We start from the raw sequence: 227568 nt of genomic DNA on the forward strand, positions 1-227568 counted from the left end.
CGGACGCCCGGCGGTCGCCCGCCGGCCCGACTACGGTCGGCGGATGGGGTACGACGCGACATGGACGACGGCCGGGAGACGCGGGCATGGCTGAACACGTGATGGTCTTCGCGCCGACACCGCGGCTCACGGTGACGATCGACCAGCCCAGCGACGCGCCGGAACTGCACCTGCATCCGGGCGGGCAGGGTGTCTGGCAGGCCCGCATGATCATGTCGCTCGGGGTCGACGTGGTGCTCTGCACGGCACTGGGTGGCGAGGTCGGCCAGGTGCTGGAGCCGCTGCTGGTCAGCGAGGGCGTCGACCTCAAGGTGGTGGTCCGGGACTCCGGTGGCAGCGGAGGGTACGTGCACGACCGGCGCGCGGGCGCCCGCCGGGAGGTCGTGGACGTGCCCGGCCATCCGCTCGGCCGGCACGAGCTGGACGAGCTGTACAACCTGGCGCTCGGCGAGGGACTGCGCGCTCCGGTCAGCGTGCTCAGCGGGCCGAACGAGCCGTCCCTGGTCCCGGCGGAGCTGTACCGGCGCTTCGCCGCCGACCTCGGCGCCAACGGCGCCCGGGTGGTGGTCGACCTGGCCGGCGAACACCTGGCCGCCGTACTCGACAGCGGTGTCTTCTTCCTCAAGGTCAGCCACGAGGAGCTGATCGCCGACGGGCGGGCCGCCGGCGACGACGAGGACCAGCTCGCCCGCGCGATGTACGACCTGCACGCCGGCGGGGCGGAGAACGTGGTGGTGAGCCGCGCCGACAAGCCGGCCCTCGCGCTCGTCGACGGCGAGGTGTTCGAGGTCGAGATGCCCCGCCTCCAGGCCGCTGATCCGCGCGGGGCGGGCGACTCGATGACCGCCGGGGTGGCCGCCGTGGTGGCCCGGGGCGGGGACATCCGGACGGCCGTCCGCACCGGAGCCGCGGCCGGAGCGCTGAACGTGACCCGGCACGGGCTGGGCACCGGCCGGCTCGACTCGATCACCGGCCTGGTCGACCGGGTACGCCTGGTCCCGGCCGGCAGCCGGCCGCAGGAACGCACCACCCCGGACGAACTGGCGGGCCGGGCGGCCGAGCGATGACGCTGCGCGTACTGATCACCAACGACGACGGGATCGCCGCGCCGGGCATCGCGGCGCTGGCCCGGGTGGCGGTCGACCTGGGCCTGGACGTCGTCGTCGCCGCGCCGCTGGAGGAGGCCAGCGGCACGAGCGCGGCCATGACCGCGGTGGAGCGGGAGGGGCACGTCGTGGTGCGGGATCACCCGCTGCCCGGGCTGGACGGCGTGCCCGCGTTCGGGGTGGGCGGCTCCCCCGGCTTCATCGCGCTGATCGCGGTGCACGGCGCCTTCGGCCCCCCACCGTCGGTCCTGCTGTCCGGCATCAACCGCGGCGCGAACGCCGGACGCGCCGTCCTGCACTCCGGCACCGTGGGCGCCGCCTTCACCGCGGCCTCGAACGGCTGCCGCGCGCTGGCGGTGTCCCTGGACGTGCTCTCGGCCGGGGAGGCGACCGCGGTCAGCGGCGGCGCCGCGGTGGCCACCGCCGCCCGGGTCCGGGACGCCGAACGCCACTGGGCCACCGCCGCCCAGGTGGCGATGGACCTGCTGCCGCGGCTCACCGCCGGGCCGGTGGGGAGCGTGCTCAACGTCAACGCCCCGGACGTGCCGCTCACCCGCCTGCGCGGCGTGCGCCGGGGCCGGCTCGCCAGCTTCGGTCAGGTGCAGATGACCGTTGCCGAGTCCGGGCACGGTTTCGTGCGGACGGCACTGGAGGAACCGGGCGAGGCCGCGCAGGCGGGCACCGACGTGGCGCTGCTCGCTGAGGGGTATGCCTCGGTGACGGCGGTCCGGGCGGTCACCGAGGCGACCGACATCGACCTGAGCGGACTCGACGGGGAGTGATCGTCCGGGCGGGGCAGGCTGAACGGGATGGGTCAGGCGCCCGGGAGGACCTCCGGGGCCGCGGCACCCGCGTAGTAGGGCTCGGGAGCCCCGAAGAGACCGAGCAGGCCGGTCACCCAGAGCTGCCGGTGCACGAACCGGCTCGGCTCGGTGACCACGAGCTTGACGCCGCTCACCTCGGCGGTCTGGAAGCCGGCCACCATGGCGCTGATGCCGACGGAGTCGATGAAGGTCACCAGCCGCATGTTGAGTTCGATGCGGGTCGGACGGCCCTTCGCCAGGACTTCGGCGATCGCCTCGCGCACCTCGTACGCGGTGTCGACATCGATCTCGCCGCGCGGCGCGATCTCGACGACACCTCCGGGCAGGACCGACTTCACGATCGACAGGCTCACGCGAGCACCTCCACTCGCCCATCCGACGGGCGCCTCATCAGTACGCGGGCCGCGACCGAGAGTATTCCTCTTACGCCCTCGGTCGCCACCCCTCGGGATGAGCAATTCTTGTGGTCCGGGGCCTCAAGTCCCCTATATCCGGACATTTCGCATTCTACTTACCCAACGATCAGCGACCGGCATCGGCCGCCGCCCCAGGGTAGCCGCCCCCGGCGACAGCCGCCGAGAACGCGACTCCCCGGCGCGCCCGCTCGCGCGGTCGCCCCGCCGGGAGTGCGGGTGTCGAGCGCGGGCAGGCGGGCCCGTCGGCACGGTCCGGGGCACCGGCGGGCGCGTACGCCGGGCGCGGCTTGTCCGGCGCGCCTAGCATCGGCGGGCAGGACGGTACCGCGACGGAGAGGACGATCGATGATCCGGAGACTTGCCGCGCTGGCCGGCGTCAGTGCGCTGCTCGCCCTCGTGCTGGCCTGCGGTTTCGGCGGGGGTGGCGACGACGACGATGACGATGACGACTTGGCGCGTGCTGGCGTGACGATGGTCGTCCTCCGCTGAGCCGGGTTTGCCACGCCGCGCCCCGGGGCAATGCCCGACCAGGGCGTACCGCGACACGCCGGAGTTACGCCGTCCGAAGTGGCCGCCGGCTTCGGCACCCGAGGAGGTAGACGATGATCGGATCCAACCTGCTGGACCGCCGCGGCAGGGCCGAGCGGATCGCGGACCAGGCGTGGCAGCACCTGGTCGCGAGCATCAGCTCCGCCGGGGAGACCGTCCGGGACACGGCCCGTTCCGCCCGCCGCGGCGGCACCGGCTTCGCCGACGACGCCGGTGAGCTGGTCGGTTCGGCTGCCGAGGAGGCCCGGCGCCGGGCCACCCTGGCGTTCGACGCCCTCGCCGGCCGGCGGCCGGCGCTGCCGTGGACCCTGCTGATCGGCGCCGCGCTGGCCGGTGCGGCGATCGGCTGGGCGGCCGGCACCGCTGCCCGCGCCGTCGGCAGCCGCGCCGACCGGTCGGTCGACGACATCGAGTTCGTCGACGTCGACCGCCCCAGTTCCCCCGCCAACCCCACACCCTGACCCGACCCACCGAGGGCCCCGGACGACCCGTCGCCCGGGGCCCTCGGCGCTCCCTGCCCCGCGATCCTGCGGCGCTTACCTGAACCGGCCACGAGCATCCATGGAACCGCTCCCGTGCTGCTCACCCGATCCACGCGAGGTCGCCTCACCCGCCCCCGGCGCAGGATCGTTCCCGGACGGGCGCGCGCCTGCCATCGACGAAGGGAGTCCAGCGATGACCGTCGCGACTGTCAGCCGCACCGACCAGGACATCCAGGCCGCCGTGCTCGACGAGCTGACCTTCGAGCCACGGGTCCGGCCGCACGAGATCGGGGTGACCGTCGCCGAGGGCGTCGTGACGCTGACCGGCCGGGTGGACAGCTACGCCCGCAAGTGGGCCGCCGAGCGCGCCGCGCACCGGGTCCCCCGGGTCCGGGCCGTCGCCAACGACCTCACCGTGCAGGTCGGCAACGGCGCCGAGCGACCGGACCGGGATCTCGCCGCCGCCGTCGAACACGCCCTCGAGTGGGACGCGTTCGTCCCGGTGGAGCGGATCGACGTGGCCGTCTCGAACGGCTGGGTCACCCTGCACGGCGAGGTGGAGTGGGAGTACCAGCGCCGGGCCGCGGAGCACGCGGTCGCCCGGCTGACCGGGGTCCGCGGGGTGAGCAACGGCCTGTCCGTCCGCCCGGCCGTCCGGGCCGACGGGCACCGGCTCGCCGAACGCATCATCGACGCGCTCGCCCGCAACCACGCCACCGAGGCCGAGCGGATCACCGTACGCGTGCACGGGGACACCGTGGTGCTCAGCGGGCTGGTCCACTCGATGCCGGAACGGGCCGAGGTCGAACGGGCCGCCTGGTCCGCCCCGGGCGTACGGGAGGTGCAGAACCACGTCGCCGTCGCCCCCGTGCTGCGGTGACCCGCCGAACCACCCCGGCGGGGTGACCCGCCCTCACCCCGGCGGCTGGGAACGTGGGAGTCATGACTGATCCGGACCGGCCGGCCCCGCCGGCACGCCGCCGCACCCGGGCGGTGCCGCGATGACCACACCGCTGCAGGTCACCGCCCGCCTGCGGACCCCGGTCAGCGGCAGCGACCACGTCCGGGGGCCGGCGGACGCGCCGGTGACGATCGTCGAGTACGGGGACTTCCAGTGCCGGTTCTGCGGGGCCGCGCACACGAACATCGCCGAGCTGCTCCGCCAGCGGGCCGACACGGTCCGGCTGGTCTACCGGCACTTTCCGATCGCCAACGTGCACCCGTACGCGGAGAGCGCCGCCGAGGCGACCGAGGCGGCCGCCCTGCGGGGACGCTTCTGGGACCTGCACGACTGGCTCTACGAGCACCAGGACCAGCTCGACCCGGTGCACCTGTCGCTCGGTGTCGAGCAGCTCGGGCTGCCGGCCGACGAGATCGGCGCCGAGGTCGGCCGCCACGCCCACGGCGACCGGGTGCGGCGCGACTTCGTCGGGGGCATCCGCAGCGGCGTGGCCGCCACGCCGACCCTGTTCGTCAACGACGTCCGCCACGACGGCGGGTACGACCTCGCCGACCTCCTCGCGGCGGTCGACGCGGCCGCGCCCCCCTGACCGGGCGGTCCGTTCAGATCAGCCGCAGTTCCCGGGCCCGGCGGACCGCCTCGCGCCGCCGGGTGGCGTCGAGCTTGCGGTAGATGTTGCGCACGTGGGTCTTCACCGTGTTGACCGACAGCGACAGCTCGGCCGCGATCTCCACGTTGGACAGGATGCTCTGCAGGTAGCGCAGGATGGTCAGCTCGCGCTCGGTGAGCGGCTCGTCCAGCACGACCGGGACCGGCTCCCCGGCCGCCCGCTCCACCGGCTCGTCGGCCCCGCGCACCAGGTCGCTCACCGTCGGCCAGTGCGCCGTGCCGGTGTCCAGGTGCGCCGCCAGCAGGTCCCGCACCCCGGGCTCGGCCCGGGTGAACGGCCGCCGGAAACCCTCCGGACCGGCCAGGTCCAGGGCCAGCTCCAGCGTCCGCCGGGCGCGCCGCTCGTCCCCCGCCCGACCGGCCAGCACCGCGTCCAGCACGGCGGCCTCCAGGCGTACGGGCAGCGGCCAGGTCTCCGCCTCCGGCGTCTGCCAGTCCGGCAGGGCAGCCTCGGCGGCACGCCCGTCACCGGCCCGCAGCGCGACCCGGGCGAGACCGACCGCGAGCTCGGGTCCGTCGCCAGCGAGCAGATCCCGGGCGGTGTCCAGGTCGCCCCGGGCACCGCGCAGGTCCGCCTCGGCGGCCCGCAGCCACCGGTCCAGCTCCCCCGGCCGGCCGCCCAGCCGCTCCCGGGCGACGGTCAGCAGCCGGTGCCCGCCCGCCAGGTCACCGGCGTCCCGCAGCAGGTACGCCCGGCACAGCGCGGCGACCGCCGCGGCGTCGGGTGCTCCGGTGGCCGGTTCCGCCAGGGCCAGGTTCGCCTCGGCCTCCTCGGGCTGGTCCCGGTGCAGCGCCACCACGCCCAGCGCCAGGTACGCGTACCCGCAGTCGGTCCGGCACGACCACCCCTGGCAGAGCGGCAGGGCCAGCGCCGCCCGGGCCAGCGCCTCGCCCTCGCGCAACTCGCCCCGCACGGCGTGCAGCAGCGCCAGCCGGCTGGCGCCGGCCAGCTCGGTCCGCGGCCGCCCGGCCGCGCGCGCCGCCGCCACCGCCGTACCCAGGTGCCGTTCCGCGGCCGCCAGGTCACCGGCGGCGAGGTCGGCCAGGCCGAGCGCGCTGCCCGCGACCGCCCGCACGTCGGCGTCCTCGGCCGCCCCGCCGCGCGGCTCGGCGGCGAGGGCCGGCACGGCGAGCAGCCCGTCGACCGGTCCGGCGGCCGGCTCCGGCCCCCCGGCCGGGTCATGGTCCGCCGGGCGGGTGGCGAGCAGCCGGGCGGCCGCGTCGCGTACCGCCGGGGTGTCGCCGGACCGGCGAGCCACCGCCAGCTCGACCGCGGTGACCAGCCGGGCGAAGCGCGCCCGGCGCGGCGCCGGCAGCGACCGGGCCGCCTCGGCGGCGGATCGCAGGTACCCGAGGGCGGCCGGCACGTCCCCGGCGTGCGCGCGCTCGGCGGCGCACGCCAGCGCCAGCTCGGGATCCCGCGCCACGGCCTCGGCGGGTGGCGGTGCGGGCGCCGGCGCCGCCTCGGGCGGCCGGTCGTACGGGGCCAGCTCGGGCCAGGCCGCCAGGAACAGCTCCGCCGCCCGGACCCAGTCGGCGCCGGCGAGCGCGTGCCGGAGCGCGTCGGCGGGCCGCCCGTTGTCGGCGTACCAGCCGGCGGCCCGCAGGTGCAGGTCCCGCACGTCCTCGACGGGCAGGCGGTTCACCTCGGCCCGCAGCAGCTCGGCGAGCAGCGGATGGCAGCGGTACCAGGGCGGCCGCCCGTCGTCGCGGCGCAGCAGCCCGCCGTCGCCGGACAGGTTGGCGAGCGCCGTCTCCGCGTCGGACCGGCCGGTCAGCGCGTCGGCGAGACCGGCGCAGACCGCGTCCGCCACCGCCGTGCGGCGCAGCACCTCCCGGTCGTCCGGGTCCAGCCCGGCGAGGACCTCCTCGCGCAGGTAGCCGGCGACGTCCGGCTGCTCGCCACCGAACTGTTCGACCCAGCGGGCCGGGTCGGGCTGCGCCCGCATCGCCAGCGCGGCGAAGCGGAGCGCCGCCGGCCAGCCGCCGGTGCGTTCCCGCAGCCGGCGGACCGCCTCGACCGGCAGGGCCACCGAGTGCGCGGTGAGCAGGTCGGCGATCTCGTCGCCGGTGAACGCCAGGTCGTCCGGGCCGATCTCGGTCAGGTCGCCGGCCAGCCGCCACCGGTGCACGGCCAGCGGCACCCCGGCCCGGGCACCGGCCACCAGGCGCAGCCGCCGCTCGGCGTGCCGGAGCAGGAACTCCAGGCCGGCGACCGCCGCCGGGTCGGTGACCCGGTGCAGGTCGTCGACGACCAGCAGCACCGCCCGCTCCCGCGCGGCGAGCGCCGCGGCCAGCAGCTCCAGCTGGTCGGGACGGGGTGCCCGCTCGGGCACCCGCAGCGGGTCGGCGCCGGACTCGCCGACGGCGGCCCGCAGCGCCGCCGCCAGGTACGCCCACAGGCGCTCGCCGTCGTCGCCGGCCTCCACCGACAGCCAGCCCAGGTCCGGCCGCTCCCCCGACCCGGGCCCGGCCGCGCCGAAATCCCCCGGCGGGGCGGTCGTCGGCGGCGCGTTCCGGCCCCCGTCGGCGGCGCCGGTCACCGGGCCGCCCCGCATTGGGGCGCCGCCGGCCGTCCCGGCCGCCCGGCACCAGGACGTGAGCAGGGTCGTCTTGCCCCAGCCGGCCGGCGCGGCGACGAGCGTCACCGGCGCCGCGGTCCCCTCGTCCAGCGCGCGCAGCAGCCGGGGCCGGAGCACCACCGGTTCGGGCAGTGTTCCCGGGCTCAGCCGGGACGCCAGCAGGGGCGTACCCGGTCCCGTGGCCACCACGGTCCCCCGTCGGTCCTCCGGCACCCGGCCCCACCCCCATCGGACGCGTCCTCCCCCAGTCCCTGCGGCCCGGCGGTTACCCGGCCGGCGGCGGTTCACCCCTTCCGGGGGAGCCAGCTTCACCCCGGCCCGGCCGACCCTTGGGCTACGCGGGTGCGCGGCGGGCGCCGCGCGTACCGGACGGGGAGGCACGGGTGGGACGGAGCGCGACCCTCGCCGCGACGGCCGCCGGCACGCTGGCCGGGCTGGTCGGGGTCCGGATGCTGCGCGGCGCGCGGCGGCAGCGGGCGGCCGGCGACCGGCGACCGGGCGGTTGGCAGGTGGTGACGGTCGACCGGCCGCCGGGCGAGGTGCTGCCCGGCGGGCGCTGGCCGGAGCCGTTGCGCCGCCTCGGCGCCGCGATCCAGGTGGAGGGGTGGCCGGCGCCCGGCTGCCGGGGCACCGAGTTGGCCGCGCGCGCCCGCCCGGGCGTGCCGCTGCCGGGGCTCACGGCGCACGTGGTCGGCGACGACCCGGCCCGGGCCGTGCGGACCGCCCTGCGGCAGGCCAAGCAGCTCGCCGAGACCGGCGAGGTGCTGCGTGCCGACCGGACGCCGATGGACCGGGGGCCGGCGGGATGAGGGCGCTGTGCTGGACGGGCACCGACCGGGTGGCGGTACGGCGGGTGCCGGACCCGGAGCTGCGCAACGGCCACGACGCGATCGTCCGGGTACGGCAGAGCGCCACCTGCGGGGGCGACCTCCCGATGCTCGCTGGCCGGACGCCGGACGTGTCGGTGGGCGACGTGCTGGGGCACGAGTTCCTCGGCGAGGTGGTCGAGGTGGGCCCCGAGGTCCGCCGGCACCGGGTCGGCGACCGGGTGGTGGTGAGCGGCACGGTGGCCTGCGGCGCCTGCTGGCACTGCCGCGCCGGGTCGCCGTCGTGCTGCGACAACGGCAATCCGGCCCCGAAGGCCGGCGAGGAGGCGTACGGGCAGCCCGTGCCCGGTGCGTTCGGCCGGCCGCGGGCGACCGGTGGCGTCCCCGGTGGGCACGCCGAGTACGTGCGCGTCCCGTACGCCGACGTCGGCGCCTTCGCCGTGCCCGACGGCGTCAGCGACGACCGGGCCCTCTTCGCCTCCGACGCCGCGCCCGCCGGCTGGCTGGCCGCGGACCTGGGCGGGGTACGCCCCGGAGACGTGGTGGCGGTCTGGGGAGCGGGCGCGGTCGGCCAGCTCACCGCCCGGGCCGCCGGGCTGCTCGGCGCGGACCGGGTCATCGTCGTCGACCCGCACGACGACCGGCGGCGGATGGTGGAGCGGCACGCGGGCGCGGAGACCGTCGACCCGGGGCGCGCCGACGTCCCCGCCGAGCTGCGCGAGCGGACCGGCGGGCGGGGCCCGGACGTGTGCGTGGAGGCGGTCGGTCCGGCCTGGGTGGGGCGGGTCCGCTCCCTCGCTGAGCGGTTCACCGGCGCGGCCGAGCGACCGCCGGCGGTCCGCGAGGCGGTGCACGCCTGCCGCAAGGGCGGCACCGTGGTCGTGCTCGGCGAGTTCAGCGGGCAGGTGGACGCCTTCCCGTTGGGCTCGGTGACCGCCAAGGGGCTGAGCGTGCGGGGCGCGCGGCAGCACGGGGCGCGCTACGTGCCGATGCTGCTGGAGCGGATGGCCCGCGACGAGCTGCGCACCGAGCACCTGGCCACCCACCGGCTGCCGCTGGAGCAGGGCGCACTCGGGTACGGGCTGTTCCGGGACCGGCGCGACGGCTGTGTGCGGGCCGTGTTCAGCCCCGACCCGCCCCCTGCCCGGTGAGCGGCCCGGGTGGCAGACTCGGCGGATGCGTGAGGAGCGGACGTACGACCTCGTCCTGTTCGGAGCCACCGGTTTCACCGGCGGCCTGACCGCCGAGTACCTGGCCCGGCACGCGCCGGCCGGGCTACGGTGGGCCCTGGCCGGGCGCAACCCCAGCAAGCTCGCCGCCGTGCGGGACCGGCTCGCCGCGATCGACCCGCGGCACGCGGAGCTGCCCCTGCTCAGCGCCGACGTCACCGATCCCGCGTCGCTGCGGGCGGTGGCCGGAAGCGCCCGGGTGGTCGCCACCACCGTCGGCCCGTACGTCCACCACGGCGAGCCGCTCGTGGCGGCGTGCGCCGCGGCGGGCACCGACTACCTGGACATCACCGGCGAACCCGAGTTCGTCGACCTGATGTACGTGCGGCACCACGCCGAGGCGGTGCGCACCGGGGCCCGGATGGTGCACACCTGCGGGTTCGACTCGATCCCGTACGACCTGGGCGTCTGGTTCACCCTCAAGCACCTGCCGGCGGACGTGCCGATCACCGTCGACGGTTTCGTCCGGGCGGGCGGGCGGTTCTCCGCCGGCACGTACCACTCGGCGCTGACCGCGTTCTCCCGCAGCGGCGAGATGAGTCGGGCCGCGAAGGCCCGCCGCGCGGTGGAGCCGCGGCCGGAGGGCCGGCGGGTACGCGCGGTACCCGGACGGGTCGCCCGCTCGCCCGAGCTGGGCATGTGGACCGTGCCGCTGCCGACCATCGACCCGCAGGTGGTGCGCCGCTCGGCCGTCGCCCGCCCGGAGTACGGGCCGGACTTCCGCTACCGCCACTTCGCGGCCGTGCGGCGCCTGCCGACCGTGCTGCTCGGCGCGGTCGGGCTGGGCGCGGTGGTCGGCCTGGTGAAGCTGCCGCCGACACGGCGCTGGCTGCTCGGGCGGCTCGCCTCCGGGCAGGGGCCGAGCCCCGAGCAGCGGGCCCGGTCCTGGTTCCGGGTGCGGTTCCTCGCCGAGGGCGGCGGACGGCGGGTACGCACCGAGGTGGCCGGCGGCGACCCCGGCTACGACGAGACGGCGAAGATGCTCGCCGAGTCGGCGCTCTGCCTCGCCCTGGACGACCTGCCGCCGACATCCGGCCAGGTCACCCCGGTGACCGCCATGGGTGACGCGCTGCTCGACCGTCTCCAGAAGGCCGGCCTCACCTTCCGCCTGCTGTGAACGGAACGGCCCTGGTCAACACCTGCGTAGCGGAAGGGCCTCTGCTACACCTTGACCCTCGACCTGCTTGAGGAGACAGGATCGACCGCCGTGGAGAGCGACCTGCACAGCATCGGCGCGCTGGCCCGGGCCAGCGGCCTGACCGTCAGCGCCCTGCGGTTCTATGACTCGGCCGGGGTGCTGGTCCCGGCCCGCGTCGACCCGGTGACCGGCTACCGCTGGTACACCGACGACCAGGTACGTCCGGCCCGCCTGGTCGCCGGGCTGCGCCGGGTCGGCATGCCGGTGGCCGAGATCGCCGCCGCGCTGCGGTCCGAGCCGGCGGACGTGCACCGACTGCTCGACGCGCACCTGCGCCGGCTGGAGGACGGTCTCGCGGACGCGCGTCGCGAGCTCTCCCGGATCCGTACCCTCGTCGATCTTGAGGAGCACCCGTTGGCCACCCGTCTCACCCTCCCCCGCGCCGAGCTGGCCGCCGCCGTGGACGCGGTCCGCTTCGCCGTGGGCACCGACCCCGACCTGCCGGCGCTGACCGGCGTACTCCTGGACGTGGCGGCCTCCGGCGTCACGCTGGTCGCCACCGACCGGCACCGGCTCGCGGTGGCCCGGGTCGGCGCGGACGTCGACGGTCCGGCCGTCCGGGCGGTCGTCCCGGCGGACCTCGTCGACCGGGCCCGCGCGCTGCTCGACGGTTCCGGCGCGGTGGCGCTGACCGTCGGCGACGGCGCCGTCGTGGTCTCGGTCGGCGGGCGTACGGTCGAGGGCGCCACCCTGCCGTACGACTTCCCTGACCACCGGCGGCTGCTGCACGCCGGCCCGGACCGCCCTGCGCACCGGGCGACGGTCGACGTGGCCGCCCTGCGCGCGGCGCTGACCAGCCCGGACGCCCCCGTCGTCCACCGCGAGCACGCCGGCTCTGCGCTGCCGGTCAGTGTGCTGGGCCCGGACGGCCGGGGCGGCGTGCGACTGTACGGGGAGGACGAGCTGACCGGGGACACCTTCCGGGTCGGCGTCAACGCCGACTACCTGCTCCAGGCCCTCGACGCGGGTGGGCGGGGCCAGCTCGTCCTGGAGCTGGACGGGCCGATCACGCCGCTGGCCGTCCGCCGCCCGGACGACGCGGACGCCTTCTCGGTGCTGATGCCGATCCGGCTCTGACCGCCGGCCGCTCGACGCGCGGCGGGGCCGTCCACGCGCGGCCGGGCCGTCCAGTCGCGGCCGACCTGCGCGCCAGAGGGCTGCATGATCACGCTCGATCGCACAAGTAGTGGCCTCGACCGCACGGCGGGGCCACTACTTCGCCCATTCAGCGCGATCTTGCGGCAGGACGCCGAGCCGTGGCGCGGACGCCGAGCCGCGGCGCGGGCCCCGGGGCAGGCGCGGGGCACCTGTGGCGGGCGCGGGCCGTGGCCGGCGGGTGGCCGCCGGTGACACCGGGCCGGGGGCGGGCGGGCCGCGACGGTAGCATCTGGAGGTCCACCTGACGTCCGGACGGAGGCGTACGGAGCAGCATGCTCGACATGGAGTTGATCCGGAAGGATCGCGACGCGGTGGCGTCCGCGCTGGCCAAGCGACTGGACCCGGCGGAGGTGACCCGCGCGCTGGACGAGATCCAGCAGCTCGACCAGCAGCGGCGCAGCCTGATCACGGCGATCGACGGCGAGCGCCAGCGCCGCAAGGCCGAGGCTCGGGCGTACGCGGAGGCCAAGCGGGCCGGCCGCGAGCCGGAGGTCGCCGCCCCGGAGGCCGGCCGCAAGCAGCTCTCCGAGCTGGAGGCCGAGCTGGACGAGGTGCAGGTCCGGCTGCGGGACCGGATGAGCGAGCTGCCCAACCTGCCCGCCGACGACGTGGTGGCCGGCGGCAAGGAGGCCAACCGGGTCGTCAAGACCTTCGGCGAGCCACCGGCGATCGAGAAGGTCCGGGACCACATCGAGCTGAGCCGGATGCTGGGCCTGGTCGACCACGAGCGGGGGGTGAAGCTCGGCGGCTCCGGCTTCTGGATGTACACCGGCGTGGGCGCCCGCCTGGAGTGGGCGTTGCTGAACTTCTTCATCGAGGAGAACATCCGGGCCGGCTACGAGTTCCTGCTGCCGCCGCACCTGCTGCTGGAGAGCGCCGGCTTCGCGGCCGGCCAGTTCCCGAAGTTCGCCGAGGACGTCTACCACCTGGACCGGGCGTCCGCGCCACGCGGGCAGTTCCTGCTGCCCACCGCCGAGACGGCGATCCTCGGCGCCTTCCAGGACGAGATCATGGACCCGGCGAAGCTGCCGCTGAAGGCCTTCGCGTACACGCCCTGCTACCGCCGGGAGGCGGGTGGATCGCACTCGGACGAGCGCGGCACGGTGCGCGGCCACCAGTTCAACAAGGTGGAGATCTTCCAGTTCACGCTGCCCGAGCAGGCCGAGGCGGCGCACGAGGAGATGGTCAGCCACGCGGAGAGCCTGGTCGAGAAGCTGGGGCTGCACTACCAACGCAGCCTGCTGTCGGCCGGCGACGCCAGCGCGGCGATGAAGAAGACCCTCGACATCGAGGTGTGGATGCCGAGCACCGGCCGGTACAAGGAGGTGTCGTCGGTCTCCTGGGCCGGCGACTACCAGGCCCGGCGGGCGGCGATCCGCTACCGGGTGCCGGGCGGCAAGCAGACCCGGTTCGTGCACACGCTCAACGGCTCGGCGCTGGCCACCAGCCGCCTCTTCCCGGCGATCCTGGAGCAGTTCCAGCAGCCCGACGGCAGCGTCCTGATCCCCGAGGTCCTGCAGCCGGGCCTGGGCACCGACCGCCTCACCCCACGCTGAAACCGCCGCCCGTCGGCGGGCCCGGAGGGCTCCGGGTCCCGCCGACGCGCGGGCGTGGGCGGGGCCAGGTGTTGAGTAAAGCCCCTTTCCTACACCTCGGCCAGGGTGGCCAGGCGGGCGGTCAGCGACTCGCCGTCGAGGAAGCCCCGGTGGATCACCTTTCCGGTGCGGTCGAGGATGACGAAGGTGCTCTGCTCGACGACCTCGAAGCGGCGCCACACCGCGCCCGCCCGGTCGTCGAGCTGCGGCACCGCGGCCAGCTCGAATTCGGTGACGAAGTCCTTCATGGCCTGCTGCTGGCCCAGGCCGGCGACGCCGATCACCGGCACCCGGTCCCGGTAGGCCGGCGCCACCTCGGCGACCGTCCACGCCTGGCTCGCGCAGGTGGCGCACCACGGTGCCCAGAACCAGAGCACCACCGGCTTCCCGGCCAGTGCCGCGGTGTCGAAGGCCGCGCCGTCGAGCGTCTTCGCGGCGAACTTCAGGGTCTCCGGCACGGTGGCGGGCGGCCCGGCCGGGCTCGGTGCGGCCGTCGGCGAGCCGGCCACCGGGGCGCCCGCGGCGGGTGGCGACACCCGGTCGGCTGACGTCGCGGCCGGTGGGGAGGCCTCGCCGGCCCCGCAGGCGGCGGTGGCGAGCAGGGTCGCCGCGGTCACGGCCGCCAGGACGGTCCGCCGCACCGGCGTCCCCCGCCGGTACGCGGTCACGACTCGACCTTGGTCAGCCGCAGCGCCAGCTCCGGGCAGACCTTGACCGCCTTGAGCGCCCCCTCGCGCAGCCAGCTGGGCACGGGCGTGGTGGGGAAGGCCGGGTACCCGTTTGCGTCCAGGCGGATGAAGTCCGGCACCACGTGCGCGCACAGTCCGTGCCCGTCGCAGCGGGACCAGTCGAGCATCAGCTTCTGCGGGTTCGGGTCCGGTGCGCCGGGCAGCCCCATCAGGCCCTTGACCCGGCGGCCGCACCCTTCCCCGGTGCTGTGCGCCCGCAGGTCCTCGGCGAACACCTCCATCGCGGAGAGCGCGAAGCGCGCCGTACCGTCCGGGTGGCTGCACGCGCCGCGGCCCTTGACGTCGCCGGCGGCGGCCCGGACGACCTCCACCGGCGCGCTGCCCGACACCGCGAGGTCGACCGAGCGGGCGAGGTCCGGCAGGCCCCTCTTGCAGGGCCCGCACTGGCCGGCGGACTCGCCGGCCAGGTAGCGGACGACCTGGGCCGCCTCGCCGAGCGGGCAGGTGTCCGGGCCGAGCGGCACGATGATGCCGGCACCGAGCGTGCCGCCGACCGCGGCCAGCCCCTTCCGGGAGACCTCGGCCCGGTCCGCCGCCTCCTGCGTGATCCACTTGCCGTGGTACCCGCCCATCAGGATGCCCGGCCCGTCCGGCACCTCGCACAGGTCGAGGATCTCGCGCAGCGGGGTGCCGGCGGCGCACTCCACCACGGCCGGCCGCTTCGCCGCGCCGGTGACGGTGAGCAGCACCGTCCCGGGTTCGTCGTCGGTGCCGAGCGCCGCGTACTCGTACGGCCCGAGCCGGGCGGCGATCGCGACCTGGGAGTACGTCTCGGCGTTGGAGAGCAGGGTGGGCAACCCGCCGACACCCGAGTCGCTGGAGCGCTTCTTCGTGCCGGGCGGGATGTGCGGCAGGCCGTTGATCCCGTTGACGAGCGCGCCGCCCTCACCGCTGATGAACCGGTGCGGGACGGTGACGACGCTGGTCGGCACCGGCATCCGGCGCTCCCCCAGCGCCTCCATCAGGGACTCCTGGCCCACGCCGTCGTCGGCCACGCCGATCACGATCTCGTCGGCGTCCAGCGCGTACGCGGCCAGCGCCGCCCCGTCGAGGATGAGGTGCGGGGCGCGGGTGAGCAGCACCTTGTCCTTCCAACTGGCCGGCTCGCCCTCGGTCGCGTTCACCACGACGACCGCCGAGGCGTCCTGCCGCTCGCAGGACTCCAGCACGGCCCGCAGCTTCTTGGCGAACGGGAAGCCCGCGCCGCCCTTGCCCTTGAGCTGGATGCCCTCGACCAGGCGCAGCAGGTTGGCCGGTTCCATCGGCCCGATGGGGCCGTGCACCTCCTCGTGGGCCATCAGGTCGAGCCGGCCGAACTCGGCGAAGCCGGCGGTCAGCCGGGGCTCGCCCACGCACGCCACCGGCGGCACGGTCGCCCGCTTCACTTCGCCTCACCCCGCAGCTCGCTGAGGTAGGCGATGTCGACGACGTCCGCCTCGGCCCGGCGGCGACGCCGGCTCTTGCTCTCGGCCTTGCGGGCCCGGCGGGAGGCGAGGTCCACCAGGGTCGGCGTGTCGTCGGGCGGCAGCGTCGGCTCCGCGGGGGCGTACCGGGCCGGGGGCCGCCAGTAGTCCGGCTCCTCCGGCACGTCGTCCTCGGCGCTGTGCCGGCCACCGGAGGAGACCGGCGTGCCGGAGATCGGCCCCGCCGAGATCGGGCCGGCGGAGATCGGCTCGCTCTCCCAGCGGCGCGGGCTGGTCCACGGCTCCTCCGGCTCTTCGCGCCGCTGCGGCGGCACCGGGTACCGGGTGCCGGCGTCCATCTCGGCGCGGGAGCGGCGGGAGGTGTAGGAGTCCTCGTCGTCCCGGTACCGCCGCCCGGCCGGGGCCACGTCCTCGTCGCGCCGCCGCGAGGGCCGCTCCCGGCGGACCACCTCGGCCTCGTACTCCTCCGTGCGCCGCCACGACGGCCGCTCCCGGCGCACCACCTCGGCCTCGTACTCGTCCGCACGCCGCCGCGACGGCCGCTCGGCGCGGCGGTCCGCGACGGTCTCGTACTCCTGCGTGTCACGCCGCGACCGGGTGGGGACGGGTTCCTCGGTGCGGCGCCGGGAGGGCCGCTCCCGCCGGGCCGGCTCCACCTCGGGCTCGTCGCGGCGGCGTCGGCTGGGCGCCGGCTCGCGCAGGGAGCCCGGCTCCGGCACCACCGGGACGGTGAACCGCTCGGGGTCGCGACGGCGGCTGCCGGGGGCGCTCCACGTGCCGGCGAGGGTGGTCTCCGACCACGTCGACGCCCGCCGGCTCTCGCCCTCGCCGCGCTTGCGGGCGCTGCCGCCGAGCAGCGCGCGGCCCTTGCCGTCGTCGGTGATCCGCGCGGTCATCGCCTTGTTCATCGCGGCCGCCTGGTGCTGCTCCCGGGTGCGCCGCTGCAGCGTCACCGAGAGCCGGACCAGCAGCGCCAGGACGACCAGCAGCACGCAGGCCAGGTAGCTGAGGGTCACCCAGGCCGCCGCGGGGCGGCCGGCGTTGAGGCCGTGCATGATGGCGAACGGCCAGGAGACGTACGCGGCTGAGTGCAGCGTGCGCCACAGCCACTTCGGACCGACGCCGGCGAAGCGGGCGCGGATGATGCCGGTCCAGAGCACGCTCGCCATCAGCAGCCCGGCCACCGTGCCGAGGCCGACGTACAGGCCGCGGCCGCTGACGAAGGGGATGACCGCGTCGGTGCTCCCGGCCCGCCCGGTGGCGACCTTGGTGATCACGTGGAAGACGAGCCCGGCGACGCCGAGGATGCCGGTCGCGCGGTGCGCGGACTGCAGCAGCACGCGGTGGCGGATCATCAGCACGAGGCGGTCGGTGGCGAGCAGTCCCAGCATCACGGTGAGGCTGAGCGACACCAGGGCGATCACCCCGGCGAAGAACTCGGTGAAGAAGAAGCCGTAGGCGTACACGGACGAGCCGACGCCGGTCAGCATGGTGGCGGCCCAGAGCGCGGCCAGCGTGGAGATGGTCAACAGGACGAACGCGGACCTCGACGGGGCGCGGACCCCCCGGCTGCTGGTGCTGGTCCGGACGGACGTCGCCTTCGGTTTCTGCTGTGCCCGGGCCATCTGCTCCTCGATCGTCTCGCGGTGGCGCGCCACCGGCCGACCCTGCTCCCTCCTCCAGTACGGACCGACCGCGCCGGCGGATCACCGGTCGGCCAAAAATTTCCCCGCCGTCCGTCGAACCGGGTCGCCGCCCGGCGCGTGTAGACGGGTTTCGCGCAGATAGCAGTGACGGACATCCATGCATTGACAGCTCTTGCAACAATCTCGTAAAGTTTCGGAAACTTTCAGCCCCGGGTGCAAGATCCCGGCAGTTGAGGGTCCCTCCCGCGGCTCCACCACCACCCCTTCCCCCAACCCCCGTAGGGAGATTCCGATGCATCGACGTCGATCAATGTCGGCGACCGTCGCCCTTGGCGTGATCGCGAGCCTCCTCGTCCCGACCGCCGTGGCGGCACCCCCGGCCGCCGCGGCCCCCACCGGGTCCAAGAAGGTGATCGCCAACCTCTTCGAGTGGAACTGGAACTCCGTGGCCAACGAGTGCCGCACCACGCTCGGCCCGAAGGGGTACGGCTGGGTCCAGGTCTCGCCGCCCCAGGAACACGTCCGCGGCTCCCAGTGGTGGGTCGCGTACCAGCCGGTCAGCTACCGGATCGAGTCCCGCAAGGGCACCCGCGCCCAGTTCAAGTCGATGGTGGACGCCTGCCACGCGGCCGGCGTCAAGGTGATCGTCGACGCCGTCGTCAACCACATGTCCGGCCAGGACAACCCCGGCACCGGCTGGGCCGGCTCGTCGTACAGCCACTACGACTACCCGGGGATCTACCAGTCCCAGGACTTCCACTACTGCGGACGCAACAGCGGGCACGAGATCACCAACTACAACGACCGGTGGGAGGTGCAGAACTGCGAGCTGGTCAACCTGGCCGACCTGAAGACCGAGTCGGAGTACGTCCGGTCACGGCTCGCGGCGTACCTCAACGACCTGCTCGCGCTCGGCGTCGACGGGTTCCGGATGGACGCCAGCAAGCACATGCCGGCGGCCGACATCGCGGCGATCAAGGGCAAGCTGTCCCGCTCGGCGTACCTCGTGCAGGAGGTCATCCACGGCGCCGGCGAGCCGATCCAGCCGGGCGAGTACACCGGCAACGGGGACGTGCACGAGTTCCGCTACGGCAAGGACCTCGCCCGGGTCTTCCGGTCCGAGCGGCTCGCGTACCTGCGGAACTTCGGCGAGGGCTGGGGGCACCTGCCCAGCTCCGTCTCGGCGGTCTTCGTGGACAACCACGACACCCAGCGCGACTCCGGCGGGGTGCTGACCTACCGCGACCGCGGCATCTACGCTCTCGCGAACGCGTTCATGCTGGCCTGGCCGTACGGCTCACCGACGGTCATGTCCAGCTACACGTTCAGCCAGCGCGACCAGGGCCCGCCCTCGGACGCCAGCGGCCGCAACCGCGACGTCACCTGCTACTCCGGGTGGGAGTGCGAGCACCGGTGGCCGGTCATCGCGAACATGGTCGGCTTCCGCAACGCCACCGAGGGCGCCGGGGTCGCCAACTGGTACGACAACGGTTGGCAGCACATCGCCTTCAGCCGCGCCGGCAAGGGGTACCTCACGATCAACGACGAGGACTACGCGGTCACCGGCCGGTCCTACTACACCGGCCTGCCCGCCGGCCGGTACTGCGACGTCATCCACGGCACCTTCTCGGGCGGCACCTGCAGCGGTCCGGTGATCACCGTGGACGGCAACGGCTGGTTCGCCGCGAACGTCCCCGCCCACGACGCGATCGCCATCCACGTCGGCGCCCGCCTGAGCTGAGCGGAGAGGAAGGGCCCCTTGTCATCGCGTTTTGCAGAGCAAGGGGCCCTTCTTCACGCCTTCGCCCGTTAGAGTGCTTTGGTGCTGTTTGACCGGATCAACCCGCGCCTGCGCTGGGCGTCCCTCGCGGTGGGCGTACCCCTGCTGCTGGTCGCCGCCGGAACCACCGGCTGGGCCCTGACCCCCCGGTCCGCCCCCGAGCCCGCACCGGTCGCCGCCCCGACGGTCGTGGCGCAGCCGGTGCCGCACAGCGAGCCGCCCCCGCCGGAGGAACCGGCGGAGACCGTGCCGGCCGCGGCGCCCGCGCCGGACGACCTGCCGGTGGTCGACTACGACCCGGCGCCCGCCGGCTTCCCGGCCGACCCCGACCCGCTGGACACCACGCCGCTCACCGAGGGCCTGCACCCGACCCGCCGGCTCGCCGCCTACACCGCCCCCGGCGGGAAGCCGGTCGCGTTCCTCGCGCCGACCATCAACGGCGTCGAGGTGACCATGCCGGTCGTCGAGCGGCGCAGCGGCTGGACGGCCGTCCTGCTCCCCTCGGCCAACCGCACCCTGGCCTGGCTCCCGCCGGGCGGCTTCGACACGGTGCCGCTGCGCGACCAGATCGTGATCGAGCGCCGGCACCACCGGCTGACCTGGTACCGCGGCGGACGGGCCGTCCGGTCCTGGCAGGTCAGCCTCGGGCAGGACGGCCAGGAGACGCCGCTCGGCCGCACCTTCGTCCTCGGCCGCACCGCACCTCCCACCTCCGTCTACGGCGGCGTGGACATCTTCGCGCTCGGCTCGGTGCCCGACGACCCGGACTCGGTGCCGGCCGGGCTGCGCGGCGCCCACATCGGGATCCACAGCTGGTACCACGACGGCGAGCTGGGCCGGAACACCACCAACGGGTGCATCCGCCTGACGAAGAGCGGGCAGCGCGAGCTGCTGACCGAGGTACGCCCCGGCAGCGAGGTCGTCGTCGTCGACGAACTGCCGGAACCGCCGCCGACGGCCTGAGCGGCAGCGCGCCGGCGAACCGTTCGGCCTGGGTCGAAATGATTGCCGGCTCCCGGCCCGGCGGGACAGGGTGACGCCCGGCAACCGGCCCGACCGCGGGCCGGCGATCGGGAACCCCTGGAGGTTGATCGTGCGTCCTGCCCGAGGCGGGCCCCGGCCCTCGCCAGGGAGCGCGATCCGGTGACCTTCGCCCCTGGCATGAGGGCCACCGCTGCGGGTATGACGGGAACATGAGGGCGAGTTTCCGGCTTGGCCGGATCGCGGGCGTACCGGTCGGGGTCAACTGGAGTGTCCTTGTCATCTTCCTGCTCATCGCCTGGGGGCTGTCGGTCAACCAGTTCCCCCGCGCGTACCCGGACCGACCGTGGATCGGGTACGCGCTGGCCGGCCTCGCGGCGGCGGTGGTCTTCTTCCTCGGCCTGCTCGCGCACGAGGTCTCCCACGCGGTGGTCGCCAAGCGCAACGGGATCGAGGTCCGGGGCATCACGCTGTGGCTCTTCGGCGGCGTCGCGGAGCTGAAGGGCGAGGCGCCGAACCCGGGCGCCGAGCTGCGCATCTCCGGGGTCGGTCCGCTGGTGAGCCTGCTGATCGGGCTGTTCTTCGGTGCCATCGCGGTGGCGGTCGCGATGACCGGGTACGAGGGGCTGTGGCTCGGGGCGCTGGCCTGGCTGGCCGGCATCAACGTGCTGCTGGCGATCTTCAACGTGCTGCCCGCCGCCCCGCTGGACGGCGGGCGGCTGCTGCGCGCGGCCGTGTGGAAGGCCACCGGTGACCGCACCAAGGCGTCGGTGGTGGCCGCCCGGTCCGGGTGGGTGCTCGGCGCGCTGCTGATCGGCCTGGGCTTCTGGCAGTTCTTCGCCGGCGCCGGGTTCGGCGGGCTGTGGTTGATCCTGATCGGCTGGTTCCTCATCGGCGCCGCCGGGATGGAGGAGCGGCAGGCGCGGATGGGCAGCGCGCTGCGTGGCATCCGGGTCGCCGACGTGATGACGCCGCAGCCGCAGACCGCCTCCGGCGACCTGACGGTCGCCGACTTCGTGGACAACTACCTCTTCGCGTACCGGCACTCCGCGCTGCCCCTGACGGAGGAGGGGCGACCGGTCGGGCTGGTCACCCTCGACCGGGTCCGGGACGTCGCGGTCGACCGCCGGTCGGCCACCACCCTCGCCGAGGTCTCCTGCCGCGCCGACGAGCTGGTGCTCGCCTCCCCCGACGAGTCGCTGAACGACCTCCTGCCCCGGCTCAGCGAGTGCGCCGACGGCCGGGCGCTGGTGGTGGTCGACGACCGGCTGGTCGGGATCATCTCCCCCAGCGACATCAGCCGGGCGGTGCAGCGCGGCAGCATGCGCGACCAGATGACCGGCCGTCCTGGTCGGCTGACCGGCTACCGGGCCGGAAAGTAGCGGTCGAACAGCTCGGTGCGGAACTTCCCGGCCGGGTCGAGCCGGGCCGCCAGCGCGGCGAAGTCCGCATGGCGGGGCCAGGCAGCGGTGACCGCCACCGGGGCGGTCCCGAAGACCTTGCCCCAGTGCGGGCGCGGCGCGAACGGGGCCAGCCGCTCCTCCACCGCCGCCACCACCGGCGCCACCGCCTCGGCGTCGGCGATCCAGGTGAAGTGGATCGCGAAGCTGTCCCGCCCGTGGTTGGGGCTGAGCCAGAGGCGGTCCGCGGCGACCGTACGCAGCTCGCAGACCTGGAGCACCGGGGCGATCCGGTGGGCCACCCCGTCCAGCGCGGCCAGCGCCGCTACGGCCGCCGCCCGGGGCACGTGGTACTCCGACTGGAGCTCCTCGCCGCTGCTCGGCGTGAAACCGAGCCGGAAGTGCGGCAGCCGCTCGTGCCACGGACCGGGCACGCCGAGCTGCGGCGTGCAGTGCTCGGCGGGCATCCCGGCCACCGGGTGCCGCGGCCGGTCGGCCGCCGTCGTGCCGAGCCAGTCGGCCGGTGGTGGGGGCAACTCGGCCCGCTGCTTGATCCACACCTCGCGCAGGAGCGTGGACCGCCAGTCGGTGAAGACACTCACGCTGTACGCCGCGCCGAGCGCCTCCTCCAGCGCCTCCCGGGGCAGGCCGAGGCGGACCTCCTGGCGCAACGTGAACGCCGGCACGACGTCGAGGGTGACGCGGGTGACCACGCCGAGCGCGCCGAGCGACACCACCGTCCCGTCGAACGTGTCGCCGTCCGCGGCCCGGTCGACGCTGACCACGTCGCCGTCGGCGGTGACCAGGTCCAGCGCGGCGACGGCCGTGGCCAGGTTGCCGTTTCGCTCGCCCGAGCCGTGGGTGCCGGTGGCGACCGCCCCCGCGATCGAGATGTGCGGCAGGGAGGCGAGGTTCGCCAGGGCGTAGCCCTCGGCGTGCAGGTGGGTGGCGAGGTCGCCGTACCGCATGGCGGCCGGCACGGTCACCGTCGACCGGTCCCGGTCCAGCGTCACGTGCTGTGGCAGCCCGGCCAGCGACACCAGATCCCCGGTGGTGTCCCCGAGCCGGTTGAAGGAGTGGCCGCTGCCCACGGCGCGGACCCGGTCGCTGCCCGCCACCAGCCGGCGCAGCTCGTCCAGGGATTCGGGGCGATGGCGACGGCGGGCCGAGTAGGTGACGTTGCCCGCCCAGTTGCGCCGCACCACGATCGCCTCCCCAGCCGACCCACCACCGCCCCCAGACGCTACCCCCACCCCCCGCCCCACCCGCCCCACGGGCCCGACCCGCCCCACCCGCCACCCGCCGTCCGCCACCCGCCGTCCGCCGATCATGGAGTTGTGGTGGCTGCGGATGCGGGTGAAACGGGGCAGGTCTGGCACCACAACTCCGTGATCGACCGGGTGTTGCGGCGGGCGGGCGGTTTCCTGGTTTGTCGGCGGGGAATCCTGTCCGGATGAGCAGCTACCGCGATCCGACGCCTCGGGGGGACGTCTTCCCGTCCGAGGAGGAGCTGGACCCGACCGGTGTCGGCGTGCTGCCGGCGAGCGCGCCGCCGGACACCACACCGGGACCGCAGCCCACCCCGGCGCCGCCACCCGCGCCCACGCCGGTGCCGCATCCCGGGCCGGCTCCCCGGGGCGCCGGCCGGTCGATCGTCACCCACCACCTCGACGGCTCGGTGCAGGTGGTCACCGATCTGGACGGTGACGGTGTCGCCGACGTGGTGCAGGTCGACCTGGACGGCGACGGGGTCCCGGACCTCACGTACGTCGACCGCGACCGCGACGGCCGCCTCGACACCGTGCTCCGCGACCCCGCCGCAACCGGACGTTGAGCCGGGACGCCACGTCGAGCACGGGCGTGCCGCCGAGCGCGCGGCGCGGCGTCAAGCGCGCGGACGCGGGTTAGGCGCGCCGGCGCGGGTCTAGGCGCGGGGCGTGGGTCTAGGCGCGGGGGCTCGGGTTAGGCGCGCGGCGCGGTGCTAACCGGGGCCCTTCCGCAACCGCAGGCGTCAACAAGGGGCCCTCCCCTAGACCTGGGGCAGCACCTCGGTGGCGACCAGGTCCAGGTGGTCGAGGTCGGCGAGGTCGAGCACCTGGAGGTAGATCCGCTGGCTGCCGGTCTCGGCGTACCGCCCGATCTTGTCGACGACCTCGGCCGGGGTGCCGGCGAGGCCGTTGGTCCGCAGTTCGTCGGGCTCCCGGCCGATCGCCGCCGCCCGTCGCGCCACCTCGGCGTCGTCCCGCCCGCAGCACAGCACGAGGGCATTGGACCAGGTCATCGTGGCCGGATCCCGCCCGATGCCGGCGCAGGCGGCGCGGACCCGCTCGAACTGGGCGACGGTGTCCTCGATCGAGGCGAACGGCAGGTTGAACTCGTCCGCGTACCGGGCGGCGAGGCCGGGGGTGCGCTTCGGGCCCATGCCGCCGAGCAGGATCGGCGGGCGCGGGGACTGCACGGGCTTCGGGAGCGCCGGCGAGTCGCTGACCGGGTAGTACCGGCCGGCGAAGTCGAACGTCTTGCCCGGCGGGGTCTCCCACAGGCCGGTGATGACCGTGAGCTGTTCCTCCAGCCGGTCGAACCGCTCGGCCAGCGACGGGAACGGGATCCCGTACGCGGTGTGCTCGTCGCCGTACCAGCCGGTGCCGAGGCCCAGCTCAACCCGGCCACCGCTCATCTGGTCGACCTGGGCGACGGTGATCGCGAGCGGCCCGGGCAGCCGGAAGGTGGCGGCGGTCATCAGCGTGCCGAGCCGGATCGACCGGGTGTCCCGGGCCAGCCCGGCCAGGGTGGTCCAGGCGTCGGTGGGCCCCGGCTCGCCGCTCACCCCGCCCATCTTCAGGTAGTGGTCGGAGCGGAAGAAGGCGCCGAAGCCCGTCTCCTCCGCCCGCCGGGCCACGGCGAGCAGGTCGTCGTAGGTGGCGCCCTGCTGGGGTTCAGTGAAGATCCGCAGTTCCATTCTCCCGAGCATACGAAGGCCGCCCGCCGGTCGCCCGGAGACCTGGTATGCCTGGACCGGCCCCGTTCCTCGCCGACCGCGGCCTGGGCGCACCCGGCGACGCAGGCGGGCTGCTCGACGGGACCCGGTCGGCCCGATCCGGGGGTGGCGAGGCGAAGGACTTCGGCTGGCCGGAGCTGCGCGACACGTACGCCCGGCGGCTGGCCGGAGAGTGACCAGCCGCGCGGGCGTCGCGGGTGTTGACCAGGGTCCCTTCCGCTACCGGGGGCGTTGAAAGGGGGCCCTTCCTTAGACGTAGGGCCGGGTGGCGTACGCGGCCCTCAGCGCGGCCAGGCCGGTGGCCTTCGGCGAGAGCGTGCCCCAACCGGAGTTGAAGTAGTTCGTCCGGACGATCCGGGGGCCGCGTTCGGCGTTCAGCGCGGCGATGGCCGCCGGGACGGTGCGGATCCAGCCGGCCTGGTCGGGGATCTCCGCCGACCGCACCCCCCACTCGGCGATCAGCACCGGGCGGGAGAGCGCGACCGGGCCGAGGTCGGCGACCGCCCAGTCCTTGGTGCGGCGGAACCGGGCCAGCGCGGTGTCGGTCGGGTTGGTGGCGTAGACGTTCCACTGGAGGAAGTCGAGCCGGGACATCAGCGTCTCCGGGTGCGTGCGCTTGTAGCAGGCCCGGTCGAAACCGCCCAGCCCCACCGAGAAGGTGGTGCCGGCGGGCAGGCCGCGGGCCTTGAACCAGTTGACGATGTACGTCACGGCCTGCACGGCGCGAGCGTCGGACTCCGCCCAGGTGTAGGCCTTACCGGCCTCGGTGGTGCCGAACTCGTGGTCGGTGTCCAGTTCGGAGGCGACCTGGATGTTCACCCCGAAGCCCATCGTCCGGTACTGCGACAGCGCCCGCGCGAACAGCCCGTCGCACTGCCCGGCGAGCACCTGGCCGTAGCCGTACGCCTTCGGCCAGGTCGTTCCCGGCCGCTGCTGGATCGTCATGGCGGGCGCCGGGACGGTGTACCTGGTGCCGTCGACGGTGAACGTCTGCGCCCCGTCGGGGGCGCCGTAGTGCTTCAGCTCCAGCACCATGTTGATTTTGAAGCCGGCCTTGCCCAGGTCGACCAGCCACGGCTTGTTGTAGCCGGGGAAGGTGTAGCCATCGGCGAAGCTGCGGTACTGGGTGAGCGAGCGGAAGTTCCCGCCCACCATGTCGGCCGTCGGGTCGGCTCCCCCGGCGAGGTAGTAGCCGCCCAGCACCGGCGGGGCGATCGTGTAGTCGGCGGCGGCGGTGACACTGCGCCCGCCCGAGTCGCGCACCGTCACCGTGACCCGGGGCATCACGCCACCGCCCGGTAGACGGCCACCGCGCCGTTGTCCGACAGCTTGGTCCAGGTGCGGCCGGAGTCGTCGGTCACGGCGAGGGTGAGCGGGTCGATGACGGCGGTGACCCGCGCCGGGGCGCTGCTGTTGCCCTGCGCGTCGGTGACCACGATCGTGACGGTCACCGGCCGGGTGTCGGCGTCGCCGTACGTCACGGTCAGTGTCATGGGATCCCCGGGTGAGTAGACCGCCGCGTTCAGGGAGGCGGTCGCGGTGGGAGCGGCCATGGCCCTCTCCTCTCGTGCTCGCTGGGCCGCCCGGCGGGCGTCCGCGCCCGGCCGGTCCGGCCGTGGTCGGTTCCCCCGGCGACCGCCCGCGCCGGCTCCGGGCCGGGCGGCGGACGATCCGGGGGTACGCCGGACCGCCCGGCCGCCGGGCACGGCGGGAACGCGCGCGGGGGCGTGCCGGTGGGGTCTGGAGCTGCCCGCGCCGCGAACGGCGGCGGTTCACCCGGCGGCGCCGGCGCGGCCGGGTCGGGCGGGTCGAAGGTGGTGACGTCGGTGTCCGGAGGCGGCACCGGGCCGGTGGCCGGACCGGTGCCGGTCGGAGCACGGCTCGCGGACGAGGGTCGGCGGTGCGCTCGCCGGGTTCGTGGAGCCGGGCTCGGTGGCGGCGGTGTCGGCGGGGACGCTGCTGTCCCCGCCGGGCCCGAGGATCGGGATGTGGCCCGCCATCCTTACGCCTCTCACCTGCTACAACAGTGCTTCAGCGGGGTGCCTGACGTCCTGTCCGTTAGCCGACGGCCGGCCTGTCGCTCACCCGGTTGCGGCATGCTGCCTGATGTGCCCGGAAGGAGACCCTGGTGAAGTACCTGATGCTGATCTACGGCAACGAGGAGATCTGGAACAGCCTGCCGGCCGGCGACCTGAGCACGCTGATCGGCGAGGTCGACGCGTTCAACGAGTCGCTGCGGGCGTCCGGCGAGCTGGTGGAGAGCCAGGGGCTTGTCCCCCGGCCCCGGTCGGTCCGCATGGTGGGCGACGCGCCGGTGGTCACCGACGGCCCGTACCTGGAGGCGAAGGAGTACGTCGGCTCGTACTTCGTGGTGGACGTCGACAGCGAGCAGCGGGCGCTGGAGATCGCCCGGTCCTACCCGGCCCTGCGCTTCGGCAGCGGCCGCAGCGGGGGCGGCCTGGAGGTGTGGCCGCTGATGACCGGCACCGGCGGTGATCTCTGAGTCGCGACGACCGCGTCGGTGACCTGCTGCGCCACCTCGCACCGCAGGTCACCGGCGCCCTCGTGCGCCGGTACGGCGACTTCACCCGGGCTGAGGACGCGGTGCAGGAGGCCCTGCTCGCCGCGGTCGAGGCGTGGCGCGCCGACGGCGTACCGGAGCATCCGGCCGGCTGGCTGCGGACGGTGGCCGCCCGCCGCTACGTCGACCAGGTCCGCGCCGACGCGGCCCGGCAGCGCCGGGAACACGCCGTGCTGGACGCGACGCCGCGCGACGCGCTGGTGGCGCCGCCGCCGGACGCCGAGCCGCCCCGGGACGACCTGCTGGAGCTCCTGTTCCTCTGCTGCCACCCGGCGCTCGGCCCGGCCGCGCAGGTGGCGCTCACCCTGCGGGCGGTCGGCGGGCTCACCACGCCGGAGGTCGCCGCCGCCTTCCTGCTGCCGGAGAAGACGATGGGCCAGCGCATCGTTCGGGCCAAGCAGCGGCTGCGGGAGGCGGGTGCCCGGTTCGACCTGCCGCCGGAGCCGGAGCGCGGGCCGCGGCTCGCCGTCGTCCTGCACGTGCTCTACCTGATCTTCAACGAGGGGTACGCGGCCAGCAGCGGCCGCACACTGCGCCGGGCCGAGCTGACCGGGCAGGCGGTCCGCCTGACCCGGCGCCTGCACCGCCGGCTGCCCGACGACGGCGAGGTGGCCGGGCTGCTCGCGTTGATGCTGCTCACCGAGGCGCGCGGTCCGGCGCGTACCGGCCCGGAGGGTGACCTCGTCCCGCTGGCCGAGCAGGACCGGACCCGCTGGGACCGGACGGCCATCGCCGAGGGCACCGCGCTGATCACCCACGCGCTGTCCACCGCGCCGGTCGGCCCGTACCAGGTGCAGGCCGCGATCGCCGCCGTACACGCCGAGGCGCCGTCCACCGAGGACACCGACTGGCCGCAGATCCTGGCGCTGTACGAGCTGCTGGAGCGGCTGTCCCCCGGGCCGGCGGTCACCCTCAACCGCGCGGTCGCGCTGGGGATGGTGCGCGGGCCCCGGGCCGGCCTGGACCTGCTCGGGGAGCTGGCGGACGGCCCGCTCGCCGGGCACCACCGGCTGCTGGCGGTACGGGCCCACCTGCTCGAGCGGGCGGGCGAGCCGGCGGCCGCGGCGCGCGCGTGGCGGGAGGCGGCCCGCCTCGCCGGCAGCCTGCCCGAGCGGCGCTTCCTCGTCCGGCAGGCCGCCCGACTCACGTGACCCAGGTCACATGGCGGTGCTGTCGAACGGGCCTGCCCGGCTCCGATCCCTCGGTGAACGGGCACCGGACAGGTGCCCCGCACCCGAAGGTGGGAACCACGATGACCAAGGTGACCGCACAGCTGTCCGTCTCGCTGGACGGGTTCTACGCCGGCCCGCGCCACACCGGCGGCGGCGACTGGCTGGAGTCGGCGGAGGCGGCCGGCTTCTTCCGGGTCACCCGGTGGGCGACCGACGCGATGGCGTGGCGCGAGCGGCAGGGCTTCAGCGGCGGCACGCACGACACCAACTCGGAGATCATGGCCGAGACCTTCGAGGCGGCCGGCGCGTACGTCATGGGGCGGCGGATGGCCGACGGCGGCGAGGTGCCGTGGGGCGACGAGCCGCCGTTCCGGGCGCCGGTCTTCGTCGTCACCCACCGGCCGCGGGAGACCCTGGTCCGGGGCGGCGGCACCAGCTTCACCTACGTCACCGACGGGGTCGCCGGCGCCGTCGAGCGGGCCCGTGCCGCCGCCGGGGGCAAGAACGTGGCCGTCGCCGGCGGGGGCAGCCTCGTCCGGCAGGTCCTCGCCGCCGGCCTCCTCGACGAGTTGGAGCTGCACATCGCGCCGGTGGTGCTGGGCACCGGTCTGCGGCTACTCGACGCCGACCTCGGCCTGGCGGAGAAGGAGGGACTCGAACTGACCCCGACCCGGGTGATCCACGACCCGGCCGTCACCCACATCCGCTACACGGTCACCGGCCGCGCCCCACTGCTCCTCGACGACCGAGGCCGCTCCGGCACCCCCACCCAAACCCTGCACCCATAGCCCCGCCCACCCATCGCCTCTCGTCGATCTTGCATTTTCGGCCCTCGATATGCCCGTCTTCTTCGGGTTTGTCAGGGCAGAAAGTGCAAGATCGCGAGGGGTTGTTCGTGCCATGAGTCATCCGGTAGCGATCACCAGTAGGCACTGCTGGTAGCTGCCGGGGTTGCGCTGCCCGGCTCAGGGTCCCGCGGAAGGTGGGGAGGGCTCAGTCGGCAAGTGGACGGTGACCGGCTCCGGTCAGGGCATGCGGGCAGGCCGGGCCACACCAGGGGGCAGCGGTCAGGTCGGTCGGGTCGTACAGTGTGCCCACCATTGATCAAGGAGTGTGCCGTGACCCAGCCCCCACCGGCGCCCCGACCCCCCGCCGACGACGCCGGCGACGGAGCCCCGCCGTACCTGCTCGCCATGCCGGCCGGTGACGGCGCGCCCGGCGCGATCCCGTGGCCGGAGGGCCAGCCCGCCTGGGCGATCCCGGTCAGCCTCCCGCCCGGCACCCGCGGGTACGCGGTCTTCATCCCCCTGGTCCCGGCCGCCGAGGCAGGTGCGGCGACCACGCCGGCCGCTGGGACGGCCACGGCGACCCCGGTGTCGACCGGTGCGGCGGCCACGGCTGGCGGCCGACCCGCCCGGGTGACCGACAGCGCGCTGGTCACCGGCACCGACCGGCTCGGGCCGCAGCCGGCGGCGTCGGGCACCGCCGAGAAACAGTCGTCGTCCGCGGACGCCGCTCGTGCCGTCGACTCGTCGGCGTCGCAGGCCACCCCGCCGGCACCGGCAACGCCCAGCGGCGACGCCGCCCCGGCCGCCGCAACCTCGACCGCAGTCGCACCGGTCACCGGCGCTCAGGCCACCGGCGCTCAGGCCGGCGAGACACCACCGGCTGACGGCGCGCTCACCGCCGGCCACACCACAACCGACACTCCCCCGACGACCGGCGCACCCGCGGCCGGCACGTCCCCGGCGCGCACGTCCCCGGCCGGCGGCACCGGCCCGGCGGTCACCGCCACCCCGCACGCAGCTGCCCGATCCGGGCCGGCCACCGCACCGCCACCCGGCATGCCCGGGCGACCGGGCTACCCGCCGTACCCCGGTGGGTTCTACCGGCCGGCGCCACCCGGTCCGTCCTTCTTCCAGCGGCACTGGCCCGGTCCGAAGCCGGCGCGGGGGCGGGCCGTGCCCGTCGCGGTCCTGGCCGGCGCTCTCGGGCTGGCCTTCTTCGTGCCGCTCGGCCGGACCGGCATCGGGTGGTTCCTCGGCTGGCTCACCCTGACGGCCGGTGTGGTGTTCGCGGTCCGCCGGTCGGTCGCGAAGCTGCCGCGCACCGAGCGGTGGGTACGTGTCGGTTGGGCGGCGGCGGCACTCGCGCTGCTGTCCGTGCTGACGTTCCGCAACGCGTGGTGGCTGGTGACGTTCTGCGTCCTCGGCGCGCTCGGCTGCGCCACCCTCGCGGTGATCGGTGGCCGGCGCATCCGGTCCATCCTGTTCAGCGTGGTGGCGGGACCGATCGCGGCGTTCCGCGGCCTGCCCTGGGTACGCGCCCAATTCCGGTCCGACGCCGACCCGGGCCTGATCCGTCGGGTGGTCGGCTCGGTCGCGGCCACCGTCGCCGCGCTGGTGGTCTTCGGCAGCCTGCTCGCCTCCGCCGACGGCGCCTTCAACGTGGTGCTCGGCACGATCGTGCCCGAGGTGCACGCCGGCGCGGTGTTCCGCTGGATCTTCCTCGCCGCGGTCGGCGCGCTCTGCGTGGTGGCCGCCGTCTGGACGCTGGCCGCCCCGCCGGATCTGTCCGCCGTGGACAAGCCCGCCGGCCGCAGCCTCGGCATGGTGGAGTGGGCGCCGGCCATCGGCGCGCTCACGTTGCTGTTCGGTGGTTTCGTGGCGGTGCAGTTCACCGTGCTGTTCGGCGGCCAGCGGCACGTGCTGCGCACGGCGGGGCTCAACTACGCGGAGTACGCCCGCAGCGGTTTCTGGCAGCTCGCCGCCGTCACCGTGCTGACGCTGGCGGTGCTGGCCGGCGTGGGTCGCTGGGCGCGCCGGGAGAGCCGCGCCGAGCGGCTCGTGCTCCGCCTGCTGCTCGGCGCGCTGAGCGCGCTCAGTGTCGTCATCGTGATCTCGGCGCTCTCCCGCATGTACACGTACCAGGAGGTCTACAGCTTCACCGGAGAGCGCATCTTCGTGATGGCGTTCGAGCTGCTGCTCGGCACCGTCTTCCTGATGGTCCTCGTCGCCGGGCTGCGCCTGAGGGGCGGCTGGATCCCGGGCGGGACGGTGGCGCTCACCGTGGTGATGCTGCTCGGCCTGGCCATCCTCAACCCCGAGGGTTACGCCGCCGGCCGCAACATCGACCGGTACGAGCAGACCGGCAAGATCGATGCGTGGTACCTGCGGGCACTGTCGGCCGACGCGACGCCGGCCCTGACCGCCCTGCCCGACCCGGCCCGGCGCTGCACGCTGAGCTGGATCGCCGAGGATCTCCGGGAGCCGGATCCCTGGTACGCCTGGAACCTCGGCCGGGTCCGCGCCCGGCAGGCGCTGGAGCGGGTCGGCCCGGACGCCGTCGGCGGGCCGAAGGACTGCCGGGCCGCCGACAAGCTGGACCTGCCCAAGACCCGCCAACCCCGCTGACGCTGCCGGCTACCGGGGGCGACGACCGCGGCCGCTGAGGTCCAGCAGCCGCCGCACCTGGTACGACAGCACCCGTCCCTGCCTCAGCGACAGCGTCAGGTCGGGGCCGTCGGGGCCGACGACGGCCAGGGTGAGCACCGGTTCCAGCCCGGCCGTGAGCCCCTGCGACAACGCGACCTCGGCAATGACGGCCTCCGGCTGCCCGGCGCTCACGGGCAGCCGGAGGGACCGGTGCCGGCGGCGGTCGAGGCAGTCGCGCCGGTCGCACCAGTGCGGATGCGCGAGGTCCGCGAGACTCCCGGTCGGATAGCGGTACGCGTACCCGCACGGCCGGGGCGCGAGCGGGCCGACCGCGGCCGGTTCCGCCCGCCAGCCGTACGCGTGCAGGGCCGCGACACCCGCGGTCACGTGCCGCCGGCACACGTAGACGGACGCGTCGAGGCTGTCGGCCCCGTACACCTCGATCCGCACCTCGGCGGCCCGACCGCAGCTCGGCAGCGTGGGTATTTGCTCCGGTAGTACCGTCATCGCTCCCCCTCACCTTGCCGTCCCACCCGTAGCCTTACCCATGAGGCCAAGTTGCGCAAGCCTTGTTTGGCCTAATTGACTCCATATCAATTTGGCCAAGATCCAACATGGGACGATGGCCCCGTGGCGGACGACCTGGCAGCTGCGGTTCGGGCCTACGAAGAGGCACGGGCGGCCGTAGAGGGCGCCCAGGCCGAGGCGGACCGGCTCGTGTCCGAAGCGAGGGGTCATGTGGTCGAGGCACGTTCGCGTCTCGCCGACGCGATCGTCCAGGCCGCACGCGACGGCATGCGGCAGGTGGACATCGTCCGGGTCACCGGCTACACACGCGAGCGCGTCCGGCAGATCCTCCGCGCCGGTGGCATCGAGGCCGAGTAATTCGGGCGGTGGTCAGGGGGCGGTTCCGCGTACCGCCCAGGCGCGTGCGGTGAGGCGGACCGAGCCGTCCGGCCCGACCGGCAGGCGGTCGCGCAGCAGGTCCCGCAGCGCCTCGCGGTGTTCGCCGGTCAGGGTCGCGACGTACGTGGGCGCGGCCCCCTGCCCACCGAGGAACGGCCGCCAGTAGTCGTCGAAGTCGGCGAACACCGTGGGCACCTCGATGCCCCGCACGGACACGTCCCCGAATCCGGCCTCCGTCCACACCGCACCCAGCCGCTCCCGGCGGCACACCGGGAAGCGCGGTCCCTCGTCCCGTTCGGCCGCGGCCGGATCGATCGCGGCGGCGGCGTCCCAGAAGTGCCGCATCATCGCCATCCCGTCCGCGTAGTCCCAGACGTACGCGGCGGCGACACCACCCGGCCGGAGCACGCGGGCGAACTCGGCGACCGCGCGCTCCGGCTCGGGCACGAAGTTGAGGGCCAGCCCGCTGACCACGACGTCCGCGTCACCGTCGGGGACGGGCAGCGACCGGGCGTCCCCCACCTGGAAGGCGGCCCGCCCGTCGGCGACGGTCGCCCGGGCGTGTGACACGAAGCCCTCGGACCGGTCGACCCCGGTGACCTGCGCGGGATCCGCCACGGCCAGCACGGTCGAGGTCAGCGCACCGGTGCCGCAGCCCACGTCCAGCCACCGCCGACCGGGCGGCGCGTCCAGCCAGCGCAGGAACTCCTCGGCGACACGCCGGCTCCACCGGCCCACGTACGCCTCGTACGCCGCACCGTCCGCCCAGTTCGGCCCCGCCATCGCGTGGACGATACGCCGGCCGACGTCAGCCCGGGCTCCCCCGCACCGTCAGTCCAGGTGCTCGGCCGGGTCCGTCTGGAGCAACCAGGACAGCGGCATCCTGGCCTGCTCCTCGTAGTCACCGTCGTCCGACCGCCGGTACAGGGTGACGGTCTGCCCGCTGTCCCGGTTCACCACCCAGTAGCGGGGAATCCCGGCAGCGGCGTACTCCCGCACCTTGGTGACCGAGTCGATGGCCTCGGAGCCCGGCGACACGATCTCGACCACCAGCGCGACATCCGCCGCCACGGACCAGACGCTCCTGGGCGGCGGCTTACGCCAGACGGTGAGGTCAGGGATGCGCCCGCCGTCGCCCGCGGGACCCGGAACCCGGACGCCGGCGGCCTGCAGGACCTGGTCGGCGGGCCACCCCGCGATGATGAGCCAGGCCATCAGGCGGCTGGCGATCGTCGCGTGCTCCGAGTCCGGCGGCGGCATGACCGACAGCACCCCCTCGGGGCTCGTTTCGTACCGGTGACCGTTGGGATCTGCGCCGTTCATCGCGGCCAGATCCTCGAGCGTCACCACAGCGGGCATGTGCCTGCCGACGGCCTCTGCGCTCATGAGCTCATCCTAGGTCCGCCGCCCCTCACCTCGGTTGCTCAGCCACGCCGGCTCGGCGCGGGCGTCGGCGGGCGCGGAGCACGGTGTCGCGCAGCGTCAGCTCGCGCCCGTGGTGGCTGGTCGTCCGCGTGCGGGCCTCGGCGACCACGATCTCCCACCGGTCCGGGTCGAGGCACGCCGCGGCCCGCTCGGCGGTGACGCCGGCCTCCGCGGGGGCGTGCGCGGCGGAGTGGGCGTCGGCCGGGTCGTGGTTGGCCAGGAGCAGGGTGCCGCCCGGCGCGACCGCCGCCGCGAGCCGCCGGACCAGCGCCTCCGGCGAGCCCGCCGGGTGCACGTACTGCGCCGTCACCAGGTCGTACCGCTCCGGCGGCGGCGTCCAGTCGGTCAGGTCGGCGGCGATCCACTCGATCCGGTCGGCGACGCCGGTGGCCTCCGCGCGCTCCCGGCCGCGCTCCAGCGCGGTGGGCGCGATGTCCACCGCCGTGACCCGCCAGCCGCGCCCGGCGAGCCAGACCGCGTCGGCGCCCTCGCCGCAGCCGGCGTCCAGCGCCGCACCGGGCGCGAGATCCGCGACCTCCGCGACCAGCTGCGGGCTCGGCGGGCGGGTGCCGGCCGGGCCGTGGGCGCGGTAGCGCTGCTCCCAGTACGCCGCGTCGAACGCCGCCGGCACCGCTCCCCCGCTCACAGTCCGTGGCGGCGGTCGCCCGCCACCAGCTCGGCGACCCGGGCCTCCGCCGCGGCCGAGAACGAGCTCCGTCCGGCGGCGACCGCCTGCCGGGTCTCCTCGGCGATCAGGTCCGCGTTGATCATGGCGCCGGCGACCGCCCCGCCCGCCGCGGCGGCACCCACCTGGGCCGCCAGGTCGGTGACGTTGCCGGCCACCCACACGCCGGCCACGTCGGTACGCCCGCTCGGGTCGACGGTCGGGAGGTGCTCGCCCATCCCGCTCGGGTGCTCGACCGGCTTCAGCCCGAGCCCGGCCAGGAACTCGGCGCGCGCCACCATCCGCGACCCGACCGCCAGCGCGTCCCGCTCGATCACCGTGCCGTCGGCGAGCCGTACCCCGACCAGCCGGTCGTCGGCGACGTCCAGCGCCCCCACCGTGCCGGTGACCACCCGTACGCCGCGGGCCGCGAGCTGCTCCGCCTGCTCCTCGTCCGGACCGGCGGTGAGGTGCGTGAAGTACGTGACGTCCGCGCTCAACTGGCGGAACAGCAACGCCTGGTGCACTGACATCGGGCCGGTGGCGAGCACGCCGATGGCCCGGTCGCGGACCTCCCACCCGTGGCAGTACGGGCAGTGGAGGACGTCCCGACCCCAGCGTTCCCGGAGCCCCGGGATGGCCGGCAGGACGTCGACCAGCCCGGTGGTCACCAGCAGCCGGCGGGCCCGGACCGAGCGGCCGTCGGTCAGTGTCACGGCGAACCCGTCGCCGTCCCGGGCGGCGGTGGCGACCTCCGCGGTCACCACCTGGCCGCCGTAGCCGCGTACCTCGGCCCGGCCGCGTTCCAGCAGCTCGGCCGGCGGCATGCCCTCCCGGCCCAGCAGCCCGTGCACCCCCTCGGCCGGGGCGTTGCGCGGCGCGCCCGCGTCGATCACCACCACGGACCGGAGCGCCCGGGCGAGCATGAGCGCGCCGTTCAGGCCGGCGGCGCCGCCACCGACCACCACCACGTCGTAGGAGCCTCTCAGTTGATCGGTCACTCTGACCACCTCCCGCGACAACGGTGCGCGGCCGCCAGCCTACTGGCAAACTTTGTTGCTGTTCTGGCAAACTGACGGCGTGGACGGCGATCTGGACCAGGCCCTCGACGCGGTCGGCCCCCGGCTGCGCGCGCTACGCCGGCAGCGCGAGACGACCCTCACCGACCTGGCGGCGGAGACCGGCATCTCGGTGAGCACCCTCTCCCGGCTGGAGTCCGGCGCCCGCCGGCCGACGCTGGAGCTGCTGCTCCCCCTGGCCCGCGCCTACGGCGTCACGCTCGACGAGCTGGTCGGGGCGCCGCCCACCGGCGATCCGCGCGTCCACCTGCGGCCGGTCACCCGGCACGGCATGACCATGCTGCCGCTGTCCCGTCGAGCGGGCGGCATCCAGGCGTACAAGCTGGTCATCCCGGTCAGCAAGCGGGAGCCCACCCCGCAGACCCACGAGGGGTACGAGTGGCTCTACGTGCTGAACGGGCGGCTACGGCTCGTGCTCGGTGAGCACGACCTGGAGCTGACGCCGGGCGAGGCGGCGGAGTTCGACACGCGGGTGCCGCACTGGTTCGGCGCCGCCGGGGACGAGCCGGTCGAGATCCTCAGCCTCTTCGGCCGCCAGGGCGAACGGGCCCACCTGCGCGCCCGCCCGCGGGGGCAGCCGTCGGGATAGCGGACGCTCAGGTCGCCCGCAGGTCCCGGAGGTCGCGGGCCGTGGCCTCGTCGGCGGGGTAGCACGACTCGATCGACAGTTCGGAAATGGGCGTCCGGGCCGGCCCGTCGCGGGCCGGCCCGGCGCGCTCGATCAGGCGAGGTCGAACCGGTCCAGGTTCATCACCTTGACCCACGCCGCGACGAAGTCCCGCACGAACTTCTCCCGCGCGTCGTCGCTGGCGTAGACCTCCGCGACGGCACGCAGCTCCGAGTTCGAGCCGAAGACCAGGTCGACCCGGCTGCCGGTCCACTTGACCTCGCCGGTGGCGAGGTCGCGGCCCTCGAAGGTGTTCGCGTCCTCGGAGGTCGGCTTCCACGTCGTACCCATGTCAAGGAGGTTGACGAAGAAGTCGTTGGTCAGCGCCCCCGGGGTCGCGGTGAGGACGCCCAGCGGCGACTGCCGGTGGTTGGCGCCCAGCACGCGGAGACCGCCGACGAGGACCGTCATCTCCGGCGCGCTCAGGGTGAGCAGGTTCGCCTTGTCGAGCAGGAGGAACTCCGCCGGGAGGCGGTTGCCCTTGCCGAGGTAGTTGCGGAACCCGTCCGCGGTCGGCTCCATCGCGGCGAAGGACTCGACGTCGGTCTGCTCCTGCGTCGCGTCGGTACGCCCCGGCGTGAACGGGACCTCGACCTCGACGCCGGCGTTCCGCGCGGCCTGCTCGACGCCGGCGTTGCCGGCGAGCACGATCAGGTCGGCGAGCGAAATCTTCTTCCCACCGGTCTGGGACGCGTTGAACGCCTCCTGGATGCCCTCCAGCGTGTGCAGCACCCGCGCCAGCTCGTCCGGGTCGTTGATCTCCCAGGCGTTCTGCGGCTCGAGGCGGATCCGCGCACCGTTGGCGCCACCCCGCTTGTCGCTGCCCCGGAACGTCGACGCCGACGCCCACGCGGTGGAGACCAGCTGGGCCACCGACAGCCCGGAGGCGAGGACCTGGGCCTTGAGCGCGGCGACGTCGGCGGCGTCGACCAGCTCGTGGTCCACCGGCGGCAGCGGGTCCTGCCAGACCAGCGTCTCGGCCGGAACCTCCGGGCCGAGGTAGCGGGCCTTCGGGCCCATGTCGCGGTGGGTCAGCTTGAACCACGCCCGGGCGAACGCGTCCGCGAACTCCTCCGGGCGCTCGTGGAAGCGCCGCGAGATCTGCTCGTAGATCGGGTCGAACCGGAGCGCGAGGTCGCTGGTCAGCATCCGCGGCTCACGACGCTTCGTCGGGTCGTGCGCCTCCGGCACCATGTCGCTGCCCGCGCCGTTCTTGGGACGCCACTGGTGCGCGCCGGCCGGGGACTTCATCAGCTCCCAGTCGTACGCGAACAGGATGTGGAAGAACTCGTTGTCCCACCGGGTCGGGTGGTAGGTCCAGGTCACCTCGAGACCACTGGTGATCGTGTCCCCGCCCTTGCCCGTACCGAAGCTGCTCTTCCAGCCCAGCCCCTGCTCCTCGATCGGGGCGGCCTCGGGCTCCGGGCCGACGTGGTCGGCCGGACCGGCGCCGTGGGTCTTGCCGAAGGTGTGGCCGCCGGCGATCAGCGCGACGGTCTCCTCGTCGTTCATCCCCATCCGGCGGAACGTCTCGCGGATGTCCCGCGCTGAGGCGATCGGGTCCGGGTTGCCGTTCGGGCCCTCCGGGTTGACGTAGATGAGACCCATCTGGACCGCGGCGAGCGGGTTCTCCAGCTCCCGGTCGCCGCTGTAGCGGGCCTCGCCCAGCCACTCGGTCTCCGGGCCCCAGTAGACGTCCTCGTCGGGCTCCCACACGTCGGCGCGGCCACCGGCGAAGCCGAAGGTCTTGAAGCCCATCGACTCCAGCGCGACGTTGCCGGCCAGGATCATGAGGTCGGCCCAGGAGAGGCTGCGGCCGTACTTCTTCTTGACCGGCCACAGCAGGCGGCGGGCCTTGTCCAGGTTCCCGTTGTCCGGCCAGCTGTTCAGCGGCGCGAAGCGCTGCTGACCGGCGCCGGCGCCACCGCGGCCGTCGCTGATGCGGTAGGTGCCCGCGCTGTGCCAGGCCATCCGGATCATGAACGGCCCGTAGTGGCCGAAGTCGGCCGGCCACCACTCCTGCGAGGTGGTCAGCAGCTCGGCGATGTCCTGCTTCACGGCCGCGAGGTCGAGGTTCTTGAACGCCTCGGCGTAGTCGAACTCCGCGCCGTACGGGTCCTTCGCGGGCGCGTTCTTGGCCAGGATGTTGAGGTTGAGCTGGTTCGGCCACCAGCCACGATTACCGCCGCCCTGGGTGGGGTGGGGAGCGCGGCCGTGCGCGACCGGGCAGCGGGACTCGCTCCCCGCCTCGGCGTCGTGGACGATCGCGTCGTGGTTCTCGGGCATTTGTTTCCTTCCGTGACTTGGCGGATCGGGGATCAGGAACTGCCGGCGGCAGAGCAGTCGGGGCACCGGCCCCAGTAGGTGACCTCGGCCTCGTCCACCGAGAAGCCGTTGTGGTCGGAGGGGGTGAGGCAGGGCGACTCGCCGACGGCGCAGTCGACGTCGGCGATCCGACCGCAGGACCGGCAGACCACGTGGTGGTGGTTGTCGCCGACCCGCGCCTCGTACCGGGCCACGGAGCCGGACGGCTCGATGCGCCGCACCAGACCGGCGGCCGTCAGCGCCCGCAGCACGTCGTAGACGGCCTGGTGGGACACCTCGGGCAGGGCCCGGCGCACGGCGCGGATGATCGAATCCGTGTCGGCGTGCGGGTGCGCGTGCACCGCGTCCAGCACGGCCACCCGGGGCCGCGTCACACGCAACGCGGCCCCGCGCAGCAGCTGCTGGTAGTCCGGGATGCTGGCCACGCCGTAGAGTCTGGCGCGTTTTTTGGAATCAGTCAAGATTATGGGTCGGGCGTCACCGATCTCCCTTGCTCGCGGCGGTCCCGGTACCGCACACTCCCCCGGTGGAGCTGAAGCGGGACGAACTGCCGCACGAACGGGCGTTGCGGCACGTCGCAGCACTGTCCTCGGGCGCGCCGGTCGATCCGAGCCTGCGGGTGACATTGAACTTCCACCCGGACCGCTGGGCCGGCACCCAACTCGTCCTTGAGGCGCTGGCCGACGACGGCGTCTACCTGTCGCAGTTCATCACCGGCACCAGCAACGGCGGTCTGACCGCGTACCCGGGCGGTGACCGGTGGCGCTGGGAGAGCCGGATCTTCGGCGGCGCCTACGACGGTGTCGACCAGATCCACCGGCCCGTCTACGGCGCGCTGAACTTCCGCCGGAAGCCGGTCGGTGCGGCGGCACGGTTCGGCTCGGCGCACTTCCGCCTGAGCGCCGCCACGCTCGCCCGCACCACCTTCTGCTACCCCGACAGCCACCTGGAGCCGGCGCACTTCGCGGTGGCCGACCGGATGGCGCTGATCGAGCTGGCCCTGGCCGACCGCCAGGACGACCTGGACGACTACGTCGAGGCCCACGTCCACGGCACGGTACGCCTCGACCGCGACGTCGAGGCGCTGGTCCTCGACCCCTGCTACCGGGACACCGCCGTCGAGGAGGCCGCCGCCGCCCTGCCGTGCCCGGTCGAGTGGCACCCCGGGTTCCGGCTCCCCGTCACCGAGCTGCGGCGCCACCCCGACTACCGGGGGCAGGAGTACGTCGAACTCGGGGCCCGGCTGGCGGTCGACGGCCACCTGACGCCGCGGATCATCGGCGACGCCGCTCGGACCGGCCGGCACGACCCGCAGGACCTCAAGCGGGTCTGGCACTACCTGGCCCGCTTCGGCGCACCGGCCGGGACGACGACCTCCGCGCCGACACCCGCCACGGCGTCCTGACCCACGCCGCCGCTGCCGCGGGCATGGTCGCTGACCCTGGTTGTCCGAATGGCTGTGGCGATGCTGGCAGCTGGGCTCTATGGTTCACGATCGTGGATGCCTCACTCCTCACCGTCCTCTTTCCCGTGCTGAGCCTGGTGGTCTTCTACTGGGTGATCCGGCTGGCGGTCCGGCACGCCATTCAGGACGCCGACAAGCGCCGACGGGGCGGGACCTGACGGCGTCCCCGCGCCAAGGTCACGCTGGACGTGCGAGGTAGTGGCGTCGCGGGAGTTGGAGGCCACTACTTCGCACATCCAGCGCGATCTGTCCGGTGTCTGGAGCAGCTCCTCGACCGAGCGGCGGCGCGTACGGTTGCGGACTCGGTGCGGACCGGCGGGGGTCGGGATCCTGACGCGGTTCGTCCGGTTCGTCCGGGGTCAACCTGCCTGAGCTGGGCGTTTTTGCGGTGGGGCGGGCGGGACTCGAACCCGCGACCGAGGGATTATGAGTCCCCTGCTCTAACCGGCTGAGCTACCGCCCCAGCACCGCGCCGGATCGTAACCCGCCTGGTTTGTCAGCGGAAAGCACGAACCGGCTCCCCTCGGTACGTGCGTCATGGGGGCGCAGCAGCACGACGGGCTACGCGAGAATAACAGCGCGCAGCCGGTCCGCCCCGACGAGGAGTCCGTCAGGTCGGTGGGCGCAGGTACGCCAGGACGGCACCGGCCGTACGCCAGCCGCTCGCCAGCGCCCCCTGGATCGACGGGCTGTCCCGGTGGTCGCCGGCGACGAAGAGCCCGTCGCCGAGCGCAACCGGTTTCCGCAGCCGCCGCTGCGGCGGCGCGGCCGCGGGCAGCGCGGCCGGGTGCGAACTCGGCATCTCAGGGGCACACAGTGCAAGATCGAGGGGTGGGGACAGCGAAACGCCCGTCGGGGTGATCGACGGGCGTTGGGTGTGAGGAGGAGCTCCCCCGTTTGGACTCGAACCAAAAACCTGCCGGTTAACAGCCGGCTGCTCTGCCAATTGAGCTACGGGGGACCGTGCTGTCACGCGGCGTCCGGATCTCCGGCGCCGTGCGACGGGACAAGAGTACAGGACTGCCGGGGGTGTTGGTCCAGGGGGTTACCTGTGCCCCGGCTCGCTCGATAGCCAGGATGTTCCGGACAAATCGTCATCGGGGCACAAGGAGGCATGAGCGGAGAGCAGGATGGGTAGTTAGCTGCCGACGACAGGACGCAGGCGCGAATCGGTCTGTCCCGACGGGGTATGCCACGGGACGACGGCGCGTCAGGTACGGAAGGAGCCGCCATGCGCGGAAAGATCATGTTTCTTGGCGGGCTGGCTGCGGGATTCGTCCTGGGCGCCCGTGCCGGCCGGGAGAAGTACGAGGAGCTGGTGATTCGGGGTCGCAAGGTCCTGGACCACCCGACCGTCCAGGAGGCGGCGGGCGTCGCGCAGGCACAGGCGACCCGGCTCTACAGCGAGGGCAAGGACAAGCTCGGCCAGTCGAAGCTGGGCGAGAAGCTGGGCGGCAACGGCCACAAGCAGGAGTTGACCGCCGCCGACGACGCGTTCGCCGGCACGCCGGCCACCGTGGGCGCCAAGTCCGGCTCGCCGGGCTCGACCTCCACGGCGACGGGCTCGACCTCCGGGTCCACGTCAGCCAGCGGCACGTCCCGCTCCAAGCCGTCCGGCTCGGGCAGCAGCGGCAGCATGTAACGCCGTAGGACTTGACGGGCCGGTCGTCTTCGGACGACCGGCCCGCTGGCGTATGCGCCGGGCCGGGTCAGTCCTTGCTGGCGAAGGCGGCGTCGAACGCGGCCGCTGGGGCGTCGAACGCGAGGCGGCGGACGAACTGCAGCGCCTCCGGAGCCCCGACGAGGCGGTCCATGCCGGCGTCCTCCCACTCGATGGAGATCGGGCCGTCGTAGCCGATCGCGTTCAACGCGCGGAAGCAGTCCTCCCACGGCACGTCACCGTGCCCGGTGGAGACGAAGTCCCAGCCGCGACGCAGGTCCGCCCAGGGCAGGTGCGAGGCGAGCCGGCCACGGCGGCCGTCACCGGTACGCACCTTCGCGTCCTTGCAGTCGACGTGGTAGATCCGGTCGGCGAAGTCGAAGATGAAGTTCACCGGGTCCAGCTCCTGCCACACGAAGTGCGACGGGTCCCAGTTCAGCCCGAAGGCCGGCCGGTGGCCGATCGCCTCCAGGGTCCGCTTCGTCGTCCAGTAGTCGTACGCGATCTCGCTCGGGTGCACCTCGTGGGCGAAGCGCACCCCCACCTCGTCGAAGACGTCGAGGATCGGGTTCCACCGGTCGGCGAAGTCCTGGTAGCCGCGCTCGATCATCGCCGGCGGCACCGGCGGGAACATGGCGAGGGTGTGCCAGATCGACGAGCCGGTGAAGCCGACGACGGTCTTCACGCCCAGCTTCGCCGCCGCGCGGGCAGTGTCCTTGATCTCCTGGGCGGCCCGCTGGCGTACGCCCTCGGGCTCGCCGTCGCCCCAGATCCGGGCCGGCAGGATGCCCTGGTGCCGCTCGTCGATGGGGTGGTCGCAGACCGCCTGGCCGACGAGGTGGTTGGAGATCGCGAAGACCTGGAGGTTGTGCTTGGCGAGGGTTTCCCGCTTGCGGTCGACGTACGAATCGTCGGCGAGCGCCTTGTCGACCTCGAAGTGGTCACCCCAGCAGGCGATCTCCAGGCCGTCGTAGCCCCACTCGGAGGCGAGCCGGCAGACCTCGTCGAACGGCAGATCGGCCCACTGGCCGGTGAAGAGCGTGATGGGTCGCGCCATGGTCCTTCTCCCCTGTCGTGTGGGGGATTCCGTGCGTGCGTGACCGGGGCGAGGGATGACCGGGTGCGGACGGCCCCCGAGAGTACGCCGGTGGGCGCCTGTCGCGCCTGGGACCGACGGGGTTGCGCCTCCCGTCGGCTCACCGGCCACCTCGCGGTCGCCGCCCTCACTCTAGGCCGGATGCGCGCCGATCAAAAGGGCACGTCCCGCGCTACCCGCTTCCCGGCGGCGTGTCGCGCCGGCGGGGTCATGGCGCCCGCGAGCGATATGACTGACCGGCATCTTTATGCCCCACAGGAATATCGATCGGGTGCGACATGTGTTCCGCGACGCGACACGCCCGGGCCGCGAACGGGCGGGTCGGGTCAGGGCAGGGTCCACTTCTGGTTGGCGCCGGTGTGGCAGGTCCACAGGTGCACCGCGGTGCCGTCGGCGGAGTTGTTGCCGGAGACGTCCAGGCACTTGCCGGACTGGGGGTTGCGCAGCGTGCCGTCGGTCTGGGCGGACCAGTTCTGCGCACCGGTTCCGTTGCAGGTCCACAGCTGGATCTTCGTGCCGTCGGCCGAACCGCCGCCGGAGACGTCGAGACACTTGCCCAACGCCCGGACCGTCGAGTTCGGCGTCACGGTCCAGGTCTGGGCGGCGCTGCCGTTGCAGGTCCAGATCTGGATCTGCGTGCCGTCGGCGGTGGCCGCGTTGCGCACGTCCAGGCACTTGCCGCCCAGGCCGCGGACCGGACCGGTCCCGATGCCACCACCGCCCCGCACCAGGGTGAAGTCGTCCACGTCGTAGAGCCCCGAGCCCGAACCGGTGAAGGTCAGGTAGACGGTGTGCGTACCGGACGGGACGCCGGAGAGCGCGGTGGTGACGTCGGCGAAGGTCGTCCAGCTGCCGGTGTTCGGCACCGCGACCGAGCCGAGGAGCGGCCCGGTGGTCGAGCCGGTCCGCACCTGGAGCGTGCCGCCCGGCCCGCCGGAGACCACCCGGGCGCGCAGCGAGGTGACCCCGGTCAGGTCGACCCCCTGGTACGCGGCCCAGTCGCCCGGGTCGATGTAGCCCAGGGTCTGGCCGCCGTTCGCGCCGGCCTTGGTGAACGGCGTGACCCCGCCGGCGGAGCTGTACGCCTCGGCCTGGATCGTGGTGTTGCCGGCGGGCGGCGGGGTGGAGCCCAGTTCCTTGATCCGCACGTTGCGGAACGAGGCGTCGTCGCCCGTGCCGTGGTTCTGCAGCCCGATGTGCCCGGCGAGCGACCGGGCCGGGTCGGTGTTGGTGAAGTCGTTGATCTTCACGCCGTTCAGGAAGACCTGGAGGCGCTCCCCCTCCACCAGCAGCTCGTACGTGTTCCACTCCCCCGGCGGGTTGAGCGCCGCGTCCCGGGCGGCGATGTCGGCGGACTTGAATGTGTAGACCGCGCCGGTGGTGCGGTCGGCCGCGTCGGTCGCGTCGATCTGGATCTCGTAGCCGTTGTTCACCGCCGACCACGGGTCGCTCGACGGCGGGAAGCCGATGAAGACGCCCGAGTTGTCGTCCCCGGCGAGCCGCCAGTCCAGCTTCAGCGAGTAGTTGGTGAACTGCTTCGCGCTGTACCAGTACAGGCCCATCCCGCCGACCGAGGTGAGGGTGGCGTCGGCGTTGCTGAAGCTGCCCGGGCCGGCCTGGGACCAGCCGGCCGTCGAGCCGTTGTAGAGGGTGGTGTAGCCGGTCTCGGGGCGGCAGTCCGCCCTGGTGCGGCCGGCCGCGTACCGGATGCCCCCGAGCAGGTGGGCACGGAAGCCCGGCTCGGCGTACGACGACTGGGTGTGCCCGCCGCCGGTGTAGAAGGCCCGGCCGCCGCTGTGCGTCTTGCACCAGGAGTGCGGGTGGTCGCCGCCCATCGAGCCGCCCGAGTACGACGACTCGTCGAGGGTGGCCAGCACGCGCGCCGTGGAGCGGGCGTTGGTCTGGTAGTTGTACCACTCGTCGGTGCGGGTCCAGGTCTGCGGCAGGTGGGCCGTCGCCGCGTGGGCCCGGTTCTCCACCTTGACGTTGGCCTGCTGGATCGCCGGGTGCGAGGCGAAGTACGCCCCGACCAGGTCGCCGTAGAACGACCAGCCGTACTCGGTGTCGGCCGCCGCGTGGACGCCGACGAAGCCGCCGCCGGAGCCGATGTACGACTCGAACGCGCTCTGCTGGCCGGCGTTGAGCACGTCGCCCGTGGTGTTCAGGAAGACCACCGCCTCGTACTGGGCGAGGTTGCCGGTGGTGAAGGCGGCGGCGTCCTCGGTGGCGGTGACGGTGAAGTTGTTCGCCGTGCCCAGCTCGCGGATGGCCTGGGTGCCGGCGGCGATGGAGTCGTGCCGGAAGCCGGCCGTCCTGGAGAAGACCAGCACGTCGTACGCGGCGTCGGCGGCGCTCACCGGCGCGGCCGGCGTGGTGCAGGCGAGGACGGCGAGGACGGCGGTGGTCACGCCGAGGAAGGGTCGGAGGATTCTCATGGCAGCGTCCACTTCTGGTTGGCGCCGGTGTGGCAGGTCCACAGGTGCACCGCCGTGCCGTCGGCGGAGCTGTTGCCCGAGGCGTCCAGGCACTTACCCGACTGCGGATTACGCAACGTCCCGTCGGCCTGCGCCGACCAGTTCTGCGCACCCGTGCCGTTGCACGTCCACAACTGGATCTTCGTACCGTCCGCCGAGCCACCACCGGACACGTCCAGACACTTGCCCAACGCCCGCACGGTCGAGTTCGGCGTCACCGACCACGTCTGCGCGCCCGTGCCGTTGCAGGTGTAGATCTGGATCTGCGTACCGTCGGCGGTGGCCGCGTTGCGCACGTCCAGGCACTTGCCGCCCAGCCCGGTGATCGGCCCGGTGCCGCCGCTGCCGCCGCCGGTGGTGAAGGCGAACGAGTCGACGTCGTAGAGCGCGCCCGTGCCGGCGCCGGCGAAGGTCAGGTAGAGCGTGGTGGTGCCGGCGGGCGGGTTGCTGACGGTGCCGGTGACGGTGGTGAAGGCGTCCCAGGCGCCGGTGACCGGGACGGTGGCGGAGCCGAGCACGGTGCCGGTCGCCGAGCCGGCGCGGACCTGGAGGGTGCCGCCGGAGCCGGCCGAGGAGACCCGGGCGCTGAACGAGGTCACGTTGCCGATCCGGTACGGCTCGAACGCGATCCAGTCGCCGTTGTTGATGTTGCCGACGGTCCTGCCGCCCTCGGCGGTGGCCTTGTCGAAGGTGGCGACCCCGGCGGAGGTCCTGAAGTGCTCGGCCTGCCGCTTACGCGGCTGGAGGGTGTGCTGCGTGTGCGTGGTCAGGCCACCGGCGTCGGTGTACTCGGCGTCGAAGATCGCGAAGATGTTCGCCGCGTCGTCGTGTTCACCGTCGACCGGGATGGTGATCGAGCCGGAGCACCCGGTCTTCGAGGTGATCTGGTGGCCGTGGTTGTCGTGGCCCAGGACGTACGTCATCTTGACCCGGGCGCAGTCGACCGTGCCGTCCTCCGGGTCGCTCACCGTGATGCTGAACGGCACGGTGTCGCCGTAGCTGAACAACTGCCCGTTGCCGGGGCTGGTGATGGTCACGGCCGGCGCGGTGTTGCCGACGCGGATCTGCACGCTCGCCGTGCCGGTCGCGCCCTGCGGGTCGCGGACGGTCAGCGTGGCGGTGTAGGTGCCGTTGGCGGTGTACGTCCGGGTCGGGTTGGCCGCCGTCGAGGTGCCGCCGTCGCCGAACGCCCAGGAGTAGGTGAGCGCCCCGCCCTCCGGGTCCGCCGACCCGGCCGAGGAGAAGTTCACGGTCAACGGGGCGACTCCGGACGTCCTGTCGGCCGCCGCCACCGCCGTCGGCGCCCGGTTGCCGCCGGCGATGTAGTCGTACCGGTAGAGGGCCGAGTTGGCGTCACCGTTGAAGTAGCCGGTGCCGTAGTCCAGGACGTACAGCGCGCCGTCGGGCCCGAACGCCATGTCCATGACCTGCTTGCCGTTCCACGGGAACGTGTCGATGGCGCCGACCGAGCCGTCCCCGTTCACGTGGACCGGCTTGATCCAGCCCCGGCCGAACTCGCCGGCGAAGAACTGCCCGTCGAAGCTCTGCGGCCACTTCGTGGCGGAGGTCGAGGCGGCGTCGTACCGGTAGACCGGGCCACCCATCGGCGATTCGGAGCCGCCGCCGAACTCGGGTGGGCTGCCGGCGTCGCCCGCGTACCGGATCCAGGCCGGTTTGGCGCCCGGGAGGGTGGGGAGGCCGGTGTTGCGGAACGAGTTGTTGGTCGGGCCGCCGGTGCAGTTGTACTTGGCTCCGGCGGTGCCGGCCGCGAAGTCCCATTCGGCGTACGTCTCGGCGGCGGTGTTGGTGCCGGTGCAGTACGGCCAGCCGTAGAAGCCGGGGCCGGTGACCCGGTTGAACTCGACCTGTCCGCTCGGGCCGCGGGCGGTGGTGGTGCCGGCGTCCGGCCCGTAGTCGCCGACGTGGACGACGCCGGTGGCCTTGTCGACGCTCATCCGGAACGGGTTGCGGAAGCCCATCGCGTAGATCTCGGGCCGGGTGCGGGGGTCGGAGTCGACGAACATGTTGCCGGCCGGGATCGAGTACGTGCCGTCCGCGTTGACCTTGATCCGCAGGATCTTGCCGCGCAGGTCGTTGGTGTTGGCCGCGCTGCGTTGCGCGTCGTAGGCGGGGTTGCGGTTGGTGCGCTCGTCGATCGGGGCGTACCCGCCGGAGTCGAACGGGTTGGTGTCGTCCCCGGTCGACAGGTACAGGTTGCCCGCGGCGTCGAAGTCGATGTCGCCGCCGACGTGGCAGCACATGCCCCGGTCGGCGGGTACGTCGAGGACGTCCACCCGGCTGGCCTGGTTGATGGTGAAGTCGGCGTTCAGGGTGAACCGGGAGAGCCGGTTGACGCCCTGCCAGGCGGCGAAGTCGGAGCCGGTGGCCGGCGCGTCGCCGCCGGGCGTGGCCAGCGGCGGCGCGTAGTACAGGTAGATGTGCCGGTTGCCGGCGAAGTTCGGATCGGCCCCGACGCCCTGCAACCCCTCCTCGTCGTGGGTGTAGACGGCGATGGTGCCGATCACCGCCGTGTTGCCCGCCGCGTCGGTGCGGCGGACGGTGCCGTTGCGGGCGGTGTGCAGGACCGAGCGGTCCGGCAGCACCGCGATGGACATCGGCTCGCCGACCTCGGCGACCCCCTTGGCGAGGGTGACCTGTTGGAAGTCGGTGCCGACGATGGGGTGGGCCCGGGCCGGGGTGGGGCCGCCGAGCGCGGCCGGGCCGGCGCCGAGGGCGACGGTGCCGGCGGCGGCGACCAGGAGCAGTGCCGCGCCGGCGGCGGACCAGGAGCGTTCGGGGCTGTCCTTCTTGGACATCGCTGTGCTGTCCCTTCCTGACGAGTGACTGCCAGGGCGGGGCGCGCGCCGTCGCGCCGGATGCCGTAGCGGGGGATCGTTCAGTCGATGGTTCCCGCGCCGCCGGTGCACCTCGACGAAACAAACGGATACTGGCCCCGACATTAAACGGTGAACTTCGATGTGTCCATACCTTCTGACGATTCGGCATGGACTTTCGTCGATTCAATCGAAAGTCGTCCGGTCCGGAGCGGTCAGTGGTGGCGGTCGATCGCCTGGGCGGCCAGGGCGGCCAGCGCCGAGCGGCTCTCCGGGATCACCGGAGCCTCGGCGAGGGCGGCCAGCGCCGCGTCGGCGCGAACCCGGATCATCTGCTCGATCTTCTCCCGCGCGCCGGTGCTCTCGATGATCCTCCGCAGCTCGGCGGCGCCGTCCGCGTCCAGCTCCGGGTTGCCGAACAGCTCCCGCAACCGGGCGGTCTGCGCCCGGTCGGCGGCCTGCCGGGCCAGCGCCATCATCACCGTGGGCTTGCCCTCCCGCAGGTCGTCCAGGACGGACTTGCCGGTGACCGCCGGGTCCCCGAAGACGCCGAGCACATCGTCCCGGAGCTGGAACGCGTCGCCGAGCGGATCGCCGAACTCGGCCAGCGCGGCGATCAACTCCGGCGGCGCCCCGGCCAGCGTGGCACCGATCTGCAACGGCCGGGTGACCGTGTAGCGGGCGGCCTTCATCCGGATCACGGTGAGCGCGCTGGCGACCGAGCCGTCGCCCACCCCGGAGACCAGGTCCAGGTACTCCCCCGCGATCACCTCGGTGCGCATCAGCGCGAAGACGGCGTACCCCCGGTGCACGACATCGGCGCCCAGCCCGCACTCGTGGAACATCTGGTCGGACCAGGCGGCGCAGAGGTCGCCGCAGAGCAGGGCCGTGTTGCGCCCGTACGCCTCGGGGTCGCCCCGCCAGGACGATCGGGCGTGCAGGTCGGCGAAGACGCGGTGCAGCGACGGCTCACCCCGGCGGCGGTCGCTGCCGTCCAGGATGTCGTCGTGGATCAGCGCGAACGCGTGGAACAGCTCCAGCGCGGCGGCGGCGACCACGATCGGGGTCCCGTCCGGCGCACCCGCGCTCCGCCACCCCCAGTAGCAGAAGAGCGGGCGGAGCCGCTTGCCCCCGGCCAGGACGAAGCGGTGCAGCGCCGTGAAGACACCGCGCGGTGCCCCGTCCGGCCATTCCGGGTACCGCCGGTCGAGGAACGCGGCCAGCTCGGCGTCGAACCGGGCGCGCAGCGCGGCGGCATCGTTCGGCGTCACCGTGACGGTCACCCCGGGGTCCATACCGGACGGTACCCCAACCGGGGTGGCCGGTCCGCTCCACCGGGCAGCCGGACCGGGTCCGCCCCCATCACCCGGACACCCGTACCCATGGCGCTCCTTCCCGGACGGGCCCCGTCCGCCGCCCCGCTCCGGGGGCTCGCCGGCCGGTGCCGAAGTCGGCGGCGACGACACCGGACCGGCACCCGGCGCGGATGCGGACGGACGGGGCTGGCAGGCAGGGCCGGTCGGCGTCTCGTCCCTGCCTCCCCCGCATCCGCCCGGTCGGGGTGGGGCGTGGTGGGAACCGCCCGGCCGGAAGCCGGGTCGGGTGGCGGTCCGGACGGGCCGCCGGAGCGGCGGTCCTCCGGTGCGACCGGGGAATCCCGGTCCGGCCGCACCGGACGACCGCGTTGCTCGCACCCGCCGGCCGGGTGGCCCGCGGGCGCGCCCTCCGGTCCCGACCCGTTCCCGGCCGCGGGGCGCAACCGCGGCCGGCCCTCGCCGGTCGGTCCCGGAGGTGACTCAGGCGGCGACCGTCGCCAGCGCCGGCTCCACCGCGGTCCACGAGGACCCCAGCTCGGCCGACCGGCCCACCGCGTCCAGCACCAGTTGGACCTGCAACGCGTCGGCGAACGAGGGCGCCGGGTCGACGCCGGTGGCCACCGCCTCGATGAAGTCGCGCATCTGGTGGGTGAAGGAGTGCTCGTACCCGATGATGTGGCCGGGCGGCCACCAGGCCGACATGTACGGGTGCTCGCCCTCGGTCACCAGGATCCGGCTGAAGCCCTGCTCGGCGGCGGGTCGCGTCGCGTCGTAGAACTCCAGCTCGTTCAGGCGTTCCAGGTCGAAGACCACCGAGCCGAGCGACCCGTTGATCTCCACCCGGAGGGCGTTCTTGCGGCCGGTGGCGAACCGGCTCGCCTCGTACGTCGCCAGCGCGCCGCCGTCCAGGCGGGCGACGAACACCGCGGCGTCGTCGACGGTCACCGGACCGGTGGCCGGGCCGTCACCGTCCACCGTGGCCGCCAGGCCGCTGGAGTCGGCCGGCAGCGGCCGCTCCTTGACGAACGTCTCGGTGACCGCACTGACACCGGTGATGAGCTGGCCCGTGACGTACTGGGTCAGGTCGATGATGTGCGCGCCGATGTCGCCCAGCGCGCCGGAGCCCGCCCTGTCCTTCTGGAGGCGCCAGACCAGCGGGAACTGCGGATCCACGATCCAGTCCTGCAGGTAGGTCGCCCGGACGTGCCGGACCACCCCGAGCCGCCCCTCGGCGACCAGCTGCCGCATCATCGTCACCGCGGGCACCCGGCGGTAGTTGAACCCGCACATCGACCGCACCCCGGCGGCCTGTGCGGTGGCCGCCGCGGCGGCCATCGCACGAGCCTCGGACACCGTGTTGGCCAGCGGCTTCTCGCACAGCACGTGCTTGCCGGCGGCCAGTGCGGCGAGCGCGATCTCGGCGTGGCTGTCCCCCGGCGTGCAGACGTCGACCACGTCGATGTCGTCCCGGGCGACCAGCTCACGCCAGTCGGTGGTGTACGCGTCCCAGCCGAGCCGGTCCGCGGCCTCGGACACCTTCCCGGCGTCCCGACCGCAGATCAGCGCCATCCGGGCGCGCGCGGGCAGGTCGTACACGCGGTTCACGGTGCGCCACGCCTGCGAGTGCGCGGCGCCCATGAACGCGTAGCCGACCATGCCGACCCGCAGTTGCGTTTCTTTCGTGGACAAGGTGGGTCTCCCCCCGTGTGTCAGAACCCGAGCTTGACGTAGTCGCCCGCGTTCTCCTTGGTGATCGTCTCGGAGGCGAGGATGATCTCCTTGGGCACCTGGAGCTCGACCAGGTCGGACATACCCCGGCCCTGGGCGATCAGGCGGGCCAGCGAGATGGCCGAGGAGGCCATCGACGGGCTGTAGGTGACCGTCGCCTTCAGCACGGTGCTGTCGGCCCGGATGTCCTCGATGGCCTTCTTCGACCCGGCGCCGCCGACCATGAAGAACTCGCTCCGGTTGGCCTGCTGGATCGCGGCGAGCACACCGATGCCCTGGTCGTCGTCGTGGTTCCACAGGGCGTCGATCTTCGGGAGCGCCTGGAGCAGCTGCGCCGCCTCCCGCTGCCCGGTGTCGGCGGTGAACTCCGCCGCCCGGCGGTTGGTGACCTTGAGCCCGTTCTGGGCCAGCGTGTCGGCGAAGCCTTTGGAACGCTCCTGGGTCAGCTCCAGCGAGTCGATCCCGGCGATCTCGGCGATCACCGGGTTGCTGGCGCCCTTCGCCTTGAGCTGCTCGACGATGTACGTGGCGGCGGCGACGCCCATGCCGTAGTTGTCACCCTTGATCTGCAGCCGGTAGGCCTTCGCGTCCGGGAAGGCCCGGTCCAGGTTGACCACCGGGATGCCGGCCTTCATCGCCTCCAGCCCGAACGCGTTGAGCTCCTTGCCGTCGTGCGGCAGCAGCACGATCACGTCGGGTCGCTGCGAGATCAGGGTGGACAGCGCCGCCCGCTGGGCCGCCGCGTCCGCGCCGGCCTCGACCGTCTTGAACTCCACGTCGGAGTACGTCCCGGCCTGCGCCTTGGCGTTGTTGGTGATGGCGGCGATCCAGCCGTGGTCGGCGGCCGGCGCGGAGAAACCGATCGTCACCCGCTTACCGGGCTCGGCGTTACCGCCGGGCGCGGCGGCCTTGGTCTGCGCCTCGGTGGGCTGCTGCTCGTTGCTGGTGCAGCCGGCGAGCAGGACGCCGGCGCCGACTGCGGCCCCGCCGAAGAGCAGCCGGCGGCGCGACAGGTCGCGGCTGTGCTGGGTCATGACGACCTCCTGGTTTTCACGGTGTGGGGGATGTGCGGGTGTGCGAGGTCCGGCCACCGTCGACTGCTCGGGCGGCCCGGGTGCTTCCGGATCGGGTCAGGTGGTGGTGGGCCGGTTTCGACCGAGGAACTGGGTGAGGCTGCGGAACTGGACCTGCTGGACCAGGACGGCGGCGACGATGATGCCGCCCTTGACCATGTTCTGGGCCTCGGTGGAGAGGCCGTTGATCGCGAAGAGATTGGTGATCGTCGCGAAGATGATCACCCCGAGCAGGGAGCCGATGATGGTTCCCCGCCCGCCGCTGAGCAGCGTGCCGCCGATGATCGCGGCGGCGATCGCGTCCAGCTCGTACAGGTTGGCCATGGCCGCCTGGGCCGAGTTCGCCTGGGCGGTCAGCATGATCGCCGCGATGCCGCAGCACAGGCCGGAGAGCGCGTAGAGCAGCAGCGTGTGCCGCTTGACGTCGATGCCGGCGAGCCGGGCGGCCTCCGGGTTTCCGCCGACGGCGACCGTACGCCGGCCGAAGGTGGTGCGGTTGAGCAGCACCCAGCCGGCCGCGACGACGGCGGCGAGGATGTAGACCAGCAGCGGGATGCCGAGCAGGTTCGTGCTGGCGATGCCGTTGATGAAGTTGTTGTCCGAGACCTGGGTCTGCTTGTCGGAGATCTCGGCGGCGAGCCCCCGCGCCGCCACCAGCATCGCCAGCGTCGCGATGAACGGCACCAGCCGCCCGTACGAGATGAGCAGGCCGTTCACCAGGCCGACGCCCAGGCCGACGGCGAGCGCGCAGAAGATCATGCCGCCGGCCCCGTAGCTCTGCGTCGCGAGGGTGGTGCACCAGACCCCGGCCAGGGCGACGATCGCCCCGACCGACAGGTCGATGCCGCCGCCGATGATCACGAACGTCATGCCGACCGTGACCACGCCGACCACCGAGGCGAGCTTGAGGATGCTGAGCACGTTGTCCCAGACCCAGTCCGGATTGGAGTAGAGGTCGGAACGCGTGACCGCACCGATGATGATCAGCACGATCAGCACCCCGACCAGGGCGAGGTTGCGGCGGGCGCCCTCGCCGCCGTCGCCGTGCCACCAGGACAGCCGGCCGCCCGCCGCGGCCTGCTCGCCGGCCGGGGCGGTCTCCGCCGGGTCCACCGGCGGCGACTGCGCCGGCAGCTGCGCCCCGCGCTCCGGCGCGGCGGTGGAGGTGGGCGGGCTTTCGCTCATGCCGGTGCGCCTTCCATCAGGGACCCCGCCATGACGAGGTCGAGCACGATGTTCTCGTCGAGTTCGGCGGCCGCTGCCTCGCGGACGACCCGGCCCTCCCGCATGACCAGCACGCGGTCGGCCAGGCCGAGCACCTCCGGCACCTCGCTGGAGACCAGCAGCACCCCGACACCACGGGCGGCGAGGGCGCGGACCACCTGGTACAGCTCGGCCCGGGCGCCGACGTCCACGCCCCGGGTCGGCTCGTCCAACAGCAGCAGCTTCGTGTCACCGAGCAGCCACCGCCCGACCACGACCTTCTGCTGGTTGCCGCCGGAGAGCGTGCGCACCGGCCGGCGTACGTCCCGGGGGCGCAGGTCCAGGCTCGCCGCGATGCGGTCCGCCTCGGCCCGCTCCTTCCCGGTGTCGGTGAAGCCCGCCCGCGCGTACCGGCCGAAGGTGGCCAGCGTGACGTTGCGGTAGATCGGCTCGCCGAGCAGCAGCGCCTGGCTCTTGCGCTCCTCCGGGGCCATGCCCAGGCCGGCCCGGACGGCGGCGCCGACGCTGCCCGCACGCAGTCTCCGCCCCGCCACGGTGACCGTGCCGGCCTCGGCGCGGCGGGCGCCGTAGATCGTCTCCAGCAGCTCCGAGCGGCCGGAACCGACCAGACCGGCGATGCCGACGATCTCGCCGGCCCGCACCGACAGCGACACGTCGGCGAACTCGCCGGCCCGGGTCAGCCCGTCGACGCGGAGCAGCTCCGCGCCGGACGGCGCTTCGGCGGGCCGGTCCGGGAAGACGTACTCGATGGTGCGCCCGGTCATCCGGGAGACCAGGTCACGGGTCGGGGTGTCCCGCGCGGACAGGTTCGCCGCGGTGGTCCGGCCGTCCTTGAGTACGGTGACCCGGTCGCCGATCTCGCGGATCTCCTCCAGCCGGTGCGAGATGTAGATGACCGCGATGCCCTGGGCGGTCAGCTCCCGGACGATCCGGAACAGGTTGTCGACCTCGTCGTGCGCGAGCACCGCGCTCGGCTCGTCCATGATGATCAGCCGGGCCTCGTGCGACAGCGCGCGGGCCATGCTGACCACCTGTTTCGCGGCGGCCGGCAGCGACCGCACCAGCCGGTTCGGCGGGATCTCGGCGTGCCCGAGCCGGCCGAGGATCTGCCGGGTCCGGCGGGCCATGTGACCCCGCCGGACGAAGCCGAAGCGGCGTGGCTCGTGGCCGAGGAAGGCGTTCTCCGCCACCGACAGGTCCTCGACCAGGTCCAGTTCCTGGTAGATGGTGGCGATGCCGGCGCGCATGGCCGCCTGCGGGTTGGCGAAGGTCACCGACTCGCCACGCCACTCGACGGTCCCCGAGTCCGGGCGGTGCACCCCGGCCAGGACCTTGATCAGGGTGGACTTGCCGGCGCCGTTCTGCCCGAGCAGGCAGTGCACCTCGCCGGCGCGTACCTCCAGTTGCACGCCGTCGAGGGCGCGTACGCCCGGGAAGGTCTTCACCACGTCGGTGAGGCGCAGGACCACCTCGCCCGCGACGGTGTCCGCGGGGGCCTCGACCAGCGGAGCTTCGGTCACGGCGACCTCCTCGGGCTGCTGCTCGCTCATCCGCGGCCCTCCGCTTCGCTCGCTCATGCCGCCTCCGCGAAGGCCAGGTCGCTGGCGAGGACGGCGGCGCCGGCGACGCCGGCCCGCGATCCCAGCTCGGACAGGACGACCGGGAGGTTGCCGGTGGCCAGGGGCAGCGACCGGCGGTAGACCACGCTGCGGATCTCGGCGAGCAGGATGTGGCCGAGCTGGGCGAGCCCGCCGCCGATCACGATCATTGACGGGTTGGTGAAGCTGACCAGCGCGGCCAGGACGCCGCCGACGCGCCGGCCGCCCTCCCGGATCAGCTGGATGCAGGTGACGTCCCCTTCGACCGCGCCCTCGGCGACGTCCAGGGCGGTCACCTGTCCCCGCGCGGCGAGCCGCTCGGCCAGTGCCGGCGACGTGCCGTTGCGGGCGGCCACCGTCGCGTCCTTGGCCAGGGCGGCGCCGCTGAACAGCGCCTCCAGGCAGCCGACGTTCCCGCAGGAGCACATCGGACCGTGTGCGTCGACCTGGATGTGGCCGATGTCGCCGGCGCAGCCGTCGGTGCCCCGGTAGACCTCACCGTTGAGGTAGATGCCGCACCCGATCCCGGTGCCGATCTTGACGAAGAGGAAGTCGTCGACCGAGTGCGCGACCCCGCCGTGGCGCTCGCCGATCGCCATGATGTTGACGTCGTTGTCGACCACCGCCGGGCAGCCGTGCTCGCGGGTGAGCAGCTCGCGGACGGGGAACCGGTCCCAGCCCGGCATGATCGGCGGGGAGACCGGGACGCCGTCGCGGAAACTGACCGGGCCCGGCACGCCGATGCCCACCGCGTCGAGCCGCTCGTACGCGCCGTCCACCCGGGCCTTGTGCAGCAGTTCGTTCACCCGCTGGAGGGTCACCTTCGGACCGGTGCGGATGTCGGCCGGCTCGGCGTACGCCGCCACCGGCTCCAGCCGGCCGTTCACCACCTCGACGTCGATCGAGCTGGCGCCCAGGTCGACGGCGGCGAAACGGAGCTTCGGGCTCAGCTCGACCAGAGTGGAGCGACGCCCGCCCCGGGAGGCCGCGAGCCCCGCCTCGGCGACGTATCCCAACCCGACCAGACGCTGCAGCTCGGCCAGCAGCCGCGGGCGGGGCATCTGGAGACGGTCGGCCAGCTCGGCCCGGGAGACGGCGCCCTCGTCGCGGAGCAGCCGCAGGAGGCGTACGTGCAGGGGGTCGATGGTCCGCACCCGGACTCACCTCTTCGTCGGGTCGTCCACATCGACGCGACGCCGATGTGCGTGCCGACACAGTAGGAGCCTTCCGCGCCGCCTGTCCAGACCTTCAACCAATCCGCCGCCAACTTTTGTCCATCCGAACAAAAGCAATCGAGTGGATCAAGAAAACCCGGAGCCCCGCCCCCGCGATCTTGCACTTTGTGCCCCGACAAAGCGGACTTATAGGGCACTACGAGGGCCAAAAGTGCAAGATCGCGAGGGAAAAGGGGGGTGCGGGTCAGGGGCGGGTGTTGCGGTGCTTGCGGAGTTTGCGGTCGTCGCGCAGTTCGACGTACGGCTCCTTGTCGCGAGGGCTCAGGCCCGCCTCGATGGCGCGGCTGCGCTCCAGCTCGGCGTCGAACTCGGCGCCCAGCAGGATGGCGATGTTGCTCAGCCAGAGCCACACCAGGAAGATGATCACCCCGGCGAGGGCGCCGTACGTCTTGTTGTACGAGGCGAAGTTGCTGACGTACAGCGCGAACAGACCGGAGATCACCAGCCAGATCACGACGGCGAGCACGCCGCCGGGGCTGACCCAGCGGAAGCCGCCGTGCCGGGCGTTCGGCGAGGCCCAGTAGAGGATCGCGAACATCAGGCTGACCAGGACCAGCAGCACCGGCCACTTGGCGATGTTCCACACCGTCACGGCGGTCGACCCGAGCCCGACGGCGTCCCCCACCGCCTCGGCGAGCCCGCCGGTGAAGACGACGATCACGGCGCTGGCCAGCAGCAGCACGCCGATCACCGCGGTCACGCCGACGCGGATCGGCAGTGTCTTCCAGATCGGCCGGCCCTCCGGCACGTCGTAGATGGTGTTCGAGGCGCGCATGAAGGCGGCGATGTAACCGGAGGCGGACCAGAAGGCGGCCAGCAGACCGACGATCGCGGCGATGCTCGCCAGCCCGCCGTTCGCCTGCGCCTGGCCGATGGCCGTGTCGATGATCTGCCGGATGTTCTCCTGCGGCACCGCCTGGTTGACTGTGTCCCGGACACCCTCGGTCGCCCGGTCCCCCAGCAGGCCGAGCAGGGAGACCAGCACCAGCAGCCCGGGGAAGATCGAGAGCACCCCGTAGTAGGTCAACGCGGCGGCCCAGTCGGTGAGGCTGTCGTCGGAGAACTCGCGGACGGTGCGCTTCAGCGCCGCCCACCAGCCGGTGCCGGGCAGGTCGGTCGGGCCGTCCGGCCCGTCGTCCGGGCCGACCGGTTCGTCCCGGAAGGCACGCCCGTCGCGGGCGTTCTCGTCGGCGGCCATCGCCCCTCCCTCAGGTCGGCTGCGTGCCCTTCGACATGCCCCGACCGCGCCGCCGGTTAACCACCTACTTGTAGAGCAACCGGCCCATCCGGCGGGACGCGACCAGCAGACCGAGCGCCAGCGCCGCCACCAGGTAGAGGACGTCGAGCAGCCAGCCCCAGCCCCCGGTGCCGGCCGTGATCCCACGGACCAGGTGCACCGCCCGGTAGAGCGGGGTCACCTCGACCAGCCAGCGCAGCAGCGTCGGGTACGCCTGCGCGGGGACGAACGTGCCGGAGAACAGGAAGAGCACGAACTGGGCCGACCCCATCAGGTCGAAATCCTGCCAGCTGCGCATGAACGTGGAGATCGCCATGCCGAGCGCCCCGAAGGCGAAGCCGACCAGCACCGCCGCCGGGAAGGCGGCCAGCGCGCGGGCGGGGGTGGTCAGGTCCATCACGGCCATCACCACCAGGAACGCGGCCGAGTACGCGCTGCCCCGCAGCATCGCCCAGGCCAGCTCACCGAGGGCGATCTCGAACGGCTGCACCGGGGTGGCGATCACCCCGTCGTACAGCTTCATGTACTTCATCTTCCCGAAGAAGTTGAAGGTGGTCTCCGCGAGCGCGCCGGTCATCGCCGACGAGGCGAGCATCGCCGGCGCGACGAAGGCCGCGTACGTGACGACCGTGCCGCCGGGCAGCGTGACGTCGCCGACCAGCGCGCCCACGCCGACGCCGATCGAGAGCAGGTAGAGCAGCGGCTCGACGAACCCGGAGACGAGCAGCAGCCAGTAGACCGACTTCAGGGCCGCGACGTTGCGCTCGGTCACCGAGGCCGACCGCCGCGACGCGGCGGAGACGTCGACCAGCCGGGGCAGGACCAGACTGACCATCACTTGCCTCCCTAGACGACGAGCTTGCGGCCGAAGGCGCGGCGGGCCAGCAACCAGCCGCCGACGACCCAGGCGGCGAGGTAGAGCAGGTGGCCGGAGACGGACCACTGCGGAGCGACGCCGAGCGTCGCCGCCCGGCTCAGGTCGACCGCGTGCCAGAGGGGGGTGGCGTACGCGAGCCAGCGCAGCCCCACCGGCAGCGACTCGACCGGGAAGAACACCCCGGCGAAGAGCGTCATCGGGATCACCGCGAACCGGAACAGCATCGCGAGCCAACTGTCCGTGTCGACCGCCGCGGCGTACGCGAACGTGGGCGTGGCGACGGCCAGGCCGAGCAGCGCCGCGACCGGCAGCGCCAACACCGCCGACGGCGACCGCAACGCCCCCAGCAGGCCGGTCACCAGGATGAACCCCGTGATCGAGGTGAGCACCCGGAACAGGACGAAGGTCAGGTGGCCACCGAGGATGTCGCCCACCCGCAGCGGCGCGGCGCCCTGCGCGAAGTAGACCTTGATCCATTGCAGGTTGCCGTACACCGGCCAGGTGGACTCGGCGATCGCCACCTGCAGGGCCGTCGAGGCGACCAGCCCCCCGACGATCCACTCCAGGTAGGACACGCCGCCGACGCCCTGGTCGATGTACGCCCCGACGCCCACGCCGAACCCGAGCACGGTCAGCGCCGGCAGCAGGAACGACGAGAAGACCCCGGCCCGCCAGGTGCGCCGGTAACCCACCAGGTAGTACTCGAACACCGCCAGCGCCGGCACCCGCGGCAGGCTGGGCGCGGCCCGCTCCCCCGCAAGCTGTGTCATGCCACTCCGCTCCCCGTTCACCCGGCCTTCCTACCGGACCGGTACGACAGACCTCGGCCACCCTACGGCCGGCGGGTACGGAAGGGCCTCCGATTAACGCCTCCGGTAGCGGACGGGGCCCCGGCTCAACGCGGCGCCCGGAGCAGCGCCGTCAACGCGTACCCGAGCAGCAGCAGCCCCGCGTGCTCCCCGTGGTCCCGGCCGGCGGACGCGGTCCGACCCGCTCGGCGGGGGCCGATCCTACGGGCGAGGCCGTGACGGCGGCGACGGGAAGCCTGGACAGCCTTAATCTACATAGGTAGAGTAGCGGCATGGAGCCGCTCGAACGGATCGGCAGGACAACCGTCGACGTGCTGCGGGTGCTGCTCGACGGCACGCAGCCGCGCTGGGGCCTGGAGATCATCAAACTGACCGGCCGGCCGTCCGGAAGCGTCTATCCCCTGCTGGAACGCCTCGAACGCCATGGCTGGGTCACGTCCTCCTGGGAGGAGGAGACCGGGCGGCGCGGGCCGCGGCGGCGGATGTACCAGCTCACCGCAGACGGGGCCCGGGAGGCCCAGCGGGTGTGCGCCCGGGCGGCCGCACGCGCGACCCCGGTCCGGACCACCCGGCCACGGGAAGCCTGATGCGACAGCTCACCGCCGCCCTCGCCCTGGTCCGCTGCGCCGCCGCGCTGCTGCCCGCCGCCCACCGCGCCCGCTACCTCGAGCAGTGGCGGGCCGACGTGCACGGCGCCGCCGAACTCGGCCTGTCGCCCCTGCGCCTGGCGGCGGGGACCGCCGTCGCCGCCGCCCACCTCACCGTCGTCACCCGGAAGGACACCCACGCCATGCAACCCATCGGCCCGCTCGCCCTCGCCCTACGCCTCGTCGGCGACGCCGGCGCCCGCCGCCGCGCCACGACCCTGGCCGCGCTGCTCGGGGCCGCCCTGCTGGCCGGCGTCGGGCTGCTCCTCGCCGGCTGACGCGCTCACCCGGCTCGCGCCCGGTGACGTCCGGTCGCCGGTCCGGTCAGTCCACCAGGGTGCGCCCGGTGAGGTGCAGGAAGACGTCCTCCAGGCTGCTGCGGCGGACCAGCACGTTGACCGGGTGCAGGCCCAGCGCGGCGACCTCGGCCACGGCCGAGTCCCCGTCCGGAACGTAGAGCAGGATGCGGTCGGGCAGCACCTCGACCCGCTCGCCCAGCCCGTCGAGCTTGCCGGCGAACGTCTCCTGGGACTCGGTCGCGAAGCGCAGCTCGACCACCTCACGGGTGGAGTGCTGCTCGATGAGCGCCCGCGGCGACCCTTCGGCGACGATCCGCCCGCCGTCCATCACCACCAGGCGGTCGCAGAGCTGCTCGGCCTCGTCCATGTAGTGCGTGGTGAGCACCAGCGTGACGCCCTGCTGCTTGAGCCGGAACAGCCGCTCCCACACCAGGTGCCGGGCCTGCGGGTCGAGCCCGGTGGTCGGCTCGTCGAGCAGGACGATGTCCGGCTCGTTGACCAGCGCGCGGGCGATGGTCAGCCGGCGCTTCATGCCGCCGGAGAGCGGCTCGACCTTGCTGTCGGCCCGCTCCGCGAGCTGCACGAAGTCGAGCAGCTCGGCGGCGCGGGCCCGGGCCACCCGGCGGGGGATGCCGAAGTAGCGCGCGTACGTCGTCAGGTTTTCCCGGACGGTCAGCTCCGGGTCGAGGTTGTCGAGCTGGGGGCAGACACCCAGGCGGGCCCGGATGGCAGGCCCGTCGCGGACCGGATCCATGCCGAGAATGCGCAGCTCCCCGCCGCTTGGCGGCGAGATGCAGCCCACCATGCGCATGGTGGACGACTTGCCGGCGCCGTTGGGCCCGAGGAAGCCGAACGCCTCACCGGCGCGGACCTCCACGTCGATGCCGTCGACGGCGGTGAAGTCGCCGAACCGCTTCACCAGCCCCCGTGCCTGGATGAGTGGTTGAGCCGTGGTCACGGGCCGACCCTACCGGCGGCCTCCGACACTCCCCACCGAGTTACGCCGGCCGCCGTACCCCTGTCCGCGCCGGCCGACGCGGTCACCGCCGCGCCACCGACCCCCGCTCGCGTCACCGCCGCGACCGCGCCGGTGGCGAGTGGAACACCATGGTCGTCTCCGGCCCTCGGTGGCACCCATGGTGTTCCACCCGTCGCGTCGACCAGCGGCGGGAGCGCACGGTGCCGGCGGCTTGGCGGCGTCCGACGGGCAGGGACCGCGGGCCGCCGGCGAACGCGGTCGCCGCCGGCAGCGCGCGCCGCTGGACGATCGGCGGGAACGGTCAGAGGGTCGCGTCGGGGGCGGTCGCCGCGCGGGCCGCCGCGACCAGGCGGTCGGCCTCGGCCAGCACCGCCGGGTCGTCGGCCGGGGTCCCCGGCTCGAACCGGACCGTCCAGGTCAGGCCGTCGACCCCGGGCTCGCGCCGGGCGACCACCCGGCCCGCGCCGCCGGGCACCGGGTGGACCTGGGTGTACGCCACCGAGCGGGTGACCCGCGCCCGGACCTGGTGCGGCAGGTCCCCCGGATCGAGCAGCAGGTACGTCTCCGCCGGCGCGTCGGCGACCACCAGGTAGCCGTCGCGCTCGGCGACCTGCTCGGCGGGGGTGACGGTCAGCTCCCGGCCGGACCAGACCGCCTTGAGGATGTCGTGCCACCCGATCCGGTGCCCCCGGCCCGGCAGCCAGAGGCCGAGGTTGGTGGCGACCAGCACCCCGTCACCCTCGCCGTTGCCGGCGGCGGCCCAGCCGAGCACCCGCTCCTCGGCGGCGAGCGGCGGGCGGTCGGCGGGCGGCAGCTTCGGCCGGCGACGGAACAGTGCCATGTGCTACAGCCCTCCCGCGGCCTGCTCGCGCAACGCCCGGGCGTGCTGCTCCAGCGACAGCAGCTCGCCGAAGGCGGCGAAATAATCGTCCTTGTTGCTGACCGGGTTGATCCGCTGGATCTTCGACTTCAGATCCCGGATGCGGCCGGTCACCGACCCCCACTGCAACCGGGCCATCGTCACCGAGACGTAGCGGGGATCCGGCTCGCCGTCGATGCGCAGCGGCTCGACCGCCAACTCGCCGACGAGCGCCTTGGCCGCCAGGTCGTCGCAGGCGTCCCGGACCGACTCGATCCAGACCGCGCCCCCGGTGGCCGCCGCCGCGCCGCCGGCCGCCGCCACCGCCGCCCGGACCGCCACGTGCACGGGGTGCCGGTACTCCGACGCCTCGACCGCGTCGAACATCGGCCCGGCGAGCACCGGAACCTGCAGGGCCAGCTTCAACGCCTCCCGCTCGACCATCGACTGCGGGCTGTCCACCGGTGGCTCCGCGGGGACGGGACGCGGCGGGGCACCACCCGCCCGGCCGGACGCCGGGGCGTTGGCGGCCGCCAGCACGGCCCGCTGCACCGGCTCGATCTCCATGCCGAGGTCACCGGCGAGCTTGCGGACGTACTCCGGGCGCTTGTCCCGATCCTTGAGCTTGGCGACCAGCGGCGCCGCCCGGCGCATCGCCTCCACCCGGCCGTCGACGGTGTCCAGGTCGTACCGGCTGATCACGTGCCGCAGCGCGAAGTCGACCAGCGGCTCGCGGCGGGCGACCAGATCGCGTACGGCCAGGTCGCCCTTGGCCAGCCGCAGCTCGCACGGATCCATGTTGTCCGGGCTGACCGCGATGAACGTACGCCCCACGAAGCGCTGGTCGTCGTCGAAGGCGCGCAGCGCCGCCTTCTGCCCGGCCGCGTCCCCGTCGAAGGTGAAGATGATCTCCCCGGCGACCGCGTCGGTGTCGAGCAGCAGCCGCCGCAGCACCCCGATGTGGTCGGCGCCGAACGCGGTGCCGCAGGTCGCCACGGCGGTCGGCACCCCGGCCAGGTGGCAGGCCATCACGTCGGTGTAGCCCTCGACCACGACCACCTTGCCCTGCTTGGCGATCTCCCGCTTGGCCTGGTCGATGCCGTAGAGGACGTGCGACTTCTTGTAGATCGGTGTCTCGGGGGTGTTCAGGTACTTCGGGCCGTCGTCGTCGTCGAAGAGCTTGCGGGCGCCGAATCCGATGACGTCGCCGGTCAGGTCCCGGATGGGCCACAGCAGCCGGCGGCGGAACCGGTCGATGAGGCTGCCCGAACGGGCCGGCCGGGACAGCCCGGCGGTGACCAGCTCGTCGTGGCTGAAGCCCTGCTGGCGCAGGTGCTTCGTGAGCAGGTCCCACCCGTCGGGGCCGAAGCCGCAGCCGTACCGCTCGGCGGCGGCCCGGTCGAAGCCGCGCCGGGCCAGGAACTCGCGGGCCGGCCGGGCCCCGGGCGTGGTGAGCTGCGCCCGGTAGAACTCGACGGCGGCCGCGTGCGCGGCGACCAGGCGCTGCTTCTGGCCCTGCTGGGGACGGGCGCGCGGCGCGGAGTGGTCGCTCTCCACGTACCGCAGCTGGAGGCCGGCGCGGCCGGCCAGCCGCTCGACGGCCTCCACGAAGCTGAGGTGCTCGGCGTCCATCAGGAACTTGATCGCGTCGCCGCCCGCGCCGCAGCCGAAGCAGTACCAGACGTTGCGGGCCGGCGAGACGTTGAACGACGGGCTCTTCTCGTCGTGGAACGGGCAGAGGCCCTTCAGGTTGCCGCCGCCGGCGGACCGCAGGGTGACCGTCTCGGAGATGACGTCCGCGATGGAGGTGCGCTCGCGGACCAGCGCGATGTCCTCGTCCCGGATCCGCCCAGCCATGGCCGCCACCTCCTCGGCCTACATCCTGCCCTGCCCGACCGACGTTCCGGCGGCGGGGGGACGTGCTGTGGCGTGGACCGGCGGCCGTCCCCCCGCCGGCCCACGTGCAGCCCGGCCGTCGCCCGCCGGCCCGCGTGCGGCGCGGCTGTCGCGCCGCTGGTGGATCAGAGGACGCAGCTGCCGTTGTCCGGGTTGACGCACTTGGCGCGGCTCCACAGCGTGGCGAAGTTCGTCCGGAAGTCGGCCGACACGGTCGGGTGCTCGATCTTGACGAAGGTCTCGTCGTGGTCGGTCAGCGACGGCCCGGTCAGGTTGTGCGAGCCGGTGAAGACGATCGTCCGCCCGGCCGTGCCGTTGTAGTTGCCCTTGACCACCAGGTACTTCGAGTGCACGCCGACCACCCGGCCGTCGTGGTTGCCGCTCTCGCCGTCGTGGTACTTCTTCAGCGCCACGTTCGCGGAGCGGGTCAGGATCGCCCGGACGTCGTCGCCCATCGACCCGTAGACGATCCGCACCTGGCAGCCCAGCCGGGCGATCCGCAACAGCTCGTCGGCGACCGCCGTCCGCGGGTTGGTGAACATCGCCTGGGCCACCTCCACCGAGCAGCCGCTCTCGTACCTGGTGACGTAGCTGAGGACGTTGCGGACCGTGTCGCCGCTGGCGCGCGGTGAGTGGTAGACGGTGACCGCGGTGCCGGGCGACTTGTAGTAGCCGTCCGGCGCCGAGTAGAAGTCGTTGTTCTTCCGCTCCGCCCGCAGCTGGTTGAAGTACCGGGTGAAGTGGTCGTACAGGTCGTAGTCCTCGTGCACCACCACGGCGTTGTTGAACAGGTTGTTCTGCGAGAACGTGAGGTTCTGCGAGGTGATCAGGACGACCCGCTTGCGGGTACCCGACGTGGAGAACGTGAAGAACTTGTTGTGGTTGATCGAGGTCGACCGCCGGTTGGCCACGCAGGCGCTCGACCCGGCCACGGACGCCGCGGAGCTGCCGCAGAACACCAGGTCGTCGAGGCCGGCGGAGCGCAGGGTGGCGATCGCGGCGTTACCCGGGTCGAGGTTGACGTTGTCGGCGCCCTCCCGGTCGACCACCACCCGCACGACCACGCCGCGGGCCGCCGCCCGGGCGAGCGCCTCGGCGACCACCGGCGAGGTCCAGCTGAACATCGCGCCCCGGATGTAGGACCCGGCCGGGGTGGCGTCGGCCAGCGCGGCGATCTCGTTCTCGATGGTCCGGTCCCGGGTGGCGTCCTCGCTCGGGACGTTGAACCGGGTGTAGGCCGGGAAGCTCGCCAGGGCCACGGTGTCGTCGGCCAGCTCGGGCGCGTAGCCGCCCGGTTGGGGCGCGGGACCGGCCGGTGCGGCCGCGGCGCCGGGTCCGCCGGCGAGCAGGGCGAGAACGAGGGCGGCGGCCACCACGCCGGTCCGGCGCGTTCGCAAAGTCATGCACTGATGTCTATGTCAACTCTTGCCACTCTTCAATACCTGTGCGGCGAAAATCTGCAACCGGAGGCGTTCAGCGGGGCCGGCGACGCAGGTAGCGGGTGACCGGCGGCGGGTCCTCCTCCTCGTAGGAGCGGGCCGCGCGGACCGCGGCGGCCAGGCCGTACCGTTTGCTGGGCGGCGCCGGGCGGACCGCCGGATCCTGCGACATCTCCTTGACCAGCGCGGCGGCCAGGGCGAGCATCACCACCACGAACGGCAGCGCGACCATGATCGTCGCCTGCTGGAGCGCGTCCAGGCCGCCGGCGAGCAGCAGTGCCGCCGCGGTCGCGCCGATCAGCACGCCCCAGCTGACCACGAGCACCCGGTGCGGGCGCAGCGCACCCCGGGAGGTGAGCGACCCCAGCACCAGCGAGGCGGAGTCCGCGCTGGTGACGAAGTAGAGCGCCACCAGCACCATGGCCAGCCAGCTGGTCAGGACGGCCAGCGGCAGCGCGTCGAGCAGCCCGAACAGCGCCTGCTCGGTGCCGGCCGCCGTGTCGGCCACCAGGTCGCGGGTGCCGGTGGCCTGGGTACGCAGCGCGCTGCCGCCCAGCACCGCGAACCAGATCGCGCTGGCCCCGCTGGGCACCAGCAGCACGCCGACCAGGAACTGCCGCACCGTGCGCCCACGGGAGATGCGGGCGATGAAGGTGCCGACGAACGGCGCCCAGGAGATCCACCACGCCCAGTAGAAGATCGTCCACGAACCCAGCCAGGACGGGTCGGAGAACGCCCCGGTACGGGTCGACATGAAGATCAGGTTGCTGAGGTAGTCGCCGACCGAGGCGGGCAGCACCTCCAGCGTGTAGACCGTCGGCCCGACCACGAAGACGAACAGCATCAGCAGGACCGCCAGCACGACGTTGGTGGTGGACAGCCACTTGATGCCCCGGTGCAGCCCGGAGAAGGCCGAGACGACGAAGGCCAGGGTCAGCGCGCCGATCACCACCAGTTCCACCGCCCTGCTGTCCGGCACCCCGGCGACCAGGTCCAGGCCGGCGGCGACCTGGAGCGCGCCCAGACCGAGGCTGGTCGCGGTGCCGAAGACCGTGGCGAAGACCGCCAACAGGTCGATCACCCGGCCGGCCGCGCCGTCCGCGTGCGCGCCGAGCAACGGCCGGAACACGGCCGAGATCCGGTTCTCCCGCCCCTTGCGGAACGTCGAGTACGCGAGCGCGAGCGCGACGACCGCGTAGATCGCCCACGGGTGCAGCGTCCAGTGGAACAGGGTGAACTGCATGGCGGCCGAGGCGGCCGCGCCGGTCTGCGGCTGCACGCCGGTGGCCGGTGGCGGCGTGGCGTAGTGCTGGATCGGCTCGGCGACGGCGAAGAACACCAGACCGATGCCCATGCCGGCGCTGAACATCATGGCGATCCAGGCCAGCGTGCTGAACTCGGGCTGGTCGGAGTCGGCACCCAGCCGGATCGCGCCGAACCGGGACAGCGCCAGCACCACGGCGAGCACCAGGAAGGCGTCGGCGGCGACGACGAAGAACCAGCCGAACGTGTCGATGGCCCAGCTCAGCCCGGACTCACCGAACGCGGCCAGCGACTCCCGGGCGAGGATCCCCCAGGCCACGACGGCCAGGACGCCCGCCACCGCGAGCGCCAGCACGACCCGGTCCACGCCCTCGGCGGCGGGCCGCCGCTCCACCTGCTCGCCCATGACCACCCCCAGCCCATCCTGCTGGTCGGGCCGCCCCGGCAGGGTCGAAATCGACGGACGGGCCGCGGGAGTCCCCGGTGCCGGCTGCGGCAGCGGGCGGGTGGGCGCGGGCTCAGGCGACGTACGCGGTGGCCTCCTCGGCCTCGACCTGACGGTTCCAGTCCGGCTTGCTGGCCCGCCAGCCCTCGTCGTCCATGCCGCGCCGCCAGTAGCCGGAGATGGAGAGCCGTTCGCGCGGGATGCCCCGCTCGACGCGCAGCAGCCGGCGCAACTGCTTGACGAAGGACGCCTCGCCGTGGACGAAGGCGTGCACGTCCCCGGGCGGGAAGTCGAGGGCCCGGACCGCCGTGACGAGCGCCTCCCCGACCGGCCGGTCACCGCGGTGCAGCCAGGTCAGCCGCACGTCGCCGGGACTGGGCAGGGGCTGCTCCTCGGCCGGGCCGCTGGTCTCGACGACGACGGTGGCCGGCGCCCCGGCCGGCAGCCGTTCGAGCGCGGCGGCGATCGCCGGCAGCGCGCTCTCGTCGCCGACCAGCAGGTGCCAGTCCGCGTCCGGGCTCGGGGCGTACCCGCCGCCGGGGCCGACGAAGCGCACCGGGTCGCCGGGGCGCAGCGCGGCCGCCCACGGCCCGGCCAGGCCCTCCTCGCCGTGGTGCACCACGTCCACGGTCAGCTCGCCGGTGCGGGGATCGAAGGCCCGCACGGTGTACGCGCGCAGCCGCGGCCAGTACGCGGGCGGCAGGTCACGACGGATCGCCGCCAGGTCCATCGGCTCGGGGTAGACCACGCCCGGCACCGGGAAGAGGATCTTGATGTAGTGGTCGGTGAACTCGCCCACCGGCAGGCCGGCCAGCTCGTCGCCGCCGAGCACCAGCCGGACGACGTGCGGGGTGGGCCGCCCGGTCCGGACGACCCGCGCGGACGTTACCTTCTTCGGGCGCTCCGTCATGCGACTTAGGCTAGCCTAAGTTGCTGACTCCGCCCACCGGCGGGGTGCCGCCGACCAGGCGGGCGTGCCAGTCCACCGCCCCCGGGTCGGTCAGCGACGCGACCTGGTCGACAACCACCCGCAGCCGGGCCGCGTCGTCCGCCGCGGCCCGCCACAGCGGGGCGAACACCGCGTCCAGCGCGTCGGGCGCCCGGTCGGACAGCGCGCCGACCAGGTCGGCGAGGATCCGGCGCTGGCGCTCGTAGCGCTCGGCGGAGCCGGGTCGGCGCATCACGTACCGCAGGGCGATGCCCTTGAGCAGTGCGCACCGGGCGCGGACCTCGCGCGGCACGATCAGGTCGGCGGCGTACCGGCGGTGCGGGCCCGGGCCGAATCCGGCCTGGGTGGCGGCCACGGCCGCCGAGACGAAACGCCCGGTCAGCACACTGGTCGTCGCCTTCAGGGCGGCCTGCGCCCGGTGGCTGCCGTCGTACCCGGCAAGGGGCGCGAGCACCGGGTCGGCGAGCAGGTCGACGAGCACCTCCGCGAGGTCCGCCGGAGACTCGCCCGAGTACGTCGTGGCCACGTCGGCGCAGAGCGCCGCCCGCTCGTCCGCGTCCAGCAGCAGCGGGCGCAGGGTCAGGTAACCGCCGTGGATGCCGTCCTCGACGTCGTGCACCGAGTACGCGACGTCGTCGGCCCAGTCCATCACCTGCGCCTCCAGGCAGCGCCGCTGGTCCGGGGCGCCGGCGCGCAGCCAGTCGAAGACCGGGCGGTCGTCGGCGTACACGCCGAACTTCCGGTCACCCGGCCGGCGGGGCCACGGGTACTTGCTGACCGCGTCCAGCCCGGCCCGGGTCAGGTTCAGCCCGGCGGAGGCGCCGTCCGGTCCGATGACCTTCGCCTCGAGGCGGGTGAGGACGCGCAGCGTCTGGGCGTTGCCCTCGAAGCCGCCGCACGGCGCGGCGAGGACGTCCAGCGCGTCCTCGCCGTTGTGCCCGAACGGCGGGTGCCCCAGGTCGTGGGCGAGCCCGGCGGTGTCGACCAGGTCCGGGTCGCAGCCGAGCCGCGCGCCCATCTCCCGGGCGATCTGGGCGACCTCGAGCGAGTGCGTCAACCGGGTGCGCAGGAAGTCGTCGGTCCCGGCCGTGTGCACCTGGGTCTTGGCGGCCAGCCGCCGGAACGCCGCCGAGTGCAGCACCCGGGCCCGGTCCCGCTCGTACGCCGACCGGCCGTACCCGGTGTCCTTCGGGGGCTCGTCCACCCACCGCCGCTCGTCCGGGTCGGGTCGGGTCACCCGGAACGCTGCCGCAGGACGCAGAACTCGTTGCCCTCCGGATCCGCGAGCACCGTCCACCCCACGTCGCCCTGGCCGACGTCCACGTGCCGGGCGCCCATGTCCACCAGCCGCTCGACCTCCGCCTCCTGGTCCTCCGGACGCAGGTCGATGTGCAGCCGGTTCTTGCCCTCCTTGCCGCCCGTCACCGGCACGAAGACGATGCCGGGCAATCGGTCGGGCGCCTGCCGGATCGCCACCTCGCCCGGCTTCTCCGTCACGACCTGGTAACCCAGCGCCTCGGCCCACCAGCGGGCCAGCCGCGCGGGGTCACGGGCATCGACGATCAGGCTCTCCCAGGCGCTGCTCATCCCGACAGGTTACGCCCGAACGCTCTCGGCGGCGCGCCCACGACAGCCGGCGGAACCGGCCGCAACCCCCGTTCAGACAGGAGTTGCCGGCCGATCGCAGACGGTCACCGGGGTCGCGGCCGGAGGTGGGCCGGCGGTAACGTTCCCGACGCGCACGGTCACCGTACGGAGAGGACAGACGTGGACGTCGACACGATGGTGGAGTCGGAGTTGCTACGCCTGCGACGGCGCCGTCCGGAGGTGGCCGGCGCGGTGCTGTCCGGCACCGACGGCATGGTCATCGGCAGCGACCTGCCGGGCACGGACGCCGTCCACCTGGCGGCGCTCGCCGCGGCCGGCTACGGTGTGGCCGGCCGGGTGGCGGCCACGGCGCGCCGGGGTGAGTTCCGGGAGGCGATGGTCCGCACCACGGCCGGCGCGGTCGTCACCTACCGGGCCGGCCGGGACGCCCTGCTCACGCTGGTCGCCGACAGCACGGACGACCTGGAAGGGCTGCACGCCGAGGCGCGCGCGGTGGCCGATCGGGCCGGCTCCGCACTGGACGCCCGGCCCCGCGTCCCGGCGCCCGCCACGGCCGCGCCGCCGGCCTACCACACCCCGACGACGACGCTGCCCCGCCGGAGCGCCCACCGCACCGCCTGGCGCCGCCCGCCGATCCGCTGACCGGCAGCGGCGGCGGGCCGTGCGGTAACGGGCCGGGGGAACCCGGGGTGGGTTCCCCGACGGCCGGGCCACGCCCGCCGTCGCCCGCCGGACGTTCGTCAGCGGCTGTCGGACCCGGTGGTCTCCACGGCGGCGCGGCCCGCCTCGAGTCGGGCGACCGGCACCCGGAACGGTGAGCAGGAGACGTAGTCCAGCCCCACCTCGTGGAAGAAGTGCACGGACTCGGGGTCACCGCCGTGCTCACCGCAGACACCGAGCTTCAGCTCCGGCCGCGCCGCGCGGCCCTCCTCGGCGGCGATGCGCACCAGCCGGCCCACGCCGTCGCGGTCGATCGACTCGAACGGCGAGATGCCGAAGATGCCCAGCTCCAGGTAGCGCCAGAAGAAGGCGCCCTCCACGTCGTCCCGGGAGAAGCCCCAGCCCATCTGGGTCAGGTCGTTGGTGCCGAAGGAGAAGAACTGGGCCGCCTCGGCGATCTGGCCGGCGGTCAGCGCCGCGCGGGGCACCTCGATCATCGTGCCGATCAGCACCTCGACCCCGCTGTCCCCGACCACCTCGGCGATGATCTTCTCGGCCTCGGCTCGTACCGTCTCCAGCTCCTGCACCGCACCGACCAGCGGGACCATGATCTCCGGGCAGGCCGACCCGCCGGCCCGGGTGACCTCGACGGCGGCCTCGGTGATCGCGCGTACCTGCATGGCGAACAGCCCGGGAATGACCAGGCCGAGCCGGACGCCGCGCAGGCCGAGCATCGGGTTCTCCTCGTGCATCCGCCGGACGGCGGCGAGCAGCGCCTCCTCCTTGGCCACGTCCTCGCCCCGCTCCTGCGCGACCGCGACGTTGACGGCGAGCTGTTCCAGCGGAGGGAGGAACTCGTGCAGCGGCGGGTCGATCAGCCGCACGGTGACCGGCAGGCCGTCCATCTCCCGGAAGATCTCGATGAAGTCCTCCCGCTGCAGCGGCAGCAGCGCGGCGAGGGCGTCCTGCCGCTCGGCGTCGGTGGCCGCGAGGATCAGCCGCTCGACCAGCTCACGGCGGTCGCCGAGGAACATGTGCTCGGTGCGGCACAGGCCGATGCCCTGGGCGCCGAAGCGCCGGGCGCGCGCCGCGTCCGGACCGGTGTCGGCGTTCGTCCGGACCGCCAGCCGCCGTCGCGCGTCGGCGTGGGTCATGATCCGGTGTACGGCCTTCATTAGCGGGTCGTCGGTCTGCTCCGGGTCCAGCTCGCCCTCGAAGTACTGCACCACCTCGGAGGGCATGACCGGCACCTCGCCGAGGTAGACGCTGCCGGTGGTGCCGTCGATGGAGATGACGTCGCCCTCGTTGACGGTCTGCCCGGCCACGGTGAACTGCTTCGCCGGAATGTTGACGTCGAGCTCGTCGGCGCCGGAGACACAGGTCTTGCCCATGCCGCGGGCGACCACGGCGGCGTGGCTGGTCTTGCCGCCGCGCGAGGTGAGGATGCCCTGCGCGGCGATCATGCCGTTCAGGTCGTCGGGGTTGGTTTCCCGGCGGACCAGGATCACCGCCTCGCCCTCGCCGGCCAGTTCCACCGCCCGGGCGGAGGTGAAGACGACCTTGCCGACCGCCGCGCCCGGTGACGCGCCGATGCCCTTGGCGACCGGCTTGAACTCGTGGTCCAGCTTGAAACGCGGGAACATCAGCTGGGCGAGCTGGGCGCCGTTGACCCGGTGCAGCGCCTCGTCCACGTCGATCAGGCCCTCGTCGACGAGCTGCCCGGCGATGACGAACGCCGCCGCGGCGGTGCGCTTGCCGACCCGGGTCTGGAGCATCCAGAGCTTGCCGCGCTCGATGGTGAACTCGATGTCGCAGAGGTCCTTGTAGTGCCCTTCGAGGCGGGCCATGTAGTCGAGCAGCTCGTCGTAGGACTTCTTGTCGATCCGCTCCAGCTCCTGCAGCGGGACGGTGTTGCGGATGCCGGCGACCACGTCCTCGCCCTGCGCGTTGGCCAGGTAGTCGCCGTAGATGCCCTGGGCGCCGCTGGCCGGGTCGCGGGTGAAGGCGACGCCGGTGCCGGAGTCCGGCCCGAGGTTGCCGAAGACCATGGCGACCACGTTGACCGCGGTGCCCAGGTCGGCGGGGATCCGCTCCTGCCGGCGGTAGATGATCGCACGCTCGGCGTTCCACGACTCGAAGACCGCCCGGATGGCGAGGTCGAGCTGCTCACGGGGGTCCTGGGGGAACTCCCGGCCGGTGTGCGTGCTGAAGATCTTCTTGTACGCGTCCACCAGGGCGCGCAGGTCGTCCGCGTCCAGGTCGAGGTCGTCGGTCGTGCCCTTGGCGCGTTTGGCGTCGTCCAGGGCGTGCTCGAACTCGTCGCCCGGCACGTCGCAGACGGTCTTGCCGAACATCTGGATCAGCCGGCGGTAGGAGTCCCAGGCGAAGCGGTCGTTGCCGCCGGCCTGCGCGCTGAGGCCCACCACGCTGTCGTCGTTGAGGCCGACGTTGAGGACGGTCTCCATCATGCCGGGCATCGAGAACTTGGCGCCGGAGCGTACCGAGACCAGCAGCGGGTCGCGCGGGTCGCCGAGCTTGCGGCCCATCGCCCGCTCCAGCCCGCCGAGATGGGCGCTGATCTGGCCGGCCAACCCGGCCGGCTCGGCGCCGGTGGCGAGGTACGCCTTGCACGCCTCCGTGGTGATCGTGAAGCCGGGCGGCACCGGCAGGCCGAGGTTGGTCATCTCGGCAAGGTTGGCGCCCTTGCCGCCGAGCAGGTCCTTCTGCTCCTTGTTGCCCTCGGCGAAGTCGTAGACGTACTTGTGATCGACCGTCTCTTGCGCTGCCACCAGAGCCTCCCACGCGCGCCGGAATTGACACTTAACGAAGGTTCAGCTGCCACATACCCCGGGGCCGGTCACCGGTAATCCCGGGGCACATGCCGATCGGTGGGCGAAGGTTAAGCGAACATCGAGTGGCCTGGGACCGTTCGGTGACAATCGGCACAGCTATCACGACTATCCGCGTTCGCGCGGGTTGTTGGGAACGCTTCCATGCGCACGAACACGCAATTGCCGCCTCCCTCGTACTCTTGACGCACCGCAATCCCTGAACCTGCCTTTGCCATAACCGCCGCGAATACACCCCTCGGAGCCGTACCCGTGCCCCCCACCGCCGCCACGCCCCAGCAGCCGCCGGAGCCCCGACCCGGCACCTCGCCGGCGCCCGCGCCCGAGCCGGTCGCGCCCGTCGCGGAGCCCGCTGGCCTCCCGACCGACGAGCCCGCCCCGGCTGACGAACGCGTGGCGGCGGGCCAGGCCGTCCCGGCCGCGGTGGCGGCGGCCGGCGAGCTGGCCCGGCTGGCCGCCCGTGCGGCCGGCGCCCGGCTGGCGTCGGCGCCGGTCCGGCTGAACGCCGTGGTGCCCGCCCCCGAGCAGGTCCACCCGGCGCCCGGCGACGACTTCACGCTGCCCGCCGACGCGGCGATCCGGGTCAGCGCCGTTCCCGCCGCGCGGGCCGTCGCCGAACGGCTCGCCGGCCTGCTCCGGCCGGCCACCGGGTACCCGCTGCCGGTCGTCGACGCGGCCCGTCCCGAACCGGCCGAGAACATCGCGCTCGTGCTCGACGACGACCCGGGGCTGGGCCCCGAGGGCTACCGGCTCGACATCACGCCCGCCGGGGTCCGGATCGGCGCCGCCACCCCGGCCGGGCTGCACCACGGCACGCAGACGCTGCGACAGCTCCTCCCGGCCGCGATCGAGCGGACCGGACCGGTCGCCGCCGCCTGGACGCTGCCGGGCGGGTCGATCACCGACCGTCCCCGCTTCGCGTACCGGGGCGCGATGCTCGACGTGGCACGCCACTTCTTCGGGGTCGACGACGTGCTGCGGGTCATCGACCACCTCGCCCGGTACAAGCTCAACCACCTGCACCTGCACCTCACCGACGACCAGGGCTGGCGGATCGCGGTGGACGCCTGGCCCCGGCTGGCCACGGTCGGCGGGGCGACGGCGGTCGGCGGGAACCGCGGCGGCTGGTACACGCAGGACGACTACCGGCGGATCGTCGCGTACGCCGCCGACCGGCACATCACCGTCGTACCGGAGATCGACCTGCCCGGGCACACCAACGCCGCGCTCACGGCATACCCGGAGCTGGCGCCGGACGGCGTCGCGCCGCCGCCGTACACCGGCACCGAGGTCGGCTTCAGCTACGTCGACCCGGCCAACGAGCGGACGTACGACTTCGTCGCCGACGTGCTCCGCGAGGTGGCCGCCCTCACCCCCGGCCGGTGGCTGCACGTGGGCGGCGACGAGGCGTTCAAGGTGAAGGGGACGGCGTACACCGGGTTCGTCGAGCGGGTGCAGCAGATCGTCGCCGGGCTCGGGAAGCGCGTGCTGGGCTGGCACCAGCTCGCGCCGGCCGCCCACGTCGAGGGGCGGGTGCTGCAGTGGTGGGGCACCGATCGCGCGGATCCCGCCACCGCCGACGCGGTCCGCCGGGGCGCGCGGCTGATCCTCTCCCCCGCGAACCACGCGTACGTGGACATGAAGTACGCCCCGGACACCCCGATCGGGCACGACTGGGCCGGCCTGATCGACGTGCGGCGAGCGTACGACTGGGATCCGGCGACGCATGTGGCGGACGTGCCGGCGGAGGCGGTGCTGGGCGTGGAGGCCCCGCTCTGGACCGAATCGGTCACCTCGCTCGCGGAGATCGAGTTCATGCTCCTGCCCCGGCTGCCCGCGATCGCCGAGCTGGGCTGGTCGTCGCCGGCCACGCACGACTGGGCGGCGTTCCGCGAGCGCCTCGCCGGGCACGGGCCCCGCTGGGCGGCGGCCGGCATCCGGTTCCACCGCTCCCCGGAGATCCCCTGGCCGGCGTCGCCGGGCGCGGTTCCCGCCCCGCGTACGGAGGCCGATACCGCCGGGAGCACGACCGCGTCCGGCTGACCCCGGACATGGCCGCGGACGCGGCGGTCACTGGTGCGTGACCGGGTCCGGTTCCTGCGTTTCGGGGGTGGCCGGGTGCCGGAGACCCCGATGTCGTGGATGTCGAGCCCGGGTCCGGCCCGGGCCGGTGCGCGGTTTCCGCCGGGTATCCCGGGCGCGGTTGTCCGGTTTGGGGTGCGGTGTCGGGTGGTGGGGGTCACCCGGGTCGTGGAATGGGTGGGTGGGCCGGGTCGTTGTACATGGTCGTGACCGCGGGACCCTGGCCCCGCCCCCGTCTCGGGGTGGCCGGCCGCCGGGAATGACCCGGGACCCCCGACGGTTACATCTCCCCGGACCCCCGGAGCACCCCGGCCGGGCTGGTCCCTTCTTGATCCACCTTTCCTGACCGCGCCGCACGGCATCCCCCTCGCCGGTGGCGTGTACCCCCGAGTGAAAGGGCTTCGATCATGCGTACCGATCTGCTGCGTAAGACCGTGCTGACCACCGCTGGTGTCCTCGTCACCGGCGGCGCGGTGGCCGCCCCCGCGACCGCCGTGTTCGCCGCCCCCACCACCGACAAGCCGGCGGCCGTGCAGGCCGACCGCAAGGGCGAGCGGGAACTGCGGGTGGACTACCAGGCACAGCCGAACTTCTACTACTGCGGCCCGGCCGCGGCCCGTAACGCCCTGTCCGTGCAGGGCAAGGACATCGACGTCGACTCGATGGCCGAGCGGATGGGCACCACCGAGGCCGGCACCAACTCGATCAACGACATCACCCCGGTACTGAACAAGGAGACCGGTAAGGACGTCTACCGCAGCGTCGAGATCAGCTCGCCGCGCGCCGACGACAAGCAGACCGACAAGCTGCGCGCCGACATCGTGCGCACCATCGACGACGGCCGGGCCGTGGTGGCCAACATCGCCGGCACCGCCACCGACGTCGACGGCGGCCTGCACTCCTTCGAGGGCGGACACTACATCTCCGTGACCGGCTACCGCGACAGCGGCCACGAGGTCAAGATCACCGACTCGGCGAACCCGAACACCGCCGAGTACTGGATCACCACCGACGCCCTCGCCGACTGGATCGCCACCCGCGGCTACTCCACCAACTGACACCCGCACCACCCACCAACGGGCCGGCCCCCACCAGGGGCCGGCCCGTTCGCCATCCCCACCCCCGCCTCCCCCGAGGAAACGACAACATCAGCGAAGACATCCCCCCAACACCGACCGAGACAGCACCTTCCCCGAACCTGCCGCACCTCGGGAGCGCGGAGGGGACGCGCGGGGGCAGGGTCAGCCGCCGGAGGCGTCCAGCTCGGCGCCCTCGGGGACGGTGTCGTCGTCGCGGCTGGCCAGCCAACCGTCGGGCAGGAAGACCTTGCCCGGCGAGTTGGTCCGGCCGCGCGGCTGGCCCAGGGTCTCCACCGGGAACGGCGCCGCCGGGTCGAGCTTGCCGAGCAGGTCGTCGAGCTGGGCCAGGCTGTCGATCATGGCGAGCGACCGGCGCAGCTCGCTGCCGACCGGGAAGCCCTTCAGGTACCAGGCGACGTGCTTGCGGAAGTCGGTGCAGCCGTCCCGCTCGCCCCGCGTCGCGCTGCTGGCGCCGGCCGTGAACTGCTCGACCAGCAGTTCCGCGTGCCGGCGCATCGTCGTCGCCACCTCGCCCAGCGTCGGCAGCCGCCGCCGCGGAGACCCGTTGAACGCGGCCTCCAGGTCGGCGAAGAGCCACGGGCGGCCGAGGCAGCCACGCCCCACCACGACCCCGTCGACGCCGGTGTGCGCCACCATCCGCAGCGCGTCGTCGGCCTCCCAGATGTCGCCGTTGCCGAGGACCGGCACGTCGAGCGCCGCCTTCAAGGTGGCGATCGCGTCCCAGTCCGCGGTGCCGGAGTAGCGCTGCGCCGCCGTACGCCCGTGCAGGGCCACCGCCGCGACGCCCGCGTCCTGTGCGGCGAGGCCGGCCTCGACGTACGTCAGGTGGTCGTCGTCGATGCCCTTGCGCATCTTGACGGTGACCGGCACCCCGGCGGGCGACGCGGCGTCCACCGCGGCCCTGACCAGGCGCGCGAAGAGCCGACGCCGCCACGGCAGGGCGGAGCCGCCGCCCTTGCGGGTGACCTTGGGGACCGGGCAGCCGAAGTTCAGGTCGATGTGGTCGGCGAGGTCCTTCTCGACGACGATCCGCACGGCGGCCGCCGTGATCTCCGGGTCGGTGCCGTAGAGCTGGAGGCTGCGCGGGCGTTCCTCCGGACCGAAGGCGATCATGCGCAGGGTCTTCGGGTTCCGCTCGACCAGCGCGACCGTCGTGATCATCTCGCAGACGTAGATGCCGCCACCCTGCTCCCGGCAGAGCTGGCGGAACCCCACGTTGGTGATGCCCGCCATCGGCGCCAGCACCACCGGCGGCCACACCTGGTGCCGCCCGATCGTCAACGGGCGCAGCGCAGGAACGGTCGTCGCGGTCACCGGACAAGTGTACGGGCCCCGACCGGTGCCGGTCGGGGCTCGTACTCGCAGCTCAGCAGCCGGGGAGGCGCTCCATGAGGTAGCGCTCGACCTGGTCCAGCGCGATCCGCTCCTGGGCCATGGTGTCCCGGTTCCGCACGGTCACGGCGTTGTCGTCGAGCGTGTCGAAGTCCACCGTCACGCAGAACGGGGTGCCGATCTCGTCCTGCCGGCGGTAGCGGCGGCCGATCGCCTGCGAGTCGTCGAACTCCACGATCCAACGCTTGCGCAGGTCGGCGGCGAGCTGCCGGGCCTTGGGCGAGAGCGCCTCGTTGCGGGACAGCGGCAGCACCGCCACCTTCACCGGGGCGAGCCGCGGGTCGAAACGCATCACGGTGCGCTTGTCGACGCCGCCCTTGGTGTTCGGCGCCTCGTCCTCGTCGTACGCCTCCAGCAGGAACGCCAGCACCGCGCGGGTGAGGCCGGCGGCCGGCTCGATGACGTACGGGACCCAGCGCTCCTGCTTGCTCTGGTCGAAGTACGACAGGTCGACGCCGGAGTGCTTGCTGTGCGTGGACAGGTCGAAGTCGGTGCGGTTGGCGACACCCTCCAGCTCGGCGAACTCGGTGCCGCCGAACTGGAACCGGTACTCGATGTCGACCGTGCGCTTCGAGTAGTGGGAGAGCTTCTCCTTCGGGTGCTCGTACAGGCGCAGGTTGGACTCGGTGAGGCCGAGGTCGACATACCAGTTCCAGCGCTCCTGGAGCCAGTACTCGTGCCACTCCTCGTCGGTGCCCGGCTCGACGAAGAACTCCATCTCCATCTGCTCGAACTCCCGGGTGCGGAAGATGAAGTTGCCCGGGGTGATCTCGTTGCGGAACGACTTGCCGGTCTGCGCGATGCCGAACGGCGGCTTCTTGCGGGCCACCGTCTCGACGTTCTTGTAGTTGACGAAGATGCCCTGCGCGGTCTCCGGCCGCAGGTAGTGCAGGCCCTCGTCGCTCTCCACCGGGCCGAGGAAGGTCTTCATCAGGCCGTTGAACATCTTCGGCTCGGTGAAGGTGCCCTTGTTGCCGCAGTTCGGGCAGTTCAGCTCGGTCAGCGAGGCCGGCGGGCGGCCGTGCTTGGCCTCGTACGCCTCCTCGAGGTGGTCGGCCCGGAACCGCTTGTGGCAGGACTGGCACTCGGTCAGCGGGTCGACGAAGGCGTCCAGGTGGCCGGACGCGGCCCAGACGTCCCGGGCCAGGATGACAGCGGAGTCGAGGCCCACCACGTCGTCACGCTGCTGGACCATCGTCCGCCACCACTGCCGGCGGACGTTCTCCTTCAGCTCCACGCCGAGCGGACCGTAGTCCCACGCCGAGCGGGTGCCCCCGTAGATCTCACTGGAGGGGAAGACGAAGCCCCGGCGCTTGGCGAGGCTGACAACGGCGTCGATACGGTCGGCTGGCATGTTTCCTCCTACGCCGGCTGGCGGCCGGCGGGGACCGGGGATGGATCAATCAGTTCGGGACAACGGTACGGCCGGCGGCCTCCCGAGCCCAGCAGAATACCGGTGGCGGGTCAGTTGACCCCGCACACCTCCAGTTCGCCGGTCTGCCGGTCCTGTTCGAGGTTGACCTGCTGGCGTTCGCGGTCGCCGCCGGTGAACGTGACGTCGACCGGCACGGTCAGCGTGTTCGGGTCGACGTCGCCGACCCGGAACGACGCGATCCGCGGCTCGTCGGCGACGCGCCGCTCGAACTCCCGCCGCGACTCGCGCCGCTGCGCCGAGTCGCAGAGCTGGTCGTAGGCCGCGCCGTACCGGCGTTCCACCAGGGCGCGGTAGTAGTCGGTGGAGACGGCCCGGCCCTGCTCCTCGATCGCCTGCACACCGGTCACCGCGAGCCCGATCACCGCCGCCCCGCCGCCACCGCAGCAGAGCAGCAGGGCGAGCGCGCCGGCGCCGAGGCCCAGCCAGAGCCGGGTGTTGCGGCCCTCGGTCGGGGGCGCCGCGAAGGGCGGCGCCACTCCCGGGCCGGCCGGCGGGGCGGGGACGCCCGGCTCCGGGGGCTGGCCGGGCACGGCGGGCGGTGGCGCGCCGCCGGCCTGGCCGGGCACCGGGGGGTACGGCGAGGAGGCGGCCGGTCCGGGAGCGGTCATGAGATCAATGTAGTGCGTACCGGCTCAGCGGTAAGGACCGGCGGCCCGATCGCTCGCGGCCACGACCACCTCACCGCCGGGCGCGGCGGTGGCGAGCGCCTCGTACGCGGACGGCTCGTCGAGCGACTCGGCGAGCAACGGGATCGCGGTGACCTTGACGTCGAAGTCGCCGAGCGCCCGCCGGTAGGTGCCGACCGACTCCCACTCGGTGAGCAGGCACCAGTGCCGCGGGTCGTCCAGCGACCGCGCGAGTTGCCCGCGCAGATACCCGGGGCGGGCGGCGAGCGCGGCGAGCGCGGCGTGCGCCCGCGCGGTGAAGTCGTCGGCGACATCGACCTCGACCACGAACCGGTTGGTCACCAGCACGGGGTTCCTCCTCGTAGAGTCTGTGGGATGCAGCGTACGCAGAGCCCGATGGCGACCCGGCTGGCCCGGGCGAACCCGACGACGGTCTTCCTGGTCACCCTGGTGCTGGTGCTGGTCGCCTTCTTCACCCCGGGCGTGCTCGGCGGGCTGCTCACGCTGGCCCTGGCGGCGGGCGTGGCCGCGCTCCTGGTCACCACGTGGGCGGTCCAGGCGCCGCAGACCCGGGTGATCCGGCTGCTGATGCTGACGCTGCTGGTCACGGCCGGTCTGGTCAAGCTGCTCTGACATGCACTTATGCGTTTTTGACAATCATTATCGTTGGCGCGGACAGTTGACTTCATGAACAACCGCTCCGTCGCGCGTACCGTGGCCGCCGCCACCACCGCCCTGCTCGCGCTGGGCGGCGCCACCGCCTGTTCCGGCGGTCAGACCGGTGCGGACCCGCAGCGCGTCGACGTCGTCGCCGCGTTCTACCCGCTCCAGTTCCTCGCCGAGCGGGTCGGCGGTGCCGCGGTGACGGTCAGCAACCTGGTCAAGCCCGGCGCCGAGCCGCACGACGTCGAGCTCAACCCGAGCCAGGTCGGCGAGGTGGCGCAGGCGGAGCTGGTCGTCTACCTGAAGGGCTTCCAGCCGCAGGTCGACGAGGCGGTGGAGCAGAACGCCGCCGACCGGGCCTTCGACGTGACCACCGTCGCGCCGCTGCTGGACGCCTCCGCCGGCGGGCACGAGCACGAGGGCGAGGGCGGGCAGCAGGCGGCGGGGACCGGCGGCAGGGACCCGCACCTGTGGCTGGACCCAACCCGGCTCGCGGCGGTCGGCGACCGGCTCGCCGAGCGGCTCGGGGAGGCCGACCCGGACCGCGCCGCCGACTACACCGCCCGCGCGACGGCCCTCCGCGGCGAACTGGAGAAGCTCGACGCCGAGTTCGCCGCCGGCCTCGAGAACTGCCAGCGGCGGGAGATCGTGGTCAGCCACACCGCGTTCGGCTACCTGGCCGAGCGCTACCGGCTGGAGCAGGTCGGCATGACCGGCCTGAGCCCGGAGACCGAACCGTCACCGCGACGGCTGGCCGAGGTCGCCCAGGAAGCCCGCGAGCACCAGGCCACGACGATCTTCTTCGAGACGCTGGTCAGCCCGAAGGTCGCCGAGACCATCGCCGGCGAGGTCGGCGCGAAGACCGCCGTGCTGGACCCGCTGGAGGGCCTGCCCGGCGACACCGGCGGGGACTACTTTTCGGTCATGCGCACCAACCTGACGACCCTGCGCACGGCCCTGGGCTGCTCGTGACCGCACCGGTCATCGCCATCACGCATGCGGCGGTCGGCTACGAAGGCCGCGCCGTGCTGCGCGACGTCTCCCTGACCGTGTCCGCCGGCGAGGTGGTCGCCGTGCTCGGCGCCAACGGCTCCGGCAAGTCCACGCTGATCCGCGCCGCGCTCGGGCTGGTCCCGCTCGGCGCCGGGTCGGTCACCCTCTTCGGCCAGCCGCTGCGCCGGTTCCGGCAGTGGCACCGCATCGGGTACGTCCCGCAGCGCCTCGGCGCCGGCGGCGGCGTACCGGCCACCGTCCGCGAGGTGGTGGCCTCCGGCCGGCTGGCCCGCCGCGGGGTGCTGCGCCCGCCCGGCCGCGCCGACCGGGCAGCGGTGGCGGCCGCGCTGGCCTCGGTCGGCCTCGCCGACCGGGCCGGTGACCCGGTCGCCACCCTCTCCGGCGGGCAGCAGCAGCGGACGCTGATCGCCCGGGCGCTGGCCGGCGAACCGGAGCTGCTCGTCCTCGACGAGCCGACCGCCGGGGTCGACGCCACCAGCCAGGAGGCGTTCGCCGGGGCGCTGACCGACTTCGTCGCCGGCGGCGGCACGGTACTGCTGGTCGCGCACGAGCTGGGGCCGCTACGCCCGCTGATCTCCCGGGCCGTCGTCGTGCACGCCGGCGGGATCGCCCACGACGGGCCGGTGCCCGAGCCCGCCGGCCACCACGCCGACCCCGACCACGACCACGTGCACCCGCACGGTCCCGACGAGCCCGCCGGGCTCTGGAGCAGCTGAGCATGGAACTCTTCCAGTACCCGTACATGCAGCGGGCCCTGATCGGTGCGCTGGTCATCGGCCTGGCCGCTCCGGCGCTCGGCATCTACCTCGTGCAGCGGCGGCTGGCGCTGATCGGCGACGGGGTCGGGCACGTGGCACTGACCGGCGTCGGCGCGGGCCTGCTGCTCAACCGCTCGCCGGTACTGGTGGCGGTGATCGTGGCGAGCCTCGGCGCGATCACCATCGAGCTGGTCCGGGCCCGGGGCCGCACCTCCGGCGACCTGGCCCTGGCCCTGCTCTTCTACGGCGGCATCGCCGGCGGCGTGATGCTCGTCGGGCTCTCCGACAGCACCAGCGCGAGCCTCAACGCGTACCTCTTCGGCTCGCTGTCCACCATCAAGCCCGCGGACCTGGTGACCATCGCCGTGCTCGGCGCGGCGATCCTGGTGACCATGCTGGCGCTGCGCCCGGCGCTGTTCGCGATCTGCCACGACGAGGAGTACGCCCGGGTCTCCGGACTGCCCGTCCGTACGCTCAACCTGCTTCTCGCGGTCGCCACCGCGGTCACCGTGACGATCGCGATGCGCGCCGTCGGCGTCCTGCTGATCAGCGCGCTGATGGTGGTGCCGGTCGCCGCCGCGCAGCAGGTGACCCGCGGCTTCCGCAGCACGATGACGGCGGCCATGGCGCTCGGCCTCTTCGCCGCCGGTGCCGGCGTCTACGTGGCCGCCAACGCCGACACCGCCCCCGGCGCGTCGGTGGTGCTGATGGCGATCGCCTCGTTCGCCCTGGTGGCGCTCGGCGGCGCCGGCTGGCGTACGCTGCGCCGACGCCGGGTCACCCCGCCCGCCGCACCGGCCGCCGAGCCGCACGAGGTCGTCCTGGACCGGTCCTGAGCAGCGGCCCGCGCGTGACATTGGTTACCGTTACCCGGTGAGCAGCGGGTCCGGCTACGACGCCTTCGAGGGGGCGAGCGAGCTGTTGCGCGCCCTGTCCGCGCCGATCCGGCTGGCCATCGTCAGCGAGCTCGCCGCGGGCGAGCGGTGCGTGCACGAGTTGGTCGACAAGCTCGGCGCACCGCAGCCGCTGGTCTCCCAGCACCTGCGGGTGTTGCGCGGGGCCGGCGTGGTCCGGGGTTCCCGGCGCGGGCGCGAGATCGCGTACGCGCTGGTGGACGAGCACGTCGCGCACATCGTGGCCGACGCGGTGAGCCACGCCGGCGAGAGCGTGTAAGGGTCCCCGGTTCACCGCCGGGCGTTGTCCACGGGCCCCGTCCTGACACCTGTCCGCACGGGGTGCCCCGGCCGCGCCGGCGTGCGACGCTGTCCGGCGTGAAGATCTACGCCGATCGCTTTGTGACCGCCGCCCGCCAGTTCCTCACCGACCTGCTCGTCGTCGCCTGGGTGTACGCGTCGGTGCGCGGCGCGCTGTGGCTGCACGACCTGGTGCAGAAGCTCGCCGTACCCGGGCAGAAGCTGGAGGGGGCCGGTGGCGGCCTGGCCGACAACCTGGCCGAGGCCGGCGGCAAGGTCGGCCGGGTCCCGCTGGTCGGGGACGAGCTCACCGCGCCGTTCGAGCGGGCCGCCGGGGCGGCGCGGTCCCTCGCCGAGGCCGGCCGCGACCAGCAGGAACTGGTCGACCAGCTGGCCCTGGCCCTCACCGTCGCCGTGCTGGTGTTCCCGCTCGGCGTGGTGCTGCTGGGCTGGCTTCCGCTGCGGGTGCGGTGGATGCGCCGTGCCGGCGCCGCTGCCCGGCTGGCCGCCGCGCCCGCCGGCCGCGACCTGCTCGCCCTGCGGGCGCTGGCCACCCAGCCGCTCGGCCGGTTGACCCGGATCGCGCCCGACGTGGCGGAGGCGTGGCGGCGCGGCGACGACGACACCGTCGAGGCGCTGGCGGCGCTCGAGCTGCGCCAGCTCGGCGTACGGGCCAGCCGCTGACGCGGTACCCCGGCCGGCGGACGGCCGGGGTGCCGGCCACGGCACCGGGACAGCCTGCCCGACCGGTCGGGTGCGGCCGTTAAGGTCGTCGGGTGTTCTACTTCCTGGTCGTGATCGCCGTGCTGCTGCTCGGCTACGCCGCGGTCCTGCTCCGCTTCGTCCGGCAGGGGCGGCGGATCCCGCCGGCGGCGTACCTCGGACTGGCCGTGCTGAACGGCCTGATCCTGGCGGCGGTGCTGGCCTGGGCCGTCGCCCGCTGACCGATCCGGCGCCCCGCCCCGGCCAGATCCGGCCCGCCCCGGCCCGGCCGGCCAGGTCGTGATCGAGAACGAGAGGCCACAGGTCGCGGTGTCGGACCGCCTGGCACACCGCGACCTGCGGGATCCCGCGTCGATCAAGCCGGTCGGTCCGGGCGCGGGATCCGGCGACGGGCGTCGGTGGCGGTGGACGGGCCGGGTGACCATCGGGCGACCCAGGGCAGGTCGGCCGGCGGCGTCAGCACGCCCTCCTCCAGGCTGGCGTAGCGGCCGGCGAGGATCCGCTTGGCCGCCGCCGTGTCGACCGAGTCCGTGTTGTCCCACAGCGCGGTGAAGAGCGCGTCCACCCGGACCCGGGCCTGCCGGCAGAAGAGGTCGGCCAGCTCGACGTTCTCCGGGTGCGTGTCCCGCTCGGCCGCCGCCCGGACACAGACGGCCGCCATCGCGAACAGCTCCGCGCCGATGTCCACCACCCGGCCGAGGAACGCCTGCTTGCGCTCCATCTTCCCCTGCCACCGGGACATGGCGTAGAACGTCGACCGGGCCAGCTTGCGCGAGAAGCGTTCCACCTGGCGGAGGTGACCGGCGAGCGGGCCGAACTCGGCGTACCCCCGGGGCGCCTGCCCCCGACCCACCGCGAGGGTCGGCAGCCACTTCGCGTAGAAGACCCCGGCCCGCGCGCCGGCGCGGGCCTTGCGGCCGAGCCCGGCGTCCGGGTCGATGATGTCGCCGGCCACCGACAGGTGCGCGTCGACCGCCTCCCGGGCGATCAGCAGGTGCATGATCTCGGTCGAGCCCTCGAAGATGCGGTTGATCCGCAGGTCCCGCAGGATCTGCTCGACGGCGGCCGGGCGCTCGCCCCGGGCCGCGAGGGACTCGGCCGTCTCGTAGCCGCGCCCGCCGCGGATCTGGATCAGCTCGTCGGCGACCCGCCAGGCCATCTCGCTCGCGTAGAGCTTGACCAACGCGGCCTCGATGCGGATGTCGTTGCGGTCGTCGTCGGCCAGCAGGCAGCACAGGTCGAGCATGGTCTCCATGCCGTACGTGGTCGCGGCGATGAAGGCCAGCTTCTGCGCCACCGCCTCGTGCTCGCCGACCGGTCGGCCCCACTGGACCCGCTCGGCCGCCCACTCCCGGGCGACGTTCAACGCCCACTTGCCCGCGCCGACACACATCGCGGGCAGCGAGAGCCGGCCGGTGTTCAGCGTGGTCAGCGCGATCTTCAGGCCCTTGCCCTCACCGCCGATCACGTTCTCCTTCGGCACGAAGACGTCGTGGAAGCGGGTGAGGCTGTTCTCCAGGCCGCGCAGGCCGAGGAAGGCGTTGCGCCGTTCCACGGTGATCCCCTCGGAGTCGCTCTCGACGACGAACGCGGTGATTCCGCCGCGCCGGCCCTCGCCGGCCGGTACGCGGGCCATCACCACCAGCAGGGTGGCGACGGTGCCGTTGGTGGCCCAGAGCTTGACGCCGTTGAGCCGGTAGCCGGTGCCGTCCGGGGTCGGCTCGGCGGTGGTGGCCAGCCGGGCCGGGTCGCTGCCGACGTCCGGCTCGGTGAGCAGGAACGCGGACACCTCGCCGGCGGCGAGCCGGGGCAGGAAGCGCTGTTTCTGCTCGGCGGTGCCGAACATCTTCAACGGCTGCGGCACGCCGATCGACTGGTGCGCGGAGAGCAGCGCGCCGATCGCCGGGTTGATCGAGCCGGCCAGCATCAGCGCGCGGCAGTAGTGCAGGTTGCTCAGGCCCAGCCCGCCGTACGACGGGTCGATCTTCATGCCGAACGCGCCGAGCCGGGCCAGCCCCTGGAACACCTCGTCGGGGATGGCCGCGTCCCGCTCGATGGCCGCACCGTCCACCTCGGACGCGAGGTAGTCGCGGAACCGGCCGAGGAACTCGTCGGCCCGGGCGACGTCCTCCGGCGCCGGGCGGGGCCACGGGTTGATCAGGTCGAGGCGGAACCGGCCGAGGAAGAGCTCCTTGCCGAAGCTCGGACGGTCCCAGGAGGACTCGCGGGCGGCCTCGGCGACCTGGCGCGCCTCCTTCTCGGAGACCTGACCGGCCTCGGTGGGCAGCGGGCCGGCGGTGCCGGGGGTGGTGGCCGGATCGGGCTCGGCACCGTCGGGTGCGGACCGGCTGTCCTGCGTCGTGGTCACGGCTGCCTCCTCGAACCTCGGTCCGGATGCGTCGACGTGCTCGACACCTGCCACGCTACCCCCGGGTGTTACCCAGTGGTAGCTCTCGATGAAGATCGACTGACCGGTTCCGCCGGAGCCGAGCTCTCGTACGGCGCGGGGGTGTCGTCATCGTCGTCCAGATCGTCCTCGCCCCAGTTGCGGCGGGCGAACGGCAGGCCGGCCCAGAAGCCCAGGAACCAGAGGCCGGTGACCGCACTGAGCACGAAGGCGATCGGCCGGTCGAGAACGAAGTCGGTGATCAGCAGCACCGCGGAGACCATCGAGACCAGCATGAACGCCAGCCCACCCGTGGCCATCCGGTGCGCGAAGCGGACCAGTTCCGGCTTCCGTCCCTGCCGGAACAGGGCCCGGTGGAAGGCGACCGGCGAAATGATCATCGCGGTGGCGCCGGCCGCGGCCAGCAGCGCGACGATGTAGACGTCCTTCTGGAAGGGCGTCGTCCGGCTGAACCCGGCGCTGAACGGCAGGGTGAGCAGGAAGGCGAAGAGGATCTGCACACCCGTCTGTGCGACCCGCAGTTCCTGGAGCAGGTCGGCGAAGTTGCGCTGCCAGCGCTGCTTCTCGGTCTCCTTGGACACGCGCCCTACCTCCGGTCGAGTACGCCCGACGGAGCCCACCCCGTCAGCAGGAACGCAGATGCCCCGCCGCGCGGGCCGCGAAACCGGCTCACGGCAAGCGGCGGGCACGCCGGCCGACCGCCGCCGCCGTGTCAACAAGGCCCCTCCGCTACCGGAGGCGTCGAGAAGGGCCCCTTCCTGACAGCTCAGGCGCCGCGGCGGATGCGGCCGGCGTACCGGGCCTCGAACTCGTCGTTGTGCGCGTCGCCGCCGGCGATGTTCGCCGACAGGTAGACCGGTGGCCGCTCCCCGGCGGCGAGCAGCCGGGCCACCACCTCGACCGTGATCTGCTGGGCCAGCAGGGCCGCGGTGATCGACGACACCGCCCCCACGGCGCCGCCGCCGGGCAGCGGCAGGGTCGCGTCACCGTACGGGGCGCCGTTGTCGAGCACCACGTCGGCGAAGTCGGCGAGCTTGCGCCCCGACGGGTGGCGCGAGGCCATCCGTCCCGAGTGGTCGGCCGAGGTGATGGCGATCAGCCGGTGCCCCCTGTCCCGGACCAGCGAGGCGAACTCGACCATCGCCCCGTTGACGCCGGAGTTGGAGGCCAGCACGAAGATGTCCGCCGGGCGGACCGGCGCCAGGTCGTACAGCCGGTGCGCGACCGACGGGTCCCGCTCCAGGCGGGGACCGAGCAGGTCCGGCGACTCACCGCCGACGAGGACGAGATCTCGCAGCGCGATCCGGTTCGTCGGCACCAGACCGCCGGCCCGGCCGGCGATCTCCATCGCCAGCGCCTCCGAGTGACCCGTGCCGAACGCGTGCACCACCCCGTCGGCGCGCAGCGCGTCGGCGATCAGGTCGGCGGCCCGGCCCACCGCCTCCCGCTGGCTCGCCGCGACACGCTGCATGGTCGCGGTCACCACCGCCAGGAAGTCCTCGGCGCTAGGGGTCACGTCTCCGCCGTCCATCTCCGTCTCCCTCACCTCGGCCGCCGGCGCGGCGACATCCTCCAACCGCCGGCGCGGCGACATCCTCCAACCGCCGGCGCGGCCGGCACCCCTCAGCCGGCGCGGGCCAGGATCGCCTCGACCAGCGGCGCGGGCGCCGCGTCGGGAATCCAGTGGCTCACGCCGGTCAACTCGACGAACCGGTAATCGCCGGTCACGTGCGCCGCGCAGGCCGCGGCGGCGGTGCGGCCGATCGCGACGTCCCGGTCGCTCCAGACGTACGTCGTCGGCACCGGCACCGGCCCGACGGCCGCCAGGTCACCGCGGGACATCGCCCGGTACCAGTTCAAGGCCGCGGTGAGCGCGCCGGGGGCACGCATCGGCTCGGCGTACGCGGCCACCCGGTCGGCGTCGCCGACCCCGGAGAGCATCCGGCGCAGCCCGGCCGCCTTCAGCGCCAGCAGCGCCGTCTCCGCCTTGCCGGTCTGCCGGAACAGCAGCATGTACGCCGAGCGCGCCTTCTGCTGCGGGTCGTTCGCGAGGGCGTGCGCCATGGCGGCGGGGTGCGGCACGGAGACCGCGGTCAGCGTGCGTACCCGATCGGGGTGCGCCGCCGCGAGGGCCCAGCCGACGACCGCTCCCCAGTCGTGCCCGACCACGTGTGCCGCGTCGACGCCGAGGGCGTCCAGCACCGCCACCGCGTCGGCGACCAGCTCTCCCAGCCGGTACGCCTCGACCGCCGCCGGGCGGGCGCCGGGCGAGTAGCCGCGCTGGTCGAGCGCGTAGGTGCGCAGGCCGGCGGCGTGCAGGGCCGGCAGCACGTCGGCCCACTCCCCGCTGTGCTGCGGGAACCCGTGCAGCAGGAGCACGGGCGGACCGCCCTCCGGCCCACCGGCGCGTACGTCGAACGTGAGGCCCCGGGCGTCGATCCGCATGATCGGCAGCCTACCCAGCCCGGGCGGACGCCACCGGTCCCCGGTCCACCGGCCGGGACGCCCGCGCTGACCTGCGCGTAGATCACTTTGCCTGGTGATCTTCAAAGGTGTTAGCGTCATGGGACAACTTCACATCCGACAGGGGAGCGCACAGCGCTGAGAGTGCGGGCACCGCCCGCAGACCCTCGAACCTGATCTGGGTAATGCCAGCGCAGGGAGTTCGGTCGACCTCACAGCCGCGCCGCCGTCCGGGCACACCGGGCGCGGCGTGCGTCTTCTCCTGGTTCGGCGACCCGCGGCAACCGCCGCGGCACAGCACAAGGACTGGGAGGATTCGATGACCCAACCCACCACCACCCGATGGCGCACGGTCGACGTGATCGTGGCCGCCGTCATCGCCGTCGCCTTCGGCGTCATCTTCTGGGCCTGGGGCCTGCTCTGGCGGGCCGTCGACCCGGCGTTCGCCTTCTTCCCGGCGGGCCAGGCGATCATGTACGGCGTCTGGCTGATCCCGGCGGTCCTCGGCGGCCTGGTGATCCGCAAGCCCGGCGCGGCGCTGTTCTGCGAGGCGGTGGCCGCGACCGTCTCCGCGCTGCTGGGCTCCGAATGGGGCGGCGTCACCATCGTCCAGGGCCTGCTCCAGGGGCTCGGAGCGGAGTTGGCCTTCGCCGCGTTCCGCTACCGCTCCTTCCGGCTGCCCACGGCGGTGCTGGCGGGCGCGCTGACCGGCCTCGGCGCGGCGCTGTTCGACTTCTTCGTCTGGAACCACGAGTACGCGCTGGCCAGCTACCGCATCCCGTACGCGCTGCTCACGGTGGTCAGCGCCACGGTGGTCGCCGGTGCCGGGGCCTGGTACCTGACCCGCGCCCTGGCCGACACGGGCGTCCTGGACCGCTTCCCCGCCGGCCGCGAACGCGCGACGGTCTGACCCCCGCACCCGTGTTGATCATGAAGTTGTCGCCCCGTGGCACGGCGTGTCACGGGGACAATTTCATGATCAACGGGGTGGGGTGGGGCGGGGGGCCGGCGCGGTGAGCGAGGTCAGGCTGCGGGGGTTCGGGTGGCGGCACGCCGGCCGGAAACGGTGGGCGCTGCGCGACCTCGACCTGCGTATCGGGCACGGGGAACGGGTGCTGCTGCTCGGGCCGTCCGGTGCCGGCAAGAGCACGCTGCTCGCGGCGCTGGCCGGGCTGCTGCCCGACGACTCCGGTGAGCAGGAGGGCACCGTCGAGATCGACGGCCTCGACCCGCGCAAGGCCCGGGAGCGGGTCGGGCTGGTCTTCCAGGACCCGGAGACCCAACTGGTGATGGCCCGCTCCGGCGACGACGTCGCCTTCGGGCTGGAGAACCGCGGGGTGCCCGCCGAGGACATCTGGCCCCGGGTGGACGAGGCCCTGGGCCGGGTCGGCTTCCCGTACCACCGGGACCGCCCCACCGCCGCCCTCTCCGGCGGCGAGCAGCAGCGCCTCGCCCTCGCCGGGGTGCTCGCCCTGTGGCCGGGCCTGCTGCTGCTCGACGAGCCCACCGCGAACCTCGACCCGGCCGGGGCGACGCTGGTCCGGGACGCGATCGCCCGGGCGCTGGACGCCGACACCACCCTGATCCTCGTCGAGCACCGGGTGACCGAGGCGCTGCCCCTGGTCGACCGGGTGGTCGTGCTGGCGCCCGGCGGCGGCGTCCGGGCCGACGGCACGCCGGAGGCGGTCTTCGCCGCCCAGGGCGAGGCGCTCGCCGCCGACGGGGTCTGGGTGCCCGGGCGTCCGGTGCCGCCCCGGCGGGCCACCGCCCCGGCCGGCGACGCGCTGCTCAGCGCCGAAGGGCTCGGCCTGCCGCCCCGGCTGGGCGCGGTCGACCTGACGGTACGCGCCGGCGAGGCGCTCGCCGTCCTCGGACCCAACGGCGCCGGCAAGTCCACCCTGGCCCTGCTGCTGGGCGGGCTGCTCACCCCCGGAACGGGCCGGGTGGCCGCGACCGCCGAGCTGGCCGGTGGCGACACCCGCACTCCCCCGCACCGCTGGCGCGCCCCGGCGCTGGCCGGCAGGATCGGCTCGGTCTTCCAGGACCCCGAGCACCAGTTCCTCACGAACACGGTCTTCGACGAGCTGGCGCTGGGCCCACGCCGCGTCGGTCGGCCCGAGCCCGAGGTCCGCGGCACGGTCGACGCACTGCTGGACCGGCTACGGCTGGCGGCGCTCGCCGGCGCCAACCCGTACACCCTGTCCGGTGGCGAGGCGCGGCGGCTGAGCGTCGCGACCGCCCTGGCCACCGCGCCCCGCCTGCTCGTCTGCGACGAGCCCACGTTCGGCCAGGACCGGCGGACCTGGCTGGAGCTGGTGGACCTGTTCGCCGAGCTGCGTGACGCGGGGCACGGGCTGGTGACGGTGACCCACGACGCGGAGTTCGTCGCCGCGCTCGCCGACCGGCGGGTACGGCTGGAGCGCGCGCCGTGATCGGTCTCGAACCCGTCGCCCGGCCGGACGCCCCGCTCGCCCGGCGCAACCCGGTGGCGAAGCTCGCGGCGGCGCTGGTCTTCTCGATCGTCCTGATCGCGACCCTCGACCCGGTGGCGCCGGCCATCGCCATCGCCGTAGAGCTGGCCGTGCTGCCGCTGTTCGGGGTACGTCTGGGCGTGCTCGCCCGGCGGGCGTGGCCGCTGCTGCTGGGTGCGGTCGGCATCCTCGCCACGCTGGTGCTCTTCGCCGCGGACCGCTCCGGCCGGGTGCTCGCGGACGCGGGGCCGGTCGTGGTGACGACCGGTGTCCTGCTCACCGCGCTCGGGCTGGTGCTGCGCATGTTCGCGGTGGCGCTGCCCGGGGTGATCGTCTTCGCGACCACGGACCCCACCGACCTGGCCGACGCGCTGGTGCAGAACGCGAAGGCGCCGGCCCGGTTCGCGTACGGCGCACTGGCCGCGTTCCGGCTGGTGCCGCTGCTCGGCCAGGAGTGGCAGATGATCAGCATGGCCCGGCGGGCCCGCGGCGTCGACGCCGGCCGGCATCCGGTGGCCCGGCTGCGGCTGTTCGTCTCGACCGCCTTCACGCTGCTGGTAGGTGCGATCCGCCGGGGCACCCGGCTGGCGGTGGCGATGGACGCCCGGGGCTTCGACGCCGCCACGCCGCGGACGGTGGCCCGCCGTCAGCACTTCGGCGCCGCCGACACGCTCCTGATCGCCGGCGCCGCGGCGCTGGCCGGCGCCGCCCTCACGGCCAGCGTCCTCCTCGGGACCTTCCGCCCCCTGATCGGCTGACCGCGCCGGGCGGTGGCGGTCGCCACCGCCCGGCGCGGAGCTGGTTCAGCGGAAGCCGGAGTCGCTGGCCGGCGCGGCGGAGCGGGTGCTGCCCGCGGCCGCGTCAGCTGCGCCGGAACGCGTACCGGCGGGGCTGGGCAGACCGCTGGTCGCCTCGCCCGGCCGCCGACCGTCCTCGGGTGACCGGCGCGGCGGCCGGCCTGTCCGGCCGGGGCGGCGAAACGGCGGTGCCCGGCAGCGGTGGGACGACCGGCGCGACCGCCAGCCGGTCGAGATCGGCCGGCGTCAGGTCCGCGACGGTCGGCGCGGGCTGGGACGTACGGGACTTCTTCGGGTTGCGCCTGGCGGGCATCCGGACCTCCTCGTTCTGCCGACCGGCCGACTCGGCCGGCGACCGGATCGATCGCGGCGTCGGTGCGGGGACGGTCGGCGGGGTGCTGGGGACCGCGCTGCTGAGACAACCGCGGTCGGAGTGGACGGAACCTGAGCCCGGACGGCCGGAGGGCACCGCCGGGACACGGCGGGCCGGATGCGGGACGCCCGGGAGCACACGGACCCGCGCCGGCAGGGCGGCGGGATCGGCTCGGAGACAGGGCATCAGTACCGCATGCCCACACGCTAACCGGCGGTCGGCACCAGGTGCACCCGAATATCGGCCGCACCTCCCGGACGGGCCGCGTGCACCCGGCGCGACGCCACGGTGACCGACCGTCCGTCCCGGCGCCCGCTCGGTGGTGACCCGCGATACGGTCGCAGGCAGGCTGTCGACGCGGAAGGTGGACGGATGAGCGGACAGGCACAGATCGGCGTGACCGGGCTGGCGGTGATGGGCCGGAACCTGGCCCGGAACCTGGCCCGCAACGGTTTCCCGGTGGCGGTGCACAACCGCTCGCCGGAGCGGACCCGCAGCCTGGTCGCCGAGCACCGCGACGAGGGGCGGTTCGTGCCCGCCGAGTCGATGGCCGACTTCGTCGCCGCGCTGGAGCGGCCCCGGGCGGTCATCGTGATGGTCAAGGCGGGCGGGCCGACCGACGCCGTCATCGACGAGCTGGTGCCGCTGCTCGACGCCGGCGACATCATCGTGGACTGCGGCAACGCCCACTTCGCCGACACCCGGCGACGGGAGGAGGCGCTGCGGAAGCAGGGCCTGCACTTCGTCGGCACCGGCGTCTCCGGGGGCGAGGAGGGCGCGCTGCGGGGTCCGAGCATCATGCCGGGCGGGTCCGCGGAGTCGTACCGGAAGCTCGGCCCGATCTTCGAGCGGATCGCGGCGCAGGTCGACGGTGTGCCCTGTTGCCGGCACATCGGTCCGGACGGCGCCGGGCATTTCGTGAAGATGGTCCACAACGGCATCGAGTACGCCGACATGCAGCTCATCGCCGAGGCGTACGACCTGCTGCGGGCCGGACTGGGCGCGGAGCCGGCGGAGCTCGCGGAGATCTTCCGGGAGTGGAACTCCGGCGAGCTGGAATCGTTCCTCATCGAGATCACCGCCGACGTGCTCGGGCACACCGACGCCGCCACCGGCAGCGCGTTCGTGGACGTCGTGCTCGACCAGGCGGAGCAGAAGGGCACCGGCCGCTGGACCGTGCAGAGCGCGCTCGACCTGGGCATCCCGATCACCGGCATCGCCGAGGCGACGTTCGCCCGGTCGCTGTCCGGGCACGCCGACCAGCGGGAGGCCGCCCGGCGGGCCTTCGCGGAGGCCGGATCGACGTGGCGGGTCGACGACCGGGAGACCTTCGTCGAGGACGTGCGGCGCGCGCTGCTGGCCAGCAAGATCGTCGCGTACGCGCAGGGCTTCGACCAGATCCGGGCCGGCAGCCGGGAGTACGACTGGGACATCGACCTGGGCGGTACCGCCACGATCTGGCGGGGCGGTTGCATCATCCGGGCGCGCTTCCTCGACCGGATCCGGCAGGCGTACGACGACCAGCCGGACCTGCCCACCCTGCTGGTGGCACCGTGGTTCGCCGACACCGTGCGGGACGGGGTCCCGAGCTGGCGGCGGGTGGTCGCCGAGGCGGCCCGGGCCGGCGTGCCCGTCCCCGCGTTCGCGTCCTCGCTGTCCTACTTCGACGCCCTGCGCGCGGACCGCCTGCCGGCCGCCCTGATCCAGGGCCTCCGCGACAACTTCGGCGCCCACACCTACCGCCGCACGGACCGGGCCGGCTCGTACCACACCCTCTGGGCCACCCCGGACCGCACCGAAGTCGAACCCTGACCCACCTCCCCCGCGATCTTGCACTTTCCGCCCCGACAAACAGCTCAAAAGGGCTCAATTCGAGGGCCAGAACTGCAAGATCGCGGGAAGGGGTGGGGGTCAGGACAGGGTTGCGTGCATTTCCCAGACCAGGATCTCGGCGGGGGCCGTCGCCGTCACCCGGCGGGCGCCGGCACCCGTCAGGCGGGCGGCGTCACCCGTGCCGAGCACGCCGCCGCCCTCCAGCGTGACCGCGCCGTCGGGGACGTAGAGGTGGACGAAGGGGGCGTCCGGCAGGGTCACCTCGTCACCCGGACGCAGGCGGGCGGCGTGCAGGGTGGCGTACCGGTTGCGGATCCGGATCGCCGACTCGTCCGCGTACCGGTCCATGCCGGACGCCACCGGCACCAGGCCGCCGCGCAGCAGCTGGTCGTCGATCTCGAGCTGCTCGTAGCCCGGGTCGACGCCCGCCTCGTCCGGCACCACCCACATCTGGACGAAGTGGACGGGGTCGGTGTGCGGGTCACGCCCGTCGAGGCGCCACGAGTCGTTCTTCTCCGAGTGCAGGATGCCGGTGCCGGCACTCATCCGCTGCGCGAGGCCGGGATAGATGACGCCGGAGTGGCCGGTGGAGTCCTGGTGCACCAGGGAGCCGCGGAGCACCCAGGTCACGATCTCCATGTCCTCATGGGGATGGGTTTCGAAGCCGGCGCCGGGACGCACCACGTCGTCGTTGTTGACCAGCAGCAGTCCGTGGTGCGTGTTGGCCGGGTCGTAGTGCCGCGAGAACGAGAACGAGTGGCGCGAATCGAGCCAGGAGATCCGGGTGTGGAACCGGTCGTCGGCGCGCCGTACGTCGACGGCGGGCCCGGTCACCACGCCCGCTGCCCGGTCTCGGTGGGCGCCCAGGTCAGGGCGGGCTCCCCGGTGGCCAGCTCGCCGATCTCGCCGGAGCGGACCTGTGGGGCGTGACCCGCTTCCCGGCAGTGCTGCTCGGCGATCTCGGCGCAGATCTCGGCCACCTGGCTGCACATCGGCTCACCGATGTCCGCGGCGTTCAACGCCATGAGCATCCGGTACCGCAACTCACGCATGCCCCACCCCCATACCCCTGCCCCCCGATGCTAGGCCGCCGAAGCCCCCCACACGCCCAAACCGCTCCCCCTCCGGCGATCATGGAGTCGTGGTGGGCGGAGAGTGACGGAAGGCGGCTTTCGTACGGCACCACAACTCCATGATCGACCGACGGCGCGCCGCCGCCCGCCCGCCCGTGCAGCGGGCGGGCGGGGGGCGGCGGGGGCGGGGTCAGAAGAAGCGGCGGCGCTTGGTCTTCTGCGGGCGGATCAGGTCGGCGCCCTTGGTGAGCAGGCGGGAAACGCCGGACGGGCCCCGCCGGGCCTCGATGGTGTGGCTGAGCTTGCGCGCGCCCGCGGCCGCCACCGGTACGGCGAGGGCCATGAACGCCCACTGGGCGATACGCTTCTGGATCATCGGGTTCACCTCCGTCAGTGACTGCTGACGGAAGAGGTACCCCGCGCGAGCACCCGGTAAGCGTCAGGTGGTGGGTGCCACCGGGTTGGGCAGCGCACCGCCGAACCGCCGGTCCCGCTGCGCGTACAGCTCGCAGGCGTACCACAGGTGCCGGCGGTCGAAGTCCGGCCAGAGCGTGTCCAGGAAGACCAGCTCGGCGTACGCGCTCTGCCAGAGCAGGAAGTTCGACGTGCGCTGCTCGCCGGAGGGACGCAGGAAGAGGTCCACGTCCGGGACCTCCGGGTGGTAGAGGTACTTGCCGATGGTCTTCTCGGTGACCTTGGCCGGGTTCAGCCGGCCGGCGGCCGCGTCCCGCGCGATCGCGGCGGCGGCGTCGGCGATCTCGGCCTGCCCGCCGTAGTTGACGCAGAACTGGAGGGTCAGCGTCGAGTTGCCCCGGGACATCTCCTCGGCGGTCTGCAGCTCGGCGATGACGCTCTTCCACAGCCGCCCGGCCCGCCCCGACCAGACGACCCGGACGCCCAGGTCGACGAGCTGGTCCCGGCGCCGGCGGATGACGTCCCGGTTGAAGCCCATCAGGAAACGCACCTCGTCCGGCGAGCGCCGCCAGTTCTCCGTCGAGAACGCGTACGCCGACAGGTAGGGGATGCCCAGCTCGATCGCGCCCTCGATGGTGTCGAAGAGCGAGTACTCCCCCGCCTCGTGCCCCTTCGTCCGGGGCAGGCCACGCTCCTTGGCCCACCGGCCGTTGCCGTCCATCACGACCGCGACGTGCCGCGGCAGCGCCTCGGGCGGCAGCGCCGGCGGGCGGGCGCCCGACGGGTGCGGGGTCGGCGGCACCGGCTCCCGCCGGGCACCCCTGGTCGATCGGATCACTCGGTCTTCTCCCTGTCCACGCCGTCCGCGGCCGGCCCGCCGCCAGCCGGCGACGGGACCGCGCCGGCCGCCGGGGCACCCCGGTCGACCAGCGGCAGCGAGCGTAGCGCGCGTTCCAGGTGCCACTGCAGGTGCGCCGCGACCAGACCGCTGCACTCCCGGCGTACCCCGGTCTCGGTGGCGTCCGCGACCCGCCAGTCGCCGCTGGTGAGCGCCGACATCAGCGCGATGGTGGCCGGGGCGGGGTGGGCCGCGCCGGGCGGCCGGCAGTCGGGGCAGACGGCGCCCCCGGCCGGTACGGAGAAGGCCCGGTGCCGCCCCGGCGTGCCGCAGACGGCGCACGCGGCCAGCGCCGGCGCCCAGCCGGCGAGGGCCATGCCGCGCAGCAGGTACGCGTCCAGGACCAGGGTGGTGGCGTGCTCCCCGCCGGCCAGCGCGCGCAGCGCGCCCAGGGTGAGCTGGAACAGCCGCAGCGACGGCTCCCGCTCCACCGGGGTGAGCCGCTCGGCGGTCTCGCAGATCGCGCTGGCCGCCGTGTAGCGGGGGTAGTCGCCGAGGAACCGTTTGCCGTACAGGTCGATGCCCTCGACCTGGCTCACCGTGTGCAGCGAGCTGCCGTGGTTGCCCTTCGGGTCGCCGGCGAGCTGGAGGTCGACGTGGCCGAACGGCTCCAGCCGGGCCCCGAACTTGCTGGTGGTGCGGCGCACCCCACGGGCCACCGCGCGCAGCCGCCCGTGCCGGCGGGTGAGCAGGGTGATGATCCGGTCGGACTCGCCGAGCTTCTGCACACGCAGCACCACCGCGTCGTCGCGGTAGAGCTGTCGGCGGTACCCGGCCATCGGGCCATTCTCCCTCGGGGTGGGAAATCAGGGTCGGTTCGGGGTGGACGGGTGGACCGCCCCCGATGCGGGGTGGGGGCGGCCCGCCGTAGCGTGCTCACCATGGCACTGCACCGGAGCACCGCCGCGCTCGCGGCCGCCGCGCTGATCGTCGTCGCCGGGTGTGACAACCTGTCGTTCCGCCGGCTCGACTTCGACAACACCGAGGCGGCGAAGATCAGCACCGTACGGGTGCTGTCCGGTGCCGGCGACGTGATCGTGCGGGCCACCGGCGCCCCGGGTTCGGTGCGGATCAAGCGGGTGGTGCGCTACCAGGGCGGCCAGCCGGCGTCGGCGCACCGGATCGAGGGCGAGGAGCTGGTGCTGGACACCAACTGCGGCCCCCGGTGCAGCGTCTCCTACGAGGTCACCGCGCCGGCCGGGGTGACCGTACGGGGCGAGACCGGCTCCGGGGACGTCGACCTGAGCCGGACCGGCGCCGTCGACCTCGAGGTGGGCTCCGGTGACGTCCGGGTGGCCGGCGCCACCGGCGAGGTACGCGTCAAGACCGGCTCCGGCGACATCGAGGTGGTCGACGTCGCCACGCCGGTGCGGCTGCGGGCGTCCTCCGGTGACATCACGGCCCGTGGCCTGGGCGGCGGTGTGGACGCCGAGGCCAGCTCCGGGCGGGTGACGGTCGAGCTGGTCAAGCCCGCCTCGGCGCGGGCGCACGCCTCCAGCGGGGACGTCGAGCTGGTCGTCCCGGCGGGCAGCTACCAGGTGCGCTCCGACGTCGGCTCGGGCAACGCCGACCTGGGTGTGCCGAACACGCCGGGCGCGGCGCTGGTGCTGGACGTGTCCACCGGCAGCGGTGACCTGCGGGTCACCTCGCGCTGACCTCCACCGACTCGGACTCCGGCGTCCGCTGCCCGGGCACGACCGCCCCGCCCTCGTGCGGCACGGGCTCCGCGGGAGGCCGGCCGCCGGGAACCAGCTCCGGACGGCGCCGGGCCGCCACGTCCTCCACCCACCCGACGAGCAGCGTGACCACGCCGACCAGGGCGAAGACGAGCAGGACGCGGATGGCCAGACCGAGCGGGTTCTGGTGCGACCAGCCGACCACGTCCACCAGCGGGGTGAGCGCGACGACGAACGCCATGTGCCAGAGGTAGACGGTCAGCGCACGCCGGTTGAGCACGGTGACCGCCCGGCCGAAAACGGCGTTGCGGTCGACCCAGGCCGCGCCGGCCGGCCCCCGGCCGAGCAGGACCAGGATGAATCCGGCCGACCAGAGGGCGTTGCCGAGCGGGATGTCGTTGAGGTCGAAGCCGCGCGGCCCGGGATGGGTGACGATCCAGGCGCCGCCGGCCGCGACCAGGACGGCCGCGGCGGGCCACAGGACGCGGTTCGCGAGCCGGCCCAGCGTCCCGTCCTGGTGGGCGAAGCCGAGCAGCCAGGCCCCGAAGTACAGGCCGAACTCCCGGAGCGCCGCCGGCGGGTTCTGGTACACCCCCGACTCGATCGCGACGAGCAGCGCGTACGGGGCGAGGAGGGTGGGCAGCGGGGCGCGGCGGAACAGCCACAGCGCCACCGGCGACGCGAACACGAACCAGAGGTAGTCGCGCAGATACCAGATGGGGCTGAGGGCCAGGGCGCCCCAGTAGTTGGCCGGCGGGTCGGCCACCGGGAAGAGCCAGAGCAGGATCTTCGGGGTGAACGGCAGCCCGGTCAGCAGCATGGCGGGCACGAAGACCGCGGCGAGCACCCACAGCGACGGCAGCAGCCGCCGGAGCCGCCGGCCGACCGCCGGCACCCCGGACCGCCGCAGGGACGCCGCCATCAGCGAACCGGCCAGCGCGAACATCACCGACATCGCGGGAAAGACCAGCGTCAGCGTCGCCCAACCGGTGACGTGGTAGACGACGACCCGCACGATCGCGAGGAAGCGCAGCAGGTCCAGGTATCGGTTTCGCATCAGCCTGCATCTGTGTCCGGGGGCAAGACGGGCATACCGTTCCCTACCCTGCGCCAGGCGAACACGAAACCGCGAGGAAGGCGGGGCGATAGTGGCAAAGCCCATCGACCTGGCCGAAGACGATCAGGGACGCGGCGCCGGCCGGGGCGCGGGACAGCGGGCCCGGCCGGCTCGCGGCGGGCTCAGAAACCGAGCCTGCGGAGCTGCTTCGGGTCGCGCTGCCAGTCCTTCGCCACCCGGACGTGCAGGTCGAGGTAGACCCGGGTGCCCAACAGCTCCTCGATCTGCCGCCGGGCCCGGGTGCCGACGTCCTTGAGGCGGCTGGCCCGGTGCCCGATCACGATCGCCTTCTGGCTCGGCCGCTCGACGTACACGTCGGCGTAGATCTTCGTGAGCTGACCTTCCGGGATCATCTCCTCCACCACCACGGCGATGGAGTGGGGCAGCTCGTCGCGTACGCCCTCCAGCGCCGCCTCCCGGATCAGCTCCGCCACCAGCACCTGCTCCGGGTCGTCGGTGAGCATGTCGTCCGGGTAGAGCTGGGGCGACTCCGGCAGGTAGCGGGTCATCACGTCGACCAGCGTGTCCACCTGGTGCCCGGAGACCGCGCTGACCGGTACGACGTCGGCGAAGTCGGCCAGCTCGCTCACCGCGAGCAGTTGCTCGGCCAGCCGCTTCCGGTCCACCAGGTCGGTCTTGGTGACCACGGCGAGGACGGTCGCCTTCAGCTCGGCCAGCTCCCCGGAGATGAACCGGTCACCCCGGCCGATCGGCTCGTCCGCCGGGACGCAGAGGCCGATCACGTCGACCTCGCTCCACGTCTGCCGCACCAGGTCGTTGAGGCGCTCGCCGAGCAGCGTACGCGGACGGTGCAGGCCGGGAGTGTCGACGAGGACGAGCTGCGAGTCGGGCCGGTGCAGCACCGCCCGGATGACGTGCCGGGTGGTCTGCGGCTTGCTGGACGTGATGGCGATCTTCTGCCCGACGATCGCGTTGGTCAGCGTCGACTTGCCGGCGTTCGGCCGCCCCACGAAGCAGGCGAAGCCCGCCCGGTACGGCCGCCGCTCCAGCTCCTCCGGCGTCACTCGACCACCGTGCCGAGGACCGCGCCGTCCGGGGCCGCCACGTGGATCGGTGCCTCCGCGCCGAGGTCGCGTACCGCGGCGTGCCCGGCGCCGTCCAGCGTCGAGGCCTCGGTCACCACGGCGGCGGCCTCCAGCCGGGTCGCGCCGGCGGCGGCCGCCGACGCCACGGCGAGCTGCAGCGCGGTGAGCGCCAGCGAGGGCAGCGAGACGCTGGCCGCGGCGTACGTCCGGCCGTCCTGGTCGCGGACGGCGGCGCCCTCGACCGCGCCGACGCGGCCCCGTGCGCCCCGCGCCAGCACGACCAGCTTGGTGTCCTCGGCGCTCAGCTCCACCGGGGTGGACGGTGCGGTCGGCGTGGCGGGTGACTCAGGCATCGGCGGGTTGCCTCTCCTCGGCTCGATCGGTGCTGCCCCGGGTCTCGGTCGGCTCACCGCGACCCGGGGTCTCCTGCTTGTCGGACGGCTCCACGCGGCGCACCAGCACCGTGTCGATCCGGTTGCGCCGGCCGGTGGTGCCCTCGGCGACCAGCCGGAGGCCGGCCACCTCGACCTGCGCGCCGGGGATCGGGACCCGGCCGAGGGACTGGGCGAGCAGGCCGCCCACGGTCTCCACCTCGTCGGTGGGCAGCTCCGTGTCGAACAGCTCGCCGAGATCCTCCACCGGGAGCCGCGCGGTGACCCGTACCGCGCCGCCGTCGAGCTGCTCGACCGGCGGGCGCTCGACATCGTACTCGTCGGTGATCTCGCCGACGATCTCCTCCAGGATGTCCTCGATGGTGACCAGGCCGCCGGTGCCGCCGTACTCGTCGACGACGATGACCATGTGGTTGCGGGCGGCCTGCATCTCGGAGAGCAGGTCGTCGACGGGCTTGGACTCCGGCACGAAGGTGGCCGGGCGCATCAGCTCGGCGACCGGAAGCTGCCGGTCCTCCGCGGCGCCGCCCTGCGTACGCCGGATCAGGTCCTTCAGGTAGAGCACGCCGAGCACGTCGTCGACGCTCTCACCGATCACCGGGATGCGGGAGAAGCCGGAGCGCAGGAAGAGCGCCAGCGCCTGGGAGAGCGTCTTGTGCCGCTCGATCCACACCATCTCGGTGCGCGGCACCATCACCTCGCGGGCGATCGTGTCGCCCAGCGCGAAGACCGAGTGGATCATCTGCCGCTCGCCGTGCTCCACGACGCCGCGCTGCTCGGCCAGGTCCACCAGCTCGCGCAGCTCCACCTGGGTGGCGAACGGGCCCTCGCGGAAGCCACGGCCCGGGGTGACCGCGTTGCCGATCAGGATCAGCAGCGAGGCCAGCGGGTTGAGCGCCCGCCCCAGCCAGCGCACCAGCGGCGCGACCACGCGGCCCACCGCGTACGCGTGCTGCCGGCCGAGGGTACGCGGCCCCACGCCGACCACCACGAAGCTGACCACGGTCATCGCCCCCGCCGTGACCAGCGCGGCGCGCCAGCCGGCGCCGAAGGTGTCCACCGCGACGAGCGCCACCAGAGTGGTGGCGGTCAACTCGGCGAGCAGGCGCAGCAGCAGGAGCAGGTTGAGGTGACGGACCACGTCACCGGCGAGGGCCTGCAGGGCGCGCGCGCCCCGGGCCCCGTCCCGGGCCAGCTCGGCGGCGCGCGCCGGGGAGACGGCGGTGAGCGCCGCCTCGGTCATCGCGATCAGGCCGGCGAGCACCACCAGCCCGGCCGCGAAGAAGATCAGTTGCAGGTCGGGCAGGCCGGCCGCGCCGGCCGCCACTGTCGCGGAGGCGGACATCACCGGGACCGGGTCGACCGCCAGCTGGCCAGCAGCCGGGCCTGGAGCGCGAACATCTCCCGCTCCTCCTCCGGCTCGGCGTGGTCGTAGCCGAGCAGGTGCAGCACGCCGTGCACGGTGAGCAGGTGCAGCTCGTCGGCGGCGGAGTGGCCGGCGGCGGCCGCCTGCTTGGCCGCCACCTCGGGGCAGAGCACGATGTCGCCGAGCAGTGCCGGCTCGGCACCGGAGGCGGCGTTCTCGCCCGGCCCGTGGTCGACGCTGCCCTCGTCCATGGGGAAGGCGAGCACGTCCGTCGGCCCGTCCCCGCCCATCCAGCGGTGGTTCAGCTCGGACATGTAGTCGATGTCGACGAGCAGCACGGACAGCTCGGCGAGCGGGTTGACCCCCATCTCGTCGAGGGCGTGCCGGGCGACGGCGAGGACCGCGTCGGTGTCGACGTCGACCCCGGACTCGTTGGCGATCTCGATGGACAACTGTCTTCCTTCGCAGTCGTTAGCGGCGCCGGCCGGCCCGGCCGCCCTGGGCGGTCCGCCCGGGCACGGCGTGCACGCTCTGCGCCTGCTGGTTCTCCCGCTCGGCGTCCCAGCGGGCGTACGCGTCGACGATCTCTCCCACCAGCCGGTGGCGCACCACGTCGGAGCTGGAGAGCTGGGCGAAGTGCACGTCCTCCACGTTGCTGAGGATCTCCCGGACGACCCGCAGGCCGCTGGTCGTCCCACCGGGCAGGTCCACCTGGGTGACGTCACCGGTGACGACGATCTTGGAACCGAAGCCGAGCCGGGTGAGGAACATCTTCATCTGCTCGGGCGTGGTGTTCTGCGCCTCGTCCAGGATGATGAACGCGTCGTTCAACGTACGGCCCCGCATGTACGCCAGCGGCGCCACCTCGATCGTGCCCGCCGCCATCAGCTTCGGGATCGAGTCCGGGTCGAGCATGTCGTGCAGCGCGTCGTACAGCGGCCGCAGGTAGGGGTCGATCTTCTCGTTCAGGGTGCCGGGCAGGAAGCCCAGCCGCTCGCCCGCCTCGACCGCCGGCCGGGTGAGGATGATCCGGTTGACCTGCTTGGCCTGCAGCGCCTGGACCGCCTTCGCCATGGCGAGGTAGGTCTTGCCGGTGCCGGCCGGGCCGATGCCGAAGACGATCGTGTGCGCGTCGATCGCGTCGACGTAGCGCTTCTGGCCGAGCGTCTTGGGACGGATGGTGCGCCCGCGCCGGGAGAGGATGTTGAGCGTCAGTACCTCGGCGGGCCGCTCGGCGCTGCCCTGCTCGAGCATGCCGACGGTACGCCGGACGGCGTCAGTGGTCAGGGTCTCGCCTTTCTCGATGAGTTCGAGCAGCTCGCCGAAGAGCCGCTCGGCGAGGGCGTTGTCCGCGGGAGCGCCGGTGATCGTGATCTCGTTGCCCCGGACGTGCACGTCGCTGTTCACCGAGCGCTCGACCAGTCGCAGGATCTCGTCACCCGCGCCGAGGAGATTGACCATGATCTTCGAATCCGGAACGGTGATCCTGGTCTGTGCCCGGAGCGGGCCGGGAGGTGGGGTGCTGGTCATAGGTCGGGCCGCGCGGCCCTGAGCCACCTGCTCTCGATCTCGGCGCCGGGCCGGGTGCCACGGCGTGCTGGCGTTGCTCCCATCGTATCGGTTCAACACCGCCGGCACCTCGCCCATTTCCCCCGATCCCACCCCCGTGATCTTGCACTTACGGCCCGCGTTACGTCCCGTTTGCGTCGTTCGCCCGGGCAGCAAGTGCAAGATCGCGGAGTGGGGCGATCGGGGTCAGGAGCCGGTGCGGAAGTCGTAGCGGTCGAAGGTCTCCTGGGTCCGGGTGAAGCGGTAGGTGGCCCAGTGCATCCGGACGACCGCTCCGGTTCCGTCCCGGGTGAGGCGCAGCAGTTCGCCGACCTCCCGGCCGGAGACCGTGCGGTAGACGTCCGGGCGGTCCGGCACCGGGGCGAAGACGGCCGGCGGCTTGCCCGGCGGGTCGTCCGCGCCACGGGCCCGCAGTGCGCCGTCGTGCCAGCTGAAGACGGACTCGAAACCCTCGCCCCACCAGCGGCCCAGCAGCCCGCGGACCGCCGGCGGAGCCGGTGGCCCGGGCCGCCAGGGCTCGACGTCGGCCGGATCGTGCTCGACCGCGGCGGCGAGCAGCCGGTGCGGCAGGTCGAACAGCTCGCCAGCCGTGCCGCTGGAGCCCAGCACCGCCGCACCCATCGCGCCGGCGGTGCCGTCACCGCCCCGGCGGCCGTAGACCGCGGCGAGGAAACCGGGCATCGCACCGTCGTGGCCGACATGCATGATCCGCTTGCCCTGCGGCACCAGGATCAACCCGAGCCCGAAGCCGCCGGTCCAGAGCGTCTCGTCGGTCACCGTCACCGGCCAGCGCATCTCCTCCAGCGTGGCGGGCGAGAGCACCCGGCCGGCCGCGTCGAGCGCCGCCGGGTCGGCCAGGAAGGCGGCCCAGCGGGCCATGTCGCTCGCCGTGCTCCACAGCTGGGCGGCCGGGCCGACCGCGCCGAAGTCGGTCGGCGGCTCCGGGCGTGCCTCGTCGGAGTACGCGTCGACCAGGAACCCGGTGGCGGCCCGCCGGCCGGGGCTCACCGTGGTGGTGGTCAGCCCCAGCGGGATCAGCACCCGCTCGGTCAGCACCTCCGCCCAGGTGCCGCCGCGCAACTGCCCGACCAGCCGGCCGAGCAGCGCCAGGCCGAGGTTGGAGTAGTGGTAGCGCCGGCCCGGCGGCAGCACCCGCTCCGCCTTCGCCAGGTCGGCCAGCAACTGGTCCGCGTCCGGGGCGCGCAGGGTGTCCCAGACGTCACCGTACGGTTCCCGCTGCAGGCCGGCGGTGTGCGACAGCAGCCGGCGTACGGTGAGGTCCCCGTGCGCCGGCAGGTCCAGGTGCCGGCTCAGCGGGTCGTCCAGGTCGAGCAGGCCGTCGTCGCGGCACTGCAGGACCAGGACGGCCGTGAAGGTCTTGGTCACCGAGCCGATCCGGAACCGGGTCTGCGGGTCCAGGGCGGTGTCGTTGCCGGTCCAACCGACCGTGGACGTCCACAGCGGCCGGTCGGCGCGGTGCAGGGCCGCCGAGATCGCCGGGATCCGCGCCTGCGCCTGGACCTGCCGGACCAGCCGGTCCAGCCGGTCACCCACCGCCGTCACGCGAGGTCCCGGGCCAGCATCGGGCCGAGCGGCGCGCCGCCGAGCAGGTGCGCGTGGACGTGGAAGACCTCCTGCCCGCCGTACGCCCCGGTGTTGAACATGAGCCGGAAGCCGTCCCCGAGCAGGCCCTCGTCCTCGGCCACGGCGGCCGCGGTGGCGAGCACCGCACCGGCGAGCCCCGGGTCGCCCTGCGCGAGGGTGGCCACGTCGGCGTAGTGCTCCTTCGGGATCACCAGCACGTGCACCGGCGCCTTCGGGTCGATGTCCCGGAAGGCGAGGGTGGTCTCGGTCTCCCGGACGACGGTGGCCGGGATCTCCCCGGCGACGATGCGGCAGAACAGGCAGTCAGGTGTGCTCACCGGGGCAGTGTAAGGAAGGGCCCTTCCGGACGCCTCCGGTAGCGGAAGGCTCCCCGGTCAACACCGCCGACGGCGCTGCGGCAGGATGGCCGGCGTGACTTCACGGGCGGTACTGGTGACGGGGGCCTCGCGGGGCATCGGGCGGGCGGTGGCGCGGATGTTCGCCGCGGGCGGCGACCTGGTGGCGATCCACCACCGGGACTCGGCCGCGGCGGCCGACCAGGTCCGCGCCGAGCTGCCCGGCGACGGCCACCTGGTGGTCCGCGCCGACCTCACCGACCCGGACGCGGTCCGCGCCATGGTGGACGAGGCCGCGACCCGCCTGGGCGGGCTGGATGTGCTGGTCAACAACGCCGGCGTGTACGGCGAGCGGGACGACCCCCACCCGGTCTTCGGCGCCTCCTACGAGGAGTGGCGGGCACGCTGGCGGCGGGTGGTGGAGACGAACCTGACCGGCGCCGCCAACGTCACCTGGTGCGCGGCGCAGCACATGCGGGAGCGGGGCGGCCGGGTCGTCAACGTCTCGTCGCGGGGCGCGTTCCGGGGCGAGCCGGAGCAGCCGGCGTACGGGGCGAGCAAGGCGGGCCTGAACGCGCTGGGCCAGTCGTTGGCGGTCGCCCTGGCGCCGTACGGCATCGCCGTCGCCACGGTGGCGCCCGGCTTCGTCGAGACCGACATGACCACCGAGCACCTGAGCGGCGAACCGGGCGCCGCGATCCGCGCCCAGTCCCCCTTCAACCGGGTGGCCCGGCCGGAGGAGATCGCCGCGGCGGTGCACTGGCTGGCGAGTCCCGCCGCGGAGTGGGCCTCCGGCACGATCGTGGACCTGAACGGCGCCAGCTACCTCCGCACCTGAGCAGGGGCAGGTCACCAGCGGGACAGGCGGGTGGAGAGGACGGACAGGGCCGCCACGCCGGCCGTCGAGGTACGCAGCACCGACGGGCCGAGGCGGACCGGGCGGGCGCCGGCCTCCCGGAACGCGTCCAGCTCGCGGTCCGCGATGCCCCCCTCCGGGCCGACCACCAGCACGATCTCACCGGTCGCCGGCAGCGCCACCGTCGCCAGCCGCTCGTCGGCCTCCTCGTGGAGGACGAACGCGGCGTCCGCCCCGGCGAGCCGGCGAACCACCCGGTTCGTCGACTCGTCCGGCGAACCGGCGATCACCGGGAGCCAGGGCCGACGGGCCTGCTTGGCCGCCTCGCGTGCGGTGACCACCCACTTCTCCCGCGCCCGTACGCCCCGGTCACCGCGCCACAGGGCGATCGACCGTTCGGCCGCCCAGGGCACGATCTCGTCCACCCCCACCTCGGTCATCGCCTGCACGGCCAGCTCGCCACGGTCCCCCTTGGCGATGCCCTGCACCACCACCAGGCGCGGGACGGGCGCGTCGACGTACCCGCGGGAGGTGATCTCGAGATCGAGGGTGGCCTTGCCGACGGCGGTGACCTCCGCGGCGGCCGTGCCGCCCCGCCCGTCGGCGAGCAGCAGTCGCTCGCCCGGCCGGAGTCGCTGCACGGTCGCGGCGTGCCGCCCCTCCGGGCCGTCGAGGGTCATCGCATCGGCGGTGGGCAGCGACTCGACGAGGAACAGCGGCGCGGACACGATCACCAGGCTATCGGCCCGGCGGTGGACCGGGGCCGTCAGCCCGAAGCCGCCCACCCGAGCCGGCGGGCCGGAGCCGCCGGCCGTCAGGCGTGGCCGTTGAAGGCGTCGCGCATCCGGGAGAAGAAGCCGCCCTGCTTGGTCAGCTCGGCGACCTCCTCGCCCCGGGTACGCGCGAACTCGCGCAGCATCTTCTCCTGCTCGGCGTCGAGCTTGGTGGGCGTACGCACGTCGAGGTGGACGTAGAGGTCGCCGCGCCCGGTGCCGCGCAGGTGCGGTACGCCGCGGGCGCGCAGCCGCAGGGTGCTGCCCGGCTGGGTGCCGGGCTTGACGTCGACCGGCTCCTCGCTGTCCAGCGTCTTGATGGTGAGGCGGGTGCCGAGCGCCGCTGCCGTCATCGGGACGGTCACCCGGCAGTGCAGGTCGTCGCCCTTGCGGGAGAAGACGTCGTGCGGCCGCTCGTGGATCTCGACGTAGAGGTCGCCGGCCGTGCCGCCACCCGGGCCGACCTCGCCCTGCTGGGCCAGCCGGATCCGCATGCCGTCCTCGACGCCCGCCGGGATCTTGACGGTCAGCGAGCGGCGGGTGCGCACCCGGCCGTCACCGGCGCAGGTCGGGCAGGGGTGCGGGATCGTCGTGCCGTAGCCCTGGCAGACGGTGCACGGCCGGGCCGACACGACCTGCCCGAGGAAGGTGCGCTGCACGGACTGGACCTCGCCGCGGCCGCCGCACGCCTCACAGGTCGCCAGGTGGGTGCCGGCCGCGGTGCCGGCGCCGGAGCAGGTGGTGCAGAGGACGGCGGTGTCGACGGTGATCGGCGCCTCGACGCCGAACGCGGTCTCGTGCAGGTCCAGCTCGAGGCGGAGGATCGCGTCGGCCCCCGGCCGGGTACGCGGGCGCGGTCCCCGGGCGCCGCCGGCGGCGCCCCCGAAGAACGCGTCCATGATGTCCTGGAAGCCGACGAACGGGCCGGCTCCGCCGGGACCCCCCGGACCGCCCGCGCCCCCACCGCCCGGCGCGAGGGGATCGCCGCCGAGGTCGACGATCTGCCGTTTCCGATCGTCGGAGAGAACCTCGTACGCGGCGTTGATGTCCTTGAACTTCTCCTGCGCCTCCGGGTCCGGATTGACGTCCGGGTGGTACTTGCGCGCGAGCTTGCGGTAGGCGCGCTTGATGTCGTCGTCGGAGGCGTCCCGGCTCACGCCGAGGATGCCGTAGTAGTCCCTGGCCACTGCGTTCCGTGTCCTCATGTTCGTCTCGCGTTGCGCCGGCCGCCGGCCCGAACCGGCCGGACGGTACTGCCTAGTTCTGGGCCAGCAGGTCGCCCACGTAGCGTGCCACGGCCCGCACCGTGGCGATGGTGCCGGGGTAGTCCATCCGGGTCGGGCCCAGCACCCCGAGACCGCCGACGATGGTGGCCCCGGGGCCGTAGCCGGTGCTCACCACCGACGCGGCCCGGAGGTTGTCGATCTCGTTCTCGTCGCCGATGCGGACCCGCATGGTGCTCGGCTCGACCTCGCCGATGAGTTTGAGGAGGACGACCTCCTCCTCGAGCGCCTCCAGGATGGGACGGAGCGACCCCTGGAAGTCGAGGAGGCCACCCCGGGCGAGGTTGGCGGTGCCGGCCAGCGCGATCCGCTCCTCGTGCCGCTCGACCAGGGTCTCCAGCAGCACCGTGGAGAGGGTGGTCATGGCGGGGCGCAGCTCGGCCGTGGCCTCGTCGACCAGCGCCTGCACCAGGGGCGGCGTCTCGGACAGCCGGGTGCCCACCAGCTTCTCGTTGACCAGCCGGCGCAGGTCGGTCACGTCGTCGGCGCGGATCGGCCCCGGCAGCTCGACGAGGCGCTGCTCGACGCGACCGGTGTCGGCGATCATGACGAGCATGAGCCGGGTGGTGGAGATGGGCACCAGTTCCAGGTGACGCACCGAGGAGCGGGCCAGCGACGGGTACTGCACGACGGCGACCTGCCGGGTCAGCTGGGCCAGCAGCCGGACGGTGCGGTGCACCACGTCGTCGAGGTCGACCGCGCCGACCAGGAAGCGCTCGATGGCCCGGCGCTCGGCCGGGCTGAGCGGCTTGACGCGGGACAGCCGGTCCACGAAGAGCCGGTAGCCCCGGTCGGTGGGGACCCGGCCGGCGCTGGTGTGCGGCTGCCGGATGAAGCCCTCCTCCTCGAGCACCGCCATGTCGTTGCGGACGGTCGCCGGGGAGACGCCGAGCTGGTGGCGCTCGACCAGGGCCTTGCTGCCGACCGGCTCCTGCGTGGCGACGTAGTCCTCGACGATCGCGCGCAGCACCGCGAGCTTGCGGTCGTCGAGACCCATCCTCCCCACCTCCTGTCGCGCGTCGGCCGCCGGCTGCCCGGGCGGAGCCTGGCACTCGACTGTAGCGAGTGCCAGTCTACGTCGGCGGGCCCGTCACCGCGATGATCAACGACGGGCGAATGGCGCGCCAGGGCACCCCGGCGTTACCGCGCCAGGGCCGATCAGCCGGAGATCCGGGTCGGTGTCGCTCTGGTGCGCGCTTGTGGGCTGCCCCTACCGTGATCCTCATGACTGAACCACCTCGCCCTCCCGGCAGCGGAGAGCCGGGCCCCCAGGGCCCCGACGACCCCACCACGCCACTGTCCGGCCAGCCCGGCAGCGGCGGCTATCCCCCGCCCGGTGGCTATCCGCCACCCACCGGTGACACTCCGCCGCCGGGTGGCTATCCCCCGCCCGGCGGCTACCCGCCCCCCGGCGCCGGCTACCCCACCGGCGGCGCGTACGGTCCGCCGGCCGGCTACGCCAACAACGAGGACAAGACCTGGGCGCTCGTCGCGCACTTCGGCGGCGCGCTCGGCGCGTTGATCAGCTTCGGCCCGCTCGGTTTCGTCGCCCCGCTGATCGCGTACCTGGCCCGCGGCAACCAGTCGCCGGCGGTCCGGGCCCACGCCCTCGCGGCGCTGAACTTCCAGATCGTCTGGTCGCTCATCGCCTTCGTGCTGCTCTTCGTGAGCTGGTGCCTGCTCTTCCTGCCCAGCGTCGCCGTCGTGGTGATCCAGATCGTGTTCGGCATCATCGCCGGCCTGCGGGCGAACGAGGGCACCCTGTACCGCTACCCGATGTCCGCGAGCTTCATCAAGTGAGCCCGACCGGCCGCTCCCCCGGCCGGTCGGCACCGCTCGCGCTCACCCCGGGCGGGTGAGCCGGGCGGGGGGGGCGGTCACGGCAGCAGGTCGCGCACCACGGCGTCGGCGAGCAGCCGGCCGCGCAGGGTCAGCACGGCGCGGCCGGCGGCGAACTCCGCCCTGTCGAGCAGGCCGGTCGCCCGCGCCCGCTCGGCGCCGGCGCGACCGGGCGGGTCGAGCACCTCCAGCGGCAGGCCGGAGGCGAGCCGCACCCGCAGCATCACGTCCTCCATGTGCGCCTCGTCGGCGGTCAGCACCTCCCGGGCCAGACCGGGGGACTCCCCGGCGGCCAGCCGCTTCGCGTACGCCGTGGGGTGCTTCACGTTCCACCAGCGCACGCCGCCGACGTGGCTGTGCGCCCCCGGGCCGAGGCCCCACCAGTCCCCGCCGGTCCAGTAGAGCAGGTTGTGGCGGCAGCGGGCGGCCGGCGTCCGCGCCCAGTTGGAGACCTCGTACCAGGAGAAGCCGGCCGCGCCGAGGGCGGCCTCCGCGGCCAGGTAGCGGTCCGCGGCGACGTCGTCGGACGGGTACGCCAGCTCGCCGCGGCGCATCCGGGCCGCGAGCCGGGTGCCCTCCTCCACGATCAGGGCGTACGCGCTGACGTGGTCCACCCCGGCGGCGACCACCTGATCGAGCGAGGCGGCGAAGTCCTCCGCGCGCTCCCCCGGCGTGCCGTAGATCAGGTCCAGGTTGACGTGCGCGAAGCCGGCGTCGCGGGCCTCCCGCGCGGCGGCGACGGCCCGGCCGGCGCTGTGCCTCCGGTCCAGGATCGCCAGCACCCCCGGCGACACGGACTGCATGCCCAGCGAGATCCGCGTGTAGCCGGCGGCCCGCAGCGCGGCGAGCGACTCCGGGGTGACCGACTCCGGGTTGGCCTCGGTGGTCACCTCGGCGTCCGGGGCCAGCCCGAACGTCCGGTCGATGCCGTCGAGGATCCGCGCCAGATCGGCGGCGGGGAGCAGGGTGGGGGTGCCGCCGCCGACGAAGACCGTGTCGACCCGGGGCGGCGGGCTGTCCCGCAGCACCCGCGCCGCGAGCGCCAGCTCGGCGAGCACGGTGTCGGCGTACTCCTCCCGGCTGGCGCCGCCGCCCAGCTCCGCTGCCGTGTACGTGTTGAAGTCGCAGTAGCCGCAGCGGCTGGCGCAGAACGGGACGTGGACGTACACGCCGAAGCCGCGCGCGCCGACCGAGGTGCGGGCGGTGGCGGGCAGCGAACCGTCGGCGGGGACGATCTCGCCTGCTGGAAGGACGCCGGGCATGGCCACTAGTGTGCCCTTCCATGACCTCTCCCGACGCGCTCGTGCGGGTCGCCACGGCCCGCGGGGTGACCACCCTCACCCTGGACAGCCCGCACAACCGCAACGCGCTCTCCACGCCGCTGATGACGCAGCTGCTCGACGGCCTCGCCACGGCGGTCGCCGACGACGCCGTACGCGTGGTCGTGCTGGACCACACCGGCCCGGTCTTCTGCTCGGGGGCCGACCTGAAGGAGACCGCCGCCGCGTACGCCAGCGGGACCGTGCCCGCCGGGATGCTCGGCGACGTGCTCGCGGCGGTCTGGGAGTGCCCGAAGCCGGTGATGGCGCGGGTGGCCGGGCCGGCCCGGGCCGGCGGGCTGGGGCTGATCGCGGCGGCCGACCTGGCGGTCTGCGCCCAGGAGGCGACGTTCGCGTTCACCGAGGTCCGGATCGGGGTGATCCCGGCCGTGATCTCGGCGACCGTGCTGCCCCGGCTGCACCCGCGCGCCGCCGCCGAGCTGTACCTCACCGGGGACACCTTCGACGGGCGGCGGGCCGCCGACATCGGCCTGGTCACGGCCGCCGTACCGGCGGCGGAGCTGGACGCCGCGGTGGCCCGGTACCGCGACTCGCTGGTCCGGGGCGCCCCGGGCGCGCTGGCCGGGACGAAGGGGCTGCTGCGCCGCCCGGCGTCGACGGACCTGCGGGCCGAGATCGCCGACCTGGCCGCTTTGTCCACCGGATACTTCCTCTCCGACGAGGGTCGGGAGGGCGTCCTGGCGTTCCGGGAGAAGCGCCCGGCGAGCTGGGTGCCGGCCGAGTAACCGGTTTCCGTCCGGACGGCGCGGGAACGTCGGAACCGCCCGGACGGTTCCGGCACGACGGCCCGGCGGACCGTCCGGAACCGGTCGGACGACCCGCGGGGCGCAACGGGGACGTACGCTTGTCGAACTGTCGAACAGGGGGTGCAGGTGCGAACTCGGGCAGTCGTGACGGGCGGCGTCGTCCTCGTTCTCGTCGCCGTGGTCGGGCTGTTCATCGTCCTCCGGCAACTCGGCGACGGGCTGCGGCTTCCGCTCGCCAGCCGGACATGCACGGTGCAGGCGGACGGCCGGGTTGCCCTGGACGCCGATCAGATGGCCAACGCGGCGACGATCGCGGCCATCGGGATCCAGCGCGGCATGCCCGAGCGGGCGGTCGTGGTGGCGCTCGCCACCGCGTACCAGGAGTCGGGGCTGCGCAACCTGGCCGGCGGCGACCGGGACTCGGTCGGCCTGTTCCAGCAGCGGCCGAGCCAGGGCTGGGGCACCCCGGCCCAGATCCGCGACCCGCGGTACGCCACGAACAAGTTCTACGCGGCCCTGAAGAAGGTGCGGGGCTGGGAGCGGATGCGGGTCACCGACGCCGCCCAGAAGGTGCAGCGCTCGGCGTTCCCGGAGGCCTACCAGAAGTGGGCCGACGAGTCGGAGGTGCTGACCCGGGCGCTGCTCGGTCACGCCACCGGGGCGGTCGCCTGCACGGTCGGCGGTGACCCGCTGCGCCGCGGCGCGGCGGCGACCGCGGCACTGACCCGGGGGCTCACCCTGGACTGGGGCCTCGCCGCCACGGCCGCCGCGACCGACCTGACCCGCCTGACGGTCACGGCCGACGACGAGCGGGGCGGCTGGCGGTACGCGCACTGGCTGGTGTCGCACGCGCAGGACAACGGCGTCCGGCTGGTCCGCTTCGGCGACCGGCAGTGGACCGCCGAGAAGGGCACCTGGGACCGGGTGAAGGCCGACCAGGCGGCCGCCCACGTGGTCGCCGAGGTGTTCGCCGCCACCTGAGCCGGCGTCGCCGGCTCAGCCGCGAGCGGCGACCCGCCGGCGGGCCTTCTCCCGGATCCGCTCCGGCAGGTCCTCGGCGTCGAGCAGCCGCGACAGCAGCTCCGGTTCGAGATTCAACGCCCGGAACACCTCGCCGATGGTGACCGTGTGCCCGGGCCGGTCGAGTACCTCGACCGGGTCGCCCGCGCCGATCTCGCCCTCGCGCAGCACCCGCAGGTAGGCCCCGGGCCGGGCCCGCACGGTGAACTGCTTGATCAGATCGGGTACGCCCCAGAAGCCGGCGAACGTCGTGCAGGGCGTACGGGGCATGCTGACCTGGAGCACCGCCGACCCGATCGCCCACCGCTCGCCGATCACCGCGCCGGTCACGTCCACCGCCCGGGTGGTCAGGTTCTCGCCGAAGGCGCCCGGGCCGATCCGCCGCCCCAACTCGGCCGCCCACCACGCGGCGTCCTCCTCGGCGTACGCGTACACCGCCTTGTCCGGTCCGCCGTGGTGGGCCCGCTCGCCGATGAAGTCGCCGGCGAGCCCCTCGCCGTGCACGTGCACCGGACCGCCGGCAGGACGTTTGTCGATCCCGCTGCGGCCACTCGCGTCGCCGGCCCACTCCGCCTCGGTCACGGTGCCGAGGTTCACCGATACCACCCTGCCCGCCATGGCGGCCACCCTAGTCGCGAGGGCAGGCCAGCCTGCCGGCGGGCAGCGCGCACCGCAGCGGCACGTTGACCGGAGGCCCATCGCAACGCCGGGCGTCGGGAACAGGCCCCTTCCTTACCCCTCAGCCCTTCACGGCGCCGGCGACCAGGCCGGAGACCATTCGGCGCTGCACCAGCAGGAAGAAGATGATCACCGGGAGGGTGAAGATCGTGGAGGCGGCCATCACCGGTCCCCACGCGGTGTCGTCCCGGCCGAAGAAGAACGTCATCGCCACCGGCAGCGTGTAGCGGTCCTGGTCGCTGATGAACGTCAGCGCGAAGATCAGCTCGTTCCACGCGGTGATGAAGGAGAAGATGCTGGTGGCCACCAGGCCCGGCATGACCAACGGGAGGAGGATCCGCCGGAAGGTCTGGGCGCGGCTGGCGCCGTCGATCGCGGCCGCCTCCTCCAGCTCCTTGGGGACCGCGGCGACGAAGCCGCGCAGCATCCAGACCGCGAACGGCAGCGAGAAGCCGAGGTACGTGAGGATGAGGCTCGGCAGCGTGTTGTAGAGCCCGAGCCGCTGGATCATCAGGAACAGCGGGATGACCAGCGCCTCCAGCGGGATCATCTGCACCACCAGCAGCATGATCAGGAAGCTGGTGCGCAGCTTGAAACGGAAGCGGGCCACCGCCGTCGCCGCCAGCAGCGCGACCAGGCCGCTCAGCAGCACGGTCGCGACGGCGACCAGGGCGCTGTTGAGGAAGAAGTCCGCGAACGTCACGCCGGGGATCAGGTTGCCGGTCAGGATCTGCCGGTAGTGCTCCAGCGTCGGCTCGGCCGGCACCGGCCGGGGCGTGCTGGAGAAGATCTCCCCACTCGGCTTCAGCGAGGTGGTGATCATCCAGTAGACCGGGAAGGCCGCGAAGAGCGCCACCAGCAGGCCCGCGCCGTTGAGGGCGAGGCGTTTCACGCGTTCTCCTCCTGCTTGAGCACCATGCGGACGTAGACCCCGGTCACCACGAGCAGGATCAGGGTCAGGATCACCGCGATCGCCGCGCCCAGCCCGTACTTGGGCGGTGGCGAGAAGGCCTCGGCGTACGAGTAGACCGAGAGCATGAAGGTCGGCCGGTCCTGGGTGCCCCCGGCGAGGACGTAGTACTGCGTGAAGACCTTGAAGTCCCAGATCGTGGAGAGCACCACCAGGATCCCGAAGACCGGCCGCAGCAGCGGGAAGGTGACCCGCCAGAACACCTTCCACGGGCCGGCCCCGTCGACCCGGGCCGCCTCGTGCAGCTCGCTGGGCACGCTCTTCAGGCCGGCCAGCACGCTGACCGCGATGAACGGGAACGAGTGCCAGACCACCACCAGGGTGAGGATCGAGAAGAACAGCAGCGGGGAGTTGAACCAGCCGTAGCCGGTCCACTCGGTACGCCCGAAGATGGCCTGCGACAGGCCGTCCGGCAGCGCGTTGAACAGCCAGGTGACCAGGCCGCTGGTGTCGTCGAAGATCCACTTCCAGACGATCGTGCCGGTCAGCGCCGGAGTGGCCCAGGCGAGCATCACGCAGCTCGCGACGAACGCGGCCATCCGCTTGCCGAGCCGGTTGAGCAGCAGGCCGACCAGGGTGCCGAGGACCATCGTCAGGGCCACATTGGCCGCGGCGAAGAGGACGGTGTTGCGCAGCACCGTCCAGAAGAACGGGTCACCCAGGATGTCGGCGTAGTTCCCCAGGCCGAGCCACGGCCACTCCCGGTCCCCCCGCAGCTGCCGCACGTTGTCGAGCTTGAAGAACGACATTGCCACGACCTGGCCGAGCGGCCAGAGCAGCAGCACCGCGATGATCGCCAGGCAGGGCAGGAGCAGCAGGTACGGGAGGCGGTCCGCGCGGCGACGCCGCCGCGCGGGGGTCTCCCGCGCGGCGGACGTCTCCGGTGCCTCGGTCAGCGTGGTCACTTGGCGTTGAGGATGCTTTCCATCTCCGCGGCCGCGTCGGCGGTGGCCTTCTCGACCGTCTTCTGACCCTTCATGACCGAGCTGTTCATCGCCTGGGTCACCGTCTTGTTGCGGCTGACCTCGACCCACTTCGGGGTGAGCGGCGTGAGCTTGGTGTTCTGCATGGCGGTGGCGAACGGCGCCATGATCTTGTCGCTGGCGTACTTGTCGCCGCCGACCAGGTCCTGGTACACGGGGAAGAAGCCCAGGCTCTCGGCGAACGCCGCGTCGTTCTTCTTGCTCAGCAGCACCGTCATGTAGTCCCAGGCCAGGTCCTTGCGCTCGCTGTCCTCCCACATGGCGATGTCGGAGCCACCGGCGAAGGCGGGCGCGGCCTGGCCGTCCGGGCCGGGGATCGGGAACGTACCCCAGACCTTCTCGATCTCCGGGTTGTCCTTCTTGATGGCGTTCTGCTGCCAGCTGCCGCCGAACGCCATGGCGGCCTTGCCGGTGGCGAACTGGGTCCGCGCGTCGATCTCGTTCCAGCCGGCGGCGGCCGGCGGTGCCACCTTGTGCACGGTCACCAGGTCCGTCCAGAACTTGACCGCCTTCTGGGCCTCCGGCGTGTTGTAGCCGGACTTCCAGTTGTCACCGTCCTTGATGGCGATCTCGGCGCCGGCGGCCCAGAGGAAGGAGTAGAACGGCAGCTCGGAGTTGCCGGGCAGGGCGATGCCGTAGGTGCCGGGCTTCTTCGCCTGCACGGCCTTGGCCACGGTGACCAAGTCGTCCCAGGTCTTCGGCGGCTGCACGCCGGCCTCGGCGAACCAGTCGGCGCGGTAGTAGATGCCGCGGACGCCGGCGTACCACGGCACGCCGTACTGCTTGCCGTCGAGCTGGGCGTTCTTGACCAGGTCGGGGAGGATGTCCTTGCCCTCGCCCCAACCGCCGAACCGGTCCGTCAGGTCGGCCAGCGCCTCCTGCGCCGCCCAGCCCTGGGTCTCGGTGTTGCCCAGCTCGGTGACGTCCGGTCCCTCACCACCGGCGAGCGCCGCCTGGAACTTCTTCGGCGCCTCCAGCCAGGGGATGTACTGGACCACCACGTCGGTTTCCGGGTGCTTCTGCTTGAACTCGGCCTCGACGTCGTCCAGGAACTTCGTCTGCGCCTCGCTGCCCTCGCCCATCATCCAGACGGTCAGCTTGCTGTTGTCAGCTGCCTTTTCGTCGTCGGAGCCACCGCAGCCGGCCAGCACCATCGCGGCCGAGGCCACGACGGCGGTGACCGGGGCCAGCCGCTTCCACCTGTTCACGCCATATCTCCCTCGCGCCTCTTGGCACTAACCTTCTGCGCCGCACCTTAGTAGGAAAAAATCCTTTACGACAGTGGGCGCCGGGGGCGAAGGTGGCGACCGTATCGCAGGCGGCCGGCGAGCGGGCCGACGGGACGGGGGCGAAACCGGTCGTATCGACAGTGAACGGGCGCCCGACCCGAAGGTCGAGCGCCCGTTGTTCCAGGCTGTGCGAGTTTTACCGGTGGCTGTTGCCGATTCACCGGTGGGTGACGCCGCGGCGTCGGCCCACGCCGGCCACCAGGGCCACCGCGATGGCGGCGAACAGGACCTGCAGCATCAGCTCGCGCCAGTCGATGCCGGCGGTCTCGGCGAAGCCGGCGGCCCGGGCGACGATGGTGCCGAGCAGCGCCGCGCCGACACCGATGAGCATGTGCAGCCAAATCGGCATGTTCTGCCGGCCCGGCACGACCAGACGGCCCAGCGCGCCGACGATCAGACCGACGATCAGCGCGGTGATGATGCCCCAGACGGTCAGCTCCACGGTCGTTCTCCTAACGGGAAGTGTGAGTCGGTGTTGAATGGGTCTTTCTGTGGTGACCCCTCAGTTCCCGACCCGCGGATTTCCCAAACCGACTTTGCGGGACAGCCGGTTCCGGGACCGCCAGACCGGGCGTCGACGCCCTACCCGCACGCGACGGGCGCCCGACCAGACTGGTCGGGCGCCCGCGCCGAGGATTCAGTTGTCGACGGTCAGTAGCGGCTGACGCTGCGGCGTCGACCCACGCCGGCCACCAGGGCCACGGCGATGGCGGCCAGCACGACCTGGACCAGCAGCTCGCCCCAGTCGATGCCGGCGGTCTCGGTGGCGATGCCCACGGCCCGCGCCAGCACGGTACCGAGCAGCGCGGCGCCGACACCGATCAGCATGTGCAGCCAGATCGGCATGTTCTGCCGGCCCGGCACGACCAGACGGCCCAGCGCGCCGACGATCAGACCGACAAAGAGCGCGGTGATGATGCCCCAAACGGTGAGCTCCACGGTCGCCCTCCTTCACGAATTCTTTCCACGGACGGGTGGTGTTCCTGACGTGCCCACCCATTGCCCGACCCGCCGGATTCCCAAACCGGTCCGGCCACCGCGGAAAGCGTCGCCCGTCGATGACGGGCGCCCCGCCGATTCGACGTACGGCATCGTCCGCGCAGCTCACGCCGGGGTGCCGGAGAAACGGCCGGCGCCGCTGCGCGGTGGCGGAAATCGCCGTCGCCGGACCTGACGACGGCGCCCCGCCCGGGCTGTCGATACCCGGACGGGGCGCCGTCGCACGTGTGGTCCGCCCCGCGGCGGCGTTCACTTCTTGCCGGGGGCCTTCCCGTCACCAGAGTCGGAGGAGAGCGCGGCGATGAAGGCCTCCTGGGGGACCTCCACCCGGCCCACCATCTTCATCCGCTTCTTGCCCTCCTTCTGCTTCTCCAGCAGCTTGCGCTTCCGGCTGATGTCACCGCCGTAGCACTTCGCCAGCACGTCCTTGCGGATCGCCCGGATCGTCTCGCGGGCGATCACCCGGCTGCCGATCGCCGCCTGGATCGGCACCTCGAACTGCTGGCGCGGGATGAGCGCGCGCAGCTTCGCGGCGATCGTGGTCCCGTAGTTGTACGCCTTGTCCTTGTGCACGATCGCGCTGAACGCGTCGACCGGCTCGCCGTGCAGGAGGATGTCGACCTTCACCAGGTCCGAGGACTGCTCGCCGGAGGGCTCGTAGTCCAGCGACGCGTACCCCTTGGTGCGGCTCTTCAACTGGTCGAAGAAGTCGAAGATGATCTCGGCGAGGGGCAGCGAGTAGCGCAGCTCCACCCGGTCGGCCGAGAGGTAGTCCATGCCGAGCAGATTGCCCCGGCGGCCCTGGCAGAGCTCCATCACCGCCCCGACGTAGTCGTTCGGGGTCAGCACGGTGGCCCGCACGGTCGGCTCGTACACCTCGGCGATCTTGCCGGTCGGGTACTCGCTCGGGTTCGTCACCACGACCTCCTCGCCGTCCTCGGTGAGGGCCCGGTAGACCACGTTCGGCGCGGTCGAGATCAGGTCGAGGTTGAACTCCCGCTCCAGCCGCTCCCGGATGATCTCCAGGTGCAGCAGGCCGAGGAAGCCGCAGCGGAAACCGAAGCCGAGCGCTCCGGAGGTCTCCGGCTCGTACGTCAGCGCCGCGTCGTTGAGCTTGAGCTTGTCCAGCGCGTCCCGCAGGTTCGGGTAGTCCGACCCGTCGATCGGGTAGAGGCCGGAGTAGACCATCGGCTTCGGGTCCTTGTACCCGCCGAGCGGCTCGCCCGCCGGACGCGCGTTGATGGTGACCGTGTCACCCACCCGCGACTGCCGGACGTCCTTCACACCGGTGATCAGGTAGCCCACCTCGCCGACGCCGAGCGCGTCGGCCTTCACCATCTCCGGCGAGATGACACCGAGCTCCAGCAGCTCGTGGACGGCGCCGGTGGACATCATCTTGATCCGGTCCCGCGCACTGATCCGCCCGTCGACCACCCGCACGTACGTGACCACACCCCGGTAGACGTCGTACACCGAGTCGAAGATCATCGCGCGGGCCAGCGACTCGGCGTCCCCGACCGGCGGCGTGAACTGCCGGACGATCTCGTCGAGCAGATGCGGCACCCCCTCGCCGGTCTTGCCGGAGACGCGGATGCAGTCCGCCGGGTCGCCGCCGATCAGGTGCGCCAGCTCCTCGGCGTACTTCTCCGGCTGCGCCGCCGGCAGGTCGATCTTGTTGAGCACCGGGATGACGTGCAGGTCGTTCTCGAGCGCCAGGTAGAGGTTGGCGAGGGTCTGCGCCTCGATGCCCTGGGCCGCGTCCACCAGCAGGATCGCGCCCTCGCACGCGGCGAGGGAGCGGGAGACCTCGTACGTGAAGTCGACGTGCCCCGGGGTGTCGATCATGTTGAGCACGGCGCTCTCGCCGGCCCGCTCGCCCTCCCGGATCGTCCACGGCATCCGGACGGCCTGGCTCTTGATGGTGATGCCGCGCTCGCGCTCGATGTCCATCCGGTCGAGGTACTGGGCGCGCATCTGCCGGGGGTCGACCACGCCGGTGAGCTGCAGCATCCGGTCGGCCAGGGTCGACTTCCCGTGGTCGATGTGGGCGATGATGCAGAAGTTCCGGATGCGCGCCGGGTCGGTGGCACCGGGAGCGTTCGCGCCGGGATCGAGCGTCGGTGGCACAGCTGTCCGTTCTGGTCGGCTGACGTTGAGCGGGCCGGCGTGACACCGGCCCCCTCCATGCTCCCACGTCGCCCGCCCGCACCCGCTGCGCGGGCGAACCCCGCTACTCTCCCGGCGGCTCGACGAACAGGGCGGCGAGCCTCGGCAGCCGTCGGCGGGCCTCGTCCTCGTCGTCGAAGTCCCAGAAGTCGTTCAGATCCGGCACCGGGACCGGATCCCGGTCGGCCGGCAGGTCGGTCGCCGTCGCCTTCCGGTACGCGTCCCACGGCACGGCCAGCATCTCCGCGCAGGCGAACTCCTCGCCGGACAGCGACGCGGCCCGCACCTGCGGCAGCTCGGCCAGCGAATCCGGCTCGGCGACCGCCCGGGCGAAGACCGCCCGGCCCTGGGTCATCAACCAACCCCGGAAATGGTGGAAGCCGTCGCCGGAGACGCCCCCGTTGATCAGGTACGCCGCGCCCCACAGGTCCACCCGGTGCGACGCGGCCAACACGCGGGCCTGATGCCGCGCATACCCGACGATCTCCTCCGGGTCCCGCAGCGCGAGCAGGGCGACCGCCCGGGCGGCGACCGCGTGCGGCTCGCCCCCACCGCCGGTGCGCGCCTGGTCGATCAGCTGCCAGAAGTCGTCGGTCCTCATGGCCTGGCAGTCTCCCAGACGCCCGCACCGCTGCCCGTGGGCGGCGCGGGAGGACACCGCCACCTCGACACGTCCCGGTTCATCCGGGCAGTTTCGCCGGCCGGTACGACACTGGTGGAGTGCCCAGCTCACCGCCGTACCCGGAGACCGCCCGCCGGCCCGGCTGGTCCGCGCTGCCGGTGGGCCTGCGGGCCGCGCTCGCCGACCGGCTCGGCGCCCCCGTGGTCGCGGCCCGCGCCGCCACCGACGGCTTCACCCGCGGCTTCGCCGGCCTGCTGACCGCCGCCGACGGCGGGCGGGTCTTCGTCAAGGCCGCGCCCGGCGACTCGCACCTGACCCACTGGTACGCCCGCGAGGCCGCGATCCTCGACCGGCTCCCCGGCGACGTACCGGCGCCCCGCCCGCGCTGGACCCTGCACGAGGCGGGTTGGTTCGCGCTCGGTCTGGACGTGGTCGACGGGCATCCGCCCCGGCGCCCCTCGGACCCGGCGGAGCTGGCCACGATCCTCGCGGCGTACGCCGACCTGGCCACCGCCCTGGCCGACCCGCCCGACGACCTCGCCGCCCTCGGCCCGCCCCACCTGGCCGACCTGGCCCGTGACGACATCCTCCGCTGGCGCGACGTGGCGGCCGGCCGGGAGACGGTCCCGGCGCTCCCCGCCGGGCTGGCGCGAAGGCTCCCCGAACTGGTCGCGCTGGAGTCCCGCCTCCCCGAGTACGCCGCCGGTGCGCCCGGCCTGATCCACGGCGACCTGCGGCCGGACAACGTCCTGCTCGACCGGGACGGGCGGGTGTGGTTCTGCGACTGGACCTGGCTCTGCCACGGCCCGGCCTGGTTCGACCTGGTCACACTGCTGCTCGGCGGGTACGAGCCGGACAACCGCGGGGAGTCGCCGGGCGCCACCGGGCGGGCCGCGGCGAGCGCGGTGGATCCTCCCGGGCCGGCGCCGGGCCTCCCCGGGCCGACCGCCCCCGCGCCCGACCTCCCCGCGCCGGCCGCCCCCGCGCCCGACCTCCCCGCGCCGGCCGCCCCCGCGCCCGACCTCCCCGGACCGGCCTCCCCTGCGCCGGACGAACTCGGCTCGGCGTCGCCGGACATGCTGGGCCCGGCGGCGCTGGACGTCCTCGGGCCGGCGGTCCCCGGGCTGGATGCGGCCTTCGCGGCGCATCCGGCCGCCGCCGACGCTCCCCCGGACGTCCTGGACGTCACGCTGGCCGCCCTGGCCGGCTACTTCCTCACCACGGCGTCGTCGGTTCCGGACACCGCGACCGAGCACCTGGCGGTGCACCAGCGCCGCAGCGGCGAGGCGGCGCTCGCCTGGCTCGCGCGCCGCCAGGGTTGGGCCTGAACTCGCCGGCCCCGCCCCCGGCCCCGACGCCGGGCGGCCCGGGCTCCGGCCGACGGGAGGCGCTTTGGCCCGGCCCGGGGCAACCTGGTAACCTGACTCTTCGCGCGGCGATGACGCATGCTCGCGGCGCAGGCAAGCAGACCAACCCGAGCTATCAAGACGAGGCTGTCGCGTGGCGAACATCAAGTCCCAGATCAAGCGCAACCGGCAGAACGAGAAGCGCCGGCTGCGCAACAAGTCGGTCAAGTCGTCGCTGAAGACCGCCATCCGGAAGTTCCACGAGGCCGCTGAGGCGGGCGATGTGGAGAAGGCGACCGTGCTCATGCGGGACGCCACCCGCAAGCTGGACAAGGCCGCCAGCAAGGGCGTGATCCACGCCAACCAGGCCGCGAACCGCAAGTCCGCCATCGCCAAGCGCGTGGCGTCGTTCTCCGCCTGAGACATCAGACCTGACGGAGCCCCGGGTGCCGGACGCCCGGGGCTTCGACCTGTCCCGGGGCGCCCACGACCACTCCTCGCCGATCTTGCGCTGTCGGCTCTCGGCGTAACGGTCTTGTGGGGCACGAACTGCACGATCGCGCGGAGTCGCGCGACCGGGGGTGCTTCAGGTGGGTTTGGTCGGGGGGATCGGCCCGCGTACGGCGGGCTGGTTTGGCCCGACGGGCGGGGGTGGCCCGGCGGGCGGGGGTGGCCCGGCGGGCGGGGGTGGCCCGGCGGGCGGGGGTGGCCCGACGGGCGGCTCGGGTGCCGGGGTGGAGGCGATGACGACGCCGGGCACGCTGTGCCGGATCCAGTCCACCCGCGCGGTGCCGACCACCGGCTCCATCTGCCGGCGGAAGCGGTCCCGCTCCTGCTCGGGCACGAGCGCCGCGGAGCGGACGACCCGCGCCGCCACCAGGTCGTTGAGCTTCACCATCACGGCGACCGTCGCCGGCAGCACCAGCACCGCCCACCAGGTGACCAGCTCGGCGAGGGCGAGCAGCGCGGCGAGCGCGATCGCGCCCTCGAAGAAGACGAAGCAGAGCACCCCACCCGGGTTGACGAACCGCAGCCCGAGCACGCGCGCGTACAGCGGCCGGTAGCGGTCCTCGTCGACCGCCACGGTGGCCCACGACCCGGCTCCGGTCACCGGGTGCCGCCCTGCCGCGCTGCCGCGACCGTGAAGACGGCCCGCTCGAGGGCGTACGCCCGGTCGTCCGATCCACCCTTCACCGCCGCGTTGCACTCGGCGGCGGCCTGCATCGCCCGGACCAGGCCCTCCGGCGTCCAACCGCGGCTCTGGCGCTGCGCCCGCTCGATCTTCCAGGCCGGCATCCCAAGGGTGCTCGCCAGCTGGTACGGGCTGCCGCGCCCGGCGGAGGCGACCCGCGCCACGGTCCGTACACCGTCGGCCAGGGCGTCCGCGATCGGCACCGGATCCACGCCGACGTGCAGCGCCCAACGTAGTGCCTCGAGCGCGGCCGGCACGTCACCCACCATGGTCGCGTCGGCGACCGTGAACCCGGTCACCTCGACCCGTCCCCGGTAGTAACGGGCCACGGTCTGCGGGCTGATCTTCCCGTCGGTGTCGGCCATCAGCTGGGAGCAGGCGGCGGCCAGCTCACGCAGGTCGGTGCCGACCGCCGCGATCAGCGCCTCGGCGGCGTCGTCGGTGCACCGCCCGCCCGTCCGCCGGATCTCGTCCCGGACGAACGCCACCCGCTCACGGTGCCCCTTCAGCTTGGCCGCCGGCACGACCGTCGCGCCGGCCGCCTTGAGCCCGTCGGCGAACGCCTTGCCCTTGGCGCCGCCGAGGTGGAGCACGACCAGCTGCACGTCGGGGTCGGGGGTCTTCGCGTACGCGAGGAGCGCGCCGGTCAGGTCCTTCCGCGCGTCCTGGCCGGAGCGGAGGACGAGCAGCCGCCGCCCGCCGAAGAGCGACGGGCTCAGCATCTCCGCGATCTCGCCGACGGTCAGCGATCCGGCCTGGTACTCGCGGACGTCCACGTCCGGGTCCACGCTCCGGGCCCGGGCGACCGCCTCCGTGACCGCGCGCGTGGCGAGCAGCTCCTCGTCGCCGAGGACTAGCACAATGGGAGGGAGGCTGGCGGCGGTCACGCCGCCCATACTCGCACGGCCGGCCGCGAGCGCCAGCCTGCTCGTCGGCACTCCGGTGGTGGGCCCCGCACTCAGCGCAAATCCCGACATTCATCTCCGTTGCTGACTAACCGTAGCAATAGTCATCGATAGGACGCCCGCTCGGCTCCGCGGGTGACGACGCCCAGGCCGGACGCCCTGACCACGGTCGCCACGTCACCGTCGACGTCGGTACGCAGGACCCGGGCCCCGCCCCGCGCGAGCCGGCCCAGCACCGACGGATCCGGATGCCCGTAGGTGTTACCCGTCCCGACCGGGACGAGGGCGACCAGCGGGCGGACCGCGTCGAGGAACGCGGGATCCTGGTACGCCGAGCCGTGGTGGGCCACCTTCAGCACGTGCGACCGGAGCCCGCCGGGCGGGGGGCGGTCGAGCAGCGCACGCTGCTCCTCGGTCTCCGCGTCGCCGGCGAGAAGGATGCGCACCCCGGCGACCGTGGCCAGCAGGACCAGTGAGTTGTTGTTCGGATCCGACCGGGTGCCCCGCAACGGGGACGGCGGCCCGATGACGGTCAGCTCGACCTGACCGGCCCGGTAGCGCCAGCCGGCCGGGGCGGACCCGAGTTCGGCTGAGCCCGTCGCCGCCGCGCCCCGGACCAGATCCCGCCCGGCCGCCGGCTCCGGCCACGGCGGAGCCAGCACGGCGGCGACCCGGCGGCCCCGGAACACCCCGGCAACGCCACCCACGTGGTCGACGTGGAAGTGGCTGATCACCAGCAGCGGCACCTCCCGTACGCCAAGCCCGCGCAGGCAGCGGTCCACCGCACCCGGTTCCGGGCCGGCGTCCACCACCACGGCCCGCCCCTGCCCGACGGGCAGCACGACCGCGTCACCCTGCCCGACCGCGCATGCGACGACGACCCAACCTCCGGGCGGCCAGCCCGACGCCACGAGCCGCACCGGCAACGCGCCGAGCACGGCCGCGACGGCGGTCACCGCCACCAGCCGGCGTACGACCCGGCGCCGCGCCGCGACCAGCAGCGCGAGGGTCAGCCCGGACAGCAGCAGCGCCCCCGCCACGCCCTCCGGCCAGGGCAGCGTCCCGGCCGGTACGCGGGCTCCGTGGTGCGCCACGGTCACCAGCCACCACGCCGGCCAGCTGGCCAACCAGGTGACGAACCCGGCCCCCGCGGGCCAGAGCGGCGAGAGCGCCGCCGCCACGACGCCGAGCACCGTGGCGGGTGCGATGGCCGGCACGACCAGCAGGTTCGCCGGGACCGCGACGAGGCTGACCGTGCCCGAGATCCCCGCCACGACCGGGGCGCAGGCGAGCTGCGCGGCGGCGGGCACCGCGAGCGCCTCGGCGACTCCCGCCGGCACCCGGCGGCGCCGCAGCGCGTCCCGCCAGCGCGGCGCGAGCAGCAACAGCCCGCCGGTGGCGAGGACGGAGAGGGCGAAGCCGGCGTCCCCGGCCAGCTCGGGGTCGACGAGCACCAGCACGGTCACCGCCGTGGCCAGCGCCGGCAGCGCCGCGCGGGGCCGGCCGGCGGCGAGCGCGGCGAGACCGACCGCGCCCATCGTGGCCGCCCGTACCACGCTCGGTGAGGGCCGGACCAGGATCACGAAGCCCACCAGCGCGACCGCGCACAGCCCGGTCGCGAGCAGGGGCCCGGCCCGGCCCCAGCGGGCGAGCAGCAGCACGGCACCCACGATGATCGCGACGTTGGACCCGGAGACGGCCGTCAGATGTGTCATGCCGGTGGCGAGGAAGTCCTCCTCCACCGTGGCCGGCAACCGGCTCGTGTCACCAACCACCAGCCCCGGCAGCAGACCACCCTGCTCGTCGGGCAGCGGTTCGCAGGCGTCCTGCAAACCGGCGCGGAGCGAGCCGGCGGCCCGCTGGGCGCCCGGTGGCGTGCCGTGGAGCACCGGCGCCCGCGTCGACCGGAGGACGGCGGCGGTCAGGTCGCCGCCGTTGGGCGCGGCGAGCCGGCCCTCGGCGGTCACCCGCTGCCCGGGCAGCAGGCCCCGCCACGCCGGGTCGGTGGCGAGGAGCAGCATCCGCACCTGCGCCTCGACCCGGCGGCCGTCGGGACCGGTGACGCGGATCGACTCCGCCCGCACCAGGAGCATGGCCGGTCGTCCGGGCACGCCGCGTACCGGCCGGGGATCGTCGCGGACGACCAGCTCGGCGGTGACGGTTGACCGCTCGTCGACGAGGGCGCGCACCGGCGCGGCGTCCCGTACGGCCACCCGGGCCGCCGTGGCGCTCGCCCCGCACACGACGCCGAGCAGCACGGCGACGGCGATCCACCCGTACCGCCGGACCGGGGCGGCCGGCCGCCCGAGGAGCCCGAGCAGGTGCAGGACGCCGGCACCGGCCACCCCGGCGGCGGCCACGGCGACCAGCAGGGTCGTGCCGGCGCTCAGGTGCAGCCCGGCGAGCGCGGTGAGCCACGCGGCGACGGCCAGGCCGGCCAGCCGCAGGTCCGGAACGTCGTGCGCGGTCGTTCCGGACACCGCGTCGCCGGGAGCACCGCCCGGCCGGACCGCTGCGCTGCCCGAGAGCGCGGCCGGCCGCCCCGCGTCGGCCACCACCGGCCCGACCGCTGCGGCGTCGGCGGGCGCGACCCGTCGTGCCTCGTCGGCTGCCACCGGCCGGACTGCCTGGTGCCGCTGGTGGCCACGGCCCGCCGGCCGGCCGCTGCGCCCACTCACACCGTCACCAGGTCCTTGAGCTGCTCATACCGCGCGTCACCGATCCCGTCGACCTGGCGCAGGTCGCCCACCGACCGGAAGCCGCCGTGCTGGTCCCGGTGGGCGAGGATGCGCTGCGCGAGCACCGGCCCGACCCCGGGCAGCGCGTCGAGCTGCGCCAGCGTGGCGGTGTTCAGGTTGACCTTGCCGCCGGCGCCGGGGTCGGCACCCGGCGCCCCACCGCCCGGGACCGCTCCGCCCGGAGCCGCGCCAGCCGGAGCCGGAACCCCGACGAGGATGAGCTCCCCGTCGGCGACCTTGCGGGCCGGATTGAGCAGCGCGACGTCCACGCCCGGCAGCGCTCCCCCGGCCGCCTGCACGGCGTCGGCGACCCGGGCGCCGGCCGGTACGCGCACCAGCCCCGGTCGACGTACCTTGCCGGCGACCGCCACCACCAGCTCGCCGCCCGGCGTCGGCGTCGCCTCGGCCGGCGCGTCCGGGGCGACCGTGGCGGCATCCGCCACCGGCGCGACGGGCTCGACCTGCGGCCGGGAGCGCCAGGCCCAGAGACCGGCGCCGAGCACCACCAACACGGCGACGACGGCCAACGCGCGGACCCCGCGCCGGCCCGGGTCGAACGCGCCCGGCCCGGGCAGCACCCGACCCGTCGGCCGACCGTCGACGCCAGCGCCGAAGCCGTCAGCCGCGGCGGCCTCCGGCGCCGCCGGACGGACCGGTCCGGAATCGTCGTGCCACCCGGCCGGCTCGGTCGACGCCGCGCCACCGGACCATGCCCGGGAGACGCCCCCGTCGGCGCCCGCAGACCACGACCGGGAGACGCCCCCATCCGCACCGGCAGACCACGACCGGGAGACGCCCCCATCCGCACCGGCAGACCACGACCGGGAGACGCCCCCGTCCGCACCGGCAGACCACGACCGGGAGGTATCCCCATCCGTGCCACCGGACCACGACCGGGAGGTGCTCGCATCGGCGTCACCGGAGCCCGGGAAAGCGGCGCCCACGCCCTCCCCGGCCGGGCCCGGCCGGCCCGCGCCGAACCCTCCGACCACCCCCGTCGGCTCGATCAGGGGGACCGGCGCACCGACCGGCACGCCGCCCACCGGCGGCGACAGCAGCCGGTGCAGGCGCTCCCGCACCGCCGTCTCCTCGTCGTACGACACGGCGCGAGGTTAGGCCGCGACAGGCGGTAGCCGTGACCCGTGCGGGCGTCGCCTGTGGACAACGTCGTCGCTGTGGACAACGCCCTGATCATGCCCGTGCTGTGCTATGGCCGGCGCACGTACGGTCAACGGGCCTCGGGGTCGAGGCCGAGGACGGACCGGCCACCGTCGACCGCCAGGGTGACCCCGTTGACGAAGCCGGCCGCCGGGGACAGCAGCCAGGCCACCGCCTCGGCGACCTCCTCGACCCGGCCGACCCGGCCGACCGGGTGCAGCCGCCGTAGCTCGGCGTCGATCCACTCCGCCTCCGCGGGTTCCCGTCCGGCCAGGAAGGCGACGTGCCGTTCGGTGGCCACCGAGCCGAGGGCGACCGCGTTGGTGCGGATTCCGCGCGCGCCGTACTCGACGGCCAGCGCCCGCGTCAGGCCCTCCACGGCGGCCTTCGCGGTGGCGTACGGCAGGCAGCCCGGCACGGGCCGGCGGGCCTGGTGCGACGAGACGTTGACGACGGCCCCGGCGCTGCCGGCGGCGAGGAAGCGGCGGACCGCCACGGTGGCCCCGACCAGCGCCGGACGAAGATTGTTCGCGATCAGCTCGAACACCTCCGCGGCGGACGCCTCGTGCACCGACGCGTCCCGGAAGACCGCCGCGTTGTTCACCCACCCGGTCAGCGGCCCGGTCCGCTCGGCGAGGCCGGCGGCGTGGGCGGCCACGTCCTCGTCCGCGGCGTCGCCGACGACCGCGGCCAGCCGGTCACCGGCCGGGTGAGGGCTCACCCAGGCGACGGCCTCCGGAGCCCGCTCCAGGACCACGACGGTCTCGCCCGCGGCCAGGAGTCGTTCCACGACGGCGCGACCGACCCCGCGCCCGCCACCGGTCACCACATACGTCATCGCGGACCTCCTCCCAGACCCAGGCTGCCGGATGATGTCGCAGACGACTCAGCTCCACAGTGCCTCATCCGGCACCTCGACCGGACGCGGACCGCCATGACGTCCGCGGTCAGCGCGACACCGCGCAGCGCCGACGGCCGGGAGGGGCACAGCGACCCGTCCCGGTCACACCGGCCCGGACCCGGTCGCCGCGTCAGTCGGTCGCCGGGCGGCGGCGCACGACCACGCACGCCAGGCCCGGCCCCGCGTGCGCGGCGACCACCGCGCCGGCCTCGGAGACGTACGTGTCGTGCAGGCGGTCGCCCAGCCGGGTGGCCAGCGCCTCCCGCAGCGCCTCGGCGCGCTCGGGTGCCGCCAGGTGGTGCAGGGCGACGTCCACCTCCGCGTCACCGGCCGCCTCGACGGCGAGGTCGACCAGGCGGGCGACACCCCGGCTGGCGGTGCGCACCTTGTCCCTGAGGACGATCGCACCGTCCGGCATGTGCATGATCGGCTTCACCGAGAGAGCGGTGCCGAGCAGCGCCGAGGCGGCGTTGATCCGGCCGCCCCGGCGGAGGAACTCCAGCGTGTCGACGTAGAAGAAGACGGCGATCCGCTCGACGTCGTCCTGCGCGGCGTCGCGTACCCCGGACCGGCCGGCACCGGCCGCGGCGGCCGTGGCGGCGGCGACCGCCGGGAAGCCGACGCCCATGCCGCAGGAGCGGCTGTCCACCACCGCCACCCGGTCGCCGAACTCGGCCGCGGCCAGGCGGGCGGCCTCGACCGTGCCGGACAGCTCCGCGGACAGGTGCACCGAGACGATCCCGTCGGCGCCGCCGTCGAGGAGCCGGCGGTACGTCTGCGCGAACTGTTCCGGAGCGGGCCGGGAGGTGCTGACCGACACCCGCCGGCCGCTGAGCGCGCGGGTGGCGTCGGCCGGGAAGATCTCCACCCCCTCCAGCCCCTCCGCGCCGTTGAGCACGACGGTCAGGGGCACCACGGTGAGTGGGTGGGCGGCCAGCAGCTCGGGGGGAAGGTAGGCGGTGGAGTCGGTGACGACCGCGACGGGCATGCCGGAACGCTAACCGATCTCGCCCGGATCGCCGAGGCCGGACCAGGCCGCGCTCAGGTCGCGTCGGCCGCCGGTGCGGAGAGCGGGCCCACGTTGTGCGCCCGCAGGTGCCAGCCGCGCGCGTCGTCGTGGCGCAACTCGGTCCAGTGGCAGTTCTGCAGGGTGCCGATCGTCCGCAGGACGCCGTGGTCCCAGCCGAGCAGCTGGCCGACGCCCTGCCGGGCGCCGCCGCCGTGCGTGGCGACCACGACGGTGCCGCCGGGTGCGGCGTCGGCGGCCTCCTGGAGTGCGGCGCACAGGCGCTTGCCGAGGTCGTCCAGGGTCTCGATGCCGGCGCCCGGGTCCGGGTCGCCGGCCCGCCAGCGCGCGAACTCGGCCGGGTGGCGTTCGGCGGCCTCGGTGAGGAGGAGCCCCTGCCAGAGCCCGAAGTACCGCTCGCGCAGCCGCGGGTCGGTGCGGACCGGCAGCCCGGTCAGGGCGGCCAGCGCGGCGGCCGTGTCGGCGGCGCGGCTCAAATCGCTGGAGACGATCGCGTCCGGACGGCGCGTGGCGAGCAGCGGTGCGGCGGCACGGGCCTGCTCGCGGCCGAGATCGTTCAGCGGAACGTCGCTCTGCCCCTGTACGCGCCCGGCGGCGTTCCAGTCGGTGTTGCCGTGCCGCCAGACGATCAGCCGGGTCATTCGGTGGCGGCGCCGGACTCGGCGGCGGCGAGGTCCCGATCGACGAACGGGATCTGCGGGCAGTCCTTCCAGAGCCGGTCCAGCGCGTAGAACTCGCGCTCCTCGGTGTGCTGGACGTGCACGACGATGTCGACGTAGTCGAGCAGGACCCAGCGACCGCCCCGCTCCCCCTCGCGGCGGACCGGCTTGGCCTTCTCGGGCAGCTGGAGCAGCCGCTCCTCGATCGCGTCGACGACGGCGAGCACCTGGCGCTCGTTGGGGGCGGCGGCGAGCAGGAACGCGTCGGTGATGGCGAGCTGGTCACCCACATCGATGATGACGATGTCCTGCGCCTTCTTGTCGGCGGCGGCCTGGGCGGCGGCGGTCGCCAGCTCGTGTGCGCGTTCGGAAACTGTCACCGTTCTCCTTCGATCATCCGTGCGACCCTGCAAGCCTCTCACACCCGGGCGCGTCACGACCGGTCAGTTAAGCCGCGTCGAGGGCACGAACCACCGCATAGCGGGACAGATCACTGCTGGTAGAGGCGCCGCTTGGCGATGTACTGCACCACACCATCGGGCACCAGGTACCACACCGGTTCGCCCCGGGCGACCCGGGCCCGACAGTCCGTGGACGAGATCGCCATCGCCGGCACCTGCACCAGGCTCACCGTATCGGCGGGCAGGTGGGCGTCGGACAGCTCGAACCCCGGCCGGGTGACCCCGACGAAGTGGGCCAGCTCGAAGATCTCGTCCAGATCCTTCCAGGACAGGATCTTCGCCAGCGCGTCCGCGCCGGTGATGAAGAAGAGCTGGACCTTCGGGCCGTACTCGGCGTGCAGGTCGCGCAGCGTGTCGACGGTGTAGGTGGGGCCGCCGCGGTCGATGTCGACCCGGCTGACCTGGAAGCGGGGGTTGGAGGCGGTGGCGATCACCGTCATCAGGTACCGGTCCTCGGCGGGACTGACCGGCTCATCCGCCTTCTGCCACGGCTGGCCGGTCGGGACGAAGATGACCTCGTCCAACCCGAACCGGTCCGCCACCTCGCTGGCCGCCACCAGGTGCCCGTGGTGGATCGGATCGAACGTGCCGCCCATGATGCCGATCCGCCGGATGTCTTCCTCCACCCCGCGATCCTAGGCCGCTGGCGTCCCCGACCGTCCCCCGCCCACCGGCCGGCGCGGAAGGCCCGCGCCGGCCGGACACCGTCAGGCCGAGGCCGCGGCGACGGCGGTGCGGGCGACCAGGGCACGACGCAGGTCGTCGTCCCGGTCGACGACCCGCCGGCGCAGGCCGGGCGTGAGGTCGTCCCGGGTGAGCAGCGCCGCGACGGCCTCCCGGGTGCTCTGCGCGACGGCGTAGCGCGGGAAGGCGAGATCCGCGACCCGGTCCGCCACCCAGGGGGTACGCAGCCGCGCGGCGCCCGGCATGTCGGCGAAGTACCGCGCCACGTACGAGGCGGTCAACTCGGCCTGCTCGGGCTGCCAGAACCCCTCCGCCGTGGCCTCGACCAGACGGTTCGACAACTCCGTGTCGGCCACGATGATCTCCCAAGCGGCCTGCTTGGCACCCGCGTCGGGCAGCGCGGCGCGACAGCGGGCGGCCCGCTCGGCGCCGGTGGCGCTCCGGTCGGCGGCCGCCTCGGCGGCGATCTCCGCCGCGCCCGCCGCACCCAGCACCACCAGCCGGCCGAGCGCCGACCAGCGCAGCTCCGCGTCGACGGCGAGCCCGGGTGGCACGTCCCGGCCGGCCAGCCAACCGGTCAGCAGGTCGGCGTCGCTGGTCGCGGCGATCCAACCCCGCGCCGCGGCGAGCTGCAGCGAGCCGCCGGGGGGCGCGGTGGCCAGCAGCCGCCGGCAGGCCTCGGCGACCCGAGCCAGGGCGGTCGCGCGGGCGAGCGGGTCGAGGTAACGGTCGATCAGCGAACGGCTGAGCGTGAGCACGTCCTCGGCGATCACCACCTCGGTCTCGGCGGGCAGCGCCGCGGCGATCAGCTCCACCAGGGCGGTGACGGGTCGTTCCCCGTCGGTCGCGGCATCCAGCGCCTCACCCCACAGCAGCGCCCGCGCGAGCGGGTCGGGCAGGCCCGGCAGGACCAGCGGCACGGCCTCGGCCGAGGCGGGGTCGAGCCGGATCTTCGCGAACGTCAGGTCGCCCGCGTTGGGCAGCAGCAGCCGGGCGGCCGGCGTACCGGCCAGGTCGGCGAGCACCGTCCGGCCCCCGTCGGCGTCGGGGTCGAGGTCCACCTCGCGGTGCTCGACGCCACCGTCGGCCGCGTACCCGGCGACGCCGATCCGGTGCGGGCGCAGCACCGGGTGTGACTCGGGAGCGGTCTGCACCACGGCCACCTCGGTGTAGCGGCCGTCCGGCCCGACCGTGACCTCGGCGCGGAGCGTGTTGACCTGGGCCGCACGCAGCCAGCGATCTGCCCACCCGGTCAGGTCGCGCCCGCTGGTGGCCGAGAGGCTCTCCAGCAGATCGGCCAGGGTGGCGTTGCCGAACCGGTGCTTCGCGAAATGCGCGTTGAGCCCGGCCAGGAAGGCGTCGTCGCCGAGCCAGGCCACGAGTTGGCGCAGCACCGCGGCGCCCTTCGCGTACGAGATGCCGTCGAAGTTGAGCAGGCCCTGGGCGGCGTCGGAGACTTCCGCCGGTGCGACCGGGTGTGTGGACGGCCGCTGGTCGGCCGCGTACCCCCAGGCCTTGCGCTTCATCGCGAACGTCGTCCAGGCGCGGTCGAAGCGGGTCGCCTCGGCGGTGACCCGGGTGCCCAGGTACTCGGCGAACGACTCGTTCAGCCACAGGTCGTCCCACCAGCGCATGGTGACCAGGTCACCGAACCACATGTGCGCCATCTCGTGGGCGATGGTGGTGGCCCGCAGCTCGCGCTCGCTGTCGGTGACCGCGGAGCGGAAGACGTAGTCGTCACGGATGGTCACCAGACCCGGGTTCTCCATGGCGCCGGCGTTGAACTCCGGGCAGAACGCCTGGTCGTACTTGCCGAACGGGTACCGCTCGCCGAAGAGCTGGTGGAAGCGGTCCAGGCACCCCTTCGTGACGGTGAAGATCTCGTCGATGTCCGCGTCCAGGTGCGCGGCGAGCGAACGACGGCAGTAGACGCCGAGCGGGATCCCGTCGTGCTCGTCCCGGCGGACGTGCCACGGCCCCGCGATCAGCGCGACGAAGTACGTGGCGAGCGGCTCGGTCGGGGCGAACTCCCACCGCCCGGGCCGCGGGTTGGCGGCCAGCCGGCCGTTGGCGGCGACCGTCCAGTGCTCGGGGGCGGTGACCGTGAGGGTGACCGGCGCCTTCAGATCGGGCTGGTCGAACGCGGCGAAGAGGCGCTGCACCTCGTCGAGGAAGGACATCGCGTAGAGGTAGGTCTCGCCGTCGGCCGGGTCGACGAAGCGGTGCATCCCCTCCCCGGTGTTCGTGTACGCCATGTCGGCCTCGACCGTCAGCGTGTTGTCGGCGGCGAGGTCGGGCAGCGCCAGCCGGTTGTCGGCCAGCGCGGCGGGGTCAAGGTCGGCACCGTTGAGGCGTGCCCCGCGCAGCTCCGCGGGTTTGCACTCGACGAACGTCGCGGCGCCGGGGGTCGCCCGGAACCGGATGGTGACGTGCGAGCGGAACCGCTCGCCGCCGCCGGTCAGGTCGAGGTCCACCTGGTAGGACTCGACGGTAATCAGCGCGGCGCGCGCGGTCGCCTCTACACGGGTCAGGCTCGGCATCCGCTTATCCTGCCCGATGGGGATCCCGAACCGCTCCCCTGACCTGCGGCACTGGAGGACTGGACCATGACGACGCACCCCAAGGGCGACTTCGACCTTTCGCGGGCCGTCTGGCAGCGGGCCGAGGATGACACCTCGGACGGCGCCGTCGAGGTGGCGTTCGTCGACGACCTGATCGGCATGCGCAACTCCGCCGACCCGGACGGGCCGGTGCTGGTGTTCACCCAGGCCGAGTGGGACGCCTTCGTCGCCGGCGCCCAGGACGGCGAGTTCGACCTGGGCTGAGCCCCGACCTCCCGGCGGCCCGGCTGTCCGGCCCAGGCCGACGCCACGACCGCAGGGAGGTCGCGTCGACCGTGCGGCGGCCGACGCGCTCCACCTGCCGGCGCGGGATTCAGGGGCTCTGACCTGGGTAGTTGCACCACGAAGAGCGCCGAGCCCGAGCGGCGCTCAGCGGCGGCCGCCCGGTGGCGGACCAGCGTCAGGAGGAGCGATGGGGACGATGCCGGTGGATCGCAGCCCGGACAGCAGCCTCGCGTTCCTGCGGTCCGGCTACCGGTTCGTCGGCGAGCGGTGCGACCGCTACGGCACCGACATCTTCGCCACCCGTCTCCTGCTGAAGCGCACGATCTGCATGCGGGGGCGGCCGGCGGCCGAGCTGTTCTACGACGACGAGCGATTCGTCCGGGCCGGGGCGATGCCGAAGCGGGTCAAGCGGACGCTGACCGGCGTCGGCGGCGTGCAGGGGCTCGACGGCGCGGAACACGCGAACCGCAAGGCCATGTTCATGTCGCTCATGACGCCGAGCGCGGTCACCCGGCTCGGTCAGCTGTTCGAGGACGAGTGGCGGGCACGGATCCCGGTCTGGGAGACGTCCGGACCGGTGGTGCTCTACCAGGAGCTGGGCCGCATCGTGACCCGGGCGGTCTGCGCCTGGGCCGGTGTGCCGCTGCCCGAGTCGCAGGTGCGGCTGCGCACCGCGGAGCTGCACGCGATGATCGGGAGCGCGGCGGCGATCGGCCCCGGGCACTGGAAGGGCATGATCGCCCGACGCCTCGGCGAACGCTGGGCCGGCGACCTCGTCGACCGGGAGCGGGTCGGCACGCTGCCCGCGCCGGAGGGCAGCGCCCTGCGGGTGATCGCGGAGCACCGGGACCCGCGGGGGCGGCTCCTCCCCCGCCGGATCGCCGCCGTGGAGCTGCTCAACGTCCTGCGCCCCACCGTCGCGGTCGACCGCTTCGTCGTCTTCGCGGCACTGGCCCTGCACGACCACCCGGGCTGGCGCGAGCGGGTCCGCGAGAGCGCGGAGGTCAATGAGGCCTTCGTGCAGGAGGTACGCCGCTACTACCCGTTCTTCCCGGTCCAGGCGGCGCGGGTGCGGCGCTCCTTCGACTGGCAGGGCCACCACTTCCCCCGGGGCCGCCGGGTACTGCTCGACCTCTACGGCACCAACCACCACCGGGCGCTCTGGCCCGCCCCGGAGGAGTTCCGGCCGGAACGCTTCGTCGGTTGGCGCGGCGACCCGTTCAGCCTCGTCCCGCAGGGTGGCGGCGAGCACCTGGGCGGGCACCGCTGCGCCGGCGAGTGGGTGACCATCGAGCTGATGAAGCGGGCGGTGACCATCCTGACCAGCGCCATGTCGTACGACGTACCCCCGCAGGACCTCGCCCTGGACCTGGGCCGGATGCCGGCGCTGCCGCCGAGCGGATTCCTCGTCACCAACGTCCGGCGCACCGCCTGACCCGGGGTTTCCCGCGACCTTGTGGCCGCGGGAAACCCCGGGTCAGGGAGCCCGGACGGCACGTGGGAAGGCCCGCGAAGGGCGAGGTCAGGGGTGCGCGTGTTGCGCGCGGTCCTTGACGTCGTCGGCGGCGGAGCGGGTGTCGTGCTGGACCGTCTGGACGGCGTCCTGGGTGGTCTGCTTCACCGACTCGGCGGCCTGCTGCGCGGGCTCGCGCAGCTCCTCCTTCACCTCCTGCGCGACCTCGGTCAGCTTCTCCTTGACCGCACCGGAGTGCTCGCCGGCCCGCTCCTTGACCTGCGTCGCGACCTGCTGCTCACGCTGGCTGGCCGGGATCAGCGACGAGACCAGCCAGCCCACCCCGAACGCGACCAGGCCGGCGGCGAGCGGGTTGCCCTCCGACTTCCGCCGGATCATGTGCGGGGCCCGCTGCGCGGCGTCACTCACCGTCGACGCGGCCGAGTGCGCCTTGTCGCCGACCGCCGAGGCGGCCGAGGACGCGTGGTCGCCGACGGCGTGGGCGCCGTGCTTCGTGCTGTGACCGAGGTCGGACGCGCTTCCCATGACCTTGTCCCTCACATTCTGCAGCGCGCCACGGACCCGCTGCTTGCGGTCGTCGACGATGCGGCCCGGGCTGACCTTGTACGCCAGCGCGTCCACATCGGAGCTCAGGTTGCTACGGGTGGCTTCGATCTCCCGGCGGATCTGCTCGGGGTCGGTGCTCATCGGGTGACCTCCTGCGGGTGGGGCTTGAGCGCGTCGGGGATCCGCTGCACGCTGTCGTTGGTCTGCTTGAGGCCGCGGATCCGCTCCGCGTTCCTCTTCGCCATGGCGTAGAGGGCGGCGGCGATCCCGGCCCAGATGACGGCCACGATCAGGGCCGCCCAGCCGGCGTCCAGCACGTTGGACAGCCCGGCCCAGAGAGCCAGCGACAGGAACAGGGCGACCATGTAGCCGCCGAACCCGGCACCGCCGAAGAACCCGGCCGCCTTGCCGGCCTTCTTCCCCTCCTCGCGGATCTCGGCCTTGGCCAGCTCCACCTCCTGCCGCAGCAGCGTGGACAGGTCGGAGGTGACCTGGCGCATCAGCTCACCGACGGAGCTGTTGCGCACCTCGTCCGCGTCGTGCGGGTGATATCCCGGCGTGGTCATGCCACCGCCTCCCTTCGGTCGTGTCGGCCGGTCACGGGCGGGTGGTCCCGCTGGACGGCACGCCGGGCAGCGGGTCGGTCTGAGTCGCCGGGGGCAGCGGCTGCCCGGCCCCGCCGGCCGGGTCGGCGTAGCTGGTCCTGGTCTGCGGGTCGACGTACGCGCCCGGGGTGGGGTCGAGGTAGCCGCCCGGCGGGATCTGGTCGGGCACCGCCCGCGACGACGGGATGACCGCCGTACGCTCCGGGTCGTAACCACCGTCGGACGTCCCGCCGCCGTCGTCGCTCGCGGCCGAGAGGCCACGGGTCATCCGGCCGGCGAGCACGCCGAGAACGGCGGCGCCGACCAGGAACGTGCCCGGGTTGCGGCGGGCGTAGTTCCGGACCTCGGCGATCAGGTCGCCGGGCTCCCGCTGCTCCAGCCAGCCGGCGACACCGTGCACACGGTCGGCGGCCTGGCGGGCGAGTTCGCTGACCGGGCCGGCCTGGCCGCCCTGCTCCGCCATCGTGCGCATCTCGTCGGCGAGCGAGCGCAGCCCACCGGCGGCACGCCGCTGCTGCTCACCGGCCTGGCCGGCGAGCTGGCTGCGGGCCTCGCCGTAGAGGCTGCGCGCCTGCCGCCGGGCCTCCCCGACGACCTCACGGCCCTGCTCCTTGGCGGTCTCGGCGACCGCGCCACCGGCCTGCTTGGCCTCCGAGCCCACCTGGCGGGCCTGCTCGCGAGCCCCGCCGCCGTTCGCGGACTCCGACGCGTACGTGGAAGTAGTGGGTGACAGATCGTAGGTCATGATGTCCCTTCCGCTCGGATGACCGTCGCGGTCTTCTTGGGGGATGGACGGCGGTCGTACCGCCGCCGGCAAATGACCTACCCTGCATTTTTCCTTCCATACCTGATCCGCCGTTTCTCTGCGGGACGGCCCGCGCGGACTTCAAAATGGAGGATCGTCGGGCCCGGGTGTCGTCGCCGTCGCGGACAGCGACGGGCGATCCGCGCGACCGGTACCGCGGGCGGGGGTCCGCGGATCCACGGAGGTGCATGGATGGCACAGAACGCACGCGGGGGATCGAGGCACGCGGTCCAGATCGCCGCCCTCGCGGCGGCCGGGGTCTTCCTCCTCATCGGGGTACTCGGGTTCATCCCCGGCATCACCACCGACTACGGCGAGCTGCGCTTCGGCGGGCACCACTCGAAGGCGAAGCTGCTCGGCCTGTTCCAGGTGTCGATTCTGCACAACGTCCTGCACCTGGGTTTCGGCCTGGTCGGCCTGGTGCTGGCCCGCCGGGTGAGCGGCGCACGGCTCTTCCTGGCCGTCGGCGGCGTCCTCTACCTCGGCCTCTGGCTGTACGGATTCGTCATCGACCAGGAGAGCCCGGTCAACCTGGTCCCGCTGAACGACGCCGACAACTGGCTGCACCTGTTCCTGGGCTTCAGCATGCTCGCCCTCGGGCTGCTGCTCTCCAACCAGGTGGGCACCGGCGGCCGGCTCGACACACCGTTCGACCGGCCCTGACCGCTAACCGGCGTCGTCCACGTCCGGCTCGCCGGGCCCGATCTCGCCGGGCCCGATCTCGTCGGCCGGCCGCTGCCGCCGGGCCTTGCGGGACGCCAGCCGCTCGGCCGCCGTGGGCCGGTTCGACTTCTCCTCCAACCGGATGTCGGCGCCCCGCACGCCGGGCACGAACTCGGCGCCCGCGTACAGGGTGGGCTGCCAGTCGAACTCGCGGTCCCCGATCCGGACCAGGTCGCCGGGCTGGGCGCCGGCCTTGCCGAGCTTCTCCTCCACGCCGAGCCGGGCCAGCCGGTCGGCCAGGTAGCCGACCGCCTCGTCGTTGTCGAAGTTGGTCTGCCGCACCCACCGCTCCGGGCGGGATCCGCGTACGACCCAGGCGCCGTCGGGCGCGGCCTCGATGGTGAAGCCCGCGTCGTCGACCGCCTGCGGCCGGATGACGATCCGGGTGGGCTCGGCCGGCGGCGCCGCGGCCCGCGCCGCGTCCACCAGCTCCGCCATCGCGTACGTCAGCTCCTTCAGCCCTTCGCGGGTGGCCGCCGACACCTCGAACACCCGGTAGCCGCGGGCCTCCAGGTCGGGGCGGACGATCTCGGCGAGGTCCCGCCCGTCCGGCACGTCGACCTTGTTGAGCGCGACCAGGCGCGGCCGGTCAGCCAGCCCCCCGTACGCGGTCAGCTCCGCCTCGATCGTGTCGATGTCGGCCACCGGGTCCCGCTCGGTCTCCAGGGTCGCCGTGTCGACGACGTGCACGAGCACCGCGCAACGCTCGATGTGCCGGAGGAACTCCAGGCCGAGCCCCTTGCCGGTGGCCGCGCCCGGGATCAGGCCGGGCACGTCCGCGACGGTGAAGGTGTGGTTGTCCACCCGGACCACGCCGAGGTTGGGCACCAGGGTGGTGAACGGGTAGTCGGCGATCTTCGGCTTGGCGGCGGAGATCACCGAGATCAGCGACGACTTGCCGGCGGACGGGTAGCCGACCAGGCCGACGTCGGCGACGCTCTTCAGCTCCAGCACCACGTCGAGCTGCTCGCCCGGCTCGCCCAGCTCGGCGAAGCCGGGCGCCTTGCGGCGGGCGTTGGCCAGCGACGCGTTGCCCCGGCCGCCGCGCCCGCCGCGGGCCGCCTCGTAGGTGGTGCCGGCACCGACCAGATCGGCGAGCACCGTGCCGTCGGCGGTCTGCACGACCGTGCCGTTGGGCACCTTGAGGACCAGGTCGGCGCCGTTCGCGCCGTCCCGGTTCGACCCGGCGCCCCCCTTGCCGTTGGGCGCCTTGACGTGCGGGCGGAAGTGGAAGTCGAGCAGCGTGTGCACCTGCGGGTCGACGACCAGCGAGACGCTGCCGCCGTGCCCGCCGTTGCCTCCGTCCGGGCCACCGAAGGGCTTGAACTTCTCCCGGTGGATCGAGACACAGCCGTGCCCGCCGTCGCCGGCCTGCAGGTGCAGGACGACCCGGTCAACGAACGTCGTCACGCTGCCAATCCTTCCAGCGGAGGCCAGCCCCGCACGAGAAAAGGCGAAGCGGGCCGGGACACCAGGTCCGCGGCCCGCTTCGCCCGAGAACTACTGCTGCGGCACGATGCTGACGGTCTTGCGACCCCGCCTGGTGCCGAACTGGACCGCACCGGCGGCCAGGGCGAAGAGCGTGTCGTCGCCGCCGCGGCCGACCAGGTCACCCGGGTGGAACTTGGTGCCGCGCTGGCGGATGATGATCTCGCCCGCGTTGACGACCTGACCACCGAAGCGCTTCACGCCGAGCCGCTGGGCCGCGGAATCCCGGCCGTTACGCGAGCTGGACGCACCCTTTTTGTGAGCCATTGGAGGACGACCTACTTCCCGCTGGAGATGCCGGTCACCTTGACCTGGGTCAGCGGCTGGCGGTGACCCTGGCGCTTGTGGTAGCCGGTCTTGTTCTTGAACTTGTGGATCCGGATCTTCGGGCCCTTGGTGTGCGCGGCGATCTCGCCGGACACCTCGACCTCGGCAAGCTTCGCCGCGTCGGTCACCAGGTCGTCACCGTCGACGAGGAGCACCGCGGCGAGCTTCACCGCGTCGCCGGGGGCACCGGCGAGCTTCTCGACCTCGATCACGTCGCCCTCGGCGACCTTGTACTGCTTGCCGCCGGTCTTGACGATCGCGTACATCGGAGGCGGACTCCCTGTCGTTGAGGCTGCTGGCGGTCGTTCCCACGGCGGCTCGCCGGGCGGCTGAGGCACGGCGGCGCGGGCACGCGGGAACTCGGCACACAAGAGTGCGCCGCAGGCAAGCGTACGCCATGCTCGGGCCGACTCCCAAACCGGGCCGGCCGGAACGCTCCCAGCCTACCCCGCGCGACGACGAGGGCCCCCGCCCGTCGGGGCGGAGGCCCTGCTGCCGTACCGGAGACCGGTCAGGGGCGGGTACGCCGCCGCGCGCTTCCCCGGCGCGAGCGCCGGCGGCCGGTGCCGCCCTCGGACTCCTCACCGTCCCCCTCGCCCAGCGCGTCCGGGTCGTCCGGCGCCGCGAGCCGCGCCGAGTCGCCGGTCTGGGCCTCCGCGATGTCCGGAGCGGCCGCCGTCTCGGTCTCGTACCGGGACAGGTCGTAGCCCATCGTGTCGTAGTACTCCGGGTCCGACCCGGTGGTGGTGGCGTCGGTGGTGGCGATGACCTCGGCCGGGCTCTCGGTCTCGGCGACCTCGACCACCGTCCGCTCGGCCGGGGCGCCCTTGCGCGCCCGGCGGCGGGAGCCGGCCTCGGCGGCCGGGGCGGCCGAGGCGACGGCCTTGACCTTCTCCCCCGCCCCGCCCGAGCGCGGCTTCTCCGGCACCGGCTCGGTGTGGATGATCAGCCCCCGGCCCTTGCAGCACTCGCAGGTCTCGCTGAACGCCTCCAGCAGGCCGGCGCCGATCCGCTTGCGGGTCATCTGCACCAGGCCGAGCGAGGTGATCTCGGTGACCTGGTGCTTGGTGCGGTCCCGGCCCAGGCACTCGGTCAACCGGCGGAGCACCAGCTCGCGGTTCGACTCCAGCACCATGTCGATGAAGTCGATCACCACGATGCCGCCGATGTCGCGCAGCCGCAGCTGGCGGACGATCTCCTCGGCGGCCTCCAGGTTGTTCCGGGTGACGGTCTCCTCCAGGTTGCCGCCGGCCCCGGTGTACTTGCCGGTGTTGACGTCCACCACGGTCATCGCCTCGGTGCGGTCGATCACCAGGTGGCCGCCGGACGGGAGGAAGACCTTCCGGTCCAGGCCCTTGAGGATCTGCTCGTCGATGCGGTACTCGGTGAACACGTCGGTGGTGCCCACGTGCCGCCGCAGGCGGGCGACCAGGTCCGGCGAGACGTGCGACAGGTATGACTCGACCAGGTCGTAGGCGCCCTCGCCCTCGATCACCAGCTCCCGGAAGTCCTCGTTGAAGAGGTCCCGGACGACGCGGATGACCAGGTCGGGCTCCTCGTAGAGCAGCACCGGCGCGCCGCCCTCGGCGGCCTTCGCCTGGATGTCCTCCCACTGCGCCTGCAGCCGCTTGACGTCACGGGCCAGTTCGTCCTCGCTGGCGCCCTCGGCGGCCGTGCGGACGATCACACCCGCGCCGTCGGGGACCAGCTTCTTCAGCGCGTCCCGCAGGCGCTTGCGCTCGTTGTCCGGCAGCTTGCGGCTGATCCCGGAGGCGTTGCCGCCGGGCACGTACACGAGGTGGCGGCCGGAGAGCGCGACGTGGCTGGTCAGCCGGGCGCCCTTGTGCCCGATCGGGTCCTTGGTGACCTGCACGAGCACCGAGTCGCCGGACTTGAGCGCCTGCTCGATCGACCGGGCCCGGCCCTCCAGGCCGGTGGTGTCCCAGTTGACCTCGCCCGCGTACAGCACAGCGTTGCGGCCCCGGCCGATGTCGACGAACGCGGCCTCCATGCTGGGCAGCACGTTCTGCACCTTGCCCAGGTAGACGTTGCCGGCCATGGTGGCGGACGAGTTGCGGGTGACGTAGTGCTCGACCAGCACGCCGTCCTCGAGGACGGCGATCTGCGTCCGGTCGCCGCGCTGCCGGACAGCCATCATCCGGTCCACCGACTCCCGCCGCGCCAGGAACTCGGCCTCGCTGAGGATCGGCGGCCGGGTACGGCGCTGCTCGCGACCGTCGCGGCGCCGCTGGCGCTTCGCCTCGAGGCGGGTCGAGCCGGAGACCCCCTGCACCTCGTCGACGGTGCGGCGCGGCTCGCGGATCTTCACGACGGTCGGCACGCCGTCCTCGGCGGTGGCCTCGACGTCGCCCGCGCCGCGGCGGCGGCGCCGCCGCCGGCGGCGGGTCAGCCCCTCGCCGTCCTCGGCCTCGGGCTCCTCGGCTTCGGCCTCCTCCGCCTCCGCCTGGACGGCGCCCTCGGCCTCCTCGTCCTCGATCTCCTCGGCGCCGCCCTTACCTCGGCCACGACCGCGGCGGCCGCGCCGCCGCCGGCGGCGACCGGCGGCCGTCTCGTCCTCGTCCTCGTCCTCCTCCTCGGCGGCCGCCACGACCTCCTCGGTCGGCTCCTCCTCGGCCTCGACGGCCGCCACGGGCTCGACCGGTTCGACGTCGCGGCGGCCCCGCCGACGCCGGCGTGCCGGCTCGGCCGGCTCCTCGGCGGCGGGCTCCTCGGCGGCCGGCGCGGGCACGATCTCCTCCGGCTGCGGGGCCATGAACAGCACGGTGGGGGCGGAGAGCACGGCGCGCCGGCGGCGCCCCGGGCGCTCCGGCTCGGCCTCCTCGGTGGCCCCGCCCACGGTCACGCCGGGCGGCACCTCGCCCGCGCCGCTCCCGGCGCCGCTGGCCGGCGGCGGCTGCGCCGCGCCGAACTCCGTGCCGGCCTCCGGCTCGACCTGCTCCGCCTCGGCCTGCTCCTCCTCGGCGACCAGGTCGGCGGCGGGCTCGGCCGCCGCCGGGGCGACCGGCTCCGAGGTCGGCTCCGCGACCGGCTCGGTCGCCTCGGGTTCGGCGGCCTCGGTCGCCGCGGCCGGCTCGGCCGCCGCGGGGGCCGCCTTCCGGCGGCGGGTACGCGTCACCTTCACCGGTGGCACGACCTCCGCCGTCGCCTCTTCCGCCCCGTCGACCGCCGGCCGCTCCTCGGCGGCCTTGGCCGTCGTGGCCTTCCTCCGGCGACGGGTCGCCTTCGCGGGGGGCTCGCCGTCACCGGCGATCGGGGCGAGCACCTCCGCCTGGGGGGCCTCGCCGCTGCCCGCCGCCGCGGCGGCGCTGCCGGCGTCGACGGGGGCGTCGGTCTGCTCCGGCCGGTTCACCGGGGTGGCCCGCTTCCGGCTGGCCCGCTTACGCGCCGGGGCCACCGGCTCGCCCAGTTCGGCGACGCCGGTGCCGGCCGTCTCACTCGGCGCCGGACCGGTCGCCTCCGCCGGGGCGACGCCCGACGGCTCGGGCGGGGTGGCGGCGGCCGGCTCGCCGGCGGCCGGGGTGCCCGCCGAGGCGGCGGGGACGCCGCGCTCGGCGGCGGGGTGCTCGGCGGTCTCGCCGGCCGGCTGGGAGCCGGTGCGTTCGCCGCCCTCGGGCTCGTTCTCGAGCATGGAGGTTCTCCAGTTCTGGCTGCCCCGGGCGCGGGTGAGCGCTGCCACGCAGGGTCGCCGCAAAAGGTGTTTCCGCCGCTCGCGCGAGCCGCGCGAGCGCCGAAGTCTGCCTAGCCGGGCACCGACCGTCGGTCAGTGCCCACCGATGGTTGCCCCGTCACGGTCCGCGTCCAACGGATCCGCGATCGCACCCTGCGCGGTCAACGTGCCCTGAGCCAGCCGGGTCACCCGAGGCGAGACCGGCGGCTCCAGGTCGGCCACCACGCGGAGGCCGGAAAGGACGTCATCGGGCCGGACGGCGGGGGTGACCTGCCGCACGACCAGTTCGAGTATCGCACACGGTACCGCCGCGACCCCGGAAGGCGTCTCCGTCGGCGCCACCACATCGACGGAGATGACCGCCGCCCGGGCGTCGAAGGTGCGTCGGCCCTGCTTGGTCATTCGCTCGACCAGCACCTCGTCCGCCGCGGTGAAGGCGGCGACCGCCTTGTGCAGCAGGGCCGACTCGACCTCGGGCAGCTCGATCCGCCAGTGTGACGCGTCGATCCGGTCGGCGAGGCTCCCGCCGGTCGCCACCACGGCGTCCAGCACGTCGAGCCCGGGCGAGAGGGCGGCGTCGAGGGCGGCGCGCAGCTCCGCCGGGTCGACCGCCTCGCGCAGCCCGATCTCCAGGTACTCGGCCTCACTCGCCACCCCCGTGGGCGCGGCGCTGGCGTAGGAGATCTTCGGATGGGGGGTGAAGCCCTGGGAGTATGCCATGGGCACGCCCGCCCGGCGCAGCGCCCGCTCGAAGGCGCGCGCGAAGTCCCGGTGCGAGGTGAACCGCAGCGGCCCCCGTTTGGCGTACCGGATGCGGATGCGCTGGACGACCGGCGCCTGCCCGCCCTCCGGCTGTGGTTTTCTGATGATCGTCGTGCTCCTCGGGTGTCGGGCCGGCGGAGGTCGCCGGCACCGGGGCTACCGCCGGGCGCCGCTGGGGGCCCGCAGCCCGTTGATCGGGGTCAGCGGGAGCAGCTTCTTCCCGGTGGGGCCGATCTGGATCTCGGTGTCCATGGACGGGCAGACGCCGCAGTCGAAGCACGGCGTCCACCGGCAGTCGTCCTGCTCGTACCCGCTCAGGGCGTCCTGCCAGTCCTGCCAGAGCCACTCCTTGTCCAGGCCCGAGTCCAGGTGGTCCCAGGGCAGGACCTCCAGCTCGTCGCGCTCCCGGGTGGTGTACCAGTCGAGGTCGACCCCGAAGGCCGGCAGCACCTCGGCGGCGGCGTCCACCCAGCGCTGGTACGAGAAGTGCTCGCTCCAGCCGTCGAACCGGCCGCCGTTCTCCCAGACCCGGCGGATGACCGCGCCGACCCGGCGGTCGCCGCGGGACAGCAGGCCCTCGATCAGCGACGGCTCCCCGTCGTGGTAGCGGAAGCCGATCGCCCGGCCCAGCGAACGGTCCGCGTTGATCGCCTGCTTGAGCAGCTTGAGCCGGCCGTCGATGACCTCCGGCCGCTCCATCGCGGCCCACTGGAACGGGGTGTGCGGCTTGGGCACGAAGCCACCGATGGAGACCGTGCAGCGGATGTCCCTGCTGCCCGTCGCCGTCCGGCCGGCCCGGATGACCTCGTGCGCCATGTCGGCGATCTCCAGGACGTCCTCGTCCGTCTCGGTGGGCAGGCCGCACATGAAGTAGAGCTTCACCTGCCGCCACCCGTTGGTGTACGCGGTGACGACGGTGCGGATCAGGTCTTCCTTGGAGACCATCTTGTTGATGACCTTGCGGATCCGTTCCGACCCGCCCTCCGGGGCGAAGGTCAGGCCGGTCCGCCGGCCGTTGCGGGACAGCTCCTGCGCCAGCTCGATGTTGAACGCGTCCACCCGGGTCGACGGCAGCGACAGGGACACGTTGGTGCCCTCGTACTGCTGGGCGAGGCCGGAGCACATGTCCCCGATCTCCGAGTGGTCGGCCGACGACAGCGACAGCAGGCCCACCTCGTGGAAGCCGGAGAACTCCAGCCCCTGCTGCACCATCTGCCCCACCGTGGTGATCGAGCGCTCCCGCACCGGACGGGTGATCATCCCCGCCTGGCAGAACCGGCAGCCCCGGGTGCACCCCCGGAAGATCTCCACCGCGTACCGCTCGTGGACCGTCTCGGCCAGCGGCACGAGGGGCTTCTTCGGGTACGGCCACGCGTCCAGGTCCATCGTCGTGCGCTTGTGCACCCGGAACGGCACGTCCGGGCGGTTCGGCACGACCCGCTGGATCCGCCCGTCGGGCAGGTAGTCCACGTCGTAGAAGCGCGGCACGTAGATGCTCTCGGTGCGGGCCAGCCGCAGCAGCAGCTCGTCGCGTCCGCCCGGACGGCCCTCGGCCTTCCACTCCCGGACGATCGCGGTGATCTCCAGGACGGCCTCCTCGCCGTCGCCGAGCACGGCGGCGTCGACGAAATCGGCGATCGGCTCCGGGTTGAACGCGGCGTGCCCACCGGCCAGCACCACCGGATCGGCCTCGGTGCGGTCCGCGGCCAGCAGCGGGATGCCGGCCAGGTCGATCGCGGTGAGCAGGTTGGTGTAGCCCAGCTCGGTGGAGAACGAGACACCGAACACGTCGAAGTCGCGTACCGGGCGGTGCGCGTCGACGGTGAACTGCGGCACCCGGTTGGCGCGCATCAGCCGCTCCAGGTCCGGCCAGACCGCGTACGTCCGCTCGGCGAGCACGTCGGGCAGCTCGTTGAGCACCTCGTACAGGATCTGCACGCCCTGGTTGGGCAGGCCGACCTCGTACGCGTCGGGGTACATCAGCGCCCAGCGCACCGCCGCCGCGTCCCAGTCCTTGACCACCGCCCCCAGCTCGCCACCGACGTACTGGATGGGCTTGGTCACCTGGGGCAGCAACGGCTCCAGCCGGGGCCACACGGAGTTGGCCACGGCCGGGCGCGGCGTGGTGGACGGAACGCTCATGATGCCCAAGGGTACGCGCCCGCCCACCGGTCGACCGCGCCGCGCCGCACCGCCACCAGGAACGGCCCCTTGTCGACGTCTCCGGTAGCGGAAGGGTCCCCGCTTGACGCGGCGGCGGTTCGTGACCGGTGGCGGCTCGGTACTAACCTCGATTCGGCGAGAGGAGGCTGCTGAGATGCCGGAGCCGCAGCCGGAAGCAGACCGGCCGGTCGACGGGACCACCCAGCACCACGCCCCGGAGCCGGCGGTCCCCCCCGCCACGCCGGGCGAGGTCCCCACCCCGCGCGTCGAGGCGTCCGGCCCCGCGGAGCCGCCCACCGCACCCGAGGCCGGCGCCCCGGACCGACCGGCGCACGACGCTCCCGGCCGGTCCGGGGCCCCGGAACCGCCGGCGGACAACCAGCCCGGCCCGGCCGGCACCCGGAAACTGCCGGCCGAGGACGCCGGCCCCTCGGGCACCCGGGTGCTGCCGGCCGGCGACGCCCCCGAGCCGTCCGCGCCCCGGTGGAGCGGTTCGGCCGCCGTGCCACCCCCGCCGCCGCACAGACGTTCCTGGGGCGAGTCGGCCGAGCCCACCCCGGTGCCACCGGGCCCCACCGAGGCCCCGGAGGACCGGACCCCGGTCGACCCGTGGGCCGGCGCCGACACCGGCGGCTGGGACCTGCACTCCGCCGAGCTGCCGGAGCTTCCGCCGCTGCCGCCGACCACGCCCCACCCGGCGCCGACCCGGCCCTACCCGGGTCCGCCCGCCGCGGCGTCGCCGCCGGCCGGACACCCCGTCTCGCCACCGGCCGCACCGGCCCCGCAGGTCTACCCGAGCTCACCGGCGGCCGCGTACCCGCCGCCGCCCGCGTACCCGGTCTCGCCGCCGCCGGTCCCGGCGCCGCCGCCCCCGCCGGCACGGCCGAAGCGCTGGTGGCGCGGCTCGCCGACGGCGGCGCGCCCGGTCGCGCCGCCGCCCGGCTGGCAGGCCCCCAAGGGGTACGTGCCGGTGCCGGTCCGCCGGCGGCGCAAGTGGCCCTGGCTGCTGCTGTTCACGCTGGCCTGCTGCTGCGGCTGCCCGGCCTACTGGGCGGCACCCATGTTCACCCAGGTCCCGGCGAGCGCCGCGCTGCCGCAGGAGGTCAAGGACCTGCGACTACGCGACGACCGGAGCAGCACGCAGGCCGCCGAGGAGCTGAAGGCGGAGGTCCGCAGCGCGCACCTGCTGGCCAGCGACACGTTCGCCGGGGTCTACACCACCCGAGCGGGCAAGCGGGTGACCGTCTTCGGCGGCACCGGCTTCTGGTTCACGCCGGAGTCCGAGGCGGACGCCGAGATGGCCCGGCTCACCGAGAAGTACGCCCTCGGCGAGCCGAAGGTGTTCGAGACCGGCGTCCGGGGACGGCACGACCGGTGCGCGGTCGGCCGGGACGGCGGCACCGACGTGGTCGTGTGCACCTCCGCCGACCACGGCAGCATCGCCACGGCCGTGTTCACCCGGCTCTCGCTGGACGACAGCGCCGCCCTGCTGGGCACCCTGCGGGAACAGATCGTCACGAAGAGCTGAGCCGGCGCCGCCGCGCCCGGCCGGAGGCGGCGCCGGAGCGGGATCAGGCCGTCCCGGGCTCGCCGGTGACCGGCGGGTGCGCGCGGGGCGGCGCGTACCGGGGGACGTACTCCTGGCCGGTCAGCTTCTGGATCTCGCTCATCACCTCGTCGGTCATCGCCCGCAGCGAGGTGCGGTCGTCGGACCGCCCGGTGAAGTCCAGCGGCTTGCCGAACCTGACGGTGATCTTGCCGCTGAAGGGGCGGGGCACCCGGGCCCCGATCGGCTGGACCTTCTCGGTGCCGATCATGCCGACCGGGATGATCGGCACACCGGCGGCCAGCGCCAGCCGGACGGCGCCGGTGCGCCCGCGGTAGAGCCGCCCGTCCGGGGACCGGGTCCCCTCCGGGTAGACCACGACCAGGTCACCGCCCTGGAGCGCGGGGATGGCGGCGTCGAACGCGGTCAGCGCCGCCCGACCCCCGGCCCGCTCGACCGGGATCGCGCCCAGACCGGTCAGCACGAACTTGGAGAACCGGCCCTTCAGGCTGGTGCCCTTGAAGTACTCCGACTTCGCCCAGAACGCCAGGTGCCGGGGGACGACCGTGCCGAGGAAGAGCTCGTCGGCGACCGAGAGGTGGTTGCCGGCGAAGATCGCTCCGCCGGTCTCCGGGACGTACTCCAGCCCCTCCACGGTCGGACGGAAGGCCAGCCGCAGCGTGGGCGCCACGGTGAGCTTGCCGATGGTGTAGAGCAGCGGCACTGGTCCTCCGGCAGGTCGAGTGCGTAAGGGGCGGTGTCACGGTAGCGGACGCCCGCCTCCCCCGACGACGGAGGTGGTCGGCCTCCCGCCGCCCGTCGCCACCGGTGGGTTGCGGCGGGGCCCTCCTCCCGCCCCAGGCGTTGACAAGGGCCCCTTCCGCACCTCATACCCGCCGGACGGTCACCGTCACCTGCTCGCCCTCGCCGACCTCGCCGGTGAAGCCGTCGAGCCCGTCGGCGAAGTCCACCGATTCGGCCAGCACCTCCCGGGCCACGAAGTCGATGTACGCGGACACCGCCGCCCGCACCTCCTCGGAGCCCGCGAGCGTGACCACGATCCGGTCGGAGATGTCCAGGTCGGCGTCGCGGCGGGCCTGCTGCACCACCCGGACGACGTCCCGGGCCAGCCCTTCGGCGGCCAGCTCCGGGGTGACCTCGGTGTCCAGGACGACCACGCCCTCGCCGCCGGGCAGCGGCGCCGAGTGCTCGGCGTCGGCGGCGACCAGGCGCAGCTCGTACTCGCCCTCGGCCAGGGTGACCCCGGCGGCGACCGGGGCGCCGTCGACCAGCTCCCACTCCCCCGCCTTGACCGCCTTGATCACCTGCTGGACGGCCTTGCCGACCCGCGGGCCGAGCACCCGGGGCACCACGGTCAGCACCTGCTGGCAGTAGTTGCCCACCTCGTCGGTGAACACCACCCGCTTGACGTTCACCTCGTCGGCGACCAGGTCGGCGAAGGGCCGCAGCGCGTCGGCCGCCGGCGCGGCTACGGTCAGCGTCGACAGCGGCAGCCGCACCCGCAGGCCCTTGGCCTTGCGCAGCGACAGCGCCGCCGAGGCGACCGCCCGCACGTTGTCCATCGCGGCGACCAGGTCGTGGTCGGCCGGGAAGTCGGCGGCGTCGGGCCAGTCGGTCAGGTGCACCGACCGCCCGCCGGTGAGGCCGCGCCAGATCTCCTCGGCGGTCAGCGGCGCCAGCGGCGCGACCACCCGGCAGAGCGTCTCCAGCACCGTCCACAGGGTGTCGAACGCGTCGACGTCGCCGGACCAGAACCGGTCCCGCGAGCGGCGCACGTACCAGTTGGTCAGCGCGTCCAGGTAGGACCGCACGGTGGCGCAGGCGCCGGAGATGTCGTACGCCTCCATCTGCGCCTGCACCGTCGACACCAGCTCGTTCGTCTTGGCCAGCACGTACCGGTCGAGCAGGTGCGTCGAGTCGGCGCGCCGCCGTGCGGTGTGCCGGTCGGCGTTGGCGTAGAGCGAGAAGAAGTACCAGACGTTCCACAGCGGCAGCAGCACCTGACGCACCGCGTCCCGGATGAGCGTCTCGGTCACCGACATGTCACCGCCGCGCAGCACCGGCGACGACATCAGCATCCAGCGCATCGCGTCCGAGCCGTACGTGTCGAAGACGTGGTACACGTCCGGGTAGTTGCGCAGGCTCTTGGACATCTTGCGACCGTCCGAGCCGAGCAGGATGCCGTGGCTCAGGCAGTTGCGGAACGCCGGCCGGTCGAACAGCGCGGTGGCCAGCACGTGCATCGTGTAGAACCAGCCGCGCGTCTGCCCGATGTACTCGACGATGAAGTCGCCGGGGTAGTGGTCCTCGAACCAGTCCGCGTTCTCGAACGGGTAGTGCACCTGGGCGAACGGCATCGACCCGGACTCGAACCAGCAGTCCAGCACCTCCGGGACGCGGCGCATCATCGAGCGCCCGGTCGGGTCGTCCGGGTTGGGCCGGACCAGCTCGTCCACCGCCGGCCGGTGCAGGTCGGTCAGGCGTACGCCGAAGTCCCGCTCGATCTCCGCGAGCGAGCCGTACACGTCCACCCGGGGGTAGGCCGGGTCGTCGGACTTCCACACCGGGATCGGCGAGCCCCAGAACCGGTTCCGGCTGATCGACCAGTCCCGGGCGTTGGCCAGCCACTTGCCGAACGAGCCGTCCTTGATATGGCCGGGCGTCCAGTTGATCTGCTGGTTCAGCTCGACCATCCGGTCCTTGAACCGCGTCACCGCGACGAACCAGGACGACACCGCCTTGTAGACCAGTGGGGTGTCGCAGCGCCAGCAGTGCGGGTACGCGTGGGTGTAGGTGTCCTGCTTGAGCACCACCCCCCGCTCCTTCAGCTCCCGGATCACCGGCTTGTTGACGTCGAAGACCTGCTCACCCTGGTACGGCGGGACGAGCGAGGTGAACCGGGTGTGGTCGTCCACCGTGACGACGGTCGGGATGCCGGCCGAGGTGCAGGCGTTCTGGTCGTCCTCACCGAACGCCGGCGCCAGGTGGACGATCCCGGTGCCGTCCTCGGTGGTGACGAAGTCCGCCCCGAGCACCTGGTACGCGTTCTCCCCCGCGTGCTCGACCAGGAAGTCGTACAGCGGGGTGTAGCGGCGCCCGACCAGGTCCCGGCCGTACACCGTGCCGACCTGCTCGTACCCCTCCAGTTCCTTGGCGTACGCGCCGAGCCGGGCCGCGCCGACGACGTACCGCTGCCCCGCGCGCTCCAGCACCGCGTACTCGATGTCCGGGCCGACGGCGAGCGCCAGGTTGGACGGCAGCGTCCACGGCGTGGTGGTCCAGACGCCCAGCCTGGCCGCACCGCGCACCGGCTCCGGGGCGCCCTCGTCCGGGGTGAGTTCGAACCACACGCTCAGCGTCGGGTCGTGCCGGTCCCGGTAGACGTCGTCCATCCGGGTCTCGGTGTTCGACAGCGGCGTCTCGCAGCGCCAGCAGTACGCGAGCACCCGGAAGCCCTCGTAGACCAGACCCTTGTCGTGCAGGGTCTTGAAGGCCCACATGACGCTCTCCATGTAGTCCAGGTCGAGCGTCTTGTAGTCGTTGGCGAAGTCCACCCAGCGGGCCTGGCGGGTGACGTACCGCTCCCAGTCCTGGGTGAACTCCAGCACCGAGGTGCGGCAGGCCTCGTTGAACCGGGCCACACCCAGGTCGAGGATCTCCGCCTTGGTGGTGATGCCGAGCTGCTTCTCGGCGACCACCTCGGCGGGCAGGCCGTGGCAGTCCCAGCCGAAACGCCGCTCCACCCGGCGGCCGCGCATGGTCTGGTAGCGCGGCACCACGTCCTTGACGTAGCCGGTGAAGAGGTGGCCGTAGTGCGGCAGGCCGTTGGCGAACGGCGGGCCGTCGTAGAAGACGTACTCGTTCTTCCCCTGGTCGCCGGCCGGCCGGGCCTCCACCGAGGCCTCGAAGGTCTTGTCGGCCGTCCAGTGCTCCAGGACCCGGCGCTCGACCTCGGGCAGGTCGGGGCTCGCGGGGACGCCGGTCGCGGCCGGGTCGTGCAACGGATAGGCCATCGGGGGTCCTTCTCCTCAGCAGCTCACTGGTCGTGTGGGTCTGCGAGGACGAGCCCTGATCCGGTACGCCGTCCGGCGTGCCCGGGGCAGGCCCGCGGTACCACCCCGCTTGGCGGCCGAAGATCGACCGCCCGCTCGTTGGCCGGCTGTGACGGGCCGGACCCGTCCGGTTCTACTGGGCCGGTCACCCGGCTGTTCTTCCGGAGGCTCACCGGTGATGGCCGGGTCGTCGCCTGTGCGCTTCAGCGTACTCGACCCGCCCGCCCGCCCGCCGCCGAGTAACCGGTCCCGCGTGCCCGTGCCGATCATGGAGTCGTGGTGCCCCACAAAAGGGACACAGCGGGCTGCATCGCCCACCACAACTCGATGATCGACCGCGGGTGGACCGGGCATGACCGGTGTCACAGTGCCCCGGCGTCACGCCGGTTGCCGTCGTCCCGTCGGGTCCGTGTCGGAGGAACCCAACGGGAGGTTGTCATGCAGAGGATCAACGCGGCCGAGGTGGCGCCGGAGGCCTACCAGGCGGTGCTGGGGCTGGAGAAGTACGTCCGGACGAACGTCGAGCACACCGTCCTGGAGTTGGTGAAGCTCCGGGCGTCGATCCTGAACGGCTGCGCGTTCTGCGTCGACATGCACAGCCGCGACGCCCTCGCCTCGGGCGAGTCGAGCCGGCGGCTGTTCGCGGTCGCCGCCTGGCGGGAGGCGCCCTTCTTCGACGAGCGGGAGCGCACCGCGCTGGCGCTCACCGACGCGGTCACCCGGCTCGGTGAGCACGGGGTGCCCGACGACGTCTGGGACGCGGCGGCGAAGGTGTGGTCCGAGAAGGAACTCGCGGACCTGGTGATGGCGATCGCGACGATCAACGTGTGGAACCGGATCGCGGTGACCACCCGGACGCAGCCGCCGGTCGAGGGGTAGCCCGCCCTCGAGCGCGCGTCCCCGGCGCCGCCGGATGTTCTACAGTGGTCCGCGATCACGCCGACGGGGGAGGACGCGTGCGATTTCCACTGTTCCCGGCCGCCATGGTGGCGGCGGCTCTGCTCGCCGGCTGCGGCGCCGAGGCGCCGGCCACCCCGGCGGCCGGGCCGCCGTCACCGACACCCACCGCGACGCCCGGGCCGGAACACGAAGGACCGGCGGTCCTCGGCGCGGTGCGCGGCGCCGCCGCCGGTCTCGGCGCCCTGCAGAGCGCCGAGGAGACCGCCCACGCGCGCGTGCAGCTCGGCCTGTGCGACATGCCGGCACCGCTGGTCGGCAACTACCGGGATCCGGTAAGCGTCAGGTCGTTCTTCACGATCCGCGCCCAGACCAAGCCCGCCGCCTACCGGGGCGGCGGGCAGCGCGGTGAGGCGATCGGCAAGGTCCGGGTCGTCGCCGTCGACCGGCCCGACGCGACCCCGCCGCCGGTGGAGCAGGCCTTCGACGCGATGCGGGGAACGACGTGCACCGGTGGCGCCACCCACCTGCTCGGCGAGCCGCACAGCGGCGTGATCGGGTACCGGGGGGCCAGCGGCACGGTGCGGGTGGCCGGCGCGACCGGGGTGCTCGCCACCGCCACCGCCGACACCGAGGACCTCGACGCGGGCGGCTACTACCCGTTGCTTGGTCACGCCCGGGTGATCGTCCGCCACGGGGGTTACCTGATCGAGACGACCGTGCTCTGCGCCCGCCCCGCCCGTCCCCGCGAGCAGCGGGCGGTCACGGCGGAGGCGCGCACCCGCGCTGTCGCCTTGGCGGAGCGGGTCGTCCGCAACCTCGACGCGCTCCCGCCCGCCCCGACGCCGGCGCCGGCCGGCTGATCCGATGCGTCCGGGGCCCGGACGCGGCTCCGCTCAGCCCAGCTCGGGGAACCAGAGCCCGATCTCGCGCTTGGCGCTGTCGACGGAGTCGGAGGCGTGCACCAGGTTCTCCCGGTTCGACAGGGACAGGTCGCCCCGGACCGTGCCGGCGGCGGCCCGGCGACCGTCGGTGGCGCCGATCATGCCGCGCACCACCTCGATGACCTGGTCGCCGGAGAGCACCAGCGCCACCAGCGGCCCGCCGGTCATGAAGGCCTTCAGCGGCGGGTAGAACGGCTTGTCGACGTGCTCGGCGTAGTGCTGGTCGGCGAAGTCGCCGTCCATCGTCCGCTGCACCATCGCCTCGATCCGCAGCCCCTTGCGCTCGAAGCGGGAGATGATCTCGCCGACCAGCCCGCGGTGAACCGCGTCGGGCTTGATCAGTACGAGCGTGCGCTCGTCCGGGCTGCTGCTGGACACGCTGTTTCCTCCTGTGCGCGGAAGGCGGTCGGGCTGGGTACCGTCAGCGTAGCGACCCGGTCCCGGCGCCGGTTCGGCGGCCGGACCCTTCCCCCGCCGGCCGACCCGGCCTAGCCTGGCCCTTATCCCCGGGAGGTCCACAGTGGCGAATGGCGGTAGCCGACCCATCGCGCCGGTCCGCAAGCTGGTCGGTGCGGTGCTGGGCACGGTGGCCACCTTCGTGATCCTGTTCGGCCTGGGAATGACCAGCTGGTCGATCGTGGCGCTCGGCGGCGCGCTGCTGATCCTGGCGATCGCGCTGGCCACCGTCCGCGCGGGCGGGCGCACCTGGGTCATCGGCGAGGGCACGGTGCACACCGTCTCCGAGCCACCCACCCAGTACGCGTTCGGCCGCTGCGAGCTGCAGCTCGTCATCGACGCGCCGGGGCTGCCGCCCAGGTCCAAGAAGATCATCGAGCCGCGGGTGCCGGTCGCCAAGTGGCCGGCGCCGGGCCAGACCCTGCCCATCCGGGTCGCGCTGGACGACCAGCGGCACGTCCGCGTCCTGTGGGACGAGGTGCCGACGCACGCCGAGACAGCGGCGGTCGTCGCGGACCTGCCCCCGGATTTCGCCGACCCGGATCCGGTGGAGGAGGTACTGATCCGGCAGGAGGCGCCGCCGTGGGCCGGCCGGGCACCGGAGGACGACTTCCGCGACCCCTACGGCGACCCGTACGGCGACCCGGTCGAGCCGCCGGTCGAGCGGGAGACGGTCGTCGTGCACCAGGTTCCCGGCGGGCCGAAGGTGCTGGACGGTGAACTGGTCGAGATACCAACCAGGAACGACCTGCCGCGCCGGGCCACCCCGAGCCCGCGCCCCCCGGCCGAGGAGCGGTTCGACCCGTCCGCCGGGGTCCCGTATTCTCCGCCGGCCGAGGCCGCCGGCGACCCGTACCCGGCCGAGGCCACCGGCGACCCGTACCCGGCCGAGGCCACCGACCCGTACCGGGCCGAGGCCGCCGGCGACCCGTACCCGGGCCGGGCGCCCGACCCGCCGCCGGCCCGCACCTTCCGCGTGCCGGCCCCGGCGGATCCGCTCGACCTGCCCCTGGACGACCCGACCCCGCCCCACGCCGCCGAGGAGGCGGCGGCCGCGGAGGACCTCGACGAGGCGATCTTCGGCGCGGCCGCCGGCGCCGACCCGCCGATCGCCGGCGTGGGGCTCACGCTGCTGGTCACCGACCTTGCGCGGTCCGTCACCTTCTACCGGGACCTCGGGTTCACCGAGGTCGACCGGGGCTCCGGCAACGCCGTGCTCGCAAGCGGGCCGACCCGGCTGGTGCTGCGCGAGGTCACCGAGGCGGCGCCGGTCCGGAGCCGGCCGGTGCACGTGAACCTGGAGGTCGACGACATCGAGGCGGCGTACGCCCGGCTGCGCGATTCCGGCGTGCGCTTCACGTACCCGCCACGGGTCGTCAACCGGGGCTTGAAGCTGGAGGTCTGGGCGGCCGCCTTCCGCGACCCGGACGGGTACGGCATCGCCCTGACCCAGTGGCGGGAACGCGCCGACGCCTGACCGGGCGGATCAGCCCAGGATCACCCGGCGCACATGCAGGGCGTACGCCCACACCAGCGCGAAGGTGACCCCGAGCGCCAGCAGCGACCAGTGCAGCAGGCCGGCGAGCATGAGCGCGCCCTGGAGCACGGTGCCGGCGTGCCACGCCCACGGGCGGCGCATCAGCCCGGCCAGCAGCACCGCCACCACCGCCAGCGCCACCACGGCGGCGACGGCGGTGCCACTCAACCCACCGCCGACCACCCGGATCGGCTGGATGGCGAGCACCAGCACGAGAGCCTCCAGGCTCAGGACCCCGGCACCGAGCCCGCGCACCGCCCGTTCCGGGTTACGCAGCCCGGACCGGCGCGGCTGCTCCGGGGTGCTCATCGCTTGAGCAGCCGGCGGGCGTCGGCCACGGTCACCACCGACCCGGTCACGAGGACACCGACACCGGCCAGTTCGCCCGGCACGTCCTCCTCGGCCAGCGCGACCGCCGCCTCGATGGCGTCGGGCATCTCCTCGGCCACCTCGACCCGGTCCGGGCCGAACACCTCCGCGGCGAGCGCCGCCAGCTCCCGGGTCGGCATCGCCCGCGGCGAACTGTTGCGGGTGACCACCACCTGGTCGACGACCGGCTCCAGCAGCTCCAACAGGCTGGCCGCGTCCTTGTCGCCGAGGACGCCGAGCACGGCGACCAGTTTGCTGAACGCGAACTCCTCCTGCAGCGCGGTGACCGTGGCGGCCATGCCCTGCGGGTTGTGCGCGCCGTCGAGCAGGATGGTCGGGGCGGTGCGGACCCGCTCCAGCCGCCCCGGCGAGCTGGCCGTGGCGAAGCCCTCCCGGACCGTCTCGACGTCCAGCTGACGCCGGGCGCCGGCGCCGAGGAACGCCTCCACGGCCGCGAGCGCCACCGCCGCGTTCTGCGCCTGGTGTGCGCCGTGCAGCGGTACGAAGACCTCCTCGTACACGCCGCCCAGCCCCTGCAGCGTGAGCACCTGCCCGCCGACGGCGACCGCCCGGCGCAGCACCCCGAACTCGGAACCCTCCCGGGCGATCGTGGCGCCGACCTCGGCGCAGCGCTCGAGGATCGGCCGGGCGGCGGCCTCCTCCTGGGCGGCGGCGATCACGGTCGCGCCCTTGTGGATGATGCCCGCCTTGTGCAGCGCGATGTCCTCGATCGTGTCGCCGAGCCACTCGGTGTGGTCGAGCCCGATCGGGGTCAGCACGGCGACGCCGGCCTGGAGCACGTTCGTCGAGTCCTCCGCGCCGCCGAGGCCCACCTCGACCACCGCGACGTCGACCGGGGCGTCGGCGAACGTCGCGAACGCCAGCGCCGTGGTCAGGTCGAAGTACGTCAGCGGCTCCGCCGACCGCTCGTCCACGAGCCGGGCCAGCGGCGCCACCTCCCGGTACGTGGCGACGAACCGATCCTCGCCGACCGGTTCCCCGTCCAGGCTGATCCGCTCCCGGACGGTCTCCAGGTGCGGGCTGGTGTACCGCCCGGTGTGCAGCCCGAACGCGCGCAGCAGCGAATCGATCATGCGGGCGGTCGAGGTCTTGCCGTTGGTGCCGGTGAGGTGGATCGACGGGTACGCCCGCTGCGGGCTGCCGAGCAGGTCCAGCAGGGACTCGATCCGGTCCAGCTCGAAGACCATGCGGGTGAACCCGCGGCCGGCGAGCTCGGCCTCGACGGCGGCGAAGTCGGTGCGGTCGGTCACGAGGGCAGCGCCTCCAGAGCGGCGTCGATCCGGGCCAGGTCGGCCTCGGCGGTGGTGAGCCGGTCGCGGATCTTCTGGACCACCGGCTCGGGGGCCTTGCCGACGAACGCCGGGTTGTCGAGCTTCGCCCGGGCCTGCGCGACCTCCTTCTCGGCGGCGGCGCGGTCCTTGGTCAGTCGCGCCCGCTCGGCGGCCACGTCGATCGAGCCGCGGGTGTCCAGGGCGACGCGCACCTCGCCGGGCAGGGTGAGGGTGGCGCTGGCCTGGAAGTCCGCGCCGGCCTCGTCGAGGCGGACCAGCGACCGGATGAGCGGCTCATGCGCGGCGACCCCGGCGCCGGCCAGCCCGTCGAGCCGGGCCACGACCCGCTGGGTCGGGCGCAGCCCCTGGTCGGAGCGGAACCGCCGGATCTCGGTGACGACCCGCTGGAGGGTGCCGACCTCCGCCTCGGCGGCGTCGTCGACCAGTGCCCGGTCCGCGGTCGGCCAGGCGGCCCTCATGACCGTCTCACCACCGGTCAACGCGATCCACAGCTCCTCGGTGACGAACGGGATCACCGGGTGCAGCAGCCGCAGCAGCTGGTCGAGCACGTGCCCGAGGACCCGCCGGGTGGCGTCGGCGGCCGGACCGCCGGCGGCCAGCACCGGCTTGGTCAGCTCCACGTACCAGTCGCAGACGTCGTCCCAGGCGAAGTGGTAGAGCAGGTCGCAGACCTTCGCGAACTCGTACGCCTCGAACTGCTCGTCCACCTCGGCGGTGACGTGCGCGAGCCGGGACAGGATCCACCGGTCGACGGTCGACAGCTCGCCCGTGGCCGGCAGCGGCCCCTCGGTGTGCGCGCCGTTCAGCAACGCGAACCGGGTGGCGTTCCACAGCTTGTTGCAGAAGTTCCGGGAGCCCTGGCACCACTCCTCGCTGACCGGCACGTCGCCGCCGGGGTTCGCGCCCCGGGCCAGGGTGAACCGGGTGGCGTCGGCGCCGAAGCGGTCGATCCAGTCCAGCGGGTCGACGACGTTGCCGAACGACTTCGACATCTTCTTGCCGTGCTCGTCGCGCACCATGCCGTGCAGCGCGACCACGTCGAAGGGCTGCCGGCCGTCCATCGCGTACAGGCCGAACATCATCATCCGGGCGACCCAGAAGAAGAGGATGTCGTAGCCGGTGACGAGGACGCTGGTCGGGTAGAACTTCGCCAGGTCCGGGGTCTGCTCGGGCCAGCCCAGGGTGGAGAACGGCCAGAGGCCGCTGGAGAACCAGGTGTCCAGGACGTCCTCGTCCTGCCGCCAGCCCTCGCCGGTCGGCGGCGCCTCGTCCGGCCCGACGCAGACGACCTCGCCGTCCGGCCCGTACCAGACCGGGATGCGGTGCCCCCACCAGAGCTGCCGGGAGATGCACCAGTCGTGCATGTTGTCGACCCAGGCGAAGTAGCGCTTGGCCAGCTCCGCCGGCTCGATCTTCACCCGCCCGTCCCGGACCGCGTCACCGGCGGCCTTCGCCAGCGGCGAGGTGTTGACGAACCACTGCAGTGACAGCCGCGGCTCCACCGTCGTACGGCAGCGCGAGCAGTGCCCGACGGCGTGCACGTACGGCCGCTTCTCCGCCACGATCCGGCCCTGCTCACGCAGCGCCGCGACGATCGCCGGGCGGGCCTCGAACCGGTCCAGGCCCTGGAACGGGCCGTGCGCGGTGATGACGCCCCGCTCGTCCATGATCGTGAGCGAGGGCAGGTTGTGCCGCTGGCCGATCTCGAAGTCGTTCGGGTCGTGCGCCGGCGTCACCTTCACCATGCCGGTGCCGAAGGCCGGGTCGACGTGCTCGTCGGCCACGATCGGGATCCGGCGGCCGGTCAGCGGCAGCTCGACCTCGGTGCCGATCAGGTGCCGGTACCGCTCGTCGTCCGGGTGCACCGCCACCGCGGTGTCGCCGAGCATCGTCTCCGCGCGGGTGGTCGCCACCACAACCTCGTCGCTGTACCGGATCGAGATGAGCTCGCCGTCGTCGTCGCTGTGCTCCACCTCGATGTCGGAGAGCGCGGTCAGGCAGCGCGGGCACCAGTTGATGATCCGCTCGGCGCGGTAGATCAGCCCGTCGTCGTACAGCTTCTTGAACATGGTCTGGACGGCTCGCGACAGACCCTCATCCATGGTGAAGCGCTCGCGGTCCCAGTCGACGGAGTCGCCGAGCCGGCGCATCTGGCCGAGGATCGCGCCACCCGACTCGGCCTTCCACCGCCAGACCCGCTCGACGAACGCCTCCCGGCCCAGGTCGTGCCGGGACAGGCCCTGCCCGGCGAGCTGCCGCTCCACGACGTTCTGGGTGGCGATGCCGGCGTGGTCCATGCCGGGCAGCCACAGGGCCTCGTAGCCCTGCATGCGCTTACGCCGGATCAGCGCGTCCTGCACGGTGTGGTCCAGGGCGTGGCCCATGTGCAGGGAGCCGGTGACGTTCGGCGGCGGGATGACGATGGTGTACGGGGGCTTGTCGCTCTCCGCCGAGGCGCGGAAGTGGCCGGCGGCTACCCACTGCTCGTACCGTCGCTGCTCTACCTCGCCGGGCTGGTACTGGCCGGCAAGGGTCGGGGCGTCGGGGCGTCGGGCATCCAGTCTCTCGGTCACCCTGAAAGTCTACGGAGAGCTTCCGCGGACCCGACGTGCGCCACCGGTGCTTCGCGTACGGTGTCGGCTATGTCCGACGCACATCTCACCGAGCGGCCCGTCGACGACGCCTCCGAACCGGTCGAACTGACCGACGAGCCGATCCGACTGGGCAACGGTGACCCCGAGGCGACCCCCGAGCGGCGGGCGGCCCGGTCCCGCCGGCGGCGGGTGGCGTGGCTGCTCGCGGCGGCCGTGGGGCTCGCCGGCGTCGGGTTCGTCGGCAGCGCCGGCTGGCGCGTCGTACAGCAGAAGGACACCGCCATCGCCACGCCGGACCGGGTCGCCGGGCTGACCCGCGACGACAGCGAGCGGGCCCGCAGCACCGCCGACTACCTGCGCAGCGGCTTCGCCGCCGACATCGAGTTGGACCGCAGCTTCGGCACCGTCTACCGCGATCCGGCGAACGAGCGTCGCTCGGTGCTCATCTTCGGCGGCACCACCCTGCTCTGGCAGCCGGAGCGTGACCTGGACACCCTGTTCGGGTTGATGGCCGACGAGACCGGTGCGGTCACCGGCCTGCGGGACCTGCCCGCCGGCCGCCTCGGCGGGGTGCTGAAGTGCGGCACTACGAGCGGCGAGGGCGGGGACTTCGCCGTCTGCGGCTGGGCGGATCACGGCAGTGTCGTCATGGCGATGTTCCCGGACCGTCCGGTCGACGAGGCGGGTCGGCTCCTCGGCGACATGCGCGAGGAGATGCAGACCCGCGACTGAGCCGCATCCGCTCCTGGTCATCCACTCGGTCTGCGGCCTGGTGGCCGGACGGAGTACGACGACAATGCGGTTTTGCCGAGAGCCGAGTCGATCGAGGCCGGGCCCGCTCGACCGGACGTTTTATGGGCGCCGGAAACGCGTTCAGGGCCACCCTGGTGGGTGGCCCTGAACGGGAAGGTTGTCCGGCGGTGTCCTACTCTCCCACACCCTCCCGGGTGCAGTACCATCGGCGCTGGAGGGCTTAGCTTCCGGGTTCGGAATGTTGCCGGGCGTTTCCCCTCCGCCATGACCGCCGTAACTCTATCGACATGTCAAACAACTCGACCACCTGCTGGGGTGGGTGTTGTTCGTTTGTCGGGAGTTGCACAGTGGACGCGTAGCAGCTTTGTGGGTCAAGTCCTCGGCCTATTAGTACCGGTCAACTGAACCCGTTACCGGGCTTACATTTCCGGCCTATCAACCCAGTCGTCTAGCTGGGGGCCTTACCCACCCGGAGGTGGTGGGATACCTCATCTTGAAGCGAGCTTCCCGCTTAGATGCTTTCAGCGGTTATCCCTTCCGAACGTAGCTAACCAGCCGTGCCCCTGGCGGGACAACTGGCACACCAGAGGTTCGTCCGTCCCGGTCCTCTCGTACTAGGGACAGCCCTTCTCAAGTATCCTACGCGCACGGCGGATAGGGACCGAACTGTCTCACGACGTTCTAAACCCAGCTCGCGTACCGCTTTAATGGGCGAACAGCCCAACCCTTGGGACCTGCTACAGCCCCAGGATGCGACGAGCCGACATCGAGGTGCCAAACCATCCCGTCGATATGGACTCTTGGGGAAGATCAGCCTGTTATCCCCGGGGTACCTTTTATCCGTTGAGCGACACCGCTTCCACATGCCAGTGCCGGATCACTAGTCCCGACTTTCGTCCCTGCTCGACCCGTCAGTCTCACAGTCAAGCTCCCTTGTGCACTTGCACTCAACACCTGATTGCCAACCAGGCTGAGGGAACCTTTGGGCGCCTCCGTTACCTTTTAGGAGGCAACCGCCCCAGTTAAACTACCCACCAGACACTGTCCCTGAACCGGATAACGGTCCGAAGTTAGATACCCGAACCAACCAGAGTGGTATTTCAAGATTGCCTCCACCCGCACTGGCGTGCGAGTTTCACCGGCTCCCACCTATCCTACACAAGCTGCCTCAGATACCAATGTCAAGCTATAGTAAAGGTCCCGGGGTCTTTCCGTCCTGCCGCGCGTAACGAGCATCTTTACTCGTAATGCAATTTCGCCGGGCCTGTGGTTGAGACAGTGGGGAAGTCGTTACGCCATTCGTGCAGGTCGGAACTTACCCGACAAGGAATTTCGCTACCTTAGGATGGTTATAGTTACCACCGCCGTTTACTGGCGCTTAAGTTCTCCGCTTCGCCCTTGCGGGCTAACAGGTCCCCTTAACGTTCCAGCACCGGGCAGGCGTCAGTCCATATACATCGAATTACTTCTTCGCATGGACCTGTGTTTTTAGTAAACAGTCGCTTCCCCCTGCTCTCTGCGGCCATACAACGCTCCACCCGCGCGGGGCTTCACGTCTCCGGCCCCCCTTCTCCCTAAGTTACGGGGGCAATTTGCCGAGTTCCTTAACCACAGTTCGCCCGATCGCCTCGGTATTCTCTACCTGACCACCTGTGTCGGTTTGGGGTACGGGCCGCTCGGAACTCGCTAGAGGCTTTTCTCGGCAGCATAGGATCACTGACTTCACCTGAATCGGCTCGGCATCACGTCTCAGCCTCATGTGCTGCGGATTTGCCTACAGCACGGCCTACACGCTTACCCCGGCACAACCACCGGCCGGGCTCAGCTACCTTCCTGCGTCACCCCATCGCTTGACTACTACCCGCCAGGTTCCCACGCTCCCCACCATCGACCCGAAGGTCTCCGGCGGTTCGGGTGGTTAGCACAGCGAGGTTCGTCAGGGTCGCTCCTTCGCGGGTACGGGAATATCAACCCGTTGTCCATCGACTACGCCTCTCGGCCTCGCCTTAGGTCCCGACTCACCCAGGGCGGATTAGCCTGGCCCTGGAACCCTTGGTCATCCGGCGGAAGGGTTTCTCACCCTTCTTTCGCTACTCATGCCTGCATTCTCACTCGTGCCGCGTCCACAACTCGATCACTCGGCTGCTTCACCCCCGGCACGACGCTCCCCTACCCACCCACACACCTGCACCGACACCACAAGGGCGCCGGCGAAGTACCTGTGTGAGTGCCACAGCTTCGGCGGTGTGCTTGAGCCCCGCTACATTGTCGGCGCGGAACCACTTGACCAGTGAGCTATTACGCACTCTTTAAAGGGTGGCTGCTTCTAAGCCAACCTCCTGGTTGTCTATGCGACCCCACATCCTTTTCCACTTAGCACACGCTTAGGGGCCTTAGCTGGTGATCTGGGCTGTTTCCCTCTCGACTACGAAGCTTATCCCCCGCAGTCTCACTGCCGCGCTCTCACTTACCGGCATTCGGAGTTTGGCTGATTTCGGTAAGCTTGTGGGCCCCCTAGACCATCCAGTGCTCTACCTCCGGCAAGAAACACGCGACGCTGCACCTAAATGCATTTCGGGGAGAACCAGCTATCACGGAGTTTGATTGGCCTTTCACCCCTAACCACAGGTCATCCCCCAACTTTTCAACGTTGGTGGGTTCGGCCCTCCACGCGGTCTTACCCGCGCTTCAGCCTGCCCATGGCTAGATCACTCCGCTTCGGGTCTAGGACACGCGACTGAACGCCCTATTCAGACTCGCTTTCGCTACGGCTCCCCCACACGGGTTAACCTCGCCACATGCCACTAACTCGCAGGCTCATTCTTCAAAAGGCACGCCGTCACCCCGAAAGGCTCCGACGGATTGTAGGCGAACGGTTTCAGGTACTATTTCACTCCCCTCCCGGGGTACTTTTCACCATTCCCTCACGGTACTCGTCCGCTATCGGTCACCAGGAAGTATTTAGGCTTACCAGGTGGTCCTGGCAGATTCACGGCAGATTTCAGGAGTCCGCCGCTACTCGGGAACACCCACAGAAGACCAGCAGCTTTCACCTACCGGACTATCACCGTCTACGGTCGGCCTTTCCAGACCATTCAGCTAACCACTGGCTTTGTAACTCCTCGAACACGTGTCAGCATGTTCAGCAGGGTCCCACAACCCCGACCACGCAACCCCTGACAGGTATCACACGCAGCCGGTTTAGCCTCCATCCGCTTTCGCTCGCCACTACTCACGGAATCACTGTTGTTTTCTCTTCCTACGGGTACTGAGATGTTTCACTTCCCCGCGTTCCCTCCACACACCCTATGAGTTCAGGTGCAGGTGACACCACATGACTGATGCCGGGTTACCCCATTCGGACACCCTGGGATCACAGCTCGGTTGACAGCTCCCCCAGGCCTATCGCGGCCTCCCACGTCCTTCATCGGCTCCTGGTGCCAAGGCATCCACCGTTCGCCCTTGACAACTTGACCACAAAGATGCTCGCGTCCACTGTGCAATTCTCAACAAACGACCAACCCACAACCCACCACCCCGCACCTACAGCTCCCACCCGGGAACCCGGTTTGCGAGGCCAGGCCATGCCTGGCAGACCAACCCCCACCCACACCCCGAACCCGGGGCACCGCAGGGATCTTCCGGTCCATCCGAAGACAACAACCACCAGGGTTGTTCCTTCAGGACCCAACAGGGTGCTCACCACCAGACGCCAGCCGCACCAACCCCGCCGTTCCTGCACCCCACACGGGGGCGTGTACTAGACGTCATGGCCGTTGCCGGCATCTGACTCGCCAGTGTCTCCGCCTATGAGCACCCCGACCCGACACTCGCGGGCCACGGGGCTCCATACCGCCTTTCGACGGATGGTGCTCCTTAGAAAGGAGGTGATCCAGCCGCACCTTCCGGTACGGCTACCTTGTTACGACTTCGTCCCAATCGCCAGCCCCACCTTCGACGGCTCCCTCCCACAAGGGGTTGGGCCACCGGCTTCGGGTGTTGCCGACTTTCGTGACGTGACGGGCGGTGTGTACAAGGCCCGGGAACGTATTCACCGCAGCGTTGCTGATCTGCGATTACTAGCGACTCCGACTTCACGGGGTCGAGTTGCAGACCCCGATCCGAACTGAGACCGGCTTTTTGGGATTCGCTCCACCTCACGGTATCGCAGCCCATTGTACCGGCCATTGTAGCATGCGTGAAGCCCTGGACATAAGGGGCATGATGACTTGACGTCATCCCCACCTTCCTCCGAGTTGACCCCGGCAGTCTTCGATGAGTCCCCGCCATAACGCGCTGGCAACATCGAACGAGGGTTGCGCTCGTTGCGGGACTTAACCCAACATCTCACGACACGAGCTGACGACAGCCATGCACCACCTGTGACCGCCCCCGAAGGACCCGACATCTCTGCCGGTTTTGCGGCCATGTCAAACCCAGGTAAGGTTCTTCGCGTTGCATCGAATTAATCCGCATGCTCCGCCGCTTGTGCGGGCCCCCGTCAATTCCTTTGAGTTTTAGCCTTGCGGCCGTACTCCCCAGGCGGGGCGCTTAATGCGTTAGCTGCGGCACAGAGAACCGGAGAGGCCCCCCACACCTAGCGCCCAACGTTTACAGCGTGGACTACCAGGGTATCTAATCCTGTTCGCTCCCCACGCTTTCGCTCCTCAGCGTCAGTTTCGGCCCAGAGACCCGCCTTCGCCACCGGTGTTCCTCCTGATATCTGCGCATTTCACCGCTACACCAGGAATTCCAGTCTCCCCTACCGAACTCTAGCCTGCCCGTATCGACTGCAAGCCCGCAGTTGAGCCGCGGGTTTTCACAGTCGACGCGACAAGCCGCCTACGAGCTCTTTACGCCCAATAAATCCGGACAACGCTCGCGCCCTACGTCTTACCGCGGCTGCTGGCACGTAGTTGGCCGGCGCTTCTTCTGCAGGTACCGTCACTCCCGCTTCGTCCCTGCTGAAAGAGGTTTACAACCCGAAGGCCGTCATCCCTCACGCGGCGTCGCTGCATCAGGCTTCCGCCCATTGTGCAATATTCCCCACTGCTGCCTCCCGTAGGAGTCTGGGCCGTGTCTCAGTCCCAGTGTGGCCGGTCGCCCTCTCAGGCCGGCTACCCGTCGTCGCCTTGGTAGGCCATCACCCCACCAACAAGCTGATAGGCCGCGAGCCCATCCCAGGCCGAAAAACTTTCCACCAAGCGCCATGCGACGCCAGGTCCTATCCGGTATTAGCCCCCGTTTCCGAGGGTTATCCCAAAGCCTAGGGCAGGTTGCTCACGTGTTACTCACCCGTTCGCCGCTCGAGTACCCCGAAGGGCCTTTCCGCTCGACTTGCATGTGTTAAGCACGCCGCCAGCGTTCGTCCTGAGCCAGGATCAAACTCTCCAACAAAAAATTGAAGAAAATCCCGACAACAACAAATGTTGCCAAAGGAATCCAAAACCAGCCAAGACCAAAAAGGCCCGACCAGTCCAGGGTATAAAACAATTGGCACTGGCTTATCAAGCACCCTGTTGAGTTCTCAAAGAACAACCACACACCGGCCGAACTCCCACATTGTGGGACCCCGCCCGGGGCAACCTCTCGAACCTATCCGGCTCGCACCTCGCCGTCAACCTGAGCCTCAGGTGATCAACTCGGAGTGATCCGGATCCACGACGACGCACGCCGTACTCCGGCGGTCGTTCCTGTCGTGGGAAGCGGCAGACCGGCCGACAATCGCTTCGCGATCATCCGCCCGGCTCCTGCCGGCTTCAGAACTCTACCCGGTCGGCTTCGCTAGCGCAACCCCTGTCTTCCGGAGTCCCTCGCACCGCCCGATGCCAGCCTCGCTCGGCGTCTCCGCCACGAGCCTGGTGCCCGTTCTCGGCCGGTTCGCCCGGCCTCCCGCGTGCAGAGAGAAAGGTACGCGGCCCGCTTCCCGAAGGCAAATCAAGATCCATCGCTTCCTGGCGTCCGCCGGGGCATCCGTGAAGCCGGGGTGCCGTCGCGGCCTTCCCGCGCGGGGCAGGCGCGGGTGCGGCGGACGCCGTTCACTCGACGGCACCCGCCACCGCCGGCCTCGCCGTGCGAGAGTGACTGACATGGCTGATCTGATGGCGGCGCCGGTCCTGGCCGCGGACGCGCTGCTCGGGCTGCTGCTGCCGTTCTGGCAGCTGGTCATCGGCGCCGTCGTGCTCGTCGTCCTGGTCCTGTCGATCGGTCGGCTGGCCCGGCGCGGACCGTCCCGGATGACCACCGCGCTCCTGGTGACGGCCGCGGCGATCGCCGGACTCGCGACCATCGGTGTACTGCTCCAGGGCTGAGTGCGGTCAGGGCTCGCGGCAGTCCCGCCGTCGCAGCGCCCGCGACCCGGCCTAGAGCCGGCGGTTGGCCAGGCTCGGAAGCTCGGCACGGATGGTACGCAGCCGGTCCAGGTCGAGATCCGCGGTGGCGACACCCGTACCGTCGGGGAGCTGCGTGAGCACCAGCCCCCAGGGATCGATAACCATGCTCCGCCCGAAGCACGTCCGCCGGGGCTCGTGGTCGCCCGTCTGCCCGGCTGCCGCCACGAAGCACTGGTTCTCGATGGCCCGCGCGCGCAGCAACACCTCCCAGTGGTCCCGCCCGGTGTGCAGCATGAAGGCCGCCGGAACGAGCAGCAGGTGCGCTCCGCCGTCCGTGGCCAGCTGGCGGTACAGCTCGGGGAAGCGCAGGTCGTAGCAGATGGACAGGCCGACCCGCACCCCCTCCACGTCGACGACGACCGGTTGGGAGCCGGCAGCGACCGTGCTGGATTCGAGGTACGAGACGCGGCCGGGGATCTCCACGTCGTACAGGTGGATCTTGCGGTAGGTGGCGGCGAGCGTGCCGGACCGGTCGAACACCAGCGAGGTGTTGTACGTGTGCTGCGGATCCGGACCGCGCTCGTGGACCGACCCGGCGACGACCCACATGCCGAGCCGCTGCGCCACGCCGGCGAAGAACTGCCCGACCTCCCCGTCGATCGCCTCGGGGGTGGGCAGCCCGGCGGCCGGGCCGAGGTAGTCGACGTACTCCGGCAGGACGGCCAGGTCGGCGCCGGCCGCGGCGGCACGCTCCAGGAGGGCCTCCGCGCCCGCGAGGTTCGCCTTGCGGTCGTCCCGGGCGTTGAGCTGGCAGACGGCGACACGCATGGTGATCAGGGTACGGGCGGAAGCGGCCCCGCGACAGCGGCCAACCTCCGTGGCGGCCGCCGGTCCGGCGGGCCCGGCGCCGACCGAGCCACCCGCAAGCGCGCTCGGCGGCGTCGGTCAGGCCGACTTCTCCTCGCGGTCCCGGCGGGCCCGCCGGCCGGTGAACTCCCGGGGAACGATCGTCGGGTTGACGTTCTCCAGGACGACCTCGCGGGTGATCAGCACGCGGGCGGCGTCGGGGTTGCTCGGCACCTCGTACATCACGGAGAGCAGGACCTCTTCCATGATCGCGCGAAGGCCGCGGGCACCGGTGCCGCGGAGCATGGCCTGGTCGGCGATCGCCTCCAGGGCCGACTCGTCGAACTCGAGCTCGACGCCGTCGAGCTCGAAGAGACGCTGGTACTGCCGGACGAGGGCGTTCCGGGGCTCGGTGAGGATCCGGACCAGGGCGGTGCGGTCGAGGCTGCGGACATTGGTGATCACCGGAAGCCGGCCGATGAACTCGGGGATCAGGCCGAACTTCAGCATGTCCTCCGGCATCACCTGGCTGAAGATGTCGTCGGTCGAGCGCTCCGAGACCGACCGCAGGCGGGCGCCGAAGCCGGTGCCGCCGTGGCCGGTGCGCGCCTCGATGATCTGATCCAGGCCGGCGAACGCGCCGCCGCAGATGAAGAGCACGTTGGTCGTGTCGATCTGGATGAACTCCTGGTGCGGGTGCTTGCGGCCGCCCTGGGGCGGCACGTTCGCGACCGTCCCCTCCAGCATCTTGAGCAGGGCCTGCTGGACACCCTCGCCGGACACGTCCCGGGTGATCGACGGATTCTCCGACTTGCGCGCGATCTTGTCGACCTCGTCGATGTAGATGATCCCGGTCTCGGCGCGCTTGATGTCGTAGTCGGCGGCCTGGATCAGCTTGAGGAGGATGTTCTCCACGTCCTCGCCGACGTAGCCGGCCTCGGTCAGCGCCGTGGCGTCCGCGATGGCGAACGGAACGTTGAGCATCCGAGCCAGGGTCTGCGCGAGGTGGGTCTTGCCGCACCCGGTCGGGCCGAGGAGCAGGATGTTGGACTTCGCCAGCTCGACGCTGTCAGTGCCGGGGGCGCCGGAGGCCTCGGCCTGGATCCGCTTGTAGTGGTTGTAGACCGCGACGGCGAGCGCCTTCTTGGCCTGGTCCTGGCCGACGACGTAGTTGTCGAGGAACTGGCAGATCTCCATCGGCTTGGGAAGCTCTTCCCACTTCACCTCGCCGGACTCGGCCAGCTCCTCCTCGATGATCTCGTTACAGAGATCGATGCACTCGTCGCAGATATAGACCCCGGGGCCCGCGATGAGCTTCTTGACCTGCTTCTGCGACTTGCCGCAGAAGGAGCACTTCAGTAGGTCGCCGCCGTCACCGATCCGTGCCACCTACGTTCTCCCTGCACTCATCGGCCGGGGACCCGGCCATGACCTGCGGACGCTGCGCGCCGCCCGTCTCTGTTACCCCGCCGGCGGAACCAGCGAAGCGGTACAGACCCGACGTTACCCGCTGGCGCCGGTTTCTCCGACCCCCAAAACGGGTGTGTCAGAGGTCGGCCAGGAGCGACGCCCGACCGACCTCCGACCCGGTGCGGCTCAGCTGGCGGCGTTGGCCGCCAGCAGACCCTTCTTACGGCTGGTGAGGATGGTGTCGACCAGCCCGTACTCGCGGGCCTCCTCAGCCGTCATGATCTTGTCACGGTCGATGTCCTTCCGGACCTTCTCGACCGGCTGGTTGCAGTGCCGGGAGAGCATCTCCTCCAGCTGCGTACGCATCCGCAGGATCTCGCGGGCCTGGATCTCGATGTCCGAGCCCTGGCCGTAGCCGCCCTCGGTGGCCGGCTGGTGGATGATTATCCGCGAGTTCGGCAGGGCCATCCGCTTGCCCGGCGTGCCCGCCGACAGCAGCACCGCCGCCGCGCTGGCCGCCTGGCCCAGGCAGACCGTCTGGATGTCCGGCCGGACGTACTGCATGGTGTCGTAGATCGCCGTCATGGCCGTGAACGACCCACCGGGCGAGTTGATGTACATGATGATGTCGCGGTCCGGATCCGTGCCCTCGAGCGTGAGCAGCTGGGCCATCACGTCGTTGGCCGACGCGTCGTCAACCTGGACCCCGAGGAAGATGATCCGGTCCTCGAAGAGCTTGTTGTACGGGTTGGACTCCTTCACCCCGTACGACGTGCGCTCGACGAACGACGGCAGGACGTAGCGGTTGTGCACGGCCGCGAACTGGGGCGGCAGGCTCAGGTCGGTCATCGTCAGCTCCTCGCTCAGCTCAGGGTCCCGGCGCCTTCCGGAACCTGGGCGGCTCCGGTGATCACCTTGTCGATGAAGCCGTAGTCCATGGCTTCCTGGGCGGTGAACCAGCGGTCCCGGTCCGAATCCGCCTCGATCTGCGCCTGGCTCTGGCCGGTGTGGAAGGCGACCCGCTCCTGGAACATCCGCTTGGTGTAGAGCATCTGCTCCGCCTGGATGGCGATGTCGGAAGCGGTGCCACCCATGCCGCCCGACGGCTGGTGCATCATGATCCGCGCGTGCGGCAGGGCGTACCGCTTGCCCTTGGTGCCCGCGCAGAGCAGCAGCTGGCCCATCGAGGCCGCCATGCCCATCGCCACGGTCGACACGTCGTTGTCGATGAACTGCATCGTGTCGTAGATCGCCATGCCGGAGTAGACGGACCCACCCGGCGAGTTGATCCAGAGGTTGATGTCGCGGTCCGGGTCCTCCGCGGCGAGCAGCAGCAGCTGCGCGCAGATGCGGTTGGCGACCTGGTCGGTCACCTCGCTGCCCAGGAAGATGATCCGCTCCTTGAGCAACCGGTTGTAGACCGAGTCGTCGAGGTTGCCAATGTTGTCGCCACCTCGGGCTTCGATCGCCCGGAGCGGCGTCGCTGGGATGTGCATGTCGGTCATGGCAGCCCTTCGCTCTCCGTACCGTCCTCCCCGACACTAACCGCTCAGCCGCACGGCAGAGTCCCGGTCGGGGCACTGTTCGCTCTCAGCGCAGCCTCCGTCGGGACGTACCCGGAAACGGGTTTCGGCCGCCGTCCGACCCGGCGGGAAGGACGGCGGCCGAACCCCGACGGTCAGTGCTCGTGGTCGTGCTCGGCCTCGCTCTCGGCGCGCAGGGCGTCGAGGTTGACCTCGTTGCCGGCGGCGTCCTTGATCGTGATGCGCTCCATGATCGAGGCCAGCGCCTTGCCCCGCCGGACGTCGCCGTAGACGGCGCCCGCCGCGCCGGAGCGGACGAGCTGGTCGTAGTACTGCTGCGGCGCCATCCCGGCGCGCTGGGCCCGGTGCACGATCTCGTGGCCGAACTCGTCGTCGGAGACCTGGGTGTCCTCGGCGTCGGCGACGGTGTCCAGCAGGAGCTGGATCTTGACCCCCTGGGTGGCGGCCTCGGTCAGCTCGGCATCGATCTGCTCCTCGGTCTTCTCCTCGGCCGCGAGGTACTCCTCCAGCGAGGCGCCGATGCGCTCGAGCTGGTCGACCATCGCCGCCTTGCGGCTCTCGACCTCCTCCTGGACGACACCCTCCGGCGCCGGCACCCCGGCGGCCTCGACGAGCTGCTCGAGGGCCTTGTCCCGGGCGGCGTAGATCTGCTCGACCCGCTTGCCCCGGGTCACCCGCTCGCGCAGGTCCTCGCGCAGCTCCGCCATGGTGTCGAACTCGCTCGCCAGCTGGGCGAACTCGTCGTCCAACTCGGGGAGCTCCTTCTCCTTGACCGTGCGGACGGTCACCGACACCTCGGCGTCCCGGCCGGCGTAGTCGCCCCCGACGAGCTGGGTGGTGAAGGTGGCGCTCTCGCCGGCGGCCAGACCGACGAGCGCCTCGTCCAGGCCCGGCAGGAGCTGCTTGCTGCCGACCTCGTGCGAGATGTTGCTCGCCGAGCCGCCCGGCACCTCCTCGCCGTCGACCGTGGCGTTCAGATCGATCTGCACGTAGTCGCCCTCGGCGGCGGCCCGCTCGACGGTCTTGAGCGTCGCGAACCGCTCGCGCAGGCTGCTCACCTGAGCGTCGATCTCGCTGTCGTCGATCTGCAGCTCGTCGACCGTCACCTCGATGGTGGCCAGGTCGGGCAGGCTGATCTCCGGACGGACGTCGACCTCGGCGGTGAAGTTCAGCGAGTCGCCGTCGGCGAACTCGGTGATCTCGACCTCGGGACGGCCCAGCGTCTTCAGGTCGTGCTCGCGGACCGCGGCCAGGATGTTCTGCGGGATGGCCTCCTGCACGGCCTCGTTGAGGACCGTGCCCCGGCCGACCCGCTGGTCGATCACGGCGGCGGGAACCTTGCCCCGGCGGAACCCGGGAACCTGGACCTGCTGGCCGATCTCCCGGTACGCCTTCTTGAGGCTCGGCTCGAGCTCGACGAACGGCACCTCGATGGCGAGCCGCACGCGCGTCGGGCTCAGAGTCTCGACGGTGCTCTTCACAGGCGTACTCCTTGACGGATCTCGGTTGGTCTGGGCGCTCTCACAGCCCATCGAGTGTAGGTGAGCCGGCACGACCGGCCGGCAGCGCCCGGTAACCGACGTTCCCGGGGCTGCCCGGCCGCGGACGACAGTCGGGGTGGCGGGATTTGAACCCACGGCCCCTCGCTCCCAAAGCGAGTGCGCTACCAAGCTGCGCCACACCCCGTGGCGGAAGCAGTCTATGCCGTCGGTGCCCACCGGGCGTCTCCCGGGGCGTCCCCGACCGCGTGTCCCCCGGCCGGGCACCGCGCCGGGCCGCGAGGCCCGCACCCTCCGGCGGCCGCCCCCGGACCGCGAGGCCGCACCCTCCGGCGGCCGCCCGGGCCGCGAGGCCGCAACTTCGGGGAAAGGGTGGTCTCGGCCGTCGGGTGCGGGGACAACTTCCCGGAAAGTATGCGGATCTTGACGCCGCGGGCGGCGCGGCGAGCGCACCTGCGCGGCCGGCGGAGGGATTAGGTACGCTGTCGGCGCGTCCCGGTCAGCCGGAGACGCGCGCGGGCGTAGCTCAATGGCAGAGCTTCAGTCTTCCAAACTGACGGTGCGGGTTCGATTCCCGTCGCCCGCTCCACGTTTGCCCTGCTCAGATACCTCTTGATCTTCACTTCCGTCCAATCAGGACGATCATTTGGTAGGGATCTTGGTAGGGACCGCCTCCGGAGTCTTCCAGCCAGACACCAACCGGGAGCAATGGAGGAGCGCAGAGATTTGACATAACCGGACAGAACAGGCGTCATGACGCCGGGAATGGACCGCCATCAGAGCGAAAAACTGACGGCCAAGCCATCACACCCGAAGGAGCCCCGGCAAGCGTCGCTCCACCGCCAGAGCGCCCGACCCGGCACAACCGCCCACAGCCGCGGCCGGTTACCAGCCCTCACTGAGGCTACCAAGACTGCGGCCGAACAAGAGTCAACCACTCCCGCAGCACGCCGCAGACGAACCACTCCACGGCCGAAGTCCCACACGGAGCATCCGCTCATGCCGATGAGCGTGCACCTCGCGTGAGTCGCCGCGTGGGGATCTATGGCTCGGGCATTTCACTGCCCGCCTGACACGGGACGAATGAAGCTGAGGAGAAGTCCGGCTGTTCGGGGAGGATCTTCGAGCATGGGTGAATGGCCGACACCGGTCACCAACTCGACTTTCGCACCTGTGATGGAGCGGTACGATGCCGCTGATGAGGATCGCCACCTCTGGTCGAGCTCGCCGAAAATGACCAGCAGTGGTTTACCGAGGCCCGTAAGCCGATCCGGAAGTGGTCGTTGGGTCAGATAGTCGTCGGACGCCTGCGATGTCGCCGTGAGCGCGTGGTAGGTCATGTTGCGCGCGTCGTCCACGAGCTGCTGCGGGACGTGGAAGCCGGGCGCGAACGCGGTGCTCAGGCCTCGGCGCAGAATCCCATCGGTCCGAAGTCGCCACAGTAGTTGTCCCAGCACAGGGGCGAAGACGAGCTTGCCCACCGGCCCGTCCGAGATGAAGGCGTCCAGGCGAGGTCCGGTGTTGATGAGCGCGAGCGCGGTCACCAGGTCGCTGCGGTGCTCAGCGAGCGCGGTGGCGACGTAGCCGCCGGTGGAGTGGCCGATCAGTATGGCGTGTTCGATGCCGAGCTGGTCCAGTGCCTGCCCGACACGGCGTCCTTGGTCTGGGATCGCATAGCCATCACCGGCCGGTTTGGCGGACTGGCCATGTCCGAGCAGGTCGATTCGGATGACACGATAGGACGTTGCCAGCGTCGGGACTACCGGACTCCACCACTCGGTCGAGGCACCGAGCCCGTGGATCAGCACGAGTGCCGGGGCGTCGCGGGGGCCGTCCTGGCTGACGTTGATGTCGCCGCCGTCGAGATGCAGGGTCGAGTTTCCGGTGGCAGGGGCAGTCTGCCAGCTCACCATTGCCGCGTTCGTCAGGAGCAATCCAACGACCGTGAGCAGGATTGTCGAGGCGATGATGCGGCGTCGCCGGCGGGCTCGACTCCCACGCGGTTCCTGGTCGGCCGAGCACGGGTCAGCCTCGTCGATCTGATTGCCGGAAGCTGGCGATGCCGTCATGAGCCCCAGTGTCGTTGCCCTGCGGAACCGCTGGCTTGAACAAATGTTCCGGTCGACCGGCCCGCGTAGCATCCGATGGATGCCTTCCACCGTTCCCGGACGTGGCGATGTGCCCCTCTGGGAGGTCACCCACGCGGCCCGGCCTAGCCGGGTGGCCGGTGTCCGCATGGCCGGATTTCGTGATCGCGGCGTGACCGCAGTCGGCCAGCGGGTGATCCCACACCCCGCGGTGACGCTGGCCCTGGAGTTCGGCTCCGGCCCGCTCATCGTGGACGATGCCGCAGGGCGGCAACAACAGGGAAGTCTCGTCGCCGGGCTCGGATTCGGATCCGACACGCTCTGGGTGCGCGGCGAGAATTTCGAGGCTGTGCAGGTACGCCTGTCCCCGACCATCGCTCGCCCCATTCTCGGCGTGTCGCCGGGCGACCTGAACGGTGCCGTAGTGACCCTGGACGACGTGTGGGGGCGGCAGGCGTCGCAGGTACGTGAGCAACTGTGCAACGCCTCGTCGTGGAAGGACCGGTTCGCGTTGGTCGACGCGTTGCTCGCCGACCAGTGGCAGGCTTGGTCGCGTACCGCACGATCACCAGTGGATCCGGAGGTGGCCTGGGCCTGGAAGCGGATCCTCGCCAGTCGTGGCCAAGCCCGGGTCGACCGGCTAGCGGCCGAGGTCGGCTGGAGTCGTAAGCGTTTGTGGTACCGGTTCCACTCGCAGATCGGCGCAGCGCCCAAACACACCGCGAAGCTGGTCCGCTTCGACCACGCCATCCACAGCCTGATCGCGGGTGAACACGCAGCCCGAGTCGCCGCCGATTGCGGCTACTCCGACCAGTCCCACCTCCATCGCGACGTCGCGGCGTTCACCGGATCGACCCCGACGGCCGCAATCGGCGAACCATGGCTGGCCGTTGACAGCATCGCCTGGCCCGATCCCAACGCGGGTCAGCGCACAGCCGCTCACACCCCCACGCAGCCACAGTAACGACCTCCCGGCATCGCCCACCCGTGACACGGAGAGAGCCGCCGCACCACCGAACACCATGGTCATGTACGCACTCATCTGGCACCGCGATCTGGTCACTACGTCGAGGTACCTGGCTCAGCGTAGTGGCTGTAGATGGTGCGGATGCCGGGGTCGGTCGTCCTTTCTATTCGCCGGTCAGCTGCACCACGTATCCGGCGAACTTGAGGTCGCCGCGGTCGGGAGTCCATCCGTCCGCGGACCGAACCGAGGTCATGACACCGGATCCGGGCACGGGGAAGAGGTGAGTGGGAGGTTTGTCAGGCAGCAGGGCATACCGACAGTGCACGGCATGGACCGAAGCAACGATCCCCACGACAAGGGCTGCATCCTCGCTCACGCCTCCGTGGTGTTCCTCGGCCTTGTCAACGCCACGGGCCAGGTCGCTCCCCAGCACGAGCCCAGGCCACTCGGGGTCCAGATCTCGTAGCCGCCAGGAGACTCGATCGCCCACCGTAAACGGCTCGCCGCAGCACTGCACCTGCCAGTCATCCACCCAGACCCTGATCTCCACAGTGCCATTTTTACTCGACCCGATCCCGTCCTCTCCTGCCGATGACAAGGCGTGGTCGCGGCTGCTACCGGGACCGGGGTAGGGCGACGGCGTGCGGTCCAGATCGTCGAGCAGCGCCTGTGGCTGGCGCCGGCACTGCAGAGTGTGAGGCTGGAGATGTTGTCGAAGGTCTCCGCGTTGACGTCACCGCTCTCAACCAGATCACGCGCACGGCCGTGCGGCACTGCATCAGGTAGTTCCCGGCACCCTCGATCAGCCCGATGAACTCGTCATGGCGGTCCAGGGGCGAGCTGAGCAATGCGTCGGGTCGACATCGCACCGGTAGGCGCAGATGCCCTCGTCGTGGGACCATCCGAAACCACCAGACATCGACCGACACTAGGTGGGACGGCGGTAGGGGTCTTGGTAGGGAACCGTCCAGGATCGCCCGACCGGCCCTGCGACGTGCCGGGACGAAGCTGAGACGAAACAGCAGGTCAACGGCATCGTGCGGGACCGGCCGGAGCCACCCGGGATGATCGACTGGTTGCTTCCAAACTGACGGTGCGGGTTCGATTCCCGTCGCCCGCTCCACCCACCAAGGCCCAGGTAAACCGCATGATCGCGGCACCTGGGCCGTTCTATCCTCTCGATGTCGACGATCAGCCCTCGGGGCTGAGCCTGCGGAGCCGGGCGTTGAGGTACCTCTGCTCAGGTCTGCTCCTGGTGAGGGCCGCCGCCCTGCGGTAGGCGTCGGCCGCCCCGGGATCCTCGGCCAGCTCCAACAGGTGGGCACGCACCGCGTGCCAGCGGTGGTGCCGCGCCATGGCCGGGTCGGAACCGAGCGGTCTGAGGAGCGCCAGGCCCTGCTCCGGCCCGTACGCCATACCGACGGCGACGGACCGGTTGAGGGTCACCATCGGGCTCGGCGCCAGGTCGTGCAGGATGGCGTAGAGCAGGCTGATCTGGATCCAGTCGGTCGCGGCGTACGACGTCGCCTCCGCGTGCACCGCGGCGATGGCGGCCTGCACCTGGTAGGGGCCGAGGTGGCCGCGGCGCAGGGTCGCCTCGACCAGTGCGGTGCCCTCCGCGACCAGGCGGGGATCCCACTGGAGGCGGTCCTGCTCCGCCAGCGGGATCAGGTCGCCGCGGGCATCGACCCGGGCCGCCGATCGGGCCCGGGTGAGCAACATCAGGGCCAGCAGCCCGGCGGCCTCGGCGTGGTCCGGGAATGCGCGCACGATGAGGCGCGTCAGCCGCATCGCCTCCCCCGACAACTCGTCGTCGAGGAGCGCGTCCCCGGACGTGCACGTGTAGCCCTCGTTGAACATCAGGTAGCAGGTGTCCAGCACCGCGGCCACCCGCTCGGGCAGCTCCTGCGCGGTGGGCGGAGAGAATCGGGCCCCGGCGTGGCGCAGGGTCACCCGGGCCCGGGTCAGCCGCTGGGTCATCGTCCGGGCGGGCACGAGGTGGGCGGCGGCGATCTGCTCCACGCTCAGTCCGGCCACCGACCGCAGGGTCAGCGCGACCTGGGACCGTCGGGTCAGGCTGGGGTGGCAGCAGAGGAAGAGCATCTGCAGGACGTCGTCGACGTCCCGGTCGTCGGTCACGTGCTCGGCGGAGCCGCCACCGATGGTCGGGTCGTAGGCCACCCGATGCTCCCGGATCGATCGCGCCGCGTCGGCGCGCATCCGGTCGACCAGGCGCCGGGACGCCACCCGGACCAGCCAGGCACGCGGGTCGTACGGCGTGCCCGTGACGGGCCACTGCACGAGCGCGGCCTCGGTGGCCTCGGCGACCGCGTCCTCGCAGACGCCGAGGTCACCGTGCCGCCGGAGGAGTGCGGCGAGCACGGCGGAGGCTTCCCGACGCCACACCTCCTCGACGGGGCTCACCGTGCTCAACCCTCCTGACCGCCCGGCCACATCACGGGGCGCAGCTCCACGGTCTCGCCCGGGCCGGAGAAGGCCGCGGCCACCTCCTCGGCGCGCTGCTGGCTCTCCACATCGATGAGGAAGAACCCGGCCAGATGTTCCTTGGCCTCCGAGTACGGGCCGTCGATCACCTGCTGCTTGCCGGCCACCCACCGGTAGAGCCGCGCGGCTGCGGCGTCGGCCAGTGCCTCGCCGCCGACCAGCTCGCCGTTCTCCTGCATGCGGGCGAGTTCCCGCTCGAACGCCTCGTCGAAGCGGGCCCGCTCTTCGGCCGGCAGCGCCTGGTACTCGGCCACGTACTCGCCAGTGGGGTGCCCCCAGGGCTGCGGGTTCGAGTGGATCAGGAGGACGTACTTCATGATTTCCTGCTTTCGCTCCGCGGCCGGGCCTCTCCCGCCGTCACCGGAACGTCGGAACAGCACACCGTGATGTCGACATCGTCGCTGGGAGAGGTGGCCCCTGGGCGGGATGTCCTGCTCCCCAGTGCGTCGAGTATCGGCCACACTGGCGCCATGGGCAGGCCGCAGACGGTTGACGAGTACCTCGCCGGCTTCGCCGGACGGGACCGGGAGATGCTCGACGAGCTACGCGCGCTGGCCGACAGCGCGGTTCCGGAGGCCACCGGGGCGATCAAGTGGGGTCATCCGGCCTGGGTGCACCCGTCCGGGACGATCCTCTTCATGATCAGCGGTCATGCCCGGCACGTGAACGTCGCGTTCACACCCAGCACCCGTGCGGCATTCGATGCGGACCTGGCCGGCTTCGCGACCGGGAAGGGGACCGTCAAGCTCCCGTACGACGAGTCTGTGCCGGTCGACCTGCTGCGCCGGATGATCGCATTTCGGATACGCGAGCACGAGGACGACGGCGTGCTGTGGATGTGAAGCCAGCGGCGCCGCGCGGCTAGGCTGCCCGCAGCCACCGCCGGAGATGGTCGATCGGCTCGCGCGGTTCGACCGGTGGAAGGGCCCGGCGCAGCTCCTCGTCGGTGGCCGGGCGGGCGTCCTGGACGGCCCGGCGCAACAGCGACCGGTCGACCCGCAGGCCACCCAGCACCCGCACGTTCACCCGGTCGCGGCGCACCACGTAGCCGTGGGCGTCCTCGGTCCGGATGTAGGTGAGGCCGTCGCCGTCCGGGACGCACTCGGCGGTACGGAAGCAGATGCTGTCGCCGTCCGCGTAGGCCACGTAGAGCGAGATGGCGACGCTCTGACTCCCGTTGCCGGTGTGGTCGGCGGGCGCGTACACCATGCCCGGTGGAATCCCGGCCGCCTGCCCGCGGTAGCCGGGAACCGTCGCCGCGTAGATCCGGTCGGCCAGCTGCTGCGTGCCGCTCAGCTCCTCGGCGGTGGCCGGGCGCAGACTCGACGCCGCGGTCCGCAGCAGGTCACGCTCGACCGCTGGGGTCCCGACGACCGTCACGTACCGGCGCCCGACCGGCACCTGGTAGCCGTGCTCGATCTCGTTGTGCCGGTAGACCAGGCCGTCCGGCTCGACGGTGCACCCGCCCCAGCGCAGACGTGACTCCTCGGCGGTCGGCTGTCCGCACATGGACTCGCTCGCACCGACGCGGTCGTGCACGGTGATGGTGACGTACCGATCGGTTGGGACGCCGTCCGGATCCGCGACGCGGAATCCTCCGCCGCCGAGCCCGTTGCCGTAGTCGAGGTTGTCGTTCGGCAGGTAGCCGGGGATCGCGACCGCGAAGGCCGTTTCCCGGCTGACCTGGTTGGCCGATAGCCGCTCCTCGAACTCGTCCGGCCACTCGTGCCGCAGTACGGCCACGCCCGCGCCGGCCAGCAGCACCGCCAGAGCGAGCGCGACGGCGTTGATCCGCGGGAGGCGCAACAGCAGCCCGGCCACCAGGGCGAAGGGGACCCCGCCGAGCAGGAACGTCAGCTGCGGGTCGCGGCTGACGCCGAGCCCGGCGACGTCGGTGACCGCCCACCCCAGCGCCCACCCGGCGGTTCCCCCGACCAGGACGAGCAGCGCCCACAGCACGCGACGCCCGCCGGTCGCGCCCAGGTGGGACACCGCGCGCGTCGCACCGATCACCACCATCAGGTACGCCAGGACGGCCGTCAGGCTGACGAGAGCGACGACGCCGAACGTGCCCGCCCCACCGAAAGCCGCGATCAGCAGGGCGCCCCGCACGGTGGGCAGCCCGACCGCGCCCAGCGACCACACGCCGCCCAGTTGAAGCGCGACCACCGTCGCGGTCGACGCCTTCAGCTCGCGCATGTCGGCGAGCGTGCCACGACGAATGACACGGGACAGCCCGCTGCGTACCCGGTCCGGGCTGGGTACGCGTACTCATCCCGCCGTGACGCGCCGGCCGGCCGGCGCGACGGTCACCGGCAGCGACCGGGTTCAGCTTCGCGGTCATCCATGCGGAGCCGGACTGACTCTTGAGCGAACGCTCAAGTACGCCTTACGCTGGGCACATGAAGGTTCGTACGCATTGGTCGGTGCCGCACCCGCCGGAGGCGTTGTGGCCCGTGCTGTGCGATTCCCGGATGGAGCTGCGTCCCCGCTGCCCGGTGTTCTGCCTGGGCGCGCCCCGGCCCACCGCCTGCCGGCTGCCGGACGGTCCGGGCGGGGTCGGTGCGCGCCGTCAGTGCGACTCCGAGCAGGGTGTGGTACGACAGCGCATCACCCGTTGGGAGCCGCCGACCGGGTTGTCGTTCCAGATGGAGTCGACCGACCTCTGCTTCCACCGCTTCGTCGACCAGCTCGGGGACGTCTTCGAGCTGGTCCCGGCGGGCTCCGGCACGCGGATCACCCGAACCACGACGGTGACGGTTCGCGGACGGTGGCACACCGCCCTGTATCCGGTGCTGTGGGTGGGGTTGAAGGCGGTGCACCGCTTCGTGTTCCGCAACTGGCAGCGGACGGCAGCACGAGCCGCCGCGGCATGACGGGTGGCCGGGCCGGGTTGGTGGAACCCGGGGTCGGTCAGCGAATGCCCGCCGCCACGGCGGGAGTCGGCCAGGCGGCGGTGACCTCCTCGGCGCAGCGGTCGCCGTACGCCCCGGCCAGCCGCTCGACGAGGTGGCCGCGGTCGAGGTGGTACTCCTGCGGGCCGACGGCCTCCACGGCGAAGGCGGCGACCGCGTTGCCGACCTGCCCGGCCCGCTCCAGCCCGAGCCCCCAGGACAGCGCGGCGAAGAAGCCGGACCGGAAGGCGTCGCCACCGCCGGTCGGGTCGGCCACCGACGCCACCGGCACGGCGGGCACCTCGACCGTGGGCGTGGTCCGGCCGGTGATGCGTACGCCCCGGGCGCCGAGCGTGGTGACCTGCACCCGGACGCGCTCCCGGACCCGGGCGGCGGTCAGGCCGGTCTTCGACTCCAGGAGATCCTTCTCGTAGGCGTTGGTGAGCAGGAAGTCCGCCCCGTCGACGAACTGCCGGATCTGTTCGCCGGAGAGCAGGGCGAGCTGCTGGGACGGGTCGGCGGCGAACGGCAGGCCCAGCTCCCGGCACCGGGCGGTGTGCCGGAGCATCGCCGCCGGGTCGTCGGCCGCGACCACGACGAGGTCGAGCCCGCCGCGCCGATCCGCCGCGGCGGCGATCTCGACGCGGTGCCCCTCGGCCATCGCCCCGGGATAGAAGGACGCGATCTGGCACTCGTCGGAGTCGGTGGTGCAGACGAACCGCGCGGTGTGCGCGTCGGCGCTGATGTGGACCGAGTCGCAGTCGACGCCGTGCCGTTCCAGCCAGGAGCGGTAGTCGGCGAAGTCGGTGCCGGCGGCGCCGAGCAGCACGGGCCGTAGGCCGAGCCGCCCGAGACCGTACGCGATGTTCGCCGCGACGCCACCGCGCCGGACGACCAGGTCGTCCACGAGGAAGGACAGCGACACCCGGTGCAGCTGGTCGGCGAGCAGTTGCTCGACGAAGCGCCCGGGGAACCGCATGAGGTGGTCGGTGGCGATGGACCCGGTGACCGCGATGGCGCCCATGGCGGCTTCTCCCGGTCAGTAGCGGTAGTGGTCGGGCTTGAAGGGGCCTTGCTGGGGCACGCCGAGGTAGGCGGCTTGTTCCTTGGTCAGGGTGGTCAGTTTCGCGCCGAGGGCGTCCAGGTGCAGCCGGGCGACCTTCTCGTCGAGGTGTTTGGGCAGCACGTACACGCCGGTGGGGTACTGGTCGGTCTTGGTGTACAACTCGATCTGCGCGATCGTCTGATTCGCAAACGAGTTGGACATCACGAAGCTGGGGTGGCCGGTGGCGTTGCCCAGGTTCAACAACCGCCCCTCGGACAACACGATCACCGCGTGCCCGTCGGCGAAACGCCACAGGTCGACCTGCGGCTTGATGTTCTCCCGGGTCACATCCGCACGCTTGGCCAGACCGGCCATGTCGATCTCGTTGTCGAAGTGCCCGATGTTACCCACGATCGCCTGGTGCTTCATCCGCGCCATGTGCTCATTGGTGATCACATTGAAACAGCCGGTCGCGGTGACGAAGATATCCGCCTGCTCCACCACGTCATCCAGGGTCGCCACCTGATAGCCGTCCATCGCCGCCTGCAACGCGCAGATCGGGTCGACCTCGGTCACCACCACCCGCGCGCCCTGCCCCCGCAACGACTCCGCGCAACCCTTACCCACATCCCCGTAACCCATCACCACCGCGAGCTTCCCACCGATCAACGTGTCGGTGGCCCGGTTGATCCCATCGATCAACGAATGCCGACAGCCGTACTTGTTGTCGAACTTGCTCTTCGTCACCGAATCGTTCACGTTGATCGCCGGGAACAACAACGTGCCCGCCCGGTGCATCTCATACAACCGGTGCACCCCGGTGGTGGTCTCCTCCGTCACACCCCGGATCCCCGCGGCGATCCGCGACCACCGCTGCCCATCGGCGGCCAGCGAGCGGTGCAGCAGGTCCAGAATGACCGCGTACTCCTCCGAGTCGGCCGACTCCACCGGCGGCACCACCCCCGCCCGCTCGAACTCCGCCCCCTTGTGCACCAACAGCGTCGCGTCCCCACCATCATCGAGGATCATGTTCGGACCCTGCCCATCCGGCCAACTGAGCACCTGCTCCGTGCACCACCAGTACTCGCCCAGCGACTCACCCTTCCACGCATACACCGGAACCCCCGCCGGAGCCTCCGGCGTGCCGGTCGGACCGACCACGACCGCCGCCGCCGCATGATCCTGGGTGGAGAAAATGTTGCACGACGCCCACCGCACCCGCGCACCCAACGCCACCAACGTCTCAATCAACACCGCGGTCTGAACCGTCATGTGCAACGAACCCGTGACCCGCGCACCCGCCAACGGCTGCGCCTCAGCAAACTCAGCACGAATCGCCATCAAACCCGGCATCTCATGCTCCGCAAGCCGGATCTCCTTACGCCCAAACTCAGCAAGCGACAGATCCGCCACCTTGAAGTCCTCGGTGGTTCGCGTCCGGGTGTCGACTCCGGGCATGGTCAGGCTCCTCACTGTCGGTCCTCAGGTTGTCGACGAGTCCGGGTCACCGCAGTTGGGACCAGAGCCGCCGCTCCTCGTCGGTGAGCGGCTGGTAGGGGACGAGCCGTTCCGGGTGGCCGGGCGGCGGTTGCTCCGCGGCGGCCGGCGGCCCGGGCGCTTCCGCGCGGGCCGGCCGTGGGGCTCCGGCACCGGGCGGAGGCGGCTCCGCCGCACCGTTCGACGGCCGCCCGGCGGTGCCCGGCCGGTCGTCGGCCGGGGCGTCCTGCGCGACCGGGTCACCCCGCCCGGCCGAGCGAAGGATCTCCCGGATGTCGATCCCGGCGAACGACGCCCCCACCAGGCTCAGTCCGAGTTCCACCTCGGACAGGACGCGCCGGAACCAGCCCATCAGCTCGCCGCGCTCTTGAGGTCGGTGGCGCGGTCGGTGCTCTCCCACGTGAAGTCCGGCAACTCCCGACCGAAGTGCCCGTACGCCGCGGTCTGCGCGTAGATCGGCCGCAACAGATGCAGATCCCGAATGATCGCCGCCGGCCGCAGATCGAACACCTCCGTGACCGCCTTCTCGATCCGCTCCACCGGCACCGTCTCCGTACCGAACGTCTCGATGAACAAACTCACCGGATGCGCCTTACCGATCGCGTACGCCACCTGCGCCTCACACCGCTCCGCAAGCCCCGCCGCCACCACAGTCTTCGCCACCCACCGCATCGCGTACGCCGCCGACCGATCCACCTTCGACGGATCCTTACCCGAAAACGCCCCACCACCATGACGCGCATACCCGCCATACGTGTCCACGATGATCTTCCGACCGGTCAGCCCCGCATCCCCCATCGGACCACCGATCTCGAACCGACCCGTCGGATTCACCAACAACCGGTACCCCCCGGTGTCCAGACCCAGACTCTCCACCTCCGGCGCGATCACATGATCACGCACGTCCGGCGTCAACAGCGACTCCAACGAGATATCCGCCGCGTGCTGCGACGACACCACCACCGTGTTCAACCGCACCGGACGCAGACCCTCATACTCGATCGTCACCTGCGTCTTACCGTCCGGCCGCAGATACGGCACCGTCCCGTCCTTACGCACCTGCGCCAACCGCCGCGACAACCGATGCGCCAACGCGATCGGCAACGGCATCAACTCCGGCGTCTCCGAACACGCAAAACCGAACATCATCCCCTGATCGCCCGCACCCTGCGCGTCCAACGCACTCTCCGACGCACCCGTACGCAACTCGAAGGCGTTGTCCACCCCCTGCGCGATGTCCGCCGACTGCGCCCCGATCGACACACTCACCCCACACGAGGCCCCATCGAAACCCTTCTTCGACGAGTCATAACCAATCCCCAAGATCGTCCGACGCACGATCGACGGGATGTCGGCGTACGCCCTCGTCGTCACCTCACCCGCAATATGCACCTGACCCGTCGTGATCAACGTCTCCACGGCCACCCGCGACCGCGGATCCTCCGCCAACAACGCATCGAGAATCCCGTCACTGATCTGATCAGCGATCTTGTCCGGGTGGCCTTCCGTGACGGACTCCGACGTGAACAGCCGGCGGCCCGCCGGGTCGGCCGGCCCGCCGGGAGCCAGCGAGAGCGATGCGTACGTCAAGGGGACTCCTCGGAGTGCGGCGATCCGGTTCCTACGCCGGCCGATTCTCGCGAGGTCCGGTCAACGCTGACTCAAGCCGCCCGTTTTGCACCGGACCGCCCCGGGTAACCCGCGTCGACATGGACACGAACACGAAGGCCCACCTGGTGGGTGGCCCCCGCGACGGCAGCACCCAGGACACGGGCGGCGACGCCCTGGTCGAGGTGGAGATCGACGGCATGATGCACCGCTACGTTCGGACCACGAAGCAGCACGGTGCGGGCGGGCCCGTCTACACCTACGACGGCATGGTCGCCCCGGACGGCGGCGAGCCCGGCGTCGAGGATCCGGCGGCCCGGGTGGCCTCGCCCCGGGCCGACGCCGAGGGGCACGGCGGCACGCACTGAGCCGGCGGCGGAAGCCCGCCCGGGACCATCCAGCGGCGGGGATGATCCGCGCCCGGCCGGGTATCTGCCCGACGACCTGGTGGCGGACGACGTGGTCGCGACCTGCCGCGACCGGACGCGACGGGTGGGCGGGGCGGTGCCCCGCCCACCCGTCAGTTGTTGGTGATCCAGTTCCAGACCGAGACGACCCACTCGGTCTGCTGGAGCCAGGCGACGCCGAGCCCGGCGAGGAAGATGGCCGTCACCAGGTGCGCGCCGCGGGCGCTGCGCCGAACCCGGCCCAGGCGCTGCTCCAGGACCACCCGGCCGAGGAGCCGCGCGAGGGCGAACAGGCCGGCCGCGACGAGCAGGCTCAGTACGAAGATCAGCAGGGGCGCGGCGAGGTTGCCGCCGCCCGAGATCGCCCAGATGCCCCAACAGACGAACGCGAAGAGCGCGCCGGCGGCGCTCCACTCCCCGCCACGGCGGAGCTGGGCGACATGCCAGCTCAGCGGGCGACGCGGGGCCGGCGATCCGGGCCAGCCCGGCCCGGTGGGTTCCTCGACCACGGGGAACGGCTCCGTTCGTTTCGTGCCGGACGACCCCACCGGGGCCACTCCCCGCCGGAAGGCGTCCCGCTGCTGCGGCACCCCGACGCCCGATTGCGGCGGCACCTCGACGGTCCGCTCCGCCCACGGCTGCGTCTGGTCGGCCATCTCGTCCCCTCCCCTGGACCGGACGGGACCAGCGGGCCCCGTCTGCCTATCGAGGGTAGCCAGCGCGCAAATCGGTCGTCCGGAACACCGGTCGTGCGCTAGACAGAGCCACATGACTGCCCCGCCGCGCTTCGACACCGCCCGTACCGAGGACCTCGACGAGTTGGGCGAGCTGCTCGGGAACCTGTTCCACGGCGGCTTCGACACCGAGTCGTGGGCGGTCGAGAAACACCTCCTGGAGCCGGAGCGCACGCTGCTGGTCCGCGACGGCAACGACCTGGTGGCGAGCGCCACCGCGTTCACCCGCGAGCTGACCGTGCCCGGGGCCCGCCTGCCCGCCGCGCACGTCAGCATGGTCGGGGTGGCGCCCACCCACCGCCGCCGCGGCCTGCTCACCGACATGATGCGGCGGCAGCTGGGCGAGGTGCGCGACGCCGGCCGGGAGCCGGTCGCGCTGCTCTGGGCCAGCGAGGGCCGGATCTACCCGCGCTTCGGCTACGGCCTGGCGAGTCAGCGGCTCGTGCTGGAGTGCGAGACGACCGAGCTGCGGGTGCCCGGCCCGACGCCCGCCGAGGGCCGGCTCCGCCTGGCCCGACCGGCGGACTGCCGGACCGAGCTGGCCCGGGTGTACGAGGGGGTGCGCCCGGACCGCCCCGGCTGGTCGAGCCGGGGCGACGTGTGGTGGGACTACGTCCTGTCCGATCCGGCCTCCCACCGGGGCGGGGCCACCGAGCGCCGGGCCGTCCTGCACGAGGGCCCCGACGGTGTCGACGGGTACGCGCTCTACCGCACCCGGGGCGAGTGGGATGCCGCCGGCCCGAAGGGCACCACGGTGGTGGACGAGGTGGTGACCGGCGAGCCCGCCGCGTACCTGGCACTGTGGCGGATGCTGCTCTCGCTCGACCTGACCCGGCGGCTCACGTTCCGCTCGGCGGCCGTGGACGAGCCGCTGCTGCGGCTGGTCAACGAACCGCGTCGGCTGGCCGCGCGGCTGAGTGACGGGCTCTGGGTGCGGGTGGTGGACGTGCCCGCCGCGCTCGCCGCCCGCCGGTACGCGACCCCGGTCGACGTGGTGCTGGAGGTCACCGACGAACTGCTGCCCGGCAACACCGGCCGGTGGCGCCTTACCGGCGGGCCGGACGGGGCCACCTGCACCGCCGGCGCGGAACCGGCCGACCTGGCGTGCGACATACGCTGCCTCGGCGAGCTGTACCTGGGCGGAGCCGGGCTCGGCGAGCTCGCCGCCGCGGGCCGGGTCCGCGAGCTGCGACCCGGTGCGCTGGCCGCCGCCGGGCCGGCCTTCGGCTGGCACCGGGCGCCCGCCGGCATGGAGGTGTTCTGACCGGTACGGTCGGCTCATGGGTGACGTGGAGCGACGCCGGCGCCGGCACCGCAACCCGCCGGACGGCGGCAGCGAGGGCCCGAGCGCCACGACGGCGGAGGTGCACGACGGCGACCCGCCGCCCCGCACCCGGCGGGGCGGCGGGGACGAGGGCGAGCGCGGGCTGCGCGGGCTGGTCGGTTCCGGCTCGTCGCAGGTGAGCGTGACCGCCGCGATGCGGGCGCGGGACGCCTCCCGCCCGACCGACGAGGACCTGGCGGAGGCGGAGGCCCGGGTGGTCCTCATCCGCCGCAACTGGACCCCGCGCGAAGACCTCCCCCGCCGCTGACCGCGGCTCAGGGCAGCGGCGGAAGCTCGTGGCCGGTCTCGTAGTCGGCCACCTGGCGGATCCGCCGGGCGTGGCGCTCGTTGCCGGAGAACGGGGTGGTCAGGAACGCCTCGACGATGGCGGTGGCGTCGTCGAGGGTGTGCTGGCGTGCGCCCACCGCGATGATGTTGGCGTCGTTGTGCTCCCGGGCCAGGTGGGCGGTTTCGATGTTCCAGGCGAGCGCCGCCCGCACCCCGGTGATCTTGTTCGCGGCGATCTGCTCGCCGTTTCCGGAGCCGCCGATGACCACGCCGAGGCTGCCCGGTTCGGCCACCACCCGGGCGCCCGTGTGCAGGCAGAACGCCGGGTAGTCGTCGTCCGGGTCGTAGGCGTGCGGGCCGACGTCGACCACGTCGTACCCCTGCTTGGCCAGGTGGTTGGCCAGGTGCGCCTTCAGCTCGAAACCGGCGTGGTCGGAACCCAGGTAGACACGCATACCGCGCAGTCTGACAGGCCCGGCTCCGGGCCGGCGCGCGGGCGGCGACCCGGAGGCGGATTCGTCACAGCGTACGTGTCGTCAGTGCTCGAGTTCGGCGACGACGAGGCCGGCGCGGGCCTTCGGCGTGAACCAGGTGCTCTTGCGGGGCATCTTCTCCCGGGCGAGGTTCACCGCGACGAAGTCGTCGACGGTCACCGGCGCGACGAGCACCGCCAACTCGGCCCGGCCGGCGTCGACCTCGCCGGTCAGCCAGCTCGCCGGGTAGTCACCGCCGACGTAGGTGATCCGCTTGTCACCCGGGTCCAGCCCCAACGCGTCGCGCAGCAGCAGCCGCTCGACCAACGCGTGGTCCAGGTTCTCCAGGTGGCCGGCACCCACCCGGGGCAGGCGTACCGCGTACCCCCGGTCCGGGAGGCGGAGATGGACGGTGCCGCTGGCCGCCGGGACCTCGACCGGGCCGTCGATCGGCGCCACCTCCGCGCCGGCGGCCCGCAGCCGGTCGAGCAGCTCGGCCGGGCTGGTGGTGAGTTCGCTGACCAGCCGGTTGTACGGCTGGATCGCGACGGAGGCCGGCGTGGTGACCACGGCCAGGAAGCGCGGCAACCCCCCGGTCTGCGCGGCGAGGCTGCGGTGGTTGCCGTCGGCGACGACCAGCTCGCCGCCGCCGGCGAGCGCGGTCAGCTCGTCCTGCTGCGCGCCGGGGCCGACCAGCCAGATGGCGTGCGTACGGCCGGCCTGGTCGGTGTCGGTCGCGGCGGGCGCCCCGGCCGCGTCGGTAGCGGCCGCGAGGGCGGCGTGCAGCTCGTCGCCACGCCCGGTCTGGAGCAGGAGCACGGGCGAGAGCAGGTGCCCCAGCGTCTCGGCCAGGGCCACCCGCTCGCGCACCTTGGCGATGAACACGTCCTCGTTACGGATGACCAGGCCCGGCTCGTCGGCGCTGGTGGAGATCTGGTCGGTGTCGACCATGGCGAACAGCCCGTACCCGGACTCCTCCCCCGGCGCGCTGATCCGGTAGAGCACCACCACCTGCTCGGCGGGGGTGTAGCTGCCGTCCGCCTTCGCCTCGGCGAGCCGGGCCACCGCGTCGGGCAGCGCGTCGAGGAACGACTTCCCCACGCTCTCCGGTGCCCGGTGCGGCATCTCGATGCCGAGGGCACTGTGCGGGTTCGCCTCGATGATCGCGGTGATCTCCGCGTCGTCGGCGAACTCGTCGTAGTTCTGCGCGCCGGTGCCGCCGGTGGTGATCCAGGCCCGGGCGATCGGATGGACGACCGTCATGTCCGATGACGCTACCGGTGCCGGTCGGCGCCGTGTCCCGGACCCACTGCCCCGCCCACCAGGTGAAAGGAGGGGCCCTTCAAGCTGCGGTAGCGGAGGGCCCTCGCAACACTCGGTCAGAGATCCTGGGCCCGGCGGTGCCGGCCGGCCGGTACCGGCGTCACCGGCCGGCGGGGCGCGACGACCGGGTGGGGCCGGTCCGGCACACCGGGCGGGCTCAGTCGCGACGTGACCGGCACGCGGGCCACGCCGACCACGATCGGCGGGGCGAGCAGATCCACCAGGTGCGTGGGCAGGTCGGGACGGACGGCGGCCCAGCGGGAGTCGTCGACCGACCAGTACGCGGGGTTGTCGCTCGCCTCCTCCCCGGTCATCGGTTCGTCACCGGGCGCGCGGTGCTTGGCCATACGGATGCCTCCACGAGCTGCGGGTGCGGCCCTGCGGGTCGCTGCGGCGGACATGGAGGCCAACGAACCCGCCGGAGGGCGGGTGACGGCGGTTCGAAGGTGTTAACAAGGGCCCCTTCTGGTAGGCGAGGCGTTGAGAAGGGGCCCTCTCGTTGCGCCTCAGTCGAAGCTGGGGCCCTGTTCGCGGGACCGCTTCAGCTCGTAGAAGCCGGGCGTGCCGGCGACCAGCAGGACGCCGTCCCAGAGGCGACCGGCGGCCTCGCCCTTCGGAGCCGGGGTGACGACCGGACCGAAGAAGGCGACCGGGGAGCCGTCCGGACCCGGGGCGTGGATGACCGGGGTGCCGACGTCGGTGCCGACCGGCCGCATGCCGGCCTCGTGGCTGGCCCGCAGCGCCTCGTCGTGGCCGGTGCTCCCGGCCGCCTCGGCCAGTTCCGGGTCCAGGCCGGCGTCGGCCAGGGCCGCCGCGTACAGGTCGCGGGAGAGCTTCTCCTGACCGAGGTGGATACGGGTGCCGAGCGCGGTGTAGAGGTCCCGCAGGGCGTCGACGCCGTGCCGCTGCTCGGCGGCGATGCACACCCGCACCGGACCCCAGCCGGTCTTCATCAGCTCCTGGTACTCCTCGGGCAGGTCCCGGCCCTCGTTGAGCACCGACAGGCTCATCACGTGGAAGCGGATGTCCACTTCCCGGACCCGCTCGACCTCCAGCAGCCACCGGGACGTGATCCACGCCCACGGGCAGATCGGGTCGAACCACATGTCGACGGTGACACGCTCGCTCACGATGAGGTCCCTTCACGACGGGTGACGCCGCTCCTCGGCGCCTGCACCGATCTTCACCCCGGGTTCCCGGCGGTGACACCCGAATGAGAGCGTGACCTCGCCCACCGGGAGGCCCGCGTGCATGCAAGACTCGGTTCGCGCGGCCGTCACGAGCGGTCGCCCAACGGCGCCGCGATCGGCGTAGGGCAGACGAGGGATGGAGACGAACAGTGCCGGGAGTGCGCAATCTGACGCAGGTGGAGGCCACCGAGCGGAGCCGCCTGCTCGATGTGACCGGGTACGACATCAGTCTGGACCTGTCGAGCGCCGTGCGGGCCGATGGCCGCACCTTCCGGTCCACGACCGAGGTCCGGTTCCGCTGCGCCGAGCCCGGCGCGAGCACCTTCATCGAGGTGGCCGCGGACTCGGTGCGGTCCGCCACCCTGAACGGCACCCCGCTCGATCTCGGCGGCTGGTCGGCGGAGAAGGGCCTCACCCTGCCCGACCTCGCCGCGGAGAACACGCTCGTGGTCGACGCGGACTTCGCGTACTCGAACAGCGGGCAGGGGCTGCACCGCACGGTCGACCCGGTCGACGGCGAGACCTACCTCTACAGCCAGTTCGAGACCGCGGACGCGCAGCGCGTCTTCGCCGCCTTCGACCAGCCCGACCTGAAGAGTGTCTACACCTGGCACGCCACGGTGCCGGATCACTGGAAGGTCGTCTCCAACATGCCGGTGGAGCGCTCGGAGCCGGCGGGCGAGGGCCTGCGGACCGTCCACTTCGCCGAGTCCGTGCGGATGAGCACCTACATCACCGCCCTCTGCGCCGGGCCGTACCACGAGGTGCGGGAGACCCACGACGGCATCGACCTGGGGGTCTTCTGCCGGGCCTCGATGGCGCCGCACCTGGACTCCGACGACCTGTTCCTCATCACCCGGCAGGGCTTCGACTTCTTCCACGCCCAGTTCGGCGTGCGGTACCCGCTGCCGAAGTACGACCAGCTCTGGGTGCCGGACTTCAACGCCGGCGCGATGGAGAACTTCGGCTGCGTCACGCACGCCGAGTCGCACTACCTGTTCCGCTCGCAGGTCACCGACTTCGAGTACGAGCAGCGCGCCAACACGATCCTGCACGAGATGGCGCACATGTGGTTCGGCGACCTGGTCACCATGCGCTGGTGGAACGACCTGTGGCTGAACGAGTCGTTCGCCGAGTGGGCCAGCCACTGGTGCAACTCCCACGCCACGCGCTTCACCGAGGCCTGGACGACGTTCCTGTCGATCCGGAAGAACTGGGGCTACCGGCAGGACCAGCTCTCCTCCACCCACCCGGTCTACACCGAGATGCCGGACCTGGAGGCGGTCGAGGTCAACTTCGACGGCATCACGTACGCCAAGGGCGCGAGCGTGCTCAAGCAGCTCGTCGCGTACGTCGGTGAGGAGCCGTTCCTGGCCGGCCTGCGGTCGTACTTCGGCAAGCACGCCTGGGGCAACGCGACCTTCGACGACCTGCTGTCGGAGCTGGAGTCCGCGTCCGGACGGGAGCTGCGCAAGTTCGCCGCGCAGTGGCTGGAGACCGCGCAGGTCAACACGCTGCGCCCGGAGGTGACGATCGGCGCCGACGGCAGCTACCAGCGGGTCGTGGTGCGGCAGGAGGCGCCGGCCGGTCACCCGACGCTGCGCACCCACCGGATCGGCGTGGGCCTGTACGACCGCACCGACGGCCGGCTGGTCCGCCGCGAGCGCGTCGAGGTGGACGTCACCGGTGAGACGACCGAGCTGGCCGAGCTGGCCGGGGTCCGCGCCGCGGACGTGCTGCTGCTCAACGACGACGACCTCACGTACGCGAAGCTGCGGCTCGACGAGCGGTCGATGGCCACGGTGGTGCAGCACATCGGCGGCTTCGAGTCGTCGCTGGCCCGCGCGCTGTGCTGGACCGCCGCGTGGGACATGATCCGCGACGCGGAGCTGGCCGCCCGCGACTACGTGGCGCTGGTGCTCGCCGGCCTGCCCGCCGAGACCGACATCAACCTCGTCACGGCCACGCTGCGGCAGGCCACCACCGCGCTCACCTTCTACGCCGACCCGGCGTGGGCGCCGACCGGCTGGGCCGACCTGGCGCGGACCGCGAAGACCGCCCTCGCCGCCGCCGAGCCGGGCAGCGGCTTCCAGCTCGCCTGGGCCCGCGCGTACGCCTCGGCCGCCCGCTCCTCGGAGGACCTGGCGACCCTGCGGGGTTGGCTGGACGGCAGCGGGGTGCCCGCCGGCCTGACCGTCGACACCGAACTGCGCTGGACGGTGCTCGGCTCGCTGGTCGCCAACGGCGCGGCCGGTCCCGCGGACGTGGAGGCGGAGCTGGCGACCGACCGCACGGCCAGCGGCGAGCGGGAGGCCGCGTACGCGCACGCGCTCGTGCCGACCCCGGAGAACAAGGCGACCGTGTGGGCGCAGCTGACCGGTCCGGACCCGCTGCCGAACTGGCGGCACCGGGCGCTGCTGATGGGCTTCGCCCACCCGGCGCAGGTCGAGCTGGTGCGCCCGTACCGGGACCGGTACTTCGCCACCGTGGCGCAGGTCTGGGCCAGCCGCGACAGCGAGCCGGCGCAGGAGTTCGCGCAGCTGGCGTACCCGGCGTACCTGGTCGAGGACGACACCGTCGCCGCGACCGACGCGTGGCTGGCCGGCGAGGGCCACCCGGCGCCGCTGCGCCGGCTGGTCGCCGAGGGCCGCGACGGCGTGGTCCGGGCCCTCAAGGCCCGCGCGAGGGACGCCCGGAGCGCCTGAGCTGCGCGCTGAGGCAGCAAGCACGGAACGACGGAGCCCGGCCGCGCTGAGCGCGGCCGGGCTCCGTCGTGGGGTCGGGTGCCTCAGCCCTTGCCCGCGTGGCTGGCGAGTTGGTCGAGGCCGGTGATGATGCCGCCGGCCAGATCGCCGCCGCCGAAGGCGGCCACCATGGAGAGCGCCGCGAGCTTCGCGTACGTGTCGGGGATGCGCTTGCGGGCGTGCCGGCCGGTGACGATCTCCAGCTGCCGCTGGTTCGGCGAGACCGCGATCAGCACGGACCGGTCGGGCTCGGCGAGTTGGCGGTGCAGCCGCTCGGCGTGCTCCCGGATCGGCTCGTCGAGACCGCCGACGAAGACCGAGAAGACCAGGCCGGTGCCCCTGTCGGCCAGTCGCAGCGCCTCGTCGATGCGCAGCAGCTGGCGGGTCGAGAACGGCCCGTCGAGGACGGCCGGCGGCTTGCCCGTCCCGGCCGGGGGCTGCATCTCACCAACGGTCACTTGCGCCTCCGGTTCCACCGGCCGGCGCCTCGATGCCGGCCCGCTCCTGCTTGCGGCTGGTCAGCGCGGGCGCCTGCGCACCGGCGGCCAACGCGGTGCCGGCCGAGTCGGCCAGCTCCTCCGGCCGGCTCAGGAACCAGACCGGAGTGAAGTCGAACGGCCGGCCCGGTCGGTAGCGCTTACCGCCGCCACGACCCGTGCCACGGTTGCTGCCGGCGTACGCCAGACCGGCGATCACCAGTATCGCGACCGCCGGGATGCCGACGAAGACGAGCAATGTGTCGGTTACAGACAATCCCAACGCCCCCAGGCGAGAGAGAGACCAGGAATCCGGGTCGGGTGGACGGTCATGCGGACGATTCCCCGACTCCGCTTGTGCTATTCACGTTAGCGGAGCCGACGGCCCGCCAGATTGCGGGGTGGTGATCCCAGCCGCCACTGGCGTGCTCCAGTTGCGCAGCGGTGGCGATCAAGCGGGCGTCGTCGCCGTACCGGCCGGTGACAAGCACCCCGACGGGCAGCCCGTCGGCGGTGACCCCCAGCGGCAGCGATACGGACGGATCGCCCGTCACGTTGAAGATGGCGCAGTAGGGTGAGAACCGGCGTTGCCGGTCGAAGTCCTCCGCCGGGTCCCGGCCCTCGGTGAACCAGCCCACCGGTGCCTGCGGCGCCGCCAGCGTGGGGCAGAGCAGCAGGTCGCAGCCGGCGGTGCGGCGTATCCCGAGGCGGACCTGCGCCTGGAGCTCGCCGAGCGTGGTGGTGAGGGTGGCGGCGGAGATCTGCGCGCCCCGGGCCCGCAGCAGCCGGGTCAGCGGCAGCAGCTCGCTCTCCCGCTCGGGTGGCACCGGGGCGAGCGCCAGCACGTACCAGACGATCTCGAACAGCGGCCACGCGGCCGGCGTGAGCGGCGGCGGCACCTCGACCACCTCGTGGCCGGCGGCCGCGAGCAGGGCGGCGGCCCGGTCCACGGCGGCGACGCAGTCCGGGTGCACCGGCTCGTCGGCGAGCATCGGCGTGGTGAAACGCCCGATCCGCAGCCGGCCCGGCTGGGCCGCCCGGGCCGCCGCCAGCCACCCGCCGGCCGGCGGGAGCGGGGCCAGGTACGGCTCGCCGGGGACCGGCCGGGCGAGGATGTCGAGCAGCGCGGCCACGTCGGCGACGGTCCGCCCGATCGGGCCGTTGGTGGGCAGCCCGTACGCGCCGAAGCCGACCGGCCCGCCGGAGACCAGGCCGCGGCTGGGTTTGTAGCCGACCAGCCCGCACATCGACGCCGGGATGCGCAGCGATCCGCCGCCGTCGGAGCCCTGGGCCACCGGGACCAGACCGGCCGCCACCGCGGCCGCCGCGCCGCCACTGGAGCCGCCCGCGGTGTACGCGATGTTCCACGGGTTCCGCGCGGGCGGCGCGACCAGACCCTCGGAGTAGAGCGAGCAGCCCAGCTCGGAGGTGGTGGTCTTGCCGAGGCTGACCAGGCCGGCGGCGCGCAGGAACCGGACCACGTCGGCGTCGACGGGCGGCACGAAGTCGGCGAACGCGGCCGAGCCGAAGGTGGTGCGCACACCGGCGGTGAGCGTCAGGTCCTTGATCGCGGTCGGGACGCCGTGCAGTGGACCGCGCGCCTGCGGCGGGACGGCGTCGGCCGCGGCGGCGGCGGCGAGGGCCGCCTCCGGGGTGACGGTGACGAAGGCGCCGACCGTGTCGCCGAGCGCCGCCACCCGGTTGAGGTGGTGTTCGACCAGGTCCCGGCTGGTCAGCTCGCCGCGGGCGATCGCGGCGGCCTGCTCCAGCGCGGTCAGGTCGTGCGGCTCGGCCATACCCCCATCCTGCCCGGCGCCTGACCTGGACGCACTCGTCACGCGCCGGAACCGACCCGGAACCGTCCCCCATGCCCTTTGCTCTGCTTCAACGGACGCACCGGTTCCGATGCGAATCCGGTGCGTCGGTTGAAGCAGAGCAAAGGAGGGCGAGCGGGTGGCTGGCTGCCGGTGGGCGGCGCCGCGCCGGCGCCAGCCCGCGACTCAGCCGTGCAGGAAGCGCAGCGCGTTGCCGCCGAGCAGTTTGGCGCGCTGTTCCGGGGTGAGGAAGTCGGAGCGGTGCACCACCGCGCCGACCGGCCGCTCCCCCAGCGGATACGGGTAGTCGCTGCCGACCAGCACCCGGTCGTCGCCCATCGTGTCGACGAGCAGCCGCAGCGCCGCCGGCTCGAACACCACCGAGTCGACGAGGAACCGGTCCAGGTACGCGCTGGGCGGCGCGGCCGAGGCGCCGCGGACCAGGTCACCCCGCCGGTGCCAGGCGTTGTCCGCGCGGCCCAACCAGAACGGGAAGCTGCCGCCGCCGTGCGCGAAGCAGATGCGCAGCGTCTCCGGCACCTTGTCGAAGACGCCGCCCAGGATCATCGCCAGCACCGACAGGTGGGTCTCGGCGGGCATCCCGGTGAGCCACCGGGCCATCCAGCGGTCGAGCCGGGGGCCGCCCGGCATGTCCCAGGGGTGGACGAAGACCGGCGCGCCCACCTGGGCGCAGTGGGTGAGGAACTCGACGATCCCGCCGTCGTCCAGGTCGCGGTCGCCGACGTGGTTGCCGATCTCCACACCGGCGTGCCCGGCCGCGAGGCAGCGGTCCAGCTCGGCGCAGGCCGCCTCCGGGTCCTGCAGGGGCACCTGGCAGAACGGCACCAGCCGGTCCCCGCCGCCGGAGGTGACCTCCAGGGTCAGGTCGTTGAAGATGCGCGCGACCTTGACCGCCTGGCCGGCGGGGCGGTCGTAGCAGAAGAAGACCGGGGTGGGCGAGACGACCTGCACGTCCACGCCGTCGGCGGCCATGTCGGCCAGCCGGGTTCCGGCGTCCCAACACTGCGCGCCGACCGGCCGGAACTCGGTCTCCCCAACCATGATCATGGCGGCGCGTTCCGAATCGACCCGCAGCCAGGGCCAGCCGGACCCGCCGCACGCCGCGGCGAGGTCCGGCCACCCCTTGGGTACGACGTGCGTGTGCACGTCCACCACCGGTCCGCGCATCAGCCCTTGCCCGGGTGCAGCGTGCCGCAGTTGTCGCAGGTACGCGCCTTCTCGTCGGCGTAGAACGCCGCGAAGACCGGCGGCAGGTCGGCGGCGATGTCGCGCACCTGCAACTCGACCTCGTGCACCTTGTGCTGGCACTCCGGGCAGTACCACTGGAACTTCTCCAGCGTGCCCTCCTCGCGGACCCGCTCGATCACCATGCCGATCGAGCCCGCCTCCGGACGCTGCGGGGAGTGCGGGGTGTGGCGCGGCAGCATCCACATCTGACCCTCGCGGATGTGCACCGTGCGCGGGCCCTCCGGGAGCATCAGGTTGACGTGCATGTTGCCCTTGACCTGGTAGAAGAACTCCTCGTACGGGTCGACGTGGAAGTCGGTGCGATGGTTCGGCCCGCCCACCACCATGACGATGAAGTCGTCGCTGCCGGGCAGCAACTCCTTGTTGCCCACCGGTGGCTTCAACAGGTGCTGGTGCTCCGCGATCCACCCGGGGAAGCTGAACGGCTCGGCGATCTCACTCACGACTGACCTCCTTGGGGAGCAGGGCGACGGCTTGCATCTCGATCAGCAGGTGCGGGTGCGGCAACTGGTGCACGGCGACGGTGGTGCGCGTCGGCCCGGTGACGTCGAAGAACTCCGCCCACACCTCGTTGTAGCCGCCGAAGTCGTTCATGTTGACCAGGTAACTGGTGACCTGGACCAGGTCGGTGAGCCCGGCGCCGACCGACGCCAGCAGGTCCCCTACGTTCTCGATGACCGCCCGGGTCTGCGCCCGGATGTCCAGGTTCGTCGTACCGAACTCGTCCACCTCGACCCCGGCGAACGTGTTGTCCGGACGGCGGGCGGACGTACCGGAGACGAAGACGAACCCACCGGCGACCTTGACGTGCGGGAACGCTCCCCGGGGAACCGCCTTCCCGGCGACGACCCGGGCCGTCATGACGCCGCCTTCAGCGACGCGCTCCCGAGCTTCTCCACGACGGCTCGGACGTGCGTGCCCGGGCGCAGCGGAACGGCCGCCGTCGCGGCGCCGGCCAGGAAGACCCAGCCCTCGCGCAGCCGCACGCCGTGCCGGCCGGCGAGCCGGATGCCCTCGTCCAGCGCGCGGCGCGGGTCACCGAGGATCGCCGCGGTCGAGCCGACCTGGGCCACCCGCCCGTCGATCTCCAGCAGCACGCCGAGGTTGTCCAGACCGTCCGGCACCGGGCACCACGGTCCGACCACGAACGCACCGGCGGAGGTGTTGTCGGCGATGACGTCGGGCAGCGAGAAGGTGAAGTTCGCGTACCGGGAGTCGATCAACTCGATCGCCGGGGCGACCGCGCGGACCGCGGCCGTGAAGTCGGCGACCGGCTCGCCGGGCTCGGGCAGCCGGTCCAACAGGAACGCCACCTCGGGCTCGACCCGGGGATGGATGAAATCACCGACGCGGACGCTGCCGCCGTCGGGGACCCGCATCACGTCGGTGAGCCGGCCCCAGATCACCTCGTCCACGCCGACCTGGGCCATCTTCGCCTTGCTGGTCAGGCCCATCTTGAGGCCCACCAGCCGCTCACCCCGGTCGAGGCGGCGCTGGAGCAGCGCGGTCTGCACCGCGTACGCGGCCTCGACGTCGAGCCCCGTCTCGGCGGCGAGCTGCGGGATCGCCGTGACGGTGTCGGCAGCCGCGCCCAGCTTCCCGGCGATCCCGGCGATGTCCGGCCCGATCATGAGTCCTCCCTGCGGCCGGCGAGGTCCAGCGCCACGTCGACGATCATGTCCTCCTGGCCGCCGACCATCCGGCGACGGCCCAGCTCGACCAGGATCGAGCGGACGTCCACGCCGTACCGCTCCGACGCCCGCTCCGCGTGGCGCAGGAAGCTGGAGTAGACACCCGCGTACCCGAGCGAGAGCGTCTCCCGGTCCACCCGCACCGGCCGGTCCTGCAACGGGCGGACCAGCTCCTCGGCGGCGTCCATCAGCGCGAACACGTCGCAGCCGTGCTTCCAGCCGTGCAGCTCGGCCACCGCGACGAAGACCTCCAGCGGCGCGTTGCCGGCACCCGCGCCCTGGCCGGCCAGCGAGGCGTCCACCCGGACCGTCCGGCCGTGCGGGGCGTCGGCGCCGGCCGGCGCGGCCCCGAGGACGCGGCCGTGCTCGACCGCCACCACGCTGTTGGCCACGCCGAGCGACAGGTTGTGATGGGCGTGGATGCCGATCTGCGTCTCCGGGTCGAGGACCTGCCGGTACGCGTCGATCCGCGCGGCCACGTCGGACATCAGCAGCCGGCCCCCGGAATCGGTGACATAGACGCAGTGCGCGCCGTACGACTCCATGAGCTTGGCCTGCGCGGCCAGGCCGGCCGGGTCGTTCATGTGCGACATCATCAGGAACCCGGAGACGTCCATGCCGTTCTCCCGGGCCCAGGAGATGTGCTGGGCCGAGATGTCCGCCTCGGTGCAGTGGGTGGCGATCCGGACGCTGGTCACGCCGAGCGTCTTGGCGGCCTTCAGGTCGGCGATGGTGCCGATGCCGGGCAGCAGCAGCGTGGTGAGCTTCGCGGTGGTCAGCACCTCGGCCGCCGCCGCGATCCAGTCGGCGTCGCTGGCCGCGCCGTGCCCGTAGTTGACGCTGGACCCGGCGAGCCCGTCGCCGTGCGCCACCTCGATCGCGGCCACCCCGGCCGCGTCCAGCGCGGCGGCGATCGCCCGTACCTGGTCGACGGTGTAGCGGTGCGCGATGGCGTGCATCCCGTCCCGCAGCGTCACGTCCTGGATGTACAGGTCGGTCACGGGGTGACCACCTCCCGCAGGGCCACCAGCCGCTCCGCCGTACGCAGCGCGGCCGAGGTCATGATGTCGAGGTTCCCGGCGTACGCGGGCAGGTAGTGCCCGGCGCCGGACACCTCCAGGAAGACCGAGACCTGGAGGCCGGTGAGGTGCCGCCCGAGCGCCGGCACGTACGTGTCCACCCGGTCGAACTGCACGTCCTGCTTGAGCCGGTAGCCGGGGACGTACTCCTGCACGGTCCGCACCATGTCGGCGACCGAGGCGGCGATCGCGGCCCGGTCGGCGGCGGCGTCCGGGCAGACGCAGTAGACCGTGTCCCGCATCAGCAGCGGCGGGTCGGCCGGGTTCAGCACGATGATCGCCTTGCCGCGCCCGGCGCCGCCGACCACCTCGATCGCGCGGGCGGTGGTCTCGGTGAACTCGTCGATGTTGGCCCGGGTGCCCGGCCCCGCCGACCGCGAGGCGATCGACGCGACGATCTCGCCGTACGCGACCGGGGTGACCCGGCCGACGGCGGCGACGATCGGCACGGTGGCCTGCCCGCCGCAGGTGACCATGTTGACGTTGGTCTCGTGCAGGTGCTCGTCGAGGTTCACCGGCGGCACCACGTACGGGCCGATCGCGGCGGGGGTCAGGTCGACCACGGTCCGCCCGTGGGCGCGCAGCACGGCGTCGTTGTGCCGGTGCGCGCCGGCGGAGGTGGCGTCGAAGACCAGCTCCACGTCGGCGAACTCGGGCATCGCGACGAGCCCGTCCACCCCCTCGGCGGTGGTGGCGACGCCGAGCCGCCGGGCCCGGGCCAGCCCGTCCGAGCCCGGGTCGATGCCCGCCATCGCGACCATCCGCAGCGACTCCGACAGCCGCAGCACCTTGATCATCAGGTCGGTGCCGATGTTGCCGGACCCGAGCACCGCCACACCGACGCCCACTGCGCCTTGTCCGTGCGCGACTGCGGGGCTCGCAAGCTCACTCCTCGCGCTCACCGGTCACCGCCCTTCGAGAAGCACGTCCGCACCGAGCCGAGGCCGGAGATCCGGGCCTCGTACGCCGCGCCGGGGGTCACCGGCAGCATCGGGCCGAGCGCCCCGGAGAGCACCACGTCGCCCGCCCGCAGCGGGTCGCCGGAGCGGGCGAGGGTCTGCGCCAGCCAGGCCAGCGCGTGCAGGGGGTTGCCGAGGCAGGCCGCCCCGGCGCCCACCGACACCGGTTCGCCGGCGTGTTCGAGCACCATGCCGCACAGCCGCAGGTCGACGTCGGCGAGCCGGCGCGGCGCGGTGCCCAGCACGAACAGCCCGCTGGATGCGTTGTCCGCCACCGTGTCCACGATGGAGATGTCCCAGCCGGCGATCCGGGAGTCGACGATCTCGATGGCCGGCAGCAGGTGGTCGACCGCCCGGGTCAGGTCGGCGGTGGTGATCCGCTCGTCCGGCAGGTCCGCGCCGAGGACGAAGGCGATCTCGGCCTCCACCCGGGGCTGGAGCAGCCGGTCCAGCGCCACCTCGACGCCGTCGGGCACCGCCATCTCCTCGGTCAGCACCCCGAAGTCCGGCTGGTAGACGCCGAAGCTCTCCTGCACCGCCCGCGAGGTCAGCCCGATCTTGGCGCCGACCCGCCGGTACCCGCGCCGCAGCCACTCCCGAACCTGCAACTGCTGCACGAGGTACGCCGAGGTGACGTCCCCCTCCGGTAGCAGCCGCCCGCGCAGCGGAGGGCAGGGCTTGCCGCTCTCCCGGGCCTCGGTCAGCTCCCGGGCCGCGGCCTCGTAATCGACGGTCATGAGAGATCCACGCAGACGTTGGTGAGTTCGGAGTAGAAGTCCAGCGAGTGCACGCCGCCCTCGCGGCCGATGCCGGAGGCCTTGACCCCGCCGAACGGGGTGCGCAGGTCGCGCAGGAACCAGGTGTTGACCCAGACGATGCCGGCGTCCAGCCGGGCGCCGGCCCGGTGGGCGCGGCCCACGTCGCGCGTCCACACCGCCGCCGCCAGGCCGTACTCCGTGCCGTTGGCCAGCGCGTACGCCTCGTCCTCGTCGTCGAACGGCGCCAGGTGCACGACCGGGCCGAAGATCTCCTCGCGGTTGGTCCGGGCGTCCGGGCCGAGCCCGGCGAGCACCGTCGGCTGCACGTACGCGCCGCCGTCGCGGGCGTCGCCGAAGCGTGGCGTGCCGCCCCCGGCGAGCACCTCGGCGCCCTCGGCGCGGGCCAGCTCGTAGTGGCCGAGCACCTTCTCCCGGTGGCTGTGCGAGATCAGCGGCATGTTGACGGTGGCCTCGTCGGCCGGCCACCCGTAGGGCAGCTCGGCGGCCCGCTTCGCCAGCCGGGCGGTGAACTCCTCGAAGACCGGACGCTGCACGTAGATGCGCTCGGTGCAGAGGCAGACCTGCCCGCCGTTGGTGAAGCTGGACCGCACCGACCCGGCGACCGCCGCGTCCAGGTCGGCGTCGGCGAAGACCAGCCCGGCGTTCTTGCCGCCCAGCTCGAAGGAGACCGCCTTCACCCCGTCCGCGGCGGCCCGCATGATGGCGCCGCCGGTGGCCGACTCGCCGGTGAAGGTGATCGCGTCGACGTCGGGGTGCCGGGTGAGGAACTCCCCCGCCGAGCCCGGCCCGAAGCCGTGCACCAGGTTGAACACGCCCTCCGGCACGCCGGCCGCGGCCATCACCTCGGCGAGCAGGGTCGCCGAGGCGGGCGTCTCCTCGCTGGGCTTGACCACGACCGCGTTGCCGCAGGCGAGCGCCGGTGCCACCTTCCAGGTGAGCAGCAGCAGCGGCAGGTTCCACGGCACGATCACCGCGACGACGCCGACCGGCTTGCGGACCGCGTAGTTGAGCGCCCGGCCGCCGCTCGGGGTGACCGTGGTGAACGACTCGGTGGGCGCGGTCGCCACGATCTCGGCGAACGCCCGGAAGTTCGCCGCCCCGCGCGGGATGTCCAGCGTCCGGGCCTGCGAGATGGCCTTGCCGGTGTCCGCCACCTCGGCCGTCACCAGGTCGTCGAAGCGGCGCTCCAGCTCGTCGGCGACGCGGCGCAGCACCTCGGCGCGCTCCCGCTCGCCCATCCGGCCCCACGGGCCGCGCAGCGCCGCCCGGGCCGCGGCCACCGCGTCGTCCACGACCGACGACGAGGCCTCGACCACCTCGAAGACCGGCTCGCCGGTCACCGGGCTGCGCTTGGTGAACCGGCGGCCGGCGGCGACGAACTCGCCGGCGACGAAGTTGCGCAGCAGGCCCGGCCCGTCGCTCGCCTGCCCGGCCATCAGTCGCGGGTCCCAGCCGCTCATGGACGCCTCCCTCGCCGGCCGGTCGACCGGCCGCGGAGCGCGGCCCCGACCGCCCCGGCCAGGAGCAGCGCCGCGCCGGCGGCGACAGCGCCGACGGCCGCGTGCTGACGGCGGACCCGGCGGCGCACCTCGGCGTACGGGGTGGTCGAGAAGGACACCAGCTCGTACCGGGAAACGTACCGGCCGGGCAGCGCCCGTTCCAGCGCGTGCTCCACCCGGCGGCCGAGCTGGAACACCGGCGAGGCGACCTTGTCCCGCATCTCGACGAAGTTGGCCAGGGCCAGCTGCGCGATCGCCTCGGCGTTGCCCTGCCGGCGCCGCTGGTACAACGGCAGGGCGGCGGACCAGTCGTCGGCGCACTCGTCCAGGCAGCGGTCCAGCTCGACCACGTCCTCGAACGCGCAGTTGGCGCCCTGCCCGTAGAACGGCACGATCGCGTGCGCCGCGTCACCGACCAGGGCCACCTTCCCGTACGCCTGCCAGGGGTCGCAGCGGACCGTGCCGAGCACGCCGACCGGGTTGTGCTGGTAGTCGTCGACCAGGTTCGGCGCGAGCGGCGGCAGGTCCGGATAGTGCTGCGCGAAGTGCCGCTCGATCGCCGCCGGGCTGCCCAGCGAGGCGAAGGCCGCGGTGCCGTGGGTGGGCCAGAAGAGCGTGCAGGTGAAGGAGCGGTCCGGATTGGGCAGCGCGATCATCATGGAGGTGCCGCGCGGCCAGATGTGCAGCGCCTCCGGGTCGAGCGCGAAGTCGCCGCCCAGCGGCGGGATGGTCAACTCCTTGTAGCCGTAGTCGAGGAAGTCCACGCGCTCCCGCAGCAGCCCGTGGCCGAGCAGTTGCCCGCGTACCGCCGAGCCGGCGCCGTCGGCGCCCAGCACCACCGACGCGGCGGCGGTGACCTTGCCCTGCGGGGTCTCGAACGTCATCTCCCCGGTGGCCGGGTCGAGGCCGACCAGCCGGTGATCGAAGGCGATCCGCACGCCGGGCAGCGCGGCGGCCGCGTTCAGCAGGGCGTTGTTCAGCGCGCCCCGGCCGATCGAGTTGATCGCCCGGTCCCCGGCGGCGCTGTACGACTGGAACTGCGGCTCCCCGGCCACCGGGTGGATCATGCGACCGCGCATCGGCAGCGCGTCGGTCAGCACCTCCTCGTCGAGCCCGATCCGGCGCAGGGCGTCCAGCCCGCGCACGGAGAGCGCCAGGTTGATCGACCGGCCCCGCTCGACCACGCCGGTGCGCGGGTCGGGGCGGCGCTCGTAGAGCGCGACCGGGTAACCGCGCCGCGCCAGGAACGCGGCGAGCAGGCAGCCGGCGAGCCCGGCGCCGACGACGGCGACCTCCTCGCGGTCGGCGGTCATCGGGTCGTCACCTCCACCGTGGCGGCGAGGGCGTCGGCCACCCGCCAGCAGTCGTGGTACGTCGAGTAGAGCGGCACCGGGGCGAACCGGACGACGTCCGGCTCGCGGGCGTCGGCGATCACGCCGTGCTCGTACCGCAGGCGCTTGGCCAGCGCGGCGGCGCTGCCGGCGCCGATCCGCACCGAGAGCTGGGCGCCACGCCGGGCCGGGTCGCGCGGGGTGACCACGGCCAGCGGCCGGCCGGCGGTCACCTCGTCGAGCAGCCGCTCCAGGTAGCCGGTGAGCCGGACGCTGCGCTCCCGCAGCGCCGGCATCCCGACCGAGTCGAAGAGTTCCAGCGAGGTGCGGACCGGACCCATGGCGAAGATCGGCGGGTTGGAGATCTGCCACGCCTCCACGGTGGCCGGTGGCCGGGCGACCGGCGTCATCTCGAACCGGGTGGCCGCCTCGGTGCTCCACCACCCCTCGAAGCGCGGCAACGCCGGGTCGCCGAGATGGCGCTCGTGGACGAACACCCCGGACAGCGCGCCGGGCCCGGAGTTCAGGTACTTGTACGAGCACCACGCCGCGAAGTCGACATCCCAGTCGTGCAGGTGCAGCGGGACGTTGCCGGCGGCGTGCGCCAGGTCCCACCCGACCACGGCGCCGGCCGCCCGGCCGGCGGCGGTGATCGCGGGGATGTCCAGCAGCTCGCCGGTGAGGTAGTTGACGCCGCCGAGCAGCACCAGCGCGACGGTGTCGCCCTCGGCGGCGAGGAGGTCGAGCACGTCGCTGGTGCGCAGGGTGTCCTCGCCGGGGCGCGGCGTCAGGCGCACCACGGTGGCGTCCGGGTCGAGGCCGTGGAACCGGGCCTGGCTGCGGACGGCGTAGCTGTCCGACGGGAAGGCGGTGTCCTCGATGACGATGCGGGTGCGGTCGCCGGCCGGCCGGTAGAAGCTCACCATCAGCAGGTGGAGGTTGACGGTGAGGGAGTTCATCACCACGACCTCCGCCGGCCGGGCGCCGACCAGGCGCGCGGCGGGCGCCGTCAACAGCTCGTGGTACGGCAGCCACGGCCGCTCGGCCTCCAGGTGCCCCTCCACCCCGAGGCGGCGCCAGGCGTCCAGGTCGGCGAGGAGTTCGTCCCGGGTGGCCCGGGGCTGCAGGCCGAGCGAGTTCCCGGCCAGGTACGCGGCCTCCGGGTACCGGCCGCCGTCGGCCGGCGGGACGTGGAACAGGTGCCGGTGGCCGGGGTCGTCGGCGTCGAGGCGGCGGGCTTCGTCTTCGGTGCGCGTCACGGGGGTGTCTCGTCCTTCGGTCACATCGCGGTACGGGCCGACCACAGCTCCGGGAAGACCACCCGGGCCATGCTGCGCTGCAGCCAGGCCAGCCCGGCCGAGCCGCCGCTGCCGACCTTGGCGCCCATCGTCCGCTGCACCGCCTTGATGTGGTGCCATCGCCAGTCGCCGAACTGCTCGGCCACCGCGGTCAGCGCCTCGCCGAGCAGCCGCAGGTGGTTGTCCGGGCCGGCGTCGGCGTAGATCCGCACCCAGGCGGCCTCCACCGCCGGATGCGGCTGGTGCTCCTCGGCGACGTCCCGCTCCAGCAGGTCGGTGGGCAGTTCGTGGCCGTGCCGGGCGAGCAGGGCGACGACGTCGTCCCACACGCTCGGAGCGGCGAGGGTCTCGCGCAGTTCCGCGTACACCTCGGCCTGCCGGCGGAACGGGCGGATCAGGGCCGGGTCCCGCAGGCCGAGCAGGAACTCCAGGTGCCGGTACATGGCGGACTGGAAGCCGGAACCCTCGCCGAGAAGGTTGCGAAACCGGTTGAAGTCCGCCGGGGTCATCCACCGCAGGCCCTGCCAGGAGGCGTTCAGGCCCTCCAGGTGCAGCGCCGCGCGGCGCAGCGGGGCCAGGGCGTCCCAGATCCGGTCGGCCCGCAGCAGCCGCTGGGTCTCCCGCAGTTCGTGGCAGGTCAGCTTGAAGTACAGCTCCATGATCTGGCTGACCACCAGGAAGGACATCTCCCCCGGGTCGCTGCTGATCGGCGTCTGCAACCGGTGCAGCGTGCTGGCCTGCACGTACGCGTCGTACGGGACCCGCTCGGCGAACTCGAGGGTCGGTTCGCCGCCGTTGCGGGCGGCCCGGGCGGCGCGCTGTCGCGCGGTGACCGGCCGCACCGCCACCCGGTCGGCCGTCCGCAGGTCGGTCCGTTCCACGGGTCCGCTCCCTCCGCTCACCTCGTTGATCCGGTGATCCCGCCGGATGAACGTCATGATGCCGTGGCACGATCGGCCGACGGAATGCCTGATCAACGGCTCTGCACGGGTTCTGCCTACCGATCACAAGGCGATGGCACTGTTCGGGTTGGAGAAGGTAAGGTCGCTGCGTGGACGAGATGGACTGGGCGCTGCTGCGCGAGCTACAGGCCGACGCCCGACTGTCGTACAGCGAGCTGTCCCGGCGGGTGCACCTCTCCCCGCCGGCGGTCGCCGAACGCGTACGCCGGCTGGAGGAGTCGGGCGTCATCACCGGCTACCACGCGCACGTCGACCTGGGCCGCGCCGGGCGGACGGTGGTCGCGCTGATCCGGATGTCCTGCTACGGCTCGCGCTGCATCCTCAACGACCCCGAGGTGGCGGGCTGGCCGGAAATCATGGAGATCCACCGGATCACCGGCGACGCCTGCAGCATGCTGAAGGTCGCGGCCGGGTCGATCGGTGAGTTCGAGGCGGTCATCGACCGGCTCGCCCCGTACGGCCAGCCGTCCAGCACGATGGTTCTCTCCACCCCGCTGGACTGGCACCCGGTCACCCCACCGCCCCCATCCGCCCCACCCGTTCGCCGCTGACGCCGCCCCGGGGTTTGCCGGGAGGCCAGCGGGAAAGCAGGCCCCGTCACCCGGGGGAGGGTTCCGGTGGTCGCACCGGAGGGGGGAATCATGCGGGGTCATCGCCTACTCGCCATGCTGGCGCTGCTGGCGGCGTTCGTCCTGGTCGGTGCCGCGCCCGTACGGGCCGGCGAGAACACCTTCATCGAGGTGACGCCGAACCCGGTGCAGGCCGGCAGCCGGGTCGACCTCAAGGCCAGCTGCGACAACACCAACAACCGCCAGGCCACGGTGAAGTCGGACGCCTTCGGGCGGGTGGTCCTGCGGCCGGACAACGGCTTCCTCACCGGCCAGGTCACCGTCCCGGGCAGCAAGGAACCGGGGGACTACCCGGTGGAGTTGCGCTGCGACAACGGCAAGACCGCGCAGACGACCCTGACCGTGCTGAACATGCAGCAGCCGACGAAGGGGCCGGCGACCGGTGGCGGCGGCACGGCCGGCGGGCCCGGCTCGTACCTGCTGATCGGGGGCGTCGTCGCGGTGGCGCTCGCCGTCGGCTTCGGCTTCTTCGGCAACCGCCGCTCCGGGGCCGGAGCCTGACCTGACCGACCGCCATGGCCGGAGCGCACAGGCGTACCCGAACCCGAGGGGGCCGGGCGACCGCCCGGCGGGCGGCGCGGGCCTCCGCCCGGCTGGCCGCGGCGGCCGCGCGGCGGCTGCGCCGGGTCGCCGGGCAGGCGTTCGCCGCGAGCGTCGCCACCACCGACCCGGCGACCGGACCGTTGCCGGCGCGCCCGCGCCACCGCTGGGTGGCCGCCGGCCGCCGGCTGGCGCCCGCCCGGGCCCCGGGCGTTCCGGTGCTGGTCATCGGCACCCTGATGGTGCTGATCATCGCGATGCTGGGGGTCGAGCGGATCACCGGGATGAGCGTGCTGCCGGACCGGTTCACCGCGGGTCTGCGCCCGCCACCGAAGCAGTTCCCGGTCCTGCCGGCGAGCCCGCCGGTCGCCATCGAGATCGACGCGATCGACGTGGCCGCGACGGTGCACCGGGTGGGCCTGGCCCCGGACGGCACCATCGCCGCGCCGGACGCGGCCCGCGCCCAGGAGGCCGGCTGGTACGACCAGGGGCCGACCCCCGGCCAGTACGGCCCGGCGGTGCTCGTCGGCCACGTGGACACCACCACCGGGCCGGCCGTCTTCCACGGGCTGCGCAACCTCCGGGCCGGCGACCAGGTCGAGGTGACCCGGACCGACCGCACGGTGGCGGTCTTCGAGGTCAACTCGGTGGAGCGGTTCGACAAGGAGCGCTTCCCGGCCGACCAGGTGTTCGGCGACTTCGACCGGCCGAACCTGCGGCTGGTCACCTGCGGCGGCCGGTGGGTCGGCGGCGAGACCGGCTACGCCGACAACGTCGTGGTGTTCGCGTCCCTGGTCGAGGCGCGGGACGGGTGAGGCTCAGGCCGCCTCGGGCTCCCGCAGGTCGAGCCAGTCGGCCCAGCGGGGGTCGGGCGCCCGATGCCCGAGGACCCGCCACGCGGTCCCTTTCGGGGCCGTCGGCGGTGCGTGCAGCCGCCAGCCCAGCTCGGCCGGGGTCTTGTCGCCTTTGGTGTGGTTGCACCGGGCGCACGCGGCCACCACGTTCTCCCAGGCGTGCCGGCCGCCCCGGCTGCGGGGGAAGACGTGGTCGATGGTCTCCGCCGGGCCCCGGCAGTACGCGCAGCGCCAGCCGTCCCGGGCGAAGACCGCCCGCCGGGACAACCCGACGTGGGTGCGGTACGGCACCCGGACGAATCGGGTCAACCGGACCACCGACGGCACGGGTAAGGAGTCGCGCGCGCTGTGCAGGAAGCCGTCGCCGTCGGCCACGCAGACGGCCTTGGCGGAGAGCACGAGAATGGCGGCCCGACGGACCGACACGACACACAGGGGCTCGTAGGTGGCGTTGAGGACGAGCGCGCCGGAGCCCACCGTGGGTCGTATGTCAGGCATCGTGCTCACCCTCCCGGTTCAGCGGCCCCCTGCTCGCCACCGCCGGCCGGAAAACGGGCGCAGGGACCCACCGGCCGACGTCGGCCCGGATCACCGACGTCCGTGCGCCAATCGTCCCTGATAAGACCCCGGATTGCACGTACGAATCTTTGATCGGCCGAACGGATCACCCGCATCGGGGCGGATGGGCGCTCCAGCCTGGGCCAACCCTTCCGTCGCCTGACAGCGTCTGACACCTCTTGTCGGCGTCAGTTGTGCCGGATCTGTGCCCGATGATCTTCTCTCGGCTCCTCCCCCCGGCTGCGCCTGCAAGCCATCCCGTCGGCCTTCGTCCGCACTCCGTGGAGTGGGTGGGGCCTGCCCGGTCAAGGTGGAGCACACCACTGTCTGAACGACCTTGACCGGGCAGGCCCTGCCCGCTCGGCTTCGCCCGGACGAAGGGCGGCGGGATGGCGCCCAACCATCCCGGAGTGCCCGAGCGCCCCGCCGGAGGCACGTCTTGGTCCTCATCGTCAACGCCGAAGCCCCGGAACTGCCCATCATCAGGCGGTCCGGGGCTTCACTGTTGGTCGCGCCGCCGGCGGGCTATCACCGACGCGCTGGCGGCCGAAGGCCAGAGGCGCGGCGGCGGGCCTTGGCCCGGCCCTGGTCGGCGGCGCGAGCGGCCGGCAGCGCCGGCCGCCTTGATCTCGTACAGAAAGTTCTCACGCCGAAAGACTCAAAGACTCAGGAAGGCTGAGGGAAGTCCGAGCGATCATCGCCACGGCCGTGCCCCCGTACCGCCAGTTCAATCCTGTCAGCCGCATGGCACACCTCCTCGTGCTCCCACACCACTATGACCGTCCAGCCCGCGGCCCTTAGGAGTCGCACTGTCTCCCTATCCCTGTCGCGGTTACGTTCCAACTTCTGCGACCACCACTCTTTATTCGCCTTCGGGAGTGGCCGGTGCTCACCGCAGCCATGCCACCAGCAACCACGTACATCCACGGCAACCCGCGAGCCGGGAAACACTATGTCTGTCGTTCGGCGTGCACGGCCGAGCAACTTACGGTGCAGCCGGTACCGCAGACCCCGGCGATGCAGCTCCTTGCGTACTGCTATCTCTGGGCCAGTGTCACGTGTGGCCTGTCGCCGAAGGCGATCTCGGACTGTAGGCGACGACGGTGGTGGCGTGGCAGGCGATGCGCTGGTCCGAGGCACCCTTACATCCTCCGTCAACCCAACGCCCTTCAGCCAGCGCCAACTGATGGCAAGCCTCTGAGGCGGTGACCTGCACGCGACTCGTGGCATGCGGGTCTTCGCCTGGTACCCTCCAGCGGCTATCCTCTCGATCAAGCATCGTGGGGGGAGGCCGGCATCACCAAGCGAGCCGAGGACCGCCCGGCGGTCACCCGTCGGCGCAGGCGCATCGTGGCCCTTGACTTCTTCTGCGGTGCCGGTGGGCTGACGCGCGGCCTCAAGGACGTCGGCATCCGAGTCTTGGCTGGCATCGACAACGACTCCCGACTTCGCGATACTTACGAGCGAAACAATAAGCCCAGCCGTTTCGTGTGCAAGGACGTTACGTCGCTGGACATTGTCGAACTGCGAGAGGAAGTCGGCATTCGGTCCAGCGACATCGTTGTATATGCGGCGTGCACCCCTTGCCAGCCGTTCTCCACGCTGAACCAGCGACGCGGCGTCGATGAACGAAAGCAGTTGCTCCTTGCATTCGGCGATCTCGTACTAAAGGCACCTCCCGATTACATCATTGTTGAGAACGTTCCCGGTCTTCACAATGCGTACGGCAGGGAGATTTACAGTCGGTTCTTAGAAATCCTAGAGCAGACGGGCTTTCGGCATAGAGACGGTTCACAACTTGATGCGAGCGACTACGGTGTGCCTCAGGTACGAAAGCGCTTCATCATGGTGGCGTCGCGTCACACCTCTATCTCACTGCCGAAACCGGTACGTGGCCCCAAGGCCACCGTCCGGTCGGCGATTGCGGATTACCCACCGCCCCACATCGGAATCGAGAAGGCAAAATCAAGGTCCGCGCCCTCAGCGTCAATCCCGGAGGGCCCTTCAAAGGCTAGCCTCCCACCAAACCACATCGCCCGACAATTGCTCGATCATCACCTTGAGCTCGTAAAGGCAATTCCGGCAGACGGCGGGAGTCGAGCAGATGTCAAAGACGAGAGCCTTCTGCTCGATTGCCACAAGCGAACCCCGAAGCTGCATCGAGACGTCTTCGGTCGAATGGCATGGGACGCACCCGCCCCGACACTAACGTGCAGGTGCACCGACGTTTACTGCGGTCGCTTCGTCCACCCAGAAGAACACCGCGGCCTGTCGCTGCGCGAGGCGGCACGGCTACAGACTTTTAGTGATGACTACGAATTTCATGGCACCTTCTTCCATGCGGCCACCCAGATTGGCAACGCTGTCCCCGTGCTACTCGCCAGTCGGCTGGGCCGAACTGTCCTAGCGGCCGAGAGGCGTCGACGTAACGAAGGGGTTACCTAGAGCAGGCGCCAGCGGTAGTGTTCGATGCATGACCGCCTCGGACGCGAAAGCTGTTATAGCTCCCCGCGAAGCGCCTCGCGAAGACTTTGTCATGAGGTTCGATCCCGCCGCGATCAAGCACCTCGGCCTCCAGATGTACTCGACCCTACCGCCAGTCATCGCGGAGCTGGTAGCCAACGCGTGGGATGCAGGCGCGACCAACGTGCACGTCAACGTTCCTGAGGGGCACCTCAACGAAGCGTCCTCGATCGTGGTCACGGACGATGGCGACGGCATGAACGACGCGGACGTACGGGAGGCGTACCTCATCGTCGGGCGCGATCGCAGGCGTGCCGAGGGCGCGGACGAGCGGAAAACCCCTCCGTTCCGCAAAGTAATGGGCCGTAAGGGCATCGGCAAATTCGCAGGGTTCGGGATCGCCCGTCAAGTCGAGATCGAAAGCGTCAAGGACGGCCAGCTCTCACGCTTCTTAATGGATTACGACCTGATGGAAAGGGCAGTCGAAACACGGGAGGTTCGGTTCCCGCCACTGCCACCCACAGGCGCAGTCACCAAGGGCACAAGAGTTACCCTGAAACAGATCAGCAAGTTCCGAACGCGAAGCATCGATATTAACGGACTGCGACGAGGGCTTGCCCGCCGGTTCTCAGTAATCGACGCCAACTTCACCGTCTACGTCAATGACGAACCAATTACCGTTGAGGAGCGAGACCTCAAACGACTTCTTGAGGTGAGCGAGGACGGTAGGCCCTATCTTTGGACGTACGAGGATGTCGAAATCGAGGCGAATTCGGGCTGGCGGGTCTCCGGGTGGATTGGTGCCCTTGATCGCACCAACAGGCTTCAAGACGGGATTCAGCGCGGCATTGTCGTGATGGCCCGCGGAAAGCTCGTTCAAGACCCATTTGTCTTCGACGCCACCGTAGGCCAGCAGTACGCACTATCCTATTTGATCGGCGAACTACACGCTGAGTTCGTCGATGACGGGGAAGATACGGTAGGCACGACCCGCAACTCGTTGGTATGGGACACTGAACCCAATGCGGCCTTCCATCGCTGGGGCGAACGAGAAGTAAACCGAATCGCACGCGAGTGGGCCGAACGGCGCGCGCAAGACAATGAAAAGGGTCTCCAAAAGAACGAATCTTATCAGCGTTTCGTTCAAGCCACAAAAGACATGGAGAATCAGCGGGCCCGTAAGGTTGCCGACAAACTCATCCGGGATGTGGTAAACCGCAATGTTGTAGCCAAGCCACAAGAGACAGATGAGATCGTGCAGTTGTGCATCGATTTCCTCGAGTACGATGCCTTCTGGGACCTGGCGGAGGAACTAACGGAGGCCAGGGTTGAGGATACCGGTCGACTTGCTCAACTCTTCAGGGAGTGGGAACTGGTCGAAGCGAAGGAAATGTCGCGAGTAACGCAAGGGCGAATAACTACGATCCAGAAGCTCCAGAAGCTCATCGAGGACAATGCTCTTGAGGTGCCGGTCCTTCACGACTTCCTAAAGCAGTTTCCTTGGGTGCTCGATCCCCGGTGGCAACTTGTTGCGGATGAACTGCGGTACAGCAAGATCCTTCGAGACAACTTCCCCGAGAGTACAGAGATACCCGAGAAAGACCGTCGCATCGACTTTCTGTGCGTCCGAGAGTCGGACACGCTCGTGGTCGTGGAAATCAAGAGGCCGCACTCGGTAGTATCCATGAAGGAACTCGGGCAAATCGAAGAGTACGTACACTTCATGAGGTACCACATCCGTAGTGCTACGGACGGCGACTATAGCCCTAGGAAGGTGGTCGGATATTTGCTGTGCGGGCGGGTGGCTAACACTTACGCCCCCAGCGAGAAGGTGCAGAGCCTTCACAAGGATGACATTCACGTGCGCCTGTACTCCGACCTCCTCGGGATGGTGCAGCGCACCCATGCTGACTTCCTTCAGCGCTACAAGGAGCTGCGCCGGCTCAAGGACGACAGGACGGCGGAGGACCGCCAAGCACCTGATGCCTAGCAGAGCGTTGGGGGCTGGGCCTACGCTTCTGCCATGGGTCAACTCACGGCGATTGCAGCACAAGTGGCTGAAGGCCGCTTGGCCGCGTCCCTGCCTCGTCGGTGGCGACACGTTGTGGCAGTGGCAGCCAAGGCCGAACGCCTGGGCCACATCGTCCGAAGGGACGATGCGGACCTCCTTACAGCGGCCGCATGGCTACATGACATCGGATACGCACCTGAAATCGTAGATACCGGCTTTCACTCCTTGGACGGCGCGCGCTGGCTCCAGCGGAATGGCTTTAGCCCCCGGCTCGCCGCCTTAGTTGCCCATCACTCATGCGCCTCTTACGAAGCTGATGAGCGCGGGCTCGGGGAGGCCCTACTGGCCGAATTTCCACGAGAGGAATCGCCGGTCTCCGATGCTCTATGGTATGCCGACATGACGACGGGCCCTGACGGCCAAGATTACACGGCCGATGAACGGCTACGTGAGATTCGCTATCGGTACGGCGCCGACCATTTGGTTACACGGTTCTGGCAGCGAGCGGAGCCAGCACTCATGGAGTCCATAAAGCGTACGCAAGCACGTCTAATGGCTCAGCCAATGTAGGGCTCGCTCCGCGACTCAAATCCGTGATCGATCCGTAGCTTCATGGACGGATGGATGGACAAGGCGCAGAGCTCCTCCACCGCAACCCATCGCACGGACGCCGACTCGTCACTAGTAGTTGGCTGGCCGTTCAGATAGCGCCCCCTGAAGCAGATCGAGAATTGCTGACGTATTTCGCCATCGCTGTACTCCACGATGTGGTTTGGGTTCGTGTAAATCCCGACCACGCCCGTGACCTCAATCTCGATGCCAGCTTCTTCCCGCGTCTCACGCACGGCTGTCTCGGAGAGGTACTCGCCGAAGTCCTGGGCGCCGCCGGGTAGTGCCCACAGGCCGTTGTCGGTTCGCTGGATGAGCAGCACCCGTCCCTGGTCGTCCTGGACGAAGACGGTCACTGCTACGACGATGCTGTTCGGCTTCGGGGCATTCGGGTTGTTGAAGTGTTCGATCCGGGCCATGGCCCTAGCCTCTCACCGCTGGCGGCTCAGTGTTCGGGCCAGACGGCCCGCTTCTTCCCGAGGACCCGGTTGAAGCTGGCGACGTAGCTGTCGAACAGGTCTCCACCGCCGAGCCGGCGCAGGTGCAGCACCGGAGCGTAGGCGGCCGGCGTGCCATAGAGGTGTGTGTTGACGAGCATCTCGTCGTCGAAGCGGTAGATGGAGTTGTAGAGGATCGTGTCGTGGTAGTAGATCCCGACGTTGTCGAGGTCCCGCAGGTCCTTGTAGAAGGCGAGCGCGTTGAGGACCTTGCTGGACATGGCGTGGCCGATGCCTTCGTCGTCCCCGCGTTCGGCGATGTGCTTGCCCTCTGGGTCGCCGAATAGCAACTCCACCTGGACCCCGGCCAGTGCCTTGTCGCGGAGCGTTGGTACCCACCGGTGGTTGAACTCGGGCAGGAACAGCCCGCCGTAGACCAGGACGCCGACCTGTCGGGTGGCCTTCTCCAGGAGCTGCTGCCAGAGGTCGGTCGGGACGGCTCCGCGGCGTGGGTAGATGTGGACGACCTCGGACTGGCTGACTTGCACCCCTCGCTGCGTTGGCAGAGCGTCGGGCCAGAGGTACGTCTCGCTCTCCTCCAGTAGGTCCGCGATGGAGTGGCGGTAGCGCGGGTACGGGTTCCGGCCCTGCGTGACCCACCGCTCGACGGTCTTTGGATCGACTCCGAGCTTGTCCGCGAGCGTGGCCGGCGTCAGGCCCTTCTTGAGCATCCCGCTGCGTAGGCGATCGTTCGGCATGGCGACTCCTGCTCAAGACGGGACGGCTTGTAGGGACGACTAACCCTAGCAAGGACGTCCCTACTCGTCCATGTCTCGTGGTGAACTCGTCACTACTGATCGACGCACCCTGATTCCACAAGAGCTGCCGTCCAGAGAGGACGCACTTGGCCCACCGATACGGGCCCAGCTCAAGAGATGAAGGAGTCAGTTATGGGACGTCTGCTGCTGGACACGTCGCGTGTGTCGTACGAGGTCGCGGTGAACCCGGTGCCGAAGCTGGACCAGAACGGTCAGCAGAAGCTCGACCGTGAGTCGAAGCACCCGATGTGGGCGGTGGAGCTGTACGCCCTGTCGGAGGGTGCTGCCGAGGTCATCAAGGTGACGGTGGTCAACCCGGTGATGCCGCAGGTGACGGTGCGTCAGCCGGTCGTGCCGGTGGATCTGGAGGCGCTGCCCTGGGTCAACGAGCGCGACGGCAAGACGCGTCACGGTGTGGCGTTCAAGGCCTCGGCGCTGACGCCGCTGGACACCGCTGCCTAGCGGCGGGTGTGCCGATCGGCTCCACACAGATCTGAAGAGGTGGACACGGGGTCGCCGGTGATTGGCGTCGTCTGCGACCCCGCGTCCTGTCAACAACTCCGATCCCATGTTGGGAGGACTTGTCGTGCGCAAGTCTAGTTCGCGGTCCCCGTTCGGCTGGTCGAACCGTGGGGGCAACACAGTCACTGTCATCGAAGCTCCGGTCGCCCGTTCCTATCGTCGTCGGGCCACCATCGCTTTCTGGGTCACCCTCGGGATCGTCGGCCTGCTGGCCGGCACGGTGGCCTCGCACTACCTGCACCCCATCCTGGGTGCGCTGCTCGGCGGGCTCATCGGTGTCGCGGTCGGCGCGGTCGTGTTCGCGCTGATCGTGGCGTGGCCGGTCCTGCGCGTCTTCTGGCACTGGCTGCCGGAAATCGTGCTCGGTCTGGTCGCCGTCTACGGCTGGAACGCGGTGATGCAGTCGACTCCGCTGTGGGGCTCGCTGCTCATCGTCGGTCTGGTCGTGGGCCTGCCGGCCGTCATCGGCCCGGTCCGCCGCCGGATCATGGCCTGGGTCTGGTGCCTGGTGGTGCGGCATCGGCTGCGGATGTGCTTCGCGGCGTTCATCGCCACCAACCGGCACGGGACGCTGCCGCTGATCCTGCCCGCTCGGCCGACTCCGGCCGGTGAACGGGTCTGGGTGTGGCTGCGCCCTGGCCTGTCCCTGCGGGACTTGGAGCAGGAGGGCCAGGTGCAGAAGCTGGCCGTGGCGTGCTGGGCCAACGAGGTCCGGGTGATGCGCGCCTCCCGCAAGTACGCGGCGCTGATCCGGGTGGACATCACTCGCCGGGAACCGCTGGCGCACACCATCGTGTCTCCGCTGCCGGACTACGTCCCCACCGATGTTCCGGCGAACGCTCCTACCTCACCGGGCATGCCGCCGGTCGGCTTGGACCTGCTCGAGGTGCCGGACGAGCCGGTCACCACGACCGCTGAGGCTCCCCGGCCGCGCAAGCCGCGCAACCAACCCTCCACCACGACGAGCCCGAGCGACGGGTTCGACCCCTCCGACTACGCCTAACCACTGGGACGGCGCGGACCAAGCACCCGCCACGGGTCGAGCGTCCGCGCCCCTCCCTCCTGCCCGTGTTTGACACGTACGTGTCAACCGACCCTCGGGAGCCGTCATGGACACCACGAGCCCTCTGGGAATCCACAACACCACGGCGAGTGATCCGCCGGCCTCGGTGCCGGTCGGTGCTGGCCTGTCCATCTTCGATCCGGTGTTCCTCGGCATCGACGAGTTCGGCCAGGCGGTGTACCTGCCGATGATCTACCGGAACATCCTGATCGGCGGCGAGCCCGGCGCGGGCAAGTCGAGCCTGCTCAACACGATCGTCGGGCACGCGGCGCTGTGCCCGGACGTGCGGCTGTGCCTGCTCGACGGCAAGCAGGTCGAACTCGGGCTGTGGGAGGACGCCTGCGACGTGTTCGTCGGCCCGGACATCGACCACGCCATCCGCACCCTGCGCCGGGTCCAGACGGTGATGGACAACCGCTACGCCTTCCTCAAGGCCCGGCGTCGCCGCAAGATCGGCCCCAATGACCTGTTCGGTCAAATCCTGGTGGCCTGCGACGAGATCGCCTACTTCTCCGCCACCGCAGGCGACGAGAAGACGCAGAAGCTGTTCGCCGCGCTGCTGCGCGACATCGTCGCCCGGGGCCGCGCCGTCGGCATCATCGTCGCCGCCGCCACTCAACGTCCGTCGTCGGACATCATCCCGACCTCGCTGCGGGACCTGTTCGCCTGGCGGTTCGCCGGCCGCTGCACCACCGACGTGTCGTCCGACATCGTGCTCGGGCACGGCTGGGCCGCCCGCGGTTTCTCCTCCAACACCATCGACCCCAACAACCAGGGCGCCGGTTTCCTCATCTCTGAGGGCGGCATCCCGGCCCTGGTCAAGGCCGCCTACATGACCGATGCCGACATCATCCGCGTTGCCGACTACGCGACCTGGACCCGCCGGCAAAGCGGCCTGGTCACCTCGGCCGAGCGGCACGCCACCACCGAGATCAAGGCGGCGGCATGACCACCACGACGACCGCTACGCCGACCCGGGTCCTGGACCTGGTGCTCATCGGCGACGGCGAAGACATCGCCGACCTGACCGCCATCGCCCGCCAGTCGGGCGCGCTCGTCTTCCGTACCGCACCCACCGCCACCGACGACGGCCGGCAACGGGTGTTCCTCCGGCTCCACCTGCACCACCGATAGAGGAACGGCCGACAGACCGGGACAAGGCCCTGAGAAAGCTTCCCCGATCTGTCGGCCACCAACCACCGCCCACGAAAGGACGTGGCCGCCATGAACCCTACCCAAAATCAGCCCACCGCCTCCGGCGCGCTGGCCGACCTGACCCCGGCCGACATCCTGCGCTGCGCCGCCCGTTACCTCGAACTTCGCGGCTGGAACCAGGGCACCTACTACGCCCACACCGACAACCCGTTCCCGCCGGCCTGCGCGGCTGGCGCGATCGCCGTAGCCGTCTACGGCCACCGCATCCCGGTCCCGCACGAGCACAAGAACCCCGCCGCCGCGCGCGGCTACTCCCGCGCCCTCGACGCCCTGACCTGCTACCTGGACGCCGCCGGCCCCGACCCGGCCCGGCCCTACCACGACGGCGACCCCGACACCGACCCGTTCGAGTGGAACGACCGCCCCGGCCGCACCGCCGAGCAGGTCATCACCACCCTGCGCGCCGCGGCCGACGACTACGACTGGACCCACGCCACCGCCGACGACCTCGAGACCTACGCCGACGCCTGCGCCTGGGCCGAGAAGCACCCCACCCGTGAAGGCTTCCTCGCCTGGCGGGCCGCCCAATGAGCGCCCGTCTCGATCGCCGGCTCCTGACCGCCGGCCTGGGCGTCACCGTCGCCCAGCTCGTCACCATCTGGGCCGACCACACCCCGGCCCGCCTGCCCGTACCGGTGGCCTGCCCCGGCTGCGGCCACCCCTACAGCGAGACGGGACCGCTGTGCCCGTCCGCCGCCGTCGTGCGGCCCCTGCTGCGTCGCCGCCGCCACGAGGCCGGCACTGACGCGCTCGACCCGCTGACCCCGAACCAGCTTGCCGACCTGACCGGTAACCGGCTGTCCACCGCGCTTCCCGCCGAGGTGACCCGATGACTGCTGCCATCCAGACCACCGACGTGACACGTACGTGTCAAAACGACATCTCCACTGCCGCGCTCATCTCCGCGCTCGAATCCGCCTGGGCCGCGATCCGCAACCAGCACCCGGAAGTCCCGGCGGCCGTGATCGTCGTCGGCTCCGGCTCACCCACCAGCCCCAAACAGGGCATGAAGTGGGGCCACTTCGCCGCGCTGCGCTGGCAGGCTGGCGACACCCAACTCCCCGAAATCCTCATCTCCGGCGAGGGCCTGTCCCGCGAACCGGAAGCCGTGTTCACCACCCTCCTGCACGAAGCCACCCACGCCCTGGCCGACGTGCGAGGCATCCAGGACACCTCCCGGCAGGGCCGCTGGCACAACAAGAAATTCGCCACCCTCGCGGCCGAACTCGGCATGTCCACCACCAAGGACGACAAGCTCGGCTACTCCCCCTGCACCCTGACCGACCTCACCCGCGCCCGCTACCGGCCGCAGATCGCGGGCCTGTCGGTGGCGCTGCGCTTTCACCGCCACCCCGAACCCACCGGGGAAGGCAAGTCCCGGACGAACAACAACAACGGCGTGGCGTGCGAGTGCGAGTGCCCGCGAAAGCTGCGCATCTCCCAGGCCGCCTTTGAAGAGGGGCCGATCGTCTGCGCCGTCTGCTCGGCGGCGTTCCTGCCCGAGGACATCGACCGCGACACCTACGAACACCCCACCTTCGCCACCGGCGCCACCGCCGGCGACGACCAGGCCGACGACGACTCGGAGGACCCGATGGTGTTCTACGACCCCACCGGCGAGCGCTTCGGCCTGCCGACCTACCCGTTCAAACTCGCCCCCGACGGGCTGCTCACGCGCCGGCAACTGCGCGCCCGCCAGCTGCGCCCCGGCGGTCAGGAACCCGCCGCGCAGATCCTCTGGCGGCGCGGCAAGCGCGTGGCCTACCTGTTCCGTCTCGACCTCGCGCAACCGAAGCGCACCGCCACCGCCGCCCAACGCGCGGCTATCGACAAGGCGCTCACCGCGCGGCGTACCTGCCCCGACTGCCGGCAGGTCAAGCCCTACTACATCCCCCGCCGTACCGGCATCTGCCTCGACTGCGCCTCTGAGGTGACCTCATGACCACGAATACTCGACCTTCGCGCGGCTGGGCCTACTTCGGCCTCACTCTCGGCGGACTTGTCTCCGTCGCCGCGAACATCGCTCACTCGTTCATCGCCCCCAAGGACGCCCCGGCCGACTGGACGCCGGAGCCCGGCAAGGTCGTCTCCGCGATCGTCTGGCCGCTGTTTTTGTTCATCGCGGTCGAGATCCTCGCCCGCACGCCCTGGCCTTCGGGCTGGCGCTGGGACCTGCTGCGCTGGGTCGGGCTGCCGCCCGTCGCCCTGGTCGCCGCGTTCGTGTCCTACCGGCACCTGTCCGGACTGCTCGACCACTACAACGAGGAGACCCTCGTCGTCTGGTTCGGTCCCCTCGCCGTCGATGGCCTGATGCTCATGGCCACCGTCGCCCTGCTCGCCACCAAACACACCACCCGGCCCACCGAAACCGTCCCGGCACTGGTGCCGGCCACCGCCGCCGAGGCCCCGTCATCCGACATCCCGGCCTCGCCGCTGGTCCGCCCGGCCGCCGCGACCCCGGCCACCAACCCCAACACCGACAACGCACCCACCCGCGAACCGATCACCCTGCCCACCTCTGGCGAGGACACCGACATCCCGACGACGGTCGAGCCCACCCCGGACACCATCGACAAGGACCCGACCCCGGCAACCGCGCCGGCTACGCCGGCCGTCACCGGCCCCGCGCCGGCACTGCTGCCCAACGCCCGCATCGTCGCCGCCGCACACGAGAAAGCCCACGGTGAGCCCATCACCGCCGGCCAACTCGCCGTCCGGCTGCGCGTTCCCACCGCCACGGCCGCCGACCTCCTGACGGCCCTCAACACCAACCAACCGACCATCAACGACCGACCGCACAACGGCACCGCCGTGGGAGCCACCGCGTGACCTCCTCGACGCTGCCTCTCGCACCCGGGACCACCACGGTCCCGGGTACGGGAGCCTCCGCCGAGCCTGACGCCGGCTACTGGCCCTGGGCCACCCCCACCACCACCCGCCCCGCCGGTGACGGCTGGGTACGCGGCCACGACCCGCGCACCGTCGCCTCCGGCCGCGCCCGCGCCCAGGACCCCGACTACCACGACTGGCTCGGTCACGTCCGCGCCGCCGCCGCCTGCAAGCACCCCATCCGGCTCGCCGGACAGATCCACGTCACCGACGGCGACGGCAACCGCGTCGCCACCGTCGATACCGAGGACATGCCCGACGGCGCGATCTACACCCCGTGCGGCAACCGCCGCGCCTCCGTCTGCCCCTCCTGCGCCGAGGTCTACCGGCGCGACACCTACCACCTCATCAAAGCCGGCCTACAGGGCGACCGGTGGGGCATCCCGCCGCTTCACGAGCACATCGCCATCTTCCTGACCGCCACCGCCCCCTCGTTCGGGCCGGTGCACCACCGGGCAGTGAAGGTCCACGCCGCGGACTGCCGGAAGAAAGACGGCTGCACCTGCCGCGCGGAGATCTGCCGCCCCTTTGGCCGCGTCTGCCCCCACGGTCTCGAGCTGCGCTGCACCGCCCGTCACAAGGCCGGCGACAACCAACTCGGCCAGCCGTTCTGCCTGGACTGCTACGACCACAACGGGCAGGTCGTCTGGAACCACGAAGCCCCCGAACTGTGGCGACGCACCATCCAACAGGTCGACCGCGAGCTCCGCCGACTCGGCCGCGCTCACGGCGTCGAGCTGCGCCGCCGCTACATCAAGGTCTACGAGTTCCAGGTACGCGGCGTCATCCACTACCACGCCCTGATCCGCCTCGACGGCGAGAACCCCGACTGCCCCGGCGCGATCGTCCCCCCACCCCGCCAGATCACCCGCGAGATGTTCGAGGCTGCCGTCCGGTCGGCGTTCGTCAAGACCTCCTACACCTCTCAGCCGCACCCGGCCAACGACGGGCAGGGCTGGCACATCGCCTGGGGTGACAAGGGCCTGGACATCAAACACGTCAACGCCCCCGGCGGCGAAATCAACCTCGCCCAGATCACCGGCTACATCGCCAAGTACGTCACCAAGAGCACCGAAGTAACCGGACTGAGCCTGCGCCGCGTCGACGACCTGTCCGTCCAGGTCCACGGCGACCCGGCAACGCACCTCGGCCGGCTCATCCGCGCCTGCTGGAACCTCGGAGAGCACCCCGACTACCACCGACTCAGGCGGTGGGCACACCAGTTCGGCTACGGCGGCCACATCACCACCAAGAGCCGCGCCTTCTCCGCCACCCTCGGCTTCATCCGCATGCAGCGCACCATCTGGCGCCGCACCGAAGGCCACCCCCACACCTGGGACGACGAGCAGACCGAGCGCGTCATCTACGAACTCGGCTACCACGCCACCGGCTGGATCACCACCGGCGACGCCCTGCTCGCCAACACCGCCGCCGCCCTCGCCCGCGCCCGACACCAGGCCGGCCTCGACGCCCTCGCCGACGAGCGCGTCACCGCCCACCGCACCGGCCAACCGCTGGCCGCTTGACACGTACGTGTCAACGCCTGCGAACCCGTTCCTTGACAACTCCACAGAGGACAAGCGAAACGCCCCGGATACCCGGAAGGAGCACGTCATGCCCGCACGCCCTCGCCCCCTGGTCGCGGTCCGGCTCATCGGTCCGACCGCCACCGTCACGGCACATGCCGCGACCATCGCCGCTCAGCTCGCCGCGCACTACGGCCGTGAGCGCATCACCTGCCGCACCAGCACCCACCCCGCCCGCTACAGCGGCGAGAGCCGCGCCTACATCACCATCACCCGAAAGGAGCCCCGATGACCGCACCCACTCCCCTCCCGTCGCCGGAACTGTGGTCGATCAACGAGACGGCCGCGTTTCTCCGCGTTCCTGTCGGCACGCTCTATCAGTGGCGGCACCGACGCACCGGCCCCCGCGCTTTCAAGGTTGGCCGGCATCTGCGCTACGACCCGGTCGAGGTCCGGGCGTGGCTGGAAGACCGGGCGGCCTGACATGCCAATCGATGACCTGTGGTACCTCAAGAAACGTGATCCCGACACGAAGAAGCCGATCCCGTCGAAACGCCACGGCCGAGGACGGCGCTGGCGGGTGCGCTACACGACCACGGACAACGAGGACCGCGAAAAGCTGTTCCACCTCAAACGTGACGCGGAAACCTTCGACTTGGCGTGCCGCTCCGGCGTAGCGCCAGAACTGCGGGTCAACCGCGAGGCAGTCCGGCTGACCTTCGCTGAGTACGCGCAGCGATGGAAGGAGTCCCGCGAATCGGGCTGGAGTGTCGAGACACGCCGGCGGGTGCCGCAGAACCTCCGAAAACACCTGCTGCCCACGTTCGGAGACAGGCCCATTCGGTCGATCAATCTGACCGACATTATGGCGTGGCTCGGTCGGCTGCTGGACGATGGCACCGCGCGGTCCTCCATCGGTCTGTTCTTCGGGGTACTCAAGACCATCCTGAACGCGGCCGTCATCGACAAGGTCCTCCCTGACAATCCCTGTGACGGTGTGAAGCTGACGCAGGTCTTGCGCGGGATGTCGCGCGCTCCGAAGTGGGTACCGACTGAGGACCAGGTGCTCAGGCTGACCGAGGTAGTGCCCCGACGATTCCGGGCAGCGATTTGGTTGGGCGCGGGAGAAGGGCTCCGCATCGGTGAGGTCTTGGGGCTGGAAGCCGGTCCCCGGTGCGCGGACATCGCCCACGGGGAGCTGCACGTCGTTCAGCAGCTACGGCATTCGGTGGAGCACTTCGACGGCTTCTACCTCTCCCCGCCCAAGAGTGGATCTGCGGGAACAGTCGACCTGGACGCGGTAGTCGCTGAGGAGCTGGCCGCGCATCTCAGAGACGTTGGCAGCGTCGAATTCAAGCTTCCGGACATCACCACCGGAAAGCCTCTGATCCGGTCGGTTGACCTTCTGTTCACCACCACGCGCGGGAAGCTGATAACCGATCGGTACTGGTCGGAGCTGTGGGAAGGCTGGCGGTCCGCTGCCGGCTGGCCGAAGGAGGGCACGTTCCACTCCCTGCGCCACTTCTTCGCCACCACGCTGATCAGCAACGGCGTAGAACCACAGCACGTGCAGAAGGCGCTACGGCACGCCAGCCTGCGGATCACGCTGGAGACCTACGTCCACTGGCTACCCAAGAGCGACCGGCCGCGTGGCCTCGTCGGGCAGATCCTGCGGCCGAGCAAGGGCAGTCAGCGGAGCGCTCCCGGCATTCAAGATCAAGCCTGAGTTGTGCCCTGGTTGTGCCGGATGACCTTGGTCTGACGTTTCAGCAGGTAAAGGGCGGTCCGTTCCGGCTGATCCGAGATTGCACGTACTAATCCGGGCTCCCCCACCGAAGCTGTCCCGGCTTCTGCCGCTGATGACCCGGTTCGCCCTGGAACACGAACCCGGGACCGGCTCCGATCACCCGGCGGTGGGTCGCCCGTCGCCGCCCGGACCCCTTACGGTACGAAGACAGGGTGTACGCCTCCACCGTGCCGATGACGTCGGCCGCGCCCCCGCCGGACGGATCGCCGAGCCCGGAGTGCCTCGGCGAGACGGTGTGCAAGTGGGCCTGGGACCTGACCGGATCCGTCTGGTTCGCCGAGGGCAGCTACTGGATCCTGGTCAAGCCGCTGCGCATCATCCTGATCCTGCTGCTGGCCGCCGTGGCCCGGTGGCTCGTGCGCCGGACCATCAAGCGGCTCGTCCGCACGACCAGCGGAGCGGGCGTGCCCACGATGCTGCGGCCGCTGCGCGAGCGGATCCCCACCGGCGCGACCGCGCCGGGCGAGTTCGTCCCGGAGCGCCGGCGCCAGCGCGCCGAGGCCATCGGCTCGGTGTTGAGCAGCTTCGCCACCGCGTTCATCTTCGGCATCGCGCTGCTGATGGTGCTCAAGGAGTTCAGCTTCGACCTGGCGCCGCTGCTGGCCAGCGCCGGCATCGCCGGCGTCGCGCTGGGCTTCGGCGCGCAGAGCCTGGTGAAGGACCTGATCGCCGGCCTGTTCATGCTCATCGAGGACCAGTACGGCGTCGGTGACACGGTCGACCTCGGCGAGGCGACCGGCGTGGTCGAATCGGTCGGGCTGCGGGTGACCACCGTCCGCGACGGGCGCGGCGTCCTCTGGTACATCCGCAACGGCGAGATAGTCCGGGTCGGCAACAAGAGCCAGGGCTGGGCGCTGGTCGTGGTCGACCTGCCGATCGGCTTCGCCAGCACCGAGGAGGCGACCGCGGTGCTGCGGACCGCCGCCGCGTCGGTCGCGCTGGACCCGGAGCTGGCACCGCAGATCGTCGAGGCGCCGGAGGTGCTGGGTGTCGAGCAGATGACGGTCGACGGCGCGGTGATCCGCACGGTGGTGAAGACGAC

215 protein-coding genes, 4 tRNA genes, 3 rRNA genes, 3 pseudogenes and 1 riboswitch (1 of these 226 cut by a window edge) are annotated in these 227568 nt (G+C 72.4%); of the genes and pseudogenes, 84 read left to right on the forward strand and 141 right to left on the reverse strand.

The genetic code is table 11. The features are described 5' to 3' along the window. Positions 1–86: 86 nt before the first annotated feature. Both EV376_RS28420 and surE read left to right on the forward strand, forming a co-directional pair. On the forward strand, positions 87–1067 hold the full coding sequence (locus tag EV376_RS28420; protein WP_207228461.1) for a PfkB family carbohydrate kinase: 981 nt from the start codon (positions 87–89) through the stop codon (positions 1065–1067). Beyond that, positions 1064–1888 (forward strand): 5'/3'-nucleotidase SurE, encoded by an 825-nt coding sequence (surE, locus tag EV376_RS28425; protein WP_130328186.1) that lies wholly within the window; start codon positions 1064–1066, stop codon positions 1886–1888. Before EV376_RS28420 ends, surE begins: the two co-directional genes overlap by 4 nt. 32 nt (positions 1889–1920) lie before the next feature. On the opposite strand, the gene EV376_RS28430 is transcribed toward surE, so the two are convergent. Next, entirely contained in the window at positions 1921–2283 is a 363-nt protein-coding gene (locus EV376_RS28430) for an STAS domain-containing protein (protein WP_130328187.1), read from the reverse strand. A 408-nt stretch (positions 2284–2691) separates the two neighbouring features. Between EV376_RS28430 and EV376_RS30400 the strand changes: the two genes are divergently transcribed. The 4 genes from EV376_RS30400 (at position 2692) to EV376_RS28445 (ending at position 4927) form a co-directional block, all read left to right on the forward strand. Continuing rightward, positions 2692–2835: a hypothetical protein gene (locus tag EV376_RS30400; RefSeq protein WP_165438136.1), complete on the forward strand. Its 144-nt coding sequence runs from the start codon at positions 2692–2694 to the stop codon at positions 2833–2835. Positions 2836–2948: 113 nt separating this feature from the next. Further along, complete coding sequence (locus EV376_RS28435) at positions 2949–3356, forward strand: hypothetical protein (RefSeq protein WP_130328188.1); 408 nt, start codon at positions 2949–2951, stop codon at positions 3354–3356. A gap of 214 nt (positions 3357–3570) precedes the next feature. Further along, positions 3571–4257 (forward strand): BON domain-containing protein, encoded by a 687-nt coding sequence (locus EV376_RS28440; protein WP_130328189.1) that lies wholly within the window; start codon positions 3571–3573, stop codon positions 4255–4257. Positions 4258–4378: 121 nt separating this feature from the next. Next, complete coding sequence (locus tag EV376_RS28445) at positions 4379–4927, forward strand: DsbA family protein (RefSeq protein ID WP_130328190.1); 549 nt, start codon at positions 4379–4381, stop codon at positions 4925–4927. A 13-nt stretch (positions 4928–4940) separates the two neighbouring features. Here the strand turns inward: EV376_RS28445 and EV376_RS28450 are convergent. Then, a pseudogene (locus EV376_RS28450) lies at positions 4941–7877 on the reverse strand (winged helix-turn-helix domain-containing protein). 95 nt (positions 7878–7972) lie between these two features. Here EV376_RS28450 and EV376_RS28455 point away from each other — a divergent pair. From EV376_RS28455 to serS, 5 genes are all read left to right on the forward strand, one after another. After that, positions 7973–8398 (forward strand): hypothetical protein, encoded by a 426-nt coding sequence (locus tag EV376_RS28455; RefSeq protein ID WP_130328192.1) that lies wholly within the window; start codon positions 7973–7975, stop codon positions 8396–8398. Beyond that, complete coding sequence (locus EV376_RS28460; protein WP_130328193.1) at positions 8395–9567, forward strand: zinc-dependent alcohol dehydrogenase; 1173 nt, start codon at positions 8395–8397, stop codon at positions 9565–9567. The genes EV376_RS28455 and EV376_RS28460 overlap by 4 nt, the downstream gene beginning before the upstream one ends. Positions 9568–9592: 25 nt before the next feature. After that, entirely contained in the window at positions 9593–10762 is a 1170-nt protein-coding gene (locus tag EV376_RS28465) for a saccharopine dehydrogenase NADP-binding domain-containing protein (RefSeq protein ID WP_130328194.1), read from the forward strand. A gap of 102 nt (positions 10763–10864) precedes the next feature. Further along, positions 10865–11920: a DNA polymerase III subunit beta family protein gene (locus EV376_RS28470; RefSeq protein ID WP_130328910.1), complete on the forward strand. Its 1056-nt coding sequence runs from the start codon at positions 10865–10867 to the stop codon at positions 11918–11920. A gap of 353 nt (positions 11921–12273) precedes the next feature. Next, positions 12274–13557 carry a serine--tRNA ligase gene (gene serS, locus EV376_RS28475; protein ID WP_130328195.1) on the forward strand — a complete coding sequence of 428 codons (1284 nt, stop codon included), beginning with the start codon at positions 12274–12276 and terminating at the stop codon, positions 13555–13557. A gap of 89 nt (positions 13558–13646) precedes the next feature. Here the strand turns inward: serS and EV376_RS28480 are convergent, their stop codons facing one another. From EV376_RS28480 to EV376_RS28490, 3 genes are read right to left on the reverse strand one after another with little or no spacing between them, the layout of a single operon-like run. Further along, the gene (locus EV376_RS28480) at positions 13647–14264 is read right to left on the reverse strand and encodes a thioredoxin domain-containing protein (protein WP_486482830.1); all 618 of its coding nucleotides are present in this window, start codon (positions 14262–14264) and stop codon (positions 13647–13649) included. Then, complete coding sequence (locus EV376_RS28485) at positions 14261–15730, reverse strand: NADH-quinone oxidoreductase subunit NuoF family protein (RefSeq protein WP_130328196.1); 1470 nt, start codon at positions 15728–15730, stop codon at positions 14261–14263. Before EV376_RS28485 ends, EV376_RS28480 begins: the two co-directional genes overlap by 4 nt. Further along, complete coding sequence (locus tag EV376_RS28490; RefSeq protein ID WP_486482831.1) at positions 15727–17427, reverse strand: ferric reductase-like transmembrane domain-containing protein; 1701 nt, start codon at positions 17425–17427, stop codon at positions 15727–15729. The genes EV376_RS28485 and EV376_RS28490 overlap by 4 nt, the downstream gene beginning before the upstream one ends. 322 nt (positions 17428–17749) lie before the next feature. On the opposite strand from EV376_RS28490, the gene EV376_RS28495 reads away from it, so the two are divergent. The 3 genes from EV376_RS28495 (at position 17750) to EV376_RS28505 (ending at position 21558) form a co-directional block, all read left to right on the forward strand. After that, on the forward strand, positions 17750–19156 hold the full coding sequence (locus tag EV376_RS28495) for an alpha-amylase (protein ID WP_486482832.1): 1407 nt from the start codon (positions 17750–17752) through the stop codon (positions 19154–19156). An 81-nt stretch (positions 19157–19237) separates the two neighbouring features. Beyond that, positions 19238–20158, forward strand: a complete 921-nt coding sequence (locus tag EV376_RS28500) for a L,D-transpeptidase (RefSeq protein ID WP_130328198.1) — start codon at positions 19238–19240, stop codon at positions 20156–20158. A gap of 230 nt (positions 20159–20388) precedes the next feature. Then, a complete protein-coding gene (locus EV376_RS28505; RefSeq protein ID WP_130328199.1) occupies positions 20389–21558 on the forward strand; it encodes a site-2 protease family protein in 1170 nt (389 codons plus the stop codon). On the opposite strand, the gene EV376_RS28510 is transcribed toward EV376_RS28505, so the two are convergent. Further along, positions 21540–22784, reverse strand: coding sequence for an FAD-binding protein (locus EV376_RS28510; protein WP_486482945.1), 1245 nt, complete (start codon positions 22782–22784; stop codon positions 21540–21542). The genes EV376_RS28505 and EV376_RS28510 overlap by 19 nt on opposite strands. A 245-nt stretch (positions 22785–23029) precedes the next feature. On the opposite strand from EV376_RS28510, the gene EV376_RS28515 reads away from it, so the two are divergent. Continuing rightward, complete coding sequence (locus EV376_RS28515) at positions 23030–23410, forward strand: hypothetical protein (RefSeq protein ID WP_130328201.1); 381 nt, start codon at positions 23030–23032, stop codon at positions 23408–23410. Positions 23411–23605: 195 nt separating this feature from the next. Here the strand turns inward: EV376_RS28515 and EV376_RS28520 are convergent, their stop codons facing one another. Beyond that, positions 23606–24535 (reverse strand): LLM class F420-dependent oxidoreductase, encoded by a 930-nt coding sequence (locus EV376_RS28520; RefSeq protein WP_130328202.1) that lies wholly within the window; start codon positions 24533–24535, stop codon positions 23606–23608. Between the two features lie 47 nt (positions 24536–24582). Here EV376_RS28520 and EV376_RS30405 point away from each other — a divergent pair, with 47 nt between their 5' ends. After that, complete coding sequence (locus EV376_RS30405) at positions 24583–24750, forward strand: hypothetical protein (RefSeq protein ID WP_165438137.1); 168 nt, start codon at positions 24583–24585, stop codon at positions 24748–24750. A 73-nt stretch (positions 24751–24823) separates the two neighbouring features. Here EV376_RS30405 and EV376_RS28525 read toward each other — a convergent pair whose 3' ends face one another. The 3 genes from EV376_RS28525 to EV376_RS28535 form a co-directional block, all read right to left on the reverse strand. Beyond that, the gene (locus EV376_RS28525) at positions 24824–25858 is read right to left on the reverse strand and encodes a hypothetical protein (RefSeq protein ID WP_130328203.1); all 1035 of its coding nucleotides are present in this window, start codon (positions 25856–25858) and stop codon (positions 24824–24826) included. Then, entirely contained in the window at positions 25858–26127 is a 270-nt protein-coding gene (locus EV376_RS28530; protein ID WP_130328204.1) for a glycoside hydrolase family protein, read from the reverse strand. Before EV376_RS28530 ends, EV376_RS28525 begins: the two co-directional genes overlap by 1 nt. Positions 26128–26346: 219 nt before the next feature. Beyond that, a complete protein-coding gene (locus tag EV376_RS28535; RefSeq protein ID WP_130328205.1) occupies positions 26347–26574 on the reverse strand; it encodes a hypothetical protein in 228 nt (75 codons plus the stop codon). Positions 26575–26702: 128 nt separating this feature from the next. Here EV376_RS28535 and EV376_RS28540 point away from each other — a divergent pair, with 128 nt between their 5' ends. The 4 genes from EV376_RS28540 (at position 26703) to EV376_RS28555 (ending at position 31740) form a co-directional block, all read left to right on the forward strand. Further along, the gene (locus EV376_RS28540; protein WP_130328206.1) at positions 26703–27077 is read left to right on the forward strand and encodes a YciI family protein; all 375 of its coding nucleotides are present in this window, start codon (positions 26703–26705) and stop codon (positions 27075–27077) included. After that, positions 27074–28306, forward strand: coding sequence for a DUF6596 domain-containing protein (locus EV376_RS28545; RefSeq protein ID WP_130328207.1), 1233 nt, complete (start codon positions 27074–27076; stop codon positions 28304–28306). The genes EV376_RS28540 and EV376_RS28545 overlap by 4 nt, the downstream gene beginning before the upstream one ends. Before the next feature lie 101 nt (positions 28307–28407). Then, entirely contained in the window at positions 28408–29115 is a 708-nt protein-coding gene (locus tag EV376_RS28550; protein WP_130328208.1) for a dihydrofolate reductase family protein, read from the forward strand. A 330-nt stretch (positions 29116–29445) separates the two neighbouring features. Further along, positions 29446–31740, forward strand: coding sequence for a DUF4153 domain-containing protein (locus EV376_RS28555; RefSeq protein WP_486482833.1), 2295 nt, complete (start codon positions 29446–29448; stop codon positions 31738–31740). A gap of 9 nt (positions 31741–31749) precedes the next feature. Here the strand turns inward: EV376_RS28555 and EV376_RS28560 are convergent, their stop codons facing one another. Then, on the reverse strand, positions 31750–32268 hold the full coding sequence (locus tag EV376_RS28560) for a hypothetical protein (protein ID WP_130328209.1): 519 nt from the start codon (positions 32266–32268) through the stop codon (positions 31750–31752). Positions 32269–32391: 123 nt separating this feature from the next. Here EV376_RS28560 and EV376_RS28565 point away from each other — a divergent pair, with 123 nt between their 5' ends. Beyond that, positions 32392–32646, forward strand: a complete 255-nt coding sequence (locus tag EV376_RS28565; protein WP_130328210.1) for a hypothetical protein — start codon at positions 32392–32394, stop codon at positions 32644–32646. Positions 32647–32658: 12 nt separating this feature from the next. Here the strand turns inward: EV376_RS28565 and EV376_RS28570 are convergent, their stop codons facing one another. Genes EV376_RS28570 through EV376_RS28585 form a run of 4 tightly spaced genes read right to left on the reverse strand, consistent with a single transcriptional unit; the run spans position 32659 to position 35757 of the window. Next, complete coding sequence (locus EV376_RS28570; RefSeq protein ID WP_130328211.1) at positions 32659–33450, reverse strand: class I SAM-dependent methyltransferase; 792 nt, start codon at positions 33448–33450, stop codon at positions 32659–32661. A 48-nt stretch (positions 33451–33498) separates the two neighbouring features. Continuing rightward, the gene (locus EV376_RS28575) at positions 33499–34053 is read right to left on the reverse strand and encodes a Uma2 family endonuclease (protein WP_130328212.1); all 555 of its coding nucleotides are present in this window, start codon (positions 34051–34053) and stop codon (positions 33499–33501) included. Between the two features lie 25 nt (positions 34054–34078). Further along, a complete protein-coding gene (locus tag EV376_RS28580) occupies positions 34079–34723 on the reverse strand; it encodes a class I SAM-dependent methyltransferase (protein ID WP_130328213.1) in 645 nt (214 codons plus the stop codon). A gap of 11 nt (positions 34724–34734) precedes the next feature. Beyond that, a complete protein-coding gene (locus EV376_RS28585; protein WP_130328214.1) occupies positions 34735–35757 on the reverse strand; it encodes an NAD(P)/FAD-dependent oxidoreductase in 1023 nt (340 codons plus the stop codon). A 79-nt stretch (positions 35758–35836) separates the two neighbouring features. Between EV376_RS28585 and EV376_RS28590 the strand changes: the two genes are divergently transcribed. Next, a complete protein-coding gene (locus tag EV376_RS28590) occupies positions 35837–36424 on the forward strand; it encodes a helix-turn-helix domain-containing protein (RefSeq protein ID WP_130328215.1) in 588 nt (195 codons plus the stop codon). Positions 36425–36556: 132 nt separating this feature from the next. Here EV376_RS28590 and katG read toward each other — a convergent pair whose 3' ends face one another. Together katG and EV376_RS28600 are read right to left on the reverse strand one after the other, a co-directional pair. Further along, positions 36557–38788, reverse strand: a complete 2232-nt coding sequence (gene katG, locus EV376_RS28595) for a catalase/peroxidase HPI (protein WP_130328216.1) — start codon at positions 38786–38788, stop codon at positions 36557–36559. A gap of 32 nt (positions 38789–38820) precedes the next feature. Beyond that, entirely contained in the window at positions 38821–39243 is a 423-nt protein-coding gene (locus tag EV376_RS28600; protein ID WP_486482946.1) for a Fur family transcriptional regulator, read from the reverse strand. A gap of 110 nt (positions 39244–39353) precedes the next feature. Here EV376_RS28600 and EV376_RS28605 point away from each other — a divergent pair, with 110 nt between their 5' ends. Together EV376_RS28605 and EV376_RS31155 are read left to right on the forward strand one after the other, a co-directional pair. Further along, on the forward strand, positions 39354–40232 hold the full coding sequence (locus EV376_RS28605) for a DUF3626 domain-containing protein (RefSeq protein ID WP_486482834.1): 879 nt from the start codon (positions 39354–39356) through the stop codon (positions 40230–40232). A gap of 92 nt (positions 40233–40324) precedes the next feature. Next, positions 40325–40450, forward strand: a complete 126-nt coding sequence (locus EV376_RS31155; protein WP_486482835.1) for a hypothetical protein — start codon at positions 40325–40327, stop codon at positions 40448–40450. A 231-nt stretch (positions 40451–40681) separates the two neighbouring features. Here the strand turns inward: EV376_RS31155 and EV376_RS28610 are convergent. From EV376_RS28610 to EV376_RS28620, 3 genes and pseudogenes are all read right to left on the reverse strand, one after another. Next, positions 40682–40755, reverse strand: a tRNA-Ile gene (locus tag EV376_RS28610). A 147-nt stretch (positions 40756–40902) separates the two neighbouring features. Continuing rightward, a pseudogene (locus EV376_RS28615) lies at positions 40903–41073 on the reverse strand (FAD-dependent oxidoreductase); the annotation flags it as partial. Between the two features lie 107 nt (positions 41074–41180). Then, positions 41181–41253, reverse strand: a tRNA-Asn gene (locus EV376_RS28620). Between the two features lie 270 nt (positions 41254–41523). Between EV376_RS28620 and EV376_RS28625 the strand changes: the two genes are divergently transcribed. Continuing rightward, positions 41524–41934: a hypothetical protein gene (locus tag EV376_RS28625; protein ID WP_130328218.1), complete on the forward strand. Its 411-nt coding sequence runs from the start codon at positions 41524–41526 to the stop codon at positions 41932–41934. 67 nt (positions 41935–42001) lie between these two features. Here EV376_RS28625 and EV376_RS28630 read toward each other — a convergent pair whose 3' ends face one another. From EV376_RS28630 to EV376_RS28685, 12 genes are all read right to left on the reverse strand, one after another. After that, the gene (locus EV376_RS28630) at positions 42002–43009 is read right to left on the reverse strand and encodes a sugar phosphate isomerase/epimerase family protein (RefSeq protein WP_130328219.1); all 1008 of its coding nucleotides are present in this window, start codon (positions 43007–43009) and stop codon (positions 42002–42004) included. Between the two features lie 365 nt (positions 43010–43374). Then, entirely contained in the window at positions 43375–45483 is a 2109-nt protein-coding gene (locus tag EV376_RS28635; RefSeq protein ID WP_130328220.1) for a ThuA domain-containing protein, read from the reverse strand. After that, positions 45480–48338, reverse strand: coding sequence for a PQQ-dependent sugar dehydrogenase (locus EV376_RS28640; protein WP_130328221.1), 2859 nt, complete (start codon positions 48336–48338; stop codon positions 45480–45482). The genes EV376_RS28635 and EV376_RS28640 overlap by 4 nt, the downstream gene beginning before the upstream one ends. A gap of 233 nt (positions 48339–48571) precedes the next feature. Continuing rightward, complete coding sequence (locus EV376_RS28645; RefSeq protein ID WP_130328222.1) at positions 48572–49639, reverse strand: polyprenyl synthetase family protein; 1068 nt, start codon at positions 49637–49639, stop codon at positions 48572–48574. A gap of 513 nt (positions 49640–50152) precedes the next feature. Continuing rightward, on the reverse strand, positions 50153–51328 hold the full coding sequence (locus EV376_RS28650) for a Gfo/Idh/MocA family protein (RefSeq protein ID WP_486482947.1): 1176 nt from the start codon (positions 51326–51328) through the stop codon (positions 50153–50155). Positions 51329–51381: 53 nt separating this feature from the next. Further along, complete coding sequence (locus EV376_RS28655) at positions 51382–52434, reverse strand: substrate-binding domain-containing protein (RefSeq protein WP_130328224.1); 1053 nt, start codon at positions 52432–52434, stop codon at positions 51382–51384. 96 nt (positions 52435–52530) lie between these two features. Then, on the reverse strand, positions 52531–53658 hold the full coding sequence (locus tag EV376_RS28660; protein WP_130328225.1) for an ABC transporter permease: 1128 nt from the start codon (positions 53656–53658) through the stop codon (positions 52531–52533). Next, entirely contained in the window at positions 53655–55247 is a 1593-nt protein-coding gene (locus EV376_RS28665; RefSeq protein ID WP_130328226.1) for a sugar ABC transporter ATP-binding protein, read from the reverse strand. Before EV376_RS28665 ends, EV376_RS28660 begins: the two co-directional genes overlap by 4 nt. 23 nt (positions 55248–55270) lie before the next feature. Then, the gene (locus EV376_RS28670) at positions 55271–56449 is read right to left on the reverse strand and encodes an ROK family transcriptional regulator (protein ID WP_130328227.1); all 1179 of its coding nucleotides are present in this window, start codon (positions 56447–56449) and stop codon (positions 55271–55273) included. A gap of 265 nt (positions 56450–56714) precedes the next feature. Continuing rightward, positions 56715–57728: a YihY/virulence factor BrkB family protein gene (locus tag EV376_RS28675; protein ID WP_130328228.1), complete on the reverse strand. Its 1014-nt coding sequence runs from the start codon at positions 57726–57728 to the stop codon at positions 56715–56717. Positions 57729–57792: 64 nt separating this feature from the next. Further along, a complete protein-coding gene (locus tag EV376_RS28680) occupies positions 57793–58602 on the reverse strand; it encodes an ABC transporter permease (protein WP_130328229.1) in 810 nt (269 codons plus the stop codon). Positions 58603–58613: 11 nt separating this feature from the next. Then, positions 58614–59414, reverse strand: a complete 801-nt coding sequence (locus tag EV376_RS28685) for an ABC transporter permease (protein ID WP_130328230.1) — start codon at positions 59412–59414, stop codon at positions 58614–58616. Positions 59415–59725: 311 nt separating this feature from the next. Between EV376_RS28685 and EV376_RS28690 the strand changes: the two genes are divergently transcribed. Next, a complete protein-coding gene (locus EV376_RS28690) occupies positions 59726–60040 on the forward strand; it encodes a PadR family transcriptional regulator (protein ID WP_130328231.1) in 315 nt (104 codons plus the stop codon). Then, positions 60040–60378 (forward strand): hypothetical protein, encoded by a 339-nt coding sequence (locus EV376_RS28695; RefSeq protein ID WP_130328232.1) that lies wholly within the window; start codon positions 60040–60042, stop codon positions 60376–60378. The genes EV376_RS28690 and EV376_RS28695 overlap by 1 nt, the downstream gene beginning before the upstream one ends. 46 nt (positions 60379–60424) lie before the next feature. Here EV376_RS28695 and EV376_RS28700 read toward each other — a convergent pair whose 3' ends face one another. The 8 genes from EV376_RS28700 to EV376_RS28735 all read right to left on the reverse strand — a co-directional run bounded on the left by EV376_RS28700 (position 60425) and on the right by EV376_RS28735 (position 69816). Beyond that, a complete protein-coding gene (locus EV376_RS28700; protein WP_130328233.1) occupies positions 60425–61357 on the reverse strand; it encodes an ABC transporter ATP-binding protein in 933 nt (310 codons plus the stop codon). 322 nt (positions 61358–61679) lie between these two features. After that, positions 61680–62219 carry an SRPBCC family protein gene (locus EV376_RS28705; RefSeq protein WP_130328234.1) on the reverse strand — a complete coding sequence of 180 codons (540 nt, stop codon included), beginning with the start codon at positions 62217–62219 and terminating at the stop codon, positions 61680–61682. Positions 62220–62222: 3 nt separating this feature from the next. Then, entirely contained in the window at positions 62223–64094 is a 1872-nt protein-coding gene (gene dnaG / locus EV376_RS28710) for a DNA primase (RefSeq protein WP_130328235.1), read from the reverse strand. A 164-nt stretch (positions 64095–64258) separates the two neighbouring features. Beyond that, positions 64259–65536, reverse strand: a complete 1278-nt coding sequence (locus EV376_RS28715) for a phospholipase D-like domain-containing protein (RefSeq protein WP_130328236.1) — start codon at positions 65534–65536, stop codon at positions 64259–64261. 70 nt (positions 65537–65606) lie between these two features. Continuing rightward, positions 65607–67241, reverse strand: a complete 1635-nt coding sequence (locus tag EV376_RS28720) for a BCCT family transporter (RefSeq protein ID WP_130328237.1) — start codon at positions 67239–67241, stop codon at positions 65607–65609. Between the two features lie 112 nt (positions 67242–67353). Further along, positions 67354–68190, reverse strand: a complete 837-nt coding sequence (locus tag EV376_RS28725; protein ID WP_130328238.1) for a siderophore-interacting protein — start codon at positions 68188–68190, stop codon at positions 67354–67356. A 10-nt stretch (positions 68191–68200) separates the two neighbouring features. Continuing rightward, entirely contained in the window at positions 68201–69466 is a 1266-nt protein-coding gene (locus tag EV376_RS28730) for a deoxyguanosinetriphosphate triphosphohydrolase (protein ID WP_130328239.1), read from the reverse strand. Continuing rightward, complete coding sequence (locus tag EV376_RS28735) at positions 69463–69816, reverse strand: VOC family protein (protein WP_130328240.1); 354 nt, start codon at positions 69814–69816, stop codon at positions 69463–69465. The genes EV376_RS28730 and EV376_RS28735 overlap by 4 nt, the downstream gene beginning before the upstream one ends. A 180-nt stretch (positions 69817–69996) precedes the next feature. Between EV376_RS28735 and EV376_RS28740 the strand changes: the two genes are divergently transcribed. Further along, positions 69997–70479: a roadblock/LC7 domain-containing protein gene (locus EV376_RS28740; protein WP_130328241.1), complete on the forward strand. Its 483-nt coding sequence runs from the start codon at positions 69997–69999 to the stop codon at positions 70477–70479. A 98-nt stretch (positions 70480–70577) separates the two neighbouring features. Here the strand turns inward: EV376_RS28740 and ppdK are convergent, their stop codons facing one another. Next, positions 70578–73286: a pyruvate, phosphate dikinase gene (ppdK, locus tag EV376_RS28745; RefSeq protein WP_130328242.1), complete on the reverse strand. Its 2709-nt coding sequence runs from the start codon at positions 73284–73286 to the stop codon at positions 70578–70580. Positions 73287–73598: 312 nt separating this feature from the next. Here ppdK and EV376_RS28750 point away from each other — a divergent pair, with 312 nt between their 5' ends. Both EV376_RS28750 and EV376_RS28755 read left to right on the forward strand, forming a co-directional pair. Continuing rightward, positions 73599–75389, forward strand: coding sequence for a beta-N-acetylhexosaminidase (locus EV376_RS28750; RefSeq protein ID WP_130328243.1), 1791 nt, complete (start codon positions 73599–73601; stop codon positions 75387–75389). A gap of 446 nt (positions 75390–75835) precedes the next feature. Continuing rightward, complete coding sequence (locus EV376_RS28755; RefSeq protein ID WP_130324962.1) at positions 75836–76486, forward strand: C39 family peptidase; 651 nt, start codon at positions 75836–75838, stop codon at positions 76484–76486. Positions 76487–76669: 183 nt separating this feature from the next. Here EV376_RS28755 and dusB read toward each other — a convergent pair whose 3' ends face one another. The 4 genes from dusB to EV376_RS28775 form a co-directional block, all read right to left on the reverse strand. Further along, the gene (gene dusB, locus EV376_RS28760; RefSeq protein ID WP_130328244.1) at positions 76670–77842 is read right to left on the reverse strand and encodes a tRNA dihydrouridine synthase DusB; all 1173 of its coding nucleotides are present in this window, start codon (positions 77840–77842) and stop codon (positions 76670–76672) included. A 52-nt stretch (positions 77843–77894) separates the two neighbouring features. Next, positions 77895–79274: a glycine--tRNA ligase gene (locus EV376_RS28765; RefSeq protein ID WP_130328245.1), complete on the reverse strand. Its 1380-nt coding sequence runs from the start codon at positions 79272–79274 to the stop codon at positions 77895–77897. 110 nt (positions 79275–79384) lie between these two features. After that, complete coding sequence (locus EV376_RS28770) at positions 79385–79963, reverse strand: Rv0361 family membrane protein (RefSeq protein ID WP_486482836.1); 579 nt, start codon at positions 79961–79963, stop codon at positions 79385–79387. A 24-nt stretch (positions 79964–79987) separates the two neighbouring features. After that, positions 79988–80329, reverse strand: a complete 342-nt coding sequence (locus EV376_RS28775; protein WP_130328246.1) for an antibiotic biosynthesis monooxygenase — start codon at positions 80327–80329, stop codon at positions 79988–79990. A gap of 27 nt (positions 80330–80356) precedes the next feature. On the opposite strand from EV376_RS28775, the gene EV376_RS28780 reads away from it, so the two are divergent. The 7 genes from EV376_RS28780 to EV376_RS30410 all read left to right on the forward strand — a co-directional run bounded on the left by EV376_RS28780 (position 80357) and on the right by EV376_RS30410 (position 84553). Next, entirely contained in the window at positions 80357–80614 is a 258-nt protein-coding gene (locus tag EV376_RS28780) for a hypothetical protein (protein WP_130328247.1), read from the forward strand. 54 nt (positions 80615–80668) lie between these two features. Continuing rightward, a complete protein-coding gene (locus tag EV376_RS28785) occupies positions 80669–81616 on the forward strand; it encodes a metal ABC transporter substrate-binding protein (RefSeq protein ID WP_130328248.1) in 948 nt (315 codons plus the stop codon). Further along, positions 81613–82374 (forward strand): metal ABC transporter ATP-binding protein, encoded by a 762-nt coding sequence (locus EV376_RS28790; RefSeq protein ID WP_130328249.1) that lies wholly within the window; start codon positions 81613–81615, stop codon positions 82372–82374. Before EV376_RS28785 ends, EV376_RS28790 begins: the two co-directional genes overlap by 4 nt. Positions 82375–82376: 2 nt before the next feature. Next, on the forward strand, positions 82377–83252 hold the full coding sequence (locus EV376_RS28795; RefSeq protein ID WP_130328250.1) for a metal ABC transporter permease: 876 nt from the start codon (positions 82377–82379) through the stop codon (positions 83250–83252). Between the two features lie 37 nt (positions 83253–83289). Further along, positions 83290–83589 carry a metalloregulator ArsR/SmtB family transcription factor gene (locus EV376_RS28800; protein ID WP_130328251.1) on the forward strand — a complete coding sequence of 100 codons (300 nt, stop codon included), beginning with the start codon at positions 83290–83292 and terminating at the stop codon, positions 83587–83589. A gap of 98 nt (positions 83590–83687) precedes the next feature. After that, positions 83688–84293 carry a hypothetical protein gene (locus EV376_RS28805; protein ID WP_130328252.1) on the forward strand — a complete coding sequence of 202 codons (606 nt, stop codon included), beginning with the start codon at positions 83688–83690 and terminating at the stop codon, positions 84291–84293. Positions 84294–84385: 92 nt separating this feature from the next. Beyond that, positions 84386–84553, forward strand: coding sequence for a hypothetical protein (locus EV376_RS30410; RefSeq protein WP_165438138.1), 168 nt, complete (start codon positions 84386–84388; stop codon positions 84551–84553). 134 nt (positions 84554–84687) lie between these two features. On the opposite strand, the gene EV376_RS28810 is transcribed toward EV376_RS30410, so the two are convergent. The 4 genes from EV376_RS28810 to EV376_RS28825 all read right to left on the reverse strand — a co-directional run bounded on the left by EV376_RS28810 (position 84688) and on the right by EV376_RS28825 (position 89184). Beyond that, a complete protein-coding gene (locus EV376_RS28810; protein ID WP_130328253.1) occupies positions 84688–86700 on the reverse strand; it encodes an acyl-CoA dehydrogenase family protein in 2013 nt (670 codons plus the stop codon). 68 nt (positions 86701–86768) lie between these two features. Beyond that, a complete protein-coding gene (locus EV376_RS28815) occupies positions 86769–87320 on the reverse strand; it encodes a DUF6328 family protein (protein ID WP_130328254.1) in 552 nt (183 codons plus the stop codon). Positions 87321–87505: 185 nt separating this feature from the next. Next, on the reverse strand, positions 87506–88255 hold the full coding sequence (locus EV376_RS28820; RefSeq protein ID WP_130328916.1) for an SIS domain-containing protein: 750 nt from the start codon (positions 88253–88255) through the stop codon (positions 87506–87508). A 107-nt stretch (positions 88256–88362) separates the two neighbouring features. Further along, the gene (locus EV376_RS28825; protein WP_130328255.1) at positions 88363–89184 is read right to left on the reverse strand and encodes an alpha/beta fold hydrolase; all 822 of its coding nucleotides are present in this window, start codon (positions 89182–89184) and stop codon (positions 88363–88365) included. A 130-nt stretch (positions 89185–89314) separates the two neighbouring features. Continuing rightward, a riboswitch (TPP riboswitch) is annotated at positions 89315–89420 on the forward strand. A 101-nt stretch (positions 89421–89521) separates the two neighbouring features. Here EV376_RS28825 and EV376_RS28830 point away from each other — a divergent pair. From EV376_RS28830 to EV376_RS28840, 3 genes are all read left to right on the forward strand, one after another. After that, complete coding sequence (locus tag EV376_RS28830; protein ID WP_130328256.1) at positions 89522–90112, forward strand: ECF transporter S component; 591 nt, start codon at positions 89522–89524, stop codon at positions 90110–90112. Between the two features lie 103 nt (positions 90113–90215). Next, entirely contained in the window at positions 90216–91634 is a 1419-nt protein-coding gene (locus EV376_RS28835; protein ID WP_130328257.1) for an ABC transporter ATP-binding protein, read from the forward strand. After that, on the forward strand, positions 91631–92431 hold the full coding sequence (locus EV376_RS28840) for a CbiQ family ECF transporter T component (RefSeq protein WP_130328258.1): 801 nt from the start codon (positions 91631–91633) through the stop codon (positions 92429–92431). The genes EV376_RS28835 and EV376_RS28840 overlap by 4 nt, the downstream gene beginning before the upstream one ends. 103 nt (positions 92432–92534) lie before the next feature. On the opposite strand, the gene EV376_RS28845 is transcribed toward EV376_RS28840, so the two are convergent. Then, positions 92535–92783 (reverse strand): hypothetical protein, encoded by a 249-nt coding sequence (locus EV376_RS28845; protein WP_130328259.1) that lies wholly within the window; start codon positions 92781–92783, stop codon positions 92535–92537. 432 nt (positions 92784–93215) lie between these two features. On the opposite strand from EV376_RS28845, the gene gndA reads away from it, so the two are divergent. Next, positions 93216–94655, forward strand: a complete 1440-nt coding sequence (gene gndA, locus EV376_RS28850) for an NADP-dependent phosphogluconate dehydrogenase (protein WP_130328260.1) — start codon at positions 93216–93218, stop codon at positions 94653–94655. A gap of 99 nt (positions 94656–94754) precedes the next feature. On the opposite strand, the gene EV376_RS28855 is transcribed toward gndA, so the two are convergent. The 5 genes from EV376_RS28855 to recO form a co-directional block, all read right to left on the reverse strand. Further along, on the reverse strand, positions 94755–95510 hold the full coding sequence (locus tag EV376_RS28855) for a pirin family protein (RefSeq protein ID WP_130328261.1): 756 nt from the start codon (positions 95508–95510) through the stop codon (positions 94755–94757). Beyond that, the gene (locus EV376_RS28860) at positions 95507–95728 is read right to left on the reverse strand and encodes a thioredoxin reductase (protein ID WP_130328262.1); all 222 of its coding nucleotides are present in this window, start codon (positions 95726–95728) and stop codon (positions 95507–95509) included. Before EV376_RS28860 ends, EV376_RS28855 begins: the two co-directional genes overlap by 4 nt. A gap of 211 nt (positions 95729–95939) precedes the next feature. After that, positions 95940–96125: a hypothetical protein gene (locus tag EV376_RS28865; protein ID WP_130328263.1), complete on the reverse strand. Its 186-nt coding sequence runs from the start codon at positions 96123–96125 to the stop codon at positions 95940–95942. Between the two features lie 63 nt (positions 96126–96188). Continuing rightward, positions 96189–96965 (reverse strand): isoprenyl transferase, encoded by a 777-nt coding sequence (locus tag EV376_RS28870; protein ID WP_207228628.1) that lies wholly within the window; start codon positions 96963–96965, stop codon positions 96189–96191. 32 nt (positions 96966–96997) lie between these two features. Next, positions 96998–97840, reverse strand: a complete 843-nt coding sequence (recO, locus tag EV376_RS28875) for a DNA repair protein RecO (protein ID WP_130328265.1) — start codon at positions 97838–97840, stop codon at positions 96998–97000. Between the two features lie 102 nt (positions 97841–97942). Between recO and EV376_RS28880 the strand changes: the two genes are divergently transcribed. Continuing rightward, positions 97943–98716, forward strand: a complete 774-nt coding sequence (locus EV376_RS28880; protein WP_130328266.1) for a DUF4097 family beta strand repeat-containing protein — start codon at positions 97943–97945, stop codon at positions 98714–98716. On the opposite strand, the gene EV376_RS28885 is transcribed toward EV376_RS28880, so the two are convergent. The 8 genes from EV376_RS28885 to EV376_RS28920 all read right to left on the reverse strand — a co-directional run bounded on the left by EV376_RS28885 (position 98703) and on the right by EV376_RS28920 (position 106149). Beyond that, positions 98703–99794 carry an acyltransferase family protein gene (locus EV376_RS28885; protein ID WP_130328267.1) on the reverse strand — a complete coding sequence of 364 codons (1092 nt, stop codon included), beginning with the start codon at positions 99792–99794 and terminating at the stop codon, positions 98703–98705. The two genes, EV376_RS28880 and EV376_RS28885, sit on opposite strands and share 14 nt — an antisense overlap. 182 nt (positions 99795–99976) lie before the next feature. Continuing rightward, a complete protein-coding gene (gene era / locus EV376_RS28890) occupies positions 99977–100879 on the reverse strand; it encodes a GTPase Era (RefSeq protein WP_130328268.1) in 903 nt (300 codons plus the stop codon). After that, complete coding sequence (locus tag EV376_RS28895; RefSeq protein ID WP_130328269.1) at positions 100876–101253, reverse strand: cytidine deaminase; 378 nt, start codon at positions 101251–101253, stop codon at positions 100876–100878. The genes era and EV376_RS28895 overlap by 4 nt, the downstream gene beginning before the upstream one ends. After that, entirely contained in the window at positions 101246–102661 is a 1416-nt protein-coding gene (locus EV376_RS28900; protein WP_130328270.1) for a hemolysin family protein, read from the reverse strand. The genes EV376_RS28895 and EV376_RS28900 overlap by 8 nt, the downstream gene beginning before the upstream one ends. Next, complete coding sequence (gene ybeY / locus EV376_RS28905; RefSeq protein ID WP_130328271.1) at positions 102637–103110, reverse strand: rRNA maturation RNase YbeY; 474 nt, start codon at positions 103108–103110, stop codon at positions 102637–102639. Before ybeY ends, EV376_RS28900 begins: the two co-directional genes overlap by 25 nt. 19 nt (positions 103111–103129) lie before the next feature. Then, positions 103130–104188, reverse strand: a complete 1059-nt coding sequence (locus EV376_RS28910; protein WP_130328917.1) for a PhoH family protein — start codon at positions 104186–104188, stop codon at positions 103130–103132. A gap of 225 nt (positions 104189–104413) precedes the next feature. Beyond that, positions 104414–105790: a serine hydrolase domain-containing protein gene (locus EV376_RS28915; protein ID WP_130328272.1), complete on the reverse strand. Its 1377-nt coding sequence runs from the start codon at positions 105788–105790 to the stop codon at positions 104414–104416. After that, positions 105787–106149: a histidine triad nucleotide-binding protein gene (locus EV376_RS28920; protein ID WP_130328273.1), complete on the reverse strand. Its 363-nt coding sequence runs from the start codon at positions 106147–106149 to the stop codon at positions 105787–105789. The genes EV376_RS28915 and EV376_RS28920 overlap by 4 nt, the downstream gene beginning before the upstream one ends. A gap of 94 nt (positions 106150–106243) precedes the next feature. Between EV376_RS28920 and EV376_RS28925 the strand changes: the two genes are divergently transcribed. After that, complete coding sequence (locus EV376_RS28925) at positions 106244–107005, forward strand: SDR family oxidoreductase (protein ID WP_130328274.1); 762 nt, start codon at positions 106244–106246, stop codon at positions 107003–107005. An 11-nt stretch (positions 107006–107016) separates the two neighbouring features. Here EV376_RS28925 and EV376_RS28930 read toward each other — a convergent pair whose 3' ends face one another. The 3 genes from EV376_RS28930 to hrcA all read right to left on the reverse strand — a co-directional run bounded on the left by EV376_RS28930 (position 107017) and on the right by hrcA (position 110076). Further along, positions 107017–107751, reverse strand: coding sequence for a 16S rRNA (uracil(1498)-N(3))-methyltransferase (locus EV376_RS28930; protein ID WP_130328275.1), 735 nt, complete (start codon positions 107749–107751; stop codon positions 107017–107019). An 86-nt stretch (positions 107752–107837) separates the two neighbouring features. Beyond that, entirely contained in the window at positions 107838–108983 is a 1146-nt protein-coding gene (gene dnaJ, locus EV376_RS28935; RefSeq protein WP_207228629.1) for a molecular chaperone DnaJ, read from the reverse strand. 70 nt (positions 108984–109053) lie between these two features. Further along, the gene (gene hrcA / locus EV376_RS28940; protein WP_130328277.1) at positions 109054–110076 is read right to left on the reverse strand and encodes a heat-inducible transcriptional repressor HrcA; all 1023 of its coding nucleotides are present in this window, start codon (positions 110074–110076) and stop codon (positions 109054–109056) included. A 227-nt stretch (positions 110077–110303) separates the two neighbouring features. On the opposite strand from hrcA, the gene EV376_RS28945 reads away from it, so the two are divergent. Further along, positions 110304–110879, forward strand: a complete 576-nt coding sequence (locus tag EV376_RS28945) for a DUF4870 domain-containing protein (protein ID WP_130328278.1) — start codon at positions 110304–110306, stop codon at positions 110877–110879. A gap of 77 nt (positions 110880–110956) precedes the next feature. Here the strand turns inward: EV376_RS28945 and hemW are convergent, their stop codons facing one another. Beyond that, positions 110957–112180, reverse strand: coding sequence for a radical SAM family heme chaperone HemW (hemW, locus tag EV376_RS28950; protein ID WP_130328279.1), 1224 nt, complete (start codon positions 112178–112180; stop codon positions 110957–110959). Positions 112181–112200: 20 nt separating this feature from the next. On the opposite strand from hemW, the gene EV376_RS28955 reads away from it, so the two are divergent. Both EV376_RS28955 and EV376_RS28960 read left to right on the forward strand, forming a co-directional pair. Further along, the gene (locus tag EV376_RS28955; RefSeq protein ID WP_130328280.1) at positions 112201–112983 is read left to right on the forward strand and encodes an enoyl-CoA hydratase-related protein; all 783 of its coding nucleotides are present in this window, start codon (positions 112201–112203) and stop codon (positions 112981–112983) included. Positions 112984–113124: 141 nt separating this feature from the next. Then, on the forward strand, positions 113125–113985 hold the full coding sequence (locus EV376_RS28960; RefSeq protein WP_130328281.1) for a hypothetical protein: 861 nt from the start codon (positions 113125–113127) through the stop codon (positions 113983–113985). A 15-nt stretch (positions 113986–114000) separates the two neighbouring features. On the opposite strand, the gene EV376_RS28965 is transcribed toward EV376_RS28960, so the two are convergent. From EV376_RS28965 to EV376_RS29000, 8 genes are all read right to left on the reverse strand, one after another. Then, on the reverse strand, positions 114001–114642 hold the full coding sequence (locus EV376_RS28965) for an MOSC domain-containing protein (RefSeq protein WP_130328282.1): 642 nt from the start codon (positions 114640–114642) through the stop codon (positions 114001–114003). 121 nt (positions 114643–114763) lie between these two features. Further along, complete coding sequence (locus EV376_RS28970) at positions 114764–115594, reverse strand: carbohydrate ABC transporter permease (RefSeq protein WP_130328283.1); 831 nt, start codon at positions 115592–115594, stop codon at positions 114764–114766. After that, complete coding sequence (locus tag EV376_RS28975; RefSeq protein ID WP_130328284.1) at positions 115591–116577, reverse strand: carbohydrate ABC transporter permease; 987 nt, start codon at positions 116575–116577, stop codon at positions 115591–115593. The genes EV376_RS28970 and EV376_RS28975 overlap by 4 nt, the downstream gene beginning before the upstream one ends. Next, positions 116574–117863, reverse strand: a complete 1290-nt coding sequence (locus tag EV376_RS28980) for a sugar ABC transporter substrate-binding protein (RefSeq protein WP_130328285.1) — start codon at positions 117861–117863, stop codon at positions 116574–116576. Before EV376_RS28980 ends, EV376_RS28975 begins: the two co-directional genes overlap by 4 nt. A 238-nt stretch (positions 117864–118101) precedes the next feature. Beyond that, positions 118102–118386: a GlsB/YeaQ/YmgE family stress response membrane protein gene (locus tag EV376_RS28985; protein ID WP_130328286.1), complete on the reverse strand. Its 285-nt coding sequence runs from the start codon at positions 118384–118386 to the stop codon at positions 118102–118104. A gap of 209 nt (positions 118387–118595) precedes the next feature. Then, positions 118596–118883, reverse strand: a complete 288-nt coding sequence (locus EV376_RS28990; protein WP_130328287.1) for a GlsB/YeaQ/YmgE family stress response membrane protein — start codon at positions 118881–118883, stop codon at positions 118596–118598. Positions 118884–119192: 309 nt separating this feature from the next. Next, entirely contained in the window at positions 119193–121070 is a 1878-nt protein-coding gene (gene lepA / locus EV376_RS28995; protein ID WP_130328288.1) for a translation elongation factor 4, read from the reverse strand. A 103-nt stretch (positions 121071–121173) separates the two neighbouring features. Then, positions 121174–121710, reverse strand: a complete 537-nt coding sequence (locus EV376_RS29000; protein ID WP_130328289.1) for a DUF4240 domain-containing protein — start codon at positions 121708–121710, stop codon at positions 121174–121176. A 119-nt stretch (positions 121711–121829) separates the two neighbouring features. Between EV376_RS29000 and EV376_RS29005 the strand changes: the two genes are divergently transcribed. Then, on the forward strand, positions 121830–123059 hold the full coding sequence (locus tag EV376_RS29005) for an aminoglycoside phosphotransferase family protein (protein ID WP_130328290.1): 1230 nt from the start codon (positions 121830–121832) through the stop codon (positions 123057–123059). 172 nt (positions 123060–123231) lie between these two features. Then, the gene (gene rpsT / locus EV376_RS29010) at positions 123232–123498 is read left to right on the forward strand and encodes a 30S ribosomal protein S20 (protein WP_130328291.1); all 267 of its coding nucleotides are present in this window, start codon (positions 123232–123234) and stop codon (positions 123496–123498) included. Positions 123499–123663: 165 nt separating this feature from the next. Here rpsT and EV376_RS29015 read toward each other — a convergent pair whose 3' ends face one another. The 10 genes and pseudogenes from EV376_RS29015 to pepN (EV376_RS29060) all read right to left on the reverse strand — a co-directional run bounded on the left by EV376_RS29015 (position 123664) and on the right by pepN (EV376_RS29060) (position 135342). Continuing rightward, positions 123664–124188, reverse strand: coding sequence for a hypothetical protein (locus EV376_RS29015; protein WP_486482837.1), 525 nt, complete (start codon positions 124186–124188; stop codon positions 123664–123666). After that, a complete protein-coding gene (holA, locus tag EV376_RS29020) occupies positions 124185–125165 on the reverse strand; it encodes a DNA polymerase III subunit delta (RefSeq protein ID WP_130328292.1) in 981 nt (326 codons plus the stop codon). The genes EV376_RS29015 and holA overlap by 4 nt, the downstream gene beginning before the upstream one ends. Positions 125166–125278: 113 nt before the next feature. After that, complete coding sequence (locus tag EV376_RS29025) at positions 125279–127654, reverse strand: ComEC/Rec2 family competence protein (protein WP_130328918.1); 2376 nt, start codon at positions 127652–127654, stop codon at positions 125279–125281. Positions 127655–127848: 194 nt separating this feature from the next. Further along, a pseudogene (locus EV376_RS29030) lies at positions 127849–128574 on the reverse strand (ComEA family DNA-binding protein); the annotation flags it as partial. A gap of 566 nt (positions 128575–129140) precedes the next feature. Next, positions 129141–129908, reverse strand: coding sequence for an SDR family oxidoreductase (locus tag EV376_RS29035; RefSeq protein WP_130328293.1), 768 nt, complete (start codon positions 129906–129908; stop codon positions 129141–129143). Between the two features lie 193 nt (positions 129909–130101). Beyond that, a complete protein-coding gene (locus EV376_RS29040; protein WP_130328294.1) occupies positions 130102–130959 on the reverse strand; it encodes a DegV family protein in 858 nt (285 codons plus the stop codon). Positions 130960–131012: 53 nt separating this feature from the next. Continuing rightward, positions 131013–131639 (reverse strand): histidine phosphatase family protein, encoded by a 627-nt coding sequence (locus EV376_RS29045; protein WP_130328295.1) that lies wholly within the window; start codon positions 131637–131639, stop codon positions 131013–131015. Further along, complete coding sequence (rsfS, locus tag EV376_RS29050) at positions 131636–132037, reverse strand: ribosome silencing factor (protein ID WP_130328296.1); 402 nt, start codon at positions 132035–132037, stop codon at positions 131636–131638. The genes EV376_RS29045 and rsfS overlap by 4 nt, the downstream gene beginning before the upstream one ends. Positions 132038–132147: 110 nt before the next feature. Then, entirely contained in the window at positions 132148–132744 is a 597-nt protein-coding gene (gene nadD, locus EV376_RS29055) for a nicotinate-nucleotide adenylyltransferase (protein ID WP_130328297.1), read from the reverse strand. Between the two features lie 81 nt (positions 132745–132825). Beyond that, positions 132826–135342: an aminopeptidase N gene (pepN, locus tag EV376_RS29060; RefSeq protein WP_130328298.1), complete on the reverse strand. Its 2517-nt coding sequence runs from the start codon at positions 135340–135342 to the stop codon at positions 132826–132828. Positions 135343–135408: 66 nt separating this feature from the next. Between pepN (EV376_RS29060) and EV376_RS29065 the strand changes: the two genes are divergently transcribed. Then, a complete protein-coding gene (locus EV376_RS29065; RefSeq protein WP_130328299.1) occupies positions 135409–135627 on the forward strand; it encodes a DUF397 domain-containing protein in 219 nt (72 codons plus the stop codon). Between the two features lie 208 nt (positions 135628–135835). Beyond that, the gene (locus EV376_RS29070; RefSeq protein WP_130328300.1) at positions 135836–137083 is read left to right on the forward strand and encodes a cytochrome P450; all 1248 of its coding nucleotides are present in this window, start codon (positions 135836–135838) and stop codon (positions 137081–137083) included. An 87-nt stretch (positions 137084–137170) separates the two neighbouring features. Here EV376_RS29070 and EV376_RS29075 read toward each other — a convergent pair whose 3' ends face one another. Genes EV376_RS29075 through EV376_RS29085 form a run of 3 tightly spaced genes read right to left on the reverse strand, consistent with a single transcriptional unit; the run spans position 137171 to position 139018 of the window. Further along, positions 137171–137809, reverse strand: coding sequence for a DUF3618 domain-containing protein (locus EV376_RS29075; protein ID WP_130328301.1), 639 nt, complete (start codon positions 137807–137809; stop codon positions 137171–137173). After that, positions 137806–138234: a phage holin family protein gene (locus tag EV376_RS29080; protein WP_130328302.1), complete on the reverse strand. Its 429-nt coding sequence runs from the start codon at positions 138232–138234 to the stop codon at positions 137806–137808. The genes EV376_RS29075 and EV376_RS29080 overlap by 4 nt, the downstream gene beginning before the upstream one ends. A gap of 31 nt (positions 138235–138265) precedes the next feature. Continuing rightward, positions 138266–139018: a hypothetical protein gene (locus EV376_RS29085; protein ID WP_130328303.1), complete on the reverse strand. Its 753-nt coding sequence runs from the start codon at positions 139016–139018 to the stop codon at positions 138266–138268. 252 nt (positions 139019–139270) lie between these two features. Between EV376_RS29085 and EV376_RS29090 the strand changes: the two genes are divergently transcribed. Beyond that, on the forward strand, positions 139271–139741 hold the full coding sequence (locus tag EV376_RS29090) for a DUF4383 domain-containing protein (RefSeq protein WP_130328304.1): 471 nt from the start codon (positions 139271–139273) through the stop codon (positions 139739–139741). 3 nt (positions 139742–139744) lie between these two features. Here EV376_RS29090 and obgE read toward each other — a convergent pair whose 3' ends face one another. From obgE to EV376_RS29120, 6 genes are all read right to left on the reverse strand, one after another. After that, entirely contained in the window at positions 139745–141211 is a 1467-nt protein-coding gene (gene obgE / locus EV376_RS29095; RefSeq protein ID WP_130328305.1) for a GTPase ObgE, read from the reverse strand. Positions 141212–141301: 90 nt separating this feature from the next. Further along, the gene (rpmA, locus tag EV376_RS29100) at positions 141302–141556 is read right to left on the reverse strand and encodes a 50S ribosomal protein L27 (RefSeq protein ID WP_130328306.1); all 255 of its coding nucleotides are present in this window, start codon (positions 141554–141556) and stop codon (positions 141302–141304) included. A gap of 11 nt (positions 141557–141567) precedes the next feature. Beyond that, positions 141568–141882 (reverse strand): 50S ribosomal protein L21, encoded by a 315-nt coding sequence (rplU, locus tag EV376_RS29105; RefSeq protein WP_117229528.1) that lies wholly within the window; start codon positions 141880–141882, stop codon positions 141568–141570. 245 nt (positions 141883–142127) lie between these two features. After that, the gene (locus EV376_RS29110) at positions 142128–145265 is read right to left on the reverse strand and encodes an Rne/Rng family ribonuclease (RefSeq protein ID WP_130328307.1); all 3138 of its coding nucleotides are present in this window, start codon (positions 145263–145265) and stop codon (positions 142128–142130) included. Positions 145266–145397: 132 nt separating this feature from the next. Continuing rightward, complete coding sequence (locus tag EV376_RS29115; RefSeq protein ID WP_130328308.1) at positions 145398–146117, reverse strand: TIGR03936 family radical SAM-associated protein; 720 nt, start codon at positions 146115–146117, stop codon at positions 145398–145400. A 105-nt stretch (positions 146118–146222) separates the two neighbouring features. Continuing rightward, positions 146223–148208, reverse strand: a complete 1986-nt coding sequence (locus EV376_RS29120; RefSeq protein ID WP_130328309.1) for a TIGR03960 family B12-binding radical SAM protein — start codon at positions 148206–148208, stop codon at positions 146223–146225. 175 nt (positions 148209–148383) lie between these two features. On the opposite strand from EV376_RS29120, the gene EV376_RS31160 reads away from it, so the two are divergent. Further along, positions 148384–149757, forward strand: a complete 1374-nt coding sequence (locus EV376_RS31160; RefSeq protein ID WP_486482838.1) for a hypothetical protein — start codon at positions 148384–148386, stop codon at positions 149755–149757. 43 nt (positions 149758–149800) lie between these two features. On the opposite strand, the gene EV376_RS29130 is transcribed toward EV376_RS31160, so the two are convergent. Then, positions 149801–150499 (reverse strand): lysophospholipid acyltransferase family protein, encoded by a 699-nt coding sequence (locus tag EV376_RS29130; protein WP_130328310.1) that lies wholly within the window; start codon positions 150497–150499, stop codon positions 149801–149803. Positions 150500–150662: 163 nt separating this feature from the next. Continuing rightward, positions 150663–153809, reverse strand: a complete 3147-nt coding sequence (gene ileS, locus EV376_RS29135; protein WP_130328311.1) for an isoleucine--tRNA ligase — start codon at positions 153807–153809, stop codon at positions 150663–150665. Positions 153810–154286: 477 nt separating this feature from the next. Here ileS and EV376_RS29145 point away from each other — a divergent pair, with 477 nt between their 5' ends. After that, complete coding sequence (locus EV376_RS29145) at positions 154287–154727, forward strand: carboxymuconolactone decarboxylase family protein (RefSeq protein WP_130328312.1); 441 nt, start codon at positions 154287–154289, stop codon at positions 154725–154727. A 77-nt stretch (positions 154728–154804) separates the two neighbouring features. After that, positions 154805–155608, forward strand: a complete 804-nt coding sequence (locus tag EV376_RS29150) for a hypothetical protein (protein ID WP_130328313.1) — start codon at positions 154805–154807, stop codon at positions 155606–155608. Positions 155609–155641: 33 nt separating this feature from the next. Here EV376_RS29150 and ndk read toward each other — a convergent pair whose 3' ends face one another. Further along, positions 155642–156067, reverse strand: coding sequence for a nucleoside-diphosphate kinase (ndk, locus tag EV376_RS29155; protein ID WP_130328314.1), 426 nt, complete (start codon positions 156065–156067; stop codon positions 155642–155644). Between the two features lie 142 nt (positions 156068–156209). On the opposite strand from ndk, the gene EV376_RS29160 reads away from it, so the two are divergent. Then, complete coding sequence (locus EV376_RS29160) at positions 156210–157622, forward strand: VOC family protein (protein WP_130328315.1); 1413 nt, start codon at positions 156210–156212, stop codon at positions 157620–157622. 9 nt (positions 157623–157631) lie between these two features. Here EV376_RS29160 and EV376_RS29165 read toward each other — a convergent pair whose 3' ends face one another. The 3 genes from EV376_RS29165 to EV376_RS29175 are packed head-to-tail and all read right to left on the reverse strand — an operon-like array spanning position 157632 to position 161937. Further along, the gene (locus EV376_RS29165) at positions 157632–157991 is read right to left on the reverse strand and encodes a DUF4233 domain-containing protein (RefSeq protein WP_130328316.1); all 360 of its coding nucleotides are present in this window, start codon (positions 157989–157991) and stop codon (positions 157632–157634) included. Beyond that, positions 157988–159322 (reverse strand): bifunctional folylpolyglutamate synthase/dihydrofolate synthase, encoded by a 1335-nt coding sequence (locus tag EV376_RS29170; protein WP_130328317.1) that lies wholly within the window; start codon positions 159320–159322, stop codon positions 157988–157990. The genes EV376_RS29165 and EV376_RS29170 overlap by 4 nt, the downstream gene beginning before the upstream one ends. Next, on the reverse strand, positions 159319–161937 hold the full coding sequence (locus EV376_RS29175; protein WP_130328318.1) for a valine--tRNA ligase: 2619 nt from the start codon (positions 161935–161937) through the stop codon (positions 159319–159321). Before EV376_RS29175 ends, EV376_RS29170 begins: the two co-directional genes overlap by 4 nt. Positions 161938–162006: 69 nt before the next feature. Here EV376_RS29175 and EV376_RS29180 point away from each other — a divergent pair, with 69 nt between their 5' ends. Beyond that, the gene (locus EV376_RS29180) at positions 162007–162690 is read left to right on the forward strand and encodes a hypothetical protein (RefSeq protein WP_130328319.1); all 684 of its coding nucleotides are present in this window, start codon (positions 162007–162009) and stop codon (positions 162688–162690) included. Between the two features lie 180 nt (positions 162691–162870). Here the strand turns inward: EV376_RS29180 and rrf are convergent. From rrf to EV376_RS29195, 3 genes are all read right to left on the reverse strand, one after another. Then, positions 162871–162987, reverse strand: a 5S ribosomal RNA gene (gene rrf / locus EV376_RS29185). 91 nt (positions 162988–163078) lie between these two features. Further along, positions 163079–166187, reverse strand: a 23S ribosomal RNA gene (locus EV376_RS29190). Between the two features lie 404 nt (positions 166188–166591). Beyond that, a 16S ribosomal RNA gene (locus EV376_RS29195) occupies positions 166592–168108 on the reverse strand. Together the 16S, 23S and 5S rRNA genes form the textbook arrangement of a ribosomal RNA operon. 692 nt (positions 168109–168800) lie before the next feature. Between EV376_RS29195 and EV376_RS29200 the strand changes: the two genes are divergently transcribed. Next, positions 168801–169022 carry a hypothetical protein gene (locus EV376_RS29200; RefSeq protein ID WP_130328320.1) on the forward strand — a complete coding sequence of 74 codons (222 nt, stop codon included), beginning with the start codon at positions 168801–168803 and terminating at the stop codon, positions 169020–169022. A 51-nt stretch (positions 169023–169073) separates the two neighbouring features. Here the strand turns inward: EV376_RS29200 and EV376_RS29205 are convergent, their stop codons facing one another. The 6 genes from EV376_RS29205 to EV376_RS29230 form a co-directional block, all read right to left on the reverse strand. Further along, on the reverse strand, positions 169074–169871 hold the full coding sequence (locus tag EV376_RS29205) for a carbon-nitrogen hydrolase family protein (protein ID WP_130328321.1): 798 nt from the start codon (positions 169869–169871) through the stop codon (positions 169074–169076). A 117-nt stretch (positions 169872–169988) separates the two neighbouring features. Continuing rightward, positions 169989–171278, reverse strand: coding sequence for an ATP-dependent Clp protease ATP-binding subunit ClpX (gene clpX / locus EV376_RS29210; RefSeq protein ID WP_130328322.1), 1290 nt, complete (start codon positions 171276–171278; stop codon positions 169989–169991). 207 nt (positions 171279–171485) lie between these two features. After that, positions 171486–172148, reverse strand: coding sequence for an ATP-dependent Clp protease proteolytic subunit (locus EV376_RS29215; protein WP_130328323.1), 663 nt, complete (start codon positions 172146–172148; stop codon positions 171486–171488). 14 nt (positions 172149–172162) lie between these two features. Beyond that, complete coding sequence (locus tag EV376_RS29220; RefSeq protein WP_130328324.1) at positions 172163–172804, reverse strand: ATP-dependent Clp protease proteolytic subunit; 642 nt, start codon at positions 172802–172804, stop codon at positions 172163–172165. A 173-nt stretch (positions 172805–172977) separates the two neighbouring features. Beyond that, the gene (tig, locus tag EV376_RS29225) at positions 172978–174324 is read right to left on the reverse strand and encodes a trigger factor (RefSeq protein WP_165438139.1); all 1347 of its coding nucleotides are present in this window, start codon (positions 174322–174324) and stop codon (positions 172978–172980) included. A 131-nt stretch (positions 174325–174455) separates the two neighbouring features. Beyond that, a tRNA-Pro gene (locus EV376_RS29230) sits at positions 174456–174529 on the reverse strand. Positions 174530–174857: 328 nt separating this feature from the next. On the opposite strand from EV376_RS29230, the gene EV376_RS29235 reads away from it, so the two are divergent. Further along, positions 174858–174931, forward strand: a tRNA-Gly gene (locus EV376_RS29235). A 469-nt stretch (positions 174932–175400) separates the two neighbouring features. On the opposite strand, the gene EV376_RS29240 is transcribed toward EV376_RS29235, so the two are convergent. Further along, positions 175401–176411, reverse strand: a complete 1011-nt coding sequence (locus EV376_RS29240; protein WP_130328326.1) for an alpha/beta fold hydrolase — start codon at positions 176409–176411, stop codon at positions 175401–175403. A gap of 79 nt (positions 176412–176490) precedes the next feature. Here EV376_RS29240 and EV376_RS29245 point away from each other — a divergent pair, with 79 nt between their 5' ends. Next, positions 176491–177393: an AraC family transcriptional regulator gene (locus EV376_RS29245; RefSeq protein ID WP_486482839.1), complete on the forward strand. Its 903-nt coding sequence runs from the start codon at positions 176491–176493 to the stop codon at positions 177391–177393. 166 nt (positions 177394–177559) lie between these two features. On the opposite strand, the gene EV376_RS31165 is transcribed toward EV376_RS29245, so the two are convergent. The 3 genes from EV376_RS31165 to EV376_RS29260 form a co-directional block, all read right to left on the reverse strand. Further along, the gene (locus EV376_RS31165) at positions 177560–177946 is read right to left on the reverse strand and encodes a DUF6578 domain-containing protein (RefSeq protein WP_130328327.1); all 387 of its coding nucleotides are present in this window, start codon (positions 177944–177946) and stop codon (positions 177560–177562) included. Between the two features lie 641 nt (positions 177947–178587). Then, positions 178588–179829 carry an RNA polymerase sigma factor gene (locus tag EV376_RS29255; RefSeq protein ID WP_486482840.1) on the reverse strand — a complete coding sequence of 414 codons (1242 nt, stop codon included), beginning with the start codon at positions 179827–179829 and terminating at the stop codon, positions 178588–178590. Further along, positions 179826–180218, reverse strand: coding sequence for a YciI family protein (locus EV376_RS29260; protein ID WP_130328328.1), 393 nt, complete (start codon positions 180216–180218; stop codon positions 179826–179828). The genes EV376_RS29255 and EV376_RS29260 overlap by 4 nt, the downstream gene beginning before the upstream one ends. Positions 180219–180371: 153 nt before the next feature. On the opposite strand from EV376_RS29260, the gene EV376_RS29265 reads away from it, so the two are divergent. Continuing rightward, positions 180372–180743 carry a DUF1801 domain-containing protein gene (locus EV376_RS29265; protein WP_130328329.1) on the forward strand — a complete coding sequence of 124 codons (372 nt, stop codon included), beginning with the start codon at positions 180372–180374 and terminating at the stop codon, positions 180741–180743. A 19-nt stretch (positions 180744–180762) separates the two neighbouring features. On the opposite strand, the gene EV376_RS29270 is transcribed toward EV376_RS29265, so the two are convergent. Then, positions 180763–182100 carry a hypothetical protein gene (locus tag EV376_RS29270; protein ID WP_130328330.1) on the reverse strand — a complete coding sequence of 446 codons (1338 nt, stop codon included), beginning with the start codon at positions 182098–182100 and terminating at the stop codon, positions 180763–180765. A gap of 203 nt (positions 182101–182303) precedes the next feature. Between EV376_RS29270 and EV376_RS29275 the strand changes: the two genes are divergently transcribed. Then, complete coding sequence (locus EV376_RS29275; protein WP_130328331.1) at positions 182304–182777, forward strand: SRPBCC family protein; 474 nt, start codon at positions 182304–182306, stop codon at positions 182775–182777. 37 nt (positions 182778–182814) lie between these two features. Here EV376_RS29275 and EV376_RS29280 read toward each other — a convergent pair whose 3' ends face one another. From EV376_RS29280 to metK, 4 genes are read right to left on the reverse strand one after another with little or no spacing between them, the layout of a single operon-like run. After that, positions 182815–183819, reverse strand: a complete 1005-nt coding sequence (locus EV376_RS29280) for a carbohydrate kinase family protein (protein ID WP_130328332.1) — start codon at positions 183817–183819, stop codon at positions 182815–182817. Positions 183820–183834: 15 nt separating this feature from the next. Continuing rightward, the gene (gene ahcY, locus EV376_RS29285) at positions 183835–185298 is read right to left on the reverse strand and encodes an adenosylhomocysteinase (RefSeq protein ID WP_130328333.1); all 1464 of its coding nucleotides are present in this window, start codon (positions 185296–185298) and stop codon (positions 183835–183837) included. A gap of 46 nt (positions 185299–185344) precedes the next feature. Next, a complete protein-coding gene (locus EV376_RS29290; protein ID WP_130328334.1) occupies positions 185345–185689 on the reverse strand; it encodes a DUF6059 family protein in 345 nt (114 codons plus the stop codon). Continuing rightward, positions 185689–186906, reverse strand: a complete 1218-nt coding sequence (metK, locus tag EV376_RS29295) for a methionine adenosyltransferase (RefSeq protein WP_130328923.1) — start codon at positions 186904–186906, stop codon at positions 185689–185691. The genes EV376_RS29290 and metK overlap by 1 nt, the downstream gene beginning before the upstream one ends. Positions 186907–187046: 140 nt before the next feature. Between metK and EV376_RS29300 the strand changes: the two genes are divergently transcribed. Continuing rightward, positions 187047–187313, forward strand: a complete 267-nt coding sequence (locus EV376_RS29300; protein WP_130328335.1) for a hypothetical protein — start codon at positions 187047–187049, stop codon at positions 187311–187313. A gap of 152 nt (positions 187314–187465) precedes the next feature. Here EV376_RS29300 and EV376_RS29305 read toward each other — a convergent pair whose 3' ends face one another. After that, entirely contained in the window at positions 187466–188008 is a 543-nt protein-coding gene (locus EV376_RS29305; RefSeq protein ID WP_130328336.1) for a hypothetical protein, read from the reverse strand. Between the two features lie 112 nt (positions 188009–188120). On the opposite strand from EV376_RS29305, the gene EV376_RS29310 reads away from it, so the two are divergent. After that, positions 188121–189350, forward strand: coding sequence for a GNAT family N-acetyltransferase (locus EV376_RS29310; protein ID WP_130328337.1), 1230 nt, complete (start codon positions 188121–188123; stop codon positions 189348–189350). A gap of 16 nt (positions 189351–189366) precedes the next feature. Beyond that, a complete protein-coding gene (locus EV376_RS29315; protein ID WP_130328338.1) occupies positions 189367–189678 on the forward strand; it encodes a hypothetical protein in 312 nt (103 codons plus the stop codon). A gap of 7 nt (positions 189679–189685) precedes the next feature. On the opposite strand, the gene EV376_RS29320 is transcribed toward EV376_RS29315, so the two are convergent. The 4 genes from EV376_RS29320 to EV376_RS29335 form a co-directional block, all read right to left on the reverse strand. After that, entirely contained in the window at positions 189686–190153 is a 468-nt protein-coding gene (locus EV376_RS29320) for a ribose-5-phosphate isomerase (RefSeq protein ID WP_130328339.1), read from the reverse strand. Between the two features lie 81 nt (positions 190154–190234). Further along, on the reverse strand, positions 190235–191434 hold the full coding sequence (locus EV376_RS29325; protein ID WP_130328340.1) for a DUF1015 family protein: 1200 nt from the start codon (positions 191432–191434) through the stop codon (positions 190235–190237). 116 nt (positions 191435–191550) lie between these two features. Further along, positions 191551–191841 carry a hypothetical protein gene (locus EV376_RS29330; protein WP_130328341.1) on the reverse strand — a complete coding sequence of 97 codons (291 nt, stop codon included), beginning with the start codon at positions 191839–191841 and terminating at the stop codon, positions 191551–191553. A gap of 159 nt (positions 191842–192000) precedes the next feature. Further along, positions 192001–192624: a mycothiol-dependent nitroreductase Rv2466c family protein gene (locus EV376_RS29335; protein WP_130328342.1), complete on the reverse strand. Its 624-nt coding sequence runs from the start codon at positions 192622–192624 to the stop codon at positions 192001–192003. 218 nt (positions 192625–192842) lie between these two features. On the opposite strand from EV376_RS29335, the gene pepN (EV376_RS29340) reads away from it, so the two are divergent. Beyond that, on the forward strand, positions 192843–195389 hold the full coding sequence (gene pepN, locus EV376_RS29340) for an aminopeptidase N (protein WP_130328343.1): 2547 nt from the start codon (positions 192843–192845) through the stop codon (positions 195387–195389). An 83-nt stretch (positions 195390–195472) separates the two neighbouring features. Here the strand turns inward: pepN (EV376_RS29340) and EV376_RS29345 are convergent, their stop codons facing one another. From EV376_RS29345 to EV376_RS29410, 14 genes are all read right to left on the reverse strand, one after another. Beyond that, positions 195473–195886 carry a DUF5130 family protein gene (locus EV376_RS29345; protein ID WP_130328344.1) on the reverse strand — a complete coding sequence of 138 codons (414 nt, stop codon included), beginning with the start codon at positions 195884–195886 and terminating at the stop codon, positions 195473–195475. Further along, positions 195873–196187 carry an aa3-type cytochrome oxidase subunit CtaJ gene (gene ctaJ / locus EV376_RS29350; RefSeq protein ID WP_486482841.1) on the reverse strand — a complete coding sequence of 105 codons (315 nt, stop codon included), beginning with the start codon at positions 196185–196187 and terminating at the stop codon, positions 195873–195875. Before ctaJ ends, EV376_RS29345 begins: the two co-directional genes overlap by 14 nt. A 46-nt stretch (positions 196188–196233) precedes the next feature. After that, positions 196234–197700, reverse strand: a complete 1467-nt coding sequence (locus tag EV376_RS29355) for an amidase (RefSeq protein WP_130328345.1) — start codon at positions 197698–197700, stop codon at positions 196234–196236. A 204-nt stretch (positions 197701–197904) separates the two neighbouring features. Next, positions 197905–198906: an amidohydrolase family protein gene (locus EV376_RS29360; protein ID WP_130328346.1), complete on the reverse strand. Its 1002-nt coding sequence runs from the start codon at positions 198904–198906 to the stop codon at positions 197905–197907. Further along, entirely contained in the window at positions 198906–199430 is a 525-nt protein-coding gene (locus EV376_RS29365; RefSeq protein ID WP_130328347.1) for a 3-hydroxyanthranilate 3,4-dioxygenase, read from the reverse strand. The genes EV376_RS29360 and EV376_RS29365 overlap by 1 nt, the downstream gene beginning before the upstream one ends. Beyond that, positions 199423–199848 (reverse strand): RidA family protein, encoded by a 426-nt coding sequence (locus EV376_RS29370; RefSeq protein WP_130328348.1) that lies wholly within the window; start codon positions 199846–199848, stop codon positions 199423–199425. The genes EV376_RS29365 and EV376_RS29370 overlap by 8 nt, the downstream gene beginning before the upstream one ends. Further along, entirely contained in the window at positions 199845–200618 is a 774-nt protein-coding gene (locus tag EV376_RS29375) for a fumarylacetoacetate hydrolase family protein (RefSeq protein ID WP_130328349.1), read from the reverse strand. Before EV376_RS29375 ends, EV376_RS29370 begins: the two co-directional genes overlap by 4 nt. Next, positions 200615–201679, reverse strand: a complete 1065-nt coding sequence (dmpG, locus tag EV376_RS29380; protein WP_130328350.1) for a 4-hydroxy-2-oxovalerate aldolase — start codon at positions 201677–201679, stop codon at positions 200615–200617. Before dmpG ends, EV376_RS29375 begins: the two co-directional genes overlap by 4 nt. Beyond that, positions 201676–202605 (reverse strand): acetaldehyde dehydrogenase (acetylating), encoded by a 930-nt coding sequence (locus tag EV376_RS29385; RefSeq protein ID WP_130328351.1) that lies wholly within the window; start codon positions 202603–202605, stop codon positions 201676–201678. The genes dmpG and EV376_RS29385 overlap by 4 nt, the downstream gene beginning before the upstream one ends. 50 nt (positions 202606–202655) lie before the next feature. Next, positions 202656–203453 (reverse strand): fumarylacetoacetate hydrolase family protein, encoded by a 798-nt coding sequence (locus tag EV376_RS29390; RefSeq protein ID WP_130328352.1) that lies wholly within the window; start codon positions 203451–203453, stop codon positions 202656–202658. Continuing rightward, complete coding sequence (locus EV376_RS29395) at positions 203450–204931, reverse strand: 2-hydroxymuconic semialdehyde dehydrogenase (RefSeq protein WP_130328925.1); 1482 nt, start codon at positions 204929–204931, stop codon at positions 203450–203452. Before EV376_RS29395 ends, EV376_RS29390 begins: the two co-directional genes overlap by 4 nt. A 20-nt stretch (positions 204932–204951) precedes the next feature. Further along, positions 204952–206307 (reverse strand): FAD-dependent oxidoreductase, encoded by a 1356-nt coding sequence (locus EV376_RS29400; protein WP_130328353.1) that lies wholly within the window; start codon positions 206305–206307, stop codon positions 204952–204954. Then, positions 206304–207584, reverse strand: coding sequence for a kynureninase (gene kynU / locus EV376_RS29405; protein ID WP_130328354.1), 1281 nt, complete (start codon positions 207582–207584; stop codon positions 206304–206306). The genes EV376_RS29400 and kynU overlap by 4 nt, the downstream gene beginning before the upstream one ends. A 20-nt stretch (positions 207585–207604) precedes the next feature. Next, positions 207605–208504 (reverse strand): tryptophan 2,3-dioxygenase family protein, encoded by a 900-nt coding sequence (locus EV376_RS29410; protein WP_130328355.1) that lies wholly within the window; start codon positions 208502–208504, stop codon positions 207605–207607. A 170-nt stretch (positions 208505–208674) separates the two neighbouring features. Here EV376_RS29410 and EV376_RS29415 point away from each other — a divergent pair, with 170 nt between their 5' ends. From EV376_RS29415 to EV376_RS29425, 3 genes are all read left to right on the forward strand, one after another. After that, positions 208675–209136, forward strand: coding sequence for an Lrp/AsnC family transcriptional regulator (locus tag EV376_RS29415; RefSeq protein WP_130328356.1), 462 nt, complete (start codon positions 208675–208677; stop codon positions 209134–209136). Positions 209137–209250: 114 nt separating this feature from the next. Beyond that, positions 209251–209715 (forward strand): hypothetical protein, encoded by a 465-nt coding sequence (locus tag EV376_RS29420; protein ID WP_207228630.1) that lies wholly within the window; start codon positions 209251–209253, stop codon positions 209713–209715. Between the two features lie 14 nt (positions 209716–209729). Next, complete coding sequence (locus EV376_RS29425) at positions 209730–210569, forward strand: class F sortase (protein ID WP_130328358.1); 840 nt, start codon at positions 209730–209732, stop codon at positions 210567–210569. Positions 210570–210572: 3 nt separating this feature from the next. Here EV376_RS29425 and EV376_RS29430 read toward each other — a convergent pair whose 3' ends face one another. Both EV376_RS29430 and EV376_RS29435 read right to left on the reverse strand, forming a co-directional pair. Next, a complete protein-coding gene (locus tag EV376_RS29430; protein WP_130328359.1) occupies positions 210573–211106 on the reverse strand; it encodes an HNH endonuclease in 534 nt (177 codons plus the stop codon). Positions 211107–211832: 726 nt separating this feature from the next. Further along, entirely contained in the window at positions 211833–212396 is a 564-nt protein-coding gene (locus EV376_RS29435) for a very short patch repair endonuclease (protein WP_130328360.1), read from the reverse strand. A 120-nt stretch (positions 212397–212516) separates the two neighbouring features. Between EV376_RS29435 and EV376_RS29440 the strand changes: the two genes are divergently transcribed. The 3 genes from EV376_RS29440 to EV376_RS29450 are packed head-to-tail and all read left to right on the forward strand — an operon-like array spanning position 212517 to position 216210. Next, entirely contained in the window at positions 212517–213611 is a 1095-nt protein-coding gene (locus tag EV376_RS29440) for a DNA cytosine methyltransferase (protein ID WP_165438141.1), read from the forward strand. A 28-nt stretch (positions 213612–213639) separates the two neighbouring features. Continuing rightward, complete coding sequence (locus tag EV376_RS29445) at positions 213640–215619, forward strand: ATP-binding protein (RefSeq protein WP_130328362.1); 1980 nt, start codon at positions 213640–213642, stop codon at positions 215617–215619. 33 nt (positions 215620–215652) lie between these two features. Continuing rightward, entirely contained in the window at positions 215653–216210 is a 558-nt protein-coding gene (locus EV376_RS29450; protein WP_130328363.1) for an HD domain-containing protein, read from the forward strand. On the opposite strand, the gene EV376_RS29455 is transcribed toward EV376_RS29450, so the two are convergent. Beyond that, positions 216198–216668 carry an NUDIX hydrolase gene (locus tag EV376_RS29455; protein ID WP_130328364.1) on the reverse strand — a complete coding sequence of 157 codons (471 nt, stop codon included), beginning with the start codon at positions 216666–216668 and terminating at the stop codon, positions 216198–216200. The two genes, EV376_RS29450 and EV376_RS29455, sit on opposite strands and share 13 nt — an antisense overlap. 26 nt (positions 216669–216694) lie before the next feature. Next, entirely contained in the window at positions 216695–217444 is a 750-nt protein-coding gene (locus EV376_RS29460; protein ID WP_130328365.1) for a helix-turn-helix domain-containing protein, read from the reverse strand. Between the two features lie 192 nt (positions 217445–217636). Here EV376_RS29460 and EV376_RS29465 point away from each other — a divergent pair, with 192 nt between their 5' ends. The 13 genes from EV376_RS29465 to EV376_RS29525 all read left to right on the forward strand — a co-directional run. After that, complete coding sequence (locus EV376_RS29465; protein ID WP_130328366.1) at positions 217637–217966, forward strand: hypothetical protein; 330 nt, start codon at positions 217637–217639, stop codon at positions 217964–217966. Positions 217967–218090: 124 nt separating this feature from the next. After that, positions 218091–219029, forward strand: coding sequence for a hypothetical protein (locus EV376_RS29470; protein ID WP_130328367.1), 939 nt, complete (start codon positions 218091–218093; stop codon positions 219027–219029). Between the two features lie 106 nt (positions 219030–219135). Further along, positions 219136–220038, forward strand: coding sequence for an FtsK/SpoIIIE domain-containing protein (locus EV376_RS29475; protein ID WP_130328368.1), 903 nt, complete (start codon positions 219136–219138; stop codon positions 220036–220038). Beyond that, on the forward strand, positions 220035–220223 hold the full coding sequence (locus EV376_RS29480; protein ID WP_130328369.1) for a hypothetical protein: 189 nt from the start codon (positions 220035–220037) through the stop codon (positions 220221–220223). The genes EV376_RS29475 and EV376_RS29480 overlap by 4 nt, the downstream gene beginning before the upstream one ends. A 90-nt stretch (positions 220224–220313) precedes the next feature. After that, complete coding sequence (locus EV376_RS29485) at positions 220314–220835, forward strand: DUF6197 family protein (RefSeq protein WP_130328370.1); 522 nt, start codon at positions 220314–220316, stop codon at positions 220833–220835. Further along, positions 220832–221137 (forward strand): hypothetical protein, encoded by a 306-nt coding sequence (locus EV376_RS29490; RefSeq protein WP_130328371.1) that lies wholly within the window; start codon positions 220832–220834, stop codon positions 221135–221137. The genes EV376_RS29485 and EV376_RS29490 overlap by 4 nt, the downstream gene beginning before the upstream one ends. Positions 221138–221898: 761 nt before the next feature. Then, positions 221899–222246, forward strand: a complete 348-nt coding sequence (locus EV376_RS29495) for an RRQRL motif-containing zinc-binding protein (protein ID WP_130328926.1) — start codon at positions 221899–221901, stop codon at positions 222244–222246. After that, a complete protein-coding gene (locus tag EV376_RS29500) occupies positions 222243–223133 on the forward strand; it encodes a superantigen-like protein SSL4 (RefSeq protein WP_130328372.1) in 891 nt (296 codons plus the stop codon). Before EV376_RS29495 ends, EV376_RS29500 begins: the two co-directional genes overlap by 4 nt. Continuing rightward, positions 223130–224719 (forward strand): replication initiator, encoded by a 1590-nt coding sequence (locus EV376_RS29505; RefSeq protein ID WP_130328373.1) that lies wholly within the window; start codon positions 223130–223132, stop codon positions 224717–224719. The genes EV376_RS29500 and EV376_RS29505 overlap by 4 nt, the downstream gene beginning before the upstream one ends. A gap of 88 nt (positions 224720–224807) precedes the next feature. Next, positions 224808–225011 (forward strand): hypothetical protein, encoded by a 204-nt coding sequence (locus EV376_RS29510; protein WP_130328374.1) that lies wholly within the window; start codon positions 224808–224810, stop codon positions 225009–225011. Continuing rightward, a complete protein-coding gene (locus tag EV376_RS29515; RefSeq protein ID WP_130328375.1) occupies positions 225008–225202 on the forward strand; it encodes a helix-turn-helix domain-containing protein in 195 nt (64 codons plus the stop codon). Before EV376_RS29510 ends, EV376_RS29515 begins: the two co-directional genes overlap by 4 nt. A 1-nt stretch (position 225203) precedes the next feature. Further along, positions 225204–226445, forward strand: a complete 1242-nt coding sequence (locus EV376_RS29520; RefSeq protein WP_130328376.1) for a site-specific integrase — start codon at positions 225204–225206, stop codon at positions 226443–226445. Between the two features lie 254 nt (positions 226446–226699). Further along, on the forward strand, positions 226700–227568 hold the 5' portion of the coding sequence (locus EV376_RS29525; RefSeq protein WP_130328927.1) for a mechanosensitive ion channel family protein. 157 nt of this gene lie beyond the right edge of the window; only the first 869 of its 1026 coding nucleotides appear in the window; its start codon is at positions 226700–226702; its stop codon lies off the right edge, out of view.

The organism is Micromonospora sp. CNZ295 (assembly GCF_004217535.1).

Bases quoted from the DNA above. Each gene is read 5' to 3' on its own strand.
- EV376_RS29315 (WP_130328338.1), top strand. From the start codon at position 189,367: ATGGGTGACGTGGAGCGACGCCGGCGCCGGCACCGCAACCCGCCGGAC.
- EV376_RS28660 (WP_130328225.1), bottom strand. From the start codon at position 53,658: ATGAGCGAAAGCCCGCCCACCTCCACCGCCGCGCCGGAGCGCGGGGCG.
- EV376_RS28955 (WP_130328280.1), top strand. From the start codon at position 112,201: ATGACCTCTCCCGACGCGCTCGTGCGGGTCGCCACGGCCCGCGGGGTG.
- EV376_RS29165 (WP_130328316.1), bottom strand. From the start codon at position 157,991: ATGAGCACCCCGGAGCAGCCGCGCCGGTCCGGGCTGCGTAACCCGGAA.
- EV376_RS29045 (WP_130328295.1), bottom strand. From the start codon at position 131,639: ATGACCCGGCTGATCGTCTGGCGGCACGGCAACACCGACTGGAACGCC.
- EV376_RS29375 (WP_130328349.1), bottom strand. From the start codon at position 200,618: ATGATCGGGCCGGACATCGCCGGGATCGCCGGGAAGCTGGGCGCGGCT.
- EV376_RS29265 (WP_130328329.1), top strand. From the start codon at position 180,372: ATGGGCAGGCCGCAGACGGTTGACGAGTACCTCGCCGGCTTCGCCGGA.
- EV376_RS29430 (WP_130328359.1), bottom strand. From the start codon at position 211,106: ATGCCTGACATACGACCCACGGTGGGCTCCGGCGCGCTCGTCCTCAAC.
- EV376_RS28690 (WP_130328231.1), top strand. From the start codon at position 59,726: ATGGAGCCGCTCGAACGGATCGGCAGGACAACCGTCGACGTGCTGCGG.
- EV376_RS28830 (WP_130328256.1), top strand. From the start codon at position 89,522: ATGACCCAACCCACCACCACCCGATGGCGCACGGTCGACGTGATCGTG.
- EV376_RS29205 (WP_130328321.1), bottom strand. From the start codon at position 169,871: ATGCGTGTCGCCGTCTGCCAGCTCAACGCCCGGGACGACCGCAAGGCG.
- EV376_RS29180 (WP_130328319.1), top strand. From the start codon at position 162,007: ATGTCCGACGCACATCTCACCGAGCGGCCCGTCGACGACGCCTCCGAA.
- EV376_RS29390 (WP_130328352.1), bottom strand. From the start codon at position 203,453: ATGACCGTCGATTACGAGGCCGCGGCCCGGGAGCTGACCGAGGCCCGG.
- EV376_RS29035 (WP_130328293.1), bottom strand. From the start codon at position 129,908: ATGACGTATGTGGTGACCGGTGGCGGGCGCGGGGTCGGTCGCGCCGTC.
- EV376_RS29075 (WP_130328301.1), bottom strand. From the start codon at position 137,809: ATGAGCACCGACCCCGAGCAGATCCGCCGGGAGATCGAAGCCACCCGT.
- EV376_RS29290 (WP_130328334.1), bottom strand. From the start codon at position 185,689: ATGGGCTGGTTCCGGCGCGTCCTGTCCGAGGTGGAACTCGGACTGAGC.
- EV376_RS28755 (WP_130324962.1), top strand. From the start codon at position 75,836: ATGCGTACCGATCTGCTGCGTAAGACCGTGCTGACCACCGCTGGTGTC.
- EV376_RS28705 (WP_130328234.1), bottom strand. From the start codon at position 62,219: ATGGCACTGTTCCGTCGCCGGCCGAAGCTGCCGCCCGCCGACCGCCCG.
- EV376_RS29420 (WP_207228630.1), top strand. From the start codon at position 209,251: ATGCTGGCGCTGCTGGCGGCGTTCGTCCTGGTCGGTGCCGCGCCCGTA.
- EV376_RS29260 (WP_130328328.1), bottom strand. From the start codon at position 180,218: ATGAAGTACGTCCTCCTGATCCACTCGAACCCGCAGCCCTGGGGGCAC.
- EV376_RS28825 (WP_130328255.1), bottom strand. From the start codon at position 89,184: ATGCGGATCGACGCCCGGGGCCTCACGTTCGACGTACGCGCCGGTGGG.
- EV376_RS28695 (WP_130328232.1), top strand. From the start codon at position 60,040: ATGCGACAGCTCACCGCCGCCCTCGCCCTGGTCCGCTGCGCCGCCGCG.
- EV376_RS28715 (WP_130328236.1), bottom strand. From the start codon at position 65,536: ATGACTTTGCGAACGCGCCGGACCGGCGTGGTGGCCGCCGCCCTCGTT.
- EV376_RS28435 (WP_130328188.1), top strand. From the start codon at position 2,949: ATGATCGGATCCAACCTGCTGGACCGCCGCGGCAGGGCCGAGCGGATC.
- EV376_RS29460 (WP_130328365.1), bottom strand. From the start codon at position 217,444: ATGCCGAACGATCGCCTACGCAGCGGGATGCTCAAGAAGGGCCTGACG.
- EV376_RS28570 (WP_130328211.1), bottom strand. From the start codon at position 33,450: ATGGCGGGGCCGAACTGGGCGGACGGTGCGGCGTACGAGGCGTACGTG.
- dnaG (WP_130328235.1), bottom strand. From the start codon at position 64,094: ATGGCTGGGCGGATCCGGGACGAGGACATCGCGCTGGTCCGCGAGCGC.
- EV376_RS28725 (WP_130328238.1), bottom strand. From the start codon at position 68,190: ATGACGGAGCGCCCGAAGAAGGTAACGTCCGCGCGGGTCGTCCGGACC.
- EV376_RS29280 (WP_130328332.1), bottom strand. From the start codon at position 183,819: ATGGGCGCCATCGCGGTCACCGGGTCCATCGCCACCGACCACCTCATG.
- EV376_RS28655 (WP_130328224.1), bottom strand. From the start codon at position 52,434: ATGACCCAGCACAGCCGCGACCTGTCGCGCCGCCGGCTGCTCTTCGGC.
- EV376_RS28880 (WP_130328266.1), top strand. From the start codon at position 97,943: ATGGCACTGCACCGGAGCACCGCCGCGCTCGCGGCCGCCGCGCTGATC.
- EV376_RS28885 (WP_130328267.1), bottom strand. From the start codon at position 99,794: ATGCGAAACCGATACCTGGACCTGCTGCGCTTCCTCGCGATCGTGCGG.
- EV376_RS29200 (WP_130328320.1), top strand. From the start codon at position 168,801: ATGGCTGATCTGATGGCGGCGCCGGTCCTGGCCGCGGACGCGCTGCTC.
- EV376_RS28640 (WP_130328221.1), bottom strand. From the start codon at position 48,338: ATGTCCAAGAAGGACAGCCCCGAACGCTCCTGGTCCGCCGCCGGCGCG.
- EV376_RS28445 (WP_130328190.1), top strand. From the start codon at position 4,379: ATGACCACACCGCTGCAGGTCACCGCCCGCCTGCGGACCCCGGTCAGC.
- EV376_RS28465 (WP_130328194.1), top strand. From the start codon at position 9,593: ATGCGTGAGGAGCGGACGTACGACCTCGTCCTGTTCGGAGCCACCGGT.
- EV376_RS28635 (WP_130328220.1), bottom strand. From the start codon at position 45,483: ATGAGAATCCTCCGACCCTTCCTCGGCGTGACCACCGCCGTCCTCGCC.
- EV376_RS29395 (WP_130328925.1), bottom strand. From the start codon at position 204,931: ATGGCCGGGCAGGCGAGCGACGGGCCGGGCCTGCTGCGCAACTTCGTC.
- ahcY (WP_130328333.1), bottom strand. From the start codon at position 185,298: ATGCCCGGAGTCGACACCCGGACGCGAACCACCGAGGACTTCAAGGTG.
- EV376_RS29065 (WP_130328299.1), top strand. From the start codon at position 135,409: ATGACGACGCACCCCAAGGGCGACTTCGACCTTTCGCGGGCCGTCTGG.
- EV376_RS29480 (WP_130328369.1), top strand. From the start codon at position 220,035: ATGACCACCACGACGACCGCTACGCCGACCCGGGTCCTGGACCTGGTG.
- EV376_RS29310 (WP_130328337.1), top strand. From the start codon at position 188,121: ATGACTGCCCCGCCGCGCTTCGACACCGCCCGTACCGAGGACCTCGAC.
- EV376_RS28765 (WP_130328245.1), bottom strand. From the start codon at position 79,274: ATGCCAGCCGACCGTATCGACGCCGTTGTCAGCCTCGCCAAGCGCCGG.
- holA (WP_130328292.1), bottom strand. From the start codon at position 125,165: ATGGGCGGCGTGACCGCCGCCAGCCTCCCTCCCATTGTGCTAGTCCTC.
- hemW (WP_130328279.1), bottom strand. From the start codon at position 112,180: ATGCCCGGCGTCCTTCCAGCAGGCGAGATCGTCCCCGCCGACGGTTCG.
- EV376_RS29490 (WP_130328371.1), top strand. From the start codon at position 220,832: ATGAGCGCCCGTCTCGATCGCCGGCTCCTGACCGCCGGCCTGGGCGTC.
- EV376_RS28520 (WP_130328202.1), bottom strand. From the start codon at position 24,535: ATGGAACTGCGGATCTTCACTGAACCCCAGCAGGGCGCCACCTACGAC.
- EV376_RS29215 (WP_130328323.1), bottom strand. From the start codon at position 172,148: ATGACCGACCTGAGCCTGCCGCCCCAGTTCGCGGCCGTGCACAACCGC.
- EV376_RS29305 (WP_130328336.1), bottom strand. From the start codon at position 188,008: ATGGCCGACCAGACGCAGCCGTGGGCGGAGCGGACCGTCGAGGTGCCG.
- EV376_RS28735 (WP_130328240.1), bottom strand. From the start codon at position 69,816: ATGAGCAGCGCCTGGGAGAGCCTGATCGTCGATGCCCGTGACCCCGCG.
- EV376_RS28525 (WP_130328203.1), bottom strand. From the start codon at position 25,858: ATGCCCCGGGTCACGGTGACGGTGCGCGACTCGGGCGGGCGCAGTGTC.
- EV376_RS29220 (WP_130328324.1), bottom strand. From the start codon at position 172,804: ATGACCGACATGCACATCCCAGCGACGCCGCTCCGGGCGATCGAAGCC.
- EV376_RS28720 (WP_130328237.1), bottom strand. From the start codon at position 67,241: ATGGGCGAGCAGGTGGAGCGGCGGCCCGCCGCCGAGGGCGTGGACCGG.
- EV376_RS28530 (WP_130328204.1), bottom strand. From the start codon at position 26,127: ATGGCCGCTCCCACCGCGACCGCCTCCCTGAACGCGGCGGTCTACTCA.
- EV376_RS29300 (WP_130328335.1), top strand. From the start codon at position 187,047: ATGGACACGAACACGAAGGCCCACCTGGTGGGTGGCCCCCGCGACGGC.
- EV376_RS28910 (WP_130328917.1), bottom strand. From the start codon at position 104,188: ATGACCAGCACCCCACCTCCCGGCCCGCTCCGGGCACAGACCAGGATC.
- EV376_RS29495 (WP_130328926.1), top strand. From the start codon at position 221,899: ATGGTGTTCTACGACCCCACCGGCGAGCGCTTCGGCCTGCCGACCTAC.
- EV376_RS29435 (WP_130328360.1), bottom strand. From the start codon at position 212,396: ATGCCACGAGTCGCGTGCAGGTCACCGCCTCAGAGGCTTGCCATCAGT.
- EV376_RS29085 (WP_130328303.1), bottom strand. From the start codon at position 139,018: ATGACCTACGATCTGTCACCCACTACTTCCACGTACGCGTCGGAGTCC.
- EV376_RS29475 (WP_130328368.1), top strand. From the start codon at position 219,136: ATGGACACCACGAGCCCTCTGGGAATCCACAACACCACGGCGAGTGAT.
- EV376_RS28650 (WP_486482947.1), bottom strand. From the start codon at position 51,328: ATGGTCGGCTACGCGTTCATGGGCGCCGCGCACTCGCAGGCGTGGCGC.
- EV376_RS28515 (WP_130328201.1), top strand. From the start codon at position 23,030: ATGAGCAGCTACCGCGATCCGACGCCTCGGGGGGACGTCTTCCCGTCC.
- EV376_RS28560 (WP_130328209.1), bottom strand. From the start codon at position 32,268: ATGACGGTACTACCGGAGCAAATACCCACGCTGCCGAGCTGCGGTCGG.
- serS (WP_130328195.1), top strand. From the start codon at position 12,274: ATGCTCGACATGGAGTTGATCCGGAAGGATCGCGACGCGGTGGCGTCC.
- EV376_RS29145 (WP_130328312.1), top strand. From the start codon at position 154,287: ATGCAGAGGATCAACGCGGCCGAGGTGGCGCCGGAGGCCTACCAGGCG.
- EV376_RS29500 (WP_130328372.1), top strand. From the start codon at position 222,243: ATGACCACGAATACTCGACCTTCGCGCGGCTGGGCCTACTTCGGCCTC.
- EV376_RS31160 (WP_486482838.1), top strand. From the start codon at position 148,384: ATGCCGGAGCCGCAGCCGGAAGCAGACCGGCCGGTCGACGGGACCACC.
- EV376_RS28550 (WP_130328208.1), top strand. From the start codon at position 28,408: ATGACCAAGGTGACCGCACAGCTGTCCGTCTCGCTGGACGGGTTCTAC.
- EV376_RS28505 (WP_130328199.1), top strand. From the start codon at position 20,389: ATGAGGGCGAGTTTCCGGCTTGGCCGGATCGCGGGCGTACCGGTCGGG.
- EV376_RS30400 (WP_165438136.1), top strand. From the start codon at position 2,692: ATGATCCGGAGACTTGCCGCGCTGGCCGGCGTCAGTGCGCTGCTCGCC.
- EV376_RS28680 (WP_130328229.1), bottom strand. From the start codon at position 58,602: ATGGTCAGTCTGGTCCTGCCCCGGCTGGTCGACGTCTCCGCCGCGTCG.
- EV376_RS29485 (WP_130328370.1), top strand. From the start codon at position 220,314: ATGAACCCTACCCAAAATCAGCCCACCGCCTCCGGCGCGCTGGCCGAC.
- EV376_RS29080 (WP_130328302.1), bottom strand. From the start codon at position 138,234: ATGACCACGCCGGGATATCACCCGCACGACGCGGACGAGGTGCGCAAC.
- EV376_RS28945 (WP_130328278.1), top strand. From the start codon at position 110,304: ATGACTGAACCACCTCGCCCTCCCGGCAGCGGAGAGCCGGGCCCCCAG.
- EV376_RS28770 (WP_486482836.1), bottom strand. From the start codon at position 79,963: ATGACCGCTCCCGGACCGGCCGCCTCCTCGCCGTACCCCCCGGTGCCC.
- EV376_RS29270 (WP_130328330.1), bottom strand. From the start codon at position 182,100: ATGCGCGAGCTGAAGGCGTCGACCGCGACGGTGGTCGCGCTTCAACTG.
- EV376_RS29120 (WP_130328309.1), bottom strand. From the start codon at position 148,208: ATGAGCGTTCCGTCCACCACGCCGCGCCCGGCCGTGGCCAACTCCGTG.
- ileS (WP_130328311.1), bottom strand. From the start codon at position 153,809: ATGGCCTATCCGTTGCACGACCCGGCCGCGACCGGCGTCCCCGCGAGC.
- EV376_RS28630 (WP_130328219.1), bottom strand. From the start codon at position 43,009: ATGGCGCGACCCATCACGCTCTTCACCGGCCAGTGGGCCGATCTGCCG.
- EV376_RS28535 (WP_130328205.1), bottom strand. From the start codon at position 26,574: ATGGCGGGCCACATCCCGATCCTCGGGCCCGGCGGGGACAGCAGCGTC.
- EV376_RS29515 (WP_130328375.1), top strand. From the start codon at position 225,008: ATGACCGCACCCACTCCCCTCCCGTCGCCGGAACTGTGGTCGATCAAC.
- EV376_RS29520 (WP_130328376.1), top strand. From the start codon at position 225,204: ATGCCAATCGATGACCTGTGGTACCTCAAGAAACGTGATCCCGACACG.
- EV376_RS29355 (WP_130328345.1), bottom strand. From the start codon at position 197,700: ATGGCCGAGCCGCACGACCTGACCGCGCTGGAGCAGGCCGCCGCGATC.
- EV376_RS28685 (WP_130328230.1), bottom strand. From the start codon at position 59,414: ATGACACAGCTTGCGGGGGAGCGGGCCGCGCCCAGCCTGCCGCGGGTG.
- rpmA (WP_130328306.1), bottom strand. From the start codon at position 141,556: ATGGCTCACAAAAAGGGTGCGTCCAGCTCGCGTAACGGCCGGGATTCC.
- katG (WP_130328216.1), bottom strand. From the start codon at position 38,788: ATGCCCGAGAACCACGACGCGATCGTCCACGACGCCGAGGCGGGGAGC.
- surE (WP_130328186.1), top strand. From the start codon at position 1,064: ATGACGCTGCGCGTACTGATCACCAACGACGACGGGATCGCCGCGCCG.
- EV376_RS28575 (WP_130328212.1), bottom strand. From the start codon at position 34,053: ATGAGCGCAGAGGCCGTCGGCAGGCACATGCCCGCTGTGGTGACGCTC.
- EV376_RS29110 (WP_130328307.1), bottom strand. From the start codon at position 145,265: ATGCTCGAGAACGAGCCCGAGGGCGGCGAACGCACCGGCTCCCAGCCG.
- rplU (WP_117229528.1), bottom strand. From the start codon at position 141,882: ATGTACGCGATCGTCAAGACCGGCGGCAAGCAGTACAAGGTCGCCGAG.
- recO (WP_130328265.1), bottom strand. From the start codon at position 97,840: ATGGCCGGGTACCGCCGACAGCTCTACCGCGACGACGCGGTGGTGCTG.
- pepN (WP_130328298.1), bottom strand. From the start codon at position 135,342: ATGCCGAGCCTGACCCGTGTAGAGGCGACCGCGCGCGCCGCGCTGATT.
- EV376_RS28895 (WP_130328269.1), bottom strand. From the start codon at position 101,253: ATGCCTGAGTCACCCGCCACGCCGACCGCACCGTCCACCCCGGTGGAG.
- EV376_RS30405 (WP_165438137.1), top strand. From the start codon at position 24,583: ATGCCTGGACCGGCCCCGTTCCTCGCCGACCGCGGCCTGGGCGCACCC.
- hrcA (WP_130328277.1), bottom strand. From the start codon at position 110,076: ATGGGTCTCGACGACCGCAAGCTCGCGGTGCTGCGCGCGATCGTCGAG.
- EV376_RS28665 (WP_130328226.1), bottom strand. From the start codon at position 55,247: ATGAGCGAGCAGCAGCCCGAGGAGGTCGCCGTGACCGAAGCTCCGCTG.
- EV376_RS29070 (WP_130328300.1), top strand. From the start codon at position 135,836: ATGGGGACGATGCCGGTGGATCGCAGCCCGGACAGCAGCCTCGCGTTC.
- EV376_RS29510 (WP_130328374.1), top strand. From the start codon at position 224,808: ATGCCCGCACGCCCTCGCCCCCTGGTCGCGGTCCGGCTCATCGGTCCG.
- gndA (WP_130328260.1), top strand. From the start codon at position 93,216: ATGAGCGGACAGGCACAGATCGGCGTGACCGGGCTGGCGGTGATGGGC.
- EV376_RS28780 (WP_130328247.1), top strand. From the start codon at position 80,357: ATGCAGCGTACGCAGAGCCCGATGGCGACCCGGCTGGCCCGGGCGAAC.
- EV376_RS28965 (WP_130328282.1), bottom strand. From the start codon at position 114,642: ATGGCGGGCAGGGTGGTATCGGTGAACCTCGGCACCGTGACCGAGGCG.
- EV376_RS28845 (WP_130328259.1), bottom strand. From the start codon at position 92,783: ATGCCCGCCAGGCGCAACCCGAAGAAGTCCCGTACGTCCCAGCCCGCG.
- EV376_RS28460 (WP_130328193.1), top strand. From the start codon at position 8,395: ATGAGGGCGCTGTGCTGGACGGGCACCGACCGGGTGGCGGTACGGCGG.
- EV376_RS29320 (WP_130328339.1), bottom strand. From the start codon at position 190,153: ATGCGTGTCTACCTGGGTTCCGACCACGCCGGTTTCGAGCTGAAGGCG.
- EV376_RS29450 (WP_130328363.1), top strand. From the start codon at position 215,653: ATGGGTCAACTCACGGCGATTGCAGCACAAGTGGCTGAAGGCCGCTTG.
- EV376_RS29325 (WP_130328340.1), bottom strand. From the start codon at position 191,434: ATGACGGTCGTCCATCCGATCGCCCGGGCCTGGATCACCACCGGCGGC.
- EV376_RS29465 (WP_130328366.1), top strand. From the start codon at position 217,637: ATGGGACGTCTGCTGCTGGACACGTCGCGTGTGTCGTACGAGGTCGCG.
- EV376_RS28675 (WP_130328228.1), bottom strand. From the start codon at position 57,728: ATGGCCGCCGACGAGAACGCCCGCGACGGGCGTGCCTTCCGGGACGAA.
- EV376_RS29275 (WP_130328331.1), top strand. From the start codon at position 182,304: ATGAAGGTTCGTACGCATTGGTCGGTGCCGCACCCGCCGGAGGCGTTG.
- EV376_RS29360 (WP_130328346.1), bottom strand. From the start codon at position 198,906: ATGCGCGGACCGGTGGTGGACGTGCACACGCACGTCGTACCCAAGGGG.
- EV376_RS29245 (WP_486482839.1), top strand. From the start codon at position 176,491: ATGCCTTCCACCGTTCCCGGACGTGGCGATGTGCCCCTCTGGGAGGTC.
- EV376_RS29445 (WP_130328362.1), top strand. From the start codon at position 213,640: ATGACCGCCTCGGACGCGAAAGCTGTTATAGCTCCCCGCGAAGCGCCT.
- EV376_RS29425 (WP_130328358.1), top strand. From the start codon at position 209,730: ATGGCCGGAGCGCACAGGCGTACCCGAACCCGAGGGGGCCGGGCGACC.
- EV376_RS29455 (WP_130328364.1), bottom strand. From the start codon at position 216,668: ATGGCCCGGATCGAACACTTCAACAACCCGAATGCCCCGAAGCCGAAC.
- EV376_RS28785 (WP_130328248.1), top strand. From the start codon at position 80,669: ATGAACAACCGCTCCGTCGCGCGTACCGTGGCCGCCGCCACCACCGCC.
- EV376_RS28420 (WP_207228461.1), top strand. From the start codon at position 87: ATGGCTGAACACGTGATGGTCTTCGCGCCGACACCGCGGCTCACGGTG.
- EV376_RS28440 (WP_130328189.1), top strand. From the start codon at position 3,571: ATGACCGTCGCGACTGTCAGCCGCACCGACCAGGACATCCAGGCCGCC.
- EV376_RS29400 (WP_130328353.1), bottom strand. From the start codon at position 206,307: ATGACCGCCGACCGCGAGGAGGTCGCCGTCGTCGGCGCCGGGCTCGCC.
- EV376_RS28795 (WP_130328250.1), top strand. From the start codon at position 82,377: ATGGAACTCTTCCAGTACCCGTACATGCAGCGGGCCCTGATCGGTGCG.
- EV376_RS29090 (WP_130328304.1), top strand. From the start codon at position 139,271: ATGGCACAGAACGCACGCGGGGGATCGAGGCACGCGGTCCAGATCGCC.
- EV376_RS28865 (WP_130328263.1), bottom strand. From the start codon at position 96,125: ATGATCCAGAAGCGTATCGCCCAGTGGGCGTTCATGGCCCTCGCCGTA.
- EV376_RS29240 (WP_130328326.1), bottom strand. From the start codon at position 176,411: ATGACGGCATCGCCAGCTTCCGGCAATCAGATCGACGAGGCTGACCCG.
- EV376_RS28625 (WP_130328218.1), top strand. From the start codon at position 41,524: ATGCGCGGAAAGATCATGTTTCTTGGCGGGCTGGCTGCGGGATTCGTC.
- EV376_RS29370 (WP_130328348.1), bottom strand. From the start codon at position 199,848: ATGACGGCCCGGGTCGTCGCCGGGAAGGCGGTTCCCCGGGGAGCGTTC.
- EV376_RS29000 (WP_130328289.1), bottom strand. From the start codon at position 121,710: ATGAGGACCGACGACTTCTGGCAGCTGATCGACCAGGCGCGCACCGGC.
- EV376_RS29330 (WP_130328341.1), bottom strand. From the start codon at position 191,841: ATGGCCAAGCACCGCGCGCCCGGTGACGAACCGATGACCGGGGAGGAG.
- EV376_RS29040 (WP_130328294.1), bottom strand. From the start codon at position 130,959: ATGCCCGTCGCGGTCGTCACCGACTCCACCGCCTACCTTCCCCCCGAG.
- EV376_RS28860 (WP_130328262.1), bottom strand. From the start codon at position 95,728: ATGCGTGAGTTGCGGTACCGGATGCTCATGGCGTTGAACGCCGCGGAC.